Source organism: Bradyrhizobium niftali, assembly GCF_004571025.1.
Lineage (GTDB): Bacteria > Pseudomonadota > Alphaproteobacteria > Rhizobiales > Xanthobacteraceae > Bradyrhizobium > Bradyrhizobium niftali.
This window is the reverse complement of sequence record NZ_SPQT01000018.1, coordinates 1-187539: the sequence shown is the minus strand read 5'-3', so window position 1 is coordinate 187539 and position 187539 is coordinate 1. Positions and strand designations below refer to the sequence as shown.

181 protein-coding genes and 6 pseudogenes are annotated in these 187539 nt (G+C 63.5%); 81 read left to right on the top strand and 106 right to left on the bottom strand.

Annotated elements, in window-relative coordinates:
• The 3 genes from E4K65_RS28300 to E4K65_RS28290 form a co-directional block, all read left to right on the top strand.
• The coding region (locus E4K65_RS28300) for a transposase (RefSeq protein ID WP_135176904.1) at window positions 1–1190 on the top strand (1190 nt) is incomplete at its 5' end.
• A gap of 576 nt (window positions 1191–1766) precedes the next feature.
• Window positions 1767–4349, top strand: a complete 2583-nt coding sequence (locus tag E4K65_RS28295; RefSeq protein ID WP_209312095.1) for an autotransporter family protein — start codon at window positions 1767–1769, stop codon at window positions 4347–4349.
• Window positions 4350–4722: 373 nt separating this feature from the next.
• A complete protein-coding gene (locus E4K65_RS28290) occupies window positions 4723–5316 on the top strand; it encodes a MarR family winged helix-turn-helix transcriptional regulator (protein ID WP_347340974.1) in 594 nt (197 codons plus the stop codon).
• 134 nt (window positions 5317–5450) lie between these two features.
• Here the strand turns inward: E4K65_RS28290 and E4K65_RS28285 are convergent, their stop codons facing one another.
• Complete coding sequence (locus tag E4K65_RS28285; RefSeq protein ID WP_167771227.1) at window positions 5451–6176, bottom strand: class I SAM-dependent DNA methyltransferase; 726 nt, start codon at window positions 6174–6176, stop codon at window positions 5451–5453.
• A gap of 256 nt (window positions 6177–6432) precedes the next feature.
• Window positions 6433–7047 carry a Rossmann-fold NAD(P)-binding domain-containing protein gene (locus E4K65_RS28280; RefSeq protein ID WP_235885751.1) on the bottom strand — a complete coding sequence of 205 codons (615 nt, stop codon included), beginning with the start codon at window positions 7045–7047 and terminating at the stop codon, window positions 6433–6435.
• 88 nt (window positions 7048–7135) lie between these two features.
• On the opposite strand from E4K65_RS28280, the gene E4K65_RS28275 reads away from it, so the two are divergent.
• Window positions 7136–7384 carry a hypothetical protein gene (locus tag E4K65_RS28275; RefSeq protein ID WP_135176902.1) on the top strand — a complete coding sequence of 83 codons (249 nt, stop codon included), beginning with the start codon at window positions 7136–7138 and terminating at the stop codon, window positions 7382–7384.
• A gap of 16 nt (window positions 7385–7400) precedes the next feature.
• Here E4K65_RS28275 and E4K65_RS47620 read toward each other — a convergent pair whose 3' ends face one another.
• Together E4K65_RS47620 and E4K65_RS47615 are read right to left on the bottom strand one after the other, a co-directional pair.
• A complete protein-coding gene (locus tag E4K65_RS47620; protein WP_167771226.1) occupies window positions 7401–7565 on the bottom strand; it encodes a hypothetical protein in 165 nt (54 codons plus the stop codon).
• Window positions 7566–7691: 126 nt separating this feature from the next.
• Entirely contained in the window at window positions 7692–7859 is a 168-nt protein-coding gene (locus E4K65_RS47615) for a hypothetical protein (protein WP_167771225.1), read from the bottom strand.
• A 149-nt stretch (window positions 7860–8008) separates the two neighbouring features.
• Here E4K65_RS47615 and E4K65_RS28270 point away from each other — a divergent pair, with 149 nt between their 5' ends.
• Together E4K65_RS28270 and E4K65_RS28265 are read left to right on the top strand one after the other, a co-directional pair.
• Window positions 8009–8230 carry a hypothetical protein gene (locus tag E4K65_RS28270; RefSeq protein WP_135176901.1) on the top strand — a complete coding sequence of 74 codons (222 nt, stop codon included), beginning with the start codon at window positions 8009–8011 and terminating at the stop codon, window positions 8228–8230.
• 182 nt (window positions 8231–8412) lie between these two features.
• Window positions 8413–8784 carry a YybH family protein gene (locus E4K65_RS28265; RefSeq protein WP_167771224.1) on the top strand — a complete coding sequence of 124 codons (372 nt, stop codon included), beginning with the start codon at window positions 8413–8415 and terminating at the stop codon, window positions 8782–8784.
• Window positions 8785–9419: 635 nt separating this feature from the next.
• Here the strand turns inward: E4K65_RS28265 and E4K65_RS28255 are convergent.
• A complete protein-coding gene (locus E4K65_RS28255) occupies window positions 9420–9782 on the bottom strand; it encodes a PRC-barrel domain-containing protein (RefSeq protein ID WP_135176899.1) in 363 nt (120 codons plus the stop codon).
• 100 nt (window positions 9783–9882) lie between these two features.
• Between E4K65_RS28255 and E4K65_RS47610 the strand changes: the two genes are divergently transcribed.
• Complete coding sequence (locus E4K65_RS47610; RefSeq protein WP_167771223.1) at window positions 9883–10071, top strand: hypothetical protein; 189 nt, start codon at window positions 9883–9885, stop codon at window positions 10069–10071.
• A 346-nt stretch (window positions 10072–10417) separates the two neighbouring features.
• Here E4K65_RS47610 and E4K65_RS28245 read toward each other — a convergent pair whose 3' ends face one another.
• From E4K65_RS28245 to E4K65_RS28215, 7 genes and pseudogenes are all read right to left on the bottom strand, one after another.
• The gene (locus E4K65_RS28245; RefSeq protein WP_135176898.1) at window positions 10418–12292 is read right to left on the bottom strand and encodes an alpha-amylase family glycosyl hydrolase; all 1875 of its coding nucleotides are present in this window, start codon (window positions 12290–12292) and stop codon (window positions 10418–10420) included.
• Between the two features lie 3 nt (window positions 12293–12295).
• Window positions 12296–14749 carry a 3-keto-alpha-glucoside-1,2-lyase-like domain-containing protein gene (locus E4K65_RS28240; protein ID WP_135176897.1) on the bottom strand — a complete coding sequence of 818 codons (2454 nt, stop codon included), beginning with the start codon at window positions 14747–14749 and terminating at the stop codon, window positions 12296–12298.
• A gap of 398 nt (window positions 14750–15147) precedes the next feature.
• Window positions 15148–15615 carry a GlcG/HbpS family heme-binding protein gene (locus E4K65_RS28235; RefSeq protein ID WP_135176924.1) on the bottom strand — a complete coding sequence of 156 codons (468 nt, stop codon included), beginning with the start codon at window positions 15613–15615 and terminating at the stop codon, window positions 15148–15150.
• A 54-nt stretch (window positions 15616–15669) separates the two neighbouring features.
• On the bottom strand, window positions 15670–16338 hold the full coding sequence (locus tag E4K65_RS28230; protein ID WP_235885750.1) for a hypothetical protein: 669 nt from the start codon (window positions 16336–16338) through the stop codon (window positions 15670–15672).
• Between the two features lie 51 nt (window positions 16339–16389).
• Window positions 16390–16923: pseudogene (locus E4K65_RS50055) on the bottom strand (Fe-Mn family superoxide dismutase).
• 29 nt (window positions 16924–16952) lie between these two features.
• Window positions 16953–17864, bottom strand: coding sequence for a DUF1259 domain-containing protein (locus E4K65_RS28220; RefSeq protein WP_167771222.1), 912 nt, complete (start codon window positions 17862–17864; stop codon window positions 16953–16955).
• A complete protein-coding gene (locus tag E4K65_RS28215; RefSeq protein WP_167771221.1) occupies window positions 17861–18115 on the bottom strand; it encodes a hypothetical protein in 255 nt (84 codons plus the stop codon). Before E4K65_RS28215 ends, E4K65_RS28220 begins: the two co-directional genes overlap by 4 nt.
• Before the next feature lie 600 nt (window positions 18116–18715).
• Here E4K65_RS28215 and E4K65_RS28210 point away from each other — a divergent pair.
• The 5 genes from E4K65_RS28210 (at window position 18716) to E4K65_RS28190 (ending at window position 23390) form a co-directional block, all read left to right on the top strand.
• Complete coding sequence (locus tag E4K65_RS28210; protein ID WP_135176896.1) at window positions 18716–19747, top strand: Cj0069 family protein; 1032 nt, start codon at window positions 18716–18718, stop codon at window positions 19745–19747.
• 4 nt (window positions 19748–19751) lie between these two features.
• Complete coding sequence (locus E4K65_RS28205) at window positions 19752–20348, top strand: ABC transporter ATP-binding protein (protein WP_135176895.1); 597 nt, start codon at window positions 19752–19754, stop codon at window positions 20346–20348.
• On the top strand, window positions 20345–21151 hold the full coding sequence (locus tag E4K65_RS28200) for an ABC transporter permease (RefSeq protein ID WP_135176894.1): 807 nt from the start codon (window positions 20345–20347) through the stop codon (window positions 21149–21151). The genes E4K65_RS28205 and E4K65_RS28200 overlap by 4 nt, the downstream gene beginning before the upstream one ends.
• A 633-nt stretch (window positions 21152–21784) precedes the next feature.
• Window positions 21785–22111, top strand: coding sequence for an ArsR/SmtB family transcription factor (locus E4K65_RS28195; protein ID WP_135176893.1), 327 nt, complete (start codon window positions 21785–21787; stop codon window positions 22109–22111).
• Between the two features lie 4 nt (window positions 22112–22115).
• Window positions 22116–23390, top strand: a complete 1275-nt coding sequence (locus tag E4K65_RS28190; RefSeq protein ID WP_135176892.1) for an MFS transporter — start codon at window positions 22116–22118, stop codon at window positions 23388–23390.
• Between the two features lie 687 nt (window positions 23391–24077).
• Here the strand turns inward: E4K65_RS28190 and E4K65_RS28180 are convergent.
• Window positions 24078–24287 carry a hypothetical protein gene (locus tag E4K65_RS28180; protein ID WP_135176890.1) on the bottom strand — a complete coding sequence of 70 codons (210 nt, stop codon included), beginning with the start codon at window positions 24285–24287 and terminating at the stop codon, window positions 24078–24080.
• 267 nt (window positions 24288–24554) lie between these two features.
• On the opposite strand from E4K65_RS28180, the gene E4K65_RS50050 reads away from it, so the two are divergent.
• Window positions 24555–24704: a hypothetical protein gene (locus E4K65_RS50050; RefSeq protein WP_283813894.1), complete on the top strand. Its 150-nt coding sequence runs from the start codon at window positions 24555–24557 to the stop codon at window positions 24702–24704.
• A 9-nt stretch (window positions 24705–24713) separates the two neighbouring features.
• Here the strand turns inward: E4K65_RS50050 and E4K65_RS28170 are convergent, their stop codons facing one another.
• Entirely contained in the window at window positions 24714–26150 is a 1437-nt protein-coding gene (locus tag E4K65_RS28170; RefSeq protein ID WP_135176889.1) for a multicopper oxidase family protein, read from the bottom strand.
• 196 nt (window positions 26151–26346) lie between these two features.
• Here E4K65_RS28170 and chrA point away from each other — a divergent pair, with 196 nt between their 5' ends.
• Complete coding sequence (gene chrA, locus E4K65_RS28165; protein ID WP_135176888.1) at window positions 26347–27561, top strand: chromate efflux transporter; 1215 nt, start codon at window positions 26347–26349, stop codon at window positions 27559–27561.
• Between the two features lie 73 nt (window positions 27562–27634).
• Here chrA and E4K65_RS28160 read toward each other — a convergent pair whose 3' ends face one another.
• Entirely contained in the window at window positions 27635–28285 is a 651-nt protein-coding gene (locus tag E4K65_RS28160; protein ID WP_135176887.1) for a Crp/Fnr family transcriptional regulator, read from the bottom strand.
• A gap of 68 nt (window positions 28286–28353) precedes the next feature.
• Here E4K65_RS28160 and E4K65_RS28155 point away from each other — a divergent pair, with 68 nt between their 5' ends.
• Window positions 28354–28851, top strand: coding sequence for a hypothetical protein (locus tag E4K65_RS28155; RefSeq protein ID WP_135176886.1), 498 nt, complete (start codon window positions 28354–28356; stop codon window positions 28849–28851).
• Between the two features lie 120 nt (window positions 28852–28971).
• On the opposite strand, the gene E4K65_RS28150 is transcribed toward E4K65_RS28155, so the two are convergent.
• Window positions 28972–29370, bottom strand: a complete 399-nt coding sequence (locus E4K65_RS28150) for a MerR family transcriptional regulator (protein ID WP_135176885.1) — start codon at window positions 29368–29370, stop codon at window positions 28972–28974.
• A 76-nt stretch (window positions 29371–29446) separates the two neighbouring features.
• On the opposite strand from E4K65_RS28150, the gene E4K65_RS28145 reads away from it, so the two are divergent.
• The 3 genes from E4K65_RS28145 to E4K65_RS28135 are packed head-to-tail and all read left to right on the top strand — an operon-like array spanning window position 29447 to window position 35039.
• Complete coding sequence (locus tag E4K65_RS28145; RefSeq protein ID WP_135176884.1) at window positions 29447–30094, top strand: cation efflux transmembrane domain-containing protein; 648 nt, start codon at window positions 29447–29449, stop codon at window positions 30092–30094.
• Complete coding sequence (locus E4K65_RS28140) at window positions 30087–31793, top strand: efflux RND transporter periplasmic adaptor subunit (RefSeq protein WP_235885748.1); 1707 nt, start codon at window positions 30087–30089, stop codon at window positions 31791–31793. The genes E4K65_RS28145 and E4K65_RS28140 overlap by 8 nt, the downstream gene beginning before the upstream one ends.
• Window positions 31794–31796: 3 nt before the next feature.
• Window positions 31797–35039, top strand: a complete 3243-nt coding sequence (locus E4K65_RS28135) for an efflux RND transporter permease subunit (protein WP_135176883.1) — start codon at window positions 31797–31799, stop codon at window positions 35037–35039.
• A gap of 16 nt (window positions 35040–35055) precedes the next feature.
• On the opposite strand, the gene E4K65_RS28130 is transcribed toward E4K65_RS28135, so the two are convergent.
• The 8 genes from E4K65_RS28130 to E4K65_RS28090 form a co-directional block, all read right to left on the bottom strand.
• Window positions 35056–36924: an FTR1 family protein gene (locus tag E4K65_RS28130; protein WP_235885754.1), complete on the bottom strand. Its 1869-nt coding sequence runs from the start codon at window positions 36922–36924 to the stop codon at window positions 35056–35058.
• Between the two features lie 514 nt (window positions 36925–37438).
• Window positions 37439–38677, bottom strand: a complete 1239-nt coding sequence (locus E4K65_RS28120) for an efflux RND transporter periplasmic adaptor subunit (protein WP_135176882.1) — start codon at window positions 38675–38677, stop codon at window positions 37439–37441.
• Between the two features lie 2 nt (window positions 38678–38679).
• On the bottom strand, window positions 38680–41043 hold the full coding sequence (locus E4K65_RS28115) for an ABC transporter permease (RefSeq protein WP_135176881.1): 2364 nt from the start codon (window positions 41041–41043) through the stop codon (window positions 38680–38682).
• A gap of 4 nt (window positions 41044–41047) precedes the next feature.
• Window positions 41048–41755, bottom strand: a complete 708-nt coding sequence (locus E4K65_RS28110; RefSeq protein ID WP_135176880.1) for an ABC transporter ATP-binding protein — start codon at window positions 41753–41755, stop codon at window positions 41048–41050.
• Window positions 41752–42192 (bottom strand): hypothetical protein, encoded by a 441-nt coding sequence (locus tag E4K65_RS28105; RefSeq protein ID WP_135176879.1) that lies wholly within the window; start codon window positions 42190–42192, stop codon window positions 41752–41754. The genes E4K65_RS28110 and E4K65_RS28105 overlap by 4 nt, the downstream gene beginning before the upstream one ends.
• Window positions 42193–42205: 13 nt before the next feature.
• On the bottom strand, window positions 42206–42880 hold the full coding sequence (locus E4K65_RS28100) for a methyltransferase family protein (RefSeq protein ID WP_167771220.1): 675 nt from the start codon (window positions 42878–42880) through the stop codon (window positions 42206–42208).
• Window positions 42880–43137, bottom strand: a complete 258-nt coding sequence (locus E4K65_RS28095; RefSeq protein WP_135176877.1) for a DUF2933 domain-containing protein — start codon at window positions 43135–43137, stop codon at window positions 42880–42882. Before E4K65_RS28095 ends, E4K65_RS28100 begins: the two co-directional genes overlap by 1 nt.
• Window positions 43138–43287: 150 nt before the next feature.
• The gene (locus tag E4K65_RS28090) at window positions 43288–43944 is read right to left on the bottom strand and encodes a Spy/CpxP family protein refolding chaperone (protein WP_135176876.1); all 657 of its coding nucleotides are present in this window, start codon (window positions 43942–43944) and stop codon (window positions 43288–43290) included.
• A gap of 189 nt (window positions 43945–44133) precedes the next feature.
• Here E4K65_RS28090 and E4K65_RS28085 point away from each other — a divergent pair, with 189 nt between their 5' ends.
• Entirely contained in the window at window positions 44134–44385 is a 252-nt protein-coding gene (locus tag E4K65_RS28085) for a hypothetical protein (RefSeq protein WP_135176875.1), read from the top strand.
• A 170-nt stretch (window positions 44386–44555) separates the two neighbouring features.
• Here the strand turns inward: E4K65_RS28085 and E4K65_RS28080 are convergent, their stop codons facing one another.
• The 3 genes from E4K65_RS28080 to E4K65_RS28070 are packed head-to-tail and all read right to left on the bottom strand — an operon-like array spanning window position 44556 to window position 47768.
• Window positions 44556–45677, bottom strand: coding sequence for a cysteine desulfurase family protein (locus E4K65_RS28080; RefSeq protein ID WP_135176874.1), 1122 nt, complete (start codon window positions 45675–45677; stop codon window positions 44556–44558).
• 50 nt (window positions 45678–45727) lie between these two features.
• The gene (locus E4K65_RS28075) at window positions 45728–47023 is read right to left on the bottom strand and encodes an MFS transporter (RefSeq protein ID WP_135176873.1); all 1296 of its coding nucleotides are present in this window, start codon (window positions 47021–47023) and stop codon (window positions 45728–45730) included.
• 4 nt (window positions 47024–47027) lie between these two features.
• The gene (locus E4K65_RS28070) at window positions 47028–47768 is read right to left on the bottom strand and encodes an MBL fold metallo-hydrolase (RefSeq protein WP_135176872.1); all 741 of its coding nucleotides are present in this window, start codon (window positions 47766–47768) and stop codon (window positions 47028–47030) included.
• Window positions 47769–47842: 74 nt separating this feature from the next.
• Between E4K65_RS28070 and E4K65_RS28065 the strand changes: the two genes are divergently transcribed.
• A complete protein-coding gene (locus E4K65_RS28065; RefSeq protein WP_135176871.1) occupies window positions 47843–48511 on the top strand; it encodes an ArsR/SmtB family transcription factor in 669 nt (222 codons plus the stop codon).
• Between the two features lie 22 nt (window positions 48512–48533).
• Window positions 48534–49364 (top strand): nucleoside phosphorylase, encoded by an 831-nt coding sequence (locus E4K65_RS28060; RefSeq protein WP_135176870.1) that lies wholly within the window; start codon window positions 48534–48536, stop codon window positions 49362–49364.
• Here E4K65_RS28060 and E4K65_RS28055 read toward each other — a convergent pair.
• The 5 genes and pseudogenes from E4K65_RS28055 to E4K65_RS28035 all read right to left on the bottom strand — a co-directional run bounded on the left by E4K65_RS28055 (window position 49348) and on the right by E4K65_RS28035 (window position 52099).
• A pseudogene (locus E4K65_RS28055) lies at window positions 49348–50149 on the bottom strand (IS5 family transposase). The gene E4K65_RS28060 and the pseudogene E4K65_RS28055 sit on opposite strands and share 17 nt — an antisense overlap.
• Window positions 50150–50277: 128 nt before the next feature.
• Complete coding sequence (locus tag E4K65_RS28050) at window positions 50278–50478, bottom strand: DUF6494 family protein (RefSeq protein WP_130220955.1); 201 nt, start codon at window positions 50476–50478, stop codon at window positions 50278–50280.
• Between the two features lie 93 nt (window positions 50479–50571).
• The gene (locus tag E4K65_RS28045; protein ID WP_135176869.1) at window positions 50572–50949 is read right to left on the bottom strand and encodes an NUDIX hydrolase; all 378 of its coding nucleotides are present in this window, start codon (window positions 50947–50949) and stop codon (window positions 50572–50574) included.
• Window positions 50950–51396: 447 nt separating this feature from the next.
• Window positions 51397–51774, bottom strand: coding sequence for a hypothetical protein (locus E4K65_RS28040; protein WP_135176868.1), 378 nt, complete (start codon window positions 51772–51774; stop codon window positions 51397–51399).
• Window positions 51775–51889: 115 nt separating this feature from the next.
• On the bottom strand, window positions 51890–52099 hold the full coding sequence (locus E4K65_RS28035; RefSeq protein ID WP_135176867.1) for a hypothetical protein: 210 nt from the start codon (window positions 52097–52099) through the stop codon (window positions 51890–51892).
• Window positions 52100–52282: 183 nt separating this feature from the next.
• On the opposite strand from E4K65_RS28035, the gene E4K65_RS28030 reads away from it, so the two are divergent.
• Window positions 52283–52705, top strand: coding sequence for a hypothetical protein (locus E4K65_RS28030; protein WP_135176866.1), 423 nt, complete (start codon window positions 52283–52285; stop codon window positions 52703–52705).
• 123 nt (window positions 52706–52828) lie between these two features.
• On the opposite strand, the gene E4K65_RS28025 is transcribed toward E4K65_RS28030, so the two are convergent.
• The 18 genes and pseudogenes from E4K65_RS28025 to E4K65_RS48850 all read right to left on the bottom strand — a co-directional run.
• On the bottom strand, window positions 52829–53440 hold the full coding sequence (locus E4K65_RS28025) for a class I SAM-dependent methyltransferase (protein WP_135176865.1): 612 nt from the start codon (window positions 53438–53440) through the stop codon (window positions 52829–52831).
• Window positions 53441–53488: 48 nt separating this feature from the next.
• Window positions 53489–53938, bottom strand: coding sequence for a hypothetical protein (locus tag E4K65_RS28020; RefSeq protein ID WP_135176864.1), 450 nt, complete (start codon window positions 53936–53938; stop codon window positions 53489–53491).
• 194 nt (window positions 53939–54132) lie between these two features.
• A complete protein-coding gene (locus E4K65_RS28015) occupies window positions 54133–54948 on the bottom strand; it encodes a class I SAM-dependent methyltransferase (protein ID WP_135176863.1) in 816 nt (271 codons plus the stop codon).
• A gap of 332 nt (window positions 54949–55280) precedes the next feature.
• The gene (locus E4K65_RS28010) at window positions 55281–55529 is read right to left on the bottom strand and encodes a hypothetical protein (RefSeq protein ID WP_135176862.1); all 249 of its coding nucleotides are present in this window, start codon (window positions 55527–55529) and stop codon (window positions 55281–55283) included.
• A gap of 471 nt (window positions 55530–56000) precedes the next feature.
• A complete protein-coding gene (locus tag E4K65_RS28000) occupies window positions 56001–56528 on the bottom strand; it encodes a hypothetical protein (protein ID WP_135176861.1) in 528 nt (175 codons plus the stop codon).
• Between the two features lie 246 nt (window positions 56529–56774).
• On the bottom strand, window positions 56775–56975 hold the full coding sequence (locus E4K65_RS48865; RefSeq protein ID WP_135176860.1) for a GDCCVxC domain-containing (seleno)protein: 201 nt from the start codon (window positions 56973–56975) through the stop codon (window positions 56775–56777).
• 100 nt (window positions 56976–57075) lie between these two features.
• Window positions 57076–57408: a hypothetical protein gene (locus E4K65_RS48860; protein ID WP_235885747.1), complete on the bottom strand. Its 333-nt coding sequence runs from the start codon at window positions 57406–57408 to the stop codon at window positions 57076–57078.
• Window positions 57409–57436: 28 nt separating this feature from the next.
• A complete protein-coding gene (locus E4K65_RS48855) occupies window positions 57437–57703 on the bottom strand; it encodes a hypothetical protein (RefSeq protein WP_235885746.1) in 267 nt (88 codons plus the stop codon).
• A 487-nt stretch (window positions 57704–58190) separates the two neighbouring features.
• Window positions 58191–58454, bottom strand: coding sequence for a hypothetical protein (locus E4K65_RS27985; RefSeq protein WP_135176859.1), 264 nt, complete (start codon window positions 58452–58454; stop codon window positions 58191–58193).
• Window positions 58455–58569: 115 nt separating this feature from the next.
• Complete coding sequence (locus tag E4K65_RS27980) at window positions 58570–59211, bottom strand: DUF1109 domain-containing protein (protein WP_135176858.1); 642 nt, start codon at window positions 59209–59211, stop codon at window positions 58570–58572.
• Window positions 59208–59765 (bottom strand): sigma-70 family RNA polymerase sigma factor, encoded by a 558-nt coding sequence (locus E4K65_RS27975; protein ID WP_135176857.1) that lies wholly within the window; start codon window positions 59763–59765, stop codon window positions 59208–59210. The genes E4K65_RS27980 and E4K65_RS27975 overlap by 4 nt, the downstream gene beginning before the upstream one ends.
• Window positions 59766–59865: 100 nt before the next feature.
• The gene (locus E4K65_RS27970) at window positions 59866–63057 is read right to left on the bottom strand and encodes an efflux RND transporter permease subunit (RefSeq protein WP_135176856.1); all 3192 of its coding nucleotides are present in this window, start codon (window positions 63055–63057) and stop codon (window positions 59866–59868) included.
• Entirely contained in the window at window positions 63054–64508 is a 1455-nt protein-coding gene (locus E4K65_RS27965; RefSeq protein WP_135176855.1) for an efflux RND transporter periplasmic adaptor subunit, read from the bottom strand. The genes E4K65_RS27970 and E4K65_RS27965 overlap by 4 nt, the downstream gene beginning before the upstream one ends.
• Window positions 64505–64912 carry a FixH family protein gene (locus E4K65_RS27960; RefSeq protein ID WP_167771219.1) on the bottom strand — a complete coding sequence of 136 codons (408 nt, stop codon included), beginning with the start codon at window positions 64910–64912 and terminating at the stop codon, window positions 64505–64507. Before E4K65_RS27960 ends, E4K65_RS27965 begins: the two co-directional genes overlap by 4 nt.
• A 101-nt stretch (window positions 64913–65013) precedes the next feature.
• The gene (locus tag E4K65_RS27955) at window positions 65014–65376 is read right to left on the bottom strand and encodes a hypothetical protein (RefSeq protein ID WP_135176853.1); all 363 of its coding nucleotides are present in this window, start codon (window positions 65374–65376) and stop codon (window positions 65014–65016) included.
• 200 nt (window positions 65377–65576) lie between these two features.
• Window positions 65577–66059 (bottom strand): DUF411 domain-containing protein, encoded by a 483-nt coding sequence (locus E4K65_RS27950; protein ID WP_135176852.1) that lies wholly within the window; start codon window positions 66057–66059, stop codon window positions 65577–65579.
• A gap of 24 nt (window positions 66060–66083) precedes the next feature.
• Window positions 66084–66416: a copper-binding protein gene (locus E4K65_RS27945; RefSeq protein ID WP_235885745.1), complete on the bottom strand. Its 333-nt coding sequence runs from the start codon at window positions 66414–66416 to the stop codon at window positions 66084–66086.
• Between the two features lie 367 nt (window positions 66417–66783).
• Window positions 66784–67180 (bottom strand): annotated as a pseudogene (locus tag E4K65_RS48850) (efflux RND transporter permease subunit); the annotation flags it as partial.
• On the opposite strand from E4K65_RS48850, the pseudogene E4K65_RS48845 reads away from it, so the two are divergent.
• From E4K65_RS48845 to E4K65_RS27890, 10 genes and pseudogenes are all read left to right on the top strand, one after another.
• Window positions 67174–67388: pseudogene (locus E4K65_RS48845) on the top strand (SOS response-associated peptidase); the annotation flags it as partial. The pseudogenes E4K65_RS48850 and E4K65_RS48845 sit on opposite strands and share 7 nt — an antisense overlap.
• A 347-nt stretch (window positions 67389–67735) precedes the next feature.
• Window positions 67736–67921, top strand: coding sequence for a hypothetical protein (locus E4K65_RS27935; protein WP_135176850.1), 186 nt, complete (start codon window positions 67736–67738; stop codon window positions 67919–67921).
• A gap of 2 nt (window positions 67922–67923) precedes the next feature.
• A complete protein-coding gene (locus E4K65_RS27930; protein WP_135176849.1) occupies window positions 67924–68127 on the top strand; it encodes a hypothetical protein in 204 nt (67 codons plus the stop codon).
• Window positions 68128–68130: 3 nt separating this feature from the next.
• Window positions 68131–68973, top strand: coding sequence for a metallophosphoesterase (locus tag E4K65_RS27925; RefSeq protein WP_135176848.1), 843 nt, complete (start codon window positions 68131–68133; stop codon window positions 68971–68973).
• Between the two features lie 12 nt (window positions 68974–68985).
• Window positions 68986–69642: a hypothetical protein gene (locus tag E4K65_RS27920; RefSeq protein WP_235885744.1), complete on the top strand. Its 657-nt coding sequence runs from the start codon at window positions 68986–68988 to the stop codon at window positions 69640–69642.
• A gap of 100 nt (window positions 69643–69742) precedes the next feature.
• Complete coding sequence (locus tag E4K65_RS27915) at window positions 69743–71311, top strand: AAA family ATPase (RefSeq protein ID WP_167771217.1); 1569 nt, start codon at window positions 69743–69745, stop codon at window positions 71309–71311.
• 388 nt (window positions 71312–71699) lie between these two features.
• Entirely contained in the window at window positions 71700–71942 is a 243-nt protein-coding gene (locus tag E4K65_RS27910) for a hypothetical protein (RefSeq protein ID WP_135176847.1), read from the top strand.
• 506 nt (window positions 71943–72448) lie between these two features.
• Window positions 72449–73150: a hypothetical protein gene (locus E4K65_RS27900; RefSeq protein ID WP_135176845.1), complete on the top strand. Its 702-nt coding sequence runs from the start codon at window positions 72449–72451 to the stop codon at window positions 73148–73150.
• On the top strand, window positions 73143–73712 hold the full coding sequence (locus E4K65_RS27895) for a hypothetical protein (protein WP_135176844.1): 570 nt from the start codon (window positions 73143–73145) through the stop codon (window positions 73710–73712). Before E4K65_RS27900 ends, E4K65_RS27895 begins: the two co-directional genes overlap by 8 nt.
• A 216-nt stretch (window positions 73713–73928) precedes the next feature.
• Window positions 73929–74507 carry a hypothetical protein gene (locus tag E4K65_RS27890; RefSeq protein ID WP_135176843.1) on the top strand — a complete coding sequence of 193 codons (579 nt, stop codon included), beginning with the start codon at window positions 73929–73931 and terminating at the stop codon, window positions 74505–74507.
• Between the two features lie 386 nt (window positions 74508–74893).
• On the opposite strand, the gene E4K65_RS27885 is transcribed toward E4K65_RS27890, so the two are convergent.
• The 3 genes from E4K65_RS27885 to E4K65_RS27880 form a co-directional block, all read right to left on the bottom strand.
• Entirely contained in the window at window positions 74894–76072 is a 1179-nt protein-coding gene (locus E4K65_RS27885) for a cell envelope integrity TolA family protein (RefSeq protein ID WP_135176842.1), read from the bottom strand.
• Window positions 76073–76298: 226 nt separating this feature from the next.
• A complete protein-coding gene (locus E4K65_RS47600; protein WP_167771216.1) occupies window positions 76299–76451 on the bottom strand; it encodes a hypothetical protein in 153 nt (50 codons plus the stop codon).
• Between the two features lie 492 nt (window positions 76452–76943).
• Complete coding sequence (locus E4K65_RS27880) at window positions 76944–77294, bottom strand: hypothetical protein (RefSeq protein WP_135176841.1); 351 nt, start codon at window positions 77292–77294, stop codon at window positions 76944–76946.
• 231 nt (window positions 77295–77525) lie between these two features.
• Here E4K65_RS27880 and E4K65_RS27875 point away from each other — a divergent pair, with 231 nt between their 5' ends.
• The gene (locus E4K65_RS27875; protein ID WP_135176840.1) at window positions 77526–77846 is read left to right on the top strand and encodes an integrase catalytic domain-containing protein; all 321 of its coding nucleotides are present in this window, start codon (window positions 77526–77528) and stop codon (window positions 77844–77846) included.
• 605 nt (window positions 77847–78451) lie between these two features.
• Here E4K65_RS27875 and E4K65_RS27870 read toward each other — a convergent pair.
• The gene (locus E4K65_RS27870) at window positions 78452–79135 is read right to left on the bottom strand and encodes a TetR/AcrR family transcriptional regulator (RefSeq protein ID WP_135176839.1); all 684 of its coding nucleotides are present in this window, start codon (window positions 79133–79135) and stop codon (window positions 78452–78454) included.
• A 113-nt stretch (window positions 79136–79248) separates the two neighbouring features.
• Between E4K65_RS27870 and E4K65_RS27865 the strand changes: the two genes are divergently transcribed.
• From E4K65_RS27865 to E4K65_RS27845, 5 genes are all read left to right on the top strand, one after another.
• Window positions 79249–80142: an NAD(P)/FAD-dependent oxidoreductase gene (locus E4K65_RS27865; protein WP_135176838.1), complete on the top strand. Its 894-nt coding sequence runs from the start codon at window positions 79249–79251 to the stop codon at window positions 80140–80142.
• Between the two features lie 21 nt (window positions 80143–80163).
• Window positions 80164–80637 carry a methyltransferase family protein gene (locus tag E4K65_RS27860; RefSeq protein ID WP_135176837.1) on the top strand — a complete coding sequence of 158 codons (474 nt, stop codon included), beginning with the start codon at window positions 80164–80166 and terminating at the stop codon, window positions 80635–80637.
• Between the two features lie 144 nt (window positions 80638–80781).
• Window positions 80782–81240: a nuclear transport factor 2 family protein gene (locus E4K65_RS27855; protein WP_135176836.1), complete on the top strand. Its 459-nt coding sequence runs from the start codon at window positions 80782–80784 to the stop codon at window positions 81238–81240.
• A 17-nt stretch (window positions 81241–81257) separates the two neighbouring features.
• Entirely contained in the window at window positions 81258–82118 is an 861-nt protein-coding gene (locus E4K65_RS27850) for a class I SAM-dependent methyltransferase (RefSeq protein WP_135176835.1), read from the top strand.
• Window positions 82119–82756: 638 nt separating this feature from the next.
• The gene (locus E4K65_RS27845; RefSeq protein ID WP_235885743.1) at window positions 82757–83827 is read left to right on the top strand and encodes a hypothetical protein; all 1071 of its coding nucleotides are present in this window, start codon (window positions 82757–82759) and stop codon (window positions 83825–83827) included.
• Window positions 83828–84274: 447 nt separating this feature from the next.
• Here E4K65_RS27845 and E4K65_RS27840 read toward each other — a convergent pair whose 3' ends face one another.
• The 3 genes and pseudogenes from E4K65_RS27840 to E4K65_RS27830 all read right to left on the bottom strand — a co-directional run bounded on the left by E4K65_RS27840 (window position 84275) and on the right by E4K65_RS27830 (window position 86780).
• Window positions 84275–84649, bottom strand: a complete 375-nt coding sequence (locus tag E4K65_RS27840; RefSeq protein ID WP_167771215.1) for a hypothetical protein — start codon at window positions 84647–84649, stop codon at window positions 84275–84277.
• Between the two features lie 535 nt (window positions 84650–85184).
• Entirely contained in the window at window positions 85185–85388 is a 204-nt protein-coding gene (locus E4K65_RS27835; RefSeq protein WP_135176834.1) for a hypothetical protein, read from the bottom strand.
• 523 nt (window positions 85389–85911) lie between these two features.
• A pseudogene (locus E4K65_RS27830) lies at window positions 85912–86780 on the bottom strand (LysR family transcriptional regulator).
• Between the two features lie 153 nt (window positions 86781–86933).
• Between E4K65_RS27830 and E4K65_RS27825 the strand changes: the two are divergent.
• On the top strand, window positions 86934–87587 hold the full coding sequence (locus E4K65_RS27825) for a hydrolase (protein ID WP_027549465.1): 654 nt from the start codon (window positions 86934–86936) through the stop codon (window positions 87585–87587).
• 74 nt (window positions 87588–87661) lie between these two features.
• Here E4K65_RS27825 and E4K65_RS27820 read toward each other — a convergent pair whose 3' ends face one another.
• Window positions 87662–88390, bottom strand: coding sequence for a sulfite exporter TauE/SafE family protein (locus E4K65_RS27820; RefSeq protein WP_027549466.1), 729 nt, complete (start codon window positions 88388–88390; stop codon window positions 87662–87664).
• Window positions 88391–88440: 50 nt separating this feature from the next.
• Window positions 88441–88629, bottom strand: a complete 189-nt coding sequence (locus tag E4K65_RS27815; protein ID WP_135176833.1) for a hypothetical protein — start codon at window positions 88627–88629, stop codon at window positions 88441–88443.
• A gap of 464 nt (window positions 88630–89093) precedes the next feature.
• On the opposite strand from E4K65_RS27815, the gene E4K65_RS27810 reads away from it, so the two are divergent.
• From E4K65_RS27810 to E4K65_RS47595, 3 genes are all read left to right on the top strand, one after another.
• Window positions 89094–92198: an ATP-binding protein gene (locus tag E4K65_RS27810; protein ID WP_167771214.1), complete on the top strand. Its 3105-nt coding sequence runs from the start codon at window positions 89094–89096 to the stop codon at window positions 92196–92198.
• A gap of 215 nt (window positions 92199–92413) precedes the next feature.
• Window positions 92414–92875 (top strand): universal stress protein, encoded by a 462-nt coding sequence (locus E4K65_RS27805; protein ID WP_135176831.1) that lies wholly within the window; start codon window positions 92414–92416, stop codon window positions 92873–92875.
• A 55-nt stretch (window positions 92876–92930) separates the two neighbouring features.
• A complete protein-coding gene (locus E4K65_RS47595) occupies window positions 92931–93089 on the top strand; it encodes a hypothetical protein (RefSeq protein ID WP_167771197.1) in 159 nt (52 codons plus the stop codon).
• Window positions 93090–93146: 57 nt separating this feature from the next.
• On the opposite strand, the gene E4K65_RS27800 is transcribed toward E4K65_RS47595, so the two are convergent.
• Entirely contained in the window at window positions 93147–93713 is a 567-nt protein-coding gene (locus E4K65_RS27800) for a DUF1697 domain-containing protein (protein WP_135176830.1), read from the bottom strand.
• Between the two features lie 305 nt (window positions 93714–94018).
• The gene (locus tag E4K65_RS27795; RefSeq protein ID WP_167771213.1) at window positions 94019–95191 is read right to left on the bottom strand and encodes a L,D-transpeptidase; all 1173 of its coding nucleotides are present in this window, start codon (window positions 95189–95191) and stop codon (window positions 94019–94021) included.
• A 567-nt stretch (window positions 95192–95758) separates the two neighbouring features.
• Here E4K65_RS27795 and E4K65_RS27790 point away from each other — a divergent pair.
• Window positions 95759–96886, top strand: coding sequence for a transglycosylase SLT domain-containing protein (locus E4K65_RS27790; protein ID WP_167771212.1), 1128 nt, complete (start codon window positions 95759–95761; stop codon window positions 96884–96886).
• A 365-nt stretch (window positions 96887–97251) separates the two neighbouring features.
• Here the strand turns inward: E4K65_RS27790 and E4K65_RS27785 are convergent, their stop codons facing one another.
• The gene (locus tag E4K65_RS27785; RefSeq protein ID WP_167771211.1) at window positions 97252–97779 is read right to left on the bottom strand and encodes a hypothetical protein; all 528 of its coding nucleotides are present in this window, start codon (window positions 97777–97779) and stop codon (window positions 97252–97254) included.
• A 337-nt stretch (window positions 97780–98116) separates the two neighbouring features.
• Here E4K65_RS27785 and E4K65_RS47590 point away from each other — a divergent pair, with 337 nt between their 5' ends.
• Together E4K65_RS47590 and E4K65_RS27775 are read left to right on the top strand one after the other, a co-directional pair.
• Window positions 98117–98545 carry a hypothetical protein gene (locus E4K65_RS47590; protein ID WP_167771210.1) on the top strand — a complete coding sequence of 143 codons (429 nt, stop codon included), beginning with the start codon at window positions 98117–98119 and terminating at the stop codon, window positions 98543–98545.
• Between the two features lie 285 nt (window positions 98546–98830).
• The gene (locus E4K65_RS27775; RefSeq protein WP_135176828.1) at window positions 98831–99808 is read left to right on the top strand and encodes an ABC transporter substrate-binding protein; all 978 of its coding nucleotides are present in this window, start codon (window positions 98831–98833) and stop codon (window positions 99806–99808) included.
• 239 nt (window positions 99809–100047) lie between these two features.
• Here E4K65_RS27775 and E4K65_RS27770 read toward each other — a convergent pair whose 3' ends face one another.
• The 9 genes and pseudogenes from E4K65_RS27770 to E4K65_RS27730 all read right to left on the bottom strand — a co-directional run bounded on the left by E4K65_RS27770 (window position 100048) and on the right by E4K65_RS27730 (window position 110648).
• Window positions 100048–101154: a Gfo/Idh/MocA family protein gene (locus E4K65_RS27770; RefSeq protein WP_135176827.1), complete on the bottom strand. Its 1107-nt coding sequence runs from the start codon at window positions 101152–101154 to the stop codon at window positions 100048–100050.
• Window positions 101155–101157: 3 nt separating this feature from the next.
• Window positions 101158–102165: a Gfo/Idh/MocA family protein gene (locus tag E4K65_RS27765; protein WP_135176826.1), complete on the bottom strand. Its 1008-nt coding sequence runs from the start codon at window positions 102163–102165 to the stop codon at window positions 101158–101160.
• Window positions 102166–102214: 49 nt separating this feature from the next.
• Window positions 102215–102988 carry a carbohydrate ABC transporter permease gene (locus E4K65_RS27760; protein ID WP_235885753.1) on the bottom strand — a complete coding sequence of 258 codons (774 nt, stop codon included), beginning with the start codon at window positions 102986–102988 and terminating at the stop codon, window positions 102215–102217.
• A gap of 91 nt (window positions 102989–103079) precedes the next feature.
• Window positions 103080–103952: pseudogene (locus tag E4K65_RS27755) on the bottom strand (carbohydrate ABC transporter permease); the annotation flags it as partial.
• A gap of 68 nt (window positions 103953–104020) precedes the next feature.
• The gene (locus tag E4K65_RS27750; protein WP_135176823.1) at window positions 104021–105313 is read right to left on the bottom strand and encodes an ABC transporter substrate-binding protein; all 1293 of its coding nucleotides are present in this window, start codon (window positions 105311–105313) and stop codon (window positions 104021–104023) included.
• Window positions 105314–105562: 249 nt separating this feature from the next.
• Window positions 105563–106360, bottom strand: a complete 798-nt coding sequence (locus E4K65_RS27745; protein WP_135176822.1) for an adenylate/guanylate cyclase domain-containing protein — start codon at window positions 106358–106360, stop codon at window positions 105563–105565.
• A gap of 124 nt (window positions 106361–106484) precedes the next feature.
• Window positions 106485–107690, bottom strand: a complete 1206-nt coding sequence (locus E4K65_RS27740; RefSeq protein ID WP_167771209.1) for an adenylate/guanylate cyclase domain-containing protein — start codon at window positions 107688–107690, stop codon at window positions 106485–106487.
• A gap of 109 nt (window positions 107691–107799) precedes the next feature.
• Entirely contained in the window at window positions 107800–108384 is a 585-nt protein-coding gene (locus tag E4K65_RS27735; RefSeq protein ID WP_135176820.1) for a HutD/Ves family protein, read from the bottom strand.
• Between the two features lie 176 nt (window positions 108385–108560).
• A complete protein-coding gene (locus E4K65_RS27730; RefSeq protein WP_135176911.1) occupies window positions 108561–110648 on the bottom strand; it encodes an adenylate/guanylate cyclase domain-containing protein in 2088 nt (695 codons plus the stop codon).
• A gap of 312 nt (window positions 110649–110960) precedes the next feature.
• Here E4K65_RS27730 and E4K65_RS27725 point away from each other — a divergent pair, with 312 nt between their 5' ends.
• From E4K65_RS27725 to E4K65_RS27710, 4 genes are read left to right on the top strand one after another with little or no spacing between them, the layout of a single operon-like run.
• Window positions 110961–111266 carry a BufA1 family periplasmic bufferin-type metallophore gene (locus E4K65_RS27725; RefSeq protein ID WP_018645959.1) on the top strand — a complete coding sequence of 102 codons (306 nt, stop codon included), beginning with the start codon at window positions 110961–110963 and terminating at the stop codon, window positions 111264–111266.
• A 47-nt stretch (window positions 111267–111313) separates the two neighbouring features.
• Window positions 111314–112222, top strand: a complete 909-nt coding sequence (bufB, locus tag E4K65_RS27720) for an MNIO family bufferin maturase (protein ID WP_135176819.1) — start codon at window positions 111314–111316, stop codon at window positions 112220–112222.
• Window positions 112212–112991, top strand: a complete 780-nt coding sequence (locus E4K65_RS27715; protein WP_135176818.1) for an HvfC/BufC N-terminal domain-containing protein — start codon at window positions 112212–112214, stop codon at window positions 112989–112991. Before bufB ends, E4K65_RS27715 begins: the two co-directional genes overlap by 11 nt.
• Window positions 112991–113500 carry a DoxX family protein gene (locus E4K65_RS27710; protein ID WP_135176817.1) on the top strand — a complete coding sequence of 170 codons (510 nt, stop codon included), beginning with the start codon at window positions 112991–112993 and terminating at the stop codon, window positions 113498–113500. Before E4K65_RS27715 ends, E4K65_RS27710 begins: the two co-directional genes overlap by 1 nt.
• Before the next feature lie 121 nt (window positions 113501–113621).
• On the opposite strand, the gene E4K65_RS27705 is transcribed toward E4K65_RS27710, so the two are convergent.
• The 3 genes from E4K65_RS27705 to E4K65_RS27695 are packed head-to-tail and all read right to left on the bottom strand — an operon-like array spanning window position 113622 to window position 115704.
• Window positions 113622–114470, bottom strand: a complete 849-nt coding sequence (locus E4K65_RS27705) for an SDR family NAD(P)-dependent oxidoreductase (protein ID WP_135176816.1) — start codon at window positions 114468–114470, stop codon at window positions 113622–113624.
• Between the two features lie 9 nt (window positions 114471–114479).
• Window positions 114480–115031, bottom strand: a complete 552-nt coding sequence (locus tag E4K65_RS27700) for a carboxymuconolactone decarboxylase family protein (protein WP_135176815.1) — start codon at window positions 115029–115031, stop codon at window positions 114480–114482.
• Complete coding sequence (locus E4K65_RS27695) at window positions 115009–115704, bottom strand: TetR/AcrR family transcriptional regulator (RefSeq protein WP_135176814.1); 696 nt, start codon at window positions 115702–115704, stop codon at window positions 115009–115011. The genes E4K65_RS27700 and E4K65_RS27695 overlap by 23 nt, the downstream gene beginning before the upstream one ends.
• Window positions 115705–115868: 164 nt before the next feature.
• On the opposite strand from E4K65_RS27695, the gene E4K65_RS27690 reads away from it, so the two are divergent.
• The 3 genes from E4K65_RS27690 (at window position 115869) to E4K65_RS27675 (ending at window position 118697) form a co-directional block, all read left to right on the top strand.
• Complete coding sequence (locus E4K65_RS27690; protein WP_235885742.1) at window positions 115869–116876, top strand: Bug family tripartite tricarboxylate transporter substrate binding protein; 1008 nt, start codon at window positions 115869–115871, stop codon at window positions 116874–116876.
• A gap of 245 nt (window positions 116877–117121) precedes the next feature.
• Window positions 117122–117658 carry a VOC family protein gene (locus tag E4K65_RS27685; RefSeq protein WP_135176813.1) on the top strand — a complete coding sequence of 179 codons (537 nt, stop codon included), beginning with the start codon at window positions 117122–117124 and terminating at the stop codon, window positions 117656–117658.
• Window positions 117659–117884: 226 nt separating this feature from the next.
• Window positions 117885–118697, top strand: coding sequence for a class I SAM-dependent methyltransferase (locus E4K65_RS27675; protein WP_135176812.1), 813 nt, complete (start codon window positions 117885–117887; stop codon window positions 118695–118697).
• Window positions 118698–118728: 31 nt separating this feature from the next.
• Here the strand turns inward: E4K65_RS27675 and E4K65_RS27670 are convergent, their stop codons facing one another.
• The 3 genes from E4K65_RS27670 to E4K65_RS27660 all read right to left on the bottom strand — a co-directional run bounded on the left by E4K65_RS27670 (window position 118729) and on the right by E4K65_RS27660 (window position 122799).
• Window positions 118729–120285, bottom strand: coding sequence for a L,D-transpeptidase (locus tag E4K65_RS27670; RefSeq protein WP_135176811.1), 1557 nt, complete (start codon window positions 120283–120285; stop codon window positions 118729–118731).
• Window positions 120286–120714: 429 nt separating this feature from the next.
• Entirely contained in the window at window positions 120715–121761 is a 1047-nt protein-coding gene (locus tag E4K65_RS27665; RefSeq protein WP_135176810.1) for a fatty acid desaturase, read from the bottom strand.
• A gap of 729 nt (window positions 121762–122490) precedes the next feature.
• Window positions 122491–122799 (bottom strand): GlsB/YeaQ/YmgE family stress response membrane protein, encoded by a 309-nt coding sequence (locus E4K65_RS27660; RefSeq protein WP_167771228.1) that lies wholly within the window; start codon window positions 122797–122799, stop codon window positions 122491–122493.
• A 282-nt stretch (window positions 122800–123081) separates the two neighbouring features.
• Between E4K65_RS27660 and E4K65_RS27655 the strand changes: the two genes are divergently transcribed.
• From E4K65_RS27655 to E4K65_RS27645, 3 genes are all read left to right on the top strand, one after another.
• Complete coding sequence (locus E4K65_RS27655) at window positions 123082–123357, top strand: hypothetical protein (RefSeq protein ID WP_135176808.1); 276 nt, start codon at window positions 123082–123084, stop codon at window positions 123355–123357.
• Window positions 123358–123526: 169 nt separating this feature from the next.
• The gene (locus tag E4K65_RS27650; RefSeq protein WP_135176807.1) at window positions 123527–124204 is read left to right on the top strand and encodes a Crp/Fnr family transcriptional regulator; all 678 of its coding nucleotides are present in this window, start codon (window positions 123527–123529) and stop codon (window positions 124202–124204) included.
• Window positions 124205–124261: 57 nt separating this feature from the next.
• The gene (locus E4K65_RS27645) at window positions 124262–124489 is read left to right on the top strand and encodes a hypothetical protein (protein ID WP_135176806.1); all 228 of its coding nucleotides are present in this window, start codon (window positions 124262–124264) and stop codon (window positions 124487–124489) included.
• Window positions 124490–124559: 70 nt separating this feature from the next.
• Here the strand turns inward: E4K65_RS27645 and E4K65_RS27640 are convergent, their stop codons facing one another.
• On the bottom strand, window positions 124560–125996 hold the full coding sequence (locus E4K65_RS27640) for a lipopolysaccharide biosynthesis protein (RefSeq protein WP_135176805.1): 1437 nt from the start codon (window positions 125994–125996) through the stop codon (window positions 124560–124562).
• Between the two features lie 384 nt (window positions 125997–126380).
• On the opposite strand from E4K65_RS27640, the gene E4K65_RS27635 reads away from it, so the two are divergent.
• On the top strand, window positions 126381–127448 hold the full coding sequence (locus E4K65_RS27635; protein WP_135176804.1) for an endo-1,4-beta-xylanase: 1068 nt from the start codon (window positions 126381–126383) through the stop codon (window positions 127446–127448).
• 12 nt (window positions 127449–127460) lie between these two features.
• Here E4K65_RS27635 and E4K65_RS27630 read toward each other — a convergent pair whose 3' ends face one another.
• The 3 genes from E4K65_RS27630 to E4K65_RS27620 form a co-directional block, all read right to left on the bottom strand.
• Window positions 127461–128411 carry a DUF6492 family protein gene (locus tag E4K65_RS27630; RefSeq protein ID WP_135176803.1) on the bottom strand — a complete coding sequence of 317 codons (951 nt, stop codon included), beginning with the start codon at window positions 128409–128411 and terminating at the stop codon, window positions 127461–127463.
• A gap of 95 nt (window positions 128412–128506) precedes the next feature.
• Window positions 128507–129301 (bottom strand): protein-L-isoaspartate O-methyltransferase family protein, encoded by a 795-nt coding sequence (locus tag E4K65_RS27625; protein WP_135176802.1) that lies wholly within the window; start codon window positions 129299–129301, stop codon window positions 128507–128509.
• Window position 129302: 1 nt separating this feature from the next.
• Window positions 129303–132767, bottom strand: a complete 3465-nt coding sequence (locus tag E4K65_RS27620; protein WP_135176908.1) for an AAA family ATPase — start codon at window positions 132765–132767, stop codon at window positions 129303–129305.
• Between the two features lie 135 nt (window positions 132768–132902).
• Between E4K65_RS27620 and E4K65_RS27615 the strand changes: the two genes are divergently transcribed.
• From E4K65_RS27615 to E4K65_RS27605, 4 genes are all read left to right on the top strand, one after another.
• Entirely contained in the window at window positions 132903–139364 is a 6462-nt protein-coding gene (locus tag E4K65_RS27615) for a non-ribosomal peptide synthetase (protein ID WP_135176801.1), read from the top strand.
• A 140-nt stretch (window positions 139365–139504) separates the two neighbouring features.
• Window positions 139505–139672: a hypothetical protein gene (locus E4K65_RS47585; protein ID WP_166466031.1), complete on the top strand. Its 168-nt coding sequence runs from the start codon at window positions 139505–139507 to the stop codon at window positions 139670–139672.
• A gap of 221 nt (window positions 139673–139893) precedes the next feature.
• Window positions 139894–140625 carry a 4'-phosphopantetheinyl transferase family protein gene (locus E4K65_RS27610; protein WP_135176800.1) on the top strand — a complete coding sequence of 244 codons (732 nt, stop codon included), beginning with the start codon at window positions 139894–139896 and terminating at the stop codon, window positions 140623–140625.
• Window positions 140622–141602 carry an LLM class flavin-dependent oxidoreductase gene (locus E4K65_RS27605; RefSeq protein ID WP_135176799.1) on the top strand — a complete coding sequence of 327 codons (981 nt, stop codon included), beginning with the start codon at window positions 140622–140624 and terminating at the stop codon, window positions 141600–141602. Before E4K65_RS27610 ends, E4K65_RS27605 begins: the two co-directional genes overlap by 4 nt.
• A 131-nt stretch (window positions 141603–141733) precedes the next feature.
• Here the strand turns inward: E4K65_RS27605 and E4K65_RS27600 are convergent, their stop codons facing one another.
• The 3 genes from E4K65_RS27600 to E4K65_RS27590 all read right to left on the bottom strand — a co-directional run bounded on the left by E4K65_RS27600 (window position 141734) and on the right by E4K65_RS27590 (window position 145852).
• Entirely contained in the window at window positions 141734–142759 is a 1026-nt protein-coding gene (locus tag E4K65_RS27600; RefSeq protein WP_135176798.1) for a histone deacetylase family protein, read from the bottom strand.
• 125 nt (window positions 142760–142884) lie between these two features.
• Window positions 142885–143823, bottom strand: a complete 939-nt coding sequence (locus E4K65_RS27595) for an SMP-30/gluconolactonase/LRE family protein (protein ID WP_135176797.1) — start codon at window positions 143821–143823, stop codon at window positions 142885–142887.
• Complete coding sequence (locus E4K65_RS27590; protein ID WP_135176796.1) at window positions 143780–145852, bottom strand: PQQ-dependent sugar dehydrogenase; 2073 nt, start codon at window positions 145850–145852, stop codon at window positions 143780–143782. The genes E4K65_RS27595 and E4K65_RS27590 overlap by 44 nt, the downstream gene beginning before the upstream one ends.
• Window positions 145853–146059: 207 nt before the next feature.
• Here E4K65_RS27590 and E4K65_RS47580 point away from each other — a divergent pair, with 207 nt between their 5' ends.
• Both E4K65_RS47580 and E4K65_RS47575 read left to right on the top strand, forming a co-directional pair.
• Entirely contained in the window at window positions 146060–146293 is a 234-nt protein-coding gene (locus E4K65_RS47580) for a DUF6894 family protein (RefSeq protein ID WP_167771208.1), read from the top strand.
• A gap of 9 nt (window positions 146294–146302) precedes the next feature.
• Entirely contained in the window at window positions 146303–146479 is a 177-nt protein-coding gene (locus tag E4K65_RS47575; protein WP_167771207.1) for a hypothetical protein, read from the top strand.
• Between the two features lie 206 nt (window positions 146480–146685).
• Here the strand turns inward: E4K65_RS47575 and E4K65_RS27580 are convergent, their stop codons facing one another.
• Window positions 146686–147255, bottom strand: a complete 570-nt coding sequence (locus E4K65_RS27580; RefSeq protein WP_235885741.1) for an enoyl-CoA hydratase-related protein — start codon at window positions 147253–147255, stop codon at window positions 146686–146688.
• Window positions 147256–147396: 141 nt separating this feature from the next.
• Here E4K65_RS27580 and E4K65_RS27575 point away from each other — a divergent pair, with 141 nt between their 5' ends.
• Together E4K65_RS27575 and E4K65_RS27570 are read left to right on the top strand one after the other, a co-directional pair.
• Window positions 147397–148986 carry a gamma-glutamyltransferase family protein gene (locus tag E4K65_RS27575; protein ID WP_135176795.1) on the top strand — a complete coding sequence of 530 codons (1590 nt, stop codon included), beginning with the start codon at window positions 147397–147399 and terminating at the stop codon, window positions 148984–148986.
• 91 nt (window positions 148987–149077) lie between these two features.
• On the top strand, window positions 149078–149296 hold the full coding sequence (locus E4K65_RS27570; RefSeq protein ID WP_167771206.1) for a hypothetical protein: 219 nt from the start codon (window positions 149078–149080) through the stop codon (window positions 149294–149296).
• 50 nt (window positions 149297–149346) lie between these two features.
• Here E4K65_RS27570 and E4K65_RS27565 read toward each other — a convergent pair whose 3' ends face one another.
• The 4 genes from E4K65_RS27565 to E4K65_RS27550 are packed head-to-tail and all read right to left on the bottom strand — an operon-like array spanning window position 149347 to window position 152817.
• Window positions 149347–150633: an NAD(P)/FAD-dependent oxidoreductase gene (locus E4K65_RS27565; RefSeq protein WP_135176793.1), complete on the bottom strand. Its 1287-nt coding sequence runs from the start codon at window positions 150631–150633 to the stop codon at window positions 149347–149349.
• Window positions 150634–150645: 12 nt separating this feature from the next.
• Window positions 150646–151377 (bottom strand): amino acid ABC transporter ATP-binding protein, encoded by a 732-nt coding sequence (locus E4K65_RS27560; protein ID WP_135176792.1) that lies wholly within the window; start codon window positions 151375–151377, stop codon window positions 150646–150648.
• Window positions 151374–152027 (bottom strand): amino acid ABC transporter permease, encoded by a 654-nt coding sequence (locus tag E4K65_RS27555; RefSeq protein ID WP_027549516.1) that lies wholly within the window; start codon window positions 152025–152027, stop codon window positions 151374–151376. The genes E4K65_RS27560 and E4K65_RS27555 overlap by 4 nt, the downstream gene beginning before the upstream one ends.
• A 25-nt stretch (window positions 152028–152052) precedes the next feature.
• On the bottom strand, window positions 152053–152817 hold the full coding sequence (locus tag E4K65_RS27550) for an ABC transporter substrate-binding protein (RefSeq protein ID WP_135176791.1): 765 nt from the start codon (window positions 152815–152817) through the stop codon (window positions 152053–152055).
• Window positions 152818–152997: 180 nt separating this feature from the next.
• Here E4K65_RS27550 and E4K65_RS27545 point away from each other — a divergent pair, with 180 nt between their 5' ends.
• A complete protein-coding gene (locus E4K65_RS27545) occupies window positions 152998–153657 on the top strand; it encodes a helix-turn-helix domain-containing protein (protein WP_167771205.1) in 660 nt (219 codons plus the stop codon).
• A 307-nt stretch (window positions 153658–153964) separates the two neighbouring features.
• Here E4K65_RS27545 and E4K65_RS27540 read toward each other — a convergent pair whose 3' ends face one another.
• Both E4K65_RS27540 and aptA read right to left on the bottom strand, forming a co-directional pair.
• The gene (locus E4K65_RS27540) at window positions 153965–155230 is read right to left on the bottom strand and encodes a D-amino acid dehydrogenase (RefSeq protein WP_135176789.1); all 1266 of its coding nucleotides are present in this window, start codon (window positions 155228–155230) and stop codon (window positions 153965–153967) included.
• Between the two features lie 70 nt (window positions 155231–155300).
• Complete coding sequence (gene aptA, locus E4K65_RS27535; RefSeq protein ID WP_167771204.1) at window positions 155301–156629, bottom strand: omega-aminotransferase AptA; 1329 nt, start codon at window positions 156627–156629, stop codon at window positions 155301–155303.
• Between the two features lie 148 nt (window positions 156630–156777).
• Between aptA and E4K65_RS27530 the strand changes: the two genes are divergently transcribed.
• Window positions 156778–157326: a cupin domain-containing protein gene (locus E4K65_RS27530; protein WP_135176788.1), complete on the top strand. Its 549-nt coding sequence runs from the start codon at window positions 156778–156780 to the stop codon at window positions 157324–157326.
• A 187-nt stretch (window positions 157327–157513) separates the two neighbouring features.
• The gene (locus tag E4K65_RS47570; protein WP_167771203.1) at window positions 157514–157666 is read left to right on the top strand and encodes a hypothetical protein; all 153 of its coding nucleotides are present in this window, start codon (window positions 157514–157516) and stop codon (window positions 157664–157666) included.
• A gap of 68 nt (window positions 157667–157734) precedes the next feature.
• Here the strand turns inward: E4K65_RS47570 and E4K65_RS27525 are convergent, their stop codons facing one another.
• Genes E4K65_RS27525 through E4K65_RS27515 form a run of 3 tightly spaced genes read right to left on the bottom strand, consistent with a single transcriptional unit; the run spans window position 157735 to window position 161538 of the window.
• On the bottom strand, window positions 157735–159996 hold the full coding sequence (locus tag E4K65_RS27525) for a xanthine dehydrogenase family protein molybdopterin-binding subunit (RefSeq protein WP_135176787.1): 2262 nt from the start codon (window positions 159994–159996) through the stop codon (window positions 157735–157737).
• Window positions 159989–161044 carry an FAD binding domain-containing protein gene (locus E4K65_RS27520; protein ID WP_135176786.1) on the bottom strand — a complete coding sequence of 352 codons (1056 nt, stop codon included), beginning with the start codon at window positions 161042–161044 and terminating at the stop codon, window positions 159989–159991. Before E4K65_RS27520 ends, E4K65_RS27525 begins: the two co-directional genes overlap by 8 nt.
• Complete coding sequence (locus tag E4K65_RS27515; protein ID WP_027549523.1) at window positions 161041–161538, bottom strand: (2Fe-2S)-binding protein; 498 nt, start codon at window positions 161536–161538, stop codon at window positions 161041–161043. The genes E4K65_RS27520 and E4K65_RS27515 overlap by 4 nt, the downstream gene beginning before the upstream one ends.
• A gap of 239 nt (window positions 161539–161777) precedes the next feature.
• Between E4K65_RS27515 and E4K65_RS27510 the strand changes: the two genes are divergently transcribed.
• Together E4K65_RS27510 and E4K65_RS27505 are read left to right on the top strand one after the other, a co-directional pair.
• On the top strand, window positions 161778–162416 hold the full coding sequence (locus tag E4K65_RS27510) for a TetR/AcrR family transcriptional regulator (RefSeq protein WP_209312094.1): 639 nt from the start codon (window positions 161778–161780) through the stop codon (window positions 162414–162416).
• 66 nt (window positions 162417–162482) lie between these two features.
• Complete coding sequence (locus E4K65_RS27505) at window positions 162483–162890, top strand: DUF4864 domain-containing protein (RefSeq protein ID WP_135176784.1); 408 nt, start codon at window positions 162483–162485, stop codon at window positions 162888–162890.
• Here the strand turns inward: E4K65_RS27505 and E4K65_RS27500 are convergent.
• Window positions 162887–164146: an MFS transporter gene (locus E4K65_RS27500; protein ID WP_135176783.1), complete on the bottom strand. Its 1260-nt coding sequence runs from the start codon at window positions 164144–164146 to the stop codon at window positions 162887–162889. The two genes, E4K65_RS27505 and E4K65_RS27500, sit on opposite strands and share 4 nt — an antisense overlap.
• 150 nt (window positions 164147–164296) lie before the next feature.
• On the opposite strand from E4K65_RS27500, the gene E4K65_RS27495 reads away from it, so the two are divergent.
• The 8 genes from E4K65_RS27495 (at window position 164297) to E4K65_RS27460 (ending at window position 171686) form a co-directional block, all read left to right on the top strand.
• Complete coding sequence (locus E4K65_RS27495; RefSeq protein ID WP_167771202.1) at window positions 164297–164740, top strand: hypothetical protein; 444 nt, start codon at window positions 164297–164299, stop codon at window positions 164738–164740.
• A gap of 77 nt (window positions 164741–164817) precedes the next feature.
• A complete protein-coding gene (locus tag E4K65_RS27490) occupies window positions 164818–165102 on the top strand; it encodes a hypothetical protein (protein ID WP_135176782.1) in 285 nt (94 codons plus the stop codon).
• A gap of 9 nt (window positions 165103–165111) precedes the next feature.
• Window positions 165112–166536 (top strand): TolC family protein, encoded by a 1425-nt coding sequence (locus tag E4K65_RS27485; RefSeq protein WP_135176781.1) that lies wholly within the window; start codon window positions 165112–165114, stop codon window positions 166534–166536.
• A 13-nt stretch (window positions 166537–166549) separates the two neighbouring features.
• Entirely contained in the window at window positions 166550–167887 is a 1338-nt protein-coding gene (locus tag E4K65_RS27480; protein ID WP_135176780.1) for a multicopper oxidase family protein, read from the top strand.
• A 32-nt stretch (window positions 167888–167919) separates the two neighbouring features.
• Window positions 167920–168375 (top strand): cupredoxin domain-containing protein, encoded by a 456-nt coding sequence (locus E4K65_RS27475; RefSeq protein WP_167771201.1) that lies wholly within the window; start codon window positions 167920–167922, stop codon window positions 168373–168375.
• Between the two features lie 16 nt (window positions 168376–168391).
• Window positions 168392–168694 carry a copper-binding protein gene (locus tag E4K65_RS27470; RefSeq protein ID WP_167771200.1) on the top strand — a complete coding sequence of 101 codons (303 nt, stop codon included), beginning with the start codon at window positions 168392–168394 and terminating at the stop codon, window positions 168692–168694.
• A 355-nt stretch (window positions 168695–169049) separates the two neighbouring features.
• Window positions 169050–171191, top strand: coding sequence for a flagellar biosynthesis protein FlhA (flhA, locus tag E4K65_RS27465; RefSeq protein ID WP_167771199.1), 2142 nt, complete (start codon window positions 169050–169052; stop codon window positions 171189–171191).
• A 294-nt stretch (window positions 171192–171485) separates the two neighbouring features.
• Window positions 171486–171686 (top strand): hypothetical protein, encoded by a 201-nt coding sequence (locus E4K65_RS27460; RefSeq protein ID WP_011084994.1) that lies wholly within the window; start codon window positions 171486–171488, stop codon window positions 171684–171686.
• Window positions 171687–172058: 372 nt separating this feature from the next.
• Here E4K65_RS27460 and E4K65_RS27455 read toward each other — a convergent pair whose 3' ends face one another.
• From E4K65_RS27455 to fliI, 6 genes are all read right to left on the bottom strand, one after another.
• Complete coding sequence (locus E4K65_RS27455) at window positions 172059–173288, bottom strand: NAD(P)/FAD-dependent oxidoreductase (RefSeq protein WP_135176776.1); 1230 nt, start codon at window positions 173286–173288, stop codon at window positions 172059–172061.
• 115 nt (window positions 173289–173403) lie between these two features.
• A complete protein-coding gene (locus tag E4K65_RS27450; RefSeq protein ID WP_135176775.1) occupies window positions 173404–174363 on the bottom strand; it encodes a helix-turn-helix transcriptional regulator in 960 nt (319 codons plus the stop codon).
• Window positions 174364–174655: 292 nt separating this feature from the next.
• Window positions 174656–175720 carry an anti-sigma factor gene (locus tag E4K65_RS27445; protein ID WP_135176774.1) on the bottom strand — a complete coding sequence of 355 codons (1065 nt, stop codon included), beginning with the start codon at window positions 175718–175720 and terminating at the stop codon, window positions 174656–174658.
• Window positions 175721–175757: 37 nt separating this feature from the next.
• Window positions 175758–176303: a sigma-70 family RNA polymerase sigma factor gene (locus tag E4K65_RS27440; protein ID WP_135176773.1), complete on the bottom strand. Its 546-nt coding sequence runs from the start codon at window positions 176301–176303 to the stop codon at window positions 175758–175760.
• 180 nt (window positions 176304–176483) lie between these two features.
• Window positions 176484–176903, bottom strand: a complete 420-nt coding sequence (fliJ, locus tag E4K65_RS27435) for a flagellar export protein FliJ (protein ID WP_011084990.1) — start codon at window positions 176901–176903, stop codon at window positions 176484–176486.
• A 121-nt stretch (window positions 176904–177024) separates the two neighbouring features.
• Entirely contained in the window at window positions 177025–178350 is a 1326-nt protein-coding gene (gene fliI / locus E4K65_RS27430; protein ID WP_135176772.1) for a flagellar protein export ATPase FliI, read from the bottom strand.
• Between the two features lie 415 nt (window positions 178351–178765).
• Between fliI and ctrA the strand changes: the two genes are divergently transcribed.
• The 4 genes from ctrA to E4K65_RS27410 all read left to right on the top strand — a co-directional run bounded on the left by ctrA (window position 178766) and on the right by E4K65_RS27410 (window position 181599).
• Entirely contained in the window at window positions 178766–179467 is a 702-nt protein-coding gene (gene ctrA / locus E4K65_RS27425) for a response regulator transcription factor CtrA (RefSeq protein ID WP_008138878.1), read from the top strand.
• 172 nt (window positions 179468–179639) lie between these two features.
• The gene (locus E4K65_RS27420; protein ID WP_135176905.1) at window positions 179640–180044 is read left to right on the top strand and encodes a DUF350 domain-containing protein; all 405 of its coding nucleotides are present in this window, start codon (window positions 179640–179642) and stop codon (window positions 180042–180044) included.
• 1 nt (window position 180045) lies between these two features.
• Window positions 180046–180435, top strand: coding sequence for a hypothetical protein (locus tag E4K65_RS48840; protein ID WP_135176771.1), 390 nt, complete (start codon window positions 180046–180048; stop codon window positions 180433–180435).
• Between the two features lie 3 nt (window positions 180436–180438).
• Window positions 180439–181599 carry a glutathionylspermidine synthase family protein gene (locus tag E4K65_RS27410; protein ID WP_135176770.1) on the top strand — a complete coding sequence of 387 codons (1161 nt, stop codon included), beginning with the start codon at window positions 180439–180441 and terminating at the stop codon, window positions 181597–181599.
• A gap of 58 nt (window positions 181600–181657) precedes the next feature.
• On the opposite strand, the gene E4K65_RS27405 is transcribed toward E4K65_RS27410, so the two are convergent.
• From E4K65_RS27405 to E4K65_RS27385, 5 genes are all read right to left on the bottom strand, one after another.
• Window positions 181658–182530, bottom strand: a complete 873-nt coding sequence (locus E4K65_RS27405) for a CheR family methyltransferase (RefSeq protein WP_027549545.1) — start codon at window positions 182528–182530, stop codon at window positions 181658–181660.
• The gene (locus E4K65_RS27400; RefSeq protein WP_135176769.1) at window positions 182527–183720 is read right to left on the bottom strand and encodes a protein-glutamate methylesterase/protein-glutamine glutaminase; all 1194 of its coding nucleotides are present in this window, start codon (window positions 183718–183720) and stop codon (window positions 182527–182529) included. Before E4K65_RS27400 ends, E4K65_RS27405 begins: the two co-directional genes overlap by 4 nt.
• A gap of 75 nt (window positions 183721–183795) precedes the next feature.
• A complete protein-coding gene (locus tag E4K65_RS27395) occupies window positions 183796–184161 on the bottom strand; it encodes a response regulator (protein WP_007600538.1) in 366 nt (121 codons plus the stop codon).
• Window positions 184162–184234: 73 nt separating this feature from the next.
• Window positions 184235–184705 (bottom strand): chemotaxis protein CheW, encoded by a 471-nt coding sequence (locus E4K65_RS27390; RefSeq protein WP_135176768.1) that lies wholly within the window; start codon window positions 184703–184705, stop codon window positions 184235–184237.
• A 24-nt stretch (window positions 184706–184729) separates the two neighbouring features.
• Complete coding sequence (locus E4K65_RS27385; protein ID WP_135176767.1) at window positions 184730–187537, bottom strand: hybrid sensor histidine kinase/response regulator; 2808 nt, start codon at window positions 187535–187537, stop codon at window positions 184730–184732.
• Between the last annotated feature and the right edge of the window lie 2 nt (window positions 187538–187539).

Here is a 187539-nt window from a genome sequence, read left to right as displayed (position 1 = left end):
TGATCCGGATGCTGGTCGTGGGATATGTCTTTGCGATCCGTTCGGAGCGGCTGATCTGCCGTGAAGTGCAGGTGAACCTTGCCTATCGCTGGTTCTGCAAGCTCGGGATCGAGGACGCTATCCCGGATCATTCGGCGTTCTCGCGCGCCCGCAACGAGCGCTTCCGCGAGGGAGATGTATTTCGCCACATGTTCGAGCGGGTCGTGGAGGCGTGCATTGCGGCCGGCCTGGTTGGCGGCGATGGCTTTGCTGTCGATGCGAGCCTGATCCAGGCTGATGCCAACAAGCAACGCTCGATCGCAGGTCAGGATTGGCGCAAGGACCGCGATCCGCAAAGGTCCAGCCGCGCGGTGAAGGAGTATCTGGCGACCCTCGACGATACAGCGTGGGGCGCCGCCAGCGACGTTGTGCCGAAGTTCGTCTCCCCATCCGATCCCGCGGCGCAGTGGACCGGAGCTCACAAGGGACCGGCATTCTTCGCGTACTCCGACAATTATCTCATCGACGTGAAGTTCGGCGTCATCGTTGATGTCGAGGCCTCCCGCTCCATTCGCCAGGCCGAGGTCGGAGCAGCGAGGACCATGATTGAGCGAACGGAGGAACGCTTTGGTCTCAAGCCGGAGCGGCTTATCGGGGATACCGCTTACGGGGCCGCTCCAATGCTGAACTGGCTGGTCGAGGAGAAGGGCATCGCGCCACATATCCCCGTGTTCGACAAGTCGAAGCGGAATGATGGCACCTTCTCGCGCAGCGACTTTCGATATGACCCGACCAGCGACGTCTACCATTGCCCGGGCGGAAAGCGGCTTGGGACGAGCGGTACCGCGCACGAGGGCAAGACCCTTCTGTATCGCGCAAGCAAGCTCGACTGCAATGCATGCCCGCTCAAACCGCAGTGCTGCCCAACGGAGCCATCACGTAAGATCCCACGCGATATCCATGAGCATGCCCGAGACGTTGCCCGGTCGTTGGCTGGCACCAAAGGCTTCGAGCGGTCGCGGCATGAGCGCAAGAAGATCGAGATGAGGTTCGCATACTTGAAGCGCATCCTGAAGCTTGGTCGGCTCCGACTGCGTGGTCCACGAGGCGCGCAGGACGAGTTTGTTCTGGCCGCCATCGCTCAGAACCTGCGGCGGCTCGCATCGCTAGTTGCGCGACCGCCACCCGCCCAGGCTCTGTGTACTGCGTAGCGTAAAAGTTGCGTAGAGAGCGTCGGGGTCGCGGGACCAGCCCCGTTACCCCAAGTGAAATGGCCGAACCACATCACCAGTCACTGCCGACTTCTGCAACAAAATCGGCCCGAAGGCGAACTGCGGTTTGGCTCAGATATGGTCTGCTAATCGGGGCGGACCGGAAGTGAGGCAGCGCCCATCAAGTTGGCGTTGTTGACCCGATGCAGACCTTAATTCTGAGGCGCGCAGGTGTATGTCGCTGCACCGTTTGCAGGCTGCTTGCCAGTTCCCTAATTCAGTCGCGCTCACGTTGCATCAAAGACACAATGCCTGTTTTTGCTTCGACTAACGCGCAGCGTCGTTGTCGAACCCACCTGCGTCATTTACCGTAGTGGTCGATAACAGGTCGCGATCCGCTTGTGACTACAACCGCGCGGCTCGTTGAGAGGCTGAGATAAGATGCGCGAATGCATCGGGGCTGCAACGACTTCACGACCGATCGATGACAAGCGGCAGTTGTACCAAACGCGTTCACTACTCTCTCGCAGAGGCGCTCAATTCCGTCGTCTGCTGCTGACGAGTGTCTCGGTGGCCATGCTATCGGCGCTGCTGCCGCGATCTGTGGCAGCACAAGGCTGGAGCGGCAGCACGAGTTCCGACTGGACCGTCGCTGCCAACTGGATAGGCGGAATTCTGCCCAGTGCCGGTGCCGCGGCCGGCATCAATACAGTGTCCCCCAATCCGACCATCCTCGGCGTCAGCGGTGCTGCGTCGGCTGCGGTGGGCACCTTCGGCGTCGCTGTGTCAGCTGCAACGTCCGGCAGCCTGACAATTCAGAACGGCAGCACGCTGACGAGCGGCGGCACCCTGTCTCAGGTCGGTTCGGGCACGGGAAGCACCGGCATCGTGACGGTGACCGGCGCCGGATCGCGGTGGATCGTATCCAGTACGACGTTCCTCATCGGCAATGCCGGCAACGGCACACTCAACATTGCGGATGGAGCGACCGTCGTCGCCCAGAACGGGATGAGGCTCGGCAACCTTGCCGCAGGTTTCGGCACGCTCAACATCAGCGGCGGTGGCGTCCTGGAGACAACCGGTCTGGTTGCGGGCGCCGGAGCGCGGCAGATGAATTTTGACACAGCCACCGTCCGCGCCCTGGCCAGCAACAACACCTTTTTTGGCGGATCAATCACCCAGATCAATGTCGCCGCCGGCGGGTTGACGGTCGACACCAACGGATTCACCGTCGGCACTCTCGGATTCAGCGGCGTCGGCGCGCTGACCAAGACGGGTGCCGGAACGTTCAGCCTCCGCTCCGGGAGCACCCGCACCGGCGAAACGGTGATCCAGCAGGGCACGCTTGCGCTGGCCGGCCCTGCCGGCTCTGCCACTGATGCCCTCGCCAACTCGAGCCGGGTGGTCGCGAACGCAACATTCGATATTTCGGCGATAATAGGTGCCGGCTCGCATATTCAGAGTCTGGCCGGCACCGGCACCGTCAACCTGGGCGCCAAAGACCTGATCGTCACCAATGCGAACGATACGTTCGCCGGAGCCATCAACGGCAGCGGCGGACTGACGCTCGCGAGCGGCACGCAGACGCTGGCGGGGGGCAACACCTATACCGGCGCGACCACGTTGAGCGGGGGCACGCTACGAGCCGGCGCGGCGGGCGCTTTCAGTGCCGCTTCCGCCACTGTCGCAAACGCTGGCACGACATTAGACCTGAACGGCTTCAATCAGACGGTGGCCTCGCTTGATAACGCCGGCACCGTGCGAACCGGCGGCACGCCGGGGACCACACTGACGGTGACCGGGAACTATGTCGGCAACGGCGGCACGCTGCTTCTCAACACCGCGCTCGGCGGCGACAACTCGGCCACGGATCGCCTCGTGGTGCAGGGAAACACGTCCGGTTCCTCCACGCTGCGGATCACCAATGTGGGCGGCGCTGGCGCGCAGACGATCGAGGGCATCAAGGTGATCGACATTGCCGGTAGCTCAAACGGGAGCTTCGTCTTGCAGGGCAATTACGTGCTGCAAGGCCAGCAGGCCGTCGTCGGCGGTGCCTACGCCTATACGCTGCAGAAGAACGGGGTCAGCACGCCGGCGGATGGCGACTGGTATCTGCGTTCAAGTCTCATTAATCCGCCGACATCGCCACCTGCCGGACCGCTCTACCAGCCCGGTGTTCCCCTCTACGAGAACTATGGACAGGTGCTGCTCGGCATGAACCAGGCGCCGAGCCTGCAGCAGCGCGTCGGCAACCGTTATTGGAACGGCACCGAGGCGATGGCGCGCGCCGGCGTCAACACGGCGCCGGCGGCGGATGGCTCGTGGACGCAATCGGCATTCTGGGGCCGCATCGAGGGCGGGCAGAGCGAATTGCGGCCGTCGAACACGACAGGCTCGACCTACAATGCCGACGAGATGAAGGCGCAGGTCGGTCTTGACGGCGTTGCGCTCGACAACGATCGCGGCCGGTTGATCGTCGGCCTCACCGCGCAATATGGCCTGACGACGGCCAACATCAATTCGTTCTTCGGCAACGGCCGCATCCGTGCCGAGGGAACGGGGGTGGGAGCGACCGCGACCTGGTATGGCCATGACGGCTTCTATGTCGACAGCCAGGCGCAGACCATGTTTTACCGCAGCGACCTGTCATCGGCGCTCGCGGGCAGCTTGACGCATGGCAATGAGGGCATCGGCTACACGTTCAGCGTCGAAGGCGGCAAGCGGATTGCGGTCGGCAACGGCTTCTCGCTGACGCCGCAGGCGCAGCTTTCCTATGCGAAGGTCGACTTCGATGCCTTCGCCGATCGGTTCGGCGCGCCCGCCTCGCCGGGCAATGCCGACAGTCTGCTCGGCCGCGTCGGGCTGTCGCTCAATCATCAAAATGTCTGGAACGACGCCTCGGGCATCATCCGCTCAGACGTCTACGCGATCAGCAATTTGCACTACGAGTTCCTCAACGGCACCAGGATCGATGTCGCCGGCACAGGCTTCGCCAATACCAACGACCGGCTGTGGGGCAGCATCGGCGGTGGCGGCACCTATAGCTGGGCCAACGGCCGCTACGCCGTGTTCGGCGAAATCACCTATCGCGCGAGCCTCGAAGACCCCAGCGAAAACCACAGCTACAGAGGCACTGGTGGCTTCCGCGTCACCTGGTGAATGTCGGACTCTGCTCGCTTCGCGTTCTTAGCCGTGACACACGCAGGTCCGGAATTGGCCCGTCGCTTCCGTTGGCAGGGTGCCGCTGCATATCCGCTCACAGCGGCAGACCGGAAGTTTGCAGCCGGGTGCCAGTTCGGCGGCTTGTGCCCCAAAGCCGACGTCGTGATTCAGCGTTGAGGGGAACGCCGCATCTTCGGGAAACTTGCAATCCCCTCTCTGTGCTCTCCCTGCGGGTACAATGCTCAGAATTTATTTTGAGACGGCCTCGGCACCCTCACAGCAAACCTAGGTATGTCTTGCGCGGCTCGACTTGCCGTGCCCTCACATACCCTGTGTCTAATAAGTTGCAATCGGGGCGGGCTGGCAGGAGATGATCAGAGCAGCACGGCAAGCAGTCGATCTGCTACTGCGAGCGGAGAATACTTGGCGTTTTGAAGATCCTCAGCACGGATTGAGTGATCAAGAATGGATGGTGTTGCGCTTTTTGGCTCGTGCGAACAGCTTCTCCCGCAGCCCTTCCGCATTGGCCCAATTCGTTGGGACCACTCGATCAGCCGTGTCGCAGCTACTCAAAGGGCTTGAAGCCAAAGGTTACGTGGAGCGCAGACCGTCCGTCGAGGACAAACGCTCTGTAAGCCTCCGTGTGACTCCGCAAGGCGATAAGATGCTGACCCGCGATCCAATCGGGCCGCTTGTGAACGCGATCAGTGCCCTTGAGCTTGGTGCCAACAATTTTCGAGACGCGCTCCGAGACGTTTTAGGTCGACTAGGCACCAATCAGCACCGTCACCACGCCGACAATTGCGGCGAGTGCATTTTCTTGAGCAGTGCGAGCGACCCGGCCAAAGGCAAAGCACAAATGGAATTCACATGCCGATTCTTCCGGAGTGGCATCAACAGCGCCGAGATGGATCTCTTATGTTTTAAGTTTGAGCAACGACGACTCGATCGTGCTGGCGGATAGGACCGCTCATGGCCCATCGGCGAAGTTGCGCCAAGTCTGACGGAGGTCCGCTCATGGCGGCAGAGCGGTCCAGATTTGCTCAACCTGAGTGCTTCGCATTTTGACCCTATCCGGACTAGCCGCACAGTCCTGAATCAAGCCTCTTTGCTAATCGACGTCCCAGGAGTCGCTATCTTTCGCCAGACGAGCATGTACGAAACCGGCTTGTTTACATAGCGCCGCCAAGCAGGCCGCTCCGCGATCCAAGACCTATCAACGACAGCTTCTTCGACCTCGGCCAACGTGAAGTCGTTGGCGGTTGCGGCGGTAAAGTGATCGCTAAAGAGATGAATGTAGTTTCGAATTGCGACTTGGCTGCCGTCACGGCGATCGAAGTGGGTTGGAATACCATTCAATAGAAAATATTGATGAAAGCCGATGGTGACGAGAAGACCATCGGCTTTGAGAAGTCGACTACTCTCGGCATAGTACACTTCTAAATCTTCCACATGCTCTACCGCCATCGAGTTTATGATCAGGTCGTAAGAAGTGCTGGGAAGACCACTGAACAACATGTCGGCTAGTTTCAACGCTCGATAGCAACCCTTGCGGGAGGCTTGCTCCAGCATTCGTTCGCTTAGATCGATGCCGTCGATGTTCTCGATGAGCCGCTGCTTAAGCCAGCAGCCAATCCGTCCGGTGCCGCAGCCGAGGTCCAACGCATCGCGAAACGTTGCACTCTTAAGGCTGAGAGACTTTTCAAGAAGCGGCAAGTCCAATTGCTCGCTGACTGTGGCATCATAGAATTTAGACCATTCATCATACCCGGCCGCTGCTGAAACTGTTTGGTATCCTCGTGTATCATGAGAGGAAAAATCCATGGGTTTCTCCGGTTTCTGCCGGCCCAACTCGTGACGCCGACCGCTGTAGATGACCGACTCGATGATCACCATTGGAAAGCTGAATCTAGCTTGGGTGCCGCGCCTGGATTTATGTTAGCTGCCGTTTGGCCACTGAGCCAATGTCTCTTTGTGGCCCGAAGGCGAAGGTCGGCTGGCGTCCCGGCACGTCCGCACTTGGGGCCAGACCGGAAATGTCCGATATACGGCTCACGGAATCCGCGACCGCCAGCCGCGTCTAAGCCTGAGGAAGGGCGATGCCCGTCAGCTCGCCGAGACGCGCAATGAGCTGATCCTGGAACTGAGGATCGACCGCCTCGCCGGCCGGCTGCTCCTGCCGTAGGTGATGCCAGTACCGGCCGCTCTCCATCGCGGCGGGATCGTCGCTTACCGCCAGCCAGGCCTGGGTTCGTTGTCCGGTCTCGAGGTCCACCGGTGCGCCAGGGCCGCCCATCTTCGTATGCACCCAGCCGGGATCGACGGCATTGCTCAGCACTGTCGGCCAGCGCCGCGCCAACGCAAAAGCCAGCGCCACAGCATGAAGTTTGCTTTCGGCGTAGGCCTTCGCTGGATCCCAGTTACGCTTCGTCCAATCGAGGTCGGTGAGCGAACCTTCGCCGCCGCGATGCAGGCCGCTGCTGAGATAAATCAGGCGACCAGGGCGCTCGATCAGCGCCGTCAGCATGTACGGTGCCAGCGTGTTGATCGCGAGAATTCCGGCGTGCCCCTCGGGTGTCGAGCCGCGAATTGTCTGCGCGTAGACGCCCGCGTTGTGAATGATCGCATCCATGCGACCGATGGCGTTGACCTGATCCGCGATGCTCCTGGTATCAGCCGCGCTGAAGGCGCTCATCGTGGCCAACGACTTCCTTCGAGGCTCAGCTCGTCGAGCTCAGCGCGCGGGCGGCTTCCAAGGGCGCGCGAACCCAAGGATGAGGCAGATGTCTGAAGTGACCTACTATGTCGCTCTGCCGTTCGTTTTCTCCGACGACGGCATAGCCGCCGGCGAGGCGGCGGAGTGCCTGAGTGCCAACGCCGCGGTGATGCGGGCCGAGGCCCTCTCTCGCAAGCCAGGGCATGCCGGCGCCATCGCCTTCTCGCGGACCGGCGACCCGTCGTCCGGCGACTTCAGCGACGCCAGGCTGATCCGCAAGTTCGGCGACGTGCCGGATGACCTCAGCTCACTGTGAGCGCGGAGCTGGATCATTACTCAGCCGAGGTGTCGGCGTCTCCTGGAACGAGGAGGCTGAGCGCGGTCTCGATCTGCGCCAGCAGCCGTTCGATTTCCTGGCGTTCGTTCGGGCCCGGATCGCCCTCGAGCTGCTCCAGCAGCCGCTCCTTCCGCGCAAGCAGCTTTGCGACCGTCGACATCGCGTCCCCTCACATCTTCGCACCTACAAACGAGTTGGTGCGGCGACGACGAACTTGCCAGTCCTGCTATTGCCGTCCTAATTCGTTCTCGGAAGCATCCTAACTCGTCTGAACCGTTGATCTAGCTCAACGGCCGGTCTGCATCCCGACGAACCATCGGCCATGACTGAGCCCGAGAAACCAAAACGGGTTGAGGAAGCCAAGCCCTCCCGGGTCGAGGAAGCTCGGCGCGTCATCGAGGAGTACGCGAACGACCTTCGCGAGATCATCAGGAAGCTGCGCCAGAGGCTGCATTAAGGCCGCCTCAGATGGTGGCCTCTACCTCCTGATTTGCGAACGTCTAAAAAAGACCGTCTAAGTTCGTGTGGCAGGATCTGCGCCCGAACCAACGATTGCTCTTCCGTTGTGCTGCATCGTGACGCCACGTGCGCCGGAGGAAATCCATGAGGACCGACCCGCGCCAGCATCTCGATCCCGGCAGCGAGGGGGACCCGACCTATCTCGAGTCGCTGATCCGCGAGGATTACGCGCGATGCCATCCCGGCGAGACCTTGGACGATCTCAAGCGGCGCGCGTCCTTTTCGAGAGAGGACCGAGGACTGCTGCGGGACTGGATGGCGGTAGCGGCGGCGCGCGCTGCGGCCCCATGCAGGGCTAAGGGATAGCGCCAGGCCGCGCCCTCGTGAAAGAATCGGCGGCTTGTGCGTGGCGCCGTACCGGGTCAAACTACGGAGATTGCCGCTCGCAAACGGAGCAACCACATATGAATCCTTTCAGTCGCTCGCTCATACCCATGCTCTTGGTCGCATGTGGAGCGGTCTCAGCACGCGCAGACGATAAGGCCGACGTGCTTGCAGCGAACACGCAGGTCGAACAGGCGTTTTCCAAGCTGGACGTCAAGGCTATCGAGGCGACTTGGGCCCAGGACGGGTCTGTTTCTGTCATACACCCCGCAAGCAAAGTACCGATCGCGGGTTGGGAGGCCGTCCAAAAAAGTTACGCGGACCATCCGGTTCGGTACAAGGACTTTTCCGTTGTGATGGACAATCCGCAGATAGCGGTCAACGGCAACATCGCTTGGGTCGTAGGTGTTGAAAAGGTGTACGCGCACCGAGCGAACGGCGACGTACTCGACATTTCGGCGCTTGCGACTAACATATTCGAAAAGCGCAGTGACAAGTGGCTGCTGGTGCACCATCACGCGAGCCGTATGCCTTAACCGCTGAACACGCGCTGGCAGCGCCGTTGACCACGTCAATCAGGCTGTGGCTCCGCTCTAACGGCGCCCTGGCACTCGACGATCCGCTGCCCACCGTTGCCGGCCCGACCGAAGGACTGAGCTTACAACAATCCTGGTTCAACTAGGCGAGGCCCTATTGTCGAGCAGCTGCGAGACGGCGGCAGCCAATTGCACCGGGGCAAAGAGCTTCTGAATCAGGACGCTGCCGTCGACGCCCTGCGATTGCTAGTCAGGGGCGCTGGCGCTCGTCATGTAGACCACAGGAAAGCCAGGCGTGATTTCCCTGATCTGCCGCGCCAGCTCCCAGCCGCTGATGCCGTCACCCAGGTTGCGTCAGCAGGACCCGACATCCCTCGCGGCCGTCGCAAAAAGTGGACATGGCCTCCTCCCCCGAATGAACCGAGTAGGCCTCGAAGCCGACGTCAGACAAAGCGTCCTGGACGAAGCTGGCGATGAGAGCCTCATCCTCCACGACCAGAACACGAACGGCATCACTCACTTTCAAGTCCCCTCGGCGACCGAGCCGGGTCGCCTCGCGTGCGGCGGTGCGTTGGTCCGCGGTCCGGCGGAAGCGACCTCCGCCGTCAGCCAGGCGGGCACCGGAGTACGCCGTATCAAGCCACTGGCACACCGTAATAGGCGTTCACCGAGCGCGTCGTCGCGGGGTCGCTCCAGTTCCAAGTGCTCTCATCGGCGTATTTGGGGGCGCCGCGGAGCTGGTCCTGGGTGATGCCGGTGACGTAGCCGCCGAGGTTGGTGTCGTATTTCAGCGCCTGCCAGGGCAGCGGATAGTGATCGTCGCCGATGCCGAGCAGGCCGCCGAAGCTCAGCACCGCGTACGAGACCTTGCCGTTGACCTTGTCGATCATGACGCGCTCGATGTAGCCGACCTTTTCCCCGTCGGCCCCGTAGACATTCGTGCCCTCGACCTTGTCGCTTCCGATCAGGCTGAAGGTCTCGCGATCTTCCATGGCCATGTTGACCTCCCAGATGTTGTCTTCTGGAGTCAACGGGAGGACGATGGCTCCGTTCCTGGCAAAGCCTCGGTGGCCTTGTTCTGGGCGAGTGGAGTTCGGGATGGAACTAACCGATCTGGAGCGCGAATTTTTGAGGAAGCTGCTCGGCGAATCCTGGGTCAGCCCGCCGATGTTCGACCATGAGATTGTGGCACGGCTGGTGGAGCTCGGTCTCGTGGAGACCGAACCGCTTCCATCCGGCGATATCGAATACCGGATCACTGACGCGGGGCGAGCGGCGGCCACGTAAAACGCAATTCGGCAGTTCCCGGCTGGACGATCGATCGGATGACCTGGGCCGCAACGCTTGCCTGCAAGGGCGGCCCAGGTCCAAGGTTCCTGCGAGGCAGCGGAATGCCGCGGCGGCACCCTGGAGGTCTCAAGTTCGGAGGAACGATAATCGTTGTATCCAGGATCCTGCAGAACTTAGCCATCGGCCGAGGGCGCCTCACAGGTTAGAGGAACGCCCCCGAATCGTCGAAGTTGGCATCCGACATGTAACGAGAAGCTCCGACAACTGCCGCCGCCTCGCCAGGTCACTCCGGAGCGGCGTTGTGCCAGTCTTACTCGACGACAAAAACGTGCGTGGATGGAGCTTACGTCAGCGTCCAAACTCGTCCGTAGTGCGAGGGAATGTCCAGCCAGACCTGCTGCAGCGCAGGAACATTCTTCAGATCTAGAGCGCCCCCATGCAGCTCTTCGACGTAGTCGCCGGCCTTAGGAAACCAGAACGGAACGGTCCGGTCGGTGTCGCCGAAATTAATGGCGATCAAGGTGTACCTGGCGCCGTCGTAACGCGCGAACAGCAGGATGCCGAACTGCTGGTACCGGTCCCAATCATTGAAGAAGAAGTACGTGCCTTGACGAATGTGGTCTCTCTGCCGCCGAATGCGCAGCAACCTGCGCACCAGGCTCACGATCGGCCGGCCTGACTCATCGTAGAAAAAGTCCCAACGCATGGGCCGCAGCAGCGATACCCGGCCCATTCCGAGATCGGGCAGAAAATAGTTCTCCGCAAACTCCTCGCCTTGCCAGAGCATCGGAATGCCTTTGCTCATCAGCAGACAGATCAAATAGGGCTGCAGAAGGTACCAGCGCCTGCGGTCGCCCTCCGCGAACAGTGGATTGCGTGCTTCGTCCGGATTGGAGGTACCGAAGTTGCACAGAAATCGTTCGTGGTCGTGGTTTTCGATATACTGGAGCGCGGTCTTGGGAATGTCGTCGCCGTTGACTGTTTCCCGGTCAGGGTAGCCAAACAGCCCGAGCTTCATGCCGAGGTCTGCGAGCTGGCCGCGGTCACCCTGGGCCACCGCGCGGGCCGCGCCGAAGGTGCCGTTCTGCCAGGTGCTGTTGGAGTAGCTGGACCGCAGCACGTCTTCCGGGGCTTCGAGCTGCTCGGCCATTTGAACCAGCGCCAGCGGCTTGCCGGGGCCTCCTTCGAAGCGGCTCCAATACGGATGGCCTGACGCGATGTTCGCCTTCGTGAGTTGGTACGTTTCATAAACGAGGCTGGCGTAACCGACGCCCATCGCCCCGTCCCAGTAATTTGGAACGCAGTCGTAGCGGAAGCCGTCGACGTGATACACATCGAGCCAATGGTGATTGGCCGTATAGAAGTAGTCTCGCGTGATCTCTCGATTGAAGTCCGTGCTCTTGCCGAAATTGCTGAAGTAGTCCTTGGCAAACGGCCCCATGAACGGATTCTCTCGGTACTGCAGCCGCGTGTAGGCATCGTAGTACGGGAAATCCACGCCGGCGTGGCCATAGACGACGTCAACGATCACGGCGATCCCGTGTTGGTGGCAGATGTCGACCAGCTGCTGGAAGTCCGACCGCTTGCCGAAGCGCTCGTCGACCCCGAAGTAGCCGATCGGCAGATAGCCCCAGTCGACCGAGCTGCCGACATTGGACAGCGGCATGATCTCGATGGCGTTGATCCCGAGGTCAGCCAGGTAGGCGACGAGGCCGCGGGCGCGGTCGAGATCATCGCCGAACTCCGCGATGTTCACCTCATAGAGGATCAGATCCGCCAGCGCCGGCGTTCGCCACTGGGCCTCGCCGGCGCTCCAGACGTACGGTTGGTATCCCAAGGTGAAGGCGGATTGTTTGCCTACACCGAACTCGCGCGCAAAGGGGTCGATGATCCAATCCAGCGTGCCGACGTCCGGATTGGTGATCGTATAGCGGTAGACATAACGGCCCGGACTGCCCCAGGCGGAGCCAAGCACCGCGGGCGGAGTCCCGGCGATGGGGACCGCGACCGACCAGAAATCCCCGTAGGGCGGACGAACACTGTGCACGAGCTGAAACTCGCGGGCCGGCATCTCCTGCAGAAACTGGTCCGCCTCATGGATGATCTTCACGGTGACGACGTTGCCGTCGGCCGCCGACACCCAGGGGAGCCAGAGTCCGAACGTGACGGTGCCGTTCGTCTCCACGGCACCCAATGATCCCAGCGGCATCAGGTTCATCGGTCACAGGGCCTTCCACTGGATGTTGCGGAAGAGCACGCGGCCCGTATGCGTCTGCAGGCCGATGAAGCGCGGGTCCTGTGCGGTCGATGGAAGTCCGCGGCGCGGAGACTGAGGATCGCCCGCAAAATGGAAGAGATTGATCGTCTGTCCATTCAGGACGACGGTGATGTCGGCGCCATCGACGGTGATCTGGTATTCATTCCACTCTCCCGCCGGGCGAACGACCGATGGACCATCGGTCGGCCCCTTGAAGCCGTAGACCGCACCTGTCCGATGGATAGGCGCGTTATCCGGACGGGCCAGTTCGTCGATCTGGATCTCAAAGCCGAAATTGACGCCGACATAGGCCGTGTTGTCGTAGCCTTCGTTGCGGGGATCCGGGAAACCGATGAACACGCCGGAATTGTTGTCCGCCGCGGTCATCATCCATTGCAACCGCAAAACGTAGCGGGCGGGTGTCGGTCTCTTGAGCCAGAGCAGGCCCAGATCTGTTCTGGTTCGTCCCTCGAGCACGCCCCGCCGGACCCGGAACGAGCCGGGATCGTCCCGCCCGGGCTGGTTGCTGATCGTCGACATCGTCCAGTCACCGAGCGAGGTGCCATCGAACAGCGTCTCGAAGCCCGCATCGGCCGCGAAAGGCGGCGGCGTCATGATGAGGTCGCCGGTGCGGCGCGACAGCGCAATGCCGGTCAGCATCGGGTTGGGTGAGCCGATGCTCGGGAACAGCGCCGGGCCGGCCGCATAGAGATTTTCGGTGTGATGGAAACGCCCGTTGCCATCCGTGACGCTCGCGGTCGGGTCGGTCCCCATCCAAAGCGTCCCGGCTTCATGATGGGTCGTCCCGAGACCGTCTTGATTGTTCTGGAGTACCTGCATCGGCTGCCCGTTGGCAAAAATGGCGGCGACCTGTTGCATGGCCGCGTCCATTGCGCCCCAGAGCTCCTGATCCCGTGGCGTCGTCGTGAGCGCGACCGATGCGCGACGAATTCCGTATTCGTCGGTGCGCGAGCTCAAATCGACACGGCTTGGGTGGGCAGTAAGGTTAGCCGGATCGACGGGCTCCATCTCTCCGAGCCCCCTTATTGCGATAGCCACGTGTGTATCGTTGGAGGTACGAAGCTGGTCGTAGAAGTCGACATCCGGAACCTTGCGGTAGAGTTCATCCTCTCCGCCAACCGTATTGCCGCCGCCGCTCGCTGAAATCTGAAGATGGAAGCGGCCGATCAGATCCCCGTTCGGTCGGGTCGCTCGCCCCTTCACGAAGAGCGCGGCGGTTTGCAGTTCATTGACGGTCGGCGAGAGACCGGAAATCGCTGCGCGAGGCACGCGGATGACGAGATTTGAGCGAAGGTGGGCGATCAGATTCTCGCCGATGAGCGGCAAGGTCGGAAGTCCCGTTGTGTCAAACGACGCCAACGCAAGCCTAGCGTTCTCAATCGTCCCGAGCGCCATGATAACGGCACCGCCCGGCGCCAGATCGATTGGGCCGCGGCTTGTATCGATGCCTGCAACGCGCCAAGTACCGCCAGCAGTCGGAACTGTACGGAGCGACAAGACGTGCGTGTCCGGCAGTACCATGAACTCCTTAACTGCATCATTGCCGTTGGAGTCGCTTGCCGCCGTCCGGGCCGCCTTCATCAGGAGTGGAACGACGCTGAATTTGTTCAGCGGAAAGAATCCCGCATGGGGCGGCCGCGCCTGTACCGCGAGGGGCGCCTCCAGCTTCAGTAAATTCAGCAGATCGTTTTGAGAAAGTCCGCCAGTAGACGTCAGACCGAGTAGCTGTGCAGGCTCAGCGCCGGGCTTCAAAAGCGGCGACGGCGGAAGCGCGTCGAGGGAAAACACACCTGGGACGCTGGCAAGATTGTCGAAAAGTCGACGTCGCAAGGCGTTCTGTAGTTCGCCGGCGATGAAATCGTTCGCCTCGTCGACACCGATCTGCCGGGAGCTCTCGTCAAAATAACGGGTGTTCAGATCGGCCACGGTGCTGGGCGGCCATGTCGCCATTTCTTCATCGAGGAGACGCGGCGACCACCCGCCCCAGTAAAGCGATCTACCACCCAGCGTATATGCGAGCCCCTTGAAGGGAATGGTCGACTTCCAGGGGATGCCCCAGACCTCGTTGCGTGGCGGCTCCGGCTGCGGCAGGTTTTCGTTCAGGAAGAATGGATTAGCCGGGTCGGCGAACCCCTGAATTCCGGTGTTCTGGACGTGCTCGGGCACGGTGAACATCCCGGCCTCGACGATCAGCGTCCGCAATCCGCCGCCGGTCTGTTTTTGACGGAACCACAAATGCTCGGCGATCGCCGAGCCGAACGTTCCACCTCCCACAATAATGAAATCGAACGGACGCCCGCCTGCGGATTTCCAGGCATCAACCTCCGCGAGGTTGTTGCAAAGATAGCGGCCCTGAACGTCTTTGGTGAACGAGGTCGTCTCCGTACTGATCGGCATTGCCCGCCTCCTGGTGCAAACCTCGAACTTGCCTTCCCTCAGTGAGGCACGATCTCCTTCAACCTAAAATGAGCTAGTTCACAGATTACTCCTTTTTTAAGTGCCGTAGCGTGTCAAGCTCGCTGCGGCAACAAAGGGTTTTCAGGACAGGGGGAGTCCAGTTCGACGACGTACTTCGGCAAATGATGGTCGCAACCCAATGCCAACCCGGCGGTCGGCGCGTGCCGCTCAGCGCCTCCATCGCCGCGCGTGACTTTTCCAACTCCGAGCTCGCACCTACTCTTGGCAAGCGGTAAGCGGACAGCGTGGGACCAATTGTTAACCTTGGTCGGCCTTCTCTGAATTCCTTCACGAAGCGGGCGACAACAGATCTTGGTACCAAATGGCACCGGCTGAGGTCAGAATTCCAGCTTATCCCTTATGGCGTCGATACCGGCCCGCGCACACGCTTCGTCAGCGTCACCGCCGGGAGCTCCGGAGACCCCTATCCCTGCGACCAGCGAACCGCCCGCTTCGACCATCAGCCCTACCCCAATGATGACCACTTCAGGAAGGTCGCGAATGCCCGACTGCATCATGCCGGGCTGACTGATCGCATTCAGCTCTGTCGTGCTGGTCTTGAACGAGGCAGCCGTCCAAGCCTTGCCCGACGCCGTTGGCGGTGTGTGGGGACCAGCAAAGCGATTACGCAGCATCACTTGCGGCACGCCGAAGCGATCGACAACGGCGACTTGGTAACCACGGGCGCGGCAGCTGCTTAACGCAGCGCGCGCGAGATCGAGCGCCAACTCCGGAGTTAGTAATTTGTAGGCGATCACGCCTTCTTCCGCCCGCAGTGGGTAGGTGGACGCAATCACCAGGGCCATCGGTACCGTCAGGCATCGAAAGCTCGTGATTATTTCCAGCCAGGCGAAGAACACCTATTTAAGCTCACCATACGTCAGATCATCGAACAGGGTCACACTATCCGCCTTGGTCCATAGGCCGATCATGCCCGAGTGAGCAATCGTGGCGTCCTCCACCTCGAACAATGGCCTTCCGTCATACGTCACCTTGAACCGGGTTCCTGCGAAATCACAGCGCAGCGCGTGCCATTGCCCGGACAGCACGGGCGTGTTGACGCCGTAGCCGCCTTTCCGACCCACGATCTCCAGAGGCGATCGAACGCCTTTGATCGTCTTGTAGAGCACGACGTTGTCCTCCAGAGCATTTGCCCTGACCACGTAGTAATTGTCGGCATCCGTCGCGCGCCAGATAATCCCCGCGGCGCGATCCTCCGACCCGGTCACCGCCTTGAATTTTACCTCGACGAAGCCGTCGCGGATGTCGGTATCGCTTTTGATCGCTAACGGAAAAGTCGCCCGTCCGGATTGCTTGAGGACATTGGGCTTGCTTGGCGCCGTGGGGTCGGCCTCAACGGTCCATTTCGGTTTTCCCTTCCCCGTCATCGTAAAGATCCACCCTTCGGGCGGGCTTCCCACAGTAGCTTGGTCAAAATTTAGGATTTCGGCCATGGCTTTCCCTCCCGTTAACGAAGCCAGCATGGAGGCTAGGGCAAGACTCGCCAGTGCATGTCTCACGATCTTCACGCACCCCTCCTCGTCTCATTCACTCGATCAGCGACACATGCGCGTCGCCTCTCAGGTTTCTCCAGCGAATTGTTCGTAAAGTCTGGCGGCGTTATCCCAGCGAATGGCCTCCATGTAGACGTTCACGTAGCGGGCGGCCGCCGCGCCGAAGTCCAGGTGGTAGGCGTGCTCATGCTTGTCGAGTATCAGCACGGGGTGACGGCCGGCGAGCGTCGTCGTGTGATCGGCGCCCCACGCCGCCTGTCGCGAGGGGAATACGAAAGTATCACCCACCCGGAGCCGCCGCCTTCGGCCTTCGATCGCGTCCGCGAGAGCGCCGCTCGGTCTGCCCGCCCCTCCTAGGCCGTCGAATTAGACCTATGCAAGATCATCGAATTCGATGCGATCAACTCCTCCCGATTCAGGCCGTTGATGACGAAATTCAGTGCTTTGGCGAAGTCGAGGTCGGCAAGCTGGGCTTGCCGATAGCGCTGAGCCGCTTCACCGCGCCGACCTAATTGTTCTCGTAGTGGCTGACGAGTATCTTTTCGGAGATGCCGCTGATCGAATTCGGATGAACGGCATCGGTTTGGCTTGGTAAGGCATCGCTACTAATCCTTCCTCCAATCTTCGACTCAGCTCTTCATGCTGGCGGTCTTATCAAGCGCCGCGCGCAGGCCCTCGGCCAGCTTGACGGCGTCGTCGTTCGCCCAGAAATGCATGAAGAAGAGTCGCGGCTGTTCATCCAACATGTGGCTGTGCAGCGCTGTCACCTCGATGCCATGCGTCCGCAGCGCCACGATGACCGGGTTTACCTCGTCGCTGGTCAACACAAAGTCGCCGGTGATGGCCGCCTTACCTCCTCCGGTGGGTTGGAAATTGATGCCGATCGCGACGCCCATCGCACCGACGGGCGTCAGCGGCATACCGTCTTGCGTGATCGGATCGCGCCGCTTCACGTTGTACTGGTAGACGCCTCCGTTGGCCTGCCCCTTGACACCGATGATTTGGTCGAGCTTCGCCGTGTCGAGATCGACGGCGAGCGGCGGATTCGCCGCCACCGGGACCGTCAACGGCGTCTTGCTTTCGGCCAGCGCGTCGTGGATGGCCGAGGCCAGCTTGACGGGGTCTCCATGACCGGCGACATGCATGTAGAACGTCGCCGGGCTCGCCCTCAGCAGGTGGTTGTGCACGGCGGTGATCTCGAGACCGCTCGCGATCATCTTGGCCATGACGGGATTGATCTCCGTCTCGAGGAGCACAAGGTCTCCCATTACCATGGCACCGCCATGCGCGGGCTTGAACGCGACCCAGCCGCCCAGCGCCAGCGCCGGCCTGATCGTCACTCCGTCCAAAGTCACCGCGAGGTCCGTGCGCGGGAAGCCGTAGCGGTGAACGTCGTCCGAGACCGCGGGCTTGCGGCCGAGCGTCTCATCGACCCTCTGCCAGTCGACGCTTTGCGCATGGGCCGCCGGGATGAACGGTCCGGAAACCGGCGACAGTACGCACGCGCCGATGCCGATCAGGGCCGGAATTGCCGTTCTCATCGCGATGCTCCTTCCTCGGTCTTTTGTTCTTTGATCTGGCCGCTGCTGTCGACGACGAGCGTCACTGGCTTGCCCTCCTTCACTGCCTTGGCGGTGGTGCCTTCGGCCGTCGACTTGATTTCGCTCACCTGCGAGTAGCCAGCCGCCTGAATCTTGGCGACCAACTCCTCTTGGGTCAGGGCGTGAACCGGCGACAGCCCACCCGCGATCGCCAGCACTATGGCGGCCCAATAGATCATTTGTGCTCGCATCCTCGTTCTCCCTGGTTGTTCCCGCCCCAGGTGAAATTCCGTCCGCGATACTTCCTGATTTGGTGCTCGCCAGCCGCAGCAGGATGTCCGTGACGTGTGAAGCGACGAGAACCACACGAGATGCCCGATCTTCGCCGAGATGCGAGAGCGCTGGGCGCCCGGAATCAAGCGCATGTCGCGGAGGGGTCCTCGACGATGCACGCATCTGAGCGCAGGCGCGGCCGCCGTGCCTATCAGTCGAGACAGTTTGTCGGGTGAAATGGAAGAGTATGATGAAGACATGCTGCGCCCTCGGTAACTAAGGACGCGATTCTTGGGCATGTCGCCTCACGGGGAGATCGCAAATCCCCGTGGACCGAATTCAAAACCCTGAAGACGAAGCTGTCAACCCGCGTGAACTCGACACTACACGCTGGGAAGTCACGAAGATTTCACTGGTTCCGACTGCGACACCGCGTGGGCGGCACCAGGCAGAATTCCTGTCCCGTCGCCTTGAAAGGTCCAGGCGTTCTCACATAGAGTGTTTTCGAGGGGACAAGCAGACTCCCCGTGAGACCTCGGTCCAAACGCTGCGCAGCACGTAATACGTGGAGCTTGCGCATGACCAAACGTCGATCCTCATCCCAATATTCCGTGGCCATTCTCTCGCGAGGCGACGCTGCCACCCGCCGCGATGCCACCCCTCAGAACAGCCGCTTCGTGCATGTCTTCGAAGCGCTCACCGCCGTCGGCATCGAGGCACGCCCGGCGATCTACGATGAGAGTTTCGCCGAGGAGGTCCGCGAACAGTTGCTCACGGTCGACGGTGTGCTCGTCTGGGTCAATCCCATCCAGGATGGTCGAAGTCGCGCCGGCCTTGACGCCCTGCTGCGCGATGTCGCCGTCCGGGGCGTGTGGGTCAGCGCTCATCCGGACGTCATCCTCAAGATGGGCACCAAGGAGGTACTCTACCGCACCCGCTCGATGGCGTGGGGAAGCGACACTGCGCTCTATCAGACCGCCGAGGCGATGCGCGCCGAGTTGCCAACGCGGCTCGCCGCCGGTCCGCGCGTGATCAAGCGCAACCGGGGTAACGGCGGCCAAGGCGTTTGGAAGGTTGAGAGGCTGCCGACTTCTCCCATGCTGAGGGTGCTGGACGCAACAAAGGACGCCTCCGAAGAATTGACGCTGGACGATTTTCTCCGTCGCTGCGGGGAGTATTTCGAAAACGGCAGCGTGGTTGATCAGCCATACCAGCCTCGCCTGGGAGAAGGCGTGGTGCGCTGCTATATGGCGGGCGATCGCTGCGCCGGGTTTGGTCATCACAAGGTCAAGGCACTTGTCGACTCGCCGGCCGTACGTTCCGAAGCTAGACCGCGGCTGTACACATCCAACGCAGACCCGCGCTTCCAGCGGCTGCGCCGGTTTATGGAAGGCGAATGGACGCCGCAGCTCATGTCCTTGTTGGATATTCCGCGATATGATTTGCCTATGATCTGGGATGCTGACTTCATGCTCGGTCCAGACTTGGCCGACGGGACCGACAGCTACGTCCTCGGCGAGATCAATGTCAGCTCGGTGCATCCTTACCCGGAGGAAGCGCCCGCAGAGATCGCCAGGCGAGTTTTCGATCGGCTGCAGCGCAAGCTTTGACGCCATGCTGACGGTTACCGGGCTCAAGCGCCTGCACATCTCCGTGTCATTCAACTTGCAGGACGGCGAATGCGTCGCATTGCAAGGGCCCTCTGGGGTCGGGAAGACTCTGTTGCTGCGCTCCATCGCGGATCTCGATCCCAACGAGGGAACGGTCAAGCTGGACGGAATACTCAGGGAGGCGATGCCCGCCCCAGCCTGGCGAAAGCGAGTGACCTACCTAGCCGCCGAGCCGGGCTGGTGGTCCGACATCGTGCAGGAACACTTCAAGGGCTGGGATGATGCGCTACCACTGGTCGCACGCTTAGGGCTGCCGACCAGTTGCGGCTCCTGGTCGGTCCAAAGACTTTCAACCGGAGAAAGACAACGGCTGGGGCTTGTGCGGGCACTCATGTTGCGATCGCGGGTGCTCCTGCTGGATGAGCCGACGTCGGCGCTCGACTCGGCATCCGCAGCGGCCGTCGAATCCGTGATCGCCGAACGCGTTTCGAATGGAACGAGCGTCGTCTGGAGCACGCACGATGATGCCCAGGCAAGGCGCGTCGGGTCAAAGGTCTTGGTCATGAGTGCCGAGGGTGGCATCGAGGAAAAGCGGCCATGACTTACATCCAACTGACGTACGGTGATTTGATCCTGCCCGCGCTCCTCGTGCTCATGGACGGGGTTCTCTCCCTTGCTCTGCGCCTCAAGCTTGAAAAACAACTCGCCATCGCGACCGTACGGATGGTGCTCCAGCTAGTGCTCGTTGGTTACGCGCTGACGTTTCTGTTCGCCGCGGTGTCGCCGCTCTGGACCGCCCTCGCCGCCTTCATCATGGTGCTCTTCGCTTCACGGGAGATCGTCGCGCGACAGAAGCGGCCCCTACCAGGTTTTTGGAGCTACGGCCTGGGCGCGGGATGCACGCTGCTCGCCGCCGGCATTGTTACGATATTTGCGCTCCTGACGGAGCTACGTCCGGTTCCCTGGTATCATCCACGCTATGCGCTGCCTTTGTTGGGCATGATCCTGGGCAACACCATGACGGGTATAAGTCTGGGCTTGGACGTACTGACAAATGGCTTGGTTCGTGAACGGGCGGCCGTAGAAGCTTGCCTTGCGCTCGGCGGCACCCGGTACCAGGCGCTGCTGCCGATCCTGAGGGATGCAATGCGGAGCGGGCTGATGCCGACCATCAATGCGATGGCCGCGATCGGTCTTGTCTCTCTTCCAGGGATGATGACCGGCCAAATCCTTGCCGGCGTCGAGCCAATAGACGCGGTTAAATACCAGCTCTTGATCATGTTCTTGATCGCTGGCGGGACAGGATTGGGGACGCTCGCGGCAGTGATGGGAGGTGCTCGCCTGCTCACGGATCATCGACATCGACTACGCCTCGATCGAATTCCCGCTGAAAAGTCCACTTAGACGCTTACAGGATTCCGAGATCCTCGGGAGCGGTGAAGGCATTCTTTGACGCCCTTTGATTCTTTCGAGGCAACCGCTGCTCCATCAACGCTCCTCCCCTTGCGCGACCTTGCTCCCGTCGCTTACGTGGTTGGTCGGGCGTCCGGTTGCTCGGGTGCCCACAGTCACCGCGAGAATTCGGCCAGCCGATCTCGGCTAAAATGGCCAAGTCGCCCTTCCGAAACCCTTGCTTTGGGGAGCGGTTGGCTGATCGCGGCCCGCTCCGGAAGGCCTCCCACAAGCTGAACGTACACCTGAAGGCCTGTCCAGGGCTCGCGGCGCCAAGCCGCAGAAGCGCTGGTCCAGGAGCCCTGATTTCGGACGGGCCGACACTTTTGTGCTGGCCGATCAGACGTCAAGACTCTTTTTGCCCCGGTCGGGGAGCGATGGGAAGATAAGCCTTTAAAACTGCTCGGTCGGTCCGCCACGAAGCGTCAAATGACAGGGTCATTTGAGCTGCGCTGAAGCTGACACGCTGGAGACGCTCAGGCACTCGGGCACACTCCTGAAAACCTGACTCGCCATTCTTTGTCGACAACTCTACAAAACTAGGATTATAGTTGTATTCCGCCACACCTTTCGGTATGTGGGGACATGAATCGCAAGCTTGCTGCGCGCTGCCTGGCCGAATTGGGCAATCTGACCCGATTGGACATTTATCGGCTCCTGGTTCGGGCCGGGCCGCCCGGCCTTAGCATCACCGATATCCAGACCCGTCTCGACGTGCCGGCCTCTACGCTCTCATTTCATCTGCGCGGGCTGGTCGGTGCAGGCCTCGTTGCGCAGGAAAAAATCGGGCGCACGGTGATTTGCCGTGCCCAATACGATCGTATGGACGGGGTAATCGAGTTCTTGCGCGAGCATTGCTGCGAGGGATTCGAGAGCGATTTTCCGGCGGCGGCAACGCGCCGGGTGAGTTGATCACTTGCGGGCGGTAAGCCAACGAACTTTGGCTTTCCATTATGGCTGGATCATATTGGGCGCGGGCACCTTCGGCTCGTTCATGACCCTGCCCGGCCAGACCGCAGGCATTTCGGTTTTCTTCGATCCCATCACCACCGATCTTGGCATCTCGCATACTTCAGCCTCAATCGCCTATGCGGTTGGTACGTTTGCAGGGATTCTGCCGGCGCCTGTGATCGGCCGCTGGATCGATCGGCGTGGGCCTCGGCTGACGGCGACCATCATCGCCGGTGGCCTCGCCCTCGCCTGCGCTTTAATGGCGACAGTTCAATCCGCAATGATGCTCCTCGTCGGTTTCGCCTTATTGCGTGGCGCCGCGATCGGCGGACTTAGCCTCGTCAGTCAGCAGGTCGTCAATCTGTGGTTTGTGCGGCGGCGAGGGATTGCCGCCGCGGCGGCCAGTCTCGGACTTGCGGCCGGTTCCATGAGCTTCCCGAAGCTGATGGATAGTCTCGTCGCGCTCTATGGCTGGCGAGGCGCTTACCTCGCCCTTGCCGGTATTGTCGCACTCACCATTCTGCCGGTTGCTGCCGCGTTGTTTCGAGATCGGCCCGAAAAATTCGGCCTCAGCACGGACGCAGGGTTGCCACCAGCCGCAGACGATCCGCAGGAGGAGCCTTCGTTTACGCGCGAGCAAGCGCTCCGCACCGGCGTGTTCTGGCTGTTATGCGGAGCCGGCTTTCTGACCAATGCCATCGGCACCGCGCTCTTGCTCAATCACTTCTCAATTATGCGGACGGCCGGGATCGCACATGACGACGCGCTGCTATTACTGTCGCTTCTTGCCGGCGTACAGGCATTTGCCACGCTCGGCACGGGATTTCTGGTGGATCGCTATGAACCCCGGTATCTCATTCCACTTGCGATGTTGATGCTCGCGCTGGCGTCGGCTCTTCCCGCGTTAGGAAGCGGAATAGTCATCACCGTGCTGTACGCGCTGAGTCTGGGCGGGGCCTACGGCTCGCAGCAAGCCATCAACGCCGCCGGTTACGCGCAGTATTTCGGCCGCGACCATCTTGGCGCGATCAGGGGGGCGTCGTTCGTTTTTGGCATCGCCGGCGCGGCATTCGGGCCCCTGCCTTTCGCGGCAAGCGTCGATTGGACGGGGAGCTATACCGCTGTTCTGTCTAGCTGCTGTGTGCTTTGCATTGTGTGTGGCGCCGTGGCGTTTGCCATCAAACGACCGTCCACGCCGTCGGCGTCAATGATCAATTCCAAGATGGAAATAACGCTGTGACCGGCGGACAAACCACCATCGTGGCTGGCATCGAAATTCCTTCGACCGATCCCTTGTTTCTAGCGGTGGTTCTCGGAGTGCATATCCCTCTCGGCATCGCGTGTGTTGCGATCGGCGCAATCGCGATATTGAGCCCAAAGCGTCGAGGGAGCCACTCAAGGTTCGGATCGATCTATTTTTGGTGTTTGCTGGCGCTCAGCGCTTCCGCGACGTTCCTATCGATTATCCGTTGGGACGAGAATTATCACTTGTTCATTCTAGGAGCCTGGTCGTTGGCTTGCGCATGGCTCGGTCGCACAGCACTCCAGCATCACTGGCGGCACTGGGTCAGAGTCCATATCGCAGGGATGGGGCTGTCATACATCCTAATGCTAGTTGCTTTTTACGTTGATAATGGAAAGCAGCTACCGGTTTGGAAGGACCTGCCTCATTTCACGTACTGGCTAATACCACTTGTCGTGGGGATTCCGTTCGTGGTTCGCGCGCTTCTGTGGCCACCGCTGGCGCGAGAGCGTTCCTAAACTTCCGCTTCGATAGAAATCCTACAAGTGGAAGATGCGACAGTCGCGAAAGCTGAGATCGAGCGTTGGCTTCCGCCATCGATCAGCCGAGGAATGGTAACGCGACCGCCGCATTCGGTTCGGCACCCGGTTTGTGGAGGCACGCTTCTCGCGGAGCCCCGCTTGATCAGCGCCAGGCCTTCTCGTTCTTCTGTTCGTAGTCCTTGAAAGCTTTCTCGAGCCCGCCGAGAACTTCGGCAGACGTCTCGAACATCGCCTTCAACTGCGGTTCATCGACCTTCTGGATGTCCTCGCGGAGATGGTTCCGAATTTCCTGCAGCGCCTTCTGCATCTTCTGCGTATGGTGCCGGGGATCACGATCTGCCGCACTTGCCATGGTCAGTCTCCTCGCTGTCAGTATGACCCCGCCGGGCACAGGAGCTTCCGGCGGGACGGAGAGTTAACGGACCGTCGAGAGCGTCGTTCCAATTACGGAATCCGATAAAGACGGCCTGAAATACAAGGATTTACTTACAGGATTCGTCAGACTGCACATTCTGCACCATGCAGCGGAGCATGAAATCTACAGCCAGTGGATAATCGAAGAGCTTGCCCGCCACGGCTACAATCTGAGCCCCGGAACGCCTACCCTCTGCTTCATGGGATGGAACGAAAAGGTTACCTGCGGTCGCGCAAAGAGCATCCGGGACGAACCGCACGCATTCTCTACCGCGCCACGCCGCTCGGCAAGCGCGGGCTGGCACAGGCGAAGTTGCGGGTCCTTGAGTTCACTGGCGAAGCCATCAAGGAATAGCCGATCAGGTCATCCGTACGTGATCAGGCCGGCGAAGCCTTCGTCCATGTGGTCTTGATGATGACAGTGGAAAAAGGTCAGTCCGGGGTCGTCGGCGACGAAATCGACCTCGGCCGTCGAGTATCTGGGCATGCTGATCGTGTCTTTGATCACGCCAGACGTGGGCTTGTCACCCACCTTCGTGATCTCAAATGAGTGGCGGTGCAGGTGTACGGGATGCTCGTCTCCGCTGTTGTTGTTCAGTACTAGACGATAACGCTTGCCCTCGGCGACGGTGAAAAGCGGGTTCGTGTCCGGCCAAGATTTTCCATTGATGGTCCAGCGGTTGTATCCGCCCCTTCCGCCCGGAATCTTCTCGAACTTGAGGTCGATCGTCTCGTCCGGCGCAGCGGCCGGCGCATCCGAGTGTCCGAATGCGGTGTAATCCCATTTGGATTTCCCCGGCGCCGACCAGATAGGCTTGCCATTGCGGCCGGCGTATTCGACGACCACGCCCATTCCCATGTTGCGGTCCTCGTCCTCCGTCGAACCGAAGACCCAGACTCCGGGATTGTTCATCTCAACGATGACGTCGGCGCGCTCCGCGACGTCGAGTTTCAGGATGTCGACGGTCGAGGAGAGCGGGACCGGATTGCCGTCCAGCGCCAGCACCTTGAAGCGATGGCCCGGCAGTGCAAGCGAGATGCCCATGTTGCCGCTCGCGTTGAGCACACGGAAGAGCACGCGCTCGCCTTGACGCACCCTGATCGGCTCTCCGTGGCCGAGCATGCGATCGCCGAGTGTCGCTGCGTGATACATGACCTCCAGTCCGTTATCCGGCGGCGGTCCTTTCTTGACGTCCTGCATGCTGACCCAGTGGCCGTCCCAGTGGTGAGCGGCAAGCAACACCTCGCGGTCATAACCACCGGGATCGCCGGCGGCTGGCTCCACGATGAGGAATCCGAATTCGCCCGTATAGGTACCCTTATTGAGATCGGTCATGGACATAGCGTGGCTGTGGTACCAGCGGGTCCCTGTGGGTTTCGCAACGTATTCGTAGGTCAAGGATTTGCCGGGCTCTATGATCGGCGAGCCTTCTTCCGTCGCCCCATCCTGCTGCGACGGGATCATCAGCCCATGCGAGTGGATCAAGTTGGGATAGCCTGAATCGTTGGCGACCTCGATCCGGACGGGCTGACCTTCCCTGACGCGCAGCGCGGGCCCAGGAACGGTCCCGTTGTAGGCGGTGGTCTTGATGATCTTTCCTGGCGCGATCTCGAGCGAGATCGGCGCGATTCTGATCTTGTGGTCGGCGGTCTCCCTGGGCAGGGCCTGAGCACGAACGAGCGGCAGGGTCTTGGCCGTCAGAAGCGAGATTACGCTGGCCTGGGCGCCTCGCAGCAGAGTTCTCCGGCACATTTGCGGCTGTCTGCAAGGTCTGTCTCCACGTCGATCGCTCTCCGTCATGGCTCTACCTCTCATCGGACGCCATGAGGTAACACTCGTCGAACGCCGCGGGACAGACGGGCAAGCGATAGCAGCCAACAAAAGAAGTTGAGTTCTATTAGGCCGCTTGATTTGGAACTGTCGAGTGAACCGCTCTTTTATCGATATTCGGTAACCGCTAGAACAAGATCCGAATGATGCATGGCGAAGGAAGAGTATGACGGATGATGCGATCGACGAGAACACAGGTACCACCTCGCCCGCCGAAGTACTCCTGATCTTCCTCAGATTGGGGCTGACCTGTTTCGGCGGTCCGATCGCCCACATTGGTTACTTCCGCGACGAGTTCGTCTTGCGGCGGAAGTGGATCGACGAACATGCCTACGCCGATCTGGTCGCGCTGTGCCAGTTCCTGCCGGGCCCTGCCAGTAGTCAGGTCGGCTTTTCGATCGGCCTTATGCGGGCCGGCTACCTGGGCGCGCTCGCGGCGTGGACTGGCTTCACGCTTCCTTCGGCCGCCCTTCTTGTCCTCTTCGCGTTCGGCGCCGGCACGCTGACTGGCCCTGTGGGCGCCGGCCTGCTGCACGGACTGAAACTGACGGCGGTGGCCATCGTCGCACAGGCGGTCTGGGGAATGGCGCGCAACCTCTGCCCGGATCGCGAGCGCGCCTCAATTGCGGTGGTGGCGGCGCTGATCATCCTCTTCAGCACTTCGTCTATCGCTCAGATCGGGTCGATCGTCCTCGGCGGGATTGCCGGCCTGTGGCTGTGTCGCAGGGAGGCGCCGTCGCCGTCCGGACACGTCGAGATGCCGGTGTCTCGGACCTTGGGCTTGATAACTCTCGCAATGTTCTTCGGTCTTTTGGCGGGGCTTCCCGCCCTGCGCAGCTTGACCGGATCGGCGGGCGTCGCCCTGTTCGATGCCTTCTACCGCTCGGGCGCGCTCGTCTTCGGCGGCGGCCACGTGGTGCTCCCTCTGCTCCGCGAAGCTTTCGTCGCGCCGGGTTGGCTCAGTGACGATGCCTTCCTCGCTGGCTATGGCGCCGCTCAGGCGGTGCCGGGCCCGCTCTTCACCTTCGCGGCTTATCTCGGCACCGTGGTTTCCCCCGAGCCGCACGGGCTCGCCGGAGCCGCCCTCGGTCTCATCGGCATCTTTCTGCCGGGCATCCTGATCCTGCTCGGCGCACTGCCGTTCTGGGACTCGTTCCGGAGGCGCGCCGACACCCAGGCGATGATGCGAGGAGTCAACGCCGCCGTGGTCGGCGTGCTGGGCGCTGCGCTCTACGATCCGGTCTGGACCTCGACGGTCCATACGGCGAGGGATTTCGGCATCGCGCTTGTCGGCTTCGTGCTGTTGGTCTCTTGGCGCGCCCCTCCGCTTGTCGTCGTCGCCATCAGCGCCGCCACCGGTGTGGCGATGGCGCTGATCTGATGATGGGCACGCGGAATAGCCGGGCCCGCCCCGTTTAAGCGGTCTGCTATTACGACGCCAATTTGATTGTCGGTCATCGCAAAGTCAGCCGGGACTGATCGACCTCGAGTTCGTCGCGCTTTTCCATCTGCGCCAACGTACGATAGAGCGCTTCGTGGGTCAGGCCGAGCTCGGACGCCCAGTCCTTCTTGGACTGGTTCAGGTCGACCATGCCCCCCTCACCCTCGGTCTCGATGAAATGGACGATCCGCTCGCGCGCAGTCTTGAGGCTCAGCCTTTCCGAGTGGGCGCGTGCTTTCCGGAGCTCCCGCGCAAGATGGGCGATCCACCTGTCGCGGAAGCCCCGGACCGCGAGCGCGTCGGTGAATGCCCTTCTCCGGATCGCCAACAGCCGTGTCGGCTCGGCGGCCACCGCATCACAGTGGTAGGTCGACTGATCGAGGCTCGCTTCGGCGAGAAAGCCGCGCCGCGTTCGCTGCAGAACAACTTCACCGCCTGCCTTGGATCGACGGAGCAGCCGAATCTCTCCCGAGACCACGAAGAACATCGCTTGGGGGCCGTCGCCGCGGCTGAATAGCGTGCTCTCGCGCTGGAGTTCCAAGGACCGCGTGAGACGCCGGGCCGACTCCGGCAGAACCGCCAGAAGCGGCGATTCCAGTGACAAGGACTTCCAGTCCAGAGCTGGACGCGATGGAGTCACGAAGTCTTTTTCGAACCCAGCCATATGATCTCGATCATACGCCGTCGGTAGCGACCGGTCTATGTTCTCCCCACGATTCAGGAAAACTCGATATGCGCGCAATTCTCCTTCTCGCGGTCGCCGGTGGCGTGATGCTTTCGGCGGGCTTCGCCGTCGCTCAACACCAAGGCCACCTGGGCAAAGCGGATCACAGCCACATGGAGCACGGCGCCCCCGTGGCCGACACGCGCGAATTCGTGAGGTTTCCTCCGGGGCTGGTCGAGCACACCATCGCGAACATGCGCGATCACCTTCTCGCCCTTCAACAGATCAACGAAGCTCTCGCCGCTGGCGAGCCGGAGAAAGCTGGCAAGATTGCCGAGGAGCGTCTGGGCATGAGCTCGCTGCGCCTGCACGGCGCTGCGGAAGTCGCCAAGTACATGCCGCAGGGCATGCAGGAGGCCGGGACATCGATGCACAAGGCGGCAAGCCGTTTCGCCATCGAGGCGCAGAATGTGGGAGTGACCGGAGAGATGAAGCCCGCCCTCGGTGCCCTTGGGCAGGTGATGGCCGCCTGCGTCGGCTGCCACGCAGGCTATCGATTGAAATGAGCTCTGTTGGGAGAGAAGAAGGCGGCGCTGATGCGCGGACCCGCCGTACGCTTTGTCATGCGGCAGCGATGGGAAGGACGTCAGCTCGGTCCGATGCTTGGCGAGCCCGAATACAGCCAGCTAATCGGGGCGTGCACTCAGGCTATCGATGACCCGACATTCGGCTACGCACCCGCCGTGACATTCATCCAGCATCCTTTTGAGTTCGTTCCGGAGCAGGGTCAGTTGCCTGATACGCAGATCGACAGCGTCGAGGTGGCGGGCCGCGATCTTGTCGGCGTTTTCGCACGGTCCACTGGGCTGCGCGCTCAGGGACAGTAGTTCCCGGATGTCGTCGATCTCGAACCCAAGTTCGCGGGAGTGACGGATAAAGTTCAGCTGGCGAACCGCCTCCGCACCGTAGCGGCGCTGCTGGCCGTCGGTACGTGGGGGCGCCTCGAGCAGCCCTATCTGTTCATAGTAGCGAATGGTCGGAACCTTTACTCCGGCCTCCTTCGCCAGCGCGCCGATAGAAAGCATGGTCTAGTTTCCACTTGAAGCTCTAGTGACTAGAGGGTTTATAATTCTCATCCGGACGATTGGGAAGGATCAAACCATGAGCGCGGCCTGCTGCGGTCACCATCACAACGAGCCGCCTTCGGAGACGAACACGGCGTATCGCCGTGTGCTGTGGGCCGTTCTGGCAATCAATGCGTCAATGTTTGCCGTAGAGATCGGCGCCGGGTTGCACGCGGGGTCGGCGTCGCTCCAGGCCGACGCGCTCGACTTCCTGGGCGACGCGGCGAATTACGGGATCAGTCTCTTCGTCGTGGGCATGTCGTTGCGCCATCGCGCCGGCGCCGCGCTCGCCAAGGGTGGTTCGATGGGTCTTTTCGGTCTCTGGGTATTGGGCGTCGCCATCTGGCACCTCTATTCCGGCACCCGGCCCGAAGCAATCACGATGGGTGCGATCGGCATCGTGGCTCTCGCGGCTAATGCCCTCTCCTTCGGATTGCTTTGGGCCTATCGCGGCGGCGACTCCAACATGCGGTCGGCGTGGATCTGCACCCGCAACGATGTCTTGGGAAATTTCGCGGTGCTGCTCGCGGCCGCCGGCGTCTTTGGGACTGGCACCGGCTGGCCCGATATCATCGTGGCCGTCGTCATGGCCTGTCTCGCCCTCCAAGGCGCTTGGCTCGTCGTCAGGCATGCCGCGTCGGAGTTGACGCTTGGGAATTCCAGACACGCTCCGGTAGGTGGATGAAAAGAGCATCTCCAAGATCGGCGAAGGAGGAGAGCGGCAACCGGTGGTCGCGGTTGCCGCTGGTCCTGATGTTGACGGTCGGGCTGCTGCTTTCGTTGCTGCACTGCGCCTGCTGCGATCTTCCCTTCGCAAACGACGGACCGACGATCATCGTTTCCACCTCGGCGCCGGACACAAGTCCGGATATTCCGGAGCAGCGGTTGCCGCCTCAATGCGGCCAGTGTCTTTCGCACGTCACGACGCCGCGCTCCGCATCGGCGCTGGCTCCGGACGATGCGGTTCGTGTCGCGCTGTCCTTGGAGCATGTTCGCCCGCTCGCCGGACTTGCGGACCTGCCCTTGTTCAGACCGCCCCGCGCCTGAGGGCAGCGGTCGAATGGGCGCCGCCCGGCGACCGGAGCGGTCATCGACGATTTCGAGTGCGGTCATGCACCAATGAGGACGGGCGGTTAATGCCGTCGGCTTCGCATCAGAAAAACATCATGGCAAACAAGCCAACCATCATACTCATCGCATTTCTGGCAGGCGCCGCAATCTTCGCGCTCGCCCCGGGTCTGTCGACCGGAGTTCAGCGCACCCTCGGGATAGGTTCGCAGACCCGACCGGCAGCCGCCGCAAAGCCGGCCGCACCCGAGCCCTCCGTCAGGTCGCTGACGATGAACGAGGAACGGATCGAGCTCGCGCAGATCGAACTGCGGAGCGTCGGCTCTGCGACCGTGGCCAAGCGCCTTGCCGTGCCTGGCACAATCGTGCCCGATGCCGCGCGCGTCGCGCACATTTCCGTCAAGCTGTCCGGCACCGTTGCGGAACTGCGCAAGAACATCGGAGACGACGTGGTCAAGGACGAGATCCTGGCCGTCATCGAGAGCCGGGAGGTCGCGGAGGCCAAGAGCGAGTTCCTGGCTGCCCGCCTCTCCAATGAACTGCAGCAGGATTTGACGGCGCGAGACAAATCTCTGTTGGAAGGACGAGCCATTCCGGAGCAGCAGTATATCCGCTCCCGTAACGCGGCGGCGCAGACGGCGATGCGCTTCGGGATCGCACGTCAAAAGCTGCTGGCGCTGGGCGTACGCGACGACGAGATCACCGAGCTTCCACAGGCTCCGGATGCTTCGCTGCGCAGCCAGAACGTGCGTGCGACCATCTCCGGGCGGATCGCCGAGCGCAAGGTCGAACTGGGCGCAGCCGTTGGGCGAGACAATCTCGAGACCGAGCTTTTCGTCGTCGTCGATCTCGGCCGGGTATGGGTGGAACTGTCGGTTTCCTCGCCGGACTTGCCGATGATCCGGGAAGGACAATCGGTCGCCGTGACGCTGCGAGGCTTTCCGGATGCGACCACAGGCAGGATCGTGTTCGTCAGCCCCCTGCTCGACAAGGAGACCCGCACCGCACGGGTCATCGCGGCCATCGACAACGCCGACGGGCGCTGGCGCCCGGGATCGTTCATCACCGCCGCCATCGCGATCGAAGAGCATCAAGCCGGGGTCGTCGCGCCGATCAGTGCCGTCCAGACCGTAGACGGTCGCAAGGCAGTCTTCATGCGCACGAAGGACGGTTTCGAAACGCGCGACGTCGTGCTGGGCCAGCGCGACGGTCCCTCCGTCGAGATTGTTTCCGGTCTCGAAGCCGGCGAGATCATCGCCGTCTCGAACACCTTCTCGCTGAAGGCAGAACTGGCCAAGCCTAGCGAAGAGGACTGAACGATGATCGAGGCCATCGTCGACTTTTCGGTACGACGCAGGTGGCTCGTCCTGCTCGTCACCATCGCCATCGCGGCCTCCGGCATCTGGTCCCTGACGAAGCTGCCGATCGACGCCGTTCCGGACATCACCAATGTCCAGGTGCAAGTGAACGCCGTCGCGCCGGCGCTCACGCCGGTCGAGATCGAGAAGCAGGTCACGGTGGCCCTGGAGACCGCGCTGGCGGGCATTCCGGGAATGGAATCGACGCGCTCGTTCTCCCGGAACGGATTCGCGCAGATCACCGCGGTGTTTACCGACCGCACCAACATCTACTTCGCGCGCCAACTGGTGGCGGAGCGGATCAACGACGCGAAATCCGGCCTGCCGCCGGGGGTGGACGTGAAGATGGGACCGGTGTCGACCGGCCTCGGCGAGATCTACTGGTGGGCCGTCGAGTACGAAAAACCAGGCGCAACCGCCCCGGTGCGCGACGGCCAGCCCGGCTGGCAGACCGACGGCAGCTATCTGACGCCCGAAGGCGAGCGCCTAACCGACGACTTCCAACGCACCGTGTATCTGCGCACCGTCCAGGACTGGATCATCCGGCCTCAGATCAAAACGGTACCGGGTGTCGCCGGCGCCGACGCGATCGGCGGCTTCGTCAAGCAATTCCAGGTGCAACCCGATCCCACCAAGCTCATCGGCTACGGCCTCTCCTTCAGTGACGTGATTGCGGCCATCGAAGCCAACAACGTCAGCCGCGGCGCCAACTATATCGAGCAAAACGGCGAAGGCTACGTCGTCCGCGCCGCCGGCCGGGTCGAGAACCTGGACGACATCTCGAACATCGTCGTTGCGACGCGCGCCGGCTTCCCGGTCCGCGTGAAGGACGTCGCCGACGTCGCCATCGGCCGCGAACTGCGCACCGGCAGCGCCAGCATCAACGGGCGCGAAGTGGTGCTCGGAACGGCCTTGATGCTGATCGGCGGCAACAGCCGCACGGTCGCGGCGGCTGCCGACGCGCGGATCAAGGAGATTGGCCGAACTCTGCCGCCAGGCGTCTACGCGCATCCCGTGCTGAACCGGACGGAATTGGTCGACGCGACGATTCACACGGTCGCGAGCAATCTGGCGGAAGGGGCGCTCCTCGTTATCGCGGTCCTGTTCGTCATGCTGGGCAATCTGCGGGCCGCGATCATCACCGCATGCGTGATCCCGGTGACGATGCTGATCACCGCCACAGGAATGCTTCAAGGGCGGATCAGCGCAAATCTCATGAGTCTGGGCGCCCTGGACTTCGGTCTCATCGTGGACGGCGCCGTCATCATCACCGAGAACAGCCTGCGCCATCTGGCAGATCGGCAGCGAGAGCTCGGACGTGCCCTGTCGCTCGAGCAGCGACTGTCGACGGTAACCGCATCGACCTCGGAGATGATCCGTCCGACGGTGTACGGGCAGATCATCATCATCCTGGTGTACGTCCCCCTCCTCGCCTTCACCGGCGTGGAAGGTAAGACGTTCGAACCGATGGCCTTGACCGTGATGATCGCGCTCGCGACCGCGTTCGTCGTGTCTCTGACTTTCGTTCCGGCGGCGATCGCAGTCGCTCTTTCGAAGCCGGTGCGCGAGGATGAGAACGTCATCGTGCGGCGCCTGAAGTCGGCATACGCGCCGCTGCTCGGCGCCTCCGTCGCCAGGCCGACGCCGGTTTTGGCTGGGGCCGCGCTGCTGTTCGCCGCTGCGGTTGTTCTCTTCGGCCACCTCGGGCAGGAATTCACGCCGACGCTGGACGAGAGGAACATCGTCATGGAAGTGCGGCGCGTGCCGAGCACCGCGCTCGCGCAGTCGCAGGCGATGCAGCTCCTGATCGAGCGTCAAATCAGCATACTTCAGGAGGTCGCTTTCGTCTTCTCACGTGTCGGAACCCCCGATTTGGCGGCGGACCCGATGCCCCCCAACGCCGCCGATACCTACATCATCCTCAAGCCGCAGAACGACTGGCCGGACCCCGGCATGACGAAGGACGAACTCATCAAGCGCATCGAGGCCGAAGCCGCCGAACTGCCCGGCAACAAGGTCGGCTTCTCCCAGCCGATCCAGATGCGGTTCAACGAACTCATCGCCGGCGTCCGAGCGGATCTGGCCGTGAAGGTCTTCGGCGACGACTTCGCGGATATGCAGCGGACCGCGGGACGGATCGCGGACGTGCTGCGGAAGATCGAAGGAGCCGAAAGCGTCAAGGTCGAGGAAACGGCCGGATTGCCGTTCCTCGAAATCCGCATCGACAAACCTGAGATCGCCCGCCTCGGCATCAGTCTCGTCGCCGTCCAGGATCTGATCGAAACCGCGGTCGGCGGCCGCAACGCCGGCCTCGTCTTCGAGGGCGACCGCAGGTTCCCGATCGTGGTTCGTCTCAACGATGCTCTCCGCAACGACATCTCGGCATTAGAAAACCTTCCTGTGCCGCTTCCTCATGCCAATCCGAACGCGGCGGCGGCTTCGATACCGCTGCGGACGATTGCGTCTTTCGAGCAGACCGAGGGCGCCAATCAGGTCAGCCGGGAAAACGGAAAACGCCTCGTTGTTGCCACCGCTGAAGTCCGCGGCCGTGACGTCGGCTCGCTGGTGGCGGAAGCGCGGGACAAGGTCGACGAGCAAGTCAAGCTTGCACCGGGCAGCTTCTTGACGTGGGGCGGCCGCTTCGAAAACTTCACCGTCGCGCGCCAGCGACTGATGATCGTCGTCCCAGGCTGCTTCTTGTTGATCTATCTCCTTCTGTTCGGCGCATTGGGCTCGCTGCGGGATGCGCTTCTCGTCTTTAGCGCGGTCCCGCTGGCTCTGACCGGCGGAATCGCGTCCCTATGGCTGCGTGGCATGCCCTTCTCCATTTCGGCCGCCGTCGGATTCATAGCGTTGTCGGGGGTCGCCGTGCTCAACGGCTTGGTGATGCTGACTCAGATCCGCAAGCTCATCGAAGAAGGCACCCCGTCAAGAACAGCGATCCGGGAAGGCGCGCTGACCCGCTTCCGCCCCGTCGTCATGACCGCCCTCGTCGCCTCGCTCGGTTTCGTGCCGATGGCGCTCGCGACAGGCACCGGTGCGGAGGTCCAAAAGCCCCTCGCCACCGTCGTGATCGGCGGCCTTCTGACAGCGACGCTCCTCACTCTGCTTGTGCTGCCCGCGCTCTACTCGCGCTTTTCGACCGCGCACGCTCAAGTGCCGAGCGAAGCCGCGAAGTTCGCGCCTGACCGGGCCGCCGAGTAGGTGCGCTGTCTGGCGCCTAGACTTTACGTCGATTGAGCGCGAATCCGAGGGCCAGTGCCACTATCATGACGATCTGAGCGGCGACGGTCTGTGTGGTCGGAAAGAAGCCGACGAGCGAGAGGCGCGGCACCGCGTGCAGCGGAGAGATGCCGACGATGCCCGCTTCCTGTAGCGCGGAGATTCCTTTTCCGGCCAGCACGACGGTGAGAACCGCCATGAGCCAAGAGCTGTAGATGAAGAACTTGCCGATTGGCAGCCGGCTGCTGTAGCGCAGCATCGCCCAGGCCATGACCGTCAGCGCGGTGCAGGCACTGAGCGCGCCGGCGAGAATCGCGCCGCCGTTCCCCTGGTGCCAGAGCGCCGCGTAGAACAGGATGGTCTCGAACACCTCCCGATAGACGACGACGAACGCGAGGACGAACAGAAACCAGGCCGACCCGCCGGATAGCGCCTTCGACATCCTCTCGCGGATATACCGCTGCCACTGATCCGCCTGCGCCTTGCCGTGCATCCAGATGCCGACCGACAGCAGCACCACAGCGGCGAAGACCGACCCGAACCCTTCCGTCAGTTCGCGGCTGGCGCCGCTGATGCCTATCACCCAGGTCGCGACGGCCCAGGTCAGGAGACCCGCGAGGAGCGCGCCGACCCAGCCTACGTGCACGTACGGCATGACCTCCGTTCGTTCGGCCTTGCGAAGAAATGCTATCATCGCGACCACGATGAGGAGCGCTTCGAGACCCTCGCGCAGCAGGATCGTCGCCGCCCCAAGGAACGTCGAAAGGGCGCTCGTCGCATCCGGAGATAGCGCAGCTTGCGCGTTGTCGAGGAGACCGTCCAGAACCTGAACCCGCTTCGAGAGCGCGTCGACGCTCTCGCCCTGCACGGCCGCGCGATACTCGCCCATCAGCCCTTCGATCCGCTCCATCAGGGTCCGGTCGCTCGCGGTCAGCGCCGGTTCGATCGGCTCGAAACCGTCCAAATAGGCGGACAACGCCAGTTCGCCGGCGCGTTTGCGGTCGCCTGCCCGGACGGCGTCGACGCTCTCGGTCAGGCGTGCGCGGACCAGCGACAGCGACCCATCCTGCTGCGTGAGGGCCTCCGGATGGCGACGCAGGTACGCCATGAGAGCATCAGCCTTGTCCTGCCCGATCCTGGCGGCGAACGCAGCGGGCGTCGTTCCGATCAGTGCCTTCAGATCGGGAAGAAGCCGGTGGAGCGAGGGCTCCTGCTTCCAAAGACGTTCACCTTCTGCTGCGGCGGCATCCGAAAAGGCAAACTGTCCGGCGTAGAAGGCCAGCGCCCAGCGCTCATCGGACGGCAGCCCCTCAAAACTTGTCATCGCCGTTCCATCGAGCCCCTGCGTAATGACCAGGTAGAGCCCGAAGACGCTACGCTGACGGGCACGATCGGCATCCGTGAAGGCGATGGGGGGCGTATCCAGCTTGGCCGCCTCCGGACCGTGGCCGTCCCCGGCTTCTCCGTGGCACCCCGCACAGTTTCGCCCGAACGACGCCGCGCCGCGCGCGAGATCGGGAGCTTTCGCCGGTGCGAGCGGCACGGGATAGGCCGCCAGGAGGGCGGCTGCCAAGCGGTGCGCGATCTCCGCGACCTGTTCCGGCTCGGCCTTGTCGGCGATCGCGCGCTTCAGCCTGTCGGCCTCCCCGAGGAGCGCCGCCTTCTCAGGCTTCGCCGGAAGCCCATGCAGCTTTTCGGCGACGGTGGCCGCGAACTCGTTCTGCTCGGCGTATTCCGAAGGGCTCGACACCTGTCCGTGCGCCACCGCGCCCGCGTAGTCGACCGCGATGTAGTCGAGCAGGCGCCACGTGGTCTCGACATCGCCGGTTTCGGCCTTGGCCGGCCCCAGCAGCACGACAGCGAACACGACAAACAATACGAATCGCAGCGGTGTGGCTCTCACAGTGGTCCCTGCTGGAATGACGGCCTGAACTTCGTAACCCCCTGGGTACGGTCCGCTCAATTGGAGCTGCTCTAATCTGGGTGCGGATCACCTCTTGTTGAGAATTTCCGCTTCATCTCTCAGGCATTCGTTGCGGAGGCGACCACCGCGAGCTTTGCCATGGCGCCATCCGCCTAGCCCTTTTCGAAGTCGTCTTCGGTCTGCGCCTTGGTCGGCCCAAAGGGGACGCGGGCTCGTCGTCGGCCTGAACGAGTTCGCCGGCTCCTTCGCCCGCGGCGTGACGGCCCTCCTCACGGGATATCTCGCCAGCCGCTAAGGCTGCGGCCCGTGCCGGTCTATCTGGGCGTCTTCTATGCCGGCGGCCTCCTGTTTTCGATCCTCATCGTCAGGGACACCCGCCAGCACCTCCTGCTCGATCGACGAAATCGCGCGGGAGTTTGGCAAACGGCGGGCGGGACGGGTGCCCAGCGTAGCCCCCTCAGTGCCCTTCCCGGTGCGCGATCCTGCCTCCGTCAGCAACCCGGTCGCTGGGGTGCAGCACGACGCGGTCCCCCGCAGCGAGACCGGAGAGAACCTCAGCCAGCCGGTTGTTCCGGTGGCCGATCTGGACCGGGACGGTTTTGGCGCGGCCATTGTCGTCGGCAAAAACGGCCCACTGGTCGCCATTCCGGAATAAGGCGCTCACCGGCACGGCCAGCCCATCCGGGGCGCCCCACGTGGTCACGTGGACGACGACCCGGTAATCGTGTCCAAGCGCGGTCCAGGTCTCGGGAGGATCCGCGAAATCGATGGTCACCCGAACCCGCTGCTCCTCGATGCCGAGGGCAGAAACCTTCAGGAAGCCGGCGGGGTCTACACGGACCACCTTCCCCTTGATGGGCTGTCCGCCCCACCCGTCGATCCGGACGGGCGCGCCCACCTTGATCTGCACGGCATCCGTCGAGAGCAGGTCAGCCACGACCTCCAGATCGAGTGGGTTGCCGATGTCGACCAGCGACGTCCCGGGCAGCACGGTCGCCTCGCTGTCCTGGATGATCTTCAAGACACGTCCGCTCGCCGGCGCGAGCACCCGGACGCAGCACGTCGGCTCCGCCGACGGCGCCGCGTTGGCCGGGTCCATCAACCGGGCCGCCAGGCTAGTCCGCACCGCGCGACGCAAGTCGACCTGAGCCTTGGCGCTCGCCAGGGCAGCCTCGTTGTTGGCCACGTCGAATTTCGCCTTGTCGAAAGCCTGAGCCGAGGTGGACTGCGTGCGCAACAGCGTCTGCGCCCGCTGGAATTCAGTCCGGGAGAAGTCCAGCGCGGCTTCGATCCGCTGCACCTCGGCTTCCTGTTGCTGAATGGCGGCATCGGCCGCCAGGACTTCGGCCTGAAGCTGATCCCGGGAACGCACGTCGATGAAGCCCGGCAGCGTTGGCTGCATGAGGGCGACGACGGTCTGGTTGGCGGCGACCTCGTCGCCGACGTGAAGCGAAGGCCCCTGCTCGCCGAGCGGATGCGAGATCCTCAGGACCTTCCCCGCGATCGGCGCCGAGACCGTGTAGACGTGGCGGACGCGCGTCTTGCCGTCATCGTCGGCCGTGACTTCGATCGGGCCTTTCGCGACGGTGGCGAGATCCACCAGAACCGGCCGGGGCCAGGCGAACCACGCCAGCCCGCTCGCGATCGCGGCCAGGGCCGCGGCACCGATGATCCGTTTGGTCCAGTTTGCCGGCATGGCTAGTCTCGCGTCTTGAGGACCGCGACGAGGTCCAGTTTATCGATGCGTTCGCGGATCACCGCTGCGGAGGCGACCGCAGCCAGCACCACAACGGACGTGGCGATGACGTAGGTCGAATGCTCCACCACCAGCCGGACGCGCATCAGTTCGCCGGCCAGGTTCGTCTTCATGACCCATGCGAGGCCGTAGCCCATCAGCCACCCCGGCGGCTGGGCGATCAGCGTGAGGATGGCGAGCTCGAGCAGCAGGATGCGGAGAACCTCGCCGCGCGTGAAGCCGAGCACCCGCAGGCTCGCCAGCTCACGGGCGCGTTCCGACAGCGAAATCCGGGCGTTGTTGTAGACCATGCCGAACGCGATCACGGCGGCGAGCCCGGTGTAGATGCTCGCCATCGTGGTGATGAGGAGTGCGACGGTCTTGCGGAAGTTGGCCAGGGACACGCGCTGCAGCGCCACGCCGCCGACCGTCGGCATGGACTTCACCGCCGCGTAGAAGTCCTCCTTCCGGTTCTCGTCGAGGCTGAGGTTCACGCTGTTCACGACGGGCGCCTCCCGCATCAGCTTCCGGAGCGCCTCGATGTCCATCATTCCCCTGATGCCGAAATAGTCTTCGACGGTGGCCACGATCGGCATCGTCACGGTGCGACGGGCTCCCTCGAGCAGATCGAGCTCGACCGTGTCGCCGGCCCCCACCCCGAGAATGTGACCGAGCATGCTGGAGATCGCGAGTCCCGTCTCCGGAAGCGCGACGGGCCGGAGGTCGGCGTCGATGATGCGCCTGAGATCGGCATCGGCGGGCCGACCGCTGATCGTGATCCGCCGTTCGACGTTGCCGTGGCGGATCCGGACGGGCACCTCCCGAAACGGCTCGGCGGCAAGGACGCCCGGAAGCCGGCTCACCTGCTCCACCACGTTCTCGATCCGCTTCTCGGAAAAGCCGATGGTCGCGTCCTGCCGGTCGGCGAGGAAGTACGTCACGTCGATCAGTTGCTCCATGGTGTCCCGCGTGAACAGCGAGACGACAAGGATCGCGGTGGCGAGCGCCATGCCAAGCGTCGTGAACGCGGCCCGGACGGGATGCCGCGCGATGTTGCGGATCATCATGAGCGTCGGCTGCGACACGATCTGGTCGAGCTGGATGCTCGCCGGCAGCAGCCGCCGATAGACCGGCGGGGCCGGCGGTTGCATGGCGACGGCCGGCGGTAGCTTCACCACTTCGCGCAGCGCCCGCAGCGCGCCGATCGCGGCGGCGGCTGTGCTAAGCGCGCCTGCGGTGACGTACAGGTCCGGCGCCGTCGCGAACACCAGGAACGGGAAGTGGAAGAAGTCGCCGAACAGCGCGGTGACGCGCAATCCGAGCCATGTGCCGACGATGCCGCCCAGGGTGATTCCGATCACCACGATCAGCGCCACGAACTTGAAATAGTGAAGCACGATGCTGCCATCGGAATAGCCCAGCGCCTTCAGGAGCCCGATCTGCTCGCGCTCGAGCGCGACCAGCCGGGTCAGGGTGAGATTGACCAGGAACGCCGCCACCAGCAGGAAGATCGGCGGCAGCGTGCGGCTCATGTTGTTGAGCATGTCGAGCTCATGATCGAGCCAGGCGTGCGAGGTCTGGTCCTTCCGGCCGTTGGCCGCCTGCCCGCCGTACGGGTCGAGCAAAGCGTCGAGCCGCGCGATCACCTCGCGCTCGGATGCGCCGGGCTGAAGCTTGACCGATACCGCCGAAAAAGCGCCATCGAGATCGTAGACGCCGGCGAGCGCCTTCTCCGACATCCAGACGATGGCGTAGCGGCGGTCATCCGGCATCAAATCGCCCGGCCCGACGGTGTAGACAAACTCGGGGGATAGCGCCGTGCCGACGATGACGAGCTCGCGCTTCTTTCCGTTCAGGATGGCCGAGAACCTCGCCCCTTCCGAGAAGCCGTGGGCCCGTGCGAACGGTTCGTTGACCAGGACCTCATCCGTCCGTCCCGCCTCCGGAAGGCGTCCGGAACGGATGTAGAGCCGGTTGAGATGCGGCTCGCCGCTGTCGGGCAGCGAAACGAATTGCGCGCTGGCGGGCTCCGAGAACCCGGGAATATCCAGCAACGCGAGCTTGGCGATTCGGGTGTCGACGGCGGCGACGCCGGGTATCTCGCCGATCCTGCCGGCGAGCGCCTTGGGTGCGCGCTTGGCTTGAGCGAATACGTCGCCGAAGCCGTAGCGTTCGTAGTACGCGATCCGGGTCTCCTCCATCGATCGATGGGAGCCGACCGCGAGCACCAGCGTCGCCACGCCCCCTCCGACGACCAGCGCGACGGCGAGCACCTGGGCCCAGAGCCGCCTGACGTCCCGGAACAGCTTGATATCGAGCGCCGTCATGCCGTCACCACGTAAGCTCGGCCGCTTCCCGCCGGGTCTCGTTCTTCTGGATCCTGGAGATCCGACCATCGGCGAAGAACAGCACCCGGTCGGCGACCTCCTGGATGCTGGCGTTGTGCGTAATGATGACCGTCGTGGTGCCGAGCTGCCGATTCACGCCGAGCAGCGCCTCGATGACGCGAATGCCGGTTTTCGAGTCCAACGCCCCGGTCGGCTCGTCGCAGAGCAGCACCGCCGGGCGCTTCGCGATTGCGCGGGCTATCGCCACGCGCTGCTGCTCGCCGCCGGATAGCTGGGCCGGAAAGTGGTGCATCCGCTCTTCCAGCCCCACCAGAGCCAAGGCATCCGCGGGACGCATCGGTTGATTGGAAACCTCCGTCACCAGCGCCACGTTTTCAGAGGCGGTGAGGCTCGGCACCAGATTGTAGAACTGGAAGACGAAGCCGACGTGGTCGCGGCGGTACTTCGTGAGCTCGCGGTCTTCCAGGTCGGTCAGGTCGAGGTCGCGGAAGAACAGCCTGCCGCTGGTCGGCCGGTCGAGACCGCCCATGATGTTCAGCAAGGTCGTCTTACCGCTGCCGGACGGACCCAGCAGCACGACGACTTCCCTCTCGGCGATCTCGAGATCGACATCGTTCAGGGCATGCACCCTCACTTCGCCGGAGACGTAGGTCTTGGTCAGTCCTTTCGCCGTGAAGACAGGATGCGTCATGAACGGACCGCCTCCCACGCGAAGGCTGCCAGGTTGAACGCCCATACCAGCGCCATTCCCAGCAACACCCACTTGAAGTCGGAATCGATCACGAAGTTGACGGCCGCCATCCAGCCTATCGACGCTGCGCCGGCGACCGTGGCTCCGGCCGCGGCGAGCGGATGGTGGTCGCGGAAGGACGTGGCCGCCAAGCTGATCGCGAGAACGCCGGTGGCGGCGATGTAGCCACCCATCACGCGAAACACGTGAACGAGCCACGATCCAAGTCTGCCTCCGACCAGTTGCAGCTCGGCCGGGCTCAGCTTCATGAACCTGACGTCCTCGGGCAGCAGCGAGGGCCGGACGAACAGGAAATAGAGGCCGACGCCGATCAGCAGGACTCCCGATCCGGCGAGCAGGAGCGAGGAAAACGTCCACCGAGCTCCTGCCTTGCGCATCGGGCCGCCTCCATCAGCCGTGGCGGTAGTCGCCCGAGGGGGCCCGTCCCAGAACGCGACCGGGCTTCGGAATGAACGCAGGCACCTCCGCGGCATACCGGTCGTAGGCGACGCCGAATTGCGCCCGCGCATCCCGCTCCTCGCCGCGCGCCAGCTTCACGTACATGACGGTCAGCACCGGAAACATCGCCAGCGTGAGGATGGTCGGCCACTGCAGCAGGAAGCCGAACATGACGAGGATGAAGCCGACGTACTGCGGGTGCCGGACGTAGCTGTACGGACCGGCGGTCGCGAGGCTGCGGGTCTGCTGCGCATCGTACAGCACTCTCCACGCGGCGGAGATCAGCACGAAGCCCGCGCCGATGAAGATGAAGCTGAGGATGTGGAACGGTCCGGCATGCGGATTGGTCTTCCAGCCGAACATCATCTCGAGCAAATGGCCGGCGTCGTGCGAGAACCAGTCGACGTTCGGGTAGTGCGACTGCAGCCAGCCCGAAAGGAAGTAGATGGTGAGCGGGAAGCCGTACATCTCCACGAACAGCGCCACCAGGAACGCGCTGAAGGCGCTGAACGAGCGCCAGTCGCGCGAGGTCTGCGGCTTGAAGAAGCTGTAGGCGAACAGGATGAAGACCACCGAATTGACGATGACCAGACCCCAGAGGCCGTAGGCGGGCGCCGTGTCGTGCATCACTTGCTCCTTCCGTCCGTCGGCTGGTTGTCGGCGTGATGATGGCCGTGGCCGCCGTGGTGCATGAACAGGTGCATCAACGGGCAAGCGAGCAGCGGCAGCCAGATCAGAAGCCCGAGCACGTGCGCCCTGTGCTCGGTGAACAGCAGCGCGCCGGCGATGATCAGGAATCCGATCAGGACCAGGCCGGCCCTGGATTTCGTGGACATGCCCTGCCGAGGGCGCTCTCCATACGCGGGATGATCCTGCACCGACATAGGCTGGCTCCTATCGTTGACCGGAGCTTAGCGGCGCCGTTGCCATCATTGTTGCGCTAGATCAACCGCGGCAGGTCCGTGAGACTTACTGGCCTTGTTCGTGGACGCCCGGCCAGCCAACGAGGGCCACTGGAGGTCCTGCCCAACAGGTCATTGCATCGGCTTGCCGGGCTGCATTCCCATGCCCGTTGTCGCTCCGCCGCGCATCGCGGACATCATCGGCATCATGCCCATCTGAGGCGCGAGCAGCTCGTCCGCGGCCTTCTTCTGCTCGTCGGAAAACGTCGAGACCAGGTTCGTGAGCGTCAATTTCATCGCGCGGGCGCCTTCGAGCCGTGCCGCGAGCCATTTCTCCTGGAACGCGAGCTTTTCGACCAGCCCGGCACCTCCGGCGCCCTGCTGCGACATCATCGAGCCGCGCATCTCCCCCAACGTTTTGGCGTTGGCCCGCAGCGCATCGGCGAACGCGTTCCAGACGAGCTTCTGCGCCTCGGTGATCTTGAGCTCGGTGCGGAGGAACGCGACCCGGCCCTCGATGTGATCGATCGTATCCATGCCCATTCCGTCGCCGGACTGCCGCATCATCTCCATCATCTTCGCCATGTCCATCATGGGCATCCTCCCACCCATCATTCCGCCGCCGTTCATGCTCTGAGAGCCGGCCGGCGCCCGCTGGTCTGCCTTTGGCTTGGCCTGTTCCTGCTTCTGGTCGGGGTGATGCCCCTCGTGTTCCGCGGCCGATTGAGCCCAGGCGGCGTGCCCGAGCGTCGTGACGAGTAGCGCGGCGGCAAAGGTCAAAGCGCGCATGGCAAGCTCCTGATCGTGGGTGGCCAACACTCAGGATGACTCGTTCCTGCCGTCGGCCGCTTGATGCACGTCAATCCGACAAGCGATGGAGGTCGGGCTCGGCGCGGCCGCGATCATTCCTTGCGATGTACCAAGTCTCCGTCCGCGGTTCTCTGCTTCGATGTCCCACCATTGACCGGGAGAACGGACATGATCACCAGAACGCTGATTGCCATCGTAGCCGCCGCCGCGCTTGCTGTGCCCGCGATGGCGCAGAGCACGGATAAGGAAAAGAACGGTCACCACTATAGCGGCGGCCCGAAGACTGAAGTCCCTCATCACATGGGCAAGAAGGAAACCACCGTAGGCGTCTCCAAGGGGGCCGCGTCCGGCGGTCATCACTACACGGGCGGGCCCGGCACTTCGTCGCCCCACCACATGGGCGACAAGAAAACCCAGTGATGGGTTGCGTCCACTAACGAGTGCCGTAGGAGCAAAGAATTCGACAATGTGCGGATGACATACGCCTATACCGACGCGTCTGGTTGGGTATGCTTCATGCGGATCCACGAAGGCTTGGGATGGGAGAACAGCCAGCTTTGAGCGGCACCTGATCCACCGCACCCAAGCGGTCAGGCCGGACTCATGGCGGCCAGACGCGCGACCACATCATCGACTTCGTCCGACGTCGTGGATCTTCCCAAGCTGAAACGGATCGCTCCCATTCCAATTTTCTCGGGCACGCCCATCGCGGCGAGAACGGGCGAGAGTTCGACGCGCCCCGAGTGGCACGCCGAACCCGTTGATGCCGCCACATCGCTGAGCTGGCCCAGGATGTCCGCGCCGATCCTGCCGACAAACGACACATTGAGGGTGTTGGGCAACCGATGCGTCGCGTGGCCATTTAGCACGACGTGATCGCTGAAACGATCTTGCAGCCCGTACCAGAATTTATCTCGCAAGGCCCGGATGCGCTCCATGGGAGCGAGGTCCTGCCCTAGCGCGGATGCTGCTCCGAGCCCAACCGCGAGCAATGCGCTCTCTGTCCCTGCACGGCGGCCCAGCTCGTGACCAGCGCCGTGGATCAATGGCTCTAATTCGAGACCGCCGCGCACGTAGAGCGCGCCGACGCCCTTCGGCGCATAGAGCTTGTGACCAGCGATCGACAACAGGTCGACGCTGAGTTCGTTGACCCTGGTCGGGATCTTGCCGACCGACTGCGCTGCGTCGGTGTGGAAACGGATGCCGTGCTCCCGCGCAATCGCGCCGATCTCCTGGATCGGTTGGATGGTGCCGACCTCGTTATTGGCATGCATGATGCTGATCAGAGCCGTCTGCGGAGTGACGGCGCGGCGGATGTCGTCCGGATCGACGCGGCCGGTCCGGTCCACCGGGATATAAGTAATCGAGGCGCCGAACCGCTGGACAAATCGACAGGGAGCGAGAACAGCCGGATGCTCGATTGCCGAGGTGATGATGTGCGTCCCGTTCCGGCTCGCCCCGAAGAACGTACCCTTGATTGCGAGATTGTTAGCCTCGCTGCCGCCGCTGGTGAACACGATCTCCTCGGGCGCGGCGCCGATCAGCGTGGCGATCTGGCCACGGGCGTGCTCCAGGGCAAGCTTGGCCGGGGTGCTGGCCCAATGGCCGCTGGAGGGGTTGCCGAAGGCGTCGCCCAGAAGCGGACGCATCGCCGCCGCGACTGCCGGATCCACCGGGGTGCTCGCATTGTAGTCTAGATAAATCGGCGGCATACCAGCTCCTTGCGGGATTCAAAACACCAAGACCTTCTGAGCAGAAACGGTCACGGTCGCCAGTTCGGCCATGGTGTTTGCGTTGGGTCAACCGAGCCAGCCTTGCGCTCGCGCATGACGACCGCGACGACGACACCCGAGACAAACGTGAGAGTTGCGATCGAGGAAATTGCCGCCGAAAGCCCGAACCGGTCGGCGATGATGCCGGCCGACAGCGCCCCGATCGCGTAGCCGAGATCGCGCCAAAAGCGGTAGACGCTGAGCGAGCGCGCCCGCCAGCTCGGATGCGAGGCGTCTGATACGGCGGCGATCAGACACGGGTACACCATGGCGGTGCCAAGTCCGAGCAGCAGGCTGCCGACAAGCCACCACTCGAAATAACTCGTCGTCCCAGTTAGGAACAAACCAGCGGCCTGTACCCACATGCCGGCGACGATCAGACCCTTGCGGCCCCACCGGTCGGACAGAGGACCCGTGGCGACCTGAAGGATGCCCCATGTCGCTGGATAGACGGCCTTCAATATGCCGATGCGATCGACTGCCAACCCAAAGGAGACGAAGAACAGCGGGAAGATGCCCCAGCTCATCCCGTCGTTGAGGTTGTTCACCAACCCCGCCTGCGAGGCGGCGAACAAGTTGCGATCCCTGAACGACGTGAGGACGAAGATCTCCCGGAAACTGATCGGAGATGCTTGACGCGCATGCGCCGCAGTCTCCAGCCGGACGTGTTCGCGCGTGTCGCGCACCAACAGGATCGAGAGCGCCGCACCGAGGATCGCATAGGCCACACCGAGGTAGATCGGCGCCGGCCGCAGCCCATACTCTGACGCGAGATATCCGGTGAGGTAGGCGGTCACGCCGACCGCAAGATATCCAGCGAACTCGTTCAGGCCCACCGCCAGGCCGCGCGATTTCGGTCCGACGAGATCGATCTTCATGATCACGGTCATCGACCAGGCAAGGCCCTGATTGATGCCGAGAAGGGCATTGGCGGCGATCACCCATTCCCAGCTCGGCGCCCAAATGATCATGAAAGGCACCGGAAGGCCGACCAGCCACCCGAGGATCAGAACCCGCTTGCGCCCCCACTTGTCGGCGAGCTGGCCGGAAACGAGATTGGCGCACGCCTTCACGACGCCGAAGCTGACGATGAAGGAGACGACAAGAGTCGTCGAGCCGATCTTGAACTCCTCGGCGCCGATCAGCGGCACGACGGTTCGCTCGATCCCGACCATCCCGCCGACGAAGGCGTTGATCAGGACGAGGAGAGCGAACTGCGGCCAGTTTTCCTTCAGCCCCAAACTGACCGATGGTGGGCCTTGCGGGGCGGCTTCCGCTTGGCTCATGGCATCAGGCCGCAGCGGCAGTGGCGCCCGAATTGGCGGCTCTGATCTTGGCGGCTTCCGGTGGCGCCGGCGGAATCTCGGCGACCATGAACCGGATAAACTCGGCTTCGTCCTCGATCGCGAACGCCTGATTGTGCCGCTTTTCGAAGCCGATCGTGGACCAGGGCTTGCCGCTCAGCCGGCGACCGCAGACCGAACCCGCATAGGCGCCGGGCAGTACCTCGACATGGTCCGGCAAGCCCTTCAGCTTGCGCACACTGCGGAACAGTTGTTTTGCGCCTTCTTCCGCGCTGACGGCGAGCTCGGTACGGCCCAGGTCGCCGACCATCAATGTGTGACCGGTCAAGACGAACCAAGGCTCGTCGGCGCGCGTCCGGTCCGTCACAAGAATACAGATGTGCTCGGGCGTGTGACCCGGCGTGTGGAGAACCGTCGCCGTGACGTTGCCGAGCGGAAGGACGTCGCCGTCGCGCACACTCTTGAACGGAAACGACACGCCCGCGGTCGACGAGAGCACGTAGGGAGCCCCTGCCGCCTCGGCGAGAGCCCGGCCCGCCGACAGGTGGTCGGCATGGACATGCGTATCGATGACAAACTGAATCCGCATGCCGGCATTGTCGGCGGCTTGCAAATAGGGCTGGATATCGCCGACGGGATCGACGACCGCGCCGGCCGCCTTGCCGCCGCAGCCGAACAGGTAAGAGATGCCAACGGGATCGTTATGCAAGAACTGGCGGAGGATCATGGACTTGCACTCCTCTCTAAGAGCGGCTAAATAACATTCAATCGATCTGCTGAATGATATATTCAGGAGCTGCCGTGTCAAGTACCGGACCGAAACACGCGATCTATGAGAACCTTGCCGAGGTGGCGCAGGCGTTGGGCCATGCGCATCGGCTCGAGCTGTTGGAGCACCTCGCTCAAGGGATGCGCAGCGTCGAGGAGCTATCGGCCCGTGCGCATCTGACGTTCGCCAACACATCCCGCCATCTGCAGATCCTCAGGCGCGCGCGTCTCGTCGAGACGGAGCGGCGGGGTAAACATGTTCTCTATCGCTTGGCCGGCGATGCCGAAGTGGTCGCGCTGATGAAGGCGTTGGGTCGCGTCGGCGAGCGGAACGTCGCCGAAATTGGCCGTATCGTGACCGATTACTTCCACGCCCGCGATGCACTCGAACCGGTGTCGCGAGATGATCTGGTCGCACGATTGCACGACGACTTGGTCACGGTGCTCGATGTTCGCCCCGAAGACGAATTCGCGCTGGGCCATCTTCCGGGGGCTCTCAACATTCCATTCGCCGAACTGGAGAGACGTTTGAGCGAACTGCCGAAAGGTCGCGAGGTGATCGCCTATTGTCGCGGCCCCTATTGCGTCCTTTCGTTTGATGCGGTCGCAGCGCTCCGGGGGCGAGGTTATCGCGTCCGTCGACTCGAGGACGGGTACCCCGAATGGAAGGCCGCCGGATTGCCGGTCGAGGCGGTCGCTTGATCAGGTAAGTCCAGGAAATCCCATGGATCAGAAGGCAGATCACACGAGCTCGGCGTGGCCGATCGTGAACGGCAAGGAGCATGCTTCTCCTTCCGTGTTTCAGCCGGAAGCACTGCTGCGCGAGGCGCGTCGGCAGAAAGGCGTCCCCCTGCTCGACGTCCCCCAAATTTGCATGCTCGACCCTGATGGCGATGTCGTGCGACACCTCCGGCGAACTGGTGCCGGACGGCTCCACCAAGGGTGGGCCTGTTACCACACCGAGCTGCTCGCCTTCGATCTGGAAGGCATTGGCGAGGTCGGTGTCGTCGGTTGCGCAGTCGGCGCGCCCTTCGCCGTGCTCGTGGCCGAGCAGCTTTTTGTCTCAGGTTGCCGGTTATTGATCAGCGTGACCTCGGCGGGACAGATCACAGACAGCGGGCCTCCGCCTTACTTTGTGCTGATCGATCGTGCCCTACGCGATGAGGGAACGAGCTATCACTATCTTCCGCCGGCGAGGTTCGCCGAGGCACCCGACGCGTCGTTGCTTGCGCGCGTCGAAAGTGCCCTGACGGCACTTCCGGGCATTGCGGTCCATCGTGGAGCGACCTGGACAACGGACGCGCCCTATCGCGAAACTGACACAGCGATTGCGTCAGCGCGTGACGCAGGCGCGCTCGCCGTGGAAATGGAGGCTGCCGCGCTCCATGCCTTCGCGACCGCGAAACGTCGATCGGTTGTCTGCTTCGCGCATGTGACGAATACCATGGCGCAGACCAATGGCGACTTTGAAAAGGGCGAGGCGGATGGAGCCACGGCAACCCTTGCCGTGGTCGCTGCAGCAGCGCGCAGTTGGCGATCTACGGCGGAGCGGTAGATCCCTGTCGCCGCTGTGTCAAACTAGGACGTGGCTCATTAGCGCCGAGCCATAGCCTGATTGACGCGAGTTGCACGAAGGCAAGGTAATTGGCGGCAAGTTTGTCGTAGCGCGTCGCTACCCGACGACATTGCTTGATCCTGTTGAAGAACCGCTCAACTCGATTGCGAGCGCGATACAGATAGGGACTGAAGCAGATCGGTTCGCTGCGATTGCTTTTCGGCGGGATGTTGGCCCATGCTCCTTTCTTGATCGCAAGTTCTCTAATCCAATCGGCGTCGTAGCCACGGTCCGCCAGCAGCATCGATCCAGGCTTCATGCGAGATAAGAGTTTTCCAGCAAGCCGATTGTCGTGGGCTTCCCCAGGCGTCAGCGCAACTCGGACCGGTAGGCCGTTTGTATCCAGGACCGCAGAATCTTACTGGTCAACCCGCCCCGTGACCGCCCCATGCATTGTCTTTTATTCCGGTCGATGCAGGCTCCATGTTGATGCACGCGGACAATCGACGTGTCGATCATTTGCACAGCGGCATCGTGAGCGGCTGCCAAGGCCTTCATAATCGCCGTCCACACACCTGCTCGTCGCCCAACGAACGAAGCGATTGTAGCAAGTGGTATACCGGCCGAAAGCATCTGGTAGATCGCGCCATGGCGCCCCCGGATCGTAGCACCCAGAAGATACCATTGAGGACGCGACGATCATTCACCCGCGGTACGCCGCGCGGCTTGTTTGGCAGCATCGGCCTGATGGCAGTCCATTTCTCGTCGGAGAGTTCGTAGCGCATGATTCGCCCCCCTTTTGAATCATGGCTCGGCAGTCTGGCTCAATGGGCGCCAGCCGACGGGATGGCCGCGATGTGCCCGAAAGCGGACGCATTATGCTCACTCCAATGCTGGGGCAGCCGGGACAGCGTCAGAGTGCGATTGTTTCCTCGACTACATGTTTCAGCGGCGTCCCCTCAGCGGACAGGGTCATTCGCAGTTTGAGCTTGCCACCTTTCACTGCCCCGCTACGCACCAGGTTCTCAATTTCACGCTGCGATGTAACCCCGACATGCTTCAGAAATTTACGAATAGCCATATTGAAGCGGTCTTCATCGAACTCGGCGGTCATGGCTGCTCTCCCTGGTCGGGCGGGGAAGTCTAACACGAGGCGAGCAAAGACCAAACATCGAGGCCCAACTCGCTTCGACTGCGGGAACACAATTCACTTCGGAAACAACTTGTCCCGAATGTAGCGCGAAGTCGGCGTCAGCCTGATTCCTCGTGGCTTGCACCAGACTGCCCTGTCGATCTCCTTCTTGTCGCCGATCTTCAGCGGGCCGGACGCGTTCTTGGCTAAGAAGATCGCGTCACTCATCTTGCGACCGGACCGACGATTCTTTGCCTTCACTTCTTTCCAGAGCTTCACCGGCCCCAGCTTGAGCTTCGGCAGTTCTTCCCCGATCTCTCGGCGGAGGCACTTCCTTTCACTCTCACCTGCACGCTTGCGACCGCCCGGAAACATCCAGAGCCTATCGCGTCGTCGTCTGACCAGGAGCACGCGTCCCCTCTTCGCGACAACAAGTTTTGAAGACTTCGCCATTTCTCTTCGAATCGATTTGGCAGATCAGCACCAGTCTAGACCGGCTGGTTCGACCTGCAATGGATGAGCGTCAGCCCGCCCCCGTAGTATCACGGAGCGACCCCACAGGTCGTGACCATGTGTTCATGGCGCACTATCCTTACGAAACATGCTCGAAATCTTCGACATCCTCCAAGAGCCCAAGTTCTGGGTCGCGATGGCCTTTGGACTGGCTCCGATCGTCATCGGCATCATCATCCTGCGGTCAAGCCGCTGAAGTCGCCAGTGACACCTTCCCGTTCCGGCGGCAGTGGGTAGATCCTCTCCGGTGGCCGTGCGCATGTCGGTTGTTGGCCCATTTGCGAAGTAGCAACCACCTTCGCGGATGTCCGCTGAGTGAGGCAGGGCAGACCAGATTGCTCACGTTGAGTTCTCCGCATTTTGACCCATCTGCGACATGGGGCAGGTTCAGCCGACCAGCTGGCAGTGCCCGCTGATGAAAGTACCGTCGCGTTTATGCGCCTTAAACGTGCCGTCGACGCGGTTGATGAAACCTTGCCAGACAGCGGTCGGGTCGAACAGATGTTGCCAAATGTTGCCGAGCGTAAGCGCCGTCTCAAAGAACAAGTGCGTATCCGTGACGCGGACGGCCAAATTGCTTCCGAATGTCCGAGAGTGCATCGTCCCCTCGTCTAGATCAACGGTGACCTGTTCCCCGTTTATGTAGACCGAGTTGCGCTCGCTAGCCGTAAGGCCCCGCGCCCAGCATTTCAGCTCGATCGTCTCGGCATGTGCAGCCGTTGCAGCTAACAGCGCTGCGACGATGATGGTTGCTTTCAGCTTCACAGTTATCTCGTCGCTTTGTGACGGCCCTGCCGGGGGTTCGGACAATGCAGGACATTCGATGACTTTGCCGAAATTTCGGTGTCGACTTCGAAGGAAGTGCAGAGGACTCAGTCGTTCAGAGATGAGCACGCGGCAATAGCCATCCGATGATCTTCTGATACGGATCGCGACGACTGCGGACGAATGCGTCTTCGTTCTGCTGAGCGGCGGTCCTGGCGAATTCAGAAATCCCCTGCACAAACTGCCGTTTATCCTTCGGAAGCTTCGCCCATTGGCGAATGATCTTCCGGCGGGCTTCGCGTTGCTTTTCCCTTACATCAGGCATCGGGACGCTCCTTGAAGAGGATTATTCCGGTCGACCTAGTATTGTTTGGGCTCGCTAGAACTTCAACGTTCAATCAAGAACTCTTAGCCCCTCTGATCGTGCAGCGCTATACACGGGAGCTAGTCTCATATTGGCTTTGCAGGCCCGCCGCCCTAGAATTGCGGCGATCGCAGGACGGGCGAAATGCAGTATGTTTGCGACGCGCCGAAGGGCAAGACCTGGTTCCGTATCGAGACCGAAGGTGAAGCGATGCATGAGTCGCGCCTGATGGGCCACACAGTTGAGAAATATTTCCGCCGCGAGCGGGAGAAGGCAGTCCAGTCCTGGCGTCCCGAGCGGCCCAACGCGATCGAGCGCGACATCGGCCTCGAGGCCCATGTACAGCGAGAGATGCCGCTTTTCCTCACGCTGCGCGACAGGGAGGGCAATGCACTAACTACAGCGATGCTGCCACCGGGTGGCAAGGATCGCGGCGGGTTCCCGATCATCATCGTTGCCGCATCCAATGCCGATCCTTATCCTCAGCAGGACGCGGCCATCGCTGCACTGGGAGCGCATTTCGGTCTCACACTCGATCGCAACCGCTGCTTCCCCTACGGCCGCTAAGGAGCCTGACAAGTATCGCCGCTTGATTGGAGCGATGTCGGCTCATCGCCCTTCAGCGACCTCGGCAGACGTCCGCTTTCCCGCCGCTGTTAGGGGTTGAGCGGACATAAGGCGGCCAGCTGCCTAGCCCGGACTCGCGCTGCCTTCATACATATATGTCATTGGCTTCGGCCCCGGCATGTAGCCGGTTTCCACGCGATCAACCCGGAATCCCGCATCTTCGATCATCAATTGGATGGGGCGATTAAGATGACAACCGCCGCTGATGCGGCTCCAAGCGGGCGTGAGCCAATCCTGCCATCTACGCACATTCTTGTCTGGCGCCAGGCCATGCTCAGCGAACAAGAGCCTGCCTCCAGGCCGAAGCACCCGGCGCATCTCGGCCAGCGCCGTGGCGGCTTGTGGAATGCTGCATAACGTCCAGGTGGTCACGACGGTATCGACGCTGTGGTTGTCGAGTGGAATGGCCTCGGCTGATCCCGTGATGAAATCCACCGGCATGTTCGGATGTTGAGCACGGCGTGCCATGGCAATGAGATTCGGAGCGGGCTCGAGCGCCAATACCTGTTTTACGGGCGACCGATAGAAAGGCAAGTTCCTGCCTGAACCGACGCCGATCTCGACCACTCGCCCCTCAGCGGCGCCAATGACCCGCTTGCGATACGGTACGAGGTCTTTGTTACGCATCGCAAGATCGCAAAGCTTCGGCAGGATCGTCTCGCTATAGAAGCCCATCAGCGGTTCTCCATCAGAGTGCACAGATGTCCCTGCCTCCGCCGATCGTCAACTTTTCCAGAATGCCGTCTCCGGCAACTCCTGCCAAACTGGCAAGTTCTTTCCGTTGTGTACGTAGAACGCGGTCAGGACCAGGACATAGGACGATCCCATTTCAATGACATGCAGATAAACCGACTTCCACCATCGCCGTCGCAAAGCGAGGCGTCCCCCGGAGGCAGCTCCAAAGGAGAGAACTCCCAAAATGAACAGGTGGTAGTCTTCCGTCCATCGAACCGCCGCCAATACGCTTGCCGACAAGAAAACCGCGAGCAGGCACCAGTAGTAGGTCGTACCGAAGCTCGAATGGCGTCCCCTGCCCTTGGTGCTCAGCATTGCGAGGACGCCAACGACGATACAGGCTATCCCAACCACGACGTGAAAGGCGACTCCGACAAGAAAAGCTGGGGAGGTCGACGGAATGGGAATCCCGGCAACAACCGTAATGCCATCGGCCATCGACATCCCCTCCGCGTCGCCTCGCAACTCCGTCTTTGAACAATCAACGGCGGAGCGTCCGTTGAGTGCTTCAGAAAAGCCCGGAAACAACCTGCATTTTCGACCGGCTGTTGGTCGATGTTTGTAGCGCCTCCTGGAGGTCGAGTCGGGCTTCTGTGATCACCGCCGGTCAAGATCGGAACTTGCGAATACGGTCAATTTACCGCGACGGTCACGCGCAAGAAGGTCGCAGGAATGGACGTTGTGTCCTTGCTAGGACTTCTGTTCTGGCTGTCAAATAGACCCTCCAGCTCTTTCTGAAGATCCGCGGCTCGACCATTCTTGTCTGCAGCTTCGACGGCATTCATGGTGGGTCCATAATATCCTATGAACAAGGCGACCAGGTCCGACGGCTTGCCTGGAAAACTGAACGTGTATGTGTCCTTGACGAAGGAGATGTTTTCCTTCGGAATGCCTGCACCGCCAAATCGCTCGATCACGTTGCTTTCAACGCCCCACGTCATCGGACTGATGAAGCCTTCCGGCGGCGGCGGCGCGTAAGCCGCGCTGATTTTCAGGATCTGCGCCACCAGCGTTGGATCATTCGGAATCCAATTCCCCATCACGATGCGTCCACCGGATCGCGTCACGCGCACCATTTCCTTTGCGACATCGAACGGCTTTGGCGCGAACATGGCGCCGAAGATGCTGACGACGAGATCGAACGTGTCATCCTTGAGTTCGTGCAGATTTGACGCGTCGCCCTCCTGAAATCTGCAATTCGTCAGGCCGAGCTCCCTGACGCGCCTGTTGCCCGCTTCAACAAGATTGCTGGCAATGTCGACGCCGAGCACATCGGCTCCGCGCCTGGCCTCCGGCAGTGCGGTCGTTCCGTCGCCGCATCCGAGATCCAGCACTTTCAGCCCCCTTGTCACCCCGATACGCTCAACGAGCGCCTCTCCGCTTTCTCTCATAGTCTGGGCAATACGAGTAAAGTCGCCTTTTTCCCAAAGCGCTTTGTTCGGATTCATTGAATTCCTCCCTCTCCATCCGTCACGCGTTAATTTGTATTCCAACCGAGAGTCCTGGTTGCAGTGGTCAACGTCCTAATGATGGTGGTCCGGCTGGCGGCCGGGCTCATAGCCCCGCAGCTCGGCGTACGCCTTGAGCTGCGTCGGAGCGAGCAAGGCAGACGTGGATAGATGATATTTCAAATGAGACGCGCGGGCCTCCCCTCCGTAACGGCAATTGCGGCTGTGCTTTCAGCCAGACTTTCCGGCGCTAACTGTCCGGTTTGCAAAATGTCCGTCCCGTTCGCTCTCCTCGCAATCAGCGTGGCCCCTCAAAGGCATCGCTTCCGCCTTCATGGCGTCGAATAGCGCCAGCACGCGCGCTGCTCCGTCGTGAGGTCGAGCTTGTCGGCTAACTCTAGCACATGCGACGGGTCGGGATAGCCGTTCAACTCCGCGGCCAGCGCAAGGCCTAATGAAAGGTCGGCGACCTGCTGCTCCGAGAGCGCCTTGATTGGACGCATTTGCAGTCCGGCATAGGACATCTGCGCCTGAGCTTCAGACAAGGTCAGGACATAGGCCGCGATCGCCAATTTCTTCATGATACTGATGCGCCTAAACCAAGAGCAAAGTCATTGACTTGCCGCGAGGCACGGCTGGCGAGTGCGCTCGCCATGGGAGCCGTAGATATTGCGGCGCTTGCCGCTAATGCCGCCTCGTTCGCGCTGCTGTGGGCCTATCGCAAGGGCGATGCCAACATGCGCTCGGGATCTGCACCCGCAACTATGTGCTCGGGAACCGCGCGGTAGCTTCTTGCCGCACTTGGTTCGGAACCGGCACCGGCTGGCACGACGTCATCATTGCCGTGATCATGGCCGGCCTTGCCCTGCAAGGCGCAAGCATTGTTGCTCAGCAGTCCACCCTGGAACTGAGGGCGCATCCGGCTTAGTTCGAAGCACCTGTTTCTCTACGACAGCAACAAACAGCGACTGCCAGCGAATATCGGCCTGCTGCTCTGTCTATTGCTAACGCTGCTAACGCAGCGGGACAATGAGCAAGCGTACAATGGGCAGTTATTCAGCGGAGCCAAAGCTGGCGCGAGGCGCATTTGTGCCGTCAGCCTGATGAACGCCGCCAAAGCGCTTCGCGCGTGAAGCAGACGCCGTGCGTGAGCTGTTGCAGGGCGCAACAACGGCAGCGAGATCACGACCTCGCAGGTACATCATTTTTGGTGTCAAACCGCCGCGCCGTGTGATCCAGGCGCGCACGGGAGCTGGATACGTACTCATCAGATCTTGCGTTCCGGATGCGCTGACGACGCGTCTGCCGGAGTCATCGAACGTCCATGCGGCATGGAAACCCAGCACCGCATTCGGGGTCGCGCAGATTCGGTCGCTAGGCACGAGTCCGAGCACCATGGTGCAGGCCGAAACGCATGTGCCGGCAATGACAACAGGCTCACCTGAGTCGCGCACCTGTCGGAAGTGCGCTGTGTAGTCCTGCATCTTGCCGCCGGGGTCGCCGCTGATAATGACGGTCGCAGAAGCCGGCGTCACGGTCAGCGCAGCCGCCACAACGGCAGCAATGAGGCACGCTCGCATGTCCTTTTCCTCGGCGGGACCAATCTTGCGTCAGATGTCGCAAGTTGCGTGCCACGAGCCGAAGCATTTAGGATCGCTAGCTAAGCCATTGATTGGAGAAAGCTTTCTTAGAAGGCGAAGCGCTTCCGCCGGGCCAAAGCCTAAAAATTAGGCGATCCTGCGCGTCTTGATGAAGATCGATGCAACGAGCTAGGACTCACCGCAGCACATGCGCGATCCCGAGCGGTCGCTGAACGATGTCTCGGACTATGAGCAACAGCCGCCCGCTTGAATCGGCGGACAGGGTACCGAGCCGAACGAGCAAAACACGCAGCAATCGCCTGCTCTCGGCTTCAGCCGCGTGCCGCAGCCCTTGCAGTCATAAAAGAATTGGCACGCGTCCGTCGGCATGGTTTCGGCCGCTTGATGGCCGCACTCGGGACAGGTGAGGGTCGATCTCAACTGCATCAACAATGCTCCGGACCCGGTCGCCTCAGCAGCGGGCTTCGACGGTTTTAGCAATTTCGTCCGGCGCAGCAAAGATCACGGATGATCATGCCGGCCGGCATCAGCGCGGGCGCGCCTTTTCTGGCCCGGCCGAGCTCGAGTCGGTTCTGAAGCGCAAATTGCGTTCCCAAAATGCGCGCGTCTTCCCGTCTGCCGTGGTCACGCGATAGGTGTCGTGACAATAGGTCAGCGCCGTAACGTGCTTGGAGGGCTCGAGCTTCTTCAGGTCGGGATCACGTCCGCCGGCGCCCATCATGCCTCTCATCATCCCGCCCATGCCACCCTTGCCGTCCTGTTGCGCTATCTGCGGCGGTGCTCCCGGCCTCGTGGCCTCCTTGAGAAAGGCGAGCAGGTCTGCGCGCACGCGCGCATCCTTAATGCCATTGAAAGTCATTTCGTTGTCCGGGACAATTTGGTCGGGATCAGTGAGCCAGCTGTCCAGCGAATGATCGTCCGGACAACTTAAGTGCATCCGAGTAGCGCTCGAAGCTTGCGAGGCCACCGGCCTTGCACCCCCACAGTCCGGCGAGGCTCGGGCCCGTCATGTTGCGGTCGGGCTCAAGCGAATGACAGGCGGCGCAGACGCGGAACGCCTGCCGACCGCTGGATGCGTCGCCTTGCTGGGCGGAGGCCGGCGTTTGAAACCCAACGATCGCCAGAGCAAGAAGACCAAGTTTGCGCATGGCCATTCCCTCTGTCGTCACGAACGGAGGTACTTAATGAGTGCAGCCGCCGCGAGAACCAGGACGACAACGATCAACAGCCAGATTAGGCTCATCGCCCACATCATTCCAGGCATCGTACCGTCCATCATGCCTAGCCTCGTTCTTGCGATCCGAAGGGCTGATTCCGCACTTCAAGCACTTGTACATCATGAGCATGCAGGCCGGTGCAGTCAGCGCGCGCACGACTTCGGCCGTGGTCAGCCAGTGCCAATTATAGGCAATGCCAAGAGCGACAACGGTCCGAGCGTCGCATACAACGCAGCACCATATTGATCCAGGTTATCGCTCAATCTGCTGCGCAGACCATCGAGAAGGTTCGTCACTGTTGCGACGCGCTCACTCACAAACATCAGGGAGCTCCTTTCTTTTTGGTCCGCTGCAGCAAACAGGAGACACCGCGGGAAACAAATGCCCACAGCTCCCTTGTACGCAGGTGTCGTCGGCCTCGCCTCTAGTGGCCTTTCGGGCCGCCCTGATAGCGCGAGGCCGGCCGATCCTCGATCGCACCGATCGCAGGCGCCACAACGCGTGCCCTGCGGTCGTACACAATTGCAGAACGTCCGGGGTCTTGCGCGTAGACCGGGGATTGTGCGCTGCGTCCTGCCTCGTTCGGCCAATAGCTCTTGTCGGTGATCGTCGATCCCGCGTGGGCGGTTGCCGACACCGCGGCCAGCGGCAGCAAGAGCGACATCGTGAGAAGACTCTTCTTCAACATAGTCCCGGCTCCATTTTGATCGGAAGCGCGTTGTGCGCCTCTAATAGGGAGTTCGGGTCAACTCTTCCGACGGTTACAAACTCACGCTGACGTGAAGGATACTCAATACCTACGCTTACCAGCGGAGCAATCGCGGTCCCAAGGCTGCGCCGGCCACGGTGCAGAGCACAATCGTGCCCCCGTACCAGACGGCAACGAACGGCAATGAATCACTGGTGCAGTGCAGCGCATAGGCCAACGCACTGATGCCGCCGGCGACGAGGCCAGTGAAGGCACCGGTGCGAACGAGATGGGTCGGAGCGGCCTTCCGCACCGCCCAAACAAGGATGGCAAACGGCACGATCGCTATGATCGGTATCGACAAGAGGCATTCTAGCCATTCATCGCCCAGCATCATCCTGTCCCAATGCGAGCTCGGCGCCGATCCGAGGCTGATGATGGCGAGCAATATGACGGCTCCGAACGGTAGCACGGCCCAAATCGAGGCTGTCTTGTGCTCCCCACCAGGACGCGCCAGCCGAAGCAAATAGATCGACGCGATACCAATGATCGCCATCGCAAAGGCGGCCTTTGCGCCAAGGAACACGACGGCACGTGCCGTCATGACGTCGGCACGCAGGCCGAACCACACTGCCATCAAGCCAAGCGCGAACACGACGGCGGTGACGAGGGCCAAGCCGACCGTCCGGCGGATTGCGCTATGATCTACGGGCTCGACGTGTCGGCTGAGTGCAGCGACTAGTTCATCCGTCCTCATGCTTTGACCTCCTTGGCAATCATGTCTGCCAATGCCTTGAGCCCGCGGTGAATGCTGACCTTTATCGTGGGCTCCGAAAGCTGATATTTCTGTGCCGCCTCAGCGATGCTCAAACCCTCCAGTTTCACGGCGCCGATGGCGTATTGCATGTTTTTCGGTAGTCTTCCAATCAAGCGCCGAATGTCATAGCTGTTCTCCGCGGCAACGTGGTCGTCATGCGCCATGATGTCGTCGGCCTCATCAATGGGCACGTCGGCACGCGATGTCCGCGACCGGCGCAAGAAATCGATCAACTTGTAGCGCGCGATGGCATGCACCCATGGTGTCAATGGTTCTGCTGGGTCGTAGCTGTGTCGCTGAATATGAATGGCCAACAGTGCTTCCTGAACCAAATCCTCCGCTTCCGTCGCACCCTTGCCGAAGCTTGCGAGTTTGCGTTTGTAGTAGGCCCTTAGATGCCGACTCAGCCGCTCGAGCAGAGCCCGGTGTGCGGCCGCATCGCCGGCCTGGCTGGCAAGCATCAAGGCCTTCAGTTCCGTCTCGGGGCTCGTCATGCCTGCCTATCTTCCTAGTTCGCTTGCGCGATCGATTTGGTTACAGCCGCGAGTGACGATCGGCGCAAAATGTCTAATTTGTTAGAAACTGCATCGGTATTCATTCAGCGGGCTCCGGAACCCGCTCAGGCTTGACTGTAGGCTCGAGGCGGGTCGGCGGCGGCCGGCCGCTATCATCGTTCGCCGGCAGCCCAATGCCCTTTACCAGCCCGAAAATGGCTGGGATAACGATCAGCGTCAGCAACGTCGATGAGATCATACCGCCGATCATCGGCACGGCGATGCGCTGCATGATCTCCGAGCCCGTGCCGGTACTCCACATGATCGGCAACAGACCGGCCATGATCGCGACCACCGTCATCATCTTCGGGCGGACGCGCTCGACGGCACCTTCCATGATCGCGTCGTAAAGGTCACTCCGCGACAACACCTGGCCCTGCACCCGACGCAGTTCCTTCATCTCGGCCAACGCCTGGTTGAGATAGATCAGCATCACGACACCGGTTTCGGCAGCCACACCGGCGAGCGCAATGAAGCCGACGGCGACGGCAACGGAGAGGTTGAAGCCGAGCCACCACATCAGCCAGAGGCCGCCGACGAGGGCGAACGGCAACGAAAGCATCACGATCAAGGTTTCGGCCACCGTGCGGAAATTGAGGTAGAGCAAGAGGAAGATGATCAGGAGCGTCACCGGCACGACGATCTTCAATCGTGCGGTGGCACGTTCCAGATATTCGTACTGACCGCTCCAGACCACGTAATAGCCCGACGGGAACTGGATGCTCGCCTGCACTGCGCGCTGCGCCTCAGTGACATAACCGCCGAGGTCGCGGTCGCGGATGTCGACATAGATGTAGGTGGCGAGTTGCCCGTTCTCAGTCCGGATCGAGCTCGGCCCGCGCGCCGGCGTGACGCTGGCGACCTCGCCGAGCGGCACGGCGCCGCCGCCCGGCATTGGCACCAGGATGTCGCTGGCGATGGCTTTGGGATTGTCGCGCAGGTCGCGCGGGTAGCGCATGTTGACGGTGAAGCGCTGCCGGCCCTCGACGGTCGTGGTTACGGTCTGGCCGCCGAGCGCGGTTGCGATCGTGTCCTGAACATCCTGCACCATGATGCCGTAGCGCGACAACGCTTCGCGGTTCGGTGTGATCTCGAGATAGTAGCCGCCGAGGCCGCGCTCGGCATAGGCCGACGACGTGCCGGGAACGGCCTTGAGCACCTGCTCGATCTGCTTGGCCAGCTTGTCGATGACGGCAAGATCGGTGCCGAGGACCTTTACCCCGATCGGCGTGCGGATGCCGGTCGAGAGCATGTCGATGCGCGCCTTGATCGGCATGGTCCAGGCGTTCGAGACGCCCGGGAACTGCAGCGCCCTGTCCATCTCGGCGACGAGGCTGTCGACCGTGACACCCTTGCGCCATTCTTCCTTCGGCTTGAGATTGACCACCGTCTCGAACATCTCCGACGGCGCCGGATCGGTCGCGGTCGCCGCGCGGCCGGCCTTGCCGTAGACCGAGGCGACCTCAGGGAAGCTCTTGATGATCCGGTCCTGGGTCTGCATCAGCTCGGCCGCCTTCGTCACCGAAATGCCGGGCAGTGTGGTCGGCATGTAGAGCAGAGTGCCCTCGTTGAGGTTGGGCATGAACTCCGTGCCAAGCTGCCGCGCCGGCCAGGCCGAGGCCGCGAGCACGCCAAGCGCAAGCACAATCACCAGCGTCTTGGCGCGTAGCACACCCTTGATCACCGGACGGTAGATCCAGATCAGGAAGCGGTTGATCGGGTTCTTGTGCTCGGGGATGATCTTGCCACGCACGAAGATCACCATCAGCGCCGGCACCAGCGTCACCGACAACAGCGCCGCCGCCGCCATCGCAAACGTCTTGGTGAAGGCGAGCGGGCTGAACAGCCGCCCCTCCTGCTGCTCCAACGTAAAAATCGGCATGAACGAGACGGTGATGATCAGCAGGCTGAAGAACAGCGCAGGCCCGACTTCGGCTGCCGCCTCGATCAGGATCTCGACCCGTGACTTGTCCGGCTTGGCGCGCTCGAGATGCTTGTGCGCATTCTCGATCATGACGATCGCGGCGTCGATCATAGCGCCGATCGCGATCGCGATGCCGCCGAGGCTCATGATGTTGGAGCCGATCCCGAGCAGCTTCATCGCGCCGAAGGCCATCAGCACCCCGACGGGGAGCATCAGGATGGCGACCAGCGCGCTGCGGACATGCAGCAGGAATACGATGCAGACCAGCGCCACCACGATGCTCTCCTCGAGCAGCGTGTGCCTGAGCGTCTCGATCGCGGCCTTGATGAGGTTCGAGCGGTCGTAGACCGGGACGATCTCGACCGATTTCGGCAGGCTGGTCGCTATCTCCTTGAAGCGTTTCTTGACGTTCTCGATGACGTCGAGCGCGTTCATGCCGAAGCGCTGCAGCACGATGCCGCTTGCCACCTCGCCCTCACCGTTGAGCTCGGCGATGCCGCGCCGCTCATCCGGCCCGAGCTCGACGCGCGCGACGTCGCGCAACAACACCGGCGTGCCATTGTCGGTCTTGAGTACGATGTTGCCCAGGTCGTTGATGCTCTTCAGATAGCCCCTGCCCCGGATGACATATTCGAACTCGGAGAGCTCGACGGTGCGCCCTCCGACGTCGGCATTGCTCGCTCGGATGGCATCGCGCATCTTCTGCATAGTGATGCCGAGATCGCGCATCCGCTGCGGATCGAGGATCACGTTGTACTGCTTGACGAAACCGCCGACGCTGGCGACCTCGGCGACGCCTTCCGCCTTGGCGAGCGCGAATTTCAGATTCCAGTCCTGGATCGTCCTGGTGTCCGCAAGGTTCAACTCCTTGGACGTGACAGCATACTGGTAGACCCAGCCGACACCGGTGGCATCAGGCCCGATCGTCGGCGTCACGCCTTGCGGCAATCGCGACGTCGCGGTGTTGAGGAATTCGAGCACGCGTGAACGCGCCCAATAGATGTCAGTGCCGTCCTCGAAGATGACGTAGACGAAGGAGACGCCAAAGAAGGAGAAGCCGCGCACCACCTTGGATCTCGGAACCGTCAGCATCGCCGTCGTCAGGGGATACGTGACCTGGTCCTCGATCACCTGCGGCGCCTGGCCCGGATACTCAGTATAGACGATCACCTGGGTGTCCGAGAGGTCGGGAATTGCATCCAGCGGCAGATGGATAAGCGCATAAAACCCGGCGGCAGCGGCAAAGCCTGTGCCGAACAGGACCAGCAGCAGATTGCGCGCCGACCAGGCGATGACTCGCGCGATCATGGTTTACCTCCCATGGTCCTGTCAGCGGTGGGATCGGCGCCTTGCGCGTTGCCGGCCTCAGTAAATCCCTTCAGTGCCGCCTTCAGGTTGCTTTCGGCATCAATCAGGAAATTGGCTGAGGTGACGATCGCATCGCCCTCGGCAAGGCCGTCGCGGATTTCGACATAGCCGTCGCCCCGCCGCCCGAGCTTGACCTCGCGCGGCTCGAACCGGCCCTGTCCCTTGTCGACCAGGACGGCCTGCCGGCTGCCTGTGTCAAGCACCGCGCTTTCGGCGACGCTAAGGACTGGTGCCGCATTTCCAGTGTCGATCTCGGCATCGAGATACATGTCCGGAAGCAGGGCAAGGTCGGCGTTCGTCAGCTCGATCCGCACCCGTGCCGTGCGTGTCTCTTTGTTCACTTGCGGATAGATCACGCCGATTGCGCCCTTGAATTCGCGCCCGGGATAGCTGCGTGCCCGCACCGTCACGAGCTGGCCGACTTGGATGCTGCCGAGGTCGCGCTCGGCGACATCGACGATTGCCCACACCTGCGAAATGTCGGCGATGCGAAACAGCACGTCTCCGGGCTGCGCGCGCATGCCCTCGATCGCGTTGCGCTGGAGTACGATACCGTCGCGCGGCGACGACCATTGAACGGTGATCGGCACCACGCGACTTTTTTCCATCTCGGCGATGGCAGGCTCCGGAACGTCGAGATTGACCAGCCGCTGCCTGGAGCCGCGTCCGTACGGCTCGATGCCGGCCGTTGTCTTCGACGTGATCGTCGCAAGATATTCGGCTGCCGCGGACGAGACCGCCGGGCTGTAGATTTCCATCAGCGCCTGTCCCTTCGCGACCCGGCTGCTGGTCGTCACGTCGGCGACCTTCTGCACATAACTCTCGGCGCGCATCGCGATCACAGAGATGCGCCGCTCGTCGAGCTGAATGGTACCCGGGGCACGGACCGGCATCCTGATCCGGCGTAGTGTGGCTGGCTCGGACTTGACGCCGGTGCGCTGGATCTTGCCGAGTGAAAGATTCACTAAGCCATCGTCGCTGTCGTCGCCTTCGTAGACGGGGATGTAGTCCATTCCCATCGAGTCCTTCTTCGGCACCGGCGAGGTGTCCGGCAGGCCCATGGGGTTGCGGTAGTATTTGATCTTGCGGTCACTCTTGGTGTGTGCCGTCTTCATGTCCGCCGGCTGCTCCAGCTCGTCGAAGCTGACCTCTGCGCCCGCTGGCACGGCGCGGTAGTCGCGGCCGTCCGCGGTCCTCTTCGGCGTCAGCGAGTAGAACGGCTTGCCGTCGGGATCCTGAAAATAGATTGGCGCGCCCCCGTCCGCTGCACGCGCGGCGGATGCAAGGGGACTGACGATCGGCTGCGGTCGCAGACCGAAGCCGGTGAAAAAGGCGGCACCTGACGCTGCGACGATCGCAGCGGCAATGCCAGCAAGGCTAAGGCGGGTCATTGCTCCGCCGTAACGACGAGCTTGTTTTCCACCGTGCCGGTTTCGCCCTGCACCTTGGCGCCGAGCGAGAGCTGCCAGCGGCCCGCCATGCTGAAATTGGCCTTGAAGCGGTAGGTGCCGGGCTCCGTGCCCGGCATCCACGTGACCTTGGTGACCATCTCCTGCATGCCGTCCGGAGCCATGTCGAGCCGGCTCGCGAAAATCACCGCGTCGGATACCGCCTTGCCGGTCGCCTTGTCGACCAGCCGCACCATGACGATGCGGTCGGCGCCAGCTTTGAGCGTCGGCTGGACGAGCTGGAATTCGTAGTTCTTGATTTCGGCATGCGCAGGCAGGGCCGAACCTGCGAAGGCAACGCCGATCAGCGCCGCCATGGCGGCGTGCCCAACTTTAGAAGTCGTCATGATTTCAGTTCCTCGATACATCTGAATAACCGCCAATGCGGCATGGAACGACGGCGCGCGCCACCTGGGCACGCGTACCAGCGATCAGGCGCTCACGCGCCTCAGATGTTGGCTCGAGGGGGGTGGTCTGGCGGTGCCTGGTCAAGCTCAGCCGGCAATGCGTCATTGCCGAGCGGGATCACGGAAGCCAATTGCGGTACTTCCGCGCATCCGTTGGCAAGTGTCGGCTGCGAATACTTCATCATGCAAGTCGCAAGCAAACACTTCTGGCAATCGAACGGCGACGGGGCCTTTTTCGGGCAGCATGGCATGTCGTCGGCCAGTTCAGCCGAGGTCATCGCAACCGTAGCCTCATCTTGCGCGGCAATCGATACTGATGAAAAGGGCATCGTCAACGGCGATAGGGCAACTCCCACCGCTATAACGAATGCCAAAAGCTGTCGCATGATCACCGTGCGATTCATGGAAGCCAGTCTCTCATAGTACCATATTGACGGAAAGCCGGATTGCCTTCGTTGGGTTAGCGCTCGATTGATGGCTACACGTAGCCGCAGCCATTGAAACGACGCGCCTATAAGGCAGTTCGATCCCGCTCGCTTCGGGGTTACATTCTCACGCTGACGTGATCGCGAGAAAGCAGGCAAAACTCAGTTCATAATCAAGGCTACGCCATCGGGTTCACGCCGAGAAACCGCATAAAGGTTTGCCGGCCATCCGGGCCGAAAAGAACAACATCGTATGGCTTCGGAGCGCCGCCCTCCATTCCGGGCGACCCAACGGGCATTCCCGGGACCGCCAATCCTGTGGCGGCCGGTCTCTCGGTCAGGAGGCGACGAACTGCGACCGCGGGGACATGCCCTTCCAGGACATACCCATCGGCTTCAGCGGTATGGCACGCCGCCAGATCCGCCGGCACATCCAATCGGATCTTAACGGACTGAAGATCAGTGGCTTCAACCGCGGTCACCACGAATCCTGCATCTCTGAGGTGGCGCACCCAGCCCGTGCAGCAAGTACAATTGGGGTCCTTGTGAACTAGAATCCCGTGATTGTTGGCTTGAACCGGATACTCGGAAGATGCCAACAGCCCCGCCGCCAGACCACCCAATACGCCTCGTCGCGTTAGGCGCAGCACCGCTTTAGACATCCGAACCCTCCTCCGCTGGTCGCATCACTTTGCAGGAGTAATCGATTGAACCGTGTACGAACTGCCCGAGCCGCTTAGGGTGAAATCGACCTTCTCGCCGGTTGTTACCTTGGAGAGATCAACATTGGGCGCGACTGCGAACTCCATCTTCATAGGTGGCCACTTGATGGCGGGAATTGCTCCATGATCGAGAGTTACTTTGCGATCGGCCGCATTGAGCGCCGTGACCGTTCCTGTCGCTTTGGCGGTCGCCGAAGCCGCAGGCTTGGAATTTTCCATGCCGCGCATGTCCTTCATTCCTTGCGCAACTGATTTGCCCGTGGTTAGCGGCACGAGGCCTACCCCAAGCAACAACATCAGTGCACCTAGCGGTGCGCGCGGACCTCGGAACGAGTGACGGAAGACAGACATTAGTGCTCCTTCATTTCCGGTGCGAAAATGGACTTGGGGGGATAGCAGGCCCCTCATTCAGCTTAACCCTGCCCCTCATGCAACGCTTGCCGTCCGTCTTACTAGTTCCCGTCGGCCGAAACGTCGCAGGCGTTTGACTTGCTCATCTTTTAGCGAGGGCACATTTCTCAGTTCGAGAAGAATCGCAATTCGGTTACAAGCTCACGAAATCGTGAGCGCCATGGGGGCCGCCAACGAGCGAATTATTCCGCCGCACGTTTCGGAACGAAGGATCACTCACTTTCCTGCTGCGCGCGATGCGGCGCTAAATAGGATATAGCGCCGGCAGGACGAGCAGCGTCATCAGCGTCGCCGTGAGCAGTCCACCGATAACGACGGCAAGCGGCCGTTGGACTTTGCCCCCGTCCGATTAGCCAGCGTCATCGGCACAAAGACCAACCGAAGCAGCAAGTGCGGTCGTGATCGCCGGCCGGAAGCGGGTCATCGCACCTTCCTTGATCGCCCCCTGTGAGACCAGGCCATCGCCGATCAGCTTGCTGATCTGGCTCAGCATCACAACCCGTTCTGCACCGCAACCCCAGAGAGCGCAATGAATCCGACGACGGCCGAGATTGAGAACCGCATGCCGCGCGTGCCACAGCGTAACGATGCCGCGTCAAGGCCAGAGGGACCGCGCTGAAGACGAGCAGCGCATCACGCGCCGAAGGAAGGCGAGATCACGAAAGATGTCTTCGGCTTCCTCACCGCGGAGGCGAATGCGGAGGTCGGCCGCGTCCATCCGAAGGCGATGGCGGTGATCTGACTACCCGGGAGGAATATGACGCTTGGGTGCGCGGCCCGTGGGCAGAAGCCAAGGCGCTGCAGCGGCCGCTTCCGGACGGCGCGCTGCAGATAGTCGCGACGGGCGGGAAGGAAGATCTACACAAATCCACGCCGCACCAGACGGGAGCGGTGGAGTACTTGCTGCATGGCGCTGATACTCCGCAATCAAAACGCGAGAATGCATCAAGAGTGAGCCAGAGCCAACGTTGGGCGCCGGCCAGCGATCAAAAGCCACGCCGGTCCACACTCTGCGCTCCACACCGGTCTCCGCGTCGTGGAAGTTCGGAGTGCTCGCGAAATCGGAATGCATGTAGATAGCCAGCTATCTTGCTATTGACAACGCCAGATGTTCCTGATTTGTTCTCAATATGGCGTATCGTTCCGGCGTCGAGATTGGTGCGATTGCGCGGGCGGCTCCGGCATCGACCTAATCCGCTATCCGGATGGCTACGAGGTACAGCCCGGCCGCGATCTTGAAGGGCATCGAGATGGTCACGGGACCATCGACGAGCCTGGTCGGGAAGAGCGACGGAACCGTATGCGTCACCGGAGCGATCGTATGGATCGATGCCGCACGCGAGCGGGCAGTCCGTCAGGACGCCTTCTGGTGGACGCCGGCGGAGGAATAGAGATGGCCAGATTTCGGTGCCGCGCCTGCGGCCAGGAAGGCGAGTTCACCTACGATCCGACGCGGCACGAATGCCCGCGCTGCGGCTCGCCCGACGTGCAGTTCGCACTCGGTATAGACGAGATGCCCGAAGAGCTCATCGACCGGATCGTGCAGGCGCTGAGCCAGGCCAAGCCGCTGGACGATCATCCAACCGATGAGGATTGAACGGTGTTGTTGTGGATCCTGTCAGATCTGCATGTCGAGCTAACCCGCGGCTGGGACCTGCCATCCGGCGACGCGCGCCCTCGGTTCGACGTGCTGGTGGTCGCCGGCGACCTCATTCCGCGCGCTGAGCGCGGGGTGAAATGGCTGCGCGAACGCGTGCCGGATCGACCTGTCATCTACGTCGTCGGCAACCATGAGGCTTATGGTTGCGACATCGATCGCACGGTCGAGAAGGCCAAGGCAGCAGCAGCCGGCACGAACATCCACGTGCTGCAGCACGACTCCTTCCGAATCGGCAATGTCACCTTCGCCGGTGCGACGCTATGGACGGACTTCGATCTGTTCGGTGATCAGCATCGCGCAATGATGATCGCGGCCCAACGGATGAACGACTTCCGCAAGATCAGGATCAACCGCTATCATGATCGCTTCCGGCCGGGACACGCCCTGGCTCGGCACCTCCAAGCTCGCGCCTTCCTTGAAGCCGAAATGCGCAAGCCGCGCGGTGGGCCCCTAGTGGTCGTCACGCATCATGCACCGATCCCGAGCCGAGCGCGCCGCCTGGGCCAGTACGATCCAGGTGCGCGGCTGTCCGATGAAGAGGTCCTGACCGCAGCATATCGCAGCGCCCTGGGCTCACTGATGTGGCCGGAGCCGGGCGCAAACGGCAGACCTCAGCTGCGGCCGGCGGATCTCTGGATCTACGGACACACCCATGAGTCCGAGGACACCGTGATCGGCGCGACCCGCGTGGTGTCAAACGCAAAGGGTTACGGGCCTTGGCTTCCGCGGCAGCGCACCTGGGACAACCCCCGCTTCGATCCGAACTTCGTCATCGAAATCTAAGGGAGGCCAGCCATGACCAACATCGACGATCGCGCAAACCGGTCGACGCGACGCGCCTCGTCTCTTCCCTCCGGTTTGGAGTACCCATTCATGTTCAACAGAAAAGTAGCTCCGGTTCGCCTGGATCAGTTCATTTCCGCTAAGGCAACCTCCCCGATCCCGGCGCGACATCCTGCGCTGCGCGACGCGCTAATTCAAGCGTCGCTCGATCCGCACGTGCGCTCAATCGTTCACGTTCCATCTGCGGACGCCATCGCCCTTCAACGCGACGATGGTCGCTTCCTGCTCGACGTCGTTCCAGCGAGACGCATCCGCACCTCTGAAGAGCAACAGCTTGCGCAAATCGCAGTGGCTGACCTCGGGCTCAAGTCGATGGTATTGACCGCCGAAGAGGTGCGGCGGGAGCCGCGATTCACCAACGGTCGGCTGGTCTGGTCCCATCGAAACACCCCCGTCCCGGTCGGCTTGCGCCTGCGCATCCTGTTGGCGCTTCGTGATGAGGGACCAATGCCACTGGGGGAGCTTCTTAAGAGTATCCTGAGTGAGGTTGATCCAGCACCGGCCGTGATGGCGCTCGCCTGCGCCAATCTTGTCGAGCTTGATCTCCTTTCCCAGCCGTTGGGACCGACCACCATTGTCAGCTACTCCGCCCAAAGTGAGATCCCATGACCGCTGCCAACTTAGGCACCACTGCGGTTGAGACGAGTGTCCAGCTCGGTACGCGGTCGCGCCGTCGGCTATTCGCAACAAGGATTGGAAGGAATGGCGCATGAGCGCGACTGAAGATGACGAGTCCGATATACCGGGCGTGGCCGAAGATGCCGTCTCAACAGGCGCGGCTGCCGATTCGGGCGAAGACAATGAACGGCGCAAAGGCCTGCCACGGGTCCTGCGATATGCCATGCTGATCATCGATCACGCCCGTCACATCGAAGAGCGGCTGATCGCCGAGATCAACGAGCTTTGCCCGCAATTACCCGAGAACGCGGTCTGGGCCGCTGTCCAGGAGAGCGATGCCGGCTTGGCACTTGCCGCCGAACTCGACCGGCGCGCCGCCCTTCAGAACGAACCGAATCTCAGGAGCCTTGCGGATTGCGTCCGGCTGGTGTGCTTGCCGACACCGCGCGACGCCGTCCATTTTGATGAATACCGCAGGGTCGGCAAGGCGCTGGTTCACGCCTTTCTTGTGACCTCCCGACACGCGGAGCAACAGCTTTGCTGCGATCTCGAGCGCTTTACCTTCGGCTGGGCAGCGCTGCCGGCCTGCACCGACTTGTTGCCGAAAGGAGCTTCTGCGGCATTGAACGCAGCATCCCTGGGGAGCCGTATCGCGGAGCAGCGCATCACTGCGATCAAGGCGGCAGTCTGGCGAGAGGCGAAGGAGGATGAAGAGCGCCGGAGAAAGCTGGAGGCCGAGGAAAAGCAGGCCGTGCCCAAGGAGCCAGCCTCCGCTGCGCCGGAGAGCATTCCTGACAATCATCTCATAGTCGCGCGTCTCTCCAGCGAAGAGATGAAGAATCCCAAGCTCAAGGATATTTTGGGTCCGCTAAAGAGCGTCATCAACACGCCATTGCCGCTGGTCGAGGTGCCGCCCTTAAACGAGGTCCGCAACGCTCTTGTGTTCGAATTTCCCTACGCAGTAAATGCGATCGACTTCGCTCTTTCCGAACTCTCGGGCCGTGTGACGATCCGCTTGCGACCACTATTGCTGGTCGGCGATCCTGGCGGAGGCAAGAGCCGGTTTGCGCGGCGCCTGGGCGAGACCCTGGGCGTCAGCGTCTGGCGAGAGGACGCTTCGCGCGCCGACGGCGCGGTGTTCGGCGGGACCGATCGGCGCTGGTACTCTGCCGAACCGTGTCATACATTTCTGGCGATGGCGCAGGGCAGAATCGCAAATCCGCTTGTGCTGATTGACGAGATTGAGAAGGCCGGCACGCGGTCAGACTATGGACGGTTGTGGGATTGCCTACTTAGCTTTCTCGAACCTGAGACCAATGCCCGCTACCCCGATCCCGCACTGCAGACGACGCTCGATCTGTCGCAGGTCTCCTACGTCGCCACCGCCAACAGCCTGGATCCGCTCCCCTCGCCGATCCGTGACAGATTCCGCGTGGTGAGGTTTCAGAAGCCGGCTGCTTGCGATCTCCATGCACTCTTGCCGGCCGTTGTTGCCGACCTCGCGAGAGAGCGTGGTCTCGACCAGAGCTGGATTCCGCCACTGGACGGTTTCGAGTGCGCCGCGATCGCTCAGCACTGGCACGGCGGATCGATGCGTCGGCTCCGCCGCATCGTGGAAGCGATCCTACACGAGCGCGACGTGCGCGCAGTAAGGAATTGACCATGGCTTACCTGCGGGGGAGCGCTCGAGGACGGGTCCGTCGGAAGCCATCTGCCGGTCGGTGGTCTGGCCTTTCGGTGTTCGGGGCATTGGCTCAGCGCAGTGTTCGACGCCGAGCTGGGCTGGCTCAAGATCAACATCTGCGGGCCCTGCCTGTATCGCGCGGTCGAACGCTGCTTCGCTTTGCGCGGAGACCGCGAGAGTCGGCGTTCACCAGCAAGGTATGAGCTCTGGCAATTGCCGAAACCGCGGTGAGAACACGCGCTAGTCGAAGGCTTCGATGCATGAGGGAATTGGTAACTGCAGGAACCCGGCTTCCGAAAGCGCATGACCGATGCCGCGGGTCGCTGACACTCCGGCGCCCCCTCAGCGAGCGGGGGCGATGACAATGAGCAAAAAGAAGTACCCATATTCGATCCAACTGACGGCTCACGAACGAAACACCATTGGGTCCATTCACATGGCCACGATTTCGATTGCGCGTGATGGGAAGGCCTATGTCTGGGCGGACGGCCAGTTCACGAAATTCACGATCGATCCCCCGCCGGAAGGCGCCATCGCCGAGCAACCGCTGTTGTTCGTGATCCAAGCCATCGCGATGGCCATGCGGTTGAGGTGGAAGCTACAGTGATATCTGCACCGACGTGTGGCCGACTTAGCACCCAGCATCTTGCGGCGCCAAACGAGTAGCTGTGATAAGGAGTGATCGCCTATTTCTTCCGCCTATCTTTCGAAAGCCAATCCCTGATCGCTTCCTCAACCAATTCGTAGGCAGGTCGTTCATCGGTGATCGCGGCCCGCTTAAGCTCTCTGATGATGTCGGGCTGCAGATAAACAAGCAGCTGACGCCGGCCGTCCGCCCTCCTACGAGCGCTGGACACCTTTTCCTTGGGCTTTCGCACTCCGATCTCCCGGACGGCTGCAGATAGCTGGCCATTCGAATCGTTCGTAACATCTTGGCCGGCAAGGGGAAAGTCAGAATTCTTTGCTTCTAGGAGGCATCCACAACCTCGCCCTCATAGTGACCGGGAATGGAATCATCTTAGATAGCTAGATAGCTAGCTATCTTGACTCGTCGATTTCACCCGTGCTTAAGTTGGGCAACACGCGAGGACGTATGTCGGAAGGAGCGACCAAATGGCTACTGGGCGCGATCACGCCCGAGGTAACAGGGCTCTGCGGACGCTGCTCCCGAGCGAACTCCGCCGACGCCGCTCTGCTCGAATCCAAATTCGAAACCTGCTTGAGAATTTTACAAGCACATCCGAAAAGCTCTCCCAGTTTGCCGTCCAACTGTTGCTCGACCCGGCAATCCCGGCCGTCAACTTCATCCGGGGGCTCCCCTTTCTCAAACGCGAAGTTCCGATAGACATGTTGTGCGTCAACACCGAAGCGAGCGGTCGCGTCGCCTTCGACGTTTTAAGCGAACGCCGTTATTGGGATCTCGACCACGAAGGCCTCGTGCAACTCACGCTTCAGCATCATAGAATACGGCTCGTCGAAGTCGATCGGGCCGACATTGATGCGGAGCCACGCGCAAGTAATTGCAAGCTCATCTGGAGTCACCGAGACCATCCCGTGCCGACGCCACTCGAAAAGGCCATCACTCGCGCTTTGACGGCCCATCCGGGTCTGACCGCGCGATCCTTGGGCGACATGATCGGGGTGCGAGATCCCAGGCCGGAAATCTCCGCCTTGATTTGCCAGGGCATGCTCGTGACCGACCTGTCGGTGAAATTTGGCCCCAGTTCTGCTCTCCGCTTGGTCCCCAATCCCTGGCGGCCCCCTACTCGCTTGGAATGGCTAAAAGGTTCGGAAAGGCCAGCGCGCGATGGATAATACTTGGCAAGAGCGCCTGATAGATCTGCATCCGCACCTCTTCATCCGCATCTGCGGCGGTCTTCCCTTTTCACCGGCATACCCGATTTGCCCCGACGGGTGGCAGGAGCTAGTAGCTACCGTGGTCGAGCGAGTTTCTGAAGTTGCAAACGACCACCCGGTACAGTTCCGTGAACTTTCGGAGAAGTGCGGCCGTTTGCGGATCTATTGGAAGACTGAATCCATCCTTCCCAAGCGGATCGAGCGCTCCATTGAAGATGTCATCGCCCGGGCAGAGGCGCGTTCCGCCGTTACCTGCGCAACCTGCGGAGCTGAAGGTCGCCTCTTCGCGAGCAGCGTCGGACGTCTTCTACCCCTGTGCTCCGAGCATGCTCAAGGCACACCGCTGCCCACACACGCTGGGTCGGAAAACGTCCACCTCGTTCGGGTCCTCGCTGCGGACAAGATCGGCACTATCGAATGTCGTCGATACGATCGACGCCTAGATGCCTTCGTGGACGGTCGCAATCCGATCGTTGAAAACCTGCCGATCACCAAGTCGAACAGCGTTAGAGAAAATTAGGACCGACAGTCTTGCGAAGCCTTCCTCTGGATACAAATGCGTGTGGCTTTTCGAAAGTGGAGCTTCCGTTTCTGCCAGAGAGCAACGAATGGCTCGCAAGCCTTCGCACAGGCGGCAAATCGGCCTCGACACTCCAGTGCTACGCTCGCGATCTACGGCACATATCGATCGCGATGCGCAGCAACCAAACATCCGTTCTAATGGCTAGCCGACTACGTGATCACGCTGCACATAAGAGGTTCGCTGCCACAAGAACTGCTGAACACCTTCCTAGAACGAGCGCCCGCCTCCGCCCGGCAGGATGTCATGCGCCTGGTCGGTCTGACGATCGGAGCGAATACCAGCTCCGCGCCTTCCAGCTTTCGCGATCGTGCCCGGGCGTATTGGGTACATCGGCTTTCGGCGGCCAAGGCAAGCAACGACCGAAGCCGCTTCGCCCGCAAGGTCGGCTCCATAGGCCCTTGGTTTCTGTGGGGCGTCGATAGCGATTGGCTAATGGAACAGTTGCTCGACGCCTTGGCCGGAGGCTACGCGCCAAACGACCTCTACACCGTCATAGGCGGCCTCGCGAAGCTTGGCGACGACAAGATCGACCGCGTCGTCGAGGTGATCGAAGCCCTCGCCACAAGTGAGTCTTATAATCGGTACGCGTTCATGGTGCAGCCCGCCGAACTGCGAAAGATACTGAGCGCCGGCAAAAAGAGCGGCTTCGAGCAGACGCGCAGTCGGGTCGAGCGCATCGTGAACGTTCTGGCCGCGAAGGGAGAGGATTCATTCCTCGATCTCCTCGAATAGCCGAAGGCGTCACGCCGTTTCGCATGCGCGCTACCTCAGCGTCCGGCCTAACTCGGCGCGGCGCACGCGCCGGCGTCACGATAACGAAGCCACCGTTTCGACCCTTGGACGGCAAAACGGACGTCCTTCTTGAGCTTTTCCACCGATGCAGCCGCATCGACCAGTCCGCTGTCCAAAGTGGCACCGATGCCATGCTGACCGGGTAGCCCAACATCAACCCCGGATCCTCCGGAAAGCCGGTCCCGACCACGGCACAAACCGCCGGCTGACTGAGCCGCCGACGGGGGCAAGCCTGCCCTTCGGAGCGTCAGTTGGGCAGCCTCCGGCGGAACGGGCGAACGACCTCACGCAGATCGTTCGCTGAGATCGTCCGGCACGTCGCCGACCTATGTCGCCGCCGGTTCGGCTATGAAGAACAGCCCTGCCGCATTTTTCATCAGCAGATAGTGGATTCCGTTCAGATTGGCATGGCTTTCTGACTTATCCTTCAAGCCATTGAGCAACGAGATCACCATTTCGCTTTGCCTCTGCCGATCGCCTGAGGGATTCAACAGTCGCGCGACGATCATGAACGTTGTCACGGCCTGCACCGTGGCGACCGAGACGGTGCCGTCGGGATCGTGCAGGACGGTGATTTCGGTCGCGAGCGGGTCGTCATTCTCCGAAGCGGTCGTCACGAAGACTCGCTCGTTCACCTTGAATCTGCACGCGGTCTTCACTTGGGAACTGCAGCCCAAGCTCAAGGCGCGCAGATCGAAATTCATGGAAGCGGACATCTCGTTGAACCGGAGGTGGAAGTCGCCGGCGATGATCCCCAGTTTTCCGCCCTCGGCTTCGCGCGCGCCCCTCGGCGCCCGAGCGCCTTCCGCGGCTTGCGCTTCGGCAAAGGCCTTGCGGCGCTTTTCCTCCTCGGCGCGGAGCCGGCTCCTGATCTCGGCAAGCCGCTGCTCCGCCGCCTCGCGCTCTCGCCGTGCCGCGTCGGCCTCCTTCGCCACCTCCGCGATCTTCGGTTCTTCGGCCTCCGCGCGCCGAAGCGCCTCCTCGGCGGCGGCACGGTCGCGTTTCGCCTGTTCCTGAAGCCGCTCGCGGTCGCGACGTGCGCGGTCTTCCTCCAGCCGGCGGAACTCCGCCGCCGCCTCACCGTCACGCTCGGCCTGTCTGGCGACCTGCTCCTGTTCGCGCAGCGCCCGTTCCTCGGCCAGCTTGCGCCGCGCTTCGGTCTTCGCGCTCTCGGCGCTCGCCTGCGCCCGAGCCGGCTCGATGAAATTGCGCTTCAGGCGTCCGACCTCCTCCGCGACGCGGGCCTCGATCTTTTCCGGTGTCGGGTTCACCATCCCGGTCGCGAAGGAAGCGAATCGTCGGACGCAGGCCGCGTAGACGGTTCGATACTCCTCCACATCCTCGTCGGTCCAATCTTGGGCCGGCCTGCCGAGGAACGCCCGGTCGCCGGGCCGCACGTAGTCGCCCATCAATTGCAGCGGCCCCGGCTGGCAGCCGCCTTTGGAGTCTAGCCACGACTGGACATAGCCTGCGTCCGCAATATTTGCGCTCGCGAGCAGTGCCATCGCAGCGCTCGACGAGATCATCAAGTTCCGAAACATCATCCGAATCCCCAACCCCTTCCGAAGCGAAGCGAACAACATGATTCCGGCGCAATGTCAGTTAGACAAAATATTGATGCGAGGTGCACATTCTCGATTCCTTCGCGCGACGCGTGTCGCCCCATCTCGTCCGGACATCACTGGCAGGCCCGCGACGTGACGACGCTCCGTTTGCAGAGCGCCCAGGCGATCAATCCAGTTTTTCAGCCCATTCGCCGATTTCCCGATCGATCTGCTGGAACAGACTTCCGGAGACGATATCGTCGAGCACGATCGCGGCGCTCACGAAACCTTTCTCGCCCTTCTTCGCTGCAGGCAGGCGCCATGCCTCATAGCGGGTCACCCCGGCCCGGGTCCCCCTTGGGCGGCATCCGATCCAGCCCCAAGCGGTTTGCGCTCGCGGGATACAGCCACCGGAAGTCGCTGACCGTGCCAAACGTGGGCACGAAATGTGGGATTAGATAGTCCCGCACGATGTTGTCCATGTCGTGCAGCACGCCCTTCGGCATGCCCGGACCGAGTCGGACGACAATCGGAGTCCTTGCGCATGTGCGCGACAATGGCTTCCATGGCCGGGGTCTCGTGCCCCCCTTTCAACGCCGTCACAGCATCAGCTGCTGCGCGTGATGACATGCAGGGCGTCCTAACAAGGTCCTCCACGGCCTTAGTAACCGCTGGTGGCACGGCACTGGACGCGACGCGAACAGGAATGGTCTCGCGAGCCAGATAAACTGCTGGCTTAAGATCGATGTCAGCGAGCTTGGGTTCGGTGACCATCTCGCCGCATCCTGGGCGCAGCGAGGCTATCCGAGTCGTGGCCCGGGTGAGAAGCCGCCTAGGAGCCGTCCGCAGCCGCGACCTTGCGAAGGACCGCCAACCGGCCGCGCGGCCCGACCAGGTCGGGGGCGGCGACTTCGAATTCCGCCCGGTCCATCTTCGCGAAGCCGTCCCACCACTCCGCCGCCCATCGCTGCTCGATGACGTTGCCGAGCACAAGAACGAACTGCGTGGCAACGACGTCGTTCTCGCGGAGCCGGTCGCGCAGCACGGGCACCCTCCCGGCCGCCTCGCCGATGGCAGCCGGCCCCGAGGACTCGTCCTGCAGCGCCTCCCGGATTTTCTCCTCGATGAAGTCCAGAAAGTCGAGGACGAAGGCGGAAAATTCAGCGCGTCGGCCGGCTGTCACGGCTTCCTTCGTTGGTCGCGGGCCGGAGCGCGGTGTAGGCGCCGAAGGTTATTCTTCGCGACGCTGCGCAACGGTGTGCCGGCCGGAGTCCAATCAACTCTGGGCGGTGAAGCGGAGGTGAAAGCGGGATCGACCGCGCATTAACCGTCAATTCAACCGGGCAGCGAGGCGCGCAAGAAATCAACGACTTTAGGGGCCTGCATCTGTCCGCCATGTGCTACGCCAATCAAGATGACCCTCAGTAAGCCCGTCAATGGTGAACGCCGAGGCCGGATTTGGCAAATCGAGATCACAACCCTCGACGTGCATGGCGAACCATTCTTGGCGATTGCGGTCGACCGCTATTCGCGGCTCGCTGTAGCATCCGCGGCGTTCGAAGCACCCGGGGATATCCAGGCGATGTTGGAGAAAGCCTGCGCGGATTCGGGATGCCCAGATGAAGTCTGGATCGATCATGGCTTCAAATTCTCCTCAGCGGCGATCGAGGAATGGGGCACGCAGCACTCCGTCGCGATAGTCTGGACCTCGCTCAGTAGAGAGCACGGCGACTGACCTGGGTTGAGAGTCGTTTCGACTACTCCCCACTTCATCGACACGGCCCCTCGAGGGGGCGATATCTAGTGGGGCCGCCGACGGCAGGCACCCAACATCCAGCATATTTTATAGATCGACTCGCGACTCTTTGGAATCGCGTCAAATCGACTCAAGATTCTTTGGTTTATCGACTCATGAATTTTTGGTGCCGTATACAGAATCAATGACTTAGCCGACTCGTTTCTGTTTGGTCCCGACAATCAAACTATGCGGACACTTTGAAAACGACTCGATCTCAGATCTCCCTGAAACGCCTGTCAAATTTTTCCTCGATTTTTTTCGCCGAATTTGCGACCCGAAAAAAGTGAGGGGGTCTTTTCTCGTCGAGGGCTGTCCGCTGCATCTCCAAGGAAGATGGGTGCCCCGCCGATTGACCGGACGCCCCTTTTCTTCCCAATTGACAAGAGCGGGTGGGCGCGCAGGAATCATCGTGCGGACTGGTATCGCAACCGATAGTTCAACAAGCGTATTTTTCCGCGATCTTGTCGCCAATCGAAAGCTCTTCAGCCTCCATGATTTTCAAACCGGTCTCGGTTATTTTGACAACATCGGTCACGCACGATTCAAATTTTGTTTTTTGACCTTGGGGCAGGCAAATATCCGCCCACGTGGTCGTTGCCGCCGTGCGCGGCGATGAACATGGCGACGGCCGACCGGCAATAGGATTCGATTTCGTTGTCGTCCTCTGCTCTCGCCTGATCGAAGCGCGCGATCATCAGGAGATCGGATCCTTTGAAAAGCGCGGCAAACAAGCGGGCGGACCGGAGAGGATCGGGCACGTTCAGAAGCGCCTTCGCGTGCAACTGACGCAGCAGGGCCTCGATTTGGGCGATGACATGGGCGGGGCCGGCTTCGAAATGGAGCTTGCTTAACGCGTTTTGACTCGTCTTGTCGGCCATGACCATGGCTTCGACACTGCGGACGTCTGATCTCAACAGCGTGCGAAGGAGTAATGATCCCACCGCCATGAGCTGGTCTTCGACCGGACCGTCGACGCCTTCAAGCAGGGCCTGTGGTGCAAACAACTGATGGCAGCCGGCCGCCATGGCCGCGCCGAACAGCGCCTCCTTGTTCTCGAAGTGCCTGTAGATGCTGAGCTTGGATATCTTCGCTCGCTGGGCGACCTTGTCCAAGGTCGTCGCCTGAAAACCCAATTCCAAAAAGAGTTCGCGCGCGGCGTCGACGATCGTTTGGCCGAGCGCTTCGTTGGCGGGTCGGCCGCGCCGGCCCTGGCTGTTTTCGGTCACGACAATTCCAGTACTTGACAGTATCTCAATACTAGCATTACGATACCATATGGTATCGGAAATGTGCAAGCCAATGGGTAGGTTGCAACCTGTCCTCCAACGGAGCCATCACCATGGATGACGTCATCATCATCGGCGGCAGCTTTGCCGGTCTCGCCGGCGCCCTGCAGCTCGGCCGTGCCCGCCGCAAGGTCACCGTTCTCGATACCGGCCTGCCGCGCAACCGCTTCGCCGGCCACTCGCATGGACTGCTCGGCCACGATCACAAGCCGCCGCTGGACATCCTGGCCGAGGCGCGACAGCAGTTGGCGCGTTATCCCGCGATCAAGCTGGTCAGTGCCCGGGCCGACGGCGTCTCGGGCGCCCTCGACGATTTCAAGGTCCTCACTTCCGATGGCGAAAGCCTTCGGGCGCGTCGTGTGATCCTGAGCTATGGCGTCGTCGACCAGATGCCTGACGTTCCGGGCTACGCCGAAAGCTGGGGCACGTCCATCGTGCCCTGCCCGTATTGCGACGGCTTTGAAGTCGCCGGCCGGCATTGGGGCCTCGTCTGGTCCGGCCCGCAGTCGCACAATCAGGTCAGGCTGTTCCACGATTGGACCGACAAGTTGACGCTCTTCGCCGATGGTCACGACATTCCGCCCGATATCCAGGCCGATCTGGCGCGCCGCAACGTACCTGTCGTCGATGGCCGGATCGTCGAGATCGCCCATCACAAGGGCCATATCGCCACCGTCAATCTCGATACCGGCCGCAAGGTCGCGGTCGACATCCTGTTCGCCAATCCGCGCAACAAGCCGTCCGCAAGCCTGCATGAATTACTGGGTCTCGCCACCGTGGCTACGCCCGCCGGCATCGCCCTAAAGGTCGACGAGCGCCGCCAAACCAGCATGCCCGGCATCTACGCCGCCGGCGACCTCACCACTCCCTTCTTGCCCTCGGTCACCCAGGCATCATCGCAGGGCGCGATGGCGGGTATCTTCGCCCAGCAGTCGATGGTGGTTTGAGAGCACAGATTGGAGATGAGCATGGCCGTCGAACCGGACAGCGCGGGTGTGCGCTTCCCTCCGCCCTTCGTCTATCTGGGAGCGCTGCTGTTGGGGCTGGCGGCGGAGCGGTTCGTCACCCTGCGCTCTTTCGGCATCGACTGGCGGTTGCTGGTCGCGACGGGCGCGCTGCTGTTCGTTGCCGGCGCGGCGATGATGCTTGCGGCGGCGGGGCTGTTCCGGCGGCTGGGCACCAACGTTCCGCCGTCGCAGCCAACGACCCTCATCGCAACGACCGGCCCTTATCGGTGGACCCGCAATCCCATGTATCTCGGCATGGCGCTTATCTATGCCGGCCTTGCGATCGGCTTCGACGGGCCGATCGCCTTCGCCTTGTTCCCGTTGGTGCTGATCGCGATCCAGACGCAGGTGATCGCCCGCGAGGAGCGCTATCTCGAAACGAAGTTCGGCGACGACTACCGCCGCTACAAGGCCGAGGTTCGCCGCTGGCTCTGACTATTGCGCCGCTGCCGTCTGCGTGGCCGCCCGTCAGTCAGCTTTCCCAACAGATCGCCGTCGTTACCCGGAGCAGCTTTCAGTATCTGGAAAGTATCCATCCGTCTTGCAGAGCCGTCGGCTATCCAACAACAGGGGGCATCAATGGTCTACAGTCTAATTGTCAAAAAAGAGATCCGCAGGAGCTTCGATCATGTCAACAACCAGCATTGGGATGATGCTGCAAAAGGCCTAACACCAAACGCGTATCACTGGGTTGCCGGAGATCATGCGTTGGGGGGTGAGCGACATGGAAAGCAATCGGTGAAGCAGTGGTTCGAGCGCATGGGCCGTGTTTTCCCGAAGCTGCACATAGATATTGAGCAGGTCGAGGTGACGGGTTGGCCATGGAATACAACAGTGTTCGTCAAGTGGCGGGCCAACGCGAGGCTACTTGACGGCCAAAGCTCGTATGTGAACAGGGGCGTCCACGTCTTCAAGTTGCGATGGGGCAAGGTTTATTCGATTGAGGAATACTTCGACTCGCAGGCTGCAGAACGAAGCCTCGCTATCCAAGCTCGTGCCGGTTTGGATGAAGCTGCGGCTGGACCAATCGTGAGCTAACGCGGATCATTCGTGTGATGCCGACATCAGCTTATCAGGTCGCCGACTGGAATGGCCAAAGCGGGGAGCGCTGGGTCGCTAACCAGGCCCGGCTCGATGCCATGGCGGCGGTGTTCGGCCAGGCCGCGATCGAAGCTGCCGCCCCCGCCACTGGCGAACGCGTGCTGGACATCGGCTGCGGCGCGGGCGCGTCGAGTCTGGCTCTGGCCGCCCGCGTCGGCGCGGGGGGCCAAGTGCTGGGCGTGGACATATTTGAACCGCTGATCGGCCGAGCGCGCGCGCTTGCGCCACAGGATACGCCGGTCCAGTTCCGGGTGGCCGACGCTGGCAGCGCCGAGCTGCCCGAGGCCGCGTTCGACATCCTGTTCTCGCGTTTCGGGGTGATGTTCTTCGACGATCCTACGGCGGCGTTCGCTCATATGCGCCGTGCGCTCAAGCCGGGCGGGCGGGTCGCTTTCGTCTGCTGGCGCGGCATGGTCGAGAACGATTGGGTGCGATTGCCGATGGACGCGATCAAAGGCATCGTCCCGCTGACGGCGCCGCCCGATCCCGAAGCGCCCGGCCCATTCTCGTTCGGCGACCGGGGGCGGGTGGCTCGCATCCTGACGGCGGCCGGCTTCACCGATATCGCTATCGCGCCCTTCGATGCTTCCATCCCGTTTGGCGAGGGCGCGACGCGGGAGGCGGCGCTCGACGACGCGGTGAAGATGACGCTCGAGGTCGGCCCGCTGTCGCGCGCGCTCGCTGATCAGCCCGACGACATCCGCGCTCGCGCCTCGGCCGCGGTTCGTGCCGCCTTCGCGGGCCGCCCCGGCGAGCGGTCGGTGATGATCGACAGAGCGACGTGGATCGTCACGGCGCGCAATCCGCCAAGCTGACAGGGATTAGCAGGGGAGACGCCCCCTCGATGGAGGGGGCCGTCTTTGGCCGGTCAGCGGGGCCAGATGAGTAGCCCTGACGCGCCTTCGGTTGACCCTGGCGAGCCGGAGCGAATTCGATCGAGCGATCGCCGGCAACATCGTGCGAATACGGCTTTCAACTTCGTCCTGAACCAGGGCTATCCGCGACTAAGCCGAAGCTGCCGGACCGAGCGCCCGCCGACACAAAAAACGGGGCGAATTCCGCAGCGTCTCGAACGACTTGCAGGATCGAGTCGTTTTCAAAACGAACGCGGACGAATTCGCGCAAAATGACGATCATATAGTTGGCCGTCTGAGACGGCGTGCTCGTACGTCATTCAACAGGTGCTACGATGTCTGCTTCTGCGCGACAATCGGACATTGGCTGGCGACGTTCGCAGGTCCGAGATGGGCCACTTCCAGACATTGCCGATGGGTGTGTCATCGTCCACCCCGGAGAACAGCAAGTGGCCCGAATAGAAACCTTCGTATGGATCGTAACGACTTTCATAGTCATTATGGCCGCCACTCCACTAAGGGCTTTGGCAACACCAGAAGCGTCTGCATGCGGGTACCTCGCTGGTCTAATCGATAAGGCACCGCCAGGGCCGTTGTTCTTGCCCAGCTATCCGACCGTGGAATCGGGGCCTCTCCATGGCGCCGCATACCTTTATGACAATGCGGTGGCCGCCATCGCATTAGTCGGTTGCGGCGAGCGAGACAAAGCATCTCGGATCGGCGCGGCGATTCTTTGGGCCATCGATAACGACCGGACCTGGCATGATGGACGGCTCCGGAACGCTTACGCCGCGGGTGTGGTGGCGAGTGGCTCCGCCAAACTTCCGGGTTGGTGGGACAATACTCAGAACAAGTGGTTAGAAGATCGATATCAGGTCGGCAGCGATAATGGCAACGTTGCATGGGCAATGTTGGCTTTGCTGTCGATTGACGATGTGAGCGCCAGCTCTCGATTCCGCGATGGTGCGGCACGGCTTGGCACCTGGGTCGCGCAATGGGCCGACACGCGCGGTACTGGCGGTTTCACGGGCGGTACTTTTGGGCACGAACCGATGCCCGACGTACGGACATGGAAATCGACTGAACACAACACTGACCTCGCCGCCGCGTTTGGCCTTCTTGCAACCCGCACAGGCGATTCGCGCTGGCGTGACATGGCAACGGCTGCTGAGCACTTCGTAGATACGATGTGGGATCCGGCATGCGCCTGTTTCGCCGCAGGCACCGCGGAAGACGGCGTCACGCGCAATCCGATTTTGGCCCTTGATGCTCAAATCTGGCCCTTAACGGCGCTCCCCGGAGCGGCCAAGAAATTTGCATCGGCAATTACGACCGCCGAACAGCGAATGAGTGTCGACAAGGGCTTTTCTTACGGTGAAGACCGAGATGGTGTGTGGACCGAAGGGACGGGCCAAATGGCTCTCTTGCTGAAATTGCTCGGCAGGACTGGAGAGGCAAAATCGTTGGTCGCTGTAATCGAATCCCAGAGGTCGCCGGATGGCGGGTTCTATGCCACAAGCGTCCGAGGGCTACCGACCGGGTTCATGTTGGATACCGATCCGGCCAAGCCACGACTCTATTTCCGATTGCCACATCTTGGCGCAGCTTCGTGGGCTGCTCTCGCAGAACGGGGGTTCAATCCCTTTACGGCGACAAAAAGACTTCCGTAGTTAAGGCCGCAGTGGCGCACGTCTCAGCCCTTCAGGTCCATCCAAGTTAAGTGCTTTGTCGATTTCGATAGGTCCCAACTGGGTCAATCGCGTCGTTTCTGTCGACGGCGCATGACTTCCGGTCTCCACGCGAAAGCCGACAAGATCAATGGGGCCGCAGCCGCACGCCCACCATCAGAACCCCGTGAACAAACGCGCACGAACGCGCGCAAGAATGCACGAGCTTTGTTGAAAATACTCAGATATTCCGGATATTCGCTGCGCTCATAACGGTCTGGTTGCAGGTTGGAGTCCTGCCGGGCCCACCAGCCGATCAATCACTTATCGGACCTCCTTTCGCTGACCGCTGGGCAAGCGCACCAGAAACGCCTCACCCTCATTGCTCATTGCGGTTCTCTCAGCGGTCCGCAACTGCCGCACCACGCTCCCGAAAGGAGAGCTGCCGGATCACTGTGAATTTCGATCCTTGCTTGCTCCCCTCAACCGCGTCGCAGTTGATGGCGATTTCGCCCACTCTGCCATCTGGACACAGGTGAGAAGATCGACATAGCTCTGGCTTCCGCCGGCTGTGGCTTCACCCTCGCAGCGATCACGAAGGGCAACGGGAGCAGTCCCCCAAACCGTGCTGAGCTGCTCCTGCGCAGTGGTCTCATCGCGCATGCAGTCGGCAAAGCTCTGAGGCAGGGCAAGCCCCATAGCCTTGTCGTCAGCCGCGGTGGCTTTGCACATTACCTCCACCTTTAGTTCGGGAACGCGATCGGAGACGGGCATCACAAGCAATTGGCTTCCGAGGAGCGCTGCAGATAATGCGGCTATTGTCATCTCGACCTCCTTCACGCTTTAAGCGCTGCGAATGGAACGGCTCTGAAATGCCACAAAGAAGCGCTGCGTCAGAACTGGCCTGGTTGAGCCGGAGGACCAGGCCAATCGGACCGCAGATTATTCCTGTTGTTGCGATCAAATAGGTCTTGCCTGCCGACAAAGCCGCCCCGGCAACTATCCACCAGAGGTCCGGCTTGGCGAACGTCGGCGGCGGTCATAACTTTTGGGCGCGACGTCTTGGCAAAGGCGGCCGTTGCCAAGGCCACCTCGAGGGCGCAAAGTACGGCAGCCAAGCACATCTTCCTCATGAGATGGGCCTCCTCCGATTGCCGACGACACCAGGCGATTGTCCGGCAGGCTCCCTGCTCAGTCGCCATAGCAACCAGCGTACGCCCGGTGAACGTCACGTGCAGCGAGCCACGACGTTGCGGAAGCGTCGTTGATCCAGATCAAGCTGGCGCCGGCGCTTCTCCATCACGCACATCCTCGCATCGCGATGGCCCGAAGGCGCCAGACGACCGCGCCCCGCCTGCTGCTAGTTTGAGCGGGAACGGCTGTTTCGTGGAGCCGAGGGTAGCTCGAGCGAGCGGCTCACGTCGCTCATTGCCGGGAATTCTCCGACCAGGAGCCTTGCGAAATAGACTCTCAACAAGTGGTCGAAGGTCAACTCTGCTTCGCTGCCGTCGCGGCCCTCAAGGCTGGCGTTATCGGCAAGCCCACCAAGTACTTGTTGCGCCATGGCCTGCCCCCTCGAAGCAGCACACCACCCGAATGCCTGTTTTCTTTGTTGTTGTCAGTAAGAGCTGCGCCGCGATCGATCGGTTTGATCCATCTCAAATGACTCGCGCATTTTGAACGAGAAGCAAAGGCCGATCGCCGATCGGGGTCGGCCTCGATGAAGCGCGCAACAGGTGTTGCCGCTGGCTTCCAGAGAGACCGTCAGCGCTATGTGGGTATTACTTTGTAGTCATCCGCTTCGGTGGCGCGGTCGGAGCAGGCGCTGCCGGCGAGATCACGAACGTCGATGTTCCCGTTCACCAGGTCAGAAGCACGCCCGGTTCAGCAGCTGCGGCCCAGGCAAGAGCGCCTCGGCCCCAGAGCGCGGCACCAGATCAGCACCAGAAACGGCGAGAACCAATCGCAACGAACGCGATCGAACCCGAACGAAAACGCAGGAAAATCAACGAACGCGTCCGATACCCCCGCAGCTCATAACGGTCTGGTTGCAGGTTCGAGCCCTGCCGGGCCCACCCGCCGATCAATCACTTGACCCGATCGCAATGCTCGATCAGCAATTCCGTGAGGACCCGGATCTTCCGCGCGGGATGCTGGCCGGGCGGACGGATGACATAGGCACCCGCCGGAGGCGGTGGATGACGGGTCATGACGGAAACAAGCCTCCCCGATGCCAGCAATTCATCAGTGAGGAAATCGGGGAGGTAGGCAATCCCGAGTCCTGCTGCTGCGGCGGCCACCAGAGCTGTGCCGTTGTCGGCCTTGAAGCGACCCTGTGGACGAACCGTGATGATCTTGTCGCCATGAGCTGCCAAGCTTCCGTGCCCTGCATCAGAGCTTGATGGGCGATGAGTTCCTCGGGTGTCTCAGGCGACCCGTGCTCTTTGACGTAGCCAGGCCTCGCGACGAACTTGCCGTAGATAGGTCCGACGCGCTTGGCGATCAAATTTGAGTCTTGAAGATGGCCAATTCGAATCGCGCAGTCATAACCTTCTGCGATGAGATCGACGAATTGGTCACTGTAGCAGGTGTGGATTTGGAGCTGGGGGTGTCGTCGCGCCATTTCCGCCATCATGGGGGCGAAGTAGTTCGAGCCGAAGGACAGCGGCACAGCAACTCGCAAGCGCCCACGAAGCTCGCCGGCAGGCAGGATCGTCTCTTTGGCCACGTCGATCTCGGTGCAGACTCTGGCAGCATAGTCACGGAACGTCGCGCCAGCTTCCGTTAGAGCGGCGCCGCGGGTGGTTCGTGCAAGGAGCTGGACACCAAGTTCCGATTCAAGCCGCAAGAGCCGTCGACTGACGATTGACTTGGCAACGCCGAGCCGAAGCGCAGCAGGCGAAACTCCGCCAGCGTCGGCAACTTCTACGAATGTCCGCAGCTCTTCGATGTCCAATTTGGCGTACCTCATTTCGCGACACAGCTTGCCACGAAACGGTACTACCGCATCGAACGCGGGAACGGCAATAAACCCTCCAGGTGACGCCGCCTCTGGCGAGCGTCTCCCCAAAACCGATGCCGCATTCAACGGCAACAAAGGGATGTCATGATGAAACTTCGTAACGGCCTTGCTTCGCTTCTTCGCCCCGAAGACTCAGTGCTCGTTCTGATCGACCACCAGCCCTACCAGCTTGCGAACGTGAACAGCCATGAACCGCAGATGGTGATCAACAACACGGCAGCTCTCGCGAAGGCAGCAAAGGCCTTCGGTGTCCCCACGATCCTGACGAGCGTGATTGCCGAGCGTGGTGGCCTCCTCTTCCCTCAGATCACCGAAGTGTTCCCCGGACAGGAGGTGATCGATCGGACGTTCATCAACACCTGGCAGGACAAGAAGGTGGTGGACGCGGTCAAGGCCACGGGCCGCAAGCAGCTGATCATCGCCGGTCTGTGGACCGAGATATGCGTCGCGATGCCGACGATCCAGGCCCTCGGCGAAGGCTGGGACGTCACTGTGGTCACAGATGCGTCCGGTGCCGTCTCGGTCGAGGCCCACGAGGTCGCCATCCAGCGCATGATTACGGCCGGCGCCAACATGATGACCTGGTTGGCAGTGGCGGCCGAATGGCAGCGCGACTGGGCCAGGGCCGACCAAGCCGTCAAGCTGACGGAGGTGATCCTGCAGCATGCCGGCGGGAGTGGCATCGCGTTCCTGTGGGAGCAGCAGCTGCTCAACACACCGGTCCCGAAAAGCGCGGGCTGAGCTGAGCCGGGTGACGAGGATCCTGGAACCGTTGCGGGCCTCGTCACCCTCGCCTGGTGGCGCGACGGGCGTAACTACAACACCAGCAACAGTCCCGAAACCAGCAAGATGCTGAGAATAATTCGCCGGAACAGGGCGTCATTGACGCAGCGAAAGACGAAAATCCCGAGCGCCGTTCCTACAAGGAGCGCCGGGATGGTGACGGCGAAGTCAACCAGGACCTTTGTCGACAGATCTCCTCGGATCAGCATGAGCACAAGTGCCAATATCTGCATGGCGGCGATGAAGGGTTGAACCATTCCGCGCTGCTCGGTTTTTGGCACGCCGTGGATGTCACACCATATGGTCGGTATTGCACCCGGCATTGCCGTCAACCCGCCGACAAAGCCTCCGCCGAAGCCGATTAATGCATTACGTCCCGCATTCATCTGCAAGCGATGAGAAAGCACCGGCCGGAATAACGTGTAGGCCGCGTAGCAGGCGACGGCGATACCAAAGCTCTCTCTGAAGATCCGCGCGTCTGCAGCTTGCAGCAACCACACGGCGATCGGAACGCCAAGCAATCCACCGACGACCAGTCCCGAGCTCTGTTTCCAGCGGATGCTTTTTCTCAAGGCCCAAAGACCCGCCGCTTGCACGGTGATGCTGCAAGCCATCATCAGCGGGACCGCCTCCCGTGGTGGGAGAACGTGAAGGAGAATCGCGCCGGCCACCGCCGAAAAGGCAAAGCCCGCGAGGCCCGAGACGAAAGCTCCGCAAAACACAGCGATACTGAGCAGGCAAAACGACGCCATGTCGCCCATGAGCTAACCCTTCTTCTTGTCTGTCAAATGCTGGAATAGCGACCTGGCGATTAGTCCCCGGACGACAGTCCGGGCGGCTCGGGCGGTGCCCCGGCATCACTCTGGCGGATCGAAGTCAACATCGTGGCCGCGAGGATGTGAAAAATGACAACGCAGATGGCGATCGTTGCGAGCAGCGTATTCTCGCCCGGCGCCGAAATCCGATGCTTGCGTTCGGACGACTTTTCACTGACCGGCATTGTCGCTCCCTCCAACATCCGACCGAGAGGCAAACTGGGGCCACCTACTGTCGACCAGGTGACGATTCTGTCGAAGGGTGCGCCCTGCCTGCAGGCGTCGCGAATGGTGGAGCGCTTGAAGGAGGTGCCCAAACCAGCCGTCTTTTCGGGAAGAGCCCGTGGAGACGCCAAACGAACTCGCTGAAAATAACGCATCGCTTCTGGTTGAAGCTCTGCTGTTAAACAATGGTACGGAGGATGCCGCGATCGACTGAAACATCTTGTGAAGCAACAACCTATAGAACACGCGGGTGAGACGCCGCGCCTTTTCTTCCAAGCGCATGACACGAGCACCTTGTGTGAGTGACTGGATACGGCTGGAAGTATCGGGCGGGACGCCGCGCCACGCTTTAAGGCGAGCTTAATTTGTTCTTATCGTTTCCTTGATTCTGAAGGGTGTGCTTGATTTCGGGCCGGTGTACCGGTTGAATATCCGCCACGCGCGCACCTCCGAAGGCATTGTTTTGCTGTATCTATTTGACGAGTTTGTCCTCGACACCGACCGGCGGGAATTGCGCCGTGACGGACGTACGATCCCGTTGCAGCCTCAGGTTTTTGACGTCCTCGAATATCTGATCCGCCACCGCACCCGGGTGGTGACGAAGGACGATCTAATCAGTGCAATTTGGGGCGGGCGCATCGTCTCGGAGTCAGCGCTCACCACCCGCATCAACGCAGCCCGCACGGGAATAGGCGATTCCGGCGAGATGCAGCGGCTGATCAAGACCTTACCGCGCAAAGGCGTCCGCTTTATCGGCACGGTGCGGGAAGCGGCCAGGGAGGTCGAGAACGCGGTCGTACCTCTGAAAACCGAAATCTCCACCCTGGTGGTCGGCCGGACACCCTCCTTCGAGACGATCGACCAGATGACACGGCACGTCTTGTCCGGCAAACGGCAGATGGCTTTTGTCACCGGAGAAGCCGGAATTGGCAAGACGGCCTTCATCGCCAAGGCGGTCGAGCAGCTAACGGACCAGGGCTTCGATCAGCTCTATGGGCGCTGCACCGAACGTTTCGGAACAGACGAAGTTTTTCTTCCACTCATCGATGCGCTGGTGAGCCGTTATCGCGCAAACGGTCCGGAATTGATTTCGGCAGTTCGCGCCCACGCCCCCACCTGGATCCTGCAATTGCCCGGCGTCATCGACGCATCGGAACGCGCGGCTTTCCAGGAGGAAGTGTTCGGCGCGACGCGCGAACGGATGCTGCGCGAATTCTGCGATCTTCTGGAAGCGCTGAGCATCGACCGCCCCTGGGTTCTTGTTCTCGAAGATCTGCATTGGAGCGACTTCGCGACCCTCGACGTACTGTCTCGCTTCGCGCGCGGGAACGGCAAGGCGCGCGTGCTGGTCCTCTGCTCCTATCGTCCGGCCGACAGTTCCGTCGGCGGGCATCCCATTCCTCGCCTGCACCGGGATCTCGAGATTCATGGATACTGCAGCGAATTGCGCCTCGATCGGTTGTCGCGCTCGGAGGTCGAGCGTTACCTGGCATTGCGCTTCGACGACGAGGAACTTGCCTCCAGCCTGTCAAAGCCGGTGTTCGAGCGAACGCTGGGACATCCCTTGTTTGTTGCCACGCTGCTCAAACACTTGATCGACCAGGAGTCGATAGTCGAAATGGACGACGGATGGCGCCTGTCCTCACAGGCGGCATTTACGCAGGACCGCATTCCAGACAGCCTCGTGAACATGATCGGCCATGAGCTCGATCGCCTCACCGACAACGAGCGGCGTCTCCTTGATGTCGCCAGCGTTGCCGGCGAGGAATTTTCTGCGGCCCTCGTTGCGGCCGGCCTGTCCGACGATGCGATCGACGTTGAAAGGGACATCGAAGCGTCGATCCGGAAGGATCAAATCCTCGTTCGTTCGGGGGTTTCCGAGTGGCCCGATGGCACATATTCGGGCTCCTACGCCTTCCGGCACATTCTCTATCAGAACATCATTTACCAGAATCTTCCGCCCGGGCGCCGCGCACAAACGCACAAGCGCCTGGGCAAGAGGCTGGAGGAGGCCTATGCCGGCCGCACCTCCGAAATAGCGCCCGCGCTCGCACTTCACTTTGAGCAGGGTCGCGACTTTCCGAGGGCGTTGCGCTACCTCCAGGAAACGGCAAAGAGCTCGACGAAACGCCTCGGCCATGCGGAGGCCGCAAGCTATCTCACCCGCGCGCTTGGCATACTCGATCGTTTCGATGCTGCCGACAATTTCTCAACCCGCGTCGCTCTTCTGCGGCAGCGAAGCTGGGCGCATCGCTCGTGCGGCGACCTCGTCGGCTCCATCCGTGATCTGCGAGACATGATTGCCTGCGCCGAACAAGCGGGCGATGTCCAGCAACAGCTCAACGGCCTCACGGCTGTGAGCAGTCTCTGCTTGCGCGTGGATCGCCACGCCTGCCTTGAGGCCGCCGAAGATGTACTGTCGCGAAGCCAGGCGCTTGCGGACGACACGTTCAAGGCCCTGGTCCAGGGCAGCAGCGCGAGCGTCAACCTGTTCCTCAACGGCTGGCGCAAACAGGACGCCACGCTCTGCGACAGGGCGATCGAGCTGAGCGCGAATGCCACGAATTATGGCATCTTGATCAGGCGCAACGGAATATCCGGTATCGTTGATTGCTGGAGGTCGCGGTACCAGGAGTGTCGGCGCGCCGGCACGGAAGGCAAGCGATTGGCGCGTCTGGCTGGCGACGTTTACACTTTTGTTCTGTTCAACGTTCTTGAGTCAATCGCGCTTATTCATCTCGGCGAATGGCGCGAATTGCGACGTGAAATCACGGCCGGCCTCGAACTGGCCGTCAGGAACGCGAACGGCCCCAGCAGCGCATTGTGCCGGCTGACGCTTGCGTGGCTGCACGTCGAAGCGATGGACTTTGATGGAGCCCGGGAGCTCTGCGAAAGCGTCGACGATAGTCTGCTGGTCGGCGATCAGTCGACGTACTTCCACAAGCGGGCCGTCCTTGCCAAGGCCTATGTCGGCCTGAACGATCCGTCGGGAGCTCGCAGGCAATTTGACGATATTGAGCGCCGCCGGCTTGAAGAAGGCATCGACATCGAATTTACCGCCGCGACGCAGGTGTATCATTGCCTCGGCGAGTATTACTTGCAGGTTGACGACTTTACGCAGGCTCAGAGCTGTGCTCGCCAGCTCCACGACTATGTGGCCACGGCCCCGGATCTCAATCACCTGGCCCAGGCCCACGGACTGCTCGCGCGTACTGCGCTTGCCTTGGGCAATTCAGCGGAGGCTCACTTGCAGCTGTCCCGCGCGCTGGAGATCGTCGACGGTGCCGACTTCCCGATTGCTTCCTGGCGGGTGTACCGCACGGCCGCCGAGATCTTCGCGAGGTACGGAGACGTCGACAGAGCGGCGACGTATCGCATGCGATTTGTCGAGACCGTCCGAAGGCTCGCGCAAAATTTCGAACCCGGGGATCGGCTGCACAAGAGCTTGCTCGCCATGTTGGCAACGCGAACAGCGCAGCTGGAAGCAATGACCTCTCTGCCTTCGCGACCCGACAGCGCACTCCATTGACCCAATCTGCCTCGGATTGCGGTGACAGTGCACTCAATAGCGCAGGCCGCGTTCGCATGGTTGTAAGCTCGTGAATCAAGTGCACCATCACCGTAACAGCCGCCCTTCGAAGCTTTGACGGCGAGACCATAGCCGAGAACGCGCATGGACCCGCGCCGCGCATAGGATCATACTCCCCGGGCATCACTTTGTTCGACGAGCAAGGGAGCCACCGAATGTACGCCAACATTCTCTTGAGCACGGATGGATCGGACGTCGCGAGAAAAGGCGTTGAGCACGGCATTGCCCTGGCGAAGGCCTTGAACGCCAGGCTGACGATCATCACGGTGACGGAAGCGCTGCCGGTCGACTATGGGGGCGGACACGACTCGGGATGGATTCCGACGCGGGACGAGATCGACAGCTTCGACGCAGCCTGCAAGGCCCGAGCGGGCAGAGTGCTAGATGAAGCGCGCGCGATGTCGGAGCAGATCGGTGCGCCTGCAGAATTCTTGCATGTTCCGAATGCGCACCCGGCGACTGCGATCGTTGAAACGGCAAAGTCCAGGGGCTGCGACTTGATCGTCATGGCCTCTCATGGGCGTCGCGGCCTCAGGAAGCTGTTTTTAGGCAGCCAGACAACCGAAGTCCTGGTGGACGGACGCGTCCCGGTGCTGGTGGTGCCGAAGCCGACATAAATGACCGTGCAGGGTTGACCCGGCGACGCTCGGCTGTTCCGCTGGGCTACCGCACATGACCGCTCTCTCGCGGCAGGAGAATTTCATGGTTAGTGAAAAAGGCCCGAACATCAAGAAGAAGCAGAAATGCAAGAATTGCGAGGGCAAAGGTTTGCTCAAGAAGGGCGACAAGGTGGTGAAGTGCCAGCGATGCAAAGGCACCGGGGTGCGGTGATGTTCGGTTGACGGCCTCTCCATTGCCGCGGCCGCTGCATTGCCTCGGTGATCGCTTTTATTTTCGATCAGCAGGGCTGGATCGGGCCGAAGTCACGGCCTCACCGATTCGCCTCAGCGTATTCGTGTTGCGCAACGTGCCGACGCCTTGCAGGCGCCCGGCGCCTAACGCCGAAAGCAAACGCGATCGCGCTGGATCGCCCGTAAAATGGATCCAGAGATCGCCACCGGCGACGGCAATTCGTTCATCGCTGATATAGCGTGTCAGGGCGTTTTCGCCACCTTTCGGAATTGGACTGCGCATCACGCGAACGGCGACCCTTTGCGGATCAGCGGTCGCTTCGGCACGAAACGGGTTCGCGCGTAGCAGGCGTCGCCACGCGTCGGCGTTGCGAACGATGATCGCGATATGCTTGCCGAACCGCGCGTTGAGGGCCGCTTCGAGGTTTTTCTCCAGCTTGCCAATCGACGCCTCGTCGCTCTCAAATGTCAGATTTCCCGTCGCGCCGATGGTTCGGGGGTCATGGAGGCCGAGGCCTTGCGCCATGGCACGCAGCTCGGCCATCGCCAATCGCCGGCCGAGCGGGAGAACCACACTGTAAAGCAGGGCCACGTAAGTCGTCATCGCGGGATGGCTCTCGTTTTCGGTCGGCTGTCCCGACCAGTCATCTTAAGGGGTGCAGTTGGGTGACGATCCCTTTTGTAATCCGAGTTGCGAGGTCAACCCCCTTGCTTCGGGGGCGGATGTCCGGTTTCGGGGTAGAAGCGGCCACCCCGAGAGCAAGCGCGGAAGTCACACTTTGACCCAGAACGGACCTCGCGCTGCTTTGGCTTAGGTGCGGACATCAAGAATTTTGCACCAGAATTGCCGTCGAACAATTCCAGCGGGTTGCGCAGCGGCATCGTGTGTTGGTGGGGTGCGCCGCCGCATCAATGCGTTACCACGATGAAATCCGTGTCATTTCCCGTCTCATGGCTAAATCCGTCGTCGGAAATAATCAATGAAGAGGCCGGCGTCAGAAGTTTAGAGATCCTCTCAACGGTATCCTGCGGTATTTCGATGCGGTTGAGGACAGCGTTGGCTTTATCGGGCGACGGTACCGATAGGGCGGTTTGCTTCGCGGGCGCTTCGCGCTCGTTCGTGGCACCCACGATGCGAGGAAATTCGTCCGGAATCGACACGACGGTCCAGCGAATAGCCGCTCCCTCGTTCTGGAATTCCATTGCGGTAAACACGTGCGTTCCCAGGGGCTCCTCCGGATTTTCGATATTGACCCCGACATCAAACAACGGCGAGAAGCCCTGACGCACGAAGAGCTTGCTCAACTTACGACTCACGAAGACGGAGATCGGCACCATCTTTCTAGGTGCGCCTTCAGCGGAAGCCGAGCTTGGACCCTGGAGACTAGTGGCTTCTGGAGTCTCGGCCTTGGACACCGGTGATCCATGCGTTGCCGCGGCTGTGCTAATGCTCTTACCCGCGACTGTGGCAGCCTGAAATTCCGGCGAACCGGACACGGCTTTCGGCTCAAAGAGGTGCGGATTGTTTATCTCGACCGGCTGGACATCGTCGTGCGCAATGATCACGCGCGTGCCGCGCTTCGTGAGATGCCAGAGTCGAATGGCAAAGTCATTTTTCAAACGGATGCAGCCGTGTGACGCCGGGTGCCCAGGCACGACACCGGCATGCAACGCAATCCCTGACCAGGTGATGCGCTGCATGTAGGGCATGGCGGCAGCGCTATAAATATTTGAACGGTGCCATCGTTGTTTGCTGATCACGCTGAATACGCCGAGGGGTGTAGGATGGCCCTGAGTTCCCGTGGACACCGATGAGCGTGCGATCAGGGCCCCGTTGTCAAAAAGCGAGACCCGTTGGTCAGCGATCGAGATGATGATCTGGAGCGGGCCCTTCGGAGGGTCCTCGGGCCGAGCGTTCTTCGCAGATCCAGAGTTTGTCTGCCGGTGATGGTGCTTGTGTTTGAACGGAGCGTAGTGGCCTGGCCAGAACCTGTCCTGCGGCCAAAACAGAAACTGAGCGTGTGCGATCCCTGTAGAGAGCATGAAAGCGGCGAAAGCTATTATTGGAGTCTGCTTCCTCATCCAGTGCCTCATGCAGTGAAGTTGCATGCGAGGTCCAACCAAAAGCGTCGCGTTACCGATCATAGCCTCGTCTTCAAATCTGGTCGCAGTGGGTCGAAAATTGGACCAATTCCAATGACGAGGCCAATCTGCTGGAAGAAGACAATCGGCAATAGCCGTCGCGCCGATCGCCGGGCCGATCAATGTACGGTGTGAGGGCCGTTGCGACGGACGCTTTGATCTCGGGCAATGGGGTCGGTTCGCTCGAAGATCCCATAAATCGTCAACGACAGACCGCTCGAGGGGCCGGCATCCGCGACTACGGCCACTCAAGCGCATCTGTTGGTCCGACATTCACCATGGCGGGCTCGCCCCGAACTGGCCGCATGGGTCCGAAACTTCCCTACACGCTTACGTCGGAGAACAATTGCTTGCCGGCGGCGCGTTGCATGCGGGCAACACTTCTTGGAAAAGTTGATGAGCTGCGGTTTGCGCCATTGCGCGGCCACGTCTCGACCCGAAAATCAACCCGTCGCGTGCTTGCCTGTGGAGCATGGCTCAGGCGGAGCCTTTGGAGGCGACGGGATCATGAATCCGCGGCGATTTGCGGCAGTGGCGCCCACGTTTTGCGGAACGGTCGTTCTCGCAGGGTGGATCGTTGGCTGGCTGGCTGGCTTCGGTTCGGCCGGCACCGAGAACACCCGCGCAGTGCCAATCGAGGACCGCGCAGCATCTCTCGCCGCCAACGCCAGGCTCGCGGATGAACCGCAGGCAATCGCAATTGGTAACGCCGTTGTCGCTAACACCGTTGTCGCGAACGCCGCTGTCGCCAGCGCCGAAGTGGCGACGGCCGCCGAACCCGCGGCGGGGACGGCCACCGACACGACCGCGGCCCCGGATAAGCCGGAATCGATCGTCGTGGCCGCGTTGCCCGATCCGTCGCAGACGCTGTCGGCCGATTTACCGCCTGTGCAGGAATCGGTGGGCTTGGGCCACCATGATGTCGCCCAACCGGTGCCGACAACGCGCAATGCCTCCAACCCGGCGCTGGTGACGCAGGATTTTCGGTATCTCATCTATTACGTCTGGTCCGAACTGCCGCCTACCGAGAAACCGGCGGAAATCGTCTTAAGGTCACTCAAGGACACCCCGGTCGGAACGCCGGTCGAGGAGATCAAGCGCGCTTCCGACGCTTTCGGTCTCGATTCCAATTTCATGAAAGCGGTTGCCAGGATCGAGTCCGGTTTCGACCCCAAGCAACGCACTGGGTCGTATATCGGCCTGTTTCAACTGAGCGAATATGAGTTCAACAAATTCGGCTCCGGACAAATTCGTAATCCCCGCGACAATGCCGTTGCGGCGGCCTACAAGGTCATTACCGAAGGCATTCTGTTCGAGTGGGTGACACACCAGAAGCCGACCTTGAGCGATCTTTACTTGATCCATCAACAAGGCTGGGAAGGCGCCGCCGAACACATCAGCCAACCTGTTCGCATCGCTTGGAAATCCATGTGTGCGACCAGCGAAGGCAGGGAGAAAGGTGAAAAATGGTGCAAACGCGCGATCTGGCGGAATACTCTTCCGGCCATCAAACACGCGTGGAAATCGGTGGATAAGCTGACCTCGGAGGCGTTCGTCGGAATGTGGCGCGAGCGGGTTGCTGAATTCTATTCGAAATACATGGCCACCGCCGCCGCCGAACGGGCGAACCAGTAAATTTCCGTTGAGTGGTTGGTAGGAGTTGCCGCACCCGCGGGTCGAGCGGGGCCTCACCGCCGCTGCGGCACGTGGTGCCGCTCATCGCTCAATGGTCGCGCGGACGCACTTTGCGTCGTCAACGACGCGCTCGGATCGTTCCTACTGCGCGCTAACGAGGTGATCGATCAGGTGCCGATGTCTGCTTGTGGCCCGCAGGCGAAGATGGAGGCGACGATCAGCACGACCGTAGCCGGGGCCAGACCGGACATCGCGCGCTCGCGGCCAAATCGACGTTTCTGACCCTCAGCGGACGTCTAGTGGCCTAAGTTGAATTTCGCAGTCGGCTAATTTGAAGGTGAGCAATTTTGACCAGACGACCGCAGTTACGCGCCACTATCGTCGAGCACGCCGTTGCGAGCGATCGAGCCGGCCGCAATTTGAAGCGAAGAACCAATCGCCCAACAGCATGCGATCACAATGATCGAACCTTCAGAAACGACCTGATCAACGACAATCATGCTGACAGACAGAAACGCCGCAATCGCGGCAACGAATGTGCCTGCCGCACTGAAGATCTGAGCCGCATCGGTGCCGCGGTTCCGCTCTTCCGGGAGTCTTGAAGTCGCTCCCTGAACAGGACGGCCAGGCAGATCGATGCCGATATAGAAGCTGAAAGCTCCGTAGAGCATCATCAACAAGATGAACCAGCCGCTTCCAAATAGTTCGTTTTCCAGGCGCATCAATGCTGCGGCCACGTACAGGCCGCACGAGCCTCCAACCGTAGCGAGTCCAATCCTTTCAAAGAGATGCGCCGATTTTATGAGAGCAGCAGGAGCTACCCATATGGTCGCCGCGACATAAGTATGCCTTGCGACAGATAATGCGCTGGGAACTACATTGCTCATTTTCATGTTGTTCCTCCTTTAACAGGTAGCCTACGGCACGCGACGCGGTCAGCAGACTGCGCGCGTGGGTGCATTCACGTGTTTGGAACAGCAATTTTGGAAAAAGTCTGCCTACCGACGGCACTGGGCTGCCATTTAGATGGAGGCGGAGACTTCGGCGCGTCGCCGTTTTGGCAGTCTGTCAGGCAAGCAATCCGCTTGACCGCTACAACGACGCTACTCCGTTTCCGGTCCAAGACCTAATGATTAGTGACTACCGGTCGAGGTGGTGTGAAAATTCTGCCGATGTTACGCCACCAGCCGCCGAAGTGAGCAATTTTGCTCAGACCCTACGATGTTGGACATGCAATTGGTGCCCTACCGGGGTTTTGCAAATCCACCCGGGGCTGGGAAGCCGCCGCCCGCGACACAGATTAAGCGGGCGGCGTTTTTCCATGAAGTAAGGCACGCCTCAGGTATCGAGTTGCCCGGCATAGATCCGGATTCGTCCCGGCGTCGTCATTCTCAGCCTGCCCTGAAGAAAGACCATGTAGCCCAGCGCGATCAATCGGGCGCGATGTTTGGCAGGGATCGCGGGCGCAGCGCTATTTACAAACGCATTCCCGACCGTGAGCAAGGAAGCGAACTCTTCATGGGTGAGTTTTTCATGGGTGAGTTTTTTCGCTGTTGCGGTCATAACGTGAGCATGGACCGCTTCGGCAATCCTGCATGTTCAATTTTGATCAAATCTCGAAATAAAGGCCGCCTCAGCTGGCCGCCTCTTTCATTATAGACCCGTCCCCGGGCCCGCAGAGTATGATGCGCAAGGTACTCGGCCTTTGTTCGCCAATGTCGCCCTTTTGGCCCTTAGCCGAAGGTCGATTGAGCGCGTGTCACGTCGGCTGTCAGGGGCAAACCGGACGCCGATCCAACTTGGCGTCCACCGCTGCTTTTGACCCTGAGCGGCCCTCAGGGTTGACACCTCTCTCGCTGCGACCTTGTTTCGCGGGTCACGGGTGGGGATAAGCGTGTATCGTGCCGTTGCACAGGCGTAACGCACCTTCAGGAGGAGCGTCGCATGATCGATAGACGAGGCCTCGTCGCAAGCGGGATTATCACTGTGCTCGCGCCGCGATCGGTTAAGGCGCAGAGACCAGGAAAAGTATGGCGAGTGGTTTTCTTTTCGGTTGCGGCAGGTCCGAACCCTCTTGCTGATTCCTTCAGGCGAGGATTGAAGGAGTTAGGTTATAGTGAGGGGCGCGACATCTCGATCCAGTACCGTTGGATGGCTGGTCATGAGAGCCAATATCACGATGTGGCGCGGGAGTTGGTCCAGAGTGAGCCGGACGTGATTGTCACGGCTGGCCATCCGCCAGCGGTTGCTATCAAGAAGGCTACAGCACAGATACCAATCGTCGCGCTTGCTGTCGTTAATCCCGTAGGAGGTGGCCTCGCTGCCAGCATCTCTCATCCCGGGGGCAACGTGACTGGATTTTCTTTAGAGGTCACGCCGGAAACAAACGCCAAAATGCTCGAGCTTCTGCACGAAGCAGCCCCTAAACTCACTCGAATTGGCGCACTTTGGAATTCTGCGAATCCTGGCAGCCGTTTCTACCTCGATGCGGTGAAGCAGGCAGCACAATCGCAAAAGCTTACTCTCAACGCTTACGATGTGCGGCGAGCCGAGGACATCGACACTGTGTTCCGTTCACTTCCCGGAAACGTCGAGGGGCTCATTGTTTTTCCAGAGGGGCTCCTATGGACGTATCGGCGTAATATCGTTGATGCTGCGCGGGAGGCACAACTAGCGACGATTTTTGGTTATCGCGATGCGGCCGAAATGGGAGCACTAATGAGCTACGGCCCCGATCTCGTCGATCTCTTCAGGAGAGGCGCAGCATACGTCGATAAGATTATCAAAGGCGTCAAACCTGCCGAGCTTCCGATTCAACAGCCGGCAAAGTTCGAGTTGGTGATTAATGTCAAGACGGCCAATGCCTTGAACATCGGGGTACCGCCAATGTTGCTCGCCCGCGCGGATCAGGTGATTGAATAAACGTATTAGTCGTCCCGGCGCACTAGTCCGCTTGTGGCACTTTTCGGACCTCCGCTTTCGTCCTCCAGATGTCTGCTATTGGGGTAAACTGAGAAAGGACGTTTGGGCGGCCAGCCCTTCGGTCGGTCACGCTCCAGTCTCGGGCAAAGATCCGCGACCGGAGCCACCGCTCACCGGTGTCTCCGCCCATTCGGGTAACGATCGTTACCGCCCGAGCTTTCTGCGCGTCACTGGCCGAGCTACGCGGGCGTCGCTCCCGGGCGCCACCCGCCATATTTCGGATGCTCCTTGCCGATCGGCAGCGCCACCGCCGTGCCGGTTTCCGCGGCGTGATAGAGCGCAGTGATCAGCTCCAGCGAACGCCGCGCGTCCTCTAGCGTCACCGGCAACGGCCCGTTGCTTTCCAGCGCCTGATGATAGGCCGCCATCAAGCCTTCGAACCGCGATGGCACGAACGTAAAACCTTCCAGCGCTTTAGCGATACGCGCCTCGGCCTCGGGCGAGGTGGCGATGATCTGCCAGGGATCGTCGCCAGGGGCATAGGGCGCGAGCGAGCTCTCAAAGGTGACGTGCTCGAAGCAAAGCCGAAGGCGGCTGATCTCCCTGGCCGAACCCAGCGTTGCGACCAAGGAGGCCAGCGCGCCGCTTTCCATCACAAGGCTTGCCACGGCGCAATCTTCAACCTCGATCGTGTTAACGCGCGTTGCGGTGCGCGCAAACGCCGAGGCGACGTCGCCCATCAGCCAGGTGAGGATGTCGTGGGAGTGGATGGCGTGGGTGAGCAGCGCCCCGCCCAGTTCGGTCTCGAAGCGGCCGCGCCACGGCACTGAATAGTATTTGGCGCCGCGCAGCCACGCGGTCTCGACGGTCGCGAGATACGGCTTGCCGGCGAGGCCGAGCTCGATAATGCGCCGCGCCTTCTGCAGGCCGTTGCCGAAACGATATTGGAACACCGGCATGATGCGCCCGCGCGCCCGGGTCTCGGCGGCGGTGAGTTGGTCGATCTCGTGCAGCGAGCCGACAAGCGGCTTTTCGCAGACCACCTGCTTGCCGGCGGCGAGCGCCGCCATAACTTGCGGAAAGTGCAGCGTTGGCGGCGTGCAGATATCGACGATGTCGATGTCGCCCATGGCCAGCACCTCGTCGAATGAGGTGGTACGACGCGGCACCGAGAACTCATCGCCGACAGCGGTAAGGCGCTCCTGACTGAGGTCGCAGATCACCTGCAAATCGAACTGATCGCGCAAGCGCGCGTAGCCCTCGGCGATATGGTTGCGGCCGATGCCGCAGCCGATAACGGCGACCGTCTTCGGTTTCGACTTGGGTTTCGACTTGGGTTTCGACATGCCTTAAGCCCTTCCTTCCGCCATCGCCTGCGCGGTGAGCGCCAGCTCCATGGCCTTGAAGCAGCGTGCCTGCGGAATCGCGGTCTCGGTGCGATTGAGCACATCGGAGATGAGCTGGCGGCCATAGGGCAATTCGACATTGGAACAGTCGATCCGGTGGACACCCTTGCGGTCGACCATGATGAGATGCTCGATGCCGGGCTGCCCGGCGACGTCGATATATTTGCGCAGCTCCATGTACCCCTCGGTGCCGAGAATGGTGATCCGGCCGTCACCCCAATTGGGCAGACCGTCGGGGGTAAACCAGTCGACGCGGACGTAGCCGGTGACATCACCGGTCCGCAGCAGCATTTCGCCGAAATCCTGCAATTCCGGCCGGTCCGGATTGGCGCGGTTGGCGACTGTCGCGCTGACGACCTTGGCATCGAGCGCGTCGGCGAAGAACAGGAACTGTTCGCATTGATGCGAGGCGATGTCGGTCAACACGCCGCCGGTGCGCTCGCGCGAATAGAACCAGTCGGGCCGCGGCAGATTCTTCAGTTTGTGCGGGCCGAGCCCGACGGTGTTGATGACCTTGCCGATGGCGCCGGCCGCGATCAGTTCGCCCGCCTTCACTGTGGAGCGGGTCTCGAAATGCTCGGAGTAGCAGACCGAATAGATCCGCTTTGTCTCGGCCTGGACCCGGCGCACCTCGGCCAATTGCTCCAGCGACGTCATGCCCGGCTTGTCACTCATATAGTCCTTGCCGTGGCGCATCACCTCGATGCCGAGCGGAGCGCGGTCGGCGGGGATGCCGGACGAGAGGATCAGTGCGATGGTCTTGTCGTCGAGCAATCTCGCCCGCTCGGCTACGCGCGGGACTAGCGGATATTTCGCCGCGAAAGCCCTGGCCAAATCGTCCTCGACGGCATGAAAGCCGACCAGCTCGGCGCCGGCGCGCAGCAGGCAATCGACCTGGCCATAGATGTGAGCATGATTGATGCCGATCGCGGCGAAGCGCAGTTTGCTCATGACTTTTCTTCCCTGGTTAGCAGTCGATGCGGGGATGCGTCCGATATCGTCACCCCTTCATCCCTGTGGTGGCGATGCCGTCGATCAAGAGACGCTGGAACAGCAGGAAGAGGACGAACAGCGGCAGCAGCGTCAGCGTCGACATGGCGAACAGGCCGCTCCAGTCGGATTTGCCGGTGGAATCGACAAAGCTGCGCAAGCCGAGCTGCACGGTGTAGGAATTCATGTCGTTGAGATAGATCAGCGGCCCGAAGAAGTCGTCCCAGGTCCAGATGAAGGTGAAGACCGCGGCAGTGGCAAGCGCCGGCACCGACAGCGGCAGGATCACGATCCAGTAGATGCGCCACGGCCCGCAGCCGTCGATCATCGCGGCCTCGTCGAGTTCGCGCGGGATGGAGCGGAAGAACTGCACCAGCAGGAAGATGAAGAAGGCGTCCACCGCCAGGAATTTCGGCACGATCAGCGGCAGGAAGGTGTCGACCCAGTCGAGATTGAGGAACAGGATGTATTGCGGGATCAACGTCACGTGGTACGGCAGCATCAGGGTGCCGAGCATCAGCGCGAACCAGAACTTCTGGCCGCGGAATTTCAGTCGGGCGAACGCGTAGGCCGCGAGCGAGCACGACATCACGTTGCCGACCACGCTGCACAGCGAAACCACGAGCGAATTCAGGAAGAACCTTCCGAAGGTCACCTGCAGCCCGGACCAGCCGCGCCAGTAGGCGTCGAGGCTGAAATGGCGCGGCCACAGCGAGGCGTCGCCAAAGATGTCGCTGTCCGGTTTGAACGAGCTCGCCAGCATCCACAACAGCGGATACAGCATGGCAATCGAGGCGAGGCACAGCACGACATGATAGATCAGCGCGCGGCCGCGTCCGTTGCGAGGGTGCGGAATCTCATCCGATGTCGCGAGATCAACCATCGTAGTGCACCCAGTAGCGCGATGACAGGAAGGACAACGCGGTGAAGGCCGCGATGATCACCACCAGCACCCAGGCCAGCGCGGAGGCATAACCCATGCGGAAATAGGCAAAGGCTTCTTGGTAGAGATAGAGCGTATAGAACAGCGTCGCATCGATCGGGCCGCCGGTGCCCCCGCTGATGATGAAGGCCGGCGTGAATGCCTTGAAGGCGTCGATGGTCTGCACCACGACGTTGAAGAAGACCACCGGCGTCAGCAGCGGCAGGGTGATCCGCCAGAATTGCTGGCTGCGGCTGGCGCCATCGATCTCAGCGGCCTCATAGACGTCCTTCGGAATTTGGCGCAGGCCGGCGAGGAAGATGATCATCGGCGAGCCGAACTGCCACACGCTCAGCGCCACCAGGGTGTAGAGGGCGGTGTCGGGATTGGAGATCCAGCTCGGTCCATGAATGCCCACGAGCTTCAGCGCCTGGTTGAGCAGGCCGTCGCCGGCGAACAACTGGCGCCACAGCACCGAGATGGCAACGCTGGCGCCGATCAGCGACGGCAGATAGAAGATTGCCCGGTACAGCGGCAGGCCGCGGAGGCCCCGGTTCAGGATCGTTGCCACCAGGAGCGCGAAGGTGAGCTTGAACGGCACGGCCAGCGCCACATAGAGGAAGGTGACGTGCATCGCCGCGCTGAACTTGGGATCGCTGGTCGCGATGCGCACGTAGTTGGCGGCGCCGACCCAGCGAGGATTACTCAACAGGTCGTAATCCGTGAACGACAGATACAGCGAGACCAGCGCCGGCCCCAGCGTGAGCCCGAAAAAGCCGATCAGCCAGGGCGCGAGAAACAGATAGCCCGCGGCGCTGTCGCGCCAGGAGGATTCGGGCGCGCGTGCGGCCGCGACGGGTGTGGCAGCGTCGATCAGTGTATCCGCCACCGCTTCTATCCGCGGGCCAGCACGGCGGCCGCCTCGGCGACAAACTGCTTGGCACCGTCGGCGGGGGTCAGGCGGCCGAAACCGACCTGCTCATTGACGCGCCGCAGCACGCTCTGGATTTCGCCGGCGCCGCGCGGCGGCGGAGGCGGCAACGGCCCAACCTTGTCGCTGACCAGGCTGATGTAGTCGACCATGGCGCGACCGAGGTCGTCGAGCGTCGGCGTCACGACGTTGCGCACCGCTGATGACGGCGGCACGCCGCGTTCGACGCCGAGCACCTTGCCGGCTTCGAGGTCGGCGACGAAGTAACTCACGAGCTTGACCGCCGCCTCGGCCTGTTTCGACTGCGCCGCGACGCTCCACATCATGGCCGGCTTCAGATACTGGCCGGGCTTCGCGCCTTTTCCTCCATCGGGATAGGTGGACAGGCCGAGCTTGCTCTTGCTGATGGCCTGGAAGCCGACCAGCTGGTTGGAGTGGGCAAACGCCATCGCCGTCTTGCCGATCGACAACAGGTTCGAGTCGATCTCGCCGCGGTCGAGCGCCTGGGTATCCGGCGCGGCGCTGGCGCCGCGTTTGCGCAGGTCGCTCCAGAACGCGAACCATTCGGCCATGTCCTTTTCGTCGTAGCCGACCTTGCCTTCGCCCGTGTACAGCGACTTGCCGCGCTGGGTGAGCCAGACCTCGAGAAGCGGCTCGTTGCGGCCGCCGTCCTCCATGCCCGTAAAACCGTCGCGCTTGGCGGCCTTGGTGATCTCGGCGGCGAGATCGCCAATCTCGCTCCATGTCATGTTCCAGACCGGCTCTCTCAAGCCGAGACTCTGGATCAGCGCCTTGTCGTAGACCATCGCCGTTGAGTTGAGGCCGAGGCTGACGCCGTAGATCTTGCCGTCGACCTTGCCGCTGTCGACCGCGGCCGGGCTGAAATCCGTCAGGTTGAGAGCGTTCGGCACGTAATTGTCCAGCGGCAACAGCGCGCCGCGGCGGGCGTATTCGTAGATGTAGCGGTAATCCATCTGCAGCACGTCGGCTGCATTGCGGCCGGCGGTTTGCGTCGCAAGCCGCGCCCAGTAGTCGGTCCAGCCTAGCGACTCGCCGGCGATCGTCACCTCCGGATGGCCGCTCACATAGAGCTTGTTGACCTTGTCGGTGCGCTCCGCCCGTTCCTTGGCGCCCCACCAGAACATGCGCAGCCGCAACTCCCCCGCCACAGCGGAAAAATCGCCGAGGCCCGCCAGCGTTGCACCGCCGATACCGGCTCCGATCAATGAACGACGCGAAAGCGCAAAGCCGCTCATGACTTGTCCTCCCTGACCTCGTGTCGATCAAGGCGCGTATACGGCCCGGTCGATGACACCAGTTCACCGCGTGCCAATGCGCGAATTGCGCAACGTGCCGCTTTTTTACCGAACGTAGCGGCGCCATGTCGACTTTGTCAAACGCGAGCTCGGTTCCTACGCACAACGAACACGATCGAACGCAGACGAAAGCGCAGCAAAATCACGGAAGCATGACGGACGCTATCCTGCCGCTCATAACAAGCCCCCTCACCCCTCCACCCGCCACAGCCGCCACTTCTCCGGCACGCCCTTGAGCTGATGCACCCCGTGGTCCCTGAAGCTGATCGCCGACTGGGTCTTCAGCAAATCCTTCACCGCACTCGACACCAGGACCTCGCCGGCGCGCGCCTTGGCGGCGACACGGGTGCCGATGTGAAAGGCGAGACCGACCATTTCGCCGCCGCTGATGGTGTATTCGCCGGCGTGCAGGCCCACCCTGATGTCGAGGCCCAGCGTGCGCACGGCTTTCTGGATCGCAGTCGCGCAGCTGATGCCGGCGGCGGCCGCCTTGAACGTCGCGAGCACGCCGTCGCCGGTCGTCGTGACTTCCTTGCCGCGCGAGGTCTTCAGCTCCTTGCGGACGGCCGCGTAATAGTGGCCCATGATCTTCGTCCAGCGCGCATCGCCCAGCTTCGCGGCCTTTGCGGTGGAACCGACGATATCGACGATCAGGATGGTGGCGAGTGCCTGTTTGGGCTCGGCGCTGCCGCCGGTCGACCGGCGCCGGTTCGCAATCGGCCCGGCCAGCGGCTCGTAACGATGGTTGCGGCGCCGCGCGATCGCGGCCTTGGCATAGTCCTGGGCACGCTGCGCCGTGCCGCAACGAATGGTCTTCTCCTGCGGCAGACGCGACCAGTAGACCTTGCGCCCGTCTCCGGCGCCATGGACCTCCACGGCGCCCCACTTCAGGAAAACCGCCGAGCCAACGCGCCTGACACACCAGGCCTTCGACGTGTATCCGGAGACGTTGGACTGATGGACTCCGATGCGAAGAAATTTTGGCATGAACGCGCGGCCAATCGTAGGAACGTTTGGGCTACCCAGGGTAAAGGGTAGTCGGACATTCCCGCGTTGGCAACAAGACTCCCCGATCGAAGATTTTGCCGATGGCGCTTGCGTCAGCTCGCGATCACGTCGTGGGGCCCGGCTCGAACGCAAACAGCTCGATCGGTTCGCTGAATCCCCGCACCTCGTGTTCGCCTACCCGCTCCAGCTCGAATCTCGGCTCCACCAAATCGGCGAACGCGCGGGACAGCAGCACCTTTTTTCCCAGCTGCTTGGTGAGCGCCTCGAGACGCGAAGCCATGTTGACGGCGGGGCCGATCACGGTGAAGTCGAGCCGGGTGGTCGAGCCGATATTGCCGTACATGACGTCGCCGACATGGACGCCGATGCCGTAGTTCAGCGGCGCGCGGCCGCTGCCGTTATTCCGCTCGTTCAGCGCGACCATCGCCGCTCGGGCCTCGGTCACGGCATGCAGCAGGTTTGCGCAGGCATTGGGCTGGCTGAGCGGGAAGATCGCGAGCAGGCCGTCGCCGATGAACTTTAGGATCTCGCCGCCGTGCCGCGCGATCGGCTCGGACATCGCGTCGAAATAGTCGTTGAGCAGGTCGATGACGTCGTCGCGCGGCCAGTTGTCGGAGATTTTCGTGAAATCCCTGAGGTCGCAGATCATGATCGCGGCGCGCACCGTGGTGCCGGTGCCGCGCCTGGTGGCGCCGGCCAGGATCAGCTCGCCGGCATGGGAGCCGACATAGGTCTCCAGCAGCGTTCGCGCCAGCCGGTTCTTGATGCGGATTTCGCTGACCAGCGCCAGCACCGGCAGCAGTTTCTTCAGCGCAGCGATGTGCGCGTCGTTGAAACCGCCGGGACGGTCGGTCGCGAAGGTGACGAGATGGCGCTTGCCGAGGGTGTAGTAGAGCGGCCAGGCCACATAGTCGGTCAGGCCCTTGGTCCGCATCTCGTCATAGAGGGCGTGCTTGCGGCCGAGCGCCGGATCGCGTTCGAGGTTCTCGCGCACCTCGGTCGCCCCCTCGAACATTTCGTTGGCGGGACTGCCGATGAATTCGGACCGCTCGCGCACGTCATAATCGACCCGCGCGATCTCGGCCTCGCGCATGCCGTCGGACCACATGAAGCGGGCCCCCAGCCATTGCGGATGATGGATCAGGACGTGAAGCGTGGACCGCTTCAGCGGAATGCCGGCCTGCTGGAGGCGGAGACACATCTGCGCAAAGATATTGTCGATGAAGCGCTCGTCGCGCGTACCGTTGGTCAGCCAGTCGACGACGCCGTCGGACAGCGTGGCGGGCGGATTTTTGTCTGGCGCGTTCATATCCTGGCCCTTCGCGGCGGTCTGCACGTGAGGAGATATCGTGCTCCGGCGCGACCGCGTCAACCTAGCCAGTTGCCCGGATTGTGCGCATCGGCCGCGCGGCTGCCGCCTAGCCGGCGAGCCGGATCGATCCCAGCACCGCCAGCCCCGAAACGAGCGCGAGTTGCGATGCCTCGGTCAGCTCGACCTTCAGCGTGCTGCCATCGGGGATGACAAACTCCTCGCTATTGAGACGAATGCTGCAATTGCCGGAAACCGCGTAAACCAGATGCGTGCCGGCGGACAATGGCCGATCGCCGGGCTCCCGGAGTGCCAGAAGCGCGATCTCCGCCGCACCGCGCCGGGCCATCAGGTTCACGACCTCGACGGGACCGGCCTCGAGCTCGGTCACGATCTCGAGCTCGCCGGTGAAGCGCACGGTCGTGAACGGTTCGCGCTCGTCGAATTCCTGCCCCGGTGCTTTCAGCACCAGCCCGCGCCCCGCGACGACCATCTGCAAGCGGTCGATGCCGGGCATGTAGGAGAACGGACCGGGCGCCACGATCGGCGTGGACGCAAAGCGCCAGAGCAGGCTGTCCCAATCCTTCGCCGGGCTACCTGCACGATGGGCGTCCGCGATATCGGTGAAGATGCCGCCGCCGTTCTTCCAGGGCGAGCGGGTGTAGTCTTCGGATTTCAGCAGGGTGGTTTTCATGTCCTGGAGTCCGTCCGGAAAGGCCGTGGCCCGATATCACAATGGACCAAGGCTTGCGATCCTGGAACAGCAAATCGCGATGTCGTCCTGGCGAAAGCCAGGACGACATCGGGGAGACATGCCGGCGCGGTCGACGGCCCACATCCATGCAGGCCGCCCGGTCCTCGCCTCCGCGACTATTTTGTCGTCAGCGCCGCGATCGGGCGCCACGCAGCATCGGGCGCGGCGGCAGCAAGCTGCCGGCAGCGGTCGCGCATGAGTTCGGCCGGGCGATCGGCGCCGCGCTCGCTCAGAACGGCTTCGAAATCAGCGAGCGCGTCGGCAAACCGGTGCGAGCGGTAATTGGCAAGACCGCGTTCGTAGTCCGCGATCCATCCCGCCGCGACCGGGCCTTCATCCGCGTTTCCGACGAGCTCGTGGACCGAGAGCCCCTCCTCTCGTCCGTAAACCGCAATGCGGTCGATCTCACGCGAGACGATGGCACCGCGCGCCAGACGTTCGGTCGCCTCGCCGATCAGGATTTGCGTTCCGTAGGATTTGTTGGCGCTCTCCAGCCGGCTGGCGACATTCACGGCATCGCCGATCACGGTGTAGTTCAGCCGCAGCTCCGAGCCGATATTGCCGACCAGCATGCGGCCGGAATTGATGCCGATGCGGATCTGGAGCGGCTGGCCGAGATCGTCGGCAAGGCCAGACTGGTCGATCACCCTGCGGCAGGCCAGCGCCGCGCGGCAGCATCGCGCAGCGTGGTCCTTTTGCGGCTGCGGCGCACCCCAGAACGCCATGACGGCGTCGCCGATGAATTTGTCGATGGTGCCGCCATTGGCGACGATGATTTCCGAAGTGAGGTCGAGATAGCGTGACAGCAGCGGCACCACGCGGTCGCCCATCCGCTCGGATAGTCCGGTGAAGCCGGCGATGTCGATGAACATCACGCTGAGCTCCTGGATGCTGCCGCCGGGCCTTGCCTCGACGCCCTGGCGCAGCAGGGCGCGGACGAGATCCGCCGGGATGTACTTGCGGAAGGCGGAAAGGCCGGCCGCCATCTCCGCGATCGCACCCGACAGGCTCGCGATTTCCTTGAGGCGCGACGGGTGGCGGCGGACCTGCTCCAGCGCGAACGCTTCGACATGGCGGAGCTCGCCGACGACGCGCGACAACGGCGCGGCGATGACGGAGCGCGCCAGCATCGCCGACGCCAGCGCCGCGAGCACCGCGCCGACGGCAAGGCCGAGGATCAGACGGCGAAGCGTGGTCTCGACGGGCCCGAGAAATTCGGCCTCCGGGATCACGGTGGCGAGCGACCAGCCGGGAAACGGCAGCGGCGTCAGCGCGACCTCGTAGGCCGCGCCGCGTGAGGTCAGGCGGCTCCGCCTGGCCTCCTTGCGGCCGGCCTCGCCCGCCTTTTCGAGCGCTGCGCGCGCCAGCGGGAGCAGCGTGATATCGCCGCGCGCCGGATGCAGCTCGTCGGCATCCTTGTCGGGGGCTGCGACGAGCTCGCCGCTGCCATCGACGATGAAAGCGGTTCCGGTGCGCCCGACCTCAAGCTGCGACAGGAAGCGCGCGAGCCTTGTATATTCGATGACGACGGCCAGAACACCTTGCCGCTCCTGGTAGACGTCGATCGGTCCGGCAAAGGCGATCGACGGCCGCTCGCCGGTCGGATGGCCCATGACCCTGAACCATTGCGGGTCGTCCGCGGTGAGCCCGGCCTTGAACCAGGCCTGGTCGGCGACGCGGAAATCGGTCGGCTCGAAACGGCGGTTGGCGAATTCGATGTCGCCGGGCACGACGTCGTATTCGTCGACGCGGCGCTGACCCGGATGGTCGGTCAGCGAGATCTCCATCATTTCCAGCCGGCGGTCGCCGAGCTTGTGCGCAGCAAAGAACGAGCCGTCGGGCCAGCCAAAGGCGACCCAGGAGATCGTCGCCTGCGACTGCAACTGCGAGAGAAAGACGAACTCGCGCTTGTCGGCCTCGCGGGTGTCGAGCACATTCTGGAGGAACAGCGTGCGAATGGCGGTATGCGCGGCGCGCGCCTCGTCGACGATGGCCGAGACCTCCTTGCGCACCGCCGCCACGATCTGCTCGTTGATGGTGGAAGCGAGTTGCCGGCTGGTCGCCTCCGCCGTGCGCCACCACAACAGGCTGGAAAGGGCGGCCGTCAGCAGGATCGCTGCCAGGACCAGCGCGGACACGGCGAGGCGGATGCTGACCGTCAGCCGTGCGATCGCCTGAATCCGCCGTGCGGGATCAACGTTCATCGCGGTTTCGCCTTCGCGGGGCCAGCGCATCATCTGACATCGTTCTACGCCGCCGCCCGTCAATCGTTACCTCTGACAGCTGCGGGCCATCCTTGCCAATGCCCTGTAGCTAACGTCTCGATAGAGCCAAGGCATTGGATTTGCGCCGGCGCTTGCCCGTTAATCCCGGCCCAAGCGCACCAACCGGGCGCCCCGACCAATCGGTCTCACGGATTCGTGAGCATCCCGACCGTAACGCCGGCTGCGCGCGAGGCGAATGAGACAATGCGCCCTCGCCTGCCAGGCGATGCCATCTCGAACAGGAGAACTGCGATGTCTGCCAAACACGTTGTCACCACGCTCGCTCTCGCCGGCGCCATGTCGACCGCGCTCGCGACCCTTGCCGCCGCCGGCCCGCTGACCAAGGCCGAGGCCGATGCCGCCGTCGCCGCCAAGAAGGAGAAATGCTTCGGCGTCGCGCTGAAGGGCCAGAACGATTGCGCGGCGGGCCCGGGCACGACCTGCCAGGGTACCTCGACCGTCGACTTCCAGGGCAACGCCTGGAAATTCGTGCAGGGCGGCACCTGCACCAGCATCGACCTGCCGGGCGGCAAGAAGGGCTCGCTCAAGCCGGTCTGACGGCCCGGCCGATCCATCACGCCACACGAAGGAAGCGGAGAGGTATCATGATCACGGCCATCAAGCCCGCCACCGTGCCGCTCCGCTTTTCACTTCCGATCGGCGGTGTCGCCGGAACCAGCTTCAAGCCCGAGCACCTTCCCGCGATTCTCGAAGCCGGCCCGCAAGCCGGCTTCTTTGAGGTGCACGCCGAGAACTACATGGGCGCGGGCGGACCGCCGCATCGCGCGCTGGAGACGATCCGCCGCGACCATCCGCTATCCCTGCACGGCGTCAGCATGTCGATCGGCGGACCCCAGCCGCTCGACAAGACGCATCTGGCGCGCTTCCGCAGCCTCGTCGCGCGCTACCAGCCCGCACTGGTCTCAGAGCATCTGGCGTGGTCGACGCATGAGACCAGCTTCTTCAACGATCTGCTGCCGCTGCCCTATACCGAGGCGACACTGGCCTGCGTCTGCAATCACATCGACCAGGTGCAGGAGGCGATCCGCCGTCCGCTGCTGCTGGAGAACCCGTCGACTTACCTGACCTTCTGCGAGTCCGCGATGAGCGAGACCGATTTCATTCGCGGTATCGTGGCGCGCACGGGATGCGGCCTGCTGCTCGACATCAACAACGTGTTCGTGTCAGCGACCAATCACGGCTTCCCCGCGCTCGACTACCTCGCCGATTTCCCGCTTGCTCACGTCGGAGAGATTCATCTCGCCGGCCACGCGGAGCAGACCGATGATGACGGCAACCTCCTCCTCATCGACAGCCACGACGGCCCGGTCGCGGACGCCGTGTGGAAGCTGTTCGAGATCATCGTGGCGCGGCGCGGTCCCGTGCCAACGCTGATCGAATGGGACAGCAGCATCCCGGCATGGCCGATCCTGCGGGCCGAGGCCGCCGCCGCGCAGGCGATCCTCGATCGCTGCAAGCTGGCCGCAGCAACGGAGGATCGCCATGCGGCGTGATGCTGACCTTGGATTTGCCGCAGCCTTCGCGCCACCGCTGCTCGACCCCGCGCGCGAGGTGCCGACGGCCGTGGCCGGCCGGAACGGCAAGCCGGCGGGCCGACGCTACGACGTCTACCGCAACAACGTCACGGTCAGCCTGATCGAGACGCTGGCTGCGATCTATCCGGCGGTGCAGCGCATCACGGGACCCGATTTCTTCCGCGCCATGGCGCGCTTCCATGTCCGCAGCAGCCCGCCGGCCTCGCCGCTGCTGTTCGAATATGGCCACGACTTTCCGGACTTCATCGCCGGGTACGAGCATGCGCAGGATATGCCCTGGCTCGCCGACGTCGCCCGCATCGAGCGCGCCTGGCTCGATGCCTATCATGCCGCCGACGCGCTAACGCTGGCGCCGATGCGGCTGTTCGCCATCGCGCCGGAGCGGCTTGGCGATCTCGTTCTCGCGCCGCATCCGGCCACGCGAATCGTACGATCGCCATATGCGGCCGTGACGATCTTTGCCGCCAATCGCGACAGCGCGCCCGTGGCACGCATCGACGCGTCCACGCCGGAAGACGCCCTGATCACCCGGGCCGAATTCGACGTCGTGGTGCGCCACCTTCCGCCCGGCGGCGCCGTCTTTGCCGCCAGCCTGATGTCCGGCCAACCGCTCGGCGCGGCCGCAATGGCAGCGTTCGACGCATCGCCTGAATTCGACATCGCCGCGAACATCGCCGGCCTGATCGAGGCGGGCGCATTCACCTCGCTTGCTGCTGGAGATGCATGATGATCACGGACCAACGCATGACGACCAGCGGCAGCCTGCCGTCACTCGGGCTGCTCGTCGACAAGGCCAATCAGCTGGTGCAGACGATTGCGGCTCCCTCGCTTGTCCAGCTCGTGCTGCGCGTGGCGCTGTCCGTACCGTTCTGGCGCTCGGGCATGCTGAAATGGGGGGGCTTCCTGCGGCTCAACGACACCGCGGTGACGCTGTTTAGCGACGAGTTCATGCTGCATCTGCCCGGCGGGCCCTACCACTTTCCGGCGCCGGCGGTGATGGCTTTCCTGTCGGGCTGCGGAGAGATCATGTTCCCGATCCTGCTGGTGCTGGGACTAGGCACGCGGTTTGCGGGACTCGGACTATTGTTCATGACAGTGATCGTCGAGCTCACGGTGCCCGACGGCTGGCCGATCCACCTCACCTGGGCGGCCATGGCGCTCGGCATCATGGCCTACGGGCCGGGGAGCCTCTCGCTCGACCATCTCATCTGTCGTGCACGATCGCACGGGCGATAGGCACTCGCCGCCGCTCGCGTCCGTAGCCCGGATGGAGCGCAGCGCAATCCGGGTCAGCTCGGGCGATGAGGCAGCGCTCCCGGGTTACGCTTTCGCTCCATCCGGGCTACGGGATCAGATCCTACATCCCGCTCAGGCCGCTATCCACCGCGAGCGTCTGCGCGGTGACGTAGACGCTTTCGTCCGACAGGAAGAACAGCACCGCATAGGCGATCTCCCACGCGGTCGCCTGGCGGCCGAAGGGGACATGGCCCTTGCCGCGCGAGGGGCGGCCGGCGCCGGCTTCGCGGCCGTTGGGAGTGTCGACGAGGCCGGGATAGACGAGGTTGGCGCGGATGCCGCGGCGCGCGCCGAGATGGGCGATGTTGCGCATCAGGCCACCGAGCGCGGCCTTGGAGGAGTCATACACCGCCATCTGCGATCCGGCCTTCAGCGCCGCGATCGAGGAGATGAAGACGATGGCGCCGCCATTGTCGAACTTCGGCAGAGCGGCGCGGGAGCACAGCATGGGGCCGCGGACATTGACGTCGTAGATCCTGTTCCACTCCTCGGGGCTGACGGCATCGAGACCGACCTTGCCGAAGGTGCCGATGTTCAGAACCATGCCGTCGAGCCCGCCCAGCGCGCGGTGCGCATCGTCGACCATGCGCTGAACGTCGGCCTCGGACGTGACGTCGGCCGCGATGGCAAAAGCCTCGCCGCCTTCGTCGGTGATGCGCTTCACCGTCTGTTCGGCGGAGCTGCGGTTGAGATCGGCGACTGCGACCTTCGCGCCTTCACGGGCGCAGAGGATGCTCATGGCGCGGCCGTTGCCGATCGGATCGGTTAAGGCATCGAACACGCGCTGGCCGCCGCCGACGATCAGGATGCGGCGTCCGCTGAGACGTCCCCTCCCCGGCGCCTCGCCGAGCGACTCGGCGCTTGGCGGACGGACGTAACGCTCCGGCTTGATCTCGGAATTCTCAGCCATGCGCTCCGCCTATTTCTTGCCGCCGTCATAGACCTTCATGCCGGCCGCGGGATCGAGGTCGGTCTCGGTCGCCTCGGTGAGGCGCGCCATCATCATGTAGAAGCCGAGCGCGACGATCGATTCCACGATCTCCTGGTCGCTGAAGTGGCGGCGCATGCCGGCGAAGGTCGCTTCCGCAACGCGGACGTTCTCGACGACCTCGCGGCCGAATTTCAGCAGCGCGCGCTCGGCATCGCTTAAGCCGGCAGCATCGTACTCGCAGCGCTCGACCGCATCGATCTGTCCTTTCGTGCAGCCGACGCCGAGCGCGATCGGCACGTGCTGGCGCCACTCATACGCGCCGCCTTCGAGCTGCGCGGCCTGGAGGATCAGGAGCTCGCGGTTGACCGCCGAGAGCTTCTGCTTGTGCAGGATCGAATTGCCGAGCCGCATCGCCGGGATCATGTTGGCCTCGGCATGCGCCATCATGCGAAAGATGTTGAGCTTGACCGGCATGCGGTCGAACGAGGCGCGGATGTCGCCGCTCGTCGTCTCCGGATCAATCAGGGGCAGCCTTGCCACGCGTTTCTCCCTTGGGTTTTCGTTTCTTGTCGTCGCCGTTGCCTGCCGCGATCAACGACAGGAAGAAGGCGAGATAGCGGTCGATCGCCTCGATCACCTTCGGCCGCGAGGACGGCGTCGCGCCCATCACGTAATGTTCGAGGCGGATATAGATGAGGCCCGCCGCGAACAGCCGTGCGGTCTCGCGCGGATCCGGCGTCGCGACGAGGCCGGCGAGCGCGAAGCCGCGGAAGTAATCGGTCATCAGGCTCTGCTCGCGCGCGTAAAAATGGTCGGCGAACTTGGCACGGATGCCGGGCACGCGGTTGCGCTCGGCGGTGATCACCTTCTGGAACTGATGCTCGCGCGGATCGGACCATTGCTCGACGAGGTCCAATGCAAACTGCCGGCAGAACGCGGCGGGCTGGCGCGCGAGCTGCTTGTAGCGCGGCTCCTCCAGCCGGCTCGCCGAGCTGGCCGGGCCGTGCTCGGCAACGATCGCTTCGAGGATCGCGGCCTTGCCGGCGAAATGATTGTAGAGGCTGCTCTCGCGGATGCCGACGCGGCGCGCGAGCTCGCGCATCGAGGCGCCGCCATAGCCGCTCTGCGCGAACAGATTGAGCGCTTCGATGAGGATGCGCTCGCGGGTGGTGGGCGCGGCCGCTTCCGCCGCGCTGGAGGTGTGGACAACCATGCGCTTGACTAACGAACGATCGTTCGCTAGTCAACCGGACCAGCGATCGCCGCCGGGCTTCCTGTACGAGGATCGCCGGCCGCGGCTCAGCAACAACTCCGCCAGAGCGGTCGCATTCAACTCCGCTGCCTCGATCAGCGGAGAGCAATTTGGGAGACGACGTCATGGCGCGCTTCGCTCGCCTTTTGCCCGCGCGGCAAACCATCACGAAGCTGCGCATCATCATCTTGTCGTTGCTTACCTTATCGGTGTCGCTGCCGGCGCGCGCCGAGGACCCGGCCGCCTACCCCAGCCACAAGATCAGGATGCTGCTGCCCTATGCGGCCGGCGGCGGCGGCGACGTGATCGGCCGGCTGCTCGCGGACAAGATGGGCAAGACGCTCGGACAGAGCGTCTATATCGAGAACCACACCGGCGCGGCCGGCACGCTCGGCACGCAGATGGTGGCGGCGGCGGCGAACGACGGCTACACCATCACCATCGGCGGCATGACCACGCATGTGCTGGCGCCCGCGATCTATCCAAAGCTGGCTTACGATCCGATCAAGGATTTCACGACGATCGGCCGCGTCGGCACCTCCTCGATCATGCTGGTGGCGACCAAGGATTTTGCCGCCAATGACATCAAGGGCCTGATCGCGCTCGCCAAGAAGGGCGAGCCGATCCAGTACGGCAGCTGGGGCGTCGGCTCGACCGGGCAATTCTGCGCGGAGATCTTGATGCAGCAGGCCGGCATCAAGATGGACCACGTGCCCTTCAACGGCATCGCAAAACTCGCTGGCGACCTGCTCGGCGGCCACATCTCGCTTGCGACACTCGACATGGCGACCGCGACGCCGCTGGTGAAGGACGGCTCGATCAAGGCGTTGGCCGCCTGCGGCGAGCGCTCGCCGAGCCTGCCTGACGTCGCGAGCTACAAGGAACAGGGCGTGGCGTTCGACCGCAGCCTGTCCTGGGCGATGTATGCGCCGGCAGGCCTTGCCGAGCCGGTCGCGAAGAAGCTCTCGGCGGCCCTGAAGGACGCGCTCGGCGATGCCGAGGTGAAGGACAAGCTGCTGGCGCTCGGCATTACGCCGCAATTCGTGCCCGGCGAGGAGCAGCGCGACATCAACGCGCGCGACATCGCCGCCTGGAAGCAGGTTGCCAAGGACGCCGGCATCGAAGTCAAGTGAATAGCAAGGCTATCGCATATGAAGAGAACATGGCGAGAAGCTTGCGTGCGGCCCATCCTTCGAGACGCCCGCCTACGGCGGGCCCTCAGGATGAGGTCGCGTATTGCGGCAAGATTTCAGACCCTCATGGTGAGGAGCCCGCCAAAGCGGGCGTCTCGAACCATGCAGGCCGAGCTCGTCCAGCAGCCTCCCGCTGCCATATGCGATAGCCCCGAGGTGAATAGGCCAAGAAGAGGAGCGCGGGCATGAGCCGCATCTTCGGCGCGGTGCGCCAGAACGGATATGTGGTGCGGGACATCCACGCCGCGATGAAGCACTGGATCGAGGTGATGGGCGTCGGCCCCTGGTACTACATGGACCGCGTCCGGATCGACTGGTTCCGTCATCGCGGCCAGGACTCTGCCGTCGAGATGAGCATTGCGCTGGCCAATTCCGGAGACCTCCAGATCGAGCTGATCCAGCAGCGCAACGATGCGCCTTCGATGTACAAGGAATGCCTCGACGCCGGCCACGAAGGACTCCAGCACATGTCGTACTGGAGCCACGACTACCAGACGCTCTACGACAAGGTGCTCGGACTTGGTTACAAAGTGGGCCACGAGGGCCAGATCGGCGGCGACAAGGGACGCTTTGCCTATTTCGACACCCAGGCGCATCCGGGAACCGTGATCGAGATCTCCGACATCAGCGGCACCAAGGGGCCGTTCTTCGAGAAGGTCCGGCAAGCGGCGATGAACTGGGATGGATCACGGCCGATCCGGGAGGTTGTCGCGAAATCGTAGGACCGGTCACTGGCCGCCGCGTCCGCATATGAGGTGGGCGTTCCCGTGCACTGAAGCTTCCGCAGCGTCATGGCCGGGCTTGTCCCGGCCATCCACGTGCCAGCCAAGCGGAAGGAGAAGGTGGATGCCCGGATGCAGGAACCGGCGGGGTTCACGTCGCTGCTCGCGCGGTAGATGGCGTTCCATGTTAGCTTGATCCCGTGTCCGAACCTTCAGCGAGGCAAACATGTCCTCCACCGACAAGGTCTTCGCCGGCTCGATCCCGAAAATCTACGACGAGTATCTCGTCCCGCTGATCTTTTCCCACTACGCCGCCGACATCGCCAGGCGTGTCGCCGCGCTCTCCCCGTCTACGCTGCTGGAAACCGCCGCAGGCACTGGCGCTGTCACGCGCGCCGTGGCGGCGGCGCTGCCTGCCGGCATCCGTTACGTCGCAACCGACCTCAACGAGCCGATGCTCGCGGTCGCGGCGCAGCACCAAAGCGAAGACGAGCGCATGTCCTGGCGCCAGGCGGATGCCACCGCGCTGCCGTTCGACGATGCCACGTTCGACGTGGTCTGCTGCCAGTTCGGTGCCATGTTCTTTCCGGATCGCATCATGGGTTACGCCGAGGCGAAGCGGGTCTTGCGGCCGGAGGGCACGTTCGTGTTCAACGTGTGGGACCGCATCGAGGAGAACATGTTCGCCGACGAGGCGACGGCCGTGCTCGGAAAGATCTTTCCCGACGATCCGCCGCGCTTCATGGCGCGGACGCCGCACGGCTATCACGACAAGGCCGTCATCAACGCCGATCTGGAGCGGGCGGGCTTTCGTCACATCTCGATTGAAACGCTTCCCGCGGTGAGCCGCGCGCCGACGCCCGAATATGTGGCGTTCGCATACTGCCAGGGAACGCCGCTGCGAAACGAGATCGAGGCAAGGGATGCGAGCAAGCTTCAGGCTGCGACGGACGCCGTTGCCGAGGCGATCCGAACGCGCCATGGAGCCGGACCGGTCGAGGGCAAGATCCAGGCGCTGGTGATCACGGCGCAACCGTAGTTGCGGGACGCTTCAGCTTGCGTCCCGCGTCCTACCAGAAGCTCCGCGGCATCGGCTGCGCCGGCTGATAATACGGGTAGCCGCCGCGCTGGCGGCGCGGGTTGACGGGTTGCGGGTTCGGATCGCGCTGGAAGAAGAAGCCGAAGCCGTTGCCGCCATTGTCCCAGCTGTCGTCGCTCGCAATGTCCATCGGCGCGGTCGGCTTGCGCGTGATGAACCCGCCCTGGGGCTGGTTGCTCAGCACCGCGACGAATTCGGTGCGGTAATTGGTCTCGCTGCTCAGCGGCTCGTCCGAGATGATGATCGACGAGCGCGGCAACGCGGTCGGCGCGATGCGATCCCACACGTCCTGCGGAATGGTGATACGGTCGAGCGCGTCCTTGGCGTCGTCGCCGTTTTCGATCGTCACGACGCTCCAGCGCAGGCCGGTATCGTTCTTCGCCATCGCGGTGAAGATATGCGTGCCGAGCGGCCGGTCGGGATTACGGATCGTGACCGGGACCTCGATGCTGGTGTCGAACACCTCGCCGCCGCCATCCGGCGCCGGCTTGTGCGTGTTCCGCCGCACATAGAGCCTCTGCGTCGCGCGGCTGATGTAGACCGATACCGGCTCGAGCGCGAGTTTGGCGTCGGTCGCCGCCTTGACCGCATCGGCCTTTTTGGTCGCAGTCGCCTTCGCGGCCTCCTTCGTGGCAGCGACCGCGTCGCGCTTCGGCTGCGCAGCGGCCTTGGCGGTGTCGAGCTGCGTTGCCGCATCGGCAGCCCTGGTGGCGGCCTTCTGCTTCAGCTCCTCGGCCTTGGCGCGGGCCTGATCGGTCTTTGCGGCCGCCAGCGTCTTGTCGGCGAAGGCGAGCTCGGCATCGGCGCGGGCCTTCTGCTGTTCCAGCTTGCGCAGCGAGGCGGGAAGCGATGCAGCCTCCTTCGCGGCCATTGCCGCGGCCTTCTTGGCCTCGTCGGCGGCCCGGGTCGCCTCCTCGGCCTCGGCGGAGAGCTTGTCGGCCCGGCTCGGCACCGCCGCAATGGCTTCGCGCTTCGGCACGAACAGCGAGGGATGGGTGAAATCGATCGGGGCCGCGTCGTTCGGCGAGATGATCACGCGCATGCCGATGTTGGTCTTGTCGAACAGCCCCTCCGCAAAGCCGAAGGGCATCCGCACGCAGCCGTGCGAGGCGGCATAGCCCGGCAGCGGCCCGCCATGCAGCGCGATGCCGTTCCAGGTGATGCGCTGCATGTTCGGCATCCAGGCATCGTCATACATGGTCGAGTGGTGGTCCTTGTCCTTCTCGACGACGGCGAAAACGCCGGCCGGCGTCTCGCGCCCGGTGGTGCCGGTCGAGACCGGCGCGCGCAGGATCCAGCCGTCGGCGTCGTAGAAGGTGACCTGCTGGCTCTTGATCGACACGATCGCCATGATCGGCTCGCCGGCCTCCCGCGGCGCCACCGCCTCGGCCGGCTGGCGCGCCTGCTTGGCCGCGGTCGCCGGATTCGCCACGGCAAGCACGGCCAGCGCCGCAAGCGCGATCGTGCAGGGAGGGGCCCAACGCCGCATCGCCAGGGTGGATTGCGCCGTCGTCAGTCGGTTTTTCATGCCATGCCCCGGTCGAAATGCCAGTCCGCGCTCATGTCGATCACGTCTCAGATTGCGATCTTTGGATTAAGAAATCGCAGCCGCCATACGTTCCGTCTGTGGCGATATTCGGCACGTTCCGGCGACAAATCTCTCATATACGACGGCTTGCGCAGGCGGAAGAGTGGCTCGCGGCCGGGGCTGGCCTGAGGCTGGCGGCGATCGCTGCGGCAGAATGTCCGCCTTGGAGGGGGCGGATCCGCCGGCTTTTGTCCCCATTGCGGAAATGGAGCTCCCGGCGATCACAATCCGGGTCACGCGATGCGGCCGGAAACCGGCCTATATTCTTTGGACCGACAGGCTTTGGTCGAGAAAGGTGGCTAAACGCCCAGCACCGTCCGGCCGAACCTCAGCCGCAAACGCAGCTGGGGGCGCGTGCATTCACGACCTTCAGCGACCCCGCCGCGAGGCGACCGCCGTCGGCGAGGCGGTTGAGGTCAAGGCAGCCTCTCCAAAGGAAACGAGTTGCAGCCGCTCCTCATCCCACAAGGTCAGCCGCACGGTCCGCAGGCTCTGCAGCAGCGTGATCCGTCCGACGCCGGCGAGCTGCGGATGGTCCCGCAACACGTCCGGCAGGCGATAGCAGGGAATTCGGCTGCTCAAATGATGGATGTGGTGGACGCCGATATTTGCCGTGAACCATCGCAAGACAGCCGGCAATTGGTAGTGCGAGCTGCCGTGCAGCGCAGCGTCGTGAAAATTCCAGGTCTCGTCATGGGACCAGTAGGTGTGCTCGAACTGGTGCTGGACGTAGAACAGCCAGACACCGATCGACGCCGCCAGAACGACGATCGGCAGGTGGACCAGCAGGAGTGGCCCATAGCCGACCAGCCGGATCATCACAGCGACGAGAATCGCGATCGCGACGTTCGTGCCCATCGTACTCAGCCAGGGCTTCCAGCCGCCGCGCATCAGCCCGACCGGCAACCGATGCTTCAAGATGAACAAATATGTGGGACCGACGCCAAACATCACGATGGGATGCCGATACAAACGATACAGCATCCGGCGCCATCGCGATTGGTCGCGAAACTCGCGCACGGTCAACGTATCGATGTCCCCCGAGCCCCTGTGATCGAGATTGCCGGAGTTCGCATGATGGCGGGCATGGTTTTGCCGCCAGTAATCGTACGGTGTCAGTGTCATCACGCCGATGGCTCGGCCGACCCAGTCGTTCGCAACGCGGCCGCGGAAGAACGAGCCATGTCCGCAATCATGCTGGATCATGAACAGACGGACCAGCAAACCCGCCGCAGGCACCTCGAGCAGCAGAGCAAACCAATAGCCGTGGTCAAGAGCAGCCCAGATCAGAGCCCAGATGACGCAGAGCGGCACCGCCGTGATCACCAGTTCGAGAACACCGCGCGCACTGTCGGCCTCGCGATAGCGGGCGAGCAACTGCGCCGACGCGCGGATCTCCGGCGTTCCTTGAGTCATTTCTGGTCTGCTCCCGATGTCCACCGAAGAAGTACTGTTATCGCCCACGGACGCCTCCGGCAGCAGTTATGAGGTCGTGCCCCGCACGCGCTCATATTGATCCGTACCAGGATGTCCTGCTGAGCAATATTGCTCACGCCGGGAGCCGGCGTTGTCGCCGAATTAGCCTGCCCCCCATGACACACCGCGACTGAGATGGAAAGGGTTAGGTCGGACGCATTCGCCGGTCGGCCGGCGATTTTCCGGCAATGTGAGCAATATTGAACAGAGGCTGACACGCGAGCGCGGCATGCTCATCGCGACGCAGCCGTCGATTCGGCTGTCATCGGCGGCGGCTTCGGGTCCAGCGTACCCCGCCATATGGGCAGGAGCTTCATATGTCCGAGGTCTATGCTCGTCCAGAACCGACGCTGATTCCGATACCCCGGCCACTCTGCCCGGCCTGCCAAAGCCGCATGATTCTGGTCCACGTCGGGGCAAATTGCGACGGTCCCAATCTGCGAATCTTCGAATGCTCTAGGTGCGGGAACGTCCGCAAAATATCCATGGACGATCCGATGAGATCAGCCAGGTAGCAGCTGAAGGGAAACGCGCGAGGAAGCGGCCCCAGCACGGGGGTGCGAACCGGGGCCGCCATTCATCAGATATGATGAGTGGGCATCACATCCGGTCGCCATCACCAAGTCACCCCGGTGACGTTCGTTCCAGGCAGACTCTCACGACGCGCGCCTACCAGCGTTTGCGCCAAACGCCGCCGCCCCAGCTTCCACCCCACCCTCTTCGTCCGCGGACGAGCCCGATGATCATCAGCAGCAAGACCGCGCCGACCGCAGCGTCGATGATCTGCGAGACGATCCCCGAACCGAGATGAATTCCCAGTTGTGGGAATATCCAGCTCGCAATGAAGGCGCCCGCTATTCCCACGACGAGATCGCCGACCAGACCCAAGCCCGTGCCCATGACGATCTGGCCCGCAAGCCAACCGGCCGCGATGCCCACAGCCAATATGACGAAAAGGCTTTCACCAGAGATGTTCATTTTCACATCCTCACCAACGGACGACCAAGCGGTGTTCCATCGCCGGTCAGCCTAGACCTGAGCAGGGGTGGATGATGTGCAAAAGTGCTCAGATGCCGATCGCGTGATCGGCGCGCGGCTCACGATCAATTGCGGACCATTCCTTCAAAGGTGAGCAATTCTGCTCTGCGGCAGAGCGAGCCAACCGATAGAGTTCTCTAACGGCCGTCTCCCGCCCGGCACGACGAGCAGCGTCGGCAAGTGACCGGTATGCCTCTGCAGGTTCGTCCAGGAGATCTCATATTGACCATCAGAACAACGCGGACCACCGTTTCGTTCGCCAATCCCTTCGTCCTTCAGGGCCTCGAGGGCGCTCAGCCCGCCGGTGAATATGTCGTCCTGACTGACGACGAGCAGATCGAAGGGTTGTCGAGGGTCGCCTATCGGCGCGTGGCGACGCTGTTTCAGACGCCCGCGAGGTCTGCCTCCCAACTGCTGATCCAGTCTTACGCGATCAGCCAAACAGAGCTGGATGCCGCACTCATGAAGGACCGGCATCAGACGGTCGTACGGCATTGAGCGCAGGCGAGGCTTATGGCGAGCCGGCCGAAGCCGCCGCCACAATTGTGTGGTCGGGATCATCGGCAGGTCCGAGGGTGTAAGCAAGATTTGCCTAACGCGCCCGGCACCGGACCTGCTAAACTGACCTTCCACTAAACTGACCTTCCACCAGGCTCTCGACGACGTCATGCCAAGAGCGGCGAAAAGCGCGTTCGACCCAAAACTCTTTCTCGCCAAGGTCGGCGACGGCAAGGCCATATTGAATTTCGACAAGAACCAGGTCGTGTTCTCGCAAGGCGACGCCGCGGATACCGTTTTCTACATCCAGAAGGGGAGGATCAAGGTTCTCGTCGTCTCCGAACAGGGCAAGGAAGCCGTGGTCGGGATCATGGAGCCCGGACAATTCTTCGGCGAAGGCTGCCTGAACGGCCATCCCTTGCGGATCTCGACGACGATGGCGATGGAGCGGTGCGTGATCACGTCCATCGCGAAATCGGCGATGCTTACGGCACTCAAGGGTGAACCAAAGTTCTCCGAGTTGTTCATGGAGTATCTGCTCAGTCGAAACAGCCGCATCGAAGAAGACCTGATCGACCAGTTGTTCAATTCGAGCGAGAAGCGGCTTGCGCGTCTTCTCCTGCTGCTGGCGAATTTTGGCAAGGATGGCGCCCCGCAGCCCATCTCGGCGCAGGTCAGTCAGGAGACCCTCGCAGAGATGATCGGGACAACCCGCTCACGCGTCAGCTTCTTCATGAACAAGTTTCGCAAGCTCGGTTTCATCACCTACAACGGCAAGATCGAGGTTCACAGTTCCCTCCTGAACGCGGTCTTGTATGACAAGCCTGAGATCGTGAGGGACGACTGAGACAGTTGGGGGCAAGAACGCCTCGAGCCGTCTACTGCAACGATATGAAGGTACCCCATGAAAAAGCCGACAGCGCACGTCGACGAGATCGCGCCGAGAATCATTCAAAGGGCTGACGTCGCACCGGCCGATGGCTTCACGCTTGTGGTCGATGGCCACTTCAAGACCCGCTACGACAGCGAAACGGCTGCCCGAGAGGCCGGCGCCGAGCTGCTCGGCAGGTTCCCGATGTTGCAAATCCTGGTCTACGATGCTGCGACCGGGGCGCGGTCGCCGCTGCAATAGATTCCCGGCCAACGGTCCGGGACGGCAGTTCGCGACTGCCGGCCTGCGCCGGGCGCCTCGTCAGATCCGGCTAGACGCCCAGCGCCTTCCGGTTGAAGGTCCGCAGGAGGCGCAGCGACAGCGTTCGCACATTTGCGACATTGAGGAGCCACGCCGCGGCGGCGTAAGCGAGCCCGCCGGCGAGGCTCACGATGATCAGCGCGACGAAGCCGGTGCCGTTGACCTGCGATCGCGCGATCAGGATCGCAGCCGCCATCGCGGCGGCGGAGGCGGCCACGCCGGCGAGACGGTTGACGTCGAACGGCACGGGATGGGCGCGGTGCATCAGCACGACGGCGACGACGAAGCCGATCGCTTCGGTCGCAAGCGTCGCCAGCGCTGCGCCGTTGAGACCGTAACCTGCGACCAGCGCGAACATCAAGGCGACGCTCACCACCAGCGTGAGGAACGACTGCGCCGCGAGCATGAAGGGCCGTTCGGAGAGCTGAAAACTGATCTGGACGTAGAACTGATTGGCGATGCCGAAGAAGCGGGCGAGCACCAGGGTCGGCAGCAGCGCCGACACGCCGGCGCGGAAATCGACGCCGACCAGCGTGCCTGCGACCTGATCCGCCGCGAGCGCCAGCCAGATCGCGACGGGCGCGACGACGACGAGCAGCAGCTCGAGACTCTCGGTGAGCCGCTCGCGCGTGGTCTCATTGTTCTTCTCCGCCAGCGATCGGAACACGAGCGGCACGGTCGCCGCGGCGACGCTGGAGGCGATCATCACCATGAACTGGCGCGGCAGATCGGCGGCGACGCCAAAGATGCCGGCGGCGTCCCTGCCGAGGAGATAGGCGACGATGAGACGGTCGCAGGTCGAGTACAGCGCGACCGAGAGACCGGCCAGCGTCAGCGGCAGGCCATAGCGCGCCAGCTGCATGAACTGGCTACGCTGGAAGCCTGCGATCCTGGTGCGGTCGCCGACGAGATTGAGGATGATGCCGGTCAGCGAGCCCAGCCCGAACGCCGCGAGCAGACCCATGCCGCCCCAGCCGAGCCAGATCCCGAGCAAGCCGAAGCCGACGCTCGATACGCTGCGGACGATCGAAATCGCCGCGAACCGGTAGGGGCGCAATTTGGCGCGCTCGAACTCCTGGCCGACATCGACCGCATTGGCCATGATCGCGACGAACATGCTGGCGAGCAGCAGCTCGACGCTGACGTCGCTGCGGAACAGGAAGACCAGCGGGGTCGCGGCACAGAGCACAGCGACCGTGAGCCCAAAGGCGACCATCGCCGTGCCGCGAAAATCCACCTCCGCCGACATCGCCTGATAACGGGACACCGACAGCTTGATCCAGGCGAAGAAGATCGCGCCCAGAATGCCGGCAAGGCTGATGCCGACGACATAGACGCCGTACTCTGCGGGCGTCAGCAGCCTCGTGTAGGCGGTGACCGCGAAGAAGCCCACCGCCGCAGGCAGGATGTAGGCGACCAGGTAGATGGAGAAATGGCGGTTCAGCATGCGGGCACGGGACCGGAAGCGGTCATGCGAGTTTTGCGGCCGTTAATCAGTCGGACCTTGGCGAGGCGATCGACTGCGCCGCAGCATCCCCGAAGAGTGTCACATAAGTCTGGAAATCGGGCCGCGAATGGAGCAACGCGGCGGATTTCGCGCGTTAGCGTTAAATTTGCCCTTTCCTCGAACCGGCTGCCGCGATCACCGAAAAGAAACCATGACGCAGGCGTCGTGCAGCCTTTTCCAGCGCGTGACCGCGCCGGAACAGCGATGCGGCGGTATAGGCGTTGATGCGCCGGATACCCGGCAAAGGTTAACCCAACACGACGAAACCCCGGCGTCGCACGGCTTCGCTTGGTACGGTAGCGCGTTGGTTCCCGAGGGAATGCCGTGGCCAGGCTCGACAGACGCGAATTCCTTCTCGGCACCGCCGCAACGCTTGCGGCGGGCGCGTCCGCGTCGGCCCTGCCGGCGTCGAAACTTGCCCGGCGCCGTCCCGGCTTCGGCGCTGCGGCAACGCTCTGGGACTTGCAGGCCGATCCGCGGCTCGGCGATGCCATCAGCACCTATTGCACGCAGGTCGTGCCGGTGCTCGAGCTGAAATGGCCGATGCTGCGGCCGAACGCACACACGTTTTCGTTCGAACGCGCCGACGCGATCCTGGATTTTGCGCAGGCGAACGATCTGACGATGCGCGGCCACGCGCTCGCGTGGTATCATGACATTCCGGACTGGACCAGGCAGATCAAGGACGCCAAGGGCGTCGAGCGTGCGTATCTCGACCACATCGGCACCGTCGTCTCCTACTACAAGGACAAGCTGACGTCGTGGGACGTCGTCAACGAGCCGATCCCGGACAATCCCCGCAGTCCGAAAGACCGGCGCGACACGTTCTGGACGCAGCATCTCGGCAGCAACTGGATCCCGCTCGCCTTCCGCACGGCGGCCGCGGCCGATCCCTTCGTCAAGCTCGCGATCAACGAATACGACATCGAATCGGCGAAGGACTCCTTCATCGCCAAGCGCGCAGCCTACCGCAACCTGATCATGGAGCTGCTCGACCAGGGCGTGCCGCTGCACGCCGTGGGATTGCAATCGCACCTGCATGCCGAGCTCGAGATCGACACCCATGGTCTGGCCGAATTCGTCACCGAGCTACGCTCATGGGGGCTGGACGTTCTCGTCACCGAACTCGACGTCGACGATCAGAAGCTGACGGGCAATCCGGCCGAGCGCGACGCCATCGTCGCCAAGCGCGTCGACGATCTGCTGACGGCCATTTCGGCCAGCGGCCCGGTGCGCTCGATCCTCACCTGGGGCCTCTCGGATCGCTACAGCTGGATCAACGGTACCTTCGCCCGCGCGGACAAGCAGCCGAACCGCCCGCTGCCGCTCGACGGCGAGTTCAAGCCGAAGCCGTTCATGGACGTCATCAGCAAGTTCACAAAGGACGTTTGAGGGCAGCTTGCTCTAGCGCGTCTTCGGCGTCTCGAATTCGGCCGTGTCCCCCATATGATCGGGAGACAGGCTCGGTCCGCGACGGTCGCGCGAGCTGAGACGGAACACGTCGCGGATGTCGTCGATCGAGGTCGACGAATAGGACTGGATGCAGAGCGCGACCTGCTCGGGCGCGGCGGCGTGCATCATCGCCTCGATGGCCGGACGGTCGAGGCGCGTGTCATCCCAATGCGAGACCGCGATGCTGTCTTCCGTCACCCGATGCGCTGCCAGATGCTTCGGCGAATTCGCGACGAAATGACCGTAGAGCAGGTACTCGGAGAACTTCTTCTTCCGGCACAGTGCGAGAGCCCAGCCGAGGCCCGTCGCCGACTTGATGGCGTCGGTCATCGCTCGCGCTGTGTCCTTGTCCCAGACCAGTGCGTTGCCGACATAATCGTCGGCCGGGAACGCACGCTCCTTGACACCGAGAAGCTGGTCGACGGTGCGCAGCCACAGCACATGCAACGGATGGTCGGCGTCGATCCCCCTGCGCGTGACGAACAGCGGCGTCTTCTCGCCGCCGGCATAGTGGCCGACGTCGAATTCGCGGAAGAACAGATTGTCCGAATCCAGGATGCAGACGCGCTGCTCGGGCGCGTTGAGGACGCCGGCGATCTTCAGGATCTGCTGGATGTGCCAGCCGTGCACGGGCGACGACAGCAGCGACAGCCAGACGCGTCGTTTGCTGATGAACTGGAGCGCCGGCGGCAACGCGAACAGCCATTTCGGCAGATAACGCGAGGCCGGAACGATGACGCGCTTGTCGGACGCGAACCGCTCGAACAGCGGCACGTCCTCATCGTTAACGAGAACATAATGCCGCGTATATCCCGTCAGCCAGGTGTCGATGCTCTCGCTGAGCAGCGAAAAGCGTTCGATATCCTTGGCATAGCTGGCAGTCAGCAGTGCAACGGAATGCATGGAGCGTGCTCAAATGGCCATCAAGCCACAGTCATAGCCGCACCGGGAGGTCGGGGAAACTCACAACCCGAATCAAGGTAAAGTGAAACGAAGCATCAGCCATCCGACGGCAGCCCCTGCTCGATGGCGCGAAACCGCAGCGGCGCCAGGGCAGAGGCGCGCTGCCACCAGTCGGCGACGCGGTCGTCGAGCGCGGTCGTGCCGCGGCCCTGGCCGGGGAAGATCCGGACTTGCTGGACCGGCTCGGCCTCGAACCCCTTGCCCTTGCGCGTGATCCTGATGACCGCGCCTTCGCGGTCCCGCTGGGTCAGCGGCACCAGAAGGCGACCACGCGGACGGAGCGACTGGAGCCAGAGCGGATGCGGATGCGAGAAGCCGGCATGCACGATGATCACATCGGCGGGCTCGCCGATGTCCTCGCACCCGTCGCCGTGGACGACCTCGACATTGCGATAGGCGCGAAGATAGATCGCAGCACGAACCGCAAGCCGCCCGTCGCATTCGATTGCACGCACCCTGCCCTTCGGACCGACGATCCTGGACAGCACCGCCGAGAAATAGCCGAGCCCGCAGCCGATCTGGACCACGCGGTCCTTCTCCCCGACATCGAGCAAATCGATGAAATGCGCCCACAGGCTCGGCAGACCGGTGTCGAGCTTGCGGCGCGCGTCGATCGCGACCAGCACATTGTCCTGGAGATGAACGGGATCGGCGTCGGGTGTCAGCCGGTAGCTGCGCGACGCCTCGCTCTTGATGCGCCAGGGGCCTTTCGCCAGAAAATCCTCGCGCGGCACGGCGGCGAGCGCTTCGAGCAGGCGCTTCGAGGAAATCCGCTCGCGCTTTGCGATTCTTTCCACGTAGCGCGCACGCGCGGCGGCGAGATCGCTCATGTCAGGGATCGGCCCGTTCACGAACGGGCGCGTCCGACCCGAGCTCGTTGACCAGCTGCATCGCCTGCTTCAGGTCCGGCGTGTAGAACCCCTCACTGAACTTGCCGACGATCGGCACGAGCAGGAGCCTTGCGTGCTCGCGCTTGCCGGCCTCGAGCGACAGGCGCGCGAGGCTGACGGCGGTGCGAAGCTCCCAGGACAGCGCGCCCTGCTTGCGCGCGATCTCCAGCGACAGGCCGAACAGATCCTCGGCCTCCTGCACCGAGGCCGGGTCGCCGTCCGACAGCGTGATCTCGCCTTGCAGGCGATAGACCTCGGCGAGATAGGAGTGATCGCCGGTCCTTCGGGCGGTCGCGAGCGCGCCATCCAGCGCGCGCAAGGCGGCATCCCGCATCCCGACCTTGGCGTAGGCTTCCGCGAGCAGGCAGCGGAACCAGCAGCCGGCGAGCCAGGAATCCATCGCCTCATATTCGTCGAGGCCGAAGCGCATCTGGCTGAGGCCTTCGTCGGCTTCACCGAGCTGGGTCAGCGCCCAGCCGCGCAGGATCGCCGCCTGCTGCTTCCAGTGCAGGAAATTGTGTTCGGTGGCGATGATCATGGCGCGGTTGGCGTGGTCGCGCGTGCCCTCGACGTCGCGCAAATGCTGGCAGAGATAGGCGCCGAACACGAGCGCGAAGGCGAGCGTGAAGGGATGGCGGATCTTCTCGGCGTTCGCGATCGCCTGCTCGCTGTGCTGGCGCGCCGCGTCGGGCCGGCCGAGGAACCACAGGAGATAGCCGAGATAGGACAGCGAGACCACGCCGGGATCGGTGCCGTGGCGCTCCATCAGGTCGGAGTGCAGATCGGGGCTGTAGAGGTTGATGCAGCGGTGCAGATGATGCTGCGAGGCGGCGAAGCGGCCGCGATAGAGCATGGTCATCGCGATCGAGCGATGCGCCTCGATCAGATAGCCGGTCTGCTGTGCCGGCTGCGTCCGCTCGTTCAGCCGCTCGCGCTTGGCGAACTTCAACAGCTCGACGCTGAGATCGTGCGCGCGGGTGAGATCGGCACGGATGAAATGGCAGACCCAGAGGCCGCGCGTGGCGGCAAAGGCCTTTTCGTCGTCGTCGAGCTGCTGGCCGAGCTCGAGCGCGCGGATGTAATTCTCCTCGACCTCCTGCACGGCATAGCCCTTGGCGGCGATCAGCGCGTTGCCGAGCGCGATGCGCAGCTCGAGCTCCATCTCGTCGGCGCCCTGCATGCGCGCATTGGCCTGCACGACGCTGAGGCCGCGGCGCAAATGGCCGATCGCCTCGAGATTGGCGCCGCTCTTGGCCGCCTGTTTGCCGGCCTTGAGCCAGAAGCTCGCGGCACCCTCGCTCTGGCCGGATTCGGTCAGATGATGGGCGAGCAGCTCCGGCTCGCGCTCGGTCTTCTCCGGATACATCTCGGCAAGCACCTGCGCGATGCGGGCATGTAGCTTGCGCCGCTCGCTGTGCAGCAGGCTCGCATGCGCGGCGTTCTGGATCATCACGTGCTTGAACGAGTAGAGCGCATCCGGCGGATGGCCACGGCGCATGATCAGCCCGGCTTCCTCCAGATGGTTGAGCGCGGCCTCGATCTGCTCCGCCGACGTGTCGGCGACGGCCTGAAGCGTCTCGTAGGAGAACTCGCGGCCGATGGTGGCGCCGATCTGCGCGATCCGCTTGAACGGGCCCATCCGGTCGAGCCGCGCCATCAGCGAATCCGTCAGGGTTGCCGGGATCGCGAGCTGCCGCCACGGGCCCGACAGCACGTAGCGCCCGTGCCGCTCGGTCAGGAGGTTGGATTCGAGGACGGTCTTGGTGAGCTCTTCAAGGAACAACGGCACGCCGTCGGTCTTGACGATGATCTCCTCGACGACCTCCTTGGGCAGCTCCCGTCCGGCGACGCGCTCGACCAGCGTCGCGCGCAGCTGCCGGCTCAGGCGGTTCAGCACCAGGGTGGTGATGTGCGAATGCGCGTTCCAGCTGGGCTGGAATTCGGAGCGGGCGGTGATGACGACCAGGATCGGCCGGTTCTGCACCCGGTCGACGAGGAGGTCGATGACCTCGCGGGAGGTCGGATCGATCCAGTGCAGGTCCTCGAACGCGATCACCAGCGGCATCTCGCGCGCGAGGCCAAGGAAGTGATTGACCAGCGCCGCGACCGTCGCATCCTTCTGCTGCTGCGGCGACAGCTCGAGCGGCGGATAGCGATCTCCGGTCGGTATGGACAACAGCGCGGCAAACAGCGGCGTGACCTGCTCGATGTCGCCATGAGCAGCTACGATCGCGGTCTCCAGGCTCGCCAGCGACAGCGCGGACGCATCCTCGCGGTCGAGGCCGAGCGAGAATTTGAGTTGCTCGGCGAACGGATAGAACGCGGTGGACGTGTAGTAGGGCGAGCACTGGAACGAGACCTGTCCGTGGCGGTCGCCCGCGATCCGCTCGAAAATCTCCTGGATGACGCGCGACTTGCCGATACCGGGCTCGCCGAACTTGACCACGACCTGGCCGTCGCCGTCCTTGGCCTGCTGCCAGCGCCCCATCAGCAGCGCGATCTCCTCCTCGCGGTTGACGAGCGGGGTCAGCCGCGTGCCCATCGCGGCGGCGAAGCGGGTCTCCACCCGCGAGGCGCGCACCACGTGCCAGGCTTGCGCCTTCTCCGAGATGCCCTTCAGCGCATGGACGCCGAGATTGCGGTAGTCGAACTTCCCCTTCAGCAACGACTGGGTCGAGGCGGAAATCACCACGCCGTTGGGCGGCGCCAGGCCTTGCAGGCGCGCGGCGAGATTGACGGTTTCTCCGACCGCGGAGTCGCGCTCTTCGGTGCCCTGTCCCACGAGATCGCCGACCACGACGAGACCGGTCGCGATCCCGATGCGGACGGCGGGTGAGTGGCTGAGCGCGCCACGCGGCTCGATCGCGCGAGCGGTCGACAGCACCCGCACGATCTCGAGCCCCGCACGCACCGCGCGCTCGGCGTCGTCCTCATGTGCGGTCGGATAGCCGAAATAGACCAAAATACCGTCGCCGACGAACCGGGCGGCAAAACCCTCGTAATGCTTGACCACGCGGACGCAGGTCTCGCGGAAGCTCGCGATCATGTCGCGCACGTCTTCCGGATCGAACTGCGCCGAGAGCGAGGTGGAATCCACCATGTCGCAGAACATGGTGGTGAGCTGGCGCCGTTCGGCTCCGACCTCCACCCGGGTCGGCGGAGGTGCCGCCGCGGCGGGCGCCACCGCCGTTTCAGCCCGGAACAGCGCCGCCATCGCCCGCTGGAGCCGCTTGCGATCGCCAAGCGGCAATCCGAGCTCGACCAGGTCGGATTCGGTCAGATCCCCCATGACATCGAGATCGAGACGGTGCTGCGCGAAGAGATCGGAGTAGTGCGCAAGGCCGATACCTTCGAGCCAGCGCTTCAGCCCGCCATCCGCTTCCGTGCCCGGCTCATTCTCCAGCATGGTGATTCTGCCCAACCCTCACTCCGTCGAAGGGCTTTAGGCCCCTCAACCACAGATTTTGGGGCCCGAACTTCACCTCAGACTGGACGCATTCCCTAACTTCTAGGAAGAATAGCTCAATCAGATCAAAAAGGAATGGCATTGTCGGACATTGCATCCGGAGCGGGATCGGTCGGCGCGAGCGGCGAAACGAAGATCTTTTCCCATATCGGCGGCCTTCTCGACTTCTACGCCCGCAGGACACCCGCGGCGCCCGCCCTGCTCGCCCCTGGCCGGCCGGCCCTCACCTACGGCGCGCTTGGCGAGCGGACGCAGGATCTGGTCCGCACGCTGCGCGGGCTCGGCATCGCGCCGGGTGACCGCATTGCGGTTGCGCTGCCGCGCGGCGCCGACAGCGCGCTGGCACTGATCGCGGTCGCCTCGACCGGCGCCTGCGTCCCCGTCAATCCCGATCTGACTGCGGACGAGCTGCAACGCTATTTCAGCGAATTGAAGCTGACGGCGCTCGTCACCCGGGCCGACATGAACTCGGCCAGTCGCGACGTCGCCAGGGCGCTCGATATCGCTGTGATCGATTTCGTGCCGGGGCCGAAAGACGATCTCGGCGGCTGCGCGTTCGTGGGCCCCACGATCGGCCCGGCGCGCACGAGCGGCGCCTCGCGCGGCGACGACGATGCGTTCATCCTGTTGACGTCGGGCACGGCGGCGCGGCCGAAAATGGTGCCGCTCACGCATCGCAATGTGTGCCTGTCCGCCACCAATGCCGGCCGCGTGCTGTCGCTCACATCCCATGATCGCCTGCTCAACGTCCTGCCGCTGTTTCACGCCCATGGTCTGATCTCGGGTCTCCTGACGGCGCTGGCCGCGGGCTCCAGCGTGATCTGCACCGACGGTTTCGACGCCTCGTCGTTCTTCGGCTGGATGCGGGAGCTGCAACCGACCTGGTACACGGCGGTGCCGACCATTCATCGCGCGCTGCTGACGGCGGCGGAAGCGAATCCGGACCGCGCCCGGGCCTCGTCGCTGCGCGTGATCCGCTCGGCCTCGGCCTCGCTCGCGCCCGCGATCCTTGGCGGACTGGAGGCGACGTTCGGCGTTCCCGTGCTCGAGACCTACGGCATGACGGAGGCGGCCTCGCAGATCGCCGCCAATCCGTTCGAGTTGCGCAAGGTCGGATCGGTCGGCCGCGCCGCGGGCCCCGAGATCGCGATCATGGACGAGACGGGCCGCGCGCTTGCGAGCGGTGAGCACGGCGAGATCGTGCTGCGCGGAGCGAACATGTCGCGTGGCTATCATAATGACGAGGCGGCGACGCAGGCCGCATTCCGCAATGGCTGGTTCCGGACCGGCGATCTCGGCTATCTCGATGCCGACGGTTATCTCTTCATCGTCGGCCGCATCAAGGACGTCATCAATCGCGGCGGGCAGAAGATCTCGCCGCTAGAGGTGGAAGAGGTCCTGCTCAGCCATCCGGCGGTGCTGGAGGCCGGCGTCTTTGCCGTTCCGCACCCAAAGCTCGGCGAGAACGTCGCCGCCGTCGTGGTGTTGCGGGCGAATTCCGAGGCGACCTCGGACCAGTTGCGCCAGTTCGCGCGAAAGCGTCTCGCGGCCTACAAGGTACCGAGCCTGATCCGCAGCGTGGCGGCGCTGCCGAAGGGCGCCAGCGGCAAGGTCAAGCGCAATGCACTGGCCGATCTGATCGCGACGGCGGAGGACGCCGACGCGGCGCGCCTGCCGCGCACCACGCTGGAAACGCAGCTGGCGGAGATCTGGGCCGGCCTCCTGGAGCTGCCGCAGGTCGGCATCGATCAGGACGTCTTCGCGCTCGGTGCGGACTCGCTCGCGGTGACGCAGATGCGCTCGCGCCTGCGCGAACGCTTCAACGTCGACTTCTCGTTCGAGGACATTTTCGATTGCGCCACGGTCGCCTCGCTTGCGGCCCGGCTGGAGACTGCCGCAACCCATCGCGAAGCGACACTGCCGGCCTGGCGCCGGGCCCTAGCTGCGACAGCGGACGCGCCGCTGTCGTTCCAGCAGCAGCGGATGTACGTGCTCTCGCGGCTCGATCCGACCCGCTACAACTATAATGTCGTCGAAGTCGCAGTTCTCAAAGGCCTGGTCGACGTCGCCGCGCTTTCTGCGAGCCTCACCGCAATCTGCGCCCGCCATGAGGCGCTGCGCTCGGTCTTCATCGAACGGCAGGGCGAGCCGGCGCAGCTTGTGTTGCGATCGCCGCCTAAATTCGAGCGGATCAAGCTCAAGCCCCGCCCTGCGGACAAGCAGGCCGCCGTGATCCGGCGTGAGGCGCTCAAGCTCGCGCAATATAAGTTCGACCTGGCGCACGAGCCGCCGCTGAAGGTCACGCTGCTGTCGTTCGACAAATCCAGCCATGCGCTGGTGGTCAATTTGCATCATCTCGTCACCGATGGCTGGTCGCAGCGGCTGTTCTGGGAGGAGCTCGCCGCCCATTATGCCGCGGCACGCAAGAGCAGCGTGGCGGCGCTGCCCTCGCCCAGTTTCCAGTATCGCGACTTTGCGCTGTGGCAGCAGAGCTGGGCGCGAACGCCGGCAGCAAAGGAGCAGCTCGATTACTGGCGGCCGCAACTCGACGGCCTCACCACGCTGCCGCTGCGGACCGACCGGCCACGTCCGGAGATCTGGAGCGGTCACGGCGCCCGTCACTATTTCGAATTCTCCAGAACCCTCTCGGGCGATGTCCGCGCGCTGAGCCAGGACCAGGGCGTCACGCCCTTCATGACCCTGCTCGCGGTGTTTCAGTGCCTGCTCTTCCGTCACACCTCGCATGAGGATGTCGCGACCGGATCGCTGATCGCCAACCGCAACCAGATCGAGAGCGAGCGCCTGATCGGGCTGTTCGCCAACACCCTGATCCTGCGCAACGATTTTGGCGGTGATCCGAGCTTCGGCGAAATGTTGCGACGGGTGCGGCAGGTCACGCTGGATGCCTACCGCAATCAGGATCTCCCGATCGAGGAGGTGCTGCGTGCGCTCCAGATCGCGCGCCGGAGCGACGGCAATCCGCTGTTCCGCATCATGTTCATCCTCCAGAACGCCTCGATCGAGGCGGCACGCTTCCCTGGCCTGTCGACGCGGCGGCTGGAGGTCGATCCAGAAGTGGCGCGCTTCGACATCACGCTCGAGCTGGTCGAGGCCGACGGGCGATTCACCGGGTTCTTCGAGTACGCCACCGATCTGTTCGACGCGGCCACGATCGAAGACATGGCTGCTCAATTCAAGACCCTGCTCAGGGCCGTCATCGCCAATCCGGAACAGCGCGTCTCGCGCCTGCCGCTGCTGACCGAAGCCGAACGCCGGCAATTGCTGGCGAAAGGCCACGGCGTGCCGGCCAATTTCACCACCCGCGGCAACTTAAGCGAACGCTTCGACCGTCAGGCCAGGACGACACCGAACGCTGTTGCGGTGTCGGACGGACACGCATCCCTGAGCTATCGCGAACTGGCCCGGCGCAGCCAGGCGGCTGCGCGCTGGCTGGCCCGCGAAGGCGTCGGGTCCGAGAGCGTGGTCGCCTTGCTCGCGGAGCGCGGACCCGATCTGCTCGCCGCAATGATCGCGGTGCAGCGCGTGGGCGCGGCGTTCCTGAACCTCGATCCCGACCAGCCGCCAGCGCGGCTTGCGACCATTCTCGGATCGAGCTGCGCCCGCGTGCTGCTGACCGGGCGCGCCCAGTCGGCCATGGTCGCGGCGCTGATCGAGCCGCTGGTCGAGCGCATCCAGGTGGCCGAGCTCGAAGACGCGATCGCGCCAGGGGCGACCAAGCCGGCCCGCGCGGCGCGGCGCGCAGCATCCAGCCTCGCCTATCTCGCCTATCTCGCCTATCTCATCTATACGTCCGGCTCCTCGGGCGCGCCGAAGGGCGTCATGATCGAGCAGCGCGGGCTGTCGAACCATCTGGCGTCGCTCATTTCCGGGCTGAACCTCTCGGCCAGGGATGTGATCGCGCAGACCGCGCCGCAGAGCTTTGTCATCTCAGTCTGGCAGTTCCTCGCCGGGCCGATGGTCGGCGCCCGTGTGCACATTTGCGGCAACGCGATCGTGCAGGACCCGATCCTGCTCGCGCGGGAGATCGAGCGCGAGCACATCACCGTGCTCGAGATCGTCCCGTCGCTGTTGCGGGTGATCCTCGATCGCATGGACGAGGCGAAGATCCAGCGCGCCTTTGCAAGGCTCCGCCTCCTGATCTCGACCGGCGAACCGCTGCCGGTCGATCTCTGCCGCGCCTGGTTCGCCCGCTGCCCGAAGGTGCCGCTGATCAATGCCTATGGTGCGTCGGAATGTTCCGACGACGTCTCCCTGCATCGCCTGACCAAGCCGCCGGCGACCGCGACGGGCAACGTTCCGGTCGGCGCGCCCCTGCCGAACACCCAGCTTTACGTGCTCGACGCCAACCTTGAGCCGCAGCCAGTCGGCGTGACCGGCGAGCTCTGCATCGGCGGCGCCGGCGTCGGACGCGGCTATGTCAACGATCCCGCGCAGAACAAGCAACGCTTCCTGCCCGATCCGTTCTCGCGCCAGGCTGCCAGCCGGCTGTACCGGACCGGCGACCTTGCCCGCCGCCGCGCCGACGGCACGATCGAGTGCCTCGGCCGCGCCGACCATCAGGTCAAGGTTCGCGGCTACCGCGTCGAGCTCAAGGAGATCGAGAACGCGCTGGCCGACCATCCGAGCGTGCGCGCCGGCATCGTCGAGCCGCGCCGCGAGGCCAGCGGCGATGTCAGGCTGATCGCCCACATCGTCGCAAGGCCCGGCAGCCCGGTCAGCGCCAGCGAGTTGCGCGAATTCCTGAAGGGCCGGCTGCCCGGCCACGCCATCCCGTCCGCATTCCTGTTCCTGGATCAGGTGCCGCTCAACGCCCATGGCAAGATCGACCGGCCCGCGCTGCTGGCGCCCGCGCAGCAGGACGCGTCGGGGCCGGATGCGGCCGTGCCGGCGCGGCGTTTCACCGAAAAGGTGCTCTCCGACATCTGGATCGATCTGCTGAAGGTCGAGAGCCTCGGTGTCACCGACAATTTCTTCGATCTCGGCGGCCATTCGCTGCTGGCGGGCCAGGCGATGGCGCGCGTCGCCCGTGCGCTCGGCGTCTCGCTGCCGATCAAGACCGTCTTCGAGGCGCCGACGATCGAGGAGCTCGCCCGCCGGGTCGACGAGGCCGTGGCCGCCGAGCCGCACAAGCCTGCCGCAAGCGTGTCGCGGTTGATCGAAAGCCGCCCTCCGACGCTCTCGATCGCGCAGGACCAGATGATTCGCATCGAGCAGAACTTGCCGGGCTTGCCGCTGTTCAACCTGCCCTTTGCCTTTCGCCTCCAGGGCCCGCTCGATCCGGCCATCCTCGCCCAGGCGTTCGGCGACATCGTGCGCCGCCACAAATCGCTGCGGACTGCGTTCGGCTGGAACGGCGGGGAGCCCATCAGCCGCCTCGCCACGCCCGGCGAACTCGGGCCCGTCCTCACCGTCGAGGTCATCGGCGACGGGCGGCCGCACAACAACAAGCGGCGCCAAGCCCTCGAACTCAGGAAGATCGATCTCCTGATCGAGCAGGAGACCTACACCCCGTTCGACACCGCGCGGCCGCCGCTGTTGCGGGCACGGCTGTTGCGGCTCCATGCCGGCGACCACGTGCTGCTGCTGACGCTGCATCATGCCGCTGCCGACGGCTGGTCGATCGGCGTGCTGTTCGAGGAATTGTCGAGCCGTTATGCGGCGCTGGCAGGACGTCCCTCGGCGCCGCTGCCGAAACTGCCGCCGGCCTTTTCGGACGTCGCACGCTGGCAGCGCTGGTGGTGCGGCACCGACGCCGCCCGCCGCCAGGCTGCCGACTGGACGGAGAATCTGCGCGGCGCGGCCCCGATCTTTGACGGCGACGCAAGCCCGGGCGCATCCACCGGTCACCAACCGCTCAGGCTCGAGCCCGATCTGATCGCGCGGCTCACGGCGTTCGCCGGCCAGCAGAACGCCACGTTGTTCATGTACCTGCTCACCGGCCTGAAGGCCCTGCTGCTGGCACGGACCGGCCACACCGACATCTCGGTCGCCACCGCCATGGCCAATCGCGCCCAGCCGGACACCGAGCGAATCGTCGGCCCGTTCGAGAATACGGTGATCGTCCGCACGAAAATCACGCCGGATCTGTCGTTCGCGCAAGCCTTGGTGCGGGTGCGGCAGAGCGTGCTCGATGCGCATGCGCGGCAGGAGCTGCCGTTCAACATGCTGGCCGACCATCTGGAGCAGGAGGGGATCGACCCGGCCGCACTGCTCCAGGTCTATTTCACGCTGCAAAATCCGCTGCGCCAGCCGCTCGATCTGCCGGAGATTGCGGTGCAATCGATCGGAAACGTCGCGCGCGAGGGGCAGCCGGTGCTGCCGATCGACCAGACCTGGCTGTCGCTGATGCTCAAGGAGCGCCCGACCGGAATCACCGGTTCATGCAATTACAAGGGCGAACTGCTCGACGGCCATATGGTCGGCGAGTGGATGGAGGATCTCGTCGCGCTGCTGGGGACCGCCGCCGCCCAGCCCAACACGCCGCTCGGCCGGTTGCTCGATCGCAGGGCGGCTTGACCGGCTGTACAGGGCGGGCGAATAATGGTTCACTCGTCAAAGCTGTGAATGACCAAGTTGCATCTTGATTATTTGGCGCCAGCGCGCAAGATTATTCTCGCGTTTTGATTTGGACGAAAATTTTCAACCGGGGGAGTGTTATGGGTTTCATCAAATTTACCAAGGGCACCTCGTTGAGTGACAAGGACCGCAAGGCCCTGCAAAAGTTGCTGACCGACGAGAAGAAGAAGCTCCAGTCCGCGCTGAAGGACGTCGACGCCAGCCTTTCCATGCTGGGCGGCTCGAAGAAGGCCAAGAAGAAAAAGTAAGATTAGTCGGCCGGGACGCCGCACGAATCTTTCGGACAACGGGCCGTTCGCCTGCGAGTTGGGGTCTCGCACAAGCTTGAGCTCGTAAACCGGCCTGCAAATCGACAAGAATTCGCCCGGGTGGACCGATATCAACGGTCCGCTCAGTTGGTTCTTGCTCAATTGATTCTTCCGTCAGGACCGGGGGATTTGGCCTCCGCCTGACGCCATGGGCCTGATTGATGGCAGACGACAGAATTGAACTGTTTGTCGGACTGATCGAGACTATTGATGCGCCGCGCGCGGCCGATGCGTGCCGGCGCCTGCTCTCGGTCGACGAACGGGTCCGCGCCGACCGCTTCATGTTCGAGCGGCACCGGCGGCAATATATTTTCGCCCATGCCATGCTGCGCCTGGCGCTATCGCAGGTCGCACCCAACGTCGCTCCCTCCGACTGGTCCTTTGGGGCCGGCCGCTACGGGCGGCCGTTTGTCGCTGCACCCGCAACCTCGACCGCGCTGCATTTCAGCCTGTCGCATGCCGATGGCTGTGTCGCTTGCGTCGTGTCCAGGCATGAGGCCGTCGGCGTCGACGTCGAAACCGTGTCACGGCGTGTCGCCCCGCTCTCCACCGCGAATCGCTTCTTTGCGCCGGAGGAGGTCGAAACGCTGCGCAGCCTGCCGGAGCCGGCGGCGATCGAGCGCTTCTTCGACTATTGGACGCTCAAGGAGGCCTATCTGAAGGCCAGGGGCTTTGGGCTCAACTTGCCGCTCGACGCCTTCGCGATGCAGGTGTCGCGCGAAGCCATCGAGATCAGCTTCAAGCCCGACATCGCCGACGATCCGCAGGGATGGCGCTTCTCGCTGTGCTCGCCCTCCCCCTCGCATCGGCTCGCGATCGCCGACGGCTCCCGTGCGGACGGCGGCCTTCCCATCAGCCGCAATGCCTGGCCGCTCCAGGAAGCGGCTGAATGACGACCTCGCGGCTGCGCGTCTTCCCCGCGATCTCGCGCAACCGCGACCCCAGGACATATGTCGGCGAGCTGATGCGGGTGGCGCAGTTCGCCGACCGCAACGGCTTCGAAGGCATTCTGCTGTTCGAAGGCAACGACGTGTTCGTCGAGCCCTGGGCCATGGCCCAGCACATCATGGCAGGCACGACGCGATCTTCGCCGCTGATCGCCGTCAACCCGGTCTACATGCATCCGTTCACGGCAGCGAAATTCGTCTCGTCCTTCGCGCAGCTCTACGGCCGCAAGGTCTATCTCAACATGATCACGGGGACCGCGGTCAGCGACTTGCAGGGCCTCGGCGACGACCAGTCCCATGCCGACCGCTACGTCCGGCTCGGCGAATTCGTCGCGCTGATGCGGCAATTGCTCTCGAGTCCGCGGCCGGTGAATGTCGAGGGCCGGTTCTACCGCGCGAGTAATCTGCAACTGCGCCCCCGCCTGCCGGCGGAGCTGATGCCGGAATTCCTGATCGCGGGCCAGTCCGAGGCGGCACGGCGCGTGGCGAAGGAGACCGGCTGCATCAAGATGCAGATGCTGCCGCCGGACCTCGATCGCGGGCTCGACGTATCAGGCATGAATTTCGGCATCTTCGCGCGCGAGAGCCGCGACGAGGCGCGGCAGGCAGCCAAGGCGCGCTTCCGCGACAACCCCGATGATCGCGAACTGCTCGCGCTCACCGTGGGGAACAGCGACTCCGTGTGGAAGCGGCGGCTGTACGAGGGTCAGAGCGGCGAGCTCGCGGACAACGGTTATTGGCTGCTGCCGTTCCTGACCTTCCAGGCCGACTGCCCCTATCTCGTCGGCAGCTATGCCGAGATCGGCGCGAGGCTGAGGGATTTTGCGGCAGAGGGCCTGACGACGGTCATGCTCGACATGGTCGCGGACGAGGCCGAGATGCAGCACGTCTGCAAGGCGCTTGCGGCGAGCGGGATGTTTTGAATTCTTGCGAGCGATTGTACTCTCGACGTCATGGCCGGGCTTGACCCGGCCATCCACGCCTACCACGGGCACAAAGAACGTGATGTCCGGGACAAGCCCTGGCATGACGATCTACGCGGAAGCTGTGAGCCTCACCGCGCCTCTTCGAATCCTGCCAGCACCGAGGTCAGGTTCGCACCCAGGATGTCCGAGAGGTAGCCGCCCTCCTGCACGAACACGGTCGGCAAGCCCATCCTGGCGATGGCCTGGCCGATACGGCGGAAGCCCGGCGTGGTGACGGCAAGGCCCTTCAGCGGATCGTGCTCGGAGGCATCGAGCCCGAGGGCGATGACGAGGGCGCCGGGAGCAAAGGACTCGATCGCCTTGCGCGCAACGTCCATCGCCTGGATGTAGCCATCGTCGCCGGTGCCGATCGCCAGGGGGATGTTGAGATTGGTGCCGAGGCCCGGGCCTTCGCCGCGCTCGTGCGCATAGCCCCAGACATAAGGATAATATGCGACGGGATCGGCATGGATCGACACCGTGTACACGTCCGGCCGCGCGTAGAAGATTCCTTGCGTGCCGTTGCCGTGATGGACGTCGACGTCGAGGATCACGACGCGCTCGTGCTTGAGCCGCAGATGCGCCGCGGCGATGGCGCTGTTGTTGAGGAAGCAGAAGCCGCCGGCCATGTCGCGATAGGCGTGATGGCCGGGCGGACGGCAGAGCGCGTAGGTCGCGTCCTCGCCGTCCATCACCATCTGCGCGGCGGTGACCGCAACGTCCGTCGCAGCGCAGGCCGCGGCCCAGGTGCCCGGGCCGATCGGCGCCGCAGTGTCGGCTGTGTGCCAGCCGAGCTTGCCGACGATGTGGGTCGGATAGGTCGCGGCGTGGCGCACGGGATGGATGTTGCCGATCATCTCGGGGCCGGAATCGCCGAGTGCGGTCCAGGCGTCCCAGGCCTCGCTCAGGAACGACAGGTATTCCGGGCTGTGAATGCGCGCGCGGGGCCCCTGCCCGAATGTCGTCGGCTCGACCAGTTGATGCTTGCCGTCCTTCAACCCCTTGAGCAGGCGGTCGGCGCGCTCGGGCTGCTCGGTGGTGCGCTTGACGACACCGCGAACCAGGAAGAATTGCGGATCATGGCTGCGGTGCAGTTCGGTATGGACGGCTTTCACTCAAACACTCCGTGGTCGCTTTGACGGTGCCACAGATTCTTGAGCGCTGCGGCGGCCAGATGCAAGCAAGAAGAATGCCGCCGCTGTCGCACCGCCCTCTGCCGGAAGCAGATCGCCCCTGAGGCTCAGCAGCGCCCGCGCTGGAGACAGTGCTCGCGCCCCGGCTGATCGGTGCGGAAGGCCTCGACGAAGCCGCCCTGGCGCTGCGTGACGAAGACGGTCTTGCCGTCATTGCCGCCGAAGGCGAGGTTGGTCGGCTCCTTGCCTTTCAACGCGATCTCGCGCTCGATCGCGCCATTGGGCTTCATCAGCGCGATCGTGCCCTTGAGAATGCGCGCGACGTAGAGGCGGCCGGCAACGTCGGTGCGCAGCCCGTCGACGGTGTCGGGCTGAAACGACTTCACCAGCCTTGCGCCGGTGAGCTCGTTGCCGCTGATCGTGTAGGACCAGATCTGGCCGCTGCTGGACTCGCCGACATAGAGCGTCTTGCCGTCGGGGCTGAGGTCGATGCCGTTGGTGGTGCCCATCGCACGGGGCGCCGGCATCACCTGCCCCTGCACCGTTCCGTCGGCGGCTTTCGCGATGCGCCAGATGTGGCCCTCGCGGCCCTTCCAGTTCGGATCGCTCGCATAGATCGTGCCGTCGCGCGCGACCGTGATGTCGTTGGGCTGGTTCATCTCGTCGGAGTGAAACCAGACGGCAGGCTCGGCGCTTCCCTTCGCAATGGTGAAGATGTTGTGCTTCTTGTAGTCGGCAATGAACATTGCGCCGCTCCGATCGAAACGGATCGCGTTGCCGACGCTGCCTTCGGGGAGTGTCGTGAACAGCTCCGAAGCGGCAGCGCCCGCAGGCAGCCTGCCGATGGTGCCGGGCTTGCCCAGATTGACGACGAACAAATTGCCATCGAGATCGGCGGCGGGTCCTTCGATGCCAAACGTGTATTCGCTGGCGGGCGTCACCTGCACGCTGTCGAACAGCTTGGTTTCGGCAGCAGCCGGGGGCGTCGCGATGAGCAAAATGCTACTGCACAGGCACCAGAAATTCCTGCCGGATGTAATAGCCATCGTCGTCGGTGCACTCGCCGTTCAGATAGGGATCGGCCGGCCGGAAGAATCGGCTGAAGCCGGGTTTGTCTACAGCGCTCCTTTGTGTCACGACAACGACCTTGGCAGCCGGTATTTCGCCGCATTCCTTGTTGGTCTTGCCAAAGAACTTGCGTTGCGGCGGACCGGCCTTGATCCGCATCCGCGTTCCCGGAACCATCCTGGCAGCGAGCAGGTCGGCGGTGTCGACCAGACGCGCATAGCCGGGCTCGGTCTTCGGCAGGCTTTCGCCGCCCGGCGGCATCAGCTTCTCCGCGCCGAGACCGCGAAGGCGCGTATGCAGCCTGCCGGCATCAGGGTCGCCCGGATAGATCCAGCCGTCCTGCGCCAGCATGAAACGGAGCACGGTTGCGTCCTTCTCCGCATCCGGCTGTCCTGCCTTCAGGCCGAAATCCGAATGGCAGCCGAGGCAATGCTTCTCGACAAGGCCCTTGCGCAGCGTGGTGAGGCGAATGCTGTTCTGCGCGTCCCTGGTGACGAAGGCCGCGAGCTGGTCGATCATCGCCTGGCTGCGCGTGTCGCAAGGCAGCGGCGCCGGCGGATCGCCCGCAGCGCGGTCAATGCGGATCACGGTCTGGTTCTTGTCCTCGACCAGCCAGATCGCGCCGTCCTCGGCGACCGTCATGCCGACCGGCGCGCCTTGCGGCCGCGCGCCGTTGACGCGGTGCCAGCCTGCAATCAGCTCCTCGAACGGCGCAGCGGCGGCCTCGCCGGCGTCGGTCTGGAAGCTGTGGGTCGGATCTGCCGCGCAGCTGACGTGGTAGCGCACCGGCGCCGGGCTCGGCTTGGGGAAGCCGTGATCGTCGACATCGTAGACGAGGACGCGGCTGCCGGTCGGGCGATAGCCATGCAGGCCGACCAGCAGCTTGCCCTCGAGCTCCGGGAATTTCGCACCGTGATAATAGAGCATCGCGAGCGGCGCGCCGTGCGGCGGCAGCAGCGAGAACGGCGGCTTGTAGAGCGCGTTGGCCGTGCAGAGCGATTTGTAGGCCCCGGATTGCAGCACGATCCTGAATTCGGGGCTCGGCGTCGACAGGTCGTAGCAATAGGGCCAGCCATAATGCCTGCCCTGCTCGATCGCGTTGATCTCCTCGTTGGGCTTGAAGATGTCGGGCAGGTCGCGGCCATTCTCGCCTTGCAGGAAGGCGTAGCCGGCATCCGGGAAGTTCGGATGCAGTGCCAGCGCCATCGAATTGCGCAGACCGCGCGCATAGACGGCGTGCGGCGGGTCAGGGTCGTTCGGCTTCAACGCCGGGAAGACGCCGCCTGACGGCGGCGTGAACAGCCAGATCGCGGCCATCGCGGAGGCGCCCTCGGCCGCCGCACAGGGTCTTGTGATCGGCGCACGCGTGATACAGTCGTCGCTGTGCGAGCCGACATTGACGAACAGCCGGCCGTCGCGATCGAAGACGAACTGCTTGAGTGGATGCGCGCTCTCGTCGAGCCTGGTGCCATCGGGCAGCGTGATCCGGCGGCCGGGCAGGTGACGAATGATGGTCTCGACCGTGCCGCGCGGATTGTCCGCGAGCGGATCGAACCGGAAGATCGTCTCCGCAGTCGAGGCATAGGGCTTCTTGTCCGGGCCGATCACGAGGCCGAACGGGTATTCGAGGCCGGTCAGCAACTCCTTGAACCGCTGGCCCAGGGGCGCATGCGGATCGAGCAGCAGCAGCCGTCCATCGGTGTGGCCCCAGCCGCCCATGTCGGCGACCACGAACAGGTCGCGGCCGGGCACCTGGACGATCGAGCGCGGAAATTTGAGGTGATCCTCCTCGCTGGCGACGAGGCCGGCGCAAAATCCGGCCTTCATGTCGATCTGGAGTCTTGGAAAAGCGAGATCGCCACTGCCGCAGCTTTCCGTGCCGATCGCATAGCCGCTCCTCCTGAGCGACTCGGACGAGGCCGGGGCCAGGCCGAGCAGCACGCCGACGACGGCCACCGCGAACAAGCGCAGGCTTGGGCGTTCACAGCAGAATGTGAAGCAGTTCACAGCGGCCTCCCGGAGGTATCCTCCAGGGTTGTTCCATGCCGCCTCAGCGCCGTCCAGTTGCCCATCACCCGCCTGTGATTAAACCTATAACGACCTTGGTGCCGACCAATCTCCGTAGATTCCCTTACCGGGCTCGTCCCGAATGTTTCGCGAATGCCTGGGGTGGTATCGGTTTGCCGTCCCAATCGCTTTCTACAGGAGGCGTGTATGGTCCAGATGTATTTCCACTGCTCCAATACCGAAGGCACACTGATCGATCGGTACGGCACGGCGGTAGCCAATCTGACCGAGGCACGCGACCGCGCCGCCCAGATCATGCGCACGATGATCCTCACGCCCGGTGCGGAAGACTGGCGCGACTGGGTGATCCATGTCAGCGGCGACGACGGCGAGGAGATCTTCGACCTCCCCTTCACCGCCATGCTCGGCAAGCCGCATTGAGGTGATGCCATGCTGCTTGCTTCACTGACCCTGCTCCGCCAGCCCCTGAACTTCGTTGCCACCAAGTGGCAGACGCTGGTGAAAGTCGCCGGCGACCCCTACCGCCCCGAATTGCACTACATGCGCGGGCCGGGCCCGAAATGGCGCGCCAAGTATCAGGCCAGTCGGCTGAACCGCACGCTCTGAGCGCTGCGGTTCGGCCGTTTTCCCAACAGATCGGTCTCTCCACTCGTCATGCCCGGGCTTGTCCCGGGCATCCACGTCTTGGCCCTCACGTCAGAAGAACGTGGATAGCCGGGACGTAGGCGAGCGGAAGCGACGCCGTCCTTCGGACGGCGATGCCCGGCCGCGACGACGTGGCGGCAGGTCCTCATCTCCCCGTAAATCTCGCATTACGCTTCTCGACAAAGGCGTTGCGGCCTTCGATCGCGTCTGGGCCCTTGCGGATCGTGGCCTGAAGCTCGATCTCGCGGCGGAACTGGGCCTCGTAGGTCGAGCGCACGCTGGCGGCCGATCAGCCGCGGCAACAGCCAGGTCGAGCCGAGATCGGGCACCAGCGCGATGCGGCTGAACACCTGGATGAAGCTCGCCGACCGCGCCGCGACGATCATGTCGCCGGCCATCGCGAGGCTGAAGCCGCCGCCGGCCGCCACCCCGTTGACGGCGACGACGACGGGCACAGCGCATTCACGCAACGCCCTGAAGGCCGGCCAGTAGAAGCGCATCACGCCGGCCGCGATGTCCTCGCCGAGCGCTGCGGAGGCCTTCAAATTCTGTCCCGAGCAGAAGCCGCGCCCGGCGCCGGTGAGGATCAGCGCACGAACACCCTCGTCCTGCGTCATCTCGCCGACGGCGACCGCCAGCGCGCCTAGCAGGTCCGGCGTCATCGCGTTCAGGCTCGCCGGCTCGTCCAGCGTCAAGATCCCGACCGCGCCATCCCGCGCCTGTTTCACACCAGCCATGCCGCTTCTCCCATTGGATGTTCTCGTTGGCCGCAATGTGCCATTGTCCGCGCGCTTCGCCAATTGCGGAGCCCTCAAGTCGGCGCAACGAAGCCAAGTCCACGAAGACAAGTCCACCGAAGACAGACACAAGACCGCATCATGCCTCACCAGTTCAGCCTCGCCCAAACCGTCCGCAAGCCTGCCGTCAAGACCAAGGGCGGCATCGTCGCCGCGCAGTCGCGCCGGGCCGCCGAAGTGGGGGCGCAAGTGCTGGCGGCGGGTGGCGATTGCGTCGACGCGATCGTCGCGACCACCATGGCGCTGAACGTGCTGGAGCCCTGGAACAGCGGCATCGGCGGCGGCGGTGCGATGGTGCTCTACCGCGCCAGGGAAAATCGCTACGAGGTGATCGACTACGGCATGTGCGCGCCGCAGAGCCTGCGCGTCGCGGACTATCCGCTCAGCGGCGAAGGCGCAGCCTCCGATCTCTTTCCCTGGCCGCGGGTGAAGGACGACCGCAACGTCCATGGCCCCGGCGCGATCGCCGTGCCCGGCGTCGTTGCCGGCATGGAGGAAGCGCATCGCCGCCACGCCAAACTGCCGTGGAAAGACCTGGTCGCGCCGGCCGCCGCACTCGCCGGCGAAGGCCTGCTGGCAGATTGGTGGACCACACTGACGATCGCAAGCTCGGCGGCCGATCTCCGGCGTTATCCCGCAAGCGCAGCGGCGTTCCTGAAGGACGGCCTGCCGCCGAGTGCACCGTGGGGCATCAAGTTCGAGACGCGGCTGCCGCAGGACAAGTTGAAGGCGACGCTGGCTCACCTCGCCGAAGCCGGACCGCGCGATTTCTACGAGGGCGATCTCGCCAAGAGCATCGCATCCGACATCAAGGCCGACGGCGGCTCGCTGTCGGTGGAGGATCTCGCCGCATTCCGCGCCCATCCGCGCGAGCCGCTGGCGATTCCCTATCGCGGCGGCAAGGTGTTTGCGACGCCGGAGCTCACGGCCGGACCGACGATGGCACATGCGCTGCGCCTGTTGCAGCAGAATCTGAAGCCGGGCGCCGCGCCGGATGCGGCGGCCTACGCCGAATATGCGCTCGCACTGCAAGCGGCCTATCGCGAGCGGCTCAAGGACATGGGCGATGCCGACGGCAAGCGCTCGCTCGGCGCCGAATATCTGGCACCGGCCTGCACCACGCATTTCTCCGTCGTCGACCGCCACGGCAATATCGCCGCGGTGACGCAGACGCTGCTCTCGTCCTTCGGCTCGAAATACGTGACGCCGCACACCGGCATCGCCATGAACAACGGCATCATGTGGTTCGATCCGACGCCGGGAACCACCAACTCGCTCGCACCTGGCAAGCGCTGCCTCACCAACTATACGCCCGTGATCGCCGAGACCGGGGTCGGCAAGCGTCTCGCCATCGGCGCCTCCGGCGGCCGCCGCATCCTGCCCGCGGTGATGCAGCTCGCATCCTTCGCGATGGATTTCGGCATGGACCTCGACGCGGCGATCCATCAGCCGCGCATCGACGCCAGCGAGGGCGCGGTCGTGATCGGCGATATCAGGCTGCCGACGGACACACGCAAGGCGCTTGCGGCCCGCTTCGACTATGAGGAGACGCAGGTGCAGGCCGTGCCGATGAAGTTCGCCTGCCCGAGCGTGGTCATGCGCGACGGCGACACGAATTCTGGCGCAGTCGAGATCTTCCACCCGTGGGCTGACGCGGTCGCCGAATCCTGAGCGTCACGACTCCTCCACATTCGCAGGGAACTTACCTACGCACCGTCCGTTCATTGAATGGACAAGTGCGCTCGCCCCTGTGGAGGACACGATGAAGAAACTTGCGCTCGCCGCATCGCTGATTATTGCGGCCGGCCTCACATTTACCAGCCCTGCCCTGGCCAAGGGCGGGCAGGGACACGGGCACGGTCATGGCCACGCGATGGGCCATCATTACCATGGCACGCCGCCCGGATGGTCGCATGGACGCAAGGTCGGCTGGCGCGGTTACGGGTGCCCGCCCGGACTGTGGAAGCAGGGCCGCTGCTGACGCGATCTGCAATTCCTGCAAGGCGCCGCCCTGACGAGGCGGCGCCTTCTTCATATACCGAGACGGTCCCGCACGCGCCCTGTGATGACCGCGGTCGTTACCCCGACCGGCCAGAATGCATGCATCGGGATCGGCTTGATGCCGGTGACGGGCATGTCGATCTCGGCCCTGGCGCCGCCGATCAGGCGGCGGGCAAGCTGCGCGCCCATCGCGGTCGAGAGCGCGACGCCGCGGCCGTTGCAGCCGAGCGAGATCAGGATGCTTTCGGCGGGCTCATGCACGTGCGGATAGTGGTCCGTGGTGATCGCGAGCCGGCTGTTCCAGCCATGGGTCCAGGCGACGCCTTTGAGTTGCGGCCATAACCGCTCGGCGTAGCGGATGAGATAGGCGACATCCGACGGCGAGTTGATCCAGCGCATCGGGCCGCGGCCGCCCATCAAGAGGCGGTTGTGCTGGTCGATGCGGTAATAGACCGTGATGTGGCCGCTCTCGTAGAGCACGGGACGCGTCGGCATGATCGAACGGGCGACCTCGTCGGAGAGCGGCGCGGAGGCGACGATCGAGGAGAACACCGGAACGATGGTGCGGCGAAGCGCCGGCCAGAGATCATCGGTGAAGCCGTTGGTGGCGAGCAGCACCTTGTCTGCACGAACGACCGCGCGCGGCGTCTCGATGCGCCAATGCGCACCGTCGCGGCGCAGCGACAGCGCCGGCGTCTCGCCATGCACCTTCGCGCCCGCCGAGATCGCGGCGCGCGCGAGACCGCGAGCGTAGCTGAGGGGATGCAGATCGCCGCCGCGCGTGTCCAGCATGGCGCCGATATAGCGGTCGGTGCCGGTCATCTCGCGCAGCTGCTCGCGATCCAGATATGTCACCGGCATGCCGCGGCGGATGCATTGCTGCGCGGTCTTCTCGATCGCGGCGGCACTGGCCTCGTTATAGGCCGCACGCAGCGTTCCGTTCTGCCGCGCCTCGCACGGGATCTGGTAGCGACGGATCAGCTCGTGGGTAAAATTGGTGGTGCCGTACGAGAACTCGATCATGCGACGGCCGAGTTCAGTGCCGAAATCGGCCTCGATCTGATCGGGGTCGTGCTTCAAGCCGGGATTGGTGTGGCCGCCATTGTTGCCGGACGCGCCCCAGCCCGGCTCCTGCGCCTCCAGCACCAAGGCCTCGACACCCTGCTCCGCGAGATGCAGCGCGGTGGACAGGCCGGTGTAGCCGCCGCCGATAATCGCGACGGAGACGGTCTTGTCGACGTCGAGCGGCGGCGTGGCGACCGGCGCCACGGCGGTGTCGGCATAAAGCGATGGCGGCAGGGGCAGGCGCGCAGTCATGGCGAAGACCGATCAGAGCGGATGCAGCACGCGGCGCAGGAAATCCTGCGTGCGCGGGTGCTGGGGTTGGTTGAGCACCGATTTGGCCGGCCCCTGCTCGACGATGACGCCGCCGTCGATGAACAGCACGCGGTCGGCGACGTCGCGCGCAAAACCCATCTCATGGGTGACGACGACCATGGTCATGCCGTCGTCGGCGAGCTTGCGCATCACGCCAAGGACGTCGCCGACGAGCTCGGGATCGAGCGCCGAGGTCGGCTCGTCGAACAGGATGGCCTTGGGCTGCATCGCGAGCGCGCGTGCGATCGCGACGCGCTGCTGCTGGCCGCCGGACAGCTGCGGCGGGTGCGCGTCGGCTTTCTCAGCGAGGCCGACCTGGGCAAGCAGCACGCGGCCGCGCTCGAGCACCTGCGCACGCGGCTCCTTCTTCACATAGAGCGGCCCCTCGACCACGTTCTCCAGCACCGTGCGATGCGGAAACAGGTTGAAGCGCTGGAACACCATCGAGACCTGGGTGCGAACTTTCACGATCGACGCCGCATCGCGGTCGACCTTCAATCCTTCGACACTGATCTCGCCGCGGTCGTAGCTTTCCAGCCCGTTGATGCAACGCAAAATGGTCGACTTGCCGGAACCGGAGGGGCCGACGATGCAGACCACCTCGCCCTTCTGCACGGAGGCCGTGATGCCCTTGAGCACCTCGTTCTGGCCAAAGCTCTTGTGAACGTCAGTGAGCTCGATCATTTCTTGCCCGCCCGCTTTTCGAAGTGACGGACCAGCAGGATCAGCGGAATGCTCATGGTGAGGTACATCAGCGCGACCAGCGTGAACACATTGGTGTTCTTGAAGGTCGAGGACGCAATCAGCTTGCCCTGCAGGGCGAGCTCAGCGACTGTGATCGTGGAGGCTTGCGAGGAATCCTTCAGCATCATGATCATGACGTTGCCGTAAGGAGGCAGCACGATGCGCACCGCCTGCGGCAGCACCACGCGGCGCATCGTCAGCCACCAGCCCATGCCGATCGACTGCGCCGCCTCGATCTGGCCCTTGTCGATCGCCTCGATGCCGGCGCGGAAGTTTTCCGCCTGGTAGGCCGAATAGGCGATGCCGAGCCCGAGAATCGCGGCCTGCAACGCGGAGAGCGTCACGCCGAGATCGGGCATCACGAAATAGAGGTAGAACAACAGCACGATGATCGGGATGCCCCGGATCACGTTGATCAGGCTGGCGCTGAGCATCGACAGCACCTTGATGCCGGAGACCCGCATCATCGCCCAGATCAGACCCAGCACCGTCGAGAGCAGCAGCGAGCCGATGGTGACAATGATCGTCAGCGCGACGCCGCTCATCAGGATCGGGAAGAACTCGGCCGCGTCGTGCCAGAAACCTTTCATCGGACAGCCTTACCAGCCTCTGTCGTCAACCCTGCGCCTTCTGACCCCACTTCTCGAGGATCTTGTCGATGGTGCCGTTGGCCTTCAGCTTTACCAGCGAAGCGTTGATCTTGCCGAGCAGCGCCGTCTCGCCCTTGCGCACACCAATGCCGACCGAGCCGACGGTGACGGGCTTGTAGCCATCGACGAGACGCACCTCGGGGAAGCCGCCCTGCTTCAGATTGTAGGCGAGGATCGGATAGTCGGCGTAGCCGGCCTTGAGGCGACCGGTGTTCACGTCGCGCAGGATGTCCGGGATGGTGTCGTAGGCCTTGACGTCGGCGAACAGCCCGGACTTCTTCAGCGCATCGACGAAGGCGGTGCCGACCTGGGCGCCGACCGTCTCGCCCTTCAGATCATCCTGCGTGGCATAGGCCTTGGTGTCGCTCTTCGGGACCACCAGGCCTTCGCCGTAGGTGTAGATCGGATCGGAGAAGTCGATGACCTCCTTGCGCGGCGCGGTGATGAACATCGCAGCCGCAATGATGTCAATCTTGCTCGAGGTCAGCGACGGGATCAGCGCCGAGAACGCCATCGGCTCGATCTGCACGTTGAGGCCGGCGTCCTTGCCGACTTCGGTGACGATGTCGACCATGATGCCCTGGATGGTGTTGGTCTTGGTGTCGAGGAAGGTGAAGGGAATGCCTGTCGGCGTCGAGCCGACCTTCAGCACCTGCTGCGCCGAAGCCGGCATCACCGCTGCCATCGCGAGCGCCGCGAACGCGGCCAGACCAAAACGCTTCAACGCCATCGCATCCCCCTTGGGTCCGGCCGACGGCGGCGCTCGCAGATGTCTTGATCGCAGACGTTGCGGGCCAAGCCGTTTCGGCCTATTTTCACCAATATGAAAATTTGGTCACACTTTCGCAGATGATGCAAGCGGTTTTCATGCACATGAAGGAAGCGGTTTGACGTGAGCGGTGGCAAAAGAATGCGCAAACCGGCCGCCGCAAAGCCGGCCAGGAAGCTGAAGGCCAAGAAGGTGCCGGCCAAGGCCGTCACCAAGCCGGCCGAGCCCGCGATGGATGTCGCGGTCGGCCGCCGCATCCGCGATATCAGGCGCGTCAGGCAATTCTCGCTGGAAACGGTCGCCGCGCGCACGGACCTGTCGATCGGTTTCCTCAGCCAGATCGAGCGCGGCCTGTCGTCGCCGTCGCTGCGCGTGCTGACAACGCTCTCCGACGTGCTCGGCGTCAGCCTAGCCGCTTTGTTCGGTGCCAGCCCAAGTTCCGAAGGTGCCTCCGACCAGGTGGTGACGCGCGGGCTTCAGCGGCCGGAACTGAAACTCTGGCGCAACGGAATTTCGAAACAATTGCTGAGCGCTGCGGGCAGCGACAACCGGCTCAACCTGTTCCTGGTGCATATCGATCCCGGCGGCTCCGCGGGCGACGAACTCTACACCCATGATGGCGAAGAAGCCGGCCTCGTGCTCGAGGGCGAGATGATATTGACGGTGGACAGCGAGACCTGGTCGCTGAAGACCGGCGACAGCTTTCGATTTGCGAGCCGCAGGCCGCACCGGTTTTCCAATCCGGCGCAGGATGCGAAGGCGGTGGTGCTGTGGGTGAATTGCGTGACGGGCGCGGGGTAAGCCCTCCTTCCACGGAAACACTCTCCGTCCCGTCATCCTGAGGTGCGAGCCATGAGGCGCGACGCGCCACATGGGGAGCCTCGACGGATGAGCGGCCCCGATGCAGCCGGGCCGTCGCCCTTCGAGGCTCGCCGCACGGCGCTCTTGCGCCACGCAGCTCACACCTCAGGGTGACGGGAATAGAATAAGTGCGCGCTGCCTCCACACCGTCATTGCGAGCGAAGCGAAGCAATCCAGACTCTCACCGCGGAGACACTCTGGATTGCTTCGTCGCAAGAGCTCCTCGCAATGACGAGCGGATAGAGCTTTAGCCGAACCGGTGTGCGTAGCGGTCCACCGTCAGCGCGCTGACGTCGATGTCCGGCTTCTTGCCCGACAGCATGTCCGCGAGCACCCGTCCCGAGCCGCAGGACATGGTCCAGCCGAGCGTGCCGTGGCCGGTGTTGAGGTGGAGGTTGGCGTATTGGGTCGGGCCGATCACCGGCGGGCCGTCCGGCGTCATCGGGCGCAGGCCGCTCCAGAACGTCGCTTTCGAGAGATCGCCGCCGCGCGGGAATAGTTCGGTCAAGGAGTGATCGAGGGTGGCGCGGCGCGCATCATAGAGCTTGCTCGAATAGCCCGAGATTTCGGCGGTGCCGCCGACACGGATGCGATTGCCGAGGCGCGTGATCGCGACCTTGTAGCTCTCGTCCATCACGGTCGATTCCGGCGCGCCCGAGGCGTCCTTGATCGGCACCGTGATCGAATAGCCCTTCACCGGATAGACCGGCAGCGAGATGCCGAGCGGCGCAACGAGCCGCGACGACCAGCTTCCGAGCGCGAGGACGTAGGCGTCGGCCTGCAACAGGCCGGCGCTGGTCGCGACGCCGCTGACGCGCGCGCCGTCGGTGACGATGCGGTCGATGCCGGTGTTGAACATGAAGCGCACGCCGAGCGCCTGGGCGTGCTTGGCCAGCGCCTGCGTGAACATGTGGCAGTCGCCGGTCTCGTCCTGCGGCAGGCGAAGTCCGCCGGCGAACTTCTCCTTCACGCCGGCGAGCGCCGGCTCGACCGCGATGCAGCCCTCGCGGCTCAGCACCTCAAAGGGCACGCCATATTGCTTGAGCACGGCGATGTCTTCGCCGGTGCCGTCGAGCTGCGCCTGGTAGCGGAACAGCTGGAGCGTGCCCTGCGAGCGCTCGTCATATTGAATTCCGATGTCGCGGCGCAGGTCGCGCAGGCTGTCGCGGCTGTATTCCGCGATCGGGATCATCCGGCTCTTGTTGACCGCGTAGCGCGCGCTGGTGCAGTTGCGCAGCATCTTGAGCAGCCAGACCCACATCACGGGATCGAGCTTCGGCCGGATCACCAGCGGGCCGTGCTTCATCAAGAGCCACTTGACCGCCTTCACCGGCACCCCGGGCCCGGCCCAGGGCGAGGAATAGCCGGGCGACACCTCGCCGGCATTGGCGAAGGATGTCTCCAGTGCCGGCTCCGGCTGACGGTCGACGACCGTCACCTCGTGGCCGGCACGCGCAAGGTAGTAGGCCGAGGTGACGCCGATGACACCGCTGCCGAGGATCAGAACTTTCACGCTTCGTCAAACTCCTGCGGCATCACGCTCGCCGCTGCAAGGAAACCACTCGCAACGGCGAGAGCAATTATCAGGCCACCCGCTTGATGGCGTCGCCCAGGATCGACACGATGTCGTCGATGTGGCTCTTCTCGACGATGAGCGGCGGCGACAGCGCGAAGGAGTCGCCGCTCATACGGAAGTACAGGCCGCGATTGAAGCAGTCGACCATCACGTCGTAGCCGCGCGCGCCGACCGCGCCGTCACGCGACGACAGCTCGACCGCGCCCATCAGGCCGCAATTGCGGATGTCGACGACGTTGGGCAGGCCCTTCAGCGAATGCAGCGCATCGCGCCAGTATTCGGCGATCGAGGCACCGCGCGTGAGCAGGCCCTCGTCCTTGTAGATGTCGAGCGTCGCGATACCCGCGGCGCAGGCGGTCGGATGCGCGGAGTAGGTGTAGCCGTGGAACAGCTCCATCTGGTTCTCGGGGCCGACCATCATGCCGTCGTGAATCTTGCGGCTGGCGAACACCGCGCCGCAGGGAATGGTGCCATTGGTGATGCCCTTGGCCGTCGTCATCAGGTCCGGCGTGACGCCGAAGAAGTTGGCGGCGAACGGCGTGCCAAGGCGGCCGAAGCCGGTGATGACCTCGTCGAAGATCAGGAGGATGCCGTGCTTGTCGCAGATCTCGCGCAGGCGCTGGAGATAGCCCTTCGGCGGCGGCAGCACTGCGGTCGAACCGGGCACCGGCTCGACGATGACGGCGGCGATCGTCTCGGCGCCGTGCAAGGCCACCAGGCGCTCGAGATCGTCGGCGAGCTCGGCACCATGCTCCGGCTGATCCTTGGCGAAGGCGTTGCGGCTGAGATCATGGGTGTGGCGAATGTGGTCGACGCCCGGCAGCAGGGTCGCGAAGGCGCGGCGGTTGGCAACCATGCCGCCGACCGACGTGCCGCCGAAGCCGACGCCGTGATAACCGCGCTCGCGGCCGATCAGGCGGGTGCGGCTCGCCTGGCCGTTGGCGCGATGATAGGCGAGCGCGATCTTGAGCGCGGTGTCGACCGACTCGGAGCCGGAGTTGGTGAAGAAGATCCGGTCGAGGCCCTTCGGCGCGATCTCGGCGAGCCGCTCGGCGAAGTCGAACGCCAGCGGATGGCCCATCTGGAACGTGGGCGCGAAGTCCAGCGTCATCAGCTGCCGCTCGACCGCGGCGGCGATCTGCTTGCGGCCGTGGCCGGCATTGACGCACCAGAGACCGGCGGAACCGTCGATCACCTTGCGGCCGTCGACGGTGGTGTAGTGCATGCCCTCGGCCGAGGAGAACAGGCGCGGCGCCTTCTTGAACTGCCGGTTGGCCGTGAACGGCATCCAGAACGAGTCGGTCTTGATGGTGTTCGGAATCTGATGAAGGGTCACGGCCGCGCTCCTTTGCTGACCTGCTAGCAGAGGCACGGCTTCCAAGGCGCAACAAGTCCTTTTCTGGTGAGCTGCAAGCCATTGATTTTACTGGGGCCGCTGGTCCATATTTGCGCGATCCGCAACACATGCAACAGGGACCAGGGGCATGAGCGTCGACATCGGTGGACGGCTGCGATTCATCCGGGCGCGCCAGAAGCTGTCGCAGCGCGAGCTTGCCAAGCGCGCCGGCGTCACCAATTCGACGATTTCGCTGATCGAATCCAACCAGATGAACCCGTCGGTCGGCGCGCTCAAGCGCATCCTCGACGGGATCCCGATGGGCCTCGCCGAGTTCTTCGCGCTGGAGCCGGAGTCACGGCGCAAGATCTTCTATCGCTCCGAGGAGTTGACCGAAGTCGGCAAGAAGCCGATCTCGTACCGGCAGATCGGCGACAATCTGTTCGGCCGCAGCCTGCAGATACTGAAGGAGCGCTACGAGCCCGGCAGCGACACCGGGCGCGTGCATCTCGTCCATGACGGCGAGGAAGGCGGCATCGTGATCTCGGGCAAGCTCGAAGTCACGGTCGAGGACGAGCGCCGCATCCTCAATCCCGGCGATGCCTATTATTTCGAGAGCCGCCGCCCGCATCGCTTCCGCTGCGTCGGCGGCAAGCCGTGCGAAGTGATCTCGGCCTGCACGCCGCCGACATTTTGACGCACATCAAGATCCCCCGGAATGTTACGGACGGCCCGGTATCTTACGGAGCTTGAGCCATCTCAATTTCGGCGAGCCGAGCCGCTATATATTACGAACCGTAGCCGAGCAGCCTGGCGCAAAGGTGCTGAGGTTATGGCCCCGGACTCCTAGGCATTCCGGGGCCGCTTCGTAACAGGGCTTGCCGATGAAGATCACGCTCGCCAATGCAGAAGCCGCGCTCGACGAAGTTCGGCGCGATGCCGATAAGCTCCACTCGCGCGAGCTGCGCGAGGCCATCGCCCAATACATCGAGACGCAGCGAGAGGCGATCAAGGCCCTGCGTCGGAAGATGAACTGACGCTGCGACGCGGGTCGCTGGCCGCGCGGCCTTCTCCGCGCGGCTCTCATTTGACATCGCCGCAGCGTTCAAGACTGCGTCAGCAATTGCTCGATCCGGATCGGAAAACGCCGCACCCGCACGCCGGTCGCGTGCCAGACGGCGTTGGCGACTGCGCCGGCGCTGCCGGTGATGCCGATCTCGCCGACGCCCTTGATGCCGAGCGCATTCACATGCGGGTCGTGCTCCTCGACCGTGATCACGTCGAGCGGCGGCACGTCGGCATTCACGGGGATGTGGTACTCGCCAAGATTGGCGTTCATGATCCGGCCGCTGCGGCGGTCGGTGATGGCTTCCTCGTGCAGCGCAAAGGACATGCCCCAGATCATGCCGCCGAACAGCTGGCTCTTCACCAGATGCGGATTGACGATGCGCCCCGCGGCGAAGGCGCCGACCATGCGCGTGACGCGGACCTGGCCGAGTTCGGGATCGACCTTCACCTCCGCGAACACCGCGCCATGGGCGTGCATCGCATACTCCTCCATCGCCGCGGGATTCGGCGCGCCGGTGCCGCGCGCCTCGACCTCCGCGACGCCGGCACGCGCGAGGATCTCGGCATAGCTCTCGCCGCGACTCTCGTCGTCGCGCCGGAACAGCTTTCCGTCACGCGCGACCACGCCGGCATTGCCCGCTCCGAACAGCGGCGAGCGCTCGTCATTGGTGGCGAGATCGGCGAGCTTTGCAATCACGGCCGCGCCGGCGCTGTGGATCGCAGCGCCCGCGGTCGCCGTGTGCGCCGAGCCGCCGGCAATGCCGGCGTCGGGCAGGTCCGACGTGCCGGCCTTGAATTCGACGTGGTCGATATCGAGACCGAGACCGTCGGCTGCGATCTGGGCGAGTGCCGTCCAGGCGCCCTGCCCCATGTCGTGCGCGCCGATCTCCATCGCGCCGGTGCCGTCGCGACGGATCGCCGCGCGCGCTTCCGCCTGGAACATCAGTGCCGGGAAGGTCGCGGTGCCCATGCCCCAGCCGACCAGATGACCGGCATCGTCGCGCATTTGCCGCGGCTGGAGCGAGCGCTTGGCCCAGCCGAAGCGTGCGGCGCCCTGTTCGTAGCAGGCACGCAGCGCCTTGGATGAGAATGGCTTTCCCGTGATCGGCTCGACCTCGGCGTAGTTCCTCAGACGGAACGCGAGCGGATCGATGCCGCAGGCCCAGGCCATCTCGTCGATCGCGCTTTCCAGCGCGATCGACCCGGTCGCCTCGCCGGGGGCGCGCATGAACAGCGGCGTGCCGGTGTTGACGCGCACGGCATCGTGCGAAGTGCGGATCGCAAGGCTCGCATAGAGCGTGTGCGAGGCATCGGCCGCGGGCTCGTAGAAATCGTCGAACGTGCTCGACACGGTCCTCGCATGATGATCGAGCGCGGTCAGGCGCCCCTCGCCGTCGGCCCCGATGCGCAGCCGCTGGCGCGTCGGCGCACGATGGCCGACCGGGCCATACATCTGCTCACGGCGCAGCACGAGCTTCACGGGCCGGCCGACGAGCTTGGCCGCCATGATGCCGAGGGTCTGCGGCCCGGCCAAGAATCCCTTGGAGCCGAAGCCGCCACCGAGGAACGGGCTGCGGATGTGGATCTTGTCCGGCGCGATGCCGAACAGCTCGGCGATGCGCCCGAGCGACAGCATCAGGCCCTGGGTCGGCATGTCGACCGACAGATTGTCCCCGTCCCAGCTGGCCACGATCGCATGCGGCTCCATGGCGTTGTGATATTGCGGCGGCGTCTCGTAAGTCGCGTCGATCTGCTTCTCGGCCGAGGCAAGCCCCGCCTCGACATCGCCGTGGCGATTTTCCGTCGGGTTGCCGACGCCGACGACCGGCGGCACGAAGCTTTTGCCGGCATCGAGGCCGACGAGCGCAGGCAGCGTCTCGTAGCGCGGCGCCAGCAGCACCGCACCTTCCGTCGCGGCCTCCAGCGTTTCGGCGATCACGACGGCGATCGGCTGGTTGGCGTAGCGGACCTCGTCGCTCTGCAGCACCTCCATCCGGAACACGAACGGGTTGGTCTTGATCTCCGGGTCGACCGCGAGCGGCGGCTTGTGGTCTGATGTCATCACGTCGACGACGCCGGGATGGCGCTTGGCAGCCGTGACATCGAGCGAGGCCACGCGGCCGCGCGAAATGCTCGAGACCGCCATCACCGCAAACAGCATGCCGGGCGGATGATTGTCGGCGGCATAGGTCGCCTGCCCCTTGACCTTGAGGATGCCGTCGCGCCGGGTCAGCGGCTGGCCGATGTTCGAGCCGTGGCGCAGATTGGCGGGAGCGCTGGTGAGATTAAGCTCAGGCATGGATGGCTCCGGAGGTCGAGGCAAAGGGAGAGGCCGGCAGCGCCGGCAGGCGCGCCGGCGTACCGGCGGCGGCGAGGGTCAGCGCGCGCACGACGATGCGGCGGGCGAGCTCGATCTTGAAGGCGTTGTCGCCGGACGGTTTTGCGTCGGTGAGCGCGCGCCAGGCGGCTTCCTGGAAGGCGTCGGCCGTTGGCGCAACACCCTTGAGAACGTCTTCCGCGGTGCGCGCACGCCAGGGCTTTGCGGCAACGCCGCCGAGCGCGATCCGCGCCTCCTTGATCTTGCCGTTCTCGATCTGCAACGCAGCGGCGGCCGAGACGACGGCAAAGGCGTAAGAGGTACGCTCGCGAACCTTGAGGTAGCGCGCATGCGCCGCAAAGTCGCGTGCCGCAGGCGGCAGACGCACCGCCGTGATCAGGTCGCCGGGTTCGAGCGCGGACTCGCGCTGAGGCGTATCGCCGGGCAGGCGATGCAGTTCGTCCAGCCCGATCTCGCGACGGCCGTTCCTGCCCTCGATCTCGATGATGGCATCGAGTGCGACCAGGGGAACGCAGAAATCCGAGGGATGCGTGGCGATGCAGCTCTCGCTCCAGCCGAGCACGGCATGGGCGCGGTTCTCGCCGTCGCGGGCGTCGCAGCCACTGCCCGCCTCGCGCTTGTTGCAGCGGCTCGCCGTGTCATAGAAATACGCACAGCGCGTCCGTTGCAGCAGATTGCCGCCCACGGTCGCGGCATTGCGCAGTTGCGCGGATGCGCCGGAGAGCAGCGCTTCGGCGACCGCCGGATAGGACCTTGCGAAGCCGGCATCGTGCGCGAGATCGGCGTTGCTGACCAGCGCGCCGATGCGCAACGACCCGTCGGCGAGATGCTCGATTCCGTCGAGCCCCTCGAGATGCGTGACATCGACCAGGCGATCCGGACGGCTGACGCCGCCCTTCATCAGATCGAGCAAATTGGTGCCGGCGGCGAGATAGGTCGCGCCCGGCTGGGCGGCGGCGGCAACGGCCTCGGCAACCGTGGCCGGCCTGACATAATCGAACGGTTTCATGCGGAGCGCCTCTGATTGGATTCGTCCATGCGTTCTTGCGCCTCGCGCACCGCATCGACGATGCCGGCATAGGCGCCGCAGCGGCAGAGATTGCCGCTCATGCATTCGCGGATGCGTTCGGGATCGTCGCCGGCCTGGGCCTCGCGCATCATGCCGATCGCGCTCATGATCTGGCCGGGCGTACAGAAGCCGCACTGGAATCCGTCATGGGCGATGAAGGCGGCCTGCACCGGGTGGAGCTGGTCGCCGCGCGCGACGCCTTCGATGGTGAGGATATCGGCGCCGTCATGGCTGATGGCCAGCGCGAGGCAGGAATTGATGCGCTTGCCGTCGACGAGAATGGTGCAGGCGCCGCACTGGCCGCGGTCGCATCCCTTCTTGGTTCCGGTCAGATGGAGGCGCTCACGCAGGAGATCGAGCAGCGTGACGCGCGGATCGTCGAGGACGAAGTCGCGCCGCGCACCGTTCACGGTGAGGCTGATGGAGTGGTTCATACAAGGCTCCGATCAGATATGGACATGAGTGATCGCGCAGCGCGCCACCGCCGTGGCCGCCGTCGACTTGCGCTGGCCAGGCGGAAGCCGGCCAACATCCCAGCGAAGATACGGAGGCACCCTCCGCTTAACAAGGGCCGCGGAAAAATTTTTGGAAATCGTCAAAAGCCCATGCGCCACCAACGCGATGCAGCCCTGCAAGGGTTCAATCTAACCAATTCGTGATCTACATTGCGGGCATGGACGACCACACCGACCAGACCCGAAAGCCCCGCGCCGATGCCGTGCGCAATCGCGAACGCGTGCTCGAGGCGGCCAAGGCCGTATTCAACGCGGGAGGTCCGGAAGCGAGCCTGGAGGCGGTGGCAAAGCGTGCCGGCGTCGGCATCGGCACGCTCTATCGGCATTTCCCGACGCGCGAGGATCTGTTCGAGGCGGTGTACCGGCGTGAGGTCGAGCAGCTCAGCGAGCTCGCCGAGCAATTGAAGATTGCGAAGGACCCGGTTGACGCACTGCGGCGCTGGCTACGTTCCGGCGTCGAATTCGTGGCCACCAAAAAAGGCATGTCGGCGGCGCTGGCGCTGACGTTCCAGAGCTCGTCGGAACTTGCGGCCTTCTCGATGGACAGGCTGACCAAGGCGATCGGCTCGCTGCTCGACCGCGCGGTCGCGGCCGGCGAGATGCGCGCCGATGTCAGCCCGGAAGACCTGCTCAGGGCTCTGATCGGCATGTGCTACATGCACGACCAGCCCGGCTGGCAATCCTCGGTGCTGCGGATGCTCGACGTATTCGTGGACGGGCTGCGGGTGCAGCCGACCGGCAAGCCCAAGGCGCGCAGCGCCAAGCCCGCGAAGTCGGCGGTGAAACGGAAGCGATAGCGCGTCCGTATCTTGCCAGGGTCGTGCTAGGATCAGCATCGCCGGAATTTGAACGCGGAGCCTGTCATGCGCATTGCCGCCCTGCTCGTGGCTCTCGGTATTATCTTCAGCTCCGTCTCAGCATTCGCCGACGATGTCACCGCCGCGCAAGGCGTCATCCGCGCCCAGGAACAGGCTTTTGCGCGCGACGATGCCACGGCCGCCTATTCCTATGCCGCACCGGCGATCAAGGAGATATTCCCCGCCCCCGACATCTTCATGTCCATGGTGCAGAACGGCTACGCCCCTGTCTATCGTCACAAGAGTTTTGAATTTGGCGAGAGCAAGAACGAGGGTAACTGGATCGCGCAGCGCGTCCACATCGTCGATGCCAATGGCGAAGCCTGGGAAGCTCTGTACACGCTCGAGCAACAGGCGGACGGCAGCTACAAGATCACCGGCTGCTCGCTCCTAAAGGCGGGACAAGCAGTTTAAGTTGCAAAACCGGTCTTGACCGAACCCATCCGCGAGCGGATCAGCAGCAGCACGACGATGGCGATATTGAGCGCGTTCCAGGCCACGCCATTCGCGAACGCCGCGGCATACGAGCCGGTGGCATCGAAGATGACGCCCGACACCCAGCCGCCGAAGGACATGCCGAACACCGAGGCGAAGATCACGATGCCGACGCGCGTCGCCGCCTCGCCTGCGGGCATCGCCTCGCGCACGATGATGGCGTAACTCGGCACGATCCCGCCCTGGAACAGGCCGAACATCGCGGAGATCAGGTAGAGCGAGGCGAGGCTGTCGAAGAACAGGTAGAACACCAGCGCAAAGCCCTGCGCCAGCGACCCGACCAGTAGCGTGCGGACGCCGCCGATCTTGTCGGCGAGGAAGCCCGAGCCGATCCGGCTGACGATGCCGCAGGCCATCATCAAAGACAGCATCTCGGCGCCCCTCGCCACGCCATAGCCGAGATCGCCGCAATAGGCGACGATATGCACCTGCGGCATCGCCATGGCGACGCAGCAGGAGATGCTGGCGATCGAGAGCAGCACCGTCAGCGTGTTGGTCGAGAGCTTGAGATCGACCCTCGGCGGCGGCGCATTGGCATGGTCGCGGACATGGTCGTGGCCCATCTGCGCGCGCAGCACCAGCACCAGGATCGTCATCAGGCCCACGCAGACGAGGCCGATGCCGATATGGGTGTGGCGCCAGCCGATCGACTGCATGCCCCAGCTCACGATCGGAGGCCACATCGTGCCGGCGAAATAATTGCCGCTCGCGACGATGGTCACGGCGAGGCCACGATAGCGCTCGAACCAGTGCGAGGCCTCCGCCATCAGCGGCGCGAAGGTCGCCGAGGTGCCTAGCCCGATCAGGAAATACGCCGCCACGAATTGCCAGAGCTGACCAGACAGGCCCGCGAGCACGTTGGCGACGCCGAGGAAGGCGATGCTGATCGCCATCGCCGGCACGATGCCGAACCGGTCGGTGATCTTGCCGGCGATCACGCCGCCAAGCCCGAAGCCGAACATCATGAGGGTGAACGCCAGCGACACCGCGCCGCGCGTGGCGGCGAATTCGGCCTGGACCGCGGGAATCATGACCACGATCGCCCACATGCCGACGCCTCCGATCGAGCCGATCAGAAGCGCAATGACGAGCCGCACCCAGGCCTGACGGGAATCAGGGCTGAATGAGTCTGAGGTGTGTCCGGGATGATTTGGGGCGTGCACGGGCCGGACCATGGCCCGCGGATCGGAACACGGTCAAGCTTCGTGGCGTGATATTGGGCATGCGCGGTGCACTGCGGTAAGAAGATGCTTGGCGGATGCGCGTTTTGCCATTAGTTTGCAATCTGCGTGTGCAAGACTGCCGCGCGAGGAGCCTATCGGCGGATGCTGTTGCGATTGACACGATCGATGCGGATCAGGGTGGGGCGAATCATCGCCCTCGCCTATCTGTTCTGCGTGCTCGCGCCGGCCGCAAGCCTTGCCTGGGGCAGCGGTCCGGCGCCGTGCCTCGACGACCCGCTCCTCGCCGATCTCGTGCCGGTGCATCATCAGATGCAGGCCGGCCACATGCATGACGGCGTGCCGCATGACCACGCCGGACCGCATGCGCATCCCCAGACCGCGGCGCAGGACGCTCCTGCTCCGCATCATCATGACGGCAAGGGGACAGTGGGCCCGTGCTGCGCGATGATGTGCGTGAGTGCGCTGCCGGCCGATCTGCCTGTCGTCGCCAAGCCGCTTCAGCCGATCTCCGCCTGCGCGCCCGAGATCGTGGTCAGCCTGTACAGCGCGGCGCCGCCCCTTCTCTACCGTCCTCCCATCGCCTGATCTGACGCGACGACGTCAGGCCTAGCGCGCGTCCGCGCGCGCGAACCTGTGGTCTCAAGACAGATCAGGGATGAATCATGCTTACGCTTTCCGGGGCGAAGTCCGCCGCCGCATCCGCGGCGCGTGGACGACACTTCTCATTTCATTGGCCGCTGCTGGCCGCGATAGCACTGGCGTTGTCAGGCTGCATGCCGGCAGCCACGCAGCTCGCCGGTGCCGATCCTGCCGATCCGGCGACGAAGGTCGCGCCTGTCGGCTATCGGCCGACCGTCGCGCCCTATACCAGCCTGCGGCCTGCGACGCCGGCGCCATGGCGCGACCGCAACGACGCCGTCACGCCGCAGCCGAAGCAAGACCGGTAGGAACCCGCCATGACACACCATTTTGCGCGGGGCCTGCTCGTCCTCATTGCGCTCGGCCTTTCCGGCTGCGCCGCATTCTCGCCCGACAGCGGCATGACGGCGGTCTCAGACCTGACCAGCCAGACCATCAACAAGGACGTCGCCTTCGTGCGGTCGGCCGACGGAGCCGGCGCGGTCGATGCACGCGTTCGCCTGCTGCTCTCGCGGACACTCAGCGCAGAGACCGCCGTCCAGATAGCGCTGCTCAACAACAAGGGGCTCCAAGGCGCCTATAACGAGCTGGCGCTGTCCGAGACCGAACTGGTGGAGCAGAGCCTGCCGCCCAATCCCGTGTTCTCGGTCTCGCGGATCACGGGCAATGGCGCCAGCGAGATCGAGCGCCAGGTGGTCGGCGACATCCTGGCGCTGGCGACCCTGCCGTTCCGCTCCGAGATCGCCCGCGACCGCTTCCGCCAGGCTCAATTGCGTGCGGCGCTGGCGACGCTGCGGCTCGCCGCGGACGTGCGGCGCGCTTATCTCCGCGCAGTCGCCGGCAACGAGATGGTGGTGCTGCTGACGGACGCGAAGGCGACGGCGGAATCGACCGCACAGCTTGCGGTCAAGCTCGGCGAGACCGGCTCAATCAACAAGCTCGACCAGGCCCGCGAACAGGTGTTCTACGCCGAGACCACCGCCGACCTCGCAACCGCGCGGCAGTCGGCAACCAGCGCACGCGAAAGGCTCGCGCGGCTGATGGGGCTGTGGGACGACGGCCTCGATTTCCGCCTGCCCAACCAGCTGCCGCCGCTGCCGCGCCGGCCGCAGGCACTGCCTTCGATCGAAGCCGACGCGGTTGCCCATCGCATCGACCTGCAGATCGCGCGGCTCGAGCTGACGGCGCTGGCGAAGTCGTTGAATCTCACCGAGGCGACGCGCTTCGTGACGCTGCTCGATCTCGCCGGCATCTCCCGCCGCACGCAGGATCCGGAGGGCCCGCCGTTCCGCGAACGCGGTTTTGACGTGCAGTTCCAGATCCCGATCTTCGACGGCGGCGAGGTGCGCATGCGGCAGGCGGCGGAGACCTACAACCTCGCCTTCAACCGCCTGACCGAGCGTGCCGTGAATGTTCGCTCCGAGGCGCGCGACGCCTATCGCGCCTACCGGTCGACCTACGATATCGCCAGCCACTATCAGCGCGAGATCCTGCCGCTGCGCAAGATCATTACCGAGGAGATGCAGCTTCGCTTCTCCAGCATGCAGGTCGACATCTTTGCGCTGCTGACCGAAGCGCGGCAGCGCCTCGCGTCACTGCGCGGCGCCATCGACGCCAGGCAAAACTTCTTCCTCGCCCAGGCCGACCTGCAGACCGCCATCAACGGTGGCGGCGCCCCTGCGGCCGGCGGCGACAATTCAACCACCATCGCCGCGGCAGCGCCTGCCGATGGCGGCCACTGAGACGGAGGCCAGCATGTATTCCCGCCGAGGATTTTTGGGCACAGCGGCGCTTGCCAGCGCGTCGGCCATCAGCGGCCGCGTCCAGGCCGCGTCGATTCCGGAAGCACCTCATATGGACAAGGTGGTGATGCAGCCGCCGCTGCATCCGACCAGCGGCCCCGACTATCGCCCCGTGGTCACGCTGAACGGCTGGTCGCTGCCGTTCCGCATGAACGGCGACTGGAAGGAATTCCACCTCGTCGCCGAACCCGTGGTGCGCGAGTTCGCCGAAGGCATGAAGGTGAACCTGTGGGGCTATAACGGCCAGTCGCCGGGGCCGACGATCGAGGCGGTCGAGGGCGACAAGGTCCGCGTCTTCGTCACCAACCGACTGCCCGAATACACCACCGTGCACTGGCACGGCATGATCATCCCGAGCGGCATGGACGGCGTCGGCGGACTGAATCAGCCGCACATCGAGCCCGGCAAGACCTTCGTCTACGAATTCGAGATGAAGAAGAGCGGGACCTTCATGTACCACCCGCATTCCGACGAGATGGTGCAGATGGCGATGGGCATGATGGGCATGGTCGTCGTGCATCCGCGCGATCCGGGCTTCCGCCCCGTCGACCGCGACTTCGTCTTCGTGATGAGCACCTATCGGGTCGATCCCGGCACCTATCTGCCGCAGGTCAACGAGATGACCGACTTCAACATGTGGACCTGGAATTCGCGGGTGTTTCCCGGCATCGATCCCTTGCCGGTGCGGCTCGGCGACAAGGTGCGCGTGCGCATCGGCAATCTCAGCATGACCAACCATCCGATCCACCTGCACGGTCACAGCTTTGCGGTGACCTGCACCGACGGCGGCTGGGTTCCGGAGAGCGCGCAATATCCGGAGACGACCACCGACGTGCCGGTCGGCGCGGTGCGCGTGTTCGACGTGCTCGCAGACAATCCCGGCGACTGGGCGTTCCACTGTCACAAGTCGCACCACACCATGAACGCGATGGGGCACGAGGTGCGCAATCTGATCGGCGTGTCGCGCAAGGATCTCGCCAAGGCCGTCGGCAAGCTCGCGCCCGACAGCATGGCGATGGGCTCGACCGGCATGGCGATGGGCAACATGGAGATGCCCGCGCCCGACAACACGCTGCCGATGATGACCGGCACCGGCCAGTTCGGCCCGATCGAGATGGGCGGCATGTTCACGGTGATGAAGATCCGCGAGGACCTCGCGCGCGACGATTACCGCGATCCCGGCCCGTACAAATTCCCGCAAGGCACCGTCGCCTACGAAGTGACGCCGCCGGCCGCGGAACCGGCGCGGCAGCAGGGCGGCACTCCGCCGATGAAGAACATGAAGATGTGAGCGTTTCGATGAACCACCAACTGGAGAACAAGATGAAGAAGACTATCAAACTCGGACTCGCGCTGGCTGCACTTTCGATCGCGCCGGCCATTGCTCATGACCAGCACGGTCATGCGACCTTTTCGGCCGGCGAGCCCGGTGATCCCAAGAAGCCCGCACGTACCGTCGAGATCGCGATGAGCGAGATGTCCTACGAGCCGTCGAACATCACGGTCGAACGCGGCGAACAGATCCGCTTCGTGCTGCGCAATACCGGCAAGGAAGACCACGAATTCCTGCTCGCCAGCACCAAGGAGAACCTCGCGCACGCCGAGGTGATGAAGAAACATCCGCACATGGAGCACGACGACCCGAACGGGGTCCGGCTCGCCCCGAGCAAGACGGCCGAGATCCTCTGGAAGTTCAGCAAGGCCGGCACGTTCGAATTTTCCTGCCTGATCCCGGACCATCGCGACTACGGCATGGTCGGCCACGTCACCGTGAAGTGAAGCAATGGAGAGAGCCATGAAATCGATCACCCGCATCGCCGCCGCGCTCGCGCTGACGCTCGGCCTGACCTTCGGTGCCGCCGCGGCGCAGGGCGCCTCGATCAGCGGCGAGGTCAAGAAGATCGACGAGAGCGCCGGCAAGATCACGCTCAAGCACGGACCGGCCAAGAGCCTCGGCATGGACGAGCCCATGACCATGGTCTACCGCGTCAAGGACCCCGCTTTGCTCAAGCAGGTGAAGGTCGGCGACAAGGTCACCTTCGAAGCCGAGGAGGCGGCCGCCGGGTACATGGTGACCAGGATGGAGAAGGCGAAGTAGGGGGCTCCCACCCACGCCGTCATTCCGGGGCGCGCCTCTTGGCGCGAGCCCGGAATCCATTTCCCCACGACACCTGCAGCACGACGGATTCCGGGTTCGCCCTCCGGGCGCCCCGGAATGACACCCCTGGAGGCCCGAAACACGCTCCCGCGCTCTTGCCGCACCCTCCGTTAACCCTTTGCTAACCATACACCCGGCAAGAATTGCCGGGTGAAGTCGAGTGTCGTCAGCCGCGTAAAACGGGAGGTCCCCCGTGGACGCCAGTGCGGTGCCTCACTTTCGGAACGGCGGCCCTTCGGCCGCCGCGCAGACGTTTGGGGCGCGCGGCCGGCAGTCGCGCGGGGAGGCAGCTACCATGGTCGACGTCACCGCGGGACAGGGCGTAGGGAGCACAAACGCCGGCGTCCCGACCCTTGCCGAGATCGTCAACATCCTCAAGCGCGGCGACATCGCGCTCGCGCTCGGCATCCTCACCATCCTGGTGGTCTTGATCCTGCCGCTGCCCGCGATCGTGCTGGACCTGTTCCTGGCGATCTCGATCACGCTCTCGATCCTGATCCTGATGACGTCGCTGTTCATCCAGGCGCCGCTGGAATTCTCCGCCTTCCCGACCATCCTGCTGATCTCGACCATGCTGCGGCTGTCGCTCAACATGGCCTCGACCCGACTGATCCTGTCGCACGGGCACGAGGGCACGGATGCCGCCGGTCACGTCATCGAAGCCTTCGGCAGCTTCGTGATGGGCGGCAATTTCGTCATCGGCATCATCGTTTTCGCCATCCTGATCATCGTCAACTTCGTCGTCATCACCAAGGGTTCGGGCCGCATCGCCGAAGTCGCCGCGCGCTTCCACCTCGACGCCATGCCGGGCAAGCAGATGGCGATCGACGCCGATCTCTCCGCCGGCCTGATCGACGAGAAGGTCGCCAAGGAGCGCCGCAAGGCGCTGGAGGACGAGAGCGGCTTCTTCGGCGCCATGGACGGTGCCTCGAAATTCGTCCGCGGCGATGCCATCGCCGGCCTTCTGATCGTCTTCATCAACGTCGTCGGCGGCATGATCATCGGCGTGGCGCAGCAGGGCCTGTCCTTTGCCGACGCCGGGCGCAGCTACACGCTGCTGACAGTCGGTGACGGCCTCGTCACCCAGGTGCCGGCGCTGATCGTCTCGACCGCGGCCGGCCTGCTCGTCTCCAAGGCCGGCGTCTCCGGCGCCGCCGACAAGGCGCTGATGAAGCAGTTCTCCGGCTATCCGCAGGCGCTGGCGATGTCCTCGGCCGTCATGCTGGTGCTGGCGGCGCTGCCGGGCATTCCGACCATTCCCTTCCTCGCGCTCGGCGCCGGCGCCGGCGCGCTGGCCTGGACCGCGCGCAACCGCAACCGCGCCACCGCCAAGGCTGACGAAGCTGCCAAGGCCGCGCCCACTGCCGGTACGCCTGGTGCGCCGGGCACGGCTGCGACCGAAGAGCCGATCTCGGCGGCGCTGAAGATCGACGACCTCAAGATCGAGCTCGGCTATGCGCTGCTGCCGCTCGTCAACGGCCCCGACGGCACCGACCGCCTCACCGAGCAGATCAAGGCGCTGCGCCGCTCGCTCGCGATCGAGATGGGCTTTGTGATGCCGGCGGTGCGCATCCTCGACAACGTCCAGCTCGAAGCCAACACCTACATCATCAAGATCAAGGAGGTCGACGCCGGCACCGGCAAGATCTGGCCGAACCAGTTCATGGTCATGGACCCCGGCGGCAGCCAGGTTCAGGTGCCCGGCATCCACACCACCGAGCCGACCTTCGGCCTGCCCGCGACCTGGGTCGATGCCAGTCTCAAGGAAGAGGCTTCGCTCAAGGGTTACACCGTGGTCGACGCCGCGACCGTGCTCTCGACCCACCTCACCGAGCTGCTCAAGGCCAACATGTCGGACCTGCTCTCCTATGGCGAGGTGCAGAAGCTGCTCAAGGAGCTGCCGAAGGAGCAGAGCGAGCTGGTCAAGGACATCGTCCCCGGACAGGTCACGGTCTCCGGCATCCAGCGCGTGCTGCAGCTGCTGCTCGCCGAGCGCATCTCGATCCGCGATCTCTCCACCATCCTCGAGGGCATCGCCGACTCGCTCGCCTTCTCGCGCAATCCCGCCACCATGGTCGAGCACGTCCGTGCCCGCCTGGCGCGGCAGATCTGCGCACAGAACACCTCCTACAACGGCTATCTGCCGCTGATCGCGCTGTCGGCGCGCTGGGAGCAGGCCTTCGCCGAATCCATCATCGGCCAGGGCGAGGAGCGCAGCCTCGCGATGCAGCCCTCGAAGCTGTCGGAATTCATGACCGCCGTACGCGAGGCGTTCGAGCGCGCCGCGCGCGAAGGCGAGGCGCCGGTGCTGGTCACGTCTGCGGCAATTCGTCCCTTCGTACGCTCTCTCGTCGAGCGGTTCCGGGCCCAGACGACGGTGCTGTCGCAGGCTGAAATCCACCCCAGGGCGAGGCTGAAAACGGTCGGAAGCATCTGATTTGCCTTAAGAAGCCGTGTGTTTTTCGGCCACAGGCAAATGGTTTTTGAGTTCCTGGCGCCTTGTCGACCAAATGCGGACAAGACGCCTCACAGGCACGTTACGACTTTGAAATAATTATAGAATTGCACGATCGAAGGACGCCTTTGATCGCGATCCTTCACGTCCTTTCACGCTCTTGTGACCGCCCCTTGGGAACGAATCCCCCCAATACTAGGTTGTTGGGCACCGGAAGCATGAACCTGCCTCAACAGGGTGGCGACTACTTCGGGTAGATGGCGGCAGGAGCCTTCCATGAACCACTCGATTTACAGCGCAGATCGCTCGACCCACCTGAAGATCGTGGTCGTAGCCCTCGTCGCAGGGATCGCGGTGGCAGGCTTCGGCATCACGGCACGCACGGGTTCGGATGAAGGTCTGACCCAGACGGCTCGCGTCATCAAGGCCGGCAAGCCGGTTGTTATCACCAGCTCGAACGCATCCCTCGTTCGCTAAGGAGATCTGACGAGTTTTATGAATTCACGCGGCTCTTTACCAGCCCCCCAAAGGCCACGTGGATATGTAGACGACCCCAACCCCAAGTCGACTACAGAAAGCGCCCGCCCCCCACGGGCGCTTTCTCATGTCTGGGGTGGTGTTGCGGGAATGAATTCGGCGCGGATGTAGCCAGCAATGCTGCTCCAAACACAACTGTCATTCCCCGCGAATACGGGGAATCCAGCACGCCGCGGCCCCTCCGTATCATCTCATCGCCTCTGGAATACTCGATCGTCCGCCCCAGTGCGCAATCGCGCACAAGGCGGACGATGACACCGAAATTGGCGTGAGCGATCGCGAGACAACGATCGAAGCCGAGCACTCCTACTCCTAACGCGTCCTATCCACCCCATACGTCGGCGGCGGCGCCTGCACAGTCGGCGCGGCAGCGGCGAACAGCTCCTCCTTGCTCCCGTTGAGCGGCGGATAGATGCGCTTGCGGTTGATGGTCTGCTTCGTCGCCTTCGCGGCCGCGCCGGTGGCGCGGACCTCGCGATCCCACCCCTCCGTATAGAGCGCGCCCCAACTGCCGAGATCGAGCACGGTGACGTACCAGTCGATCCGCAGCGGCAGCATCGGCAGGCGCAGGAGATCGGCCACGACATTGTGGCCGGCGAAGCGGCCCATGGGGCGGGCGAACTGGCAGGACATCACGGTCGGATGCAGTCCGTCGACCACGCTGGAGGCGACGTCGCCGGCCGCGAACACGCCACGCAGATCAGCAACCCGCATGAACGGATCGACCACAAGGCGCCCGAGGCGATCGCGCGCGCCCGGAAAGCTCGTGGCCAGCCGACTCGCGCGTAGCCCAGCGCACCAGATCACCGTCTGGGCCGCGATGAATTCGCCCGAGCTCAGGTGCACGCCGGCCGCCTCGACCGATGCGACACGCGCGCCAAGGCGCGTCTCGATGTCGAGCGACGACAACGCCGTCTCGATGACGGGACGCGCATGCGCGCCGATGGTGGCGCCGACCGTCGGATTGGGATCGACCAGGATGATGCGGCGGCTGCCGGTGATCCCGGCACGTGCCAGCCGGTCCGGCATCTCGGCCGCGACCTCGATGCCGGTAAAGCCGGCGCCGACCACAACGACCGTCGAACGCCCCGGCGACGGCACGCTGCGCCCGAGCGAGACGAGATGATCCTCCAAGCGCAGGGCCGCAATGTAGGTGTCGACGTCGAAGGCGTGGTCGGCAAGGCCCGGAATGTCGGGACGCATCACCTCGCTGCCGAGCGCGAGCACCAGCCGGTCGTAGCCCAAGGTCTCCTCGCCGTCGCTCGTGACCAGCGAGATCTCGTGCCGTGCCGGATCGATGGCTTCGACCTCGCCGATGCCGTGAGTGACGCCGATCGGATCGAGCAATTGCCCAAGCGGAAGCGCGACCTCGCTGAGGTCGAGCTCGTAGTTGCGTACCCGGATGTTGTGGTAGGGATTGCGGTCGACGATGCGGATCTCGATGTCGCGGCCGGCAGCGCCGACCTCGTCGCGCTTGCGTGCAGCACCGATGGCCGCCCACAGGCCTGCAAACCCGGCGCCGAGCACGACGATACGCGCCATGTCCGCCTACTGTACTTTCCAACGGAATCCTGCGGCCTGCCCGCGCAGGCAGGTATAGCTCAATAACCCCTGCCGACCAACTGTGCGGGCGCGCGCCGCTGCACAAAATCCCGGCTCACGCCTCGCGCAGTTCCGACGGCGTCGCACCAAAGCGCTTGCGGAAGGCGCGGTTGAAATAGGACAGGTCCGAGAAGCCCGAGGAATGCGCGATGTCGCTGATCTTGCGCGCCCTCGCGCGGGGATCGCCGAGCAGCTTGCGCGCCAGCAACAGGCGCTGCTCCAGCACGAATTCGGTGAAGGTCGTGCCGGCCTGCTCGAACAGGCGCTGCGCCTGGCGCGGGCTCAGGCCCGAGCGCGTCGCAACTTCCGACAGGCAGAGATCGTTGCGGCCGAGTGCGGCCATCACGTCGGCGCGCATGAGTTCGAGACGGGCGGCCGCCTGGCCGCGGCCGCGCGCGAGGCTTGCGTGCTCGGCATCGGTCCCGAGCAGGAGGCCGACGAGATCGACCATGTGCTGCGCGGACAGACGCTGGCCGACGGCGTCGAGATGCGGGCCGTGATTGGCGGCGAGCGCATGGTAGCGGAAGATGGTTTCGGCGACCGCACCGTCGCAGAGCACTCGCGACAGCTTCTCCTCGGCGCGCGGATTGATGTCGAGCAGAGCTCGGCGCGGCATGCGGATGGTGGTGAAGCGATCTTCGTCGGTGTGGCCGACGGTGCCGGTGACGCCCATGTCGACGAGCACCATCTGCGCCGGCGCGAGCTCGACGGTGTGGCCGTTCTGCCCGACGCGGACGAGGCCCGCATGTGCCGCGATCAGGACGAGATCGTCGCTGCCGTCGGCAAGGTGGCTCTGGTTACGTGAATATTGCGCGGAAGCGCCTTCGGGAATAGCCAGCGCGATGTTGTCGACCACGCTGATCTGGAGCCGGCAATCGATGCTGTCGCCATGGCTCGGCCCGATGTCGAGACCGCAGGCCCCGAAGGCCCGATCGCGCCAATGTTCGAAGGCCGCGCCTTGCGGCAGGCCCGCATACTGGTGAACGAAGATGCCCGGCGTTTTCGCTGCATCCATTTGATTTCTCGCCCCTCTCCGGCACCATGATTGGCGGCGCCGACTGCAAATTCCGGGCATTTGACGCCGCCAATTGCGGAGAGGTTCAAATCGGGGCTGGATTTGGCCGGGGTTGTCGGAATGCGACGGCGGGATGGACCGGGGCGACAAAGTTACACGCCTCGCGCCAAACCCGTCCCGGTCATACCCCGCGCAGGCGGGGTATCCAGTACGCCGCGGCCCATCAGTTCATCACAGCCGTCACGGAGTCGCCCGCCTTCGCGGGCGATGACGGCTGGCGCTCGGGCGCAGACTACTTCTTCGCGGGCGCTTGCGGCTGGGACGGCGGCACGGTCTCGATCAGCTTGCCGGTAAAGACCGGCGCCGAGGTCGGCTGGCCGCTGGGCGAGCCGCCGGCCTGCTCGACGGTGACGGCGTAGGTTGCGCCGTTGACGACGTCGGCATCGTAGGAGGCGAGCAGCGGACGCGCGGTGAAGTCGCCGCCGCCGATCACGCCGAGCGAGCGCGGGCGCGGCAGCTTGTCGGAGATCAGCCAGAGCTCGAAGCTCTTGCCGGGCTCCGGCGTCGCGCCGACCTTGCGCACGGTGAAATTCCGCGTCGCGCCGTCGATGGTGAGGATGAAGGCCGGGCCGCCGGCCGGGCCCTGCAACAGCGCGACATATTGCGAAGACGCCGCGAGCGGCGCCGGTGTCTTCACCTCGACCGTCTGGATGCGGGGTGCAGGGCGCAAGCCGCCGGGCAGCGCATCGGGCAGGAAGATCTGAAGCGACAGCGTCACCAGCAGCGCCGCCGCAAGCGCGCCGACGGCGGATGCGATCGAGCGCCAGCGCTTCACGCGGCGCTCGAGCCGGATCACATTGGTGTTGTCCACGACCGGCGCCGGCGGCGCGCGCGCGACGTCGGGATCGGGCGCATGGACCTGCGGCATGAAGATCGGCGCGACGTCGGGAAGCGCATCGGACGGCGGTCGCGCGGTTTCGGGCGGCGCGGCTTCGGAAAGCTGCGGCTCCGGTTGCTCCGTGCGCTCCGATGACGTTTCCGGCGTGACAGGGTCGAACGAGGACGTCTCCGGTACAGGTGGTGGTGGCGGCGGCGAGGCTTCGGACAGCGCGGGCGGCTCCTGCGCAAAGCCCGTCCGCGCGAGCTCGGACCTGATGTTCTCCCACACGATCGGACGCGGCTCGATCGTGCCGACCATCTGGTTGAGGACGCCGAGCCGGTAGGCCCAGGCCTGCACGATTTCGGCGAACGCCTTGTCCACCGCCATCATGGTCTCGACCTGCGCGCGCTCGTCGGCGTCGAGGGTGCCGAGCGCATATTCCGCGGCGAGCGCGATATGGTCCTCCGTGTTGGCCATCACTTGCAGTCCAGAACCACCCTCACAGTATAAACTCTCATAATCCGAGGCACTCGCGGATATCCAACATGCTGCGCCGCAGCCACGTCTTCACCGTGTTGACGGGCGCGGCGAATTTCTCCGCCAATTGCTCGCGGCTCCAGCCGTTGTAATAGGCGAGAAGCACGAGCCTCTGACGGTCCGGCTCGAGCCGGCCGATACATTCCAGGAGCCGCTTCAGCTCCTCGGTCATCTCCCGGCGCGCCAGCGGATCGGGACTGTCGGCTGCGACCTCCATCGCCTGAGGCTCTTCCTCGATGGAGACTTCCGACTTCTTGCGCACGATATCGATCGCACGGTTGCGCGCGATCGACGCCATCCACGTGATCGGCGACGACAGGGCCGGATTGAACTGGCCGGCGCTGTTCCAGATCTTGACGTAGGTCTCCTGAATGACTTCCTCTGCGATATCCTGCCGACGCAAGATACGAAGCACGACGCCATAGAGTTTCGCGCGCGTGGCGACGTAAAGGCGCTCGAACGCGGCCTGATCGCCCTTCGCCACCGCCTCAATCAGCCCGACCAGCTCTGCTGGCGTCAGCATTCAGCCCCCCAACGCGTAGGCTCGGGCGCGTTCCGCGCAGGCCCGGCACTTGCACTACCATAGCGCGCAGCAAAGCCGACCACCAAGGGGCGTGGCGCCACGCTGTGGACAGCACATACGAAAACCCGGACCTTGCGGGTCCGGGTTCTGCGAATTATCGGCAGTCTGGCTGCTAACGCCTCAGGCGACGGCGCCGATGCGGGCCCGCATCAGGCCGATGCTGTCGAGGTCGGCCTGCTCGCGGGCGTTTTCCTCGGCGCGTTCGCGGGCCTGGTCGCGCTCGTCGAGGAGCTCGACCTTTTTCAGCTCCTCGAAGGCCTCGGCCAGCGCGGCCTTGGCCTCGTCGAGCTGGCCCTTGAGCTCGTCGGCCGAGCGGGTCAGGTTCTCACGGCGCTGGATCGCGGCCTTGGCATAGGTCGGATAGGCGAAGTGCGAGGGATCGTTGATCCCGGCACGCTCCTGCTCGGTCTGGATCTCGCGTTCGAGATCGACCGACATCCGCTGGAAGTCGGCGATCATGGTCTCGATCTGGGTGACCCGGCGGCGCTTCTCGTCGACCTGAAACTTCTTCAGGCGGATGAGGGTATCACGTGACTTCATCGACTCGTACTCCCCAGAAGTCCCCTGGCTGCACGTGGGACAACACCGGTCTCCCCACTGGCCCAATTGGGGCCAAGACCGGCTCTGCTACTCTGTGAGAGCGGATGATGAACTGACAAAGTTAGCGTTCCGTTTCCAAATTACCGAGGATTTGCGCCAACTGGCGATAGCCGTCCGCCAGCGAGGCATTTTCGTCCTTGCGCTGGCGCAGGAAGGCTTCCAGGGGCTCGTGCAGGCGGATCGCCTCGTCGACCTCGGGGCTGGAGCCGGCCCGGTAGGCGCCCAGCCGGATCAATTCCTCCATGTCGGCATAGGTCGCCATCACCGCCCGCGCCTTCTGGATGGTCGGCCAGAACTCCGGATCGGCCGATTTCGGCATGGTGCGGGAGACGGATTTGAGGATGTTGATGGCGGGGTAGCGGCCGCGCTCGGCGATGGAACGCTGCATCACGATGTGGCCGTCGAGGATGCCGCGGACGGCGTCGGCGATCGGCTCGTTGTGGTCGTCGCCGTCGACCAGCACCGTGAAGATCGCGGTGATCGCGCCCTCGCCCAGGCCCGGCCCGGCACGCTCGAGCAGCTTCGGCAGCTCGGTGAACACGGTCGGCGTATAGCCCTTGGCGGTCGGCGGCTCGCCGGCGGATAGACCGATCTCGCGCTGGGCCATGGCGAAGCGCGTCACCGAGTCCATCAGGCAGAGCACGTCCTGATCCTCGTCGCGAAAATACTCGGCGACCGCGAGTGTCAGATACGCCGCCTGGCGGCGCATCAGCGCCGGCTCGTCGGAGGTTGCGACCACGACGACGGAGCGCGCCAGGCCCTCCTCGCCGAGATCGTCCTGCAAGAATTCCTGAACCTCGCGGCCGCGTTCGCCGATCAGTCCGATGACGCTGACGGCGGCGTCCACGTTGCGCGCCAGCATCGACAGCAGCACCGATTTGCCGACGCCGGAGCCTGCGAAGATGCCCATGCGCTGGCCGCGGCAGCAGGTGAGAAACGTGTTCATCGCGCGCACGCCGAGATCGAGCGGCGCTCCGACGCGCTTGCGCGAATGCGCCGGCGGCGGCGTATTGCGGAACGGCATCGGCGAGGACCCCTGCGGCAACGGCCCCTTGCCGTCGATCGGCTCGCCCAGCGCGTTGACGACACGGCCGAGCCAGGCCGACGACGGCCGCACCTGATTGGCGGCATTGGCGATGACCGCCTTGCAGCCGCGGCGCACGCCGTCGAGGCCGGCGAACGGCATCACGACAGCATTGTTGCCGGAGAAGCCGATCACCTCGCAGGGGATGGAACGGTTGGCGCCGGTCTCGATCACGAGCCGCGCGCCGACCGACATCGCATGGATCGGGCCGGCCACCTCGACCATCAGGCCGCGCACACCGACCACACGGCCATAGATATTGATGCCGTCGATATCGCCGATCTGTTCGGCCAGAGCCTTCATAGGAGGGCCTTCATGAGGTGGTCGTCTTCGTGATCCCGGGCCTTCACGGGGAAACTCTTAAGTTTCGCCATATTTCTGAACGGCGCTTAACTTCGTGTTTACCCGCATCGTTAATCATTGCGTCACTGTCTTTGTGACTGAGCGTGACTCCCCTTCAGAAGAAGGCTGAGTCGCGGGAGTCGGTTAGGCCCGTCTCTTAAAGTGGAACTTGAACGGAGCCGGATAACGAAAGCTGCTTCCTACGCAAGACCTTAGGGCGATTCGACAAAAATTGCACCGGGGGACTTGCGTTCCAGAATCAGGATTTGTTAACCATCTGTTGTCAGGATCCGAATCAGTTGTTCAAAGGCGTTTTGTTGAGTGCCGCGAATGCGGCCGACCTGACGCCCAGGAGCGGCGACTATGGGGAACTGGCATGCGCGTTTTGCTGATTGAAGATGACAGCGCCGTCGCGCAGTCGATCGAGCTGATGCTGAAGTCTGAGAGCTTCAACGTCTACACGACCGATTTGGGGGAAGAAGGCGTCGATCTCGGTAAATTATACGATTACGACATTATCCTTCTCGACCTCAACCTGCCTGACATGTCCGGCTACGACGTGCTCAAGCAACTCCGGGTCTCCAAGATCAAGACCCCGATTCTGATCCTCTCCGGCCTCGCCGGCATCGAGGACAAGGTCAAGGGTCTCGGCGTCGGCGCCGACGACTACATGACCAAGCCCTTCCACAAGGACGAGCTGGTGGCCCGCATCCACGCGATCGTGCGCCGCTCCAAGGGCCATGCCCAATCGGTCATCCAGACCGGCGACCTCGTCGTCAACCTCGACACCAAGACGGTCGAAGTCGGCGGCCAGCGCGTGCATCTGACCGGCAAGGAATACCAGATGCTGGAGCTTCTCTCGCTCCGCAAGGGCACGACCCTCACCAAGGAAATGTTCCTCAACCACCTCTATGGCGGCATGGACGAGCCCGAGCTGAAGATCATCGACGTCTTCATCTGCAAGCTCCGCAAGAAGCTCGCCAACGCCTCCGAAGGCCGCAACTTCATCGAGACCGTGTGGGGCCGCGGCTACGTGCTGCGCGAGCCGCACGAGCACGAAGAGCGCATTCCCGCCTGATCCTGGGTTTACGTCGCGGGCCCTTCGGGGCTTGCTCCTCCCAGCCTGGACCCCGCCGCAAATGGCGGGGTTTTGTTTTTTTGGGGGACGCGAAGGCGGCTTCATCGCCCTCCTGCCGTTGAACCGCTATCCTTCCCCCGCCGACGAATGGTCGCTGCACGATGGGGGAACGATGATCCTGCAATCACTCGCCGGCCTGCCCGCCTTCCTGGTCTATTTCTGCACCGGGCTGATCGCGATCGTGGCGTATCTGTTCGTCTACACCCGCATCACCCCGTACAACGAGTTCCAGCTCATCCGCGACAACGAGCCGGCCGCGGCGATCTCGCTCGGCCTCAGCCTGCTCGGCTTCGTGGCACCGCTGGTCAGCGCCATCGCGCATTCGGCCAACGTGCTGGACTGCCTGATCTGGGCGGTGATCGCCCTGATCGTCCAGGTCATCGTGTTCTTTCTCGTGAAAGTCCCGGTGCCGAACCTGTCGACGCGGATTGCCGACGGCGAGCTTGCCCCGGCGATCTGGCTGGGGCTGTCCTCGCTCGCAGCCGGTCTCCTCAACGCCGCCTGCATGATCTACTGACATGGCCGACAAACCCTCCAAGGAGTTCGGTAAGCGCCGGCCGGTGCAGCCGACACCGCGGGCGCCGGCGAAGCGCTCCGGCCATGTCGCCCTCCTGGTGATGGGCACGCTCGCGGTCGGCACCACCGCCTACACGCTGATGCCGCGGCAGACCTGCGAGCCCTCTCCTCCCGGGACGGATCCAGCGGTGCAGACGAGCACCGCGTGCAGCAGCAGCAGAAGCAGTTCCTCGGGCGGCAGCGGCGGCTCGGGCTCATCGTCGAGATCGAGCTTCTTCAGCAGCGATTCCTCCAGCCATTCCTCGTCGGGAACGTCGTCCGATTCCGGCCACAGCAGCGTGAGCCGCGGCGGCTTCGGCTCGTTTGGCCATGGCTTCTCGGGCGGGGGCTGATCCATGCGGCGCATCACCTGCCTCGAGCGTGCCGACTGGCGAGAGACCGCGGCGCAATGCGGCTTCGTCTTCCACACCAACGGCGGCGAGCGCTATTGGGACGAGCGCGCCTATTACGCCTTCACCCTCGACGAGATCGAGCGCGGCATCGAGACGCCGACCGGCGAGATCGACGCGATGTGCCTGGAGCTTGCCGGCCGCGTCATCGGCGACGAGCGCCATCTGCAGCGCTTGAAGGTCCCTCAGGCGTTCTGGGATCTGATCAGAGCGAGCTGGCAGCGCGACGACCGCAGCCTCTACGGCCGGCTCGATCTGAAATTCGACGGCCATGGTCCGGCGAAATTGCTCGAATACAACGCGGACACGCCGACCTCGATCTTCGAGACCGCCGTGTTCCAATGGACCTGGCTCGAGCAGGCGATCGAACGCCGCATCATCCCGGTGCGCGCCGACCAGTTCAACTCCATCCACGAGCGGCTGATCGAAGCCTGGAAAGAGATTGCCGCGGGCCGTCATGTCCATCTCACCGGCACCACCGGCAACGAGGAGGACGCGGGCACGCTGGCCTATCTCGAGGACACCGCGCGCCAGGCGGGGCTATCGACCACGCTGCTCGACATTGAAGCGATCGGCTGGCGCGACGAGGCGGGCGGCTTCGTCGATCTCGATAACAGCGACATCGCACTCGCCTTCAAGCTCTATCCCTGGGAATGGATGTTTCACGACGCCTTCGGCGCTAAGCTTGACGGCGCGCCGACGCGCTGGATCGAGCCGCCATGGAAGGCAGTGCTCTCCAACAAGGGCATCCTGCCGCTGCTCTGGGAGATGTTTCCGAACCATCCCAATCTGCTGCCCGCCTTCTTCGAGGACGATCCGCGCGCCGCCGAGCTCGGCAGCTCCTATGTGCGCAAGCCGCTGCTGTCGCGCGAAGGCGCCAACGTCACGCTGGTGTCCGGCGGAATGCCGCTCGACGAGCATGCAGGTCCTTATGGTGCAGAAGGCTTCGTGCGGCAGGCGCTCTCGCCACTGCCGAACTTCTCGGGCTTCTATCCGGTGATCGGAAGCTGGCTGGTGAACCACGAACCCTGCGGCCTGTCGATCCGCGAAGACGAGAGTGCGATCACCGGTAACGGCTCGCGGTTTCTGCCGCATGCGATCTTGTGAGGCCTCCGTCATTCCGGGGCGCGACAAAGTCGCGAGCCCGGAATGACGAGAATGGGCCTCACCTCGCCGCGGCGACCCTTAGCGGCTGCGGCGTCAATCCGCCCATGGGGCGGCCGGAGCGCGCCGGGTTGAGCTGATAGAGACCGCGGCGCTCGGTGACGGGACGGAACGCGTCGGTGATGCCGACGACGGATTCGGCAGCGCCAAGCAGCAGCGTGCCGTCGGCTTCCAATCCCTTCGCCATGCGCTCGAAGATCACCGCCTTGGTGTCCTGGTCGAAATAGATCAGCACGTTGCGGCAGAAGATCACGTCGAACGTGCCGAGATGGGAGAAGTCCTGCAACAAATTGAGCTGGCGGAACTGCACCATCGCGCGAATGTCGGCATTGAGCTGCCAGAGCTCACCGACTTGCGTGAAGTACTTCATCAGGTGCTGGATCGGCAGGCCGCGCTGCACCTCGAACTGGCTGTAGACGCCGGCCCTGGATTTCTCCAGCACCTCCTGCGACAGGTCGGTGGCGACGATCTCAGTGCGCCAGCCGGCCAAGGCCGCGCCCATCTCCTTCAGGCACATCGCGATCGAATAGGGCTCCTGCCCCGTCGACGACGCCGCCGACCATATGCGCAGCGATTTGCGCGCCGCGCGCGCCTGGATCAGGCCCGGCAGGATGGTCTCGCGCAGATGATCGAACGGGATCTTGTCACGGTAGAAGAAGGTCTCGTTGGTGGTCATCGCTTCGACCACATCGGTCGCAAGCCGGCCGTCGCCGTTCCTGATCTTCAGCACGAGATCGGGGATGCCTGATAGACTCGCCTTGCGGGCAAGCGGCAGCAGCCGGCTCTCGACCAGGTATTGCTTGTCGGCGGAGAGATCGAGGCCGGAGCGCTCTTTCAGGAATTTGCGCAGATACTCGTAGTCAACCGGCGTCACGAGCGGTCTCCCGCGAACAGGCGGTTGACCTTGGCGCCGATCTGGTTGAGCGGCAGGATCGCCGCGCAGATGCCGGCATGGGCGGCCGCGCCCGGCATGCCCCAGACGACGCTGGAGGCTTCATCCTGTGCGATCACGCTGCCACCGGCGGCAACGATGTCCTTGCCGCCGCGCATGCCGTCCGAGCCCATGCCCGTCAGGATCACGGAGAGAATGGCGCCGTGCCAGATGTCGATGGCGGAGGTGAAGAGCGGATCGACCGCGGGCTTGCAGAAATTGACGGCGGGGCCGTCGTCGAGCGCGATCGCGACGTCCGCACCACTGCGCACGACACGCATGTGCTTGCCGCCGGGCGCGAGATAGATCCGTCCCGGCTTCACCGGCTCGCCATCGACCGCCTCGGCCGCCGGCCGGCGGCTCGAACGCGCCAGATGCTCGGCAAGAATGGTGGTGAAAGTCGGCGGCATGTGCTGGGTGATCAGCACCGGGAAGCGGTCGATCACCGGGCCGAGCTCGGTGACGAGGGCCATCAGCGCCTGCGGTCCGCCGGTCGAGGAGCCGATCAGCAGCACCTTGGGTGCCTGGGTCGAGAACGGGCGCGTGGACAGCGCCCCCGACGACGGCGCAAGCGCGGCCGGCGCGGGCGCGGCGGGCCGCGCGACAACCGGTGCACGCGCAGCCGGTGCGGGGATCGCAGGCGCCAGCGGCGGGCTCGCAACCGCGGGCTTCCGGCGCAGCCGTGCGCCGAGGTGACGGATCTTCTGGATCAGGTCGTGATGGAAGGTGTCCGCGGCCGACGCCTCGCGCGTCGATTCCGGCTTCGGAATGTAGTCGGCCGCGCCGAGCGACAGCGCCTTGAAGCTGACTTCCGCGTTGCGGCGCGTCAGCGTCGAGGCCATGATGATGACGAGATCGCGCTTCTTCGCCAGCAATTGCGGCAGCGCAGAGATGCCGTCGAGCTCGGGCATTTCGATGTCGAGCACGGCAACGTCGGGATTGATGCGTTCGAGCTGGTTGACCGCCTCGAGCCCGGTACGCAGCGAGGCTGCGACCTCCATGTCGTGCTCGGCGCCGACCCAGCGCGAGATCAGACCGCGGATGACGACGGAGTCATCGACGATCATCACCCGCAGCGGCCCCGCTTCGCGCGACGAACCCGTGGTCGAACTACCTGCGAACGCAACACTCATTACTCACCAACTCAGACTGAAACGGTTCAGTTGAAAACAAACGCCGAAGGAGCCGTTCAGCCTCCGGACGGTCGCTCAGATCAAGCCGACTTCCTGGAACTTCGCCGTCACGATGTCCTTGTCGAAGGGCTTCATGATGTACTCGTTGGCGCCGGCATGGAGTGCGCGCGCGATGTGCGCAACGTCGTTCTCGGTGGTGCAGAACACCACCTTGGGCTGGTCGCCGCCGGGCATGCGCCTGAGATGGCCGAGAAACTCGTAGCCGTCCATCACGGGCATGTTCCAGTCGAGCAGCACCGCGTCGGGCAAGCCGCGCTTGCAGGCCTCCAGCGCCTTCTCACCGTCCTCGGCTTCGAGGATCTGGAAGTCGAGGCCCTCCAGGATCCGGCGCGCAACCTTGCGGATGACGCTGGAATCATCAACGACGAGACAAGTTCGCATGTGAACCTCTGCTTCCTGTCCCCTTTGCGGGGACACTTCCAATTGCAAGTCCGTCGGCGGCGTTGCCGCCGTATCAGGCCGCCATCATCTCGGGCGCGAGCTCGAGGACGCGATCGACGTCGAGGACGACCATGAGCTGGCCGTCGAGACGGTGGACACCGCCGGCGAGCTTGGCCATGCGGGGGTCGAGGTTGACGGGGTTCTCTTCCTTGCCGTCCTCGGGCAGGCGCAGCACCTCGCCGATCTGGTCGATCAGCAGGCCATAGGATTCGCCGCGCAGGTCGACACCGACCGCCATCGGCGCCTTGCCGTCCTCGGGACGCGGCAGGCCGAGACGGGCGCGCATGTCGACCACGGTGACGATGCGGCCGCGCAGGTTGAGGACGCCGGCGATCTCGCGCGAGGACAGCGGCACGCGGGTGACGCGCTCGGGCATGAACACGTCCTGGACGCGGGAGATCGGCAGGCCGAACAGCTGGCCGCCGATCATCGCGGTGACGTATTCGACCATGGCGCCTTCGGTGGTCTGCATCTTGTTGGCCATAAGCCTATCTCCTGATCCCGCTGGTTACGCCGCGGCCCGGCTCAGCTCGGAGGCGCCGGCGGCGCCCGCGGTCTGTTCCTTCAGCGCCGCGATCAGACCGGGACGGTCGAACTTGGCGACATAGTCGTGGAAGCCGGCCTGACGGCCGCGCTCGATCGCCGCCGGCGACACCAGCGCCGACAGGCCGATGATCGGCATCGAGCCCAGATTGTTGTCGGAGCGGATCACTTCGGCGAACTCGAACCCGTTCATGTCAGGCATCTCGATGTCGGTCAGCACTACGTCGAAGCTCTGGGCGCGCAGCGCGGCCAGGCCCTCCTGCGCGGTCGGCGCGGTGCGGACGCGGTAGCCGGCCGCCTTCAGCACCGGCGCCAGCATGTTGCGGAAGAACGCGGAGTCGTCGACCAGCAGCACCGACTGCGAGTGCATCGACGGCTTCATCTCCTTGCGGGTGAACCAGTCGGCGAACGCCATCGGCAGGAAGTGGCCGACGTCGATCACCTCGGTGGCCTGGCCCTTGATCACGGCCGAGCCCAGGATGCCCTGGCTGGAGCCGCCGACCTCGATGTTGAGGCGCTCCTCGACGATGTCGATGATCTCGTCGACGACGAGGCCCATGGAGCGGCCGTCGTCGGCGAACACCAGGATCGGCTGGGCGCCCTGGCTGGCAATGGTGACGCCCTCCATGGCAACCAGCGGCATCAGCTGCTCGCGGTACTGCACCATGTAGCGGCCGTTGGAGAACTCGATCTTGTCGGCGGGGAGCTCTTCCAGGCGGGTGACGAGCCCGAGCGGGACCGCCTTGGGCTGGGACGAGCCGGCGCGGAACACCAGCAGCGAAGTGGTCTGCTCGCCGCTTCCGATGTGATGCGCCCCGTTCTCGTCGCCCATGTCATGGGCCGAGGAGCCGGCGGCGCCGAGCGCCTTGGCAATGCCGTTGGGGTCGATGATCATGATCACGGCGCCATCGCCCAGGATGGTGTTGCCGGAGAACATGTCGATGTGACGCAGTTTCGTCGACATCGGCTTGACCACGATTTCCTCGGTGTGGAACACGCCGTCGACGACGATGCCAAAAGTCTGGCTGCCGACCTGGGTGACCACGATGAAGCCGTTCTCGGGATCGCTGGCGGCGCCGTCGTCGATCTTGAGCAGCTTCTTCAGATGGATCAGCGGCAGCAGCTTGTTGCGCAGCCGCAGGACGGCGGTGTCCTTGATGCGCTCGATGCGGTGCTCGCTGTTGGCGCGGGCGCGGACCAGCTCGACCACCGACAGCTGCGGGATGGCAAAACGGTCGCCGGCGGCTTCCACGATCAGCGCGGAGACGATGGCGAGGGTCAGCGGGATCTTGATGGTGACGGAGGAGCCCTCGCCGGCCACCGACTTGATGTCGATGGTGCCGCCGATCTGGTCGATATTGGTGCGGACCACGTCCATGCCGACGCCGCGGCCCGAGACCGAGGTGATGGCGGCCGCGGTGGAGAAGCCCGGCGCGAAGATGAACTTGTGGATCTGGGCTTCGCTCATCTTCTCGAGCTCGGCCTCGGTGACGAGACCGGAGGAGATCGCCTTGGCCTTGATCCTCTCGGTGTTGAGGCCGCGGCCGTTGTCGGCGATGCAGATGATGATGTGGCCGCCCTCGTGATAGGCGGACAGGCGGATGGTGCCCTGCTCGCCCTTGCCGGACGCGAGCCGCTCGGCGGGGGTCTCGAGGCCATGGTCGGCGGAGTTGCGCACCATGTGGGTGAGCGGGTCCTTGATCAGGTCGAGCACCTGGCGGTCGAGCTCGGTGTCGGCGCCGTGCATCTCCAGCTCGATCTGCTTGCCGAGTTCGCTCGAGAGGTCGCGGACGATGCGGGGCAGCTTCTGCCAGGCATTGCCGATCGGCTGCATGCGCGTCTTCATGACGCCTTCCTGCAGCTCGGCGGTGACGTTGGACAGGCGCTGCAACGGCACCTTGAACTCGGTGTCCTCGTTGCGGCGGGAGATCTCCAGCAGCTGGTTGCGGGTCAGCACCAGCTCGGAGACCATGGTCATCAGATGCTCCAGCGTATCCACGTTGACGCGGATCGACTGGTTGGCGATGCGGTCGCCCTCGGAGGCGCCCTCGTCGGCCATCGACTTCTTCGGCGCGGCCTTGACGGCAGGCTTGGCAGCTTCCTTCGTAGCCTCTTTGGCGGCAGGCGCCGAGGCTTCCGCGGCCGGCGCCGGTGCGGGTTCAGCCTTGACTTCGGCCTTGGCGATTGGCGCGGGGGCCGGCGCTTCGATCGCGGTCTCGCGGAAGGCGCGCTCGAGCTCGTCGAGCGAGACTTCGCCCGGGCGCAGCGGGCGCTCCAGCGTCTGGTCGATCAGCGTGCCAGAGGTCATCTCCTTGGCGGGCGCAGCGGCGGCCGGCGCTTCCGGCACCAGCGGCGGCGCTTCGGCAACGGGAGCAGCGCCGGCCGCCATCGCGGCCATGCCCTGCTCGACCATCGCTTCCAGCTTGTCGATGAGATCGCGGTCGGTGCCCTCGGGCTCGGCTTCGGTCGCCTCGAGGCCGGCGAGGATTTCCTTGATGCGGTCGATCGAGGACAGGATCACCGTCACCGCCTGCCCCGTCACCGGCATGCCGTCACGGAATTTGCCCATCAGCGTCTCGCCGGCATGCGCCAGCGCTTCCAGACGCGGCAAGCCGAGGAAGCCGCACGTACCCTTGATGGTGTGGACCAGGCGGAAGATGTTATCCAGGATCTTGGCGTTGTTCGGCTCCTGCTCGAACTTCACCAGCTGATTGTCGACGGTGTCCAGGCTCTCGCTGGTCTCCGTCAAGAACTCCCGCAACAGATCATCCATGA

Coding starts and splice junctions, on each gene's coding strand:
- E4K65_RS27440 (WP_135176773.1), bottom strand. CDS start 176,303: ATGCTGACGCCAGCAGAGCTGGTCGGGCTGATTGAGGCGGTGGCGAAG.
- E4K65_RS28045 (WP_135176869.1), bottom strand. CDS start 50,949: ATGGCGAAGTCTTCAAAACTTGTTGTCGCGAAGAGGGGACGCGTGCTC.
- E4K65_RS28015 (WP_135176863.1), bottom strand. CDS start 54,948: ATGAATCCGAACAAAGCGCTTTGGGAAAAAGGCGACTTTACTCGTATT.
- E4K65_RS27470 (WP_167771200.1), top strand. CDS start 168,392: ATGAAATCGATCACCCGCATCGCCGCCGCGCTCGCGCTGACGCTCGGC.
- E4K65_RS27710 (WP_135176817.1), top strand. CDS start 112,991: ATGATCACGGACCAACGCATGACGACCAGCGGCAGCCTGCCGTCACTC.
- E4K65_RS27595 (WP_135176797.1), bottom strand. CDS start 143,823: ATGGCTATTACATCCGGCAGGAATTTCTGGTGCCTGTGCAGTAGCATT.
- E4K65_RS27760 (WP_235885753.1), bottom strand. CDS start 102,988: ATGCTGTATCCGCTGTTGTGGATGCTGGCGAGCTCGTTCAAACCGGAC.
- E4K65_RS28030 (WP_135176866.1), top strand. CDS start 52,283: ATGCAGTATGTTTGCGACGCGCCGAAGGGCAAGACCTGGTTCCGTATC.
- E4K65_RS27400 (WP_135176769.1), bottom strand. CDS start 183,720: ATGAGTGTTGCGTTCGCAGGTAGTTCGACCACGGGTTCGTCGCGCGAA.
- E4K65_RS27800 (WP_135176830.1), bottom strand. CDS start 93,713: ATGACGACTTACGTGGCCCTGCTTTACAGTGTGGTTCTCCCGCTCGGC.
- E4K65_RS27490 (WP_135176782.1), top strand. CDS start 164,818: ATGCTTACGCTTTCCGGGGCGAAGTCCGCCGCCGCATCCGCGGCGCGT.
- E4K65_RS27525 (WP_135176787.1), bottom strand. CDS start 159,996: ATGCCTGAGCTTAATCTCACCAGCGCTCCCGCCAATCTGCGCCACGGC.
- E4K65_RS28205 (WP_135176895.1), top strand. CDS start 19,752: ATGCTGACGGTTACCGGGCTCAAGCGCCTGCACATCTCCGTGTCATTC.
- fliJ (WP_011084990.1), bottom strand. CDS start 176,903: ATGAAGTCACGTGATACCCTCATCCGCCTGAAGAAGTTTCAGGTCGAC.
- E4K65_RS27565 (WP_135176793.1), bottom strand. CDS start 150,633: ATGACTGCGCGCCTGCCCCTGCCGCCATCGCTTTATGCCGACACCGCC.
- E4K65_RS28020 (WP_135176864.1), bottom strand. CDS start 53,938: ATGGCCGATGGCATTACGGTTGTTGCCGGGATTCCCATTCCGTCGACC.
- E4K65_RS28170 (WP_135176889.1), bottom strand. CDS start 26,150: ATGACGGAGAGCGATCGACGTGGAGACAGACCTTGCAGACAGCCGCAA.
- E4K65_RS28295 (WP_209312095.1), top strand. CDS start 1,767: ATGCTATCGGCGCTGCTGCCGCGATCTGTGGCAGCACAAGGCTGGAGC.
- bufB (WP_135176819.1), top strand. CDS start 111,314: ATGATCACGGCCATCAAGCCCGCCACCGTGCCGCTCCGCTTTTCACTT.
- E4K65_RS27840 (WP_167771215.1), bottom strand. CDS start 84,649: ATGACAATAGCCGCATTATCTGCAGCGCTCCTCGGAAGCCAATTGCTT.
- E4K65_RS47610 (WP_167771223.1), top strand. CDS start 9,883: ATGGAACTAACCGATCTGGAGCGCGAATTTTTGAGGAAGCTGCTCGGC.
- E4K65_RS27620 (WP_135176908.1), bottom strand. CDS start 132,767: ATGCTGGAGAATGAGCCGGGCACGGAAGCGGATGGCGGGCTGAAGCGC.
- E4K65_RS27575 (WP_135176795.1), top strand. CDS start 147,397: ATGCCTCACCAGTTCAGCCTCGCCCAAACCGTCCGCAAGCCTGCCGTC.
- E4K65_RS27820 (WP_027549466.1), bottom strand. CDS start 88,390: ATGGGCGACATGGCGTCGTTTTGCCTGCTCAGTATCGCTGTGTTTTGC.
- E4K65_RS27945 (WP_235885745.1), bottom strand. CDS start 66,416: ATGTTGTTGCTTGGGGTAGGCCTCGTGCCGCTAACCACGGGCAAATCA.
- E4K65_RS27815 (WP_135176833.1), bottom strand. CDS start 88,629: ATGCCGGTCAGTGAAAAGTCGTCCGAACGCAAGCATCGGATTTCGGCG.
- E4K65_RS27555 (WP_027549516.1), bottom strand. CDS start 152,027: ATGAAAGGTTTCTGGCACGACGCGGCCGAGTTCTTCCCGATCCTGATG.
- E4K65_RS28080 (WP_135176874.1), bottom strand. CDS start 45,677: ATGCCGCCGATTTATCTAGACTACAATGCGAGCACCCCGGTGGATCCG.
- E4K65_RS28105 (WP_135176879.1), bottom strand. CDS start 42,192: ATGCGCAAGGCAGGAGCTCGGTGGACGTTTTCCTCGCTCCTGCTCGCC.
- E4K65_RS27675 (WP_135176812.1), top strand. CDS start 117,885: ATGTCCTCCACCGACAAGGTCTTCGCCGGCTCGATCCCGAAAATCTAC.
- E4K65_RS27725 (WP_018645959.1), top strand. CDS start 110,961: ATGTCTGCCAAACACGTTGTCACCACGCTCGCTCTCGCCGGCGCCATG.
- E4K65_RS28245 (WP_135176898.1), bottom strand. CDS start 12,292: ATGAACCTGATGCCGCTGGGATCATTGGGTGCCGTGGAGACGAACGGC.
- E4K65_RS28290 (WP_347340974.1), top strand. CDS start 4,723: ATGATCAGAGCAGCACGGCAAGCAGTCGATCTGCTACTGCGAGCGGAG.
- E4K65_RS28235 (WP_135176924.1), bottom strand. CDS start 15,615: ATGGCCCTGGTGATTGCGTCCACCTACCCACTGCGGGCGGAAGAAGGC.
- E4K65_RS27510 (WP_209312094.1), top strand. CDS start 161,778: ATGGACGACCACACCGACCAGACCCGAAAGCCCCGCGCCGATGCCGTG.
- E4K65_RS27795 (WP_167771213.1), bottom strand. CDS start 95,191: ATGAGGAAGCAGACTCCAATAATAGCTTTCGCCGCTTTCATGCTCTCT.
- E4K65_RS48855 (WP_235885746.1), bottom strand. CDS start 57,703: ATGGCCATGCGCAAACTTGGTCTTCTTGCTCTGGCGATCGTTGGGTTT.
- E4K65_RS28210 (WP_135176896.1), top strand. CDS start 18,716: ATGACCAAACGTCGATCCTCATCCCAATATTCCGTGGCCATTCTCTCG.
- E4K65_RS27875 (WP_135176840.1), top strand. CDS start 77,526: ATGACCCTCAGTAAGCCCGTCAATGGTGAACGCCGAGGCCGGATTTGG.
- E4K65_RS27420 (WP_135176905.1), top strand. CDS start 179,640: ATGATCCTGCAATCACTCGCCGGCCTGCCCGCCTTCCTGGTCTATTTC.
- E4K65_RS47580 (WP_167771208.1), top strand. CDS start 146,060: ATGGTCCAGATGTATTTCCACTGCTCCAATACCGAAGGCACACTGATC.
- E4K65_RS48840 (WP_135176771.1), top strand. CDS start 180,046: ATGGCCGACAAACCCTCCAAGGAGTTCGGTAAGCGCCGGCCGGTGCAG.
- E4K65_RS28115 (WP_135176881.1), bottom strand. CDS start 41,043: ATGACGGCGCTCGATATCAAGCTGTTCCGGGACGTCAGGCGGCTCTGG.
- E4K65_RS27735 (WP_135176820.1), bottom strand. CDS start 108,384: ATGAAAACCACCCTGCTGAAATCCGAAGACTACACCCGCTCGCCCTGG.
- E4K65_RS27965 (WP_135176855.1), bottom strand. CDS start 64,508: ATGACCCGCCTTAGCCTTGCTGGCATTGCCGCTGCGATCGTCGCAGCG.
- E4K65_RS28035 (WP_135176867.1), bottom strand. CDS start 52,099: ATGCCTGATGTAAGGGAAAAGCAACGCGAAGCCCGCCGGAAGATCATT.
- E4K65_RS27895 (WP_135176844.1), top strand. CDS start 73,143: ATGGATAATACTTGGCAAGAGCGCCTGATAGATCTGCATCCGCACCTC.
- E4K65_RS27750 (WP_135176823.1), bottom strand. CDS start 105,313: ATGAGCGGCTTTGCGCTTTCGCGTCGTTCATTGATCGGAGCCGGTATC.
- E4K65_RS27450 (WP_135176775.1), bottom strand. CDS start 174,363: ATGGATGCAGCGAAAACGCCGGGCATCTTCGTTCACCAGTATGCGGGC.
- E4K65_RS28085 (WP_135176875.1), top strand. CDS start 44,134: ATGATCACCAGAACGCTGATTGCCATCGTAGCCGCCGCCGCGCTTGCT.
- E4K65_RS27645 (WP_135176806.1), top strand. CDS start 124,262: ATGAAAAAGCCGACAGCGCACGTCGACGAGATCGCGCCGAGAATCATT.
- E4K65_RS28075 (WP_135176873.1), bottom strand. CDS start 47,023: ATGAGCCAAGCGGAAGCCGCCCCGCAAGGCCCACCATCGGTCAGTTTG.
- E4K65_RS27560 (WP_135176792.1), bottom strand. CDS start 151,377: ATGATCGAGCTCACTGACGTTCACAAGAGCTTTGGCCAGAACGAGGTG.
- E4K65_RS28180 (WP_135176890.1), bottom strand. CDS start 24,287: ATGGCAAGTGCGGCAGATCGTGATCCCCGGCACCATACGCAGAAGATG.
- E4K65_RS27835 (WP_135176834.1), bottom strand. CDS start 85,388: ATGGCGCAACAAGTACTTGGTGGGCTTGCCGATAACGCCAGCCTTGAG.
- E4K65_RS50050 (WP_283813894.1), top strand. CDS start 24,555: ATGGAACGAAAAGGTTACCTGCGGTCGCGCAAAGAGCATCCGGGACGA.
- E4K65_RS27775 (WP_135176828.1), top strand. CDS start 98,831: ATGATCGATAGACGAGGCCTCGTCGCAAGCGGGATTATCACTGTGCTC.
- E4K65_RS27530 (WP_135176788.1), top strand. CDS start 156,778: ATGAGCGTCGACATCGGTGGACGGCTGCGATTCATCCGGGCGCGCCAG.
- E4K65_RS28070 (WP_135176872.1), bottom strand. CDS start 47,768: ATGATCCTCCGCCAGTTCTTGCATAACGATCCCGTTGGCATCTCTTAC.
- E4K65_RS28150 (WP_135176885.1), bottom strand. CDS start 29,370: ATGCTTTCTATCGGCGCGCTGGCGAAGGAGGCCGGAGTAAAGGTTCCG.
- E4K65_RS27850 (WP_135176835.1), top strand. CDS start 81,258: ATGCCGACATCAGCTTATCAGGTCGCCGACTGGAATGGCCAAAGCGGG.
- E4K65_RS28160 (WP_135176887.1), bottom strand. CDS start 28,285: ATGGCTGGGTTCGAAAAAGACTTCGTGACTCCATCGCGTCCAGCTCTG.
- E4K65_RS28215 (WP_167771221.1), bottom strand. CDS start 18,115: ATGCGAGCACAAATGATCTATTGGGCCGCCATAGTGCTGGCGATCGCG.
- E4K65_RS27445 (WP_135176774.1), bottom strand. CDS start 175,720: ATGGCCAACACGGAGGACCATATCGCGCTCGCCGCGGAATATGCGCTC.
- E4K65_RS27900 (WP_135176845.1), top strand. CDS start 72,449: ATGGCTACTGGGCGCGATCACGCCCGAGGTAACAGGGCTCTGCGGACG.
- E4K65_RS27745 (WP_135176822.1), bottom strand. CDS start 106,360: ATGCCAAAATTTCTTCGCATCGGAGTCCATCAGTCCAACGTCTCCGGA.
- E4K65_RS27955 (WP_135176853.1), bottom strand. CDS start 65,376: ATGAATCGCACGGTGATCATGCGACAGCTTTTGGCATTCGTTATAGCG.
- E4K65_RS28145 (WP_135176884.1), top strand. CDS start 29,447: ATGAGCGCGGCCTGCTGCGGTCACCATCACAACGAGCCGCCTTCGGAG.
- E4K65_RS28100 (WP_167771220.1), bottom strand. CDS start 42,880: ATGCACGACACGGCGCCCGCCTACGGCCTCTGGGGTCTGGTCATCGTC.
- E4K65_RS28060 (WP_135176870.1), top strand. CDS start 48,534: ATGGATCAGAAGGCAGATCACACGAGCTCGGCGTGGCCGATCGTGAAC.
- E4K65_RS27650 (WP_135176807.1), top strand. CDS start 123,527: ATGCCAAGAGCGGCGAAAAGCGCGTTCGACCCAAAACTCTTTCTCGCC.
- E4K65_RS27460 (WP_011084994.1), top strand. CDS start 171,486: ATGAACCACTCGATTTACAGCGCAGATCGCTCGACCCACCTGAAGATC.
- flhA (WP_167771199.1), top strand. CDS start 169,050: ATGGTCGACGTCACCGCGGGACAGGGCGTAGGGAGCACAAACGCCGGC.
- E4K65_RS27705 (WP_135176816.1), bottom strand. CDS start 114,470: ATGGCTGAGAATTCCGAGATCAAGCCGGAGCGTTACGTCCGTCCGCCA.
- E4K65_RS27690 (WP_235885742.1), top strand. CDS start 115,869: ATGGCGCGCTTCGCTCGCCTTTTGCCCGCGCGGCAAACCATCACGAAG.
- E4K65_RS28220 (WP_167771222.1), bottom strand. CDS start 17,864: ATGAGAACGGCAATTCCGGCCCTGATCGGCATCGGCGCGTGCGTACTG.
- E4K65_RS27855 (WP_135176836.1), top strand. CDS start 80,782: ATGGTCTACAGTCTAATTGTCAAAAAAGAGATCCGCAGGAGCTTCGAT.
- ctrA (WP_008138878.1), top strand. CDS start 178,766: ATGCGCGTTTTGCTGATTGAAGATGACAGCGCCGTCGCGCAGTCGATC.
- E4K65_RS27715 (WP_135176818.1), top strand. CDS start 112,212: ATGCGGCGTGATGCTGACCTTGGATTTGCCGCAGCCTTCGCGCCACCG.
- E4K65_RS28095 (WP_135176877.1), bottom strand. CDS start 43,137: ATGTCGGTGCAGGATCATCCCGCGTATGGAGAGCGCCCTCGGCAGGGC.
- fliI (WP_135176772.1), bottom strand. CDS start 178,350: ATGAAGGCTCTGGCCGAACAGATCGGCGATATCGACGGCATCAATATC.
- E4K65_RS28270 (WP_135176901.1), top strand. CDS start 8,009: ATGAGGACCGACCCGCGCCAGCATCTCGATCCCGGCAGCGAGGGGGAC.
- E4K65_RS27550 (WP_135176791.1), bottom strand. CDS start 152,817: ATGGCGTTGAAGCGTTTTGGTCTGGCCGCGTTCGCGGCGCTCGCGATG.
- E4K65_RS27960 (WP_167771219.1), bottom strand. CDS start 64,912: ATGACGACTTCTAAAGTTGGGCACGCCGCCATGGCGGCGCTGATCGGC.
- E4K65_RS28280 (WP_235885751.1), bottom strand. CDS start 7,047: ATGAGCGCCTTCAGCGCGGCTGATACCAGGAGCATCGCGGATCAGGTC.
- E4K65_RS28285 (WP_167771227.1), bottom strand. CDS start 6,176: ATGGATTTTTCCTCTCATGATACACGAGGATACCAAACAGTTTCAGCA.
- E4K65_RS47575 (WP_167771207.1), top strand. CDS start 146,303: ATGCTGCTTGCTTCACTGACCCTGCTCCGCCAGCCCCTGAACTTCGTT.
- E4K65_RS27695 (WP_135176814.1), bottom strand. CDS start 115,704: ATGGTTGTCCACACCTCCAGCGCGGCGGAAGCGGCCGCGCCCACCACC.
- E4K65_RS28195 (WP_135176893.1), top strand. CDS start 21,785: ATGAATCGCAAGCTTGCTGCGCGCTGCCTGGCCGAATTGGGCAATCTG.
- E4K65_RS27980 (WP_135176858.1), bottom strand. CDS start 59,211: ATGAGGACGGATGAACTAGTCGCTGCACTCAGCCGACACGTCGAGCCC.
- E4K65_RS47595 (WP_167771197.1), top strand. CDS start 92,931: ATGACCGCTCTCTCGCGGCAGGAGAATTTCATGGTTAGTGAAAAAGGC.
- E4K65_RS27625 (WP_135176802.1), bottom strand. CDS start 129,301: ATGAGCGATCTCGCCGCCGCGCGTGCGCGCTACGTGGAAAGAATCGCA.
- E4K65_RS27930 (WP_135176849.1), top strand. CDS start 67,924: ATGGCCAGATTTCGGTGCCGCGCCTGCGGCCAGGAAGGCGAGTTCACC.
- E4K65_RS28255 (WP_135176899.1), bottom strand. CDS start 9,782: ATGGCCATGGAAGATCGCGAGACCTTCAGCCTGATCGGAAGCGACAAG.
- E4K65_RS28010 (WP_135176862.1), bottom strand. CDS start 55,529: ATGAAGAAATTGGCGATCGCGGCCTATGTCCTGACCTTGTCTGAAGCT.
- E4K65_RS27670 (WP_135176811.1), bottom strand. CDS start 120,285: ATGAAAAACCGACTGACGACGGCGCAATCCACCCTGGCGATGCGGCGT.
- E4K65_RS27885 (WP_135176842.1), bottom strand. CDS start 76,072: ATGGCACTGCTCGCGAGCGCAAATATTGCGGACGCAGGCTATGTCCAG.
- E4K65_RS28275 (WP_135176902.1), top strand. CDS start 7,136: ATGTCTGAAGTGACCTACTATGTCGCTCTGCCGTTCGTTTTCTCCGAC.
- E4K65_RS27790 (WP_167771212.1), top strand. CDS start 95,759: ATGAATCCGCGGCGATTTGCGGCAGTGGCGCCCACGTTTTGCGGAACG.
- E4K65_RS28110 (WP_135176880.1), bottom strand. CDS start 41,755: ATGACGCATCCTGTCTTCACGGCGAAAGGACTGACCAAGACCTACGTC.
- E4K65_RS27630 (WP_135176803.1), bottom strand. CDS start 128,411: ATGCATTCCGTTGCACTGCTGACTGCCAGCTATGCCAAGGATATCGAA.
- E4K65_RS28000 (WP_135176861.1), bottom strand. CDS start 56,528: ATGCGAGCGTGCCTCATTGCTGCCGTTGTGGCGGCTGCGCTGACCGTG.
- E4K65_RS27660 (WP_167771228.1), bottom strand. CDS start 122,799: ATGAACATCTCTGGTGAAAGCCTTTTCGTCATATTGGCTGTGGGCATC.
- E4K65_RS27640 (WP_135176805.1), bottom strand. CDS start 125,996: ATGCTGAACCGCCATTTCTCCATCTACCTGGTCGCCTACATCCTGCCT.
- E4K65_RS27410 (WP_135176770.1), top strand. CDS start 180,439: ATGCGGCGCATCACCTGCCTCGAGCGTGCCGACTGGCGAGAGACCGCG.
- E4K65_RS27985 (WP_135176859.1), bottom strand. CDS start 58,454: ATGTTGAAGAAGAGTCTTCTCACGATGTCGCTCTTGCTGCCGCTGGCC.
- E4K65_RS27950 (WP_135176852.1), bottom strand. CDS start 66,059: ATGTCTAAAGCGGTGCTGCGCCTAACGCGACGAGGCGTATTGGGTGGT.
- E4K65_RS27605 (WP_135176799.1), top strand. CDS start 140,622: ATGACGACCTCGCGGCTGCGCGTCTTCCCCGCGATCTCGCGCAACCGC.
- E4K65_RS27730 (WP_135176911.1), bottom strand. CDS start 110,648: ATGAACGTTGATCCCGCACGGCGGATTCAGGCGATCGCACGGCTGACG.
- E4K65_RS27740 (WP_167771209.1), bottom strand. CDS start 107,690: ATGAACGCGCCAGACAAAAATCCGCCCGCCACGCTGTCCGACGGCGTC.
- E4K65_RS27455 (WP_135176776.1), bottom strand. CDS start 173,288: ATGGCGCGTATCGTCGTGCTCGGCGCCGGGTTTGCAGGCCTGTGGGCG.
- E4K65_RS47620 (WP_167771226.1), bottom strand. CDS start 7,565: ATGTCGACGGTCGCAAAGCTGCTTGCGCGGAAGGAGCGGCTGCTGGAG.
- E4K65_RS28135 (WP_135176883.1), top strand. CDS start 31,797: ATGATCGAGGCCATCGTCGACTTTTCGGTACGACGCAGGTGGCTCGTC.
- E4K65_RS27515 (WP_027549523.1), bottom strand. CDS start 161,538: ATGAACCACTCCATCAGCCTCACCGTGAACGGTGCGCGGCGCGACTTC.
- E4K65_RS27580 (WP_235885741.1), bottom strand. CDS start 147,255: ATGGCTGGTGTGAAACAGGCGCGGGATGGCGCGGTCGGGATCTTGACG.
- E4K65_RS47615 (WP_167771225.1), bottom strand. CDS start 7,859: ATGCAGCCTCTGGCGCAGCTTCCTGATGATCTCGCGAAGGTCGTTCGC.
- E4K65_RS27825 (WP_027549465.1), top strand. CDS start 86,934: ATGAAACTTCGTAACGGCCTTGCTTCGCTTCTTCGCCCCGAAGACTCA.
- E4K65_RS27390 (WP_135176768.1), bottom strand. CDS start 184,705: ATGGCCAACAAGATGCAGACCACCGAAGGCGCCATGGTCGAATACGTC.
- E4K65_RS27765 (WP_135176826.1), bottom strand. CDS start 102,165: ATGAGCAAACTGCGCTTCGCCGCGATCGGCATCAATCATGCTCACATC.
- E4K65_RS27395 (WP_007600538.1), bottom strand. CDS start 184,161: ATGCGAACTTGTCTCGTCGTTGATGATTCCAGCGTCATCCGCAAGGTT.
- E4K65_RS27610 (WP_135176800.1), top strand. CDS start 139,894: ATGGCAGACGACAGAATTGAACTGTTTGTCGGACTGATCGAGACTATT.
- E4K65_RS27500 (WP_135176783.1), bottom strand. CDS start 164,146: ATGGTCCGGCCCGTGCACGCCCCAAATCATCCCGGACACACCTCAGAC.
- E4K65_RS28090 (WP_135176876.1), bottom strand. CDS start 43,944: ATGCGCGCTTTGACCTTTGCCGCCGCGCTACTCGTCACGACGCTCGGG.
- E4K65_RS27785 (WP_167771211.1), bottom strand. CDS start 97,779: ATGAAAATGAGCAATGTAGTTCCCAGCGCATTATCTGTCGCAAGGCAT.
- E4K65_RS27910 (WP_135176847.1), top strand. CDS start 71,700: ATGAGCAAAAAGAAGTACCCATATTCGATCCAACTGACGGCTCACGAA.
- E4K65_RS28025 (WP_135176865.1), bottom strand. CDS start 53,440: ATGGGCTTCTATAGCGAGACGATCCTGCCGAAGCTTTGCGATCTTGCG.
- E4K65_RS47570 (WP_167771203.1), top strand. CDS start 157,514: ATGAAGATCACGCTCGCCAATGCAGAAGCCGCGCTCGACGAAGTTCGG.
- E4K65_RS27920 (WP_235885744.1), top strand. CDS start 68,986: ATGACCAACATCGACGATCGCGCAAACCGGTCGACGCGACGCGCCTCG.
- E4K65_RS27970 (WP_135176856.1), bottom strand. CDS start 63,057: ATGATCGCGCGAGTCATCGCCTGGTCGGCGCGCAATCTGCTGCTGGTC.
- E4K65_RS28240 (WP_135176897.1), bottom strand. CDS start 14,749: ATGCCGATCAGTACGGAGACGACCTCGTTCACCAAAGACGTTCAGGGC.
- chrA (WP_135176888.1), top strand. CDS start 26,347: ATGACGGATGATGCGATCGACGAGAACACAGGTACCACCTCGCCCGCC.
- E4K65_RS27935 (WP_135176850.1), top strand. CDS start 67,736: ATGGCTACGAGGTACAGCCCGGCCGCGATCTTGAAGGGCATCGAGATG.
- E4K65_RS27570 (WP_167771206.1), top strand. CDS start 149,078: ATGAAGAAACTTGCGCTCGCCGCATCGCTGATTATTGCGGCCGGCCTC.
- E4K65_RS27665 (WP_135176810.1), bottom strand. CDS start 121,761: ATGACTCAAGGAACGCCGGAGATCCGCGCGTCGGCGCAGTTGCTCGCC.
- E4K65_RS27385 (WP_135176767.1), bottom strand. CDS start 187,537: ATGGATGATCTGTTGCGGGAGTTCTTGACGGAGACCAGCGAGAGCCTG.
- E4K65_RS47590 (WP_167771210.1), top strand. CDS start 98,117: ATGCAATTGGTGCCCTACCGGGGTTTTGCAAATCCACCCGGGGCTGGG.
- E4K65_RS28200 (WP_135176894.1), top strand. CDS start 20,345: ATGACTTACATCCAACTGACGTACGGTGATTTGATCCTGCCCGCGCTC.
- E4K65_RS48865 (WP_135176860.1), bottom strand. CDS start 56,975: ATGCAGTTGAGATCGACCCTCACCTGTCCCGAGTGCGGCCATCAAGCG.
- E4K65_RS28050 (WP_130220955.1), bottom strand. CDS start 50,478: ATGACCGCCGAGTTCGATGAAGACCGCTTCAATATGGCTATTCGTAAA.
- E4K65_RS27495 (WP_167771202.1), top strand. CDS start 164,297: ATGCTGTTGCGATTGACACGATCGATGCGGATCAGGGTGGGGCGAATC.
- E4K65_RS27770 (WP_135176827.1), bottom strand. CDS start 101,154: ATGTCGAAACCCAAGTCGAAACCCAAGTCGAAACCGAAGACGGTCGCC.
- E4K65_RS27685 (WP_135176813.1), top strand. CDS start 117,122: ATGAGCCGCATCTTCGGCGCGGTGCGCCAGAACGGATATGTGGTGCGG.
- E4K65_RS48860 (WP_235885747.1), bottom strand. CDS start 57,408: ATGACTTTCAATGGCATTAAGGATGCGCGCGTGCGCGCAGACCTGCTC.
- E4K65_RS27505 (WP_135176784.1), top strand. CDS start 162,483: ATGCGCATTGCCGCCCTGCTCGTGGCTCTCGGTATTATCTTCAGCTCC.
- E4K65_RS27485 (WP_135176781.1), top strand. CDS start 165,112: ATGACACACCATTTTGCGCGGGGCCTGCTCGTCCTCATTGCGCTCGGC.
- E4K65_RS28155 (WP_135176886.1), top strand. CDS start 28,354: ATGCGCGCAATTCTCCTTCTCGCGGTCGCCGGTGGCGTGATGCTTTCG.
- E4K65_RS27480 (WP_135176780.1), top strand. CDS start 166,550: ATGTATTCCCGCCGAGGATTTTTGGGCACAGCGGCGCTTGCCAGCGCG.
- E4K65_RS27805 (WP_135176831.1), top strand. CDS start 92,414: ATGTACGCCAACATTCTCTTGAGCACGGATGGATCGGACGTCGCGAGA.
- E4K65_RS47585 (WP_166466031.1), top strand. CDS start 139,505: ATGGGTTTCATCAAATTTACCAAGGGCACCTCGTTGAGTGACAAGGAC.
- E4K65_RS27860 (WP_135176837.1), top strand. CDS start 80,164: ATGGCCGTCGAACCGGACAGCGCGGGTGTGCGCTTCCCTCCGCCCTTC.
- E4K65_RS27915 (WP_167771217.1), top strand. CDS start 69,743: ATGAGCGCGACTGAAGATGACGAGTCCGATATACCGGGCGTGGCCGAA.
- E4K65_RS27475 (WP_167771201.1), top strand. CDS start 167,920: ATGAAGAAGACTATCAAACTCGGACTCGCGCTGGCTGCACTTTCGATC.
- E4K65_RS27865 (WP_135176838.1), top strand. CDS start 79,249: ATGGATGACGTCATCATCATCGGCGGCAGCTTTGCCGGTCTCGCCGGC.
- E4K65_RS27615 (WP_135176801.1), top strand. CDS start 132,903: ATGGCATTGTCGGACATTGCATCCGGAGCGGGATCGGTCGGCGCGAGC.
- E4K65_RS27975 (WP_135176857.1), bottom strand. CDS start 59,765: ATGACGAGCCCCGAGACGGAACTGAAGGCCTTGATGCTTGCCAGCCAG.
- E4K65_RS27545 (WP_167771205.1), top strand. CDS start 152,998: ATGCGCAAACCGGCCGCCGCAAAGCCGGCCAGGAAGCTGAAGGCCAAG.
- E4K65_RS28120 (WP_135176882.1), bottom strand. CDS start 38,677: ATGCCGGCAAACTGGACCAAACGGATCATCGGTGCCGCGGCCCTGGCC.
- E4K65_RS27520 (WP_135176786.1), bottom strand. CDS start 161,044: ATGAAACCGTTCGATTATGTCAGGCCGGCCACGGTTGCCGAGGCCGTT.